General features: G+C 64.7%; 222 protein-coding genes, 1 tRNA gene, 4 pseudogenes and 3 riboswitches (2 of these 230 only partly in view). Of the genes and pseudogenes, 117 read left to right on the forward strand and 110 right to left on the reverse strand.

Annotated elements, in window-relative coordinates:
- Positions 1-718, reverse strand: the 5' portion of a protein-coding gene (locus tag ABIG06_RS36185; protein ID WP_370140426.1) for an MFS transporter. The gene continues 455 nt to the left of window position 1, outside the view; only the first 718 of its 1173 coding nucleotides appear in the window; its start codon is at positions 716-718; its stop codon lies beyond the left edge, outside the window.
- 185 nt (positions 719-903) lie between these two features.
- On the opposite strand from ABIG06_RS36185, the gene thrS reads away from it, so the two are divergent.
- From thrS to ABIG06_RS36200, 3 genes are all read left to right on the forward strand, one after another.
- Complete coding sequence (thrS, locus tag ABIG06_RS36190; protein ID WP_424578555.1) at positions 904-2946, forward strand: threonine--tRNA ligase; 2043 nt, start codon at positions 904-906, stop codon at positions 2944-2946.
- 93 nt (positions 2947-3039) lie between these two features.
- Positions 3040-3603 carry a nitroreductase family protein gene (locus ABIG06_RS36195; protein WP_199751233.1) on the forward strand — a complete coding sequence of 188 codons (564 nt, stop codon included), beginning with the start codon at positions 3040-3042 and terminating at the stop codon, positions 3601-3603.
- A gap of 63 nt (positions 3604-3666) precedes the next feature.
- Entirely contained in the window at positions 3667-4932 is a 1266-nt protein-coding gene (locus ABIG06_RS36200; protein WP_124157513.1) for a serine hydrolase domain-containing protein, read from the forward strand.
- On the opposite strand, the gene ABIG06_RS36205 is transcribed toward ABIG06_RS36200, so the two are convergent.
- From ABIG06_RS36205 to ABIG06_RS36215, 3 genes are all read right to left on the reverse strand, one after another.
- The gene (locus ABIG06_RS36205) at positions 4918-7380 is read right to left on the reverse strand and encodes a putative bifunctional diguanylate cyclase/phosphodiesterase (RefSeq protein ID WP_370140427.1); all 2463 of its coding nucleotides are present in this window, start codon (positions 7378-7380) and stop codon (positions 4918-4920) included. The two genes, ABIG06_RS36200 and ABIG06_RS36205, sit on opposite strands and share 15 nt — an antisense overlap.
- A 134-nt stretch (positions 7381-7514) precedes the next feature.
- Positions 7515-7898 (reverse strand): hypothetical protein, encoded by a 384-nt coding sequence (locus ABIG06_RS36210; RefSeq protein ID WP_124157511.1) that lies wholly within the window; start codon positions 7896-7898, stop codon positions 7515-7517.
- 459 nt (positions 7899-8357) lie between these two features.
- Positions 8358-9218: a LysR family transcriptional regulator gene (locus tag ABIG06_RS36215; RefSeq protein ID WP_370140428.1), complete on the reverse strand. Its 861-nt coding sequence runs from the start codon at positions 9216-9218 to the stop codon at positions 8358-8360.
- 100 nt (positions 9219-9318) lie between these two features.
- On the opposite strand from ABIG06_RS36215, the gene ABIG06_RS36220 reads away from it, so the two are divergent.
- On the forward strand, positions 9319-10311 hold the full coding sequence (locus ABIG06_RS36220; RefSeq protein WP_370140429.1) for a zinc-dependent alcohol dehydrogenase family protein: 993 nt from the start codon (positions 9319-9321) through the stop codon (positions 10309-10311).
- A gap of 139 nt (positions 10312-10450) precedes the next feature.
- On the opposite strand, the gene ABIG06_RS36225 is transcribed toward ABIG06_RS36220, so the two are convergent.
- A complete protein-coding gene (locus ABIG06_RS36225) occupies positions 10451-10690 on the reverse strand; it encodes a hypothetical protein (protein WP_245454354.1) in 240 nt (79 codons plus the stop codon).
- 323 nt (positions 10691-11013) lie between these two features.
- Positions 11014-12087 carry a hypothetical protein gene (locus tag ABIG06_RS36230; RefSeq protein WP_124157509.1) on the reverse strand — a complete coding sequence of 358 codons (1074 nt, stop codon included), beginning with the start codon at positions 12085-12087 and terminating at the stop codon, positions 11014-11016.
- A gap of 246 nt (positions 12088-12333) precedes the next feature.
- Here ABIG06_RS36230 and ABIG06_RS36235 point away from each other — a divergent pair, with 246 nt between their 5' ends.
- The gene (locus ABIG06_RS36235) at positions 12334-13353 is read left to right on the forward strand and encodes a patatin-like phospholipase family protein (protein WP_370140430.1); all 1020 of its coding nucleotides are present in this window, start codon (positions 12334-12336) and stop codon (positions 13351-13353) included.
- 18 nt (positions 13354-13371) lie between these two features.
- On the opposite strand, the gene ABIG06_RS36240 is transcribed toward ABIG06_RS36235, so the two are convergent.
- Both ABIG06_RS36240 and ABIG06_RS36245 read right to left on the reverse strand, forming a co-directional pair.
- A complete protein-coding gene (locus ABIG06_RS36240) occupies positions 13372-13800 on the reverse strand; it encodes a CBS domain-containing protein (protein ID WP_370140431.1) in 429 nt (142 codons plus the stop codon).
- 191 nt (positions 13801-13991) lie between these two features.
- Positions 13992-14798: a rhomboid family intramembrane serine protease gene (locus ABIG06_RS36245; protein ID WP_199751231.1), complete on the reverse strand. Its 807-nt coding sequence runs from the start codon at positions 14796-14798 to the stop codon at positions 13992-13994.
- Positions 14799-15252: 454 nt separating this feature from the next.
- Here ABIG06_RS36245 and ABIG06_RS36250 point away from each other — a divergent pair, with 454 nt between their 5' ends.
- Both ABIG06_RS36250 and ABIG06_RS36255 read left to right on the forward strand, forming a co-directional pair.
- On the forward strand, positions 15253-15807 hold the full coding sequence (locus tag ABIG06_RS36250) for a PAS domain-containing protein (RefSeq protein ID WP_124157506.1): 555 nt from the start codon (positions 15253-15255) through the stop codon (positions 15805-15807).
- Between the two features lie 128 nt (positions 15808-15935).
- Entirely contained in the window at positions 15936-17069 is a 1134-nt protein-coding gene (locus tag ABIG06_RS36255) for a DJ-1/PfpI family protein (protein ID WP_370140432.1), read from the forward strand.
- A gap of 64 nt (positions 17070-17133) precedes the next feature.
- On the opposite strand, the gene ABIG06_RS36260 is transcribed toward ABIG06_RS36255, so the two are convergent.
- Positions 17134-17520, reverse strand: a complete 387-nt coding sequence (locus ABIG06_RS36260; RefSeq protein WP_370140433.1) for a COG4315 family predicted lipoprotein — start codon at positions 17518-17520, stop codon at positions 17134-17136.
- Between the two features lie 146 nt (positions 17521-17666).
- Here ABIG06_RS36260 and ABIG06_RS36265 point away from each other — a divergent pair, with 146 nt between their 5' ends.
- Both ABIG06_RS36265 and ABIG06_RS36270 read left to right on the forward strand, forming a co-directional pair.
- Positions 17667-18173, forward strand: a complete 507-nt coding sequence (locus tag ABIG06_RS36265) for a GNAT family N-acetyltransferase (protein WP_370140434.1) — start codon at positions 17667-17669, stop codon at positions 18171-18173.
- A 129-nt stretch (positions 18174-18302) separates the two neighbouring features.
- Complete coding sequence (locus tag ABIG06_RS36270) at positions 18303-18596, forward strand: hypothetical protein (RefSeq protein ID WP_370140435.1); 294 nt, start codon at positions 18303-18305, stop codon at positions 18594-18596.
- Positions 18597-18674: 78 nt separating this feature from the next.
- Here ABIG06_RS36270 and ABIG06_RS36275 read toward each other — a convergent pair whose 3' ends face one another.
- Entirely contained in the window at positions 18675-20615 is a 1941-nt protein-coding gene (locus tag ABIG06_RS36275; RefSeq protein ID WP_370140436.1) for a DEAD/DEAH box helicase, read from the reverse strand.
- A 248-nt stretch (positions 20616-20863) separates the two neighbouring features.
- Here ABIG06_RS36275 and ABIG06_RS36280 point away from each other — a divergent pair, with 248 nt between their 5' ends.
- Positions 20864-21376, forward strand: coding sequence for a hypothetical protein (locus ABIG06_RS36280; RefSeq protein ID WP_370140437.1), 513 nt, complete (start codon positions 20864-20866; stop codon positions 21374-21376).
- 85 nt (positions 21377-21461) lie between these two features.
- The gene (locus tag ABIG06_RS36285; RefSeq protein WP_370140438.1) at positions 21462-22202 is read left to right on the forward strand and encodes a metallophosphoesterase family protein; all 741 of its coding nucleotides are present in this window, start codon (positions 21462-21464) and stop codon (positions 22200-22202) included.
- On the opposite strand, the gene ABIG06_RS36290 is transcribed toward ABIG06_RS36285, so the two are convergent.
- The 3 genes from ABIG06_RS36290 to ABIG06_RS36300 all read right to left on the reverse strand — a co-directional run bounded on the left by ABIG06_RS36290 (position 22185) and on the right by ABIG06_RS36300 (position 24372).
- Positions 22185-22643 (reverse strand): VOC family protein, encoded by a 459-nt coding sequence (locus ABIG06_RS36290; RefSeq protein ID WP_370140439.1) that lies wholly within the window; start codon positions 22641-22643, stop codon positions 22185-22187. The genes ABIG06_RS36285 and ABIG06_RS36290 overlap by 18 nt on opposite strands.
- A 94-nt stretch (positions 22644-22737) precedes the next feature.
- Complete coding sequence (locus ABIG06_RS36295; protein WP_370140440.1) at positions 22738-23217, reverse strand: DUF5680 domain-containing protein; 480 nt, start codon at positions 23215-23217, stop codon at positions 22738-22740.
- Positions 23218-23220: 3 nt separating this feature from the next.
- The gene (locus ABIG06_RS36300) at positions 23221-24372 is read right to left on the reverse strand and encodes a zinc-binding dehydrogenase (RefSeq protein ID WP_370140441.1); all 1152 of its coding nucleotides are present in this window, start codon (positions 24370-24372) and stop codon (positions 23221-23223) included.
- Between the two features lie 179 nt (positions 24373-24551).
- On the opposite strand from ABIG06_RS36300, the gene ABIG06_RS36305 reads away from it, so the two are divergent.
- The 6 genes from ABIG06_RS36305 (at position 24552) to ABIG06_RS36330 (ending at position 29839) form a co-directional block, all read left to right on the forward strand.
- Positions 24552-25031 carry a GNAT family N-acetyltransferase gene (locus ABIG06_RS36305; protein ID WP_370140442.1) on the forward strand — a complete coding sequence of 160 codons (480 nt, stop codon included), beginning with the start codon at positions 24552-24554 and terminating at the stop codon, positions 25029-25031.
- 86 nt (positions 25032-25117) lie between these two features.
- Complete coding sequence (locus ABIG06_RS36310; RefSeq protein ID WP_370140443.1) at positions 25118-25525, forward strand: nuclear transport factor 2 family protein; 408 nt, start codon at positions 25118-25120, stop codon at positions 25523-25525.
- Between the two features lie 211 nt (positions 25526-25736).
- Positions 25737-26954, forward strand: coding sequence for an MFS transporter (locus ABIG06_RS36315; RefSeq protein WP_424578556.1), 1218 nt, complete (start codon positions 25737-25739; stop codon positions 26952-26954).
- A gap of 77 nt (positions 26955-27031) precedes the next feature.
- The gene (locus ABIG06_RS36320) at positions 27032-28198 is read left to right on the forward strand and encodes a CynX/NimT family MFS transporter (RefSeq protein ID WP_424578557.1); all 1167 of its coding nucleotides are present in this window, start codon (positions 27032-27034) and stop codon (positions 28196-28198) included.
- A gap of 71 nt (positions 28199-28269) precedes the next feature.
- Positions 28270-28881 (forward strand): PilZ domain-containing protein, encoded by a 612-nt coding sequence (locus ABIG06_RS36325; RefSeq protein WP_024340745.1) that lies wholly within the window; start codon positions 28270-28272, stop codon positions 28879-28881.
- A gap of 331 nt (positions 28882-29212) precedes the next feature.
- Positions 29213-29839: a transglutaminase-like cysteine peptidase gene (locus ABIG06_RS36330; RefSeq protein WP_194393234.1), complete on the forward strand. Its 627-nt coding sequence runs from the start codon at positions 29213-29215 to the stop codon at positions 29837-29839.
- Positions 29840-29959: 120 nt separating this feature from the next.
- Here the strand turns inward: ABIG06_RS36330 and ABIG06_RS36335 are convergent, their stop codons facing one another.
- Positions 29960-31507 carry an FAD-dependent oxidoreductase gene (locus ABIG06_RS36335; protein WP_370140446.1) on the reverse strand — a complete coding sequence of 516 codons (1548 nt, stop codon included), beginning with the start codon at positions 31505-31507 and terminating at the stop codon, positions 29960-29962.
- A gap of 131 nt (positions 31508-31638) precedes the next feature.
- On the opposite strand from ABIG06_RS36335, the gene ABIG06_RS36340 reads away from it, so the two are divergent.
- Positions 31639-31866, forward strand: a complete 228-nt coding sequence (locus ABIG06_RS36340; protein ID WP_124162229.1) for a hypothetical protein — start codon at positions 31639-31641, stop codon at positions 31864-31866.
- Between the two features lie 41 nt (positions 31867-31907).
- On the opposite strand, the gene ABIG06_RS36345 is transcribed toward ABIG06_RS36340, so the two are convergent.
- The gene (locus tag ABIG06_RS36345; RefSeq protein WP_370140447.1) at positions 31908-32615 is read right to left on the reverse strand and encodes a GntR family transcriptional regulator; all 708 of its coding nucleotides are present in this window, start codon (positions 32613-32615) and stop codon (positions 31908-31910) included.
- Between the two features lie 254 nt (positions 32616-32869).
- On the opposite strand from ABIG06_RS36345, the gene ABIG06_RS36350 reads away from it, so the two are divergent.
- Together ABIG06_RS36350 and ABIG06_RS36355 are read left to right on the forward strand one after the other, a co-directional pair.
- Positions 32870-33856 (forward strand): ABC transporter ATP-binding protein, encoded by a 987-nt coding sequence (locus ABIG06_RS36350; RefSeq protein WP_124162231.1) that lies wholly within the window; start codon positions 32870-32872, stop codon positions 33854-33856.
- Positions 33857-33898: 42 nt separating this feature from the next.
- Positions 33899-35188: an ABC transporter substrate-binding protein gene (locus ABIG06_RS36355; protein WP_370140448.1), complete on the forward strand. Its 1290-nt coding sequence runs from the start codon at positions 33899-33901 to the stop codon at positions 35186-35188.
- Here ABIG06_RS36355 and ABIG06_RS36360 read toward each other — a convergent pair.
- A complete protein-coding gene (locus ABIG06_RS36360) occupies positions 35175-35345 on the reverse strand; it encodes a hypothetical protein (protein WP_424578597.1) in 171 nt (56 codons plus the stop codon). The two genes, ABIG06_RS36355 and ABIG06_RS36360, sit on opposite strands and share 14 nt — an antisense overlap.
- Between ABIG06_RS36360 and ABIG06_RS36365 the strand changes: the two are divergent.
- The 4 genes and pseudogenes from ABIG06_RS36365 to ABIG06_RS36380 all read left to right on the forward strand — a co-directional run bounded on the left by ABIG06_RS36365 (position 35314) and on the right by ABIG06_RS36380 (position 38644).
- Positions 35314-36148 (forward strand): annotated as a pseudogene (locus ABIG06_RS36365) (ABC transporter permease). The gene ABIG06_RS36360 and the pseudogene ABIG06_RS36365 sit on opposite strands and share 32 nt — an antisense overlap.
- Before the next feature lie 2 nt (positions 36149-36150).
- On the forward strand, positions 36151-37029 hold the full coding sequence (locus tag ABIG06_RS36370) for an ABC transporter permease (protein WP_370140450.1): 879 nt from the start codon (positions 36151-36153) through the stop codon (positions 37027-37029).
- Between the two features lie 20 nt (positions 37030-37049).
- On the forward strand, positions 37050-37781 hold the full coding sequence (locus ABIG06_RS36375) for an aspartate/glutamate racemase family protein (protein WP_370140983.1): 732 nt from the start codon (positions 37050-37052) through the stop codon (positions 37779-37781).
- A gap of 368 nt (positions 37782-38149) precedes the next feature.
- Complete coding sequence (locus ABIG06_RS36380) at positions 38150-38644, forward strand: hypothetical protein (RefSeq protein WP_370140984.1); 495 nt, start codon at positions 38150-38152, stop codon at positions 38642-38644.
- 181 nt (positions 38645-38825) lie between these two features.
- Here the strand turns inward: ABIG06_RS36380 and ABIG06_RS36385 are convergent, their stop codons facing one another.
- Both ABIG06_RS36385 and ABIG06_RS36390 read right to left on the reverse strand, forming a co-directional pair.
- Positions 38826-39206 carry a hypothetical protein gene (locus ABIG06_RS36385; RefSeq protein ID WP_370140451.1) on the reverse strand — a complete coding sequence of 127 codons (381 nt, stop codon included), beginning with the start codon at positions 39204-39206 and terminating at the stop codon, positions 38826-38828.
- Between the two features lie 103 nt (positions 39207-39309).
- Positions 39310-39585, reverse strand: a complete 276-nt coding sequence (locus ABIG06_RS36390; RefSeq protein WP_370140985.1) for a hypothetical protein — start codon at positions 39583-39585, stop codon at positions 39310-39312.
- Between ABIG06_RS36390 and ABIG06_RS36395 the strand changes: the two genes are divergently transcribed.
- Positions 39479-39796: a hypothetical protein gene (locus ABIG06_RS36395; protein WP_370141005.1), complete on the forward strand. Its 318-nt coding sequence runs from the start codon at positions 39479-39481 to the stop codon at positions 39794-39796. The genes ABIG06_RS36390 and ABIG06_RS36395 overlap by 107 nt on opposite strands.
- Positions 39797-39798: 2 nt before the next feature.
- Here ABIG06_RS36395 and ABIG06_RS36400 read toward each other — a convergent pair whose 3' ends face one another.
- Together ABIG06_RS36400 and ABIG06_RS36405 are read right to left on the reverse strand one after the other, a co-directional pair.
- A complete protein-coding gene (locus ABIG06_RS36400; RefSeq protein WP_124162238.1) occupies positions 39799-40329 on the reverse strand; it encodes a gamma carbonic anhydrase family protein in 531 nt (176 codons plus the stop codon).
- 82 nt (positions 40330-40411) lie between these two features.
- Positions 40412-40741 carry a DUF6949 family protein gene (locus ABIG06_RS36405; RefSeq protein ID WP_124162239.1) on the reverse strand — a complete coding sequence of 110 codons (330 nt, stop codon included), beginning with the start codon at positions 40739-40741 and terminating at the stop codon, positions 40412-40414.
- A gap of 222 nt (positions 40742-40963) precedes the next feature.
- On the opposite strand from ABIG06_RS36405, the gene ABIG06_RS36410 reads away from it, so the two are divergent.
- Positions 40964-41671, forward strand: a complete 708-nt coding sequence (locus tag ABIG06_RS36410; RefSeq protein WP_370140453.1) for a hypothetical protein — start codon at positions 40964-40966, stop codon at positions 41669-41671.
- A gap of 307 nt (positions 41672-41978) precedes the next feature.
- Here ABIG06_RS36410 and ABIG06_RS36415 read toward each other — a convergent pair whose 3' ends face one another.
- The gene (locus tag ABIG06_RS36415; RefSeq protein ID WP_245454594.1) at positions 41979-42878 is read right to left on the reverse strand and encodes an AraC family transcriptional regulator; all 900 of its coding nucleotides are present in this window, start codon (positions 42876-42878) and stop codon (positions 41979-41981) included.
- 195 nt (positions 42879-43073) lie between these two features.
- On the opposite strand from ABIG06_RS36415, the pseudogene ABIG06_RS36420 reads away from it, so the two are divergent.
- From ABIG06_RS36420 to ABIG06_RS36430, 3 genes and pseudogenes are all read left to right on the forward strand, one after another.
- Positions 43074-45201 (forward strand): annotated as a pseudogene (locus tag ABIG06_RS36420) (molybdopterin-containing oxidoreductase family protein).
- Positions 45202-45203: 2 nt separating this feature from the next.
- Positions 45204-45509, forward strand: a complete 306-nt coding sequence (locus ABIG06_RS36425) for a ferredoxin family protein (RefSeq protein ID WP_061882850.1) — start codon at positions 45204-45206, stop codon at positions 45507-45509.
- On the forward strand, positions 45506-46822 hold the full coding sequence (locus tag ABIG06_RS36430) for an FAD-dependent oxidoreductase (protein WP_370140454.1): 1317 nt from the start codon (positions 45506-45508) through the stop codon (positions 46820-46822). The genes ABIG06_RS36425 and ABIG06_RS36430 overlap by 4 nt, the downstream gene beginning before the upstream one ends.
- A 26-nt stretch (positions 46823-46848) precedes the next feature.
- On the opposite strand, the gene ABIG06_RS36435 is transcribed toward ABIG06_RS36430, so the two are convergent.
- Together ABIG06_RS36435 and cysE are read right to left on the reverse strand one after the other, a co-directional pair.
- Positions 46849-47067, reverse strand: a complete 219-nt coding sequence (locus ABIG06_RS36435) for a DUF3126 family protein (protein WP_007602550.1) — start codon at positions 47065-47067, stop codon at positions 46849-46851.
- Between the two features lie 134 nt (positions 47068-47201).
- Positions 47202-48026, reverse strand: coding sequence for a serine O-acetyltransferase (cysE, locus tag ABIG06_RS36440; RefSeq protein WP_158626774.1), 825 nt, complete (start codon positions 48024-48026; stop codon positions 47202-47204).
- A gap of 279 nt (positions 48027-48305) precedes the next feature.
- Between cysE and ABIG06_RS36445 the strand changes: the two genes are divergently transcribed.
- The gene (locus ABIG06_RS36445; RefSeq protein ID WP_370140455.1) at positions 48306-49664 is read left to right on the forward strand and encodes a hypothetical protein; all 1359 of its coding nucleotides are present in this window, start codon (positions 48306-48308) and stop codon (positions 49662-49664) included.
- A gap of 358 nt (positions 49665-50022) precedes the next feature.
- Positions 50023-50721, forward strand: a complete 699-nt coding sequence (locus tag ABIG06_RS36450) for a GDSL-type esterase/lipase family protein (protein ID WP_370140456.1) — start codon at positions 50023-50025, stop codon at positions 50719-50721.
- Positions 50722-50866: 145 nt separating this feature from the next.
- Here ABIG06_RS36450 and ABIG06_RS36455 read toward each other — a convergent pair whose 3' ends face one another.
- The gene (locus ABIG06_RS36455) at positions 50867-51280 is read right to left on the reverse strand and encodes a hypothetical protein (RefSeq protein ID WP_124162244.1); all 414 of its coding nucleotides are present in this window, start codon (positions 51278-51280) and stop codon (positions 50867-50869) included.
- 107 nt (positions 51281-51387) lie between these two features.
- Here ABIG06_RS36455 and ABIG06_RS36460 point away from each other — a divergent pair, with 107 nt between their 5' ends.
- The gene (locus tag ABIG06_RS36460) at positions 51388-52323 is read left to right on the forward strand and encodes a LysR family transcriptional regulator (protein WP_370140457.1); all 936 of its coding nucleotides are present in this window, start codon (positions 51388-51390) and stop codon (positions 52321-52323) included.
- Between the two features lie 55 nt (positions 52324-52378).
- On the opposite strand, the gene ABIG06_RS36465 is transcribed toward ABIG06_RS36460, so the two are convergent.
- Both ABIG06_RS36465 and ABIG06_RS36470 read right to left on the reverse strand, forming a co-directional pair.
- Positions 52379-53134, reverse strand: coding sequence for an alpha/beta fold hydrolase (locus ABIG06_RS36465; protein ID WP_124162246.1), 756 nt, complete (start codon positions 53132-53134; stop codon positions 52379-52381).
- Positions 53135-53249: 115 nt separating this feature from the next.
- The gene (locus ABIG06_RS36470) at positions 53250-54386 is read right to left on the reverse strand and encodes a hypothetical protein (protein WP_370140458.1); all 1137 of its coding nucleotides are present in this window, start codon (positions 54384-54386) and stop codon (positions 53250-53252) included.
- 308 nt (positions 54387-54694) lie between these two features.
- On the opposite strand from ABIG06_RS36470, the gene ABIG06_RS36475 reads away from it, so the two are divergent.
- A complete protein-coding gene (locus ABIG06_RS36475; RefSeq protein WP_008562814.1) occupies positions 54695-54940 on the forward strand; it encodes a zinc-finger domain-containing protein in 246 nt (81 codons plus the stop codon).
- A gap of 19 nt (positions 54941-54959) precedes the next feature.
- Positions 54960-56162, forward strand: a complete 1203-nt coding sequence (locus ABIG06_RS36480; protein ID WP_370140459.1) for an FAD-dependent monooxygenase — start codon at positions 54960-54962, stop codon at positions 56160-56162.
- 33 nt (positions 56163-56195) lie between these two features.
- Here the strand turns inward: ABIG06_RS36480 and ABIG06_RS36485 are convergent, their stop codons facing one another.
- The gene (locus ABIG06_RS36485; RefSeq protein WP_370140460.1) at positions 56196-56612 is read right to left on the reverse strand and encodes a twin-arginine translocation pathway signal; all 417 of its coding nucleotides are present in this window, start codon (positions 56610-56612) and stop codon (positions 56196-56198) included.
- A 174-nt stretch (positions 56613-56786) separates the two neighbouring features.
- Here ABIG06_RS36485 and ABIG06_RS36490 point away from each other — a divergent pair.
- Positions 56787-56875 (forward strand) — tRNA-Leu (locus ABIG06_RS36490).
- A gap of 309 nt (positions 56876-57184) precedes the next feature.
- Positions 57185-58435 (forward strand): multidrug effflux MFS transporter, encoded by a 1251-nt coding sequence (locus ABIG06_RS36495; protein ID WP_370140461.1) that lies wholly within the window; start codon positions 57185-57187, stop codon positions 58433-58435.
- 269 nt (positions 58436-58704) lie between these two features.
- On the opposite strand, the gene ABIG06_RS36500 is transcribed toward ABIG06_RS36495, so the two are convergent.
- Complete coding sequence (locus ABIG06_RS36500) at positions 58705-60315, reverse strand: ABC transporter substrate-binding protein (protein ID WP_370140462.1); 1611 nt, start codon at positions 60313-60315, stop codon at positions 58705-58707.
- A gap of 269 nt (positions 60316-60584) precedes the next feature.
- Here ABIG06_RS36500 and ABIG06_RS36505 point away from each other — a divergent pair, with 269 nt between their 5' ends.
- From ABIG06_RS36505 to ABIG06_RS36550, 10 genes are all read left to right on the forward strand, one after another.
- Positions 60585-61715 carry a M20/M25/M40 family metallo-hydrolase gene (locus tag ABIG06_RS36505; protein WP_061882862.1) on the forward strand — a complete coding sequence of 377 codons (1131 nt, stop codon included), beginning with the start codon at positions 60585-60587 and terminating at the stop codon, positions 61713-61715.
- A 141-nt stretch (positions 61716-61856) separates the two neighbouring features.
- A riboswitch (glycine riboswitch) is annotated at positions 61857-61961 on the forward strand.
- A gap of 3 nt (positions 61962-61964) precedes the next feature.
- Positions 61965-62070, forward strand: a riboswitch (glycine riboswitch).
- A gap of 67 nt (positions 62071-62137) precedes the next feature.
- Positions 62138-63439, forward strand: coding sequence for a D-amino acid dehydrogenase (locus tag ABIG06_RS36510; RefSeq protein WP_370140463.1), 1302 nt, complete (start codon positions 62138-62140; stop codon positions 63437-63439).
- Between the two features lie 177 nt (positions 63440-63616).
- Positions 63617-64558, forward strand: a complete 942-nt coding sequence (locus ABIG06_RS36515) for an ABC transporter permease (protein ID WP_199752020.1) — start codon at positions 63617-63619, stop codon at positions 64556-64558.
- A gap of 21 nt (positions 64559-64579) precedes the next feature.
- Positions 64580-65467, forward strand: coding sequence for an ABC transporter permease (locus ABIG06_RS36520; protein WP_124162254.1), 888 nt, complete (start codon positions 64580-64582; stop codon positions 65465-65467).
- A 67-nt stretch (positions 65468-65534) separates the two neighbouring features.
- The gene (locus ABIG06_RS36525; protein ID WP_370140464.1) at positions 65535-67184 is read left to right on the forward strand and encodes an ABC transporter ATP-binding protein; all 1650 of its coding nucleotides are present in this window, start codon (positions 65535-65537) and stop codon (positions 67182-67184) included.
- Positions 67185-67478: 294 nt separating this feature from the next.
- Complete coding sequence (locus ABIG06_RS36530) at positions 67479-68984, forward strand: M81 family metallopeptidase (RefSeq protein ID WP_370140465.1); 1506 nt, start codon at positions 67479-67481, stop codon at positions 68982-68984.
- A gap of 13 nt (positions 68985-68997) precedes the next feature.
- Positions 68998-70170 carry a M20 aminoacylase family protein gene (locus tag ABIG06_RS36535; protein WP_124162257.1) on the forward strand — a complete coding sequence of 391 codons (1173 nt, stop codon included), beginning with the start codon at positions 68998-69000 and terminating at the stop codon, positions 70168-70170.
- Positions 70163-71584, forward strand: coding sequence for an amidase (locus ABIG06_RS36540; protein WP_124162258.1), 1422 nt, complete (start codon positions 70163-70165; stop codon positions 71582-71584). The genes ABIG06_RS36535 and ABIG06_RS36540 overlap by 8 nt, the downstream gene beginning before the upstream one ends.
- A 140-nt stretch (positions 71585-71724) precedes the next feature.
- Positions 71725-72615, forward strand: coding sequence for a crotonase/enoyl-CoA hydratase family protein (locus ABIG06_RS36545; protein WP_124162259.1), 891 nt, complete (start codon positions 71725-71727; stop codon positions 72613-72615).
- A 135-nt stretch (positions 72616-72750) separates the two neighbouring features.
- Positions 72751-73197 carry a hypothetical protein gene (locus ABIG06_RS36550; RefSeq protein WP_370140467.1) on the forward strand — a complete coding sequence of 149 codons (447 nt, stop codon included), beginning with the start codon at positions 72751-72753 and terminating at the stop codon, positions 73195-73197.
- On the opposite strand, the gene ABIG06_RS36555 is transcribed toward ABIG06_RS36550, so the two are convergent.
- The 3 genes from ABIG06_RS36555 to ABIG06_RS36565 all read right to left on the reverse strand — a co-directional run bounded on the left by ABIG06_RS36555 (position 73186) and on the right by ABIG06_RS36565 (position 75608).
- On the reverse strand, positions 73186-74160 hold the full coding sequence (locus ABIG06_RS36555; RefSeq protein ID WP_124162261.1) for an NADPH:quinone oxidoreductase family protein: 975 nt from the start codon (positions 74158-74160) through the stop codon (positions 73186-73188). The genes ABIG06_RS36550 and ABIG06_RS36555 overlap by 12 nt on opposite strands.
- Complete coding sequence (locus tag ABIG06_RS36560; protein ID WP_370140468.1) at positions 74160-74768, reverse strand: 2-hydroxychromene-2-carboxylate isomerase; 609 nt, start codon at positions 74766-74768, stop codon at positions 74160-74162. The genes ABIG06_RS36555 and ABIG06_RS36560 overlap by 1 nt, the downstream gene beginning before the upstream one ends.
- A gap of 138 nt (positions 74769-74906) precedes the next feature.
- Entirely contained in the window at positions 74907-75608 is a 702-nt protein-coding gene (locus ABIG06_RS36565) for a glutathione S-transferase N-terminal domain-containing protein (RefSeq protein WP_370140469.1), read from the reverse strand.
- 131 nt (positions 75609-75739) lie between these two features.
- Here ABIG06_RS36565 and ABIG06_RS36570 point away from each other — a divergent pair, with 131 nt between their 5' ends.
- The gene (locus ABIG06_RS36570; protein WP_370140470.1) at positions 75740-76762 is read left to right on the forward strand and encodes a methionine synthase; all 1023 of its coding nucleotides are present in this window, start codon (positions 75740-75742) and stop codon (positions 76760-76762) included.
- A 25-nt stretch (positions 76763-76787) separates the two neighbouring features.
- On the opposite strand, the gene ABIG06_RS36575 is transcribed toward ABIG06_RS36570, so the two are convergent.
- From ABIG06_RS36575 to ABIG06_RS36585, 3 genes are all read right to left on the reverse strand, one after another.
- Positions 76788-77405: a hypothetical protein gene (locus ABIG06_RS36575; RefSeq protein ID WP_124162265.1), complete on the reverse strand. Its 618-nt coding sequence runs from the start codon at positions 77403-77405 to the stop codon at positions 76788-76790.
- A 104-nt stretch (positions 77406-77509) separates the two neighbouring features.
- Positions 77510-78037, reverse strand: a complete 528-nt coding sequence (gpt, locus tag ABIG06_RS36580) for a xanthine phosphoribosyltransferase (protein WP_124162266.1) — start codon at positions 78035-78037, stop codon at positions 77510-77512.
- A 36-nt stretch (positions 78038-78073) separates the two neighbouring features.
- The gene (locus ABIG06_RS36585) at positions 78074-78811 is read right to left on the reverse strand and encodes a competence/damage-inducible protein A (RefSeq protein ID WP_124162267.1); all 738 of its coding nucleotides are present in this window, start codon (positions 78809-78811) and stop codon (positions 78074-78076) included.
- A 284-nt stretch (positions 78812-79095) separates the two neighbouring features.
- Between ABIG06_RS36585 and ABIG06_RS36590 the strand changes: the two genes are divergently transcribed.
- The 6 genes from ABIG06_RS36590 (at position 79096) to ABIG06_RS36615 (ending at position 84647) form a co-directional block, all read left to right on the forward strand.
- Positions 79096-80514, forward strand: a complete 1419-nt coding sequence (locus ABIG06_RS36590; protein ID WP_370140471.1) for a circularly permuted type 2 ATP-grasp protein — start codon at positions 79096-79098, stop codon at positions 80512-80514.
- 4 nt (positions 80515-80518) lie between these two features.
- Entirely contained in the window at positions 80519-81463 is a 945-nt protein-coding gene (locus ABIG06_RS36595; RefSeq protein ID WP_124162268.1) for an alpha-E domain-containing protein, read from the forward strand.
- 111 nt (positions 81464-81574) lie between these two features.
- Complete coding sequence (locus ABIG06_RS36600; protein WP_370140472.1) at positions 81575-82423, forward strand: transglutaminase family protein; 849 nt, start codon at positions 81575-81577, stop codon at positions 82421-82423.
- Between the two features lie 67 nt (positions 82424-82490).
- A complete protein-coding gene (locus ABIG06_RS36605; protein ID WP_370140473.1) occupies positions 82491-82898 on the forward strand; it encodes a carboxymuconolactone decarboxylase family protein in 408 nt (135 codons plus the stop codon).
- 205 nt (positions 82899-83103) lie between these two features.
- Entirely contained in the window at positions 83104-83862 is a 759-nt protein-coding gene (locus tag ABIG06_RS36610; protein WP_035678903.1) for a proteasome-type protease, read from the forward strand.
- 26 nt (positions 83863-83888) lie between these two features.
- Entirely contained in the window at positions 83889-84647 is a 759-nt protein-coding gene (locus tag ABIG06_RS36615; RefSeq protein WP_319330426.1) for an SDR family oxidoreductase, read from the forward strand.
- A 154-nt stretch (positions 84648-84801) separates the two neighbouring features.
- On the opposite strand, the gene ABIG06_RS36620 is transcribed toward ABIG06_RS36615, so the two are convergent.
- Positions 84802-86040: an MFS transporter gene (locus ABIG06_RS36620; RefSeq protein WP_370140474.1), complete on the reverse strand. Its 1239-nt coding sequence runs from the start codon at positions 86038-86040 to the stop codon at positions 84802-84804.
- A 157-nt stretch (positions 86041-86197) separates the two neighbouring features.
- Between ABIG06_RS36620 and ABIG06_RS36625 the strand changes: the two genes are divergently transcribed.
- Positions 86198-87466 (forward strand): NupC/NupG family nucleoside CNT transporter, encoded by a 1269-nt coding sequence (locus tag ABIG06_RS36625; RefSeq protein WP_370140475.1) that lies wholly within the window; start codon positions 86198-86200, stop codon positions 87464-87466.
- Between the two features lie 112 nt (positions 87467-87578).
- On the opposite strand, the gene ABIG06_RS36630 is transcribed toward ABIG06_RS36625, so the two are convergent.
- Entirely contained in the window at positions 87579-88106 is a 528-nt protein-coding gene (locus ABIG06_RS36630; RefSeq protein WP_124162274.1) for a cupin domain-containing protein, read from the reverse strand.
- Positions 88107-88320: 214 nt separating this feature from the next.
- Here ABIG06_RS36630 and ABIG06_RS36635 point away from each other — a divergent pair, with 214 nt between their 5' ends.
- Positions 88321-90450, forward strand: a complete 2130-nt coding sequence (locus ABIG06_RS36635; RefSeq protein WP_370140476.1) for a tetratricopeptide repeat protein — start codon at positions 88321-88323, stop codon at positions 90448-90450.
- Between the two features lie 8 nt (positions 90451-90458).
- Here the strand turns inward: ABIG06_RS36635 and ABIG06_RS36640 are convergent, their stop codons facing one another.
- Positions 90459-90746 carry an usg protein gene (locus ABIG06_RS36640; protein WP_028177340.1) on the reverse strand — a complete coding sequence of 96 codons (288 nt, stop codon included), beginning with the start codon at positions 90744-90746 and terminating at the stop codon, positions 90459-90461.
- 423 nt (positions 90747-91169) lie between these two features.
- Between ABIG06_RS36640 and groES the strand changes: the two genes are divergently transcribed.
- The gene (gene groES / locus ABIG06_RS36645; protein WP_024340799.1) at positions 91170-91484 is read left to right on the forward strand and encodes a co-chaperone GroES; all 315 of its coding nucleotides are present in this window, start codon (positions 91170-91172) and stop codon (positions 91482-91484) included.
- 45 nt (positions 91485-91529) lie between these two features.
- Complete coding sequence (gene groL / locus ABIG06_RS36650) at positions 91530-93170, forward strand: chaperonin GroEL (RefSeq protein ID WP_124162276.1); 1641 nt, start codon at positions 91530-91532, stop codon at positions 93168-93170.
- 119 nt (positions 93171-93289) lie between these two features.
- On the opposite strand, the gene lepB is transcribed toward groL, so the two are convergent.
- A complete protein-coding gene (gene lepB / locus ABIG06_RS36655; RefSeq protein ID WP_370140477.1) occupies positions 93290-94036 on the reverse strand; it encodes a signal peptidase I in 747 nt (248 codons plus the stop codon).
- Between the two features lie 136 nt (positions 94037-94172).
- The gene (locus tag ABIG06_RS36660) at positions 94173-95012 is read right to left on the reverse strand and encodes a LysR family transcriptional regulator (RefSeq protein ID WP_370140478.1); all 840 of its coding nucleotides are present in this window, start codon (positions 95010-95012) and stop codon (positions 94173-94175) included.
- 130 nt (positions 95013-95142) lie between these two features.
- Between ABIG06_RS36660 and ABIG06_RS36665 the strand changes: the two genes are divergently transcribed.
- Positions 95143-95736, forward strand: a complete 594-nt coding sequence (locus ABIG06_RS36665) for a cysteine hydrolase family protein (protein ID WP_370140479.1) — start codon at positions 95143-95145, stop codon at positions 95734-95736.
- Between the two features lie 269 nt (positions 95737-96005).
- On the opposite strand, the gene ABIG06_RS36670 is transcribed toward ABIG06_RS36665, so the two are convergent.
- Together ABIG06_RS36670 and ABIG06_RS36675 are read right to left on the reverse strand one after the other, a co-directional pair.
- Positions 96006-96227 (reverse strand): hypothetical protein, encoded by a 222-nt coding sequence (locus tag ABIG06_RS36670; RefSeq protein ID WP_124162280.1) that lies wholly within the window; start codon positions 96225-96227, stop codon positions 96006-96008.
- A 480-nt stretch (positions 96228-96707) separates the two neighbouring features.
- Entirely contained in the window at positions 96708-97793 is a 1086-nt protein-coding gene (locus ABIG06_RS36675) for a DUF2778 domain-containing protein (protein ID WP_370140480.1), read from the reverse strand.
- Between the two features lie 619 nt (positions 97794-98412).
- Here ABIG06_RS36675 and ABIG06_RS36680 point away from each other — a divergent pair.
- Positions 98413-98937 carry a FecR domain-containing protein gene (locus ABIG06_RS36680; RefSeq protein ID WP_370140481.1) on the forward strand — a complete coding sequence of 175 codons (525 nt, stop codon included), beginning with the start codon at positions 98413-98415 and terminating at the stop codon, positions 98935-98937.
- A 59-nt stretch (positions 98938-98996) separates the two neighbouring features.
- Positions 98997-100886, forward strand: coding sequence for a CHASE2 domain-containing protein (locus ABIG06_RS36685; RefSeq protein WP_370140482.1), 1890 nt, complete (start codon positions 98997-98999; stop codon positions 100884-100886).
- Between the two features lie 99 nt (positions 100887-100985).
- On the opposite strand, the gene ABIG06_RS36690 is transcribed toward ABIG06_RS36685, so the two are convergent.
- The 4 genes from ABIG06_RS36690 to ABIG06_RS36705 all read right to left on the reverse strand — a co-directional run bounded on the left by ABIG06_RS36690 (position 100986) and on the right by ABIG06_RS36705 (position 104595).
- Positions 100986-102488, reverse strand: a complete 1503-nt coding sequence (locus tag ABIG06_RS36690; protein WP_124162284.1) for a glycosyltransferase family 39 protein — start codon at positions 102486-102488, stop codon at positions 100986-100988.
- A gap of 6 nt (positions 102489-102494) precedes the next feature.
- Positions 102495-103628: a glycosyltransferase family 2 protein gene (locus ABIG06_RS36695; protein WP_124162285.1), complete on the reverse strand. Its 1134-nt coding sequence runs from the start codon at positions 103626-103628 to the stop codon at positions 102495-102497.
- A 238-nt stretch (positions 103629-103866) separates the two neighbouring features.
- Positions 103867-104070, reverse strand: a complete 204-nt coding sequence (locus tag ABIG06_RS36700) for a hypothetical protein (protein ID WP_124162286.1) — start codon at positions 104068-104070, stop codon at positions 103867-103869.
- A gap of 159 nt (positions 104071-104229) precedes the next feature.
- Positions 104230-104595: a hypothetical protein gene (locus ABIG06_RS36705; protein ID WP_370140483.1), complete on the reverse strand. Its 366-nt coding sequence runs from the start codon at positions 104593-104595 to the stop codon at positions 104230-104232.
- Between the two features lie 114 nt (positions 104596-104709).
- Between ABIG06_RS36705 and ABIG06_RS36710 the strand changes: the two genes are divergently transcribed.
- Both ABIG06_RS36710 and ABIG06_RS36715 read left to right on the forward strand, forming a co-directional pair.
- Complete coding sequence (locus ABIG06_RS36710) at positions 104710-105531, forward strand: DUF72 domain-containing protein (protein WP_370140484.1); 822 nt, start codon at positions 104710-104712, stop codon at positions 105529-105531.
- 9 nt (positions 105532-105540) lie between these two features.
- Positions 105541-106002, forward strand: a complete 462-nt coding sequence (locus ABIG06_RS36715) for a DUF488 family protein (protein ID WP_124162289.1) — start codon at positions 105541-105543, stop codon at positions 106000-106002.
- A 115-nt stretch (positions 106003-106117) separates the two neighbouring features.
- Here the strand turns inward: ABIG06_RS36715 and ABIG06_RS36720 are convergent, their stop codons facing one another.
- From ABIG06_RS36720 to ABIG06_RS36745, 6 genes are all read right to left on the reverse strand, one after another.
- Positions 106118-107032, reverse strand: a complete 915-nt coding sequence (locus ABIG06_RS36720; protein WP_424578558.1) for a PhzF family phenazine biosynthesis protein — start codon at positions 107030-107032, stop codon at positions 106118-106120.
- Positions 107033-107183: 151 nt separating this feature from the next.
- The gene (locus ABIG06_RS36725; RefSeq protein ID WP_124162290.1) at positions 107184-108491 is read right to left on the reverse strand and encodes an adenylate/guanylate cyclase domain-containing protein; all 1308 of its coding nucleotides are present in this window, start codon (positions 108489-108491) and stop codon (positions 107184-107186) included.
- A 110-nt stretch (positions 108492-108601) separates the two neighbouring features.
- Positions 108602-109765 (reverse strand): ABC transporter permease, encoded by a 1164-nt coding sequence (locus tag ABIG06_RS36730; protein WP_370140485.1) that lies wholly within the window; start codon positions 109763-109765, stop codon positions 108602-108604.
- Complete coding sequence (locus ABIG06_RS36735; RefSeq protein WP_124162292.1) at positions 109762-110694, reverse strand: ABC transporter ATP-binding protein; 933 nt, start codon at positions 110692-110694, stop codon at positions 109762-109764. Before ABIG06_RS36735 ends, ABIG06_RS36730 begins: the two co-directional genes overlap by 4 nt.
- Positions 110691-111479 carry an HlyD family secretion protein gene (locus tag ABIG06_RS36740; protein WP_370140486.1) on the reverse strand — a complete coding sequence of 263 codons (789 nt, stop codon included), beginning with the start codon at positions 111477-111479 and terminating at the stop codon, positions 110691-110693. Before ABIG06_RS36740 ends, ABIG06_RS36735 begins: the two co-directional genes overlap by 4 nt.
- Positions 111476-112168: a TetR/AcrR family transcriptional regulator gene (locus tag ABIG06_RS36745; RefSeq protein ID WP_370140487.1), complete on the reverse strand. Its 693-nt coding sequence runs from the start codon at positions 112166-112168 to the stop codon at positions 111476-111478. The genes ABIG06_RS36740 and ABIG06_RS36745 overlap by 4 nt, the downstream gene beginning before the upstream one ends.
- A gap of 107 nt (positions 112169-112275) precedes the next feature.
- Between ABIG06_RS36745 and ABIG06_RS36750 the strand changes: the two genes are divergently transcribed.
- The 3 genes from ABIG06_RS36750 to ABIG06_RS36760 are packed head-to-tail and all read left to right on the forward strand — an operon-like array spanning position 112276 to position 113495.
- Complete coding sequence (locus ABIG06_RS36750) at positions 112276-112611, forward strand: ArsR/SmtB family transcription factor (protein ID WP_370140488.1); 336 nt, start codon at positions 112276-112278, stop codon at positions 112609-112611.
- Positions 112608-113069 (forward strand): SRPBCC family protein, encoded by a 462-nt coding sequence (locus ABIG06_RS36755; protein WP_370140489.1) that lies wholly within the window; start codon positions 112608-112610, stop codon positions 113067-113069. Before ABIG06_RS36750 ends, ABIG06_RS36755 begins: the two co-directional genes overlap by 4 nt.
- A 12-nt stretch (positions 113070-113081) precedes the next feature.
- On the forward strand, positions 113082-113495 hold the full coding sequence (locus ABIG06_RS36760) for a GFA family protein (RefSeq protein ID WP_370140490.1): 414 nt from the start codon (positions 113082-113084) through the stop codon (positions 113493-113495).
- A gap of 32 nt (positions 113496-113527) precedes the next feature.
- Here ABIG06_RS36760 and ABIG06_RS36765 read toward each other — a convergent pair whose 3' ends face one another.
- The 12 genes and pseudogenes from ABIG06_RS36765 to ABIG06_RS36820 all read right to left on the reverse strand — a co-directional run bounded on the left by ABIG06_RS36765 (position 113528) and on the right by ABIG06_RS36820 (position 123887).
- Entirely contained in the window at positions 113528-114808 is a 1281-nt protein-coding gene (locus ABIG06_RS36765) for an alpha-glucosidase/alpha-galactosidase (RefSeq protein ID WP_370140491.1), read from the reverse strand.
- 19 nt (positions 114809-114827) lie between these two features.
- Entirely contained in the window at positions 114828-115853 is a 1026-nt protein-coding gene (gene adhP / locus ABIG06_RS36770; protein ID WP_370140492.1) for an alcohol dehydrogenase AdhP, read from the reverse strand.
- 136 nt (positions 115854-115989) lie between these two features.
- On the reverse strand, positions 115990-116400 hold the full coding sequence (locus ABIG06_RS36775; RefSeq protein ID WP_370140493.1) for a DUF2000 family protein: 411 nt from the start codon (positions 116398-116400) through the stop codon (positions 115990-115992).
- Positions 116401-116465: 65 nt separating this feature from the next.
- Complete coding sequence (locus tag ABIG06_RS36780) at positions 116466-116855, reverse strand: DUF4189 domain-containing protein (RefSeq protein ID WP_370140494.1); 390 nt, start codon at positions 116853-116855, stop codon at positions 116466-116468.
- A gap of 197 nt (positions 116856-117052) precedes the next feature.
- Positions 117053-118657: an NTP transferase domain-containing protein gene (locus tag ABIG06_RS36785; RefSeq protein WP_370140495.1), complete on the reverse strand. Its 1605-nt coding sequence runs from the start codon at positions 118655-118657 to the stop codon at positions 117053-117055.
- Positions 118654-119355 carry an XdhC family protein gene (locus ABIG06_RS36790; protein WP_124162303.1) on the reverse strand — a complete coding sequence of 234 codons (702 nt, stop codon included), beginning with the start codon at positions 119353-119355 and terminating at the stop codon, positions 118654-118656. The genes ABIG06_RS36785 and ABIG06_RS36790 overlap by 4 nt, the downstream gene beginning before the upstream one ends.
- A gap of 2 nt (positions 119356-119357) precedes the next feature.
- The gene (locus tag ABIG06_RS36795; RefSeq protein ID WP_007602422.1) at positions 119358-119681 is read right to left on the reverse strand and encodes an XdhC family protein; all 324 of its coding nucleotides are present in this window, start codon (positions 119679-119681) and stop codon (positions 119358-119360) included.
- 10 nt (positions 119682-119691) lie between these two features.
- A pseudogene (locus tag ABIG06_RS36800) lies at positions 119692-120895 on the reverse strand (vWA domain-containing protein).
- Positions 120896-120987: 92 nt separating this feature from the next.
- Complete coding sequence (locus tag ABIG06_RS36805) at positions 120988-121911, reverse strand: AAA family ATPase (protein WP_124162305.1); 924 nt, start codon at positions 121909-121911, stop codon at positions 120988-120990.
- Positions 121912-121971: 60 nt separating this feature from the next.
- Positions 121972-122778 (reverse strand): FAD binding domain-containing protein, encoded by an 807-nt coding sequence (locus ABIG06_RS36810; RefSeq protein ID WP_124162306.1) that lies wholly within the window; start codon positions 122776-122778, stop codon positions 121972-121974.
- 27 nt (positions 122779-122805) lie between these two features.
- Positions 122806-123291, reverse strand: a complete 486-nt coding sequence (locus ABIG06_RS36815) for a (2Fe-2S)-binding protein (protein ID WP_212288800.1) — start codon at positions 123289-123291, stop codon at positions 122806-122808.
- Positions 123292-123440: 149 nt separating this feature from the next.
- The gene (locus ABIG06_RS36820) at positions 123441-123887 is read right to left on the reverse strand and encodes an SRPBCC family protein (protein ID WP_319330370.1); all 447 of its coding nucleotides are present in this window, start codon (positions 123885-123887) and stop codon (positions 123441-123443) included.
- A gap of 173 nt (positions 123888-124060) precedes the next feature.
- Between ABIG06_RS36820 and ABIG06_RS36825 the strand changes: the two genes are divergently transcribed.
- The 3 genes from ABIG06_RS36825 (at position 124061) to ABIG06_RS36835 (ending at position 126826) form a co-directional block, all read left to right on the forward strand.
- Entirely contained in the window at positions 124061-125416 is a 1356-nt protein-coding gene (locus ABIG06_RS36825; RefSeq protein ID WP_370140496.1) for a 3-carboxy-cis,cis-muconate cycloisomerase, read from the forward strand.
- A 126-nt stretch (positions 125417-125542) separates the two neighbouring features.
- Positions 125543-126325: a 3-oxoadipate enol-lactonase gene (pcaD, locus tag ABIG06_RS36830; RefSeq protein WP_370140498.1), complete on the forward strand. Its 783-nt coding sequence runs from the start codon at positions 125543-125545 to the stop codon at positions 126323-126325.
- Between the two features lie 108 nt (positions 126326-126433).
- Positions 126434-126826: a carboxymuconolactone decarboxylase family protein gene (locus ABIG06_RS36835; protein ID WP_124162311.1), complete on the forward strand. Its 393-nt coding sequence runs from the start codon at positions 126434-126436 to the stop codon at positions 126824-126826.
- Here ABIG06_RS36835 and ABIG06_RS36840 read toward each other — a convergent pair.
- Positions 126788-127357, reverse strand: a complete 570-nt coding sequence (locus tag ABIG06_RS36840) for a hypothetical protein (protein ID WP_370140499.1) — start codon at positions 127355-127357, stop codon at positions 126788-126790. The genes ABIG06_RS36835 and ABIG06_RS36840 overlap by 39 nt on opposite strands.
- Before the next feature lie 224 nt (positions 127358-127581).
- Positions 127582-127752 (reverse strand): hypothetical protein, encoded by a 171-nt coding sequence (locus ABIG06_RS36845; RefSeq protein WP_199752028.1) that lies wholly within the window; start codon positions 127750-127752, stop codon positions 127582-127584.
- 289 nt (positions 127753-128041) lie between these two features.
- Between ABIG06_RS36845 and ABIG06_RS36850 the strand changes: the two genes are divergently transcribed.
- From ABIG06_RS36850 to ABIG06_RS36870, 5 genes are all read left to right on the forward strand, one after another.
- The gene (locus tag ABIG06_RS36850; protein WP_124162313.1) at positions 128042-128959 is read left to right on the forward strand and encodes an ABC transporter permease subunit; all 918 of its coding nucleotides are present in this window, start codon (positions 128042-128044) and stop codon (positions 128957-128959) included.
- A gap of 12 nt (positions 128960-128971) precedes the next feature.
- Positions 128972-130291 carry a high-affinity branched-chain amino acid ABC transporter permease LivM gene (livM, locus tag ABIG06_RS36855; protein ID WP_124162314.1) on the forward strand — a complete coding sequence of 440 codons (1320 nt, stop codon included), beginning with the start codon at positions 128972-128974 and terminating at the stop codon, positions 130289-130291.
- Positions 130288-131121: an ABC transporter ATP-binding protein gene (locus tag ABIG06_RS36860; protein ID WP_424578559.1), complete on the forward strand. Its 834-nt coding sequence runs from the start codon at positions 130288-130290 to the stop codon at positions 131119-131121. The genes livM and ABIG06_RS36860 overlap by 4 nt, the downstream gene beginning before the upstream one ends.
- The gene (locus tag ABIG06_RS36865) at positions 131118-131852 is read left to right on the forward strand and encodes an ABC transporter ATP-binding protein (protein WP_124162316.1); all 735 of its coding nucleotides are present in this window, start codon (positions 131118-131120) and stop codon (positions 131850-131852) included. The genes ABIG06_RS36860 and ABIG06_RS36865 overlap by 4 nt, the downstream gene beginning before the upstream one ends.
- 158 nt (positions 131853-132010) lie before the next feature.
- Positions 132011-133129, forward strand: coding sequence for a branched-chain amino acid ABC transporter substrate-binding protein (locus ABIG06_RS36870; RefSeq protein WP_124162317.1), 1119 nt, complete (start codon positions 132011-132013; stop codon positions 133127-133129).
- Positions 133130-133211: 82 nt separating this feature from the next.
- Here ABIG06_RS36870 and ABIG06_RS36875 read toward each other — a convergent pair whose 3' ends face one another.
- Positions 133212-133598 (reverse strand): response regulator, encoded by a 387-nt coding sequence (locus ABIG06_RS36875; RefSeq protein ID WP_370140501.1) that lies wholly within the window; start codon positions 133596-133598, stop codon positions 133212-133214.
- A 229-nt stretch (positions 133599-133827) separates the two neighbouring features.
- Between ABIG06_RS36875 and ABIG06_RS36880 the strand changes: the two genes are divergently transcribed.
- From ABIG06_RS36880 to ABIG06_RS36890, 3 genes are read left to right on the forward strand one after another with little or no spacing between them, the layout of a single operon-like run.
- Positions 133828-136653 (forward strand): PAS domain S-box protein, encoded by a 2826-nt coding sequence (locus tag ABIG06_RS36880; RefSeq protein WP_370140502.1) that lies wholly within the window; start codon positions 133828-133830, stop codon positions 136651-136653.
- A 58-nt stretch (positions 136654-136711) separates the two neighbouring features.
- Positions 136712-137707, forward strand: coding sequence for a P1 family peptidase (locus tag ABIG06_RS36885; protein ID WP_370140503.1), 996 nt, complete (start codon positions 136712-136714; stop codon positions 137705-137707).
- Positions 137708-137762: 55 nt separating this feature from the next.
- The gene (locus ABIG06_RS36890; RefSeq protein WP_124162321.1) at positions 137763-137975 is read left to right on the forward strand and encodes a KTSC domain-containing protein; all 213 of its coding nucleotides are present in this window, start codon (positions 137763-137765) and stop codon (positions 137973-137975) included.
- A 13-nt stretch (positions 137976-137988) separates the two neighbouring features.
- Here ABIG06_RS36890 and ABIG06_RS36895 read toward each other — a convergent pair whose 3' ends face one another.
- Complete coding sequence (locus ABIG06_RS36895; RefSeq protein ID WP_124162322.1) at positions 137989-138771, reverse strand: EF-hand domain-containing protein; 783 nt, start codon at positions 138769-138771, stop codon at positions 137989-137991.
- A gap of 249 nt (positions 138772-139020) precedes the next feature.
- Here ABIG06_RS36895 and rpe point away from each other — a divergent pair, with 249 nt between their 5' ends.
- Complete coding sequence (gene rpe / locus ABIG06_RS36900; RefSeq protein ID WP_370140504.1) at positions 139021-139722, forward strand: ribulose-phosphate 3-epimerase; 702 nt, start codon at positions 139021-139023, stop codon at positions 139720-139722.
- Positions 139723-140017: 295 nt separating this feature from the next.
- On the opposite strand, the gene ABIG06_RS36905 is transcribed toward rpe, so the two are convergent.
- The 6 genes from ABIG06_RS36905 to ABIG06_RS36930 form a co-directional block, all read right to left on the reverse strand.
- On the reverse strand, positions 140018-140185 hold the full coding sequence (locus tag ABIG06_RS36905; protein WP_370140505.1) for a hypothetical protein: 168 nt from the start codon (positions 140183-140185) through the stop codon (positions 140018-140020).
- A 260-nt stretch (positions 140186-140445) separates the two neighbouring features.
- The gene (locus tag ABIG06_RS36910) at positions 140446-141885 is read right to left on the reverse strand and encodes a serine/threonine protein kinase (RefSeq protein WP_370140506.1); all 1440 of its coding nucleotides are present in this window, start codon (positions 141883-141885) and stop codon (positions 140446-140448) included.
- A 5-nt stretch (positions 141886-141890) separates the two neighbouring features.
- The gene (locus ABIG06_RS36915) at positions 141891-142631 is read right to left on the reverse strand and encodes a metallophosphoesterase family protein (RefSeq protein ID WP_124162326.1); all 741 of its coding nucleotides are present in this window, start codon (positions 142629-142631) and stop codon (positions 141891-141893) included.
- 118 nt (positions 142632-142749) lie between these two features.
- The gene (locus ABIG06_RS36920) at positions 142750-143355 is read right to left on the reverse strand and encodes a hypothetical protein (protein ID WP_124162327.1); all 606 of its coding nucleotides are present in this window, start codon (positions 143353-143355) and stop codon (positions 142750-142752) included.
- Positions 143348-144019: a hypothetical protein gene (locus ABIG06_RS36925; RefSeq protein WP_124162328.1), complete on the reverse strand. Its 672-nt coding sequence runs from the start codon at positions 144017-144019 to the stop codon at positions 143348-143350. Before ABIG06_RS36925 ends, ABIG06_RS36920 begins: the two co-directional genes overlap by 8 nt.
- A complete protein-coding gene (locus ABIG06_RS36930) occupies positions 144016-144786 on the reverse strand; it encodes a MotA/TolQ/ExbB proton channel family protein (protein WP_124162329.1) in 771 nt (256 codons plus the stop codon). The genes ABIG06_RS36925 and ABIG06_RS36930 overlap by 4 nt, the downstream gene beginning before the upstream one ends.
- A 200-nt stretch (positions 144787-144986) precedes the next feature.
- Here ABIG06_RS36930 and ABIG06_RS36935 point away from each other — a divergent pair, with 200 nt between their 5' ends.
- From ABIG06_RS36935 to ABIG06_RS36945, 3 genes are all read left to right on the forward strand, one after another.
- Positions 144987-146354, forward strand: a complete 1368-nt coding sequence (locus ABIG06_RS36935) for a sensor histidine kinase (RefSeq protein ID WP_370140507.1) — start codon at positions 144987-144989, stop codon at positions 146352-146354.
- 7 nt (positions 146355-146361) lie between these two features.
- Complete coding sequence (locus ABIG06_RS36940) at positions 146362-147015, forward strand: response regulator (RefSeq protein ID WP_370140508.1); 654 nt, start codon at positions 146362-146364, stop codon at positions 147013-147015.
- A gap of 112 nt (positions 147016-147127) precedes the next feature.
- Complete coding sequence (locus ABIG06_RS36945) at positions 147128-147430, forward strand: hypothetical protein (RefSeq protein WP_370140509.1); 303 nt, start codon at positions 147128-147130, stop codon at positions 147428-147430.
- Between the two features lie 34 nt (positions 147431-147464).
- Here the strand turns inward: ABIG06_RS36945 and ABIG06_RS36950 are convergent, their stop codons facing one another.
- Positions 147465-148052 (reverse strand): TetR family transcriptional regulator, encoded by a 588-nt coding sequence (locus tag ABIG06_RS36950; protein WP_370140510.1) that lies wholly within the window; start codon positions 148050-148052, stop codon positions 147465-147467.
- Between the two features lie 578 nt (positions 148053-148630).
- Between ABIG06_RS36950 and purB the strand changes: the two genes are divergently transcribed.
- Both purB and ABIG06_RS36960 read left to right on the forward strand, forming a co-directional pair.
- Positions 148631-149938: an adenylosuccinate lyase gene (purB, locus tag ABIG06_RS36955; protein WP_370140511.1), complete on the forward strand. Its 1308-nt coding sequence runs from the start codon at positions 148631-148633 to the stop codon at positions 149936-149938.
- A 127-nt stretch (positions 149939-150065) separates the two neighbouring features.
- On the forward strand, positions 150066-151238 hold the full coding sequence (locus tag ABIG06_RS36960; RefSeq protein WP_370140512.1) for a M20 aminoacylase family protein: 1173 nt from the start codon (positions 150066-150068) through the stop codon (positions 151236-151238).
- A 98-nt stretch (positions 151239-151336) separates the two neighbouring features.
- On the opposite strand, the gene ABIG06_RS36965 is transcribed toward ABIG06_RS36960, so the two are convergent.
- Complete coding sequence (locus ABIG06_RS36965) at positions 151337-153244, reverse strand: acyl-CoA synthetase (protein WP_370140513.1); 1908 nt, start codon at positions 153242-153244, stop codon at positions 151337-151339.
- A 228-nt stretch (positions 153245-153472) separates the two neighbouring features.
- Here ABIG06_RS36965 and ABIG06_RS36970 point away from each other — a divergent pair, with 228 nt between their 5' ends.
- From ABIG06_RS36970 to ABIG06_RS37000, 7 genes are all read left to right on the forward strand, one after another.
- Positions 153473-154555: a SecDF P1 head subdomain-containing protein gene (locus ABIG06_RS36970; RefSeq protein ID WP_370140514.1), complete on the forward strand. Its 1083-nt coding sequence runs from the start codon at positions 153473-153475 to the stop codon at positions 154553-154555.
- Between the two features lie 251 nt (positions 154556-154806).
- Complete coding sequence (locus tag ABIG06_RS36975) at positions 154807-155613, forward strand: Crp/Fnr family transcriptional regulator (RefSeq protein WP_199752037.1); 807 nt, start codon at positions 154807-154809, stop codon at positions 155611-155613.
- A 107-nt stretch (positions 155614-155720) separates the two neighbouring features.
- Positions 155721-156518 carry a glutamate racemase gene (gene murI / locus ABIG06_RS36980; protein WP_370140515.1) on the forward strand — a complete coding sequence of 266 codons (798 nt, stop codon included), beginning with the start codon at positions 155721-155723 and terminating at the stop codon, positions 156516-156518.
- A 61-nt stretch (positions 156519-156579) separates the two neighbouring features.
- A complete protein-coding gene (locus tag ABIG06_RS36985) occupies positions 156580-157353 on the forward strand; it encodes an HpcH/HpaI aldolase family protein (protein ID WP_124162340.1) in 774 nt (257 codons plus the stop codon).
- A gap of 319 nt (positions 157354-157672) precedes the next feature.
- A complete protein-coding gene (locus ABIG06_RS36990; RefSeq protein ID WP_370140516.1) occupies positions 157673-158440 on the forward strand; it encodes an acyltransferase in 768 nt (255 codons plus the stop codon).
- 298 nt (positions 158441-158738) lie between these two features.
- Entirely contained in the window at positions 158739-159356 is a 618-nt protein-coding gene (gene rpsD, locus ABIG06_RS36995) for a 30S ribosomal protein S4 (protein ID WP_061882948.1), read from the forward strand.
- A gap of 87 nt (positions 159357-159443) precedes the next feature.
- Positions 159444-160511 carry a threonine aldolase family protein gene (locus ABIG06_RS37000; protein ID WP_124162342.1) on the forward strand — a complete coding sequence of 356 codons (1068 nt, stop codon included), beginning with the start codon at positions 159444-159446 and terminating at the stop codon, positions 160509-160511.
- 1 nt (position 160512) lies between these two features.
- Here the strand turns inward: ABIG06_RS37000 and ABIG06_RS37005 are convergent, their stop codons facing one another.
- The 4 genes and pseudogenes from ABIG06_RS37005 to grxD form a co-directional block, all read right to left on the reverse strand.
- Positions 160513-161775 carry a serine hydrolase domain-containing protein gene (locus tag ABIG06_RS37005; protein WP_199752038.1) on the reverse strand — a complete coding sequence of 421 codons (1263 nt, stop codon included), beginning with the start codon at positions 161773-161775 and terminating at the stop codon, positions 160513-160515.
- 1 nt (position 161776) lies between these two features.
- Positions 161777-161904, reverse strand: a pseudogene (locus tag ABIG06_RS37010) (serine hydrolase); the annotation flags it as partial.
- A complete protein-coding gene (locus ABIG06_RS37015) occupies positions 161886-162455 on the reverse strand; it encodes an O-acetyl-ADP-ribose deacetylase (RefSeq protein WP_124162344.1) in 570 nt (189 codons plus the stop codon). The pseudogene ABIG06_RS37010 and the gene ABIG06_RS37015, both read right to left, overlap by 19 nt.
- 3 nt (positions 162456-162458) lie before the next feature.
- Positions 162459-162785 carry a Grx4 family monothiol glutaredoxin gene (gene grxD, locus ABIG06_RS37020; RefSeq protein ID WP_194393118.1) on the reverse strand — a complete coding sequence of 109 codons (327 nt, stop codon included), beginning with the start codon at positions 162783-162785 and terminating at the stop codon, positions 162459-162461.
- Between the two features lie 239 nt (positions 162786-163024).
- Here grxD and egtB point away from each other — a divergent pair, with 239 nt between their 5' ends.
- Positions 163025-164323 carry an ergothioneine biosynthesis protein EgtB gene (gene egtB, locus ABIG06_RS37025; RefSeq protein ID WP_370140517.1) on the forward strand — a complete coding sequence of 433 codons (1299 nt, stop codon included), beginning with the start codon at positions 163025-163027 and terminating at the stop codon, positions 164321-164323.
- 50 nt (positions 164324-164373) lie between these two features.
- Positions 164374-165345: an L-histidine N(alpha)-methyltransferase gene (egtD, locus tag ABIG06_RS37030; protein ID WP_370140518.1), complete on the forward strand. Its 972-nt coding sequence runs from the start codon at positions 164374-164376 to the stop codon at positions 165343-165345.
- Positions 165346-165354: 9 nt separating this feature from the next.
- Here egtD and ABIG06_RS37035 read toward each other — a convergent pair whose 3' ends face one another.
- Together ABIG06_RS37035 and ABIG06_RS37040 are read right to left on the reverse strand one after the other, a co-directional pair.
- Positions 165355-166548, reverse strand: coding sequence for a low temperature requirement protein A (locus ABIG06_RS37035; protein ID WP_370140519.1), 1194 nt, complete (start codon positions 166546-166548; stop codon positions 165355-165357).
- Positions 166549-166571: 23 nt separating this feature from the next.
- The gene (locus tag ABIG06_RS37040) at positions 166572-166808 is read right to left on the reverse strand and encodes a BolA family protein (protein WP_011088461.1); all 237 of its coding nucleotides are present in this window, start codon (positions 166806-166808) and stop codon (positions 166572-166574) included.
- Positions 166809-167008: 200 nt separating this feature from the next.
- On the opposite strand from ABIG06_RS37040, the gene ABIG06_RS37045 reads away from it, so the two are divergent.
- A complete protein-coding gene (locus ABIG06_RS37045) occupies positions 167009-167368 on the forward strand; it encodes a DUF427 domain-containing protein (protein ID WP_124162349.1) in 360 nt (119 codons plus the stop codon).
- Between the two features lie 124 nt (positions 167369-167492).
- On the opposite strand, the gene ABIG06_RS37050 is transcribed toward ABIG06_RS37045, so the two are convergent.
- Entirely contained in the window at positions 167493-167666 is a 174-nt protein-coding gene (locus ABIG06_RS37050) for a DUF1328 domain-containing protein (RefSeq protein WP_007612121.1), read from the reverse strand.
- A 178-nt stretch (positions 167667-167844) separates the two neighbouring features.
- Here ABIG06_RS37050 and ABIG06_RS37055 point away from each other — a divergent pair, with 178 nt between their 5' ends.
- Positions 167845-169032 (forward strand): acyltransferase family protein, encoded by a 1188-nt coding sequence (locus ABIG06_RS37055; RefSeq protein ID WP_370140520.1) that lies wholly within the window; start codon positions 167845-167847, stop codon positions 169030-169032.
- Between the two features lie 117 nt (positions 169033-169149).
- On the opposite strand, the gene purL is transcribed toward ABIG06_RS37055, so the two are convergent.
- Positions 169150-171363, reverse strand: coding sequence for a phosphoribosylformylglycinamidine synthase subunit PurL (gene purL, locus ABIG06_RS37060; RefSeq protein ID WP_370140521.1), 2214 nt, complete (start codon positions 171361-171363; stop codon positions 169150-169152).
- Between the two features lie 358 nt (positions 171364-171721).
- On the opposite strand from purL, the gene ABIG06_RS37065 reads away from it, so the two are divergent.
- Positions 171722-172201 (forward strand): PaaI family thioesterase, encoded by a 480-nt coding sequence (locus tag ABIG06_RS37065; protein ID WP_199752263.1) that lies wholly within the window; start codon positions 171722-171724, stop codon positions 172199-172201.
- A 74-nt stretch (positions 172202-172275) separates the two neighbouring features.
- Complete coding sequence (locus ABIG06_RS37070) at positions 172276-173241, forward strand: DMT family transporter (RefSeq protein ID WP_370140522.1); 966 nt, start codon at positions 172276-172278, stop codon at positions 173239-173241.
- Positions 173242-173310: 69 nt separating this feature from the next.
- Here ABIG06_RS37070 and ABIG06_RS37075 read toward each other — a convergent pair whose 3' ends face one another.
- Genes ABIG06_RS37075 through purQ form a run of 4 tightly spaced genes read right to left on the reverse strand, consistent with a single transcriptional unit; the run spans position 173311 to position 177222 of the window.
- Positions 173311-173763 (reverse strand): FG-GAP repeat domain-containing protein, encoded by a 453-nt coding sequence (locus tag ABIG06_RS37075; protein ID WP_370140523.1) that lies wholly within the window; start codon positions 173761-173763, stop codon positions 173311-173313.
- A 42-nt stretch (positions 173764-173805) separates the two neighbouring features.
- On the reverse strand, positions 173806-175497 hold the full coding sequence (locus tag ABIG06_RS37080; protein WP_370140524.1) for a VCBS domain-containing protein: 1692 nt from the start codon (positions 175495-175497) through the stop codon (positions 173806-173808).
- Between the two features lie 52 nt (positions 175498-175549).
- Positions 175550-176524 carry a tripartite tricarboxylate transporter substrate binding protein BugD gene (locus ABIG06_RS37085; RefSeq protein WP_370140525.1) on the reverse strand — a complete coding sequence of 325 codons (975 nt, stop codon included), beginning with the start codon at positions 176522-176524 and terminating at the stop codon, positions 175550-175552.
- A complete protein-coding gene (gene purQ / locus ABIG06_RS37090; RefSeq protein ID WP_370140526.1) occupies positions 176521-177222 on the reverse strand; it encodes a phosphoribosylformylglycinamidine synthase subunit PurQ in 702 nt (233 codons plus the stop codon). The genes ABIG06_RS37085 and purQ overlap by 4 nt, the downstream gene beginning before the upstream one ends.
- Positions 177223-177390: 168 nt before the next feature.
- On the opposite strand from purQ, the gene ABIG06_RS37095 reads away from it, so the two are divergent.
- A complete protein-coding gene (locus ABIG06_RS37095; protein ID WP_370140527.1) occupies positions 177391-178407 on the forward strand; it encodes a magnesium and cobalt transport protein CorA in 1017 nt (338 codons plus the stop codon).
- Positions 178408-178417: 10 nt separating this feature from the next.
- Here the strand turns inward: ABIG06_RS37095 and purS are convergent, their stop codons facing one another.
- Both purS and purC read right to left on the reverse strand, forming a co-directional pair.
- On the reverse strand, positions 178418-178660 hold the full coding sequence (gene purS, locus ABIG06_RS37100; protein ID WP_025037302.1) for a phosphoribosylformylglycinamidine synthase subunit PurS: 243 nt from the start codon (positions 178658-178660) through the stop codon (positions 178418-178420).
- A gap of 14 nt (positions 178661-178674) precedes the next feature.
- A complete protein-coding gene (purC, locus tag ABIG06_RS37105; protein WP_173015815.1) occupies positions 178675-179442 on the reverse strand; it encodes a phosphoribosylaminoimidazolesuccinocarboxamide synthase in 768 nt (255 codons plus the stop codon).
- Positions 179443-179764: 322 nt separating this feature from the next.
- Between purC and ABIG06_RS37110 the strand changes: the two genes are divergently transcribed.
- Positions 179765-180088, forward strand: a complete 324-nt coding sequence (locus ABIG06_RS37110; RefSeq protein WP_370140528.1) for a DUF1476 domain-containing protein — start codon at positions 179765-179767, stop codon at positions 180086-180088.
- Positions 180089-180206: 118 nt separating this feature from the next.
- On the opposite strand, the gene cynS is transcribed toward ABIG06_RS37110, so the two are convergent.
- From cynS to ABIG06_RS37130, 4 genes are all read right to left on the reverse strand, one after another.
- The gene (cynS, locus tag ABIG06_RS37115) at positions 180207-180689 is read right to left on the reverse strand and encodes a cyanase (RefSeq protein WP_370140529.1); all 483 of its coding nucleotides are present in this window, start codon (positions 180687-180689) and stop codon (positions 180207-180209) included.
- A gap of 16 nt (positions 180690-180705) precedes the next feature.
- Positions 180706-181629 carry an ABC transporter ATP-binding protein gene (locus ABIG06_RS37120; protein ID WP_370140530.1) on the reverse strand — a complete coding sequence of 308 codons (924 nt, stop codon included), beginning with the start codon at positions 181627-181629 and terminating at the stop codon, positions 180706-180708.
- A 5-nt stretch (positions 181630-181634) separates the two neighbouring features.
- On the reverse strand, positions 181635-182474 hold the full coding sequence (gene ntrB, locus ABIG06_RS37125) for a nitrate ABC transporter permease (protein WP_124163199.1): 840 nt from the start codon (positions 182472-182474) through the stop codon (positions 181635-181637).
- 166 nt (positions 182475-182640) lie between these two features.
- Positions 182641-184023, reverse strand: a complete 1383-nt coding sequence (locus tag ABIG06_RS37130; RefSeq protein WP_124163198.1) for a CmpA/NrtA family ABC transporter substrate-binding protein — start codon at positions 184021-184023, stop codon at positions 182641-182643.
- 160 nt (positions 184024-184183) lie between these two features.
- On the opposite strand from ABIG06_RS37130, the gene ABIG06_RS37135 reads away from it, so the two are divergent.
- Entirely contained in the window at positions 184184-186109 is a 1926-nt protein-coding gene (locus ABIG06_RS37135; RefSeq protein WP_370140531.1) for a sigma 54-interacting transcriptional regulator, read from the forward strand.
- 10 nt (positions 186110-186119) lie between these two features.
- On the opposite strand, the gene ABIG06_RS37140 is transcribed toward ABIG06_RS37135, so the two are convergent.
- From ABIG06_RS37140 to ABIG06_RS37150, 3 genes are read right to left on the reverse strand one after another with little or no spacing between them, the layout of a single operon-like run.
- Entirely contained in the window at positions 186120-186998 is an 879-nt protein-coding gene (locus ABIG06_RS37140; RefSeq protein WP_124163196.1) for a sulfurtransferase, read from the reverse strand.
- A 48-nt stretch (positions 186999-187046) separates the two neighbouring features.
- Positions 187047-188183, reverse strand: a complete 1137-nt coding sequence (locus ABIG06_RS37145) for an acyl-CoA dehydrogenase family protein (RefSeq protein WP_424578560.1) — start codon at positions 188181-188183, stop codon at positions 187047-187049.
- 35 nt (positions 188184-188218) lie between these two features.
- Entirely contained in the window at positions 188219-188761 is a 543-nt protein-coding gene (locus tag ABIG06_RS37150; protein WP_028178841.1) for an OsmC family protein, read from the reverse strand.
- A gap of 247 nt (positions 188762-189008) precedes the next feature.
- On the opposite strand from ABIG06_RS37150, the gene ABIG06_RS37155 reads away from it, so the two are divergent.
- Positions 189009-189662 (forward strand): TetR/AcrR family transcriptional regulator, encoded by a 654-nt coding sequence (locus ABIG06_RS37155; RefSeq protein ID WP_124163194.1) that lies wholly within the window; start codon positions 189009-189011, stop codon positions 189660-189662.
- Between the two features lie 286 nt (positions 189663-189948).
- Positions 189949-190098 carry a hypothetical protein gene (locus tag ABIG06_RS37160; RefSeq protein ID WP_197488810.1) on the forward strand — a complete coding sequence of 50 codons (150 nt, stop codon included), beginning with the start codon at positions 189949-189951 and terminating at the stop codon, positions 190096-190098.
- Between the two features lie 6 nt (positions 190099-190104).
- On the opposite strand, the gene ABIG06_RS37165 is transcribed toward ABIG06_RS37160, so the two are convergent.
- Positions 190105-190548 carry a DoxX family protein gene (locus tag ABIG06_RS37165; RefSeq protein ID WP_245454635.1) on the reverse strand — a complete coding sequence of 148 codons (444 nt, stop codon included), beginning with the start codon at positions 190546-190548 and terminating at the stop codon, positions 190105-190107.
- A 186-nt stretch (positions 190549-190734) separates the two neighbouring features.
- A complete protein-coding gene (locus ABIG06_RS37170; protein WP_370140532.1) occupies positions 190735-191943 on the reverse strand; it encodes a TrmJ/YjtD family RNA methyltransferase in 1209 nt (402 codons plus the stop codon).
- Between the two features lie 336 nt (positions 191944-192279).
- Here ABIG06_RS37170 and ABIG06_RS37175 point away from each other — a divergent pair, with 336 nt between their 5' ends.
- Together ABIG06_RS37175 and ABIG06_RS37180 are read left to right on the forward strand one after the other, a co-directional pair.
- A complete protein-coding gene (locus ABIG06_RS37175; RefSeq protein WP_124163191.1) occupies positions 192280-193494 on the forward strand; it encodes an NADP-dependent isocitrate dehydrogenase in 1215 nt (404 codons plus the stop codon).
- A 101-nt stretch (positions 193495-193595) separates the two neighbouring features.
- Positions 193596-194099: a DUF3455 domain-containing protein gene (locus tag ABIG06_RS37180; RefSeq protein ID WP_124163190.1), complete on the forward strand. Its 504-nt coding sequence runs from the start codon at positions 193596-193598 to the stop codon at positions 194097-194099.
- Between the two features lie 4 nt (positions 194100-194103).
- Here ABIG06_RS37180 and ABIG06_RS37185 read toward each other — a convergent pair whose 3' ends face one another.
- Both ABIG06_RS37185 and alaS read right to left on the reverse strand, forming a co-directional pair.
- Positions 194104-195330: a cyclic nucleotide-gated ion channel gene (locus tag ABIG06_RS37185; protein ID WP_370140533.1), complete on the reverse strand. Its 1227-nt coding sequence runs from the start codon at positions 195328-195330 to the stop codon at positions 194104-194106.
- Between the two features lie 5 nt (positions 195331-195335).
- Positions 195336-198014 carry an alanine--tRNA ligase gene (gene alaS, locus ABIG06_RS37190; RefSeq protein WP_370140534.1) on the reverse strand — a complete coding sequence of 893 codons (2679 nt, stop codon included), beginning with the start codon at positions 198012-198014 and terminating at the stop codon, positions 195336-195338.
- A gap of 223 nt (positions 198015-198237) precedes the next feature.
- A riboswitch (glycine riboswitch) is annotated at positions 198238-198326 on the forward strand.
- Between the two features lie 145 nt (positions 198327-198471).
- Between alaS and gcvT the strand changes: the two genes are divergently transcribed.
- Genes gcvT through gcvP form a run of 3 tightly spaced genes read left to right on the forward strand, consistent with a single transcriptional unit; the run spans position 198472 to position 202884 of the window.
- Positions 198472-199620: a glycine cleavage system aminomethyltransferase GcvT gene (gene gcvT / locus ABIG06_RS37195; RefSeq protein ID WP_124163187.1), complete on the forward strand. Its 1149-nt coding sequence runs from the start codon at positions 198472-198474 to the stop codon at positions 199618-199620.
- Between the two features lie 10 nt (positions 199621-199630).
- A complete protein-coding gene (gene gcvH, locus ABIG06_RS37200) occupies positions 199631-199999 on the forward strand; it encodes a glycine cleavage system protein GcvH (protein ID WP_124163186.1) in 369 nt (122 codons plus the stop codon).
- 17 nt (positions 200000-200016) lie between these two features.
- Positions 200017-202884, forward strand: a complete 2868-nt coding sequence (gene gcvP, locus ABIG06_RS37205; protein ID WP_424578561.1) for an aminomethyl-transferring glycine dehydrogenase — start codon at positions 200017-200019, stop codon at positions 202882-202884.
- A 133-nt stretch (positions 202885-203017) separates the two neighbouring features.
- On the opposite strand, the gene ABIG06_RS37210 is transcribed toward gcvP, so the two are convergent.
- Together ABIG06_RS37210 and recA are read right to left on the reverse strand one after the other, a co-directional pair.
- A complete protein-coding gene (locus tag ABIG06_RS37210) occupies positions 203018-204013 on the reverse strand; it encodes a hypothetical protein (RefSeq protein WP_370140535.1) in 996 nt (331 codons plus the stop codon).
- A gap of 100 nt (positions 204014-204113) precedes the next feature.
- Positions 204114-205202, reverse strand: a complete 1089-nt coding sequence (recA, locus tag ABIG06_RS37215; RefSeq protein WP_124163184.1) for a recombinase RecA — start codon at positions 205200-205202, stop codon at positions 204114-204116.
- A gap of 1057 nt (positions 205203-206259) precedes the next feature.
- Here recA and ABIG06_RS37220 point away from each other — a divergent pair.
- From ABIG06_RS37220 to ABIG06_RS37230, 3 genes are all read left to right on the forward strand, one after another.
- A complete protein-coding gene (locus ABIG06_RS37220; protein WP_124163183.1) occupies positions 206260-206598 on the forward strand; it encodes a hypothetical protein in 339 nt (112 codons plus the stop codon).
- A gap of 252 nt (positions 206599-206850) precedes the next feature.
- Positions 206851-207051, forward strand: coding sequence for a hypothetical protein (locus ABIG06_RS37225; RefSeq protein ID WP_124163182.1), 201 nt, complete (start codon positions 206851-206853; stop codon positions 207049-207051).
- Positions 207052-207660: 609 nt separating this feature from the next.
- On the forward strand, positions 207661-207831 hold the full coding sequence (locus ABIG06_RS37230) for a hypothetical protein (RefSeq protein WP_424578562.1): 171 nt from the start codon (positions 207661-207663) through the stop codon (positions 207829-207831).
- A 531-nt stretch (positions 207832-208362) separates the two neighbouring features.
- Here the strand turns inward: ABIG06_RS37230 and ABIG06_RS37235 are convergent.
- The gene (locus ABIG06_RS37235) at positions 208363-208620 is read right to left on the reverse strand and encodes a DUF2798 domain-containing protein (protein WP_124163180.1); all 258 of its coding nucleotides are present in this window, start codon (positions 208618-208620) and stop codon (positions 208363-208365) included.
- Between the two features lie 382 nt (positions 208621-209002).
- Between ABIG06_RS37235 and ABIG06_RS37240 the strand changes: the two genes are divergently transcribed.
- Complete coding sequence (locus ABIG06_RS37240) at positions 209003-209236, forward strand: DUF6894 family protein (RefSeq protein WP_124163179.1); 234 nt, start codon at positions 209003-209005, stop codon at positions 209234-209236.
- A 15-nt stretch (positions 209237-209251) separates the two neighbouring features.
- Here ABIG06_RS37240 and ABIG06_RS37245 read toward each other — a convergent pair whose 3' ends face one another.
- Complete coding sequence (locus ABIG06_RS37245; protein WP_124163178.1) at positions 209252-209506, reverse strand: hypothetical protein; 255 nt, start codon at positions 209504-209506, stop codon at positions 209252-209254.
- Positions 209507-209610: 104 nt separating this feature from the next.
- A complete protein-coding gene (locus ABIG06_RS37250; RefSeq protein WP_124163177.1) occupies positions 209611-209904 on the reverse strand; it encodes a hypothetical protein in 294 nt (97 codons plus the stop codon).
- 381 nt (positions 209905-210285) lie between these two features.
- Between ABIG06_RS37250 and ABIG06_RS37255 the strand changes: the two genes are divergently transcribed.
- Positions 210286-210750 carry a PaaI family thioesterase gene (locus tag ABIG06_RS37255; RefSeq protein ID WP_124163176.1) on the forward strand — a complete coding sequence of 155 codons (465 nt, stop codon included), beginning with the start codon at positions 210286-210288 and terminating at the stop codon, positions 210748-210750.
- Between the two features lie 213 nt (positions 210751-210963).
- Here ABIG06_RS37255 and ABIG06_RS37260 read toward each other — a convergent pair whose 3' ends face one another.
- Positions 210964-211188, reverse strand: coding sequence for a hypothetical protein (locus tag ABIG06_RS37260; protein ID WP_124163175.1), 225 nt, complete (start codon positions 211186-211188; stop codon positions 210964-210966).
- 152 nt (positions 211189-211340) lie between these two features.
- On the opposite strand from ABIG06_RS37260, the gene ABIG06_RS37265 reads away from it, so the two are divergent.
- Positions 211341-211745, forward strand: a complete 405-nt coding sequence (locus ABIG06_RS37265; RefSeq protein ID WP_124163174.1) for a hypothetical protein — start codon at positions 211341-211343, stop codon at positions 211743-211745.
- 103 nt (positions 211746-211848) lie between these two features.
- Entirely contained in the window at positions 211849-212181 is a 333-nt protein-coding gene (locus ABIG06_RS37270) for a hypothetical protein (RefSeq protein WP_124163173.1), read from the forward strand.
- Positions 212182-212256: 75 nt separating this feature from the next.
- Here the strand turns inward: ABIG06_RS37270 and ABIG06_RS37275 are convergent, their stop codons facing one another.
- The 4 genes from ABIG06_RS37275 to ABIG06_RS37290 form a co-directional block, all read right to left on the reverse strand.
- Positions 212257-212613 carry a carboxymuconolactone decarboxylase family protein gene (locus tag ABIG06_RS37275; protein WP_124163172.1) on the reverse strand — a complete coding sequence of 119 codons (357 nt, stop codon included), beginning with the start codon at positions 212611-212613 and terminating at the stop codon, positions 212257-212259.
- Between the two features lie 10 nt (positions 212614-212623).
- Positions 212624-215848 carry an efflux RND transporter permease subunit gene (locus ABIG06_RS37280; protein WP_370140536.1) on the reverse strand — a complete coding sequence of 1075 codons (3225 nt, stop codon included), beginning with the start codon at positions 215846-215848 and terminating at the stop codon, positions 212624-212626.
- Entirely contained in the window at positions 215845-216831 is a 987-nt protein-coding gene (locus tag ABIG06_RS37285; protein WP_245454633.1) for an efflux RND transporter periplasmic adaptor subunit, read from the reverse strand. Before ABIG06_RS37285 ends, ABIG06_RS37280 begins: the two co-directional genes overlap by 4 nt.
- A 115-nt stretch (positions 216832-216946) precedes the next feature.
- Positions 216947-217255: an ArsR/SmtB family transcription factor gene (locus ABIG06_RS37290; RefSeq protein ID WP_245454632.1), complete on the reverse strand. Its 309-nt coding sequence runs from the start codon at positions 217253-217255 to the stop codon at positions 216947-216949.
- Positions 217256-217369: 114 nt separating this feature from the next.
- Between ABIG06_RS37290 and ABIG06_RS37295 the strand changes: the two genes are divergently transcribed.
- From ABIG06_RS37295 to ABIG06_RS37315, 5 genes are all read left to right on the forward strand, one after another.
- Entirely contained in the window at positions 217370-218656 is a 1287-nt protein-coding gene (locus ABIG06_RS37295; protein ID WP_370140537.1) for an NAD(P)/FAD-dependent oxidoreductase, read from the forward strand.
- Positions 218653-219096, forward strand: coding sequence for a thioredoxin TrxC (trxC, locus tag ABIG06_RS37300; RefSeq protein ID WP_370140538.1), 444 nt, complete (start codon positions 218653-218655; stop codon positions 219094-219096). Before ABIG06_RS37295 ends, trxC begins: the two co-directional genes overlap by 4 nt.
- A gap of 28 nt (positions 219097-219124) precedes the next feature.
- Positions 219125-219328, forward strand: coding sequence for a YgaP family membrane protein (locus ABIG06_RS37305; protein WP_124163166.1), 204 nt, complete (start codon positions 219125-219127; stop codon positions 219326-219328).
- 36 nt (positions 219329-219364) lie between these two features.
- Positions 219365-220804, forward strand: a complete 1440-nt coding sequence (ccoG, locus tag ABIG06_RS37310) for a cytochrome c oxidase accessory protein CcoG (RefSeq protein WP_124163165.1) — start codon at positions 219365-219367, stop codon at positions 220802-220804.
- A gap of 155 nt (positions 220805-220959) precedes the next feature.
- Positions 220960-221444 carry the beginning of a GNAT family N-acetyltransferase gene (locus ABIG06_RS37315; protein ID WP_370140539.1) on the forward strand. Its footprint extends 685 nt past the window's final position, so 485 of the gene's 1170 nt are visible here — the first part of the coding sequence; its start codon is at positions 220960-220962; its stop codon lies off the right edge, out of view.

The following is a 221444-nucleotide window of genomic DNA, read 5'->3' on the forward strand; positions in this document are numbered from 1 at the left end:
CGGCGCCGGTGAGTTTGTTGAGCAGCGGCCCCATGTAGGTGAACACGACGAACTGCCCCGACATCTGCAACATCGTGATCGCAAGCAGCAGCAGGATCGTCCTGCTCCGGCCGACTGCGGCCCATGTCTTCAGATCGACGGGTGCCCCCTTCAACCCCGCCGGAAGACGCAGCAGCAACAGCAGCAAGCTGATGCAGCCGAGCGCGCCGATCCCGCCATAGGCCGCGCGCCAGCCATAGCGGCTGGCGATGATAGTGATCAGTGGCAGGCCGACGGCGGCTGCCAGCGACCAGCCAAGGAAAATGTACGCAATGGTGCTGCCGCGCCGTTCCGCCGGCACGATCAGCGCTGCCGTGCCGGCGGCCTGCGGCGTGTAGAGCGCGCCGACTGCGAGCATCGCGAGGCGAATGACGAGGAGGCTGGCGTAGTCGGGCGCAAAGGCCGACGCGAGATTGCCGAAGGCGAGCACCGCAAGGGTCGTCGCGAGCAGCGTCCGCCGTTCGACGCGGCTGGTCAGCCAGGCCGTCAGCGGCGAGCCGATGCACAACGTGACCGCGCCGAACGTGATCAGGAGCCCGGCCGCATAGATGCTGACCTCGAGTCCCGCCGCCAATTCCGTCAGCATGCCCGCCGGCGCCAGCACCGAGCAGCCGGTGACGAGATTGCCGAGCATCAGGGCAGTTGGCGCAAAACGGCCGGCGGCGGGGGCTTTTTCCATGCAAGTGCATGTAGAGCAGGCTTGCGGCCAGTTGAAGGGCATTGCCCGAAATAGTTGGTGCAATGTCCCGGCTTTTGCGCATCACTTTCTTGGATTTGCCGGATTGCGCAGGCCGAATCGCCTGATATATCGCTCGTTCCCGCTTACCTGCGCTCGTTCGCAGGAGTGAGCCTCAGGAGAAAAGCATGACCGACCAGCCCAAATCCGAGTCCGGCTTCCAGTACAGCCTGTCCAATCTGAAGCCCGTGACCCCTGCCGCCAAAGTCACCCTCACCTTCCCCGATGGCGCTCAGCGCCAGTTCGACAAGAGCATCACCGGCCTCGAGATCGTCAAGGGCATCTCGCCGTCGCTGGCCAAGCGCACGGTTGCGATGGCGCTCGATGGCGTGGTCGCCGATCTCAACGACCCGATCGAGGATGACGCAAAGATCGAATTCGTCAATCGCGACGATCCGCGCGCGCTCGAATTGATCCGCCACGACTGCGCACACGTGCTGGCCGAAGCCGTGCAGACGCTGTGGCCTGGCACCCAGGTCACCATCGGTCCCGTGATCGAGAATGGCTTTTACTACGACTTCTTCCGCAACGAGCCGTTCACGCCGGAAGACTTTGCCGCCATCGAGAAGAAGATGCGCGAGATCATCGCGCGCGACAAACCCTTCACCAAGGAAGTCTGGGATCGCGAAAAGACCAAGCAGGTGTTCCGCGACAAGGGCGAGGCATTCAAGGTCGAACTGGTCGACGCCATTCCCGGCAACGAGCCGATCAAGATCTACTACCAGGGCGACTGGTTCGATCTCTGCCGCGGCCCGCACATGACCTCGACCGGCAAGGTTGGCAACGCCTTCAAGCTGATGAAGGTGGCCGGCGCCTATTGGCGCGGCGACAGCAACAACCCGATGCTGACCCGCATCTACGGCACGGCCTTCGCCAAGCAGGAGGACCTCGACGCCTACCTCAAGCAGATCGAGGAAGCCGAGAAGCGCGACCATCGCAAGCTCGGGCGCGAGCTCGACCTTTTCCATTTCCAGGAGGAAGGCCCGGGCGTCGTGTTCTGGCACCCGAAGGGCTGGACCATCTTCCAGCAGCTGATCGCCTACATGCGCCGCCGTCTGACCGGCGACTACAACGAGGTCAATGCACCGCAGATCCTCGACAAGGTGCTGTGGGAGACCTCGGGCCATTGGGGCTGGTATCGCGAGAACATGTTCGCGGCGCAGTCGGCCGGCGACGAGGCCGAGGACAAGCGCTGGTTTGCGCTGAAGCCGATGAACTGCCCCGGCCACGTGCAGATCTTCAAGCACGGCTTGAAGAGCTACCGCGACCTGCCCTTGCGGCTCGCCGAGTTCGGCGTGGTGCATCGCTACGAGCCGTCGGGCGCCATGCACGGGTTGATGCGCGTGCGCGGCTTCACCCAGGACGACGCCCATGTCTTCTGCACCGAAGACCAGCTCGCCGAGGAATGCCTGAAGATAAACGATCTGATCCTGTCGACCTATGCCGATTTCGGCTTCACTGGCGACCTCACCGTGAAGCTGTCGACCCGGCCGGAAAAGCGCGTCGGCACCGACGAGATGTGGGATCACGCCGAGCGCGTAATGGCCACCGTGCTGCGCGAGATCCAGTCGCAGAACAATCACATCAAGACCGAGATCAATCCGGGCGAAGGCGCCTTCTACGGGCCGAAGTTCGAATACGTTCTGCGCGATGCCATCGGCCGCGACTGGCAGTGCGGCACCACGCAGGTGGACTTCAACCTGCCGGAGCGGTTTGGCGCGTTCTACATCGACCATGACGGCGGCAAGAAGCCCCCCGTGATGGTGCACCGCGCGATCTGCGGCTCGATGGAACGCTACATCGGCATCCTGATCGAGCACTATGCCGGCAATTTCCCGCTCTGGCTCTCGCCGGTGCAGGCGGTGGTCACGACCATCACCTCCGAAGGCGACGAGTACGCCAAGGTGGTACTGGAGCAGGCGCGCCGCGCGGGGCTTCGGGTCGAGATCGACCTGCGCAACGAAAAGATCAACTACAAGGTCCGCGAGCACTCGCTGGCCAAGATCCCGGCGCTGCTCGTCGTCGGCAAGAAGGAAGCCGAGACGCATTCGGTCTCGGTCCGCCGCCTCGGCAGCGACGGTCAGAAGGTCATGAGCACGGCGGAAGCGATCGCCGCGCTCGTCGACGAGGCGACCCCGCCGGATGTCCGGCGGGCGCGCAGCGGCGTCTGATCCCTGAAATCGATCTAAATTCGCTTCCGGTTGCGGGCGTGCATGCCTATCTCGGCATGGCACGCCCGACGACCAGCCGAAGAGGATATCGCAGTGCCCGACGCCATCGAACTCCTGAAGACCCGCCGCTCTGTCAAGCCGCGCGAAATGACCGGGCCCGGCCCTTCGGCGGCCGAGCTCGAGACGATCCTGACCATCGGCGCGCGCGTGCCCGATCACGGCAAGCTCGCGCCCTGGCGCTTCATCATCTTCGAGGGAGATGCCCGCCAGCGCGCCGGCGAGGTGATCGCGAGGGTCTTCGCCCGCAAGAATCCGGGCGCGCCGGCGGCCGACGTCGAGATCGAGCGCAAGCGCCTCACCGATGCGCCATTGGTGATCGGCATCGTCAGCTTCACCAAGCCGCATCCGAAAGTGCCGGCGTTCGAGCAGGAATTGTCGGCAGGCGCCAGCGCCATGAACATCGTCACGGCCGCCACCGCGCTCGGCTACGGCGCCTGCTGGCTGACCGGCTGGTTCGCCTTCGACCGCGACGTGCTTGATGGGCTCGGCCTCAAGCCAGACGAGAAGCTCGCCGGCCTCGTCCATATCGGCACGCCGACCAAACCGAGCGAGGACCGTCCGCGACCGTGCCTTTCGGAAATTGTGACGCGTTTTTAATCGAGGGCTTGTTGACGCCCCAAACGTTGTGCGGCTTTGATCCCGGCGAGGGAGGAAGCCTGGATGCGACGGCGCGAATTTCTTATCGGGGCCATGCTCGCCGGCTCGATGGTGCGAAGCCGGGCCGGCGATATTCCCGCCCCCTCGTCCGAGGGGCTCGACCGCATCACGGCGTATTTCGACAACGAGGTGACGAGCGGCCGACTGCCTGGCGCGGTGATCCTCATCCAGCAGCACGGCAAGCCGGTCTATCTGAAGACCTTCGGCGTGCGCGACACCAGGACCGGCCTCGCCATGACGCCGGACACGATCTTCGCCATCCACTCCATGACCAAGCCGATCACGTGCCTTGGCGCGATGATGCTGATCGACGAGGGCAAGCTTGCGCTCACCGACCCCGTATCCAAATACGTTTCCCTCTTTGCCAAGACCAAGGTGGGCCTCCAGACCACCGATCCGCACGGCGAGCTGGAACTTGACTTTGTGCCGCCGGTCCGTCCCGTCAACATCGAGGATCTGCTGCGGCAAACCTCGGGCATCAGCTACGACTATATCGGAGCCGAATGGGTCGAGCATGCCTACAAGGCTGCCAACATCTTCGAAGGTCATTTCAACAACAGGGAATTCGCTGACCGGATCGCCAGGCTGCCGCTGGCACGGCAGCCTGGAACGCTGTGGCGCTACGGCCATTCCACGGACGTCCTCGGCAGCATCATCGAGATCATCTCGGGCCAGACGCTGTATCAGTTCCTGAAGCAGCGCCTCTTCGACCCGCTCGGCATGAACAGCACAAAGTTCGTGCTCGCGACCGAGGACGAGCTTGCGCGGATGGCGCGGCCACTGCCGAACGATTTCATCCTGCTTGCCGGCGAACGCGAGCGCCTCGACCATCCCGAATGGCAATCCGGAGGCGGCGGCCTGCTCTCGACCATCACCGACTATCAACGCTTCTCGCAGATGCTGCTCAATGGCGGCGAGTTCGCGGGCAGGCGCTATCTCAGCCCGGCCGCATTCAAGTCCATGACGACCGATCACATCGGGCCGGGCTCCGGCGTCGCACGCGACTATTTCTATTTCCCTGGCGACGGCTTCGGCTATGGCTACGGCCTTGCGGTGCGGACCGATCCCGGCAACGCAAAACCGCCGCCGCCGGGCTCGTTCGGCGAACTGAAATGGGACTCCGGCAGCGGTACCTATTTCGGTGTCGATCCCAAGCTCGACATGGTCTACCTCATGATGCAACAGACCCAGAACGAGCGCAGCCGCATCACACCGGCGTTCAAGGCGCTCGTCTACGACTGCTACCCGCCCGCACTACGCCGCCCGTGAGGTGCGCTCACCGAAATCGGCGAGGAGCTTTCCGATTTCGGCCGCGGGCCGCGCGGCACTGAACAGAAATCCCTGCACCTCGTTGCAGCCTTCGGCGCGCAGCCAGTCGAGCTGGTCTTCGGTCTCCACGCCCTCCGCGGTCGTGGTGATGTTGAGACTGCGGCCGAGCCCGGAAATCGCGCGCACGATCGCGCCGCAGTCTGGCCGCTGCGCCAGATCCTTGACGAAGGAGCGGTCGATCTTGATCTTGTCGAAGGGAAAGCTGCGGAGATAGCTCAGGCTGGAATAGCCGGTGCCGAAATCGTCCATGGAAATGCCGACGCCGAGCTCGCGCAACTGATGCAGGATCGCGAGATTGGCATCGGTCTCGGCCAAAAAGATCGACTCCGTGATCTCGAGCTCGAGCCGCTTCGGCGACAGGCCGGACTGCGCCAGGGCCGAGATCACGACCTGAACCAGGTTGCGGCTGCGGAACTGCGCCGGCGACAGATTGACCGCGACCTTGACCTCGGCAGGCCATTTGACGGCCTCGGCGCAGGCTTCGCGCAGCACCCACTCGCCGAGCTGGATGATGAGGCCGATGTCCTCGGCAACAGGGATGAACTCCGCCGGCGAGATCATGCCTTTGTCCGGGTGACGCCACCGCAGCAGCGACTCGAAGCCGGAGATGCGGTCGGAGGCGATCGCCACCAGCGGCTGATAGTGCAGCTCGAACTCGCCATTGGCGAACGCTCGACGAAGGTCGAGCTCCATGTCGCGGCGCCGCTGCGCCTGGAGGTCCATCTCACGCTCGAAGAAGTGGTGCACGCCACCGCCTTCGGATTTCGCCCGGTACAGCGCCATGTCGGCATTGCGCATCAACTCTTCCGGCGTCGTGCCGTCGCCCGGCGACAGCGCGATGCCGATGCTGGCGCCGATCACCATCTCCTGTCCGTCGACATCATAAGGTGCCTTCACCATGTCGATCAGCAGGGACGCGCAGGCGCTGACCTCGTTCGGCGAGACGTCGGCCGCCAAAATGACGGCGAACTCGTCACCGCCGAGCCGCGCCGCGAGATTGGCGCCGCGGACCACGGTGGTCAGGCGCTCGGCGACCTGCTTCAGCAGGCGGTCGCCCACCGGATGACCGAAGGAATCGTTGATGTTCTTGAACAGGTCGAGATCCATGTAGAGCACGCCGACCCGTTTTCCATCGGCCTGGCCCAGCGCCTGCTTCAGGCGCTCCTGGAAGTGTTCGCGGTTCGGCAAGTCGGTCAGCCCGTCATGGTGCGCCATATGGGCGATGCGGGCCTCGGCCTTGCGCCGCTCGGTGATGTCGACCACCGCCACCAGGTAGCCGTCGCGATCGTCGAAGGCGACGCGGCGGCCGAAGGTGAGCACCTCGATCTCGCTGCGGTCGGCGCGCAGATGCCGCCAGTTGCGCGAGGAGCGATAGGCGTCGCCGACGTGCTCCAGCGCCTCGGCGTGGCTGTCCCACTCGTCCTCCGGCCAGATCTCGTGCAGCTTCATGCGCAGGAAGGTGTCGCGGCTATAGCCGTAATGCTGAACAGCGGCGTCGTTGACGCCCAGGAACTCCTTGGTCTGCGCATCGAATACCCACATCGGCATCGGGTTGTTGTCGAACAGCAGGCGGAACGAGGCGTCTCGCCGCTTCAGCGCGGTGACATCGGAGATCGTCAGCGAAACCACGTCGGCGAAGGCGGTGGCGCTGAGCCTGAGGTAGCGTCCCTCGCTCTCGATTTCGAGCTGTTCGCCGCGACCGCCCAAAACGGCCTTGAAAAGGAATTCCATCACCTCGGGCAAGGCCAGCAGCGTGCCGCCCTCGCCGATCCGCCGCCACAACAGACTTCCGCTCGCGACCTCCAGCATCGCGCCCGCGCTCTTGTTGTGATGCACGACCTGAAGATCGAACGGCCTGCCGCCCGCGTCGCGCAGCATCACCAGGGAGACCACCGCGTCGTCGGTCGAGGAAAAGATCGCGTCGAGGAGATTGTATTGCGCGCCGCGCTCGTTGACATAGGCGCCGACCAGCGTTGCGCCCCAGCGCGAGGACGTCGGCAGCGCCAGCACGTCGTAGGTCCTGACCATGCCGTCGCGCACGCAATGCGCGCTCCCCTGGTGCGGCCGTCCGGTCGCAAGCGCGCTCGCCGCTGCTTCCGACAGCGCCGCGGCACAATCGGGCGACAGTTCGGCGACGGGAATGTCCCAGGCTTCCTCACCGAGCCATGTCTGCACGTAACGTCCGCTACGCGACAGTTCGAGCACGCCGTCGCTCTTCAGCAGCGCAATGTGGTCGGCGAGCCGTCCGAGGCTGCCGAGCATCACGTCCTCGTAGCGCGGCAGCCGCTCGCCCGGTTTCAAAGCCGCATGCCATTTGCGCAGAAGCACCGGTATGTCGTCAAACATTTCGGTGGCCGGCTTTTCCGACAACCTCTTCGCGGCATTCATGGCAGTCCCCAACGCACTTTGCCGGCGCATCCAATGCAGACGCGCTTAATGACGTGTAAAAAGCGCGCGGGCGCGGGTTCCATTCAGCGATTATGACAGTTTTAAGTCAGGCATTGGTTAGTGGTCGTTAGAGACTATGACAGTTGTGCAAAGGCGATGCTCACGTGTCCCGGACGCGACGCAATGCCGCAACGCGCTGCGCGCAACTGCATCAACAGCGTCATTGAGCGCAGCGAAGCAATCCAGAATCCTTCCGTTGAGACGGCCTGAATTGCTTTGCTGCGCTCGCAATGACGGAGTGTGTGGGTGGCAGCGCCGCCCTCCAATTCGCAGTTCAATCGCAGACACAGCTGCGCATCCTCGCGGCGCATCTCGCCCGAGCTTTGCTTCGATTTCTCACCCTCTGAAATGAAAAGGGCGCAGGGAAGACCGGGAGCCCGCTGGCACCCGAGGTCCACTGTGCGAAATCCTGCGTGAACAAGAAGCTGCACAGCGGCATACAGGTGTAGCCAGGACATCCCGGCCTTCCCTGCGCAGTGGTTTTAAGGCTTATGTCGTGCTCTCCCCGGGGAGCGATGCACTATTGCCCCCGTCGCCTTGCGGATGACTGATGCGCGAACCCGGTCGGGCCGCCACATCACCGCAACACTTGGCGCACAGACCCCGGGCGCCAGGACCACACGATTTTGCCGTACGCCGATCACACCGGTCGTGTGCGCGACGCCTCCGCTCACGGTCGCCCGCCCTGCGAAAGCCATTCGCGCCGATGTCACCTGCGTCCACCGCCGTCCGGCCCGCGTTCGTGACGATCGCGATACGCCCCTCTTCCTTGGGCCGGGTTGCGGCGATACATACGCCGTTTCCGAATTTCGGCAAAGCGGAATATTTTCGGCAAGGCGTCTTGACCGATGGATTGGGTGTTTCGCCTGTCAGGCAACGCAAGGGATTGTAGCCTGTCGTCGGCTTCGGCCGGGCTGCTACGGGTGCGCGCCCGCCAACCGCTCGATCACCAGATCAAGCAGCGCGCGCAGGCGAGCCAGGCGCTTGAGGTCGCGGTGATAGCCGACGAAGGTATCGCGGCCGGGCGGCGACGTACCGATGTCAAGCGCGACGAGGCGGCGATCGCGGTCGCCCAGCGGACGCGGCAGCACCGCCAATCCGCCGCCGCTCGCGCAGAGCTCGGCCTGCGCCTGCCTGTTATTGCTGCGCGAAGCGACTTCCGCATTGGGCAGCGCGCGTTTCAGCCAGGCGGCATCGGGCATGTCGGCGAATTCGACGTTCATGGTCACGACACGGACGCCACGCCCGTCGCCGGCGCGCGGCGGCTTGCTGCCCTTCTTGCCATAGAGCGCGTAGGGAATGTGCAGCAGCTTCCTGGAAATAATCTCCGGCTCGCTGAACGGCTTGATGCGGAAGACGAGATCGGCTTCGCGGCGCGGCAGGCTGTAGAGGCGCGCATCGGTCAGCAGCTCGACGGTCACCCTCGGATGACGCTTGCCGAAGGCGGCGATCACCGGAGAGAGCATCACCGTCCCGAACCAGTCCGACGACGACAGGCGCAAAAGGCCATCGAGCTGCGTCTCCGCGCCGGAGACGTGACGTTGAAGCGCGAGCGCTTCCTCCTCGATCCGCTCGGCGTGGCGCAGCACCGCGGTGCCCTCGTCCGTGAGGACGAAGCCGTCGGTGGTGCGCTGGAACAGCGTCTGTCCCAACGCCTGTTCGAGCGCGCGAAGCCGCCGGCCCATGGTCGGCTGAGTCTGGCCGATCTTTCGCGCCGCAGCCCCGAGCGTGCCTTCGCGCGCGATCGCCAGGAAGATGCGCAGATCGCTCCAGTCCATCGGAATCCTCATGCAATAATGCACGACGATCGTACATTGCTGTTGCTTTCCATGCAAAAATTCATGGGCATATTGGGGAAACAACCGGAGCAGAACGATCATGACCAAACCATCGACAATGCGTGCAACCGTGCTGGAGGCGCACAAGGCGCCGCTGCGGCTCTCGACCATCTCCACGCCCGGAATCGGCCCGCGCGAGGTGCTGGTCAGGGTGCGCGCGAGCGGAGTCAATCCGCTCGACACCAAGATCCATGCCGGCGCGGCCCCGCACGCGCGGCATCCGCTGCCTGCAATTCCCGGGATCGATCTCGCCGGCGTGGTCGAGCAGGCCGGACACGAGGTGACCCGGTTCAAGCCGGGCGATGACGTCTATGGCATGACCGGAGGCGTCGGCGGCGTGCAGGGATCGCTGGCCGAGTTCGCCGCGGTCGATGCCGACCTGCTGGCGCCGAAGCCCGCCAATCTCAGCATGCGGGAAGCGGCAGCCCTGCCCCTGATCTTCATCACGGCCTGGGAAGGCCTGATCGACCGCGCCTCGCTAGGGGCCGGCCAGAAGGTGTTGATTCATGGCGGCGCCGGCGGCGTCGGCCATGTCGCGATCCAGATCTCGCGCGCCTTCGGAGCCGACGTGTTCGCAACCGGCTCGGCGTCGCAGCGCGCCACGATCGAAGGTCTTGGCGCGGTGTTCATCGACCGCAACACGCCGGTCGAAACCTATGTTGCGCAGCATGCCGGCGGCCGCGGCTTCGACGTCGTCTACGACACCGTCGGCGGCAAGGTGCTCGACGCCTCCTTTGAAGCGGTCCGCCGCTTCGGCCATGTTGTGAGTGCGCTCGGCTGGGGGACGCACGCGCTTGCGCCGCTGTCGTTCCGCGCCGCAACCTATTCCGGCGTGTTCACGCTGCTGCCGCTGCTCTCGGGCGAAGGGCGCGCGCATCATGGGGAGATCATGATGGAGGCGACGCGCTTGGTGGAGGCAGGCAAGTTGGTGCCGCTGCTCGATCCCAGGCGCTTTACGCTGGAGAATGTCGGCGACGCCTATGCGCTGATCCGCGATCACGCGGCAAAGGGAAAGCTGGTGGTCGATGTCTGAAGCGCGGTGCGATCGGGATGGATCGTCATCGCGCTTCAGGTTGTCGTTCAAGCATGATCTTTTCGGAAAACCGCTGCACACTTTTCCGGATCATGCTTCAGGCGAGCCTGCAGCCCGAGCCGGCTCACGAAGCTGTGCGCTAGTCCTCGCTGGACGCGGCCGAGCGGTTGCGCAGATGGGCCTGCGACAACAGGAAGAACAACGCGCGCTCGCCTTGATACTTGGCAGACGGCCGGGTGCGCTCGAAGCCATCGGCAAATATCTTGCCGGACTGGTCGCACACCTGCCACCGCCAGCCAAACCGCTTGCGCCTGGTAAGGATCACTTCGAACATGCCGACGGGCTTGGTCCCTGCTCCTTGCCGGTCTCGCAGACGCACAAGTCTGCTCCGGCTCCCCCCATGAGATGCATGCCCGACATATAACCCACCGCGGTAGAAAGAGAATAAAATTGATCATCGGAAATTCGTATCGTGCACCGCGGTGTGATGAAGCCGCGAGGTGCGGGAATAAGCCCTGATCAACGGTGTTTCCTCTGTCCCCAAGAGGCCATTCTGGTCAAAAATGCGGGCTGCGGCGGCGAAGAGCGGTTGCTCCCGACACCGGGAGCGATCTGGCGGTAACAAGGGATGCACGCCCGTGCGCTGGATGAGAACCATCGTGCGGTGCATCAAGTCAGGCCGCAGGCAGCGCCGCCCGCGTTCTACCGCGCGACGACTTCGACTTCGCCGTCGACGCCGTTGACGACGTTGAAACCGCGCTCGTAGACCTTGCCCTCGTTCTTGGCGATGGCGCGGTATTCGCCTTCGGAGAGCACGACGCGCGGGAACGCGCCGATCGATTCCTTGATGACGTCGCCGCCGGGGGTCAGCACCGACCAGGCGGTGTTGGCGAGCGCCTCGCCGCCCCTGTCGCTGACGAGCTTGAGGGTGATGACCGCGGCGCGGTGGGTGATGGTCACGTCGGTGAGCTTGCCGGCCTGGACGCGGATGTCCGAGCGCACCACCGAATTTGCATCACCGTAATTGGAGACGATGTAGTAGGTGCCCTCCGGGATCAGGACGACGTCGCCAGCGGCGACGTTGGGCACCAGCGAGGCGCGTTCGCCGGCTTCGAACTGGCTGCCCTTGTAGATTGCGAACGAGATCTGGTTCTGCGGAATGCGGCTGGTGCCGACGCGGCCCTCGATGCGCAGGCCACCGGCCGGCAGCACGAAGGATTCGCGGTCGGTCTCGGCCTTCAGGCTGACGGTGCGCACTGCGCTGACGAGGCCGAAGGCGACGTGCACGACGTAGTTGCCCGGCGGCAGCACGATGTTGGGGGCGGCATTGCGATCCTCGCGGATCAGCTTGAAGGTGCCGTTCTCGTCGGGACGGTCGGCGAACACGCGCCAGACCAGGCCGCTGGTAATGGAGGCCGAATCCTTGCCGTATTTCGCGGTCAGCGACAGCACGCCCTGTCCGGGCACGGCCGCGCTCAGCGGGGCGGCCGGCGGCACGGTCGTGAACGCGGGCGGCGGCATGCTGGGCGTAGTAGGCTGCATCAGCGTCGGCGGCAGGCTCGGAGGTCCGGCACCCGGCCCGGAGGGCGGTGCCAGGTTAACGGCGCCGCCGGGGTCGGGCACCGATGCCGGCGGCACCGGCGGCGGACGATCGGAGAAAAGCTGCGCCTGCGCGGCATTTTGGCCGGATTCGACGAGGCACGCGGCAAGGATTAGCGCCGGCAGCAGCCTGCCGCTGCGCCGCCATCCGATGATGCCGTCACCCCCGCGTGTCATGCCCCCTGCTTTCACCGAAAACGCGGCAAATTCAAGCCTCTGAAACCCCGACAAATACGGCCGCGCACGAGCGCTGGAACCCGATTGACGCTTACGTGATTACCCAGAGCAGACCATCCCTCGCCATACTCCTGCCCAGTGCCCTTCGCAAAGCGGCATAAACCATGCTTCACCCCTGATATGGCGGAGCGCAAGAGCGGTGCCTAGTCTGGTGATGCGGGCGGGCCTCGGCGTAGGAGGGTTTCGGTGCTGGATAGATTGAAGGGTCGAGGCTCCAATGGCGAGAAAGTGGGGCTCGGCAGCATTCGCCGGCCGGTCATCGGCCTTGCCCTCGGCGGCGGCGCGGCGCGCGGCTTCGCCCATATCGGCATCATCAAGACCCTGCTCGCCAACGGCATCGTGCCCGACGTCGTGGTCGGCACCTCGATCGGCGCCGTGGTCGGCGGCCTCTATGCGGCCGGCCAGCTCGACACGCTGGAAGAATGGGGCCGCAGCCTGCAAGGCATGCGCAACATCCTCGGTTATCTCGACATCCGTCTCAACGGCTCCGGGCTGATCGGCGGCGAGAAGCTCGCAACCCGGCTCGAGGAGGCCTGCGGCCAAATCCAGATCGAGGACCTTCCGATCAAGTTCGCGGCCGTGGCGACCGAGGTCCGCACCGGCCACGAGATCTGGCTGACGCGCGGCCGCGTGGTCAACGCGATGCGCGCCTCCTATGCGCTGCCCGGCATCTTCGCGCCGGTGCTGATCGGCGACCGCTGGCTGGTCGACGGCGCGCTGGTCAATCCGGTGCCGGTTTCGGCCGCCCGGGCGCTCGGCGCCGAAATCGTCATCGCCGCAAATCTTTCCAGCGACATCTTCACCCATTCCACGACGATCTATTCGCACGGCGCGATGCCGGAGGAGGTGGCACCCGTGGCCGGGGAGACGGCGGTCAAGCGGCGCTTTCCGCGATTGTTCTCGCCGGAGAAAACCGTGAAGCGCGAGTTCTTCGGCGGCGGCGGCCGGCCCGGCATCTCCTCGGTGATGGTCGATGCCTTCAACATCATGCAGGACCGCATCACCCGCGCCCGCCTTGCCGGCGACCCACCTGACATGCTGATCACGCCGCGCGTCGGCCAGATCGGCTGGTTCGACTTCCACCGCGCCGATGATCTCATCGCCTTCGGCACCCGCGCCGCCGAGCGCGCGCTGGATTCGATCCAGGAGGCGATCCATGTGCTGGCGCCGGCGCCCGAGGGCACCGCGCCGAAAGCGCAGGAATGAGTCCAGCTGTGAGGCCGATCAGGCCGTCTTGATGTAGTCGCGCAGGGCTTCCTGCTCCGACTCGTATTCCTGGACCCGGCGCTTGACGATGTCGCCGATCGAGATCAGGCCGACCACCTTGCCGTTGTCGATCACGGGCAGATGGCGAAACTTGCCCGACGTCATCATCTCCATGAGCTCGGCCACGGTATCGGTCTCCTTGCAGGTCACGACCTTGCGCGTCATGACCTCTGAGACCGGAGCCTCCAGCACGCCGGCGCCGCGCTCTCCGAGCACGCGCACGATGTCGCGCTCCGACAGGATGCCCTCGAGCCGGCTCTGGTTCATCACCAGCACCGCGCCGATCTTCTTTTCACCGAGCAGCCTGATCGCGGCGGCCAGCTTGGCGTCGGGCTCGACGCTCACGATCTGGTGCCCCTTGGTGTTCAGAATGGAACGTACCGTCATTGTAGCCTCCCTGAATCGGAGCCGTCCGCCCTTGAGGCGATCCGAACTTGTTCTTCGAGTCTTCAACTAACAGTTTTGGCGTCGGTTTTACGCTCAGGCGCGTTGCGAAGCATCGCCGCTGGCAGCTTGCGGCTTCGGAACATTGTTCTCGGAGATGATGGATGAATTCGGGCCGCGCCGCAAGCGCCGCTTCAAATACGATTTGAAATGTCCTGTGATGACGCATCCGCAGCATCGCCTCGGATGCGCGGCACGGGATCGAACAGTGCGAACAGCAACAGGCCGGCAAAGAAGCCGCCGATATGCGCCTGCCAGGCGACGCTCGTGGTTTCGGAATCGATCCCGATCGCGCCGACGCCGAAGATGATGTTGACGCCGAACCAAACGCTGAGGAAGCCGATCACCCGTCCGTCGCGCAGCGCGCGCGACAGCGGCAGCGCCGGAACTTTTGCGGCGGTATCGGCGTCCGAGCGGCTGAACGACAGGAAGCTGCCGCGGACGAAGGCGAAGCGGATTGCGGCAGCCATCGCACCCGACACCGAGGCCGAGGCGCCGATCATCGGGGCCACTGCATGCTCGTGGGTGATGAGATGGGCCAGCGCGCCGGCCGCCGCCGTCACCGCCAGGAAGACGAAGAACCTGACCGCGCCGAAGCGCCGCGCCAGCGCGCTGCCGAACGGCAGCAGCCACAGCACGTTGAAGCCGAGATGGGTCAGATTGGCGTGCAGCAGCGAATAGGTGACGAAAGTCCAGACCTTCGCACCCGCCCCGCCCGGGATCTGCAGATTGAGCAGCGAGGAATCGTAGCGCTTCGGAATGAAGCCGAATACGTCGATGGTCCAGTTCTCGAGCTCCGGCGGCAGCAGCACCCGCAGATGGATCACCGCCAAAAGTAGGATATAGGCGGTCAGCGCGGCGGGCAGCGTCAGGATCGGCTCGCGCGGAGCCTCTTCGACGACGGCAGGCACGTCGGGTGACGAATCTTGCGGGGAATCCAAGGCAGCTTCGCTTTCACGCGCGATCGGAGCAGTAGGCTTGGAGATAGTCGCCTTTACCGTCCCTGCGCAAGTGCACAAACGGAAAAGGCAGGGCCCTGGGAAAGCCCTGCCTGTCCGTGTCGGTCTTCCGGTGGCCGGAGAGATAAGGAGTATCCCCACCCCTCCCCGCGGCCCGTGACCAAACTGTCTGACGCCCTGTGTACAGGCCTTGCCGAGAACCTGGAGAAAGCGGCAAGGCTTGCGACCGCGTTCACCATAGCAGGCACGCGGCCGGCGCAAAGCGCATAGTTAATTTAACGTTAACGACGCAAAGGCCGGCACAAGCTGGCCGAAAGCGCCGCTGCGGCATGGACGCTGCAAATCCCCTCCTGCACAACAAGAGAAGGGATCGCGGGTGCGCTGAAGCGGGACAGGTCTGTGCCGTGAGGTCGCGCCCGGAGGTTAGCGTTCAGACATGAAACATCCGTCGAGCCGCGCGTTCTTCGCGTACTGGAACAAGAAGCGCGGCACTGCGCGAGCCCCTGACCGGGCCGACATCGATCCGGCTGCGGTCCGCGGCCTGCTCGGCGACATCTTCGTGCTGTCCTGCGAGCCGAACCTCGGCTTCCCGTTTCGCGTCGCCGGCACGCGCGTCTGCGCGCTCGCAGGAACAGACCTCAAGGACCAGAGCTTTGCGGCGCTGTTCACTGACGCGAGCCGCAGCGAGATCGAGGAGATCGCGACAATCGTCGCCGACGAGACGCTCGGCGCGATCGCCGGCGTCACCGCGGTGCGCGAGGACGGCAGCAAGGCGCATCTCGAACTGCTGCTGCTCCCCTTCAACGCCCGCCCGCACACGCCGATCAGCGTGACAGGCGTGCTCGCGCCGTTCGACGACGAATGCGGCACGCTCTCCGCCTTCACCCTCACCTCCTGGCGCTATCTGCACCAGCCGGAGAAACTCGTGCCGCGCGCCATCCGCAAATTGCAGATCGCGCGCGGGCTGATGGTGTATGAGGGGCTGAGATAGTCTCCGCCGCGCGAGGCATCAACGCGCCTGCGGATGACCGTTTTTGCCGGATCTGCGTCATTCCTGATGTCGTTGCCGAAGGTTAGCTTCCGCCTCGCGTGACGCAACGAGGATCGGGCGACATCATCATGATATGGCGCATTCTGGCATGGAGCGCTCTCGGCTGCGTGGCGTTGCTCGCAGTCATCGGCGGAACCTGGCTGTTGCTGCTGCCCGGCGCGCCGGCTCCGGGAACCCCAGCTTCGATATCCAAGGACGAGACCGAGGCGACGCTTGCGGCGTTGAAGCCGCCAAAGCGCAAACGTCCCCTGATCGCGATCGTCGGTATCAACGACATGAGCGAGACCACCGACTATCTGATGCCGTACGGCATCCTCGCGCGCGCCGATGTCGCCGACGTCCTCACACTGGGCACGCGGCCCGGACCCGTCACACTCTATCCCGCGTTGAAAGTGCAGCCGCACGCGACGATCGCCGAGTTCGATGCTGCTCATCCCGACGGCGCGGATTACGTCATCGTGCCGGCGATGAGCCGCGAAGACGATGCCGTGGCCCTGCAGTGGATCAACAGCCAGGCCCGCAAGGACGCGATCGTCATCGGCGTTTGCGTCGGCGCCAAGGTCGTTGCCAATACCGGGCTGCTCGACGGCCGCCGGGCCACCACGCACTGGTATTCCGTGCGCGATCTGCAAAAGCATCCCGCGATCCGCTATGTCGCGGACCGCAGGCTGGTGGTCGACCGCGGCGTCGCGACGACGACCGGCATCACCGCGTCCATGCCGATGGCCCTGACCCTGGTCGAGGCCATTGCCGGCCGCGCCAAGGCGCTAGCCGTCGCCCGCGACATCGGACTTGCGGACTGGGATGCACGCCACCGCAGCGAGGCCTTCCGGTTCACACGCCCCTTTGCGATGACGGCGATCGCCAACACGCTCGCATTCTGGAACCGCGAGCAACTCGGCATCGCGCTGACGCCTGACATCGACGAGGTGTCACTTGCGCTGATCGCCGATGCGTGGTCGCGCACCTATCGCTCGCACGCGCTCACCTTCGCCGCCACGGCGGAGGCGCGGACGAGCCGCGGCGGCCTCCGCATCCTGCCGGACAGGATCGCGGCCGACTGGCCGGCAAAGCGGACGCCGCCGGCCGCCGTCGACCTGCCGCCGGCGCGAGCGCTGGACCAGACTCTGCAATCCATCGATGCGCGCTACGGGCCGCGCACGGCCGACTTCGTCGCGATGCAGCTCGAATATCCGAGATGACGGCGCGGCGACGCGCCGGCTGTCGCGTGCAATGGCCGACGCGCCGTGTTTGCGCAGAGCGCCGTTACGGCATCGCCAGATGCCAGGCGCCGTTCAGGAAGCCGTCGCCGGTGATGTCGCCGGGCTTCTGGTCCTTGGCGAAGGAGTAGAGCGGCTTGCCCTTGTAGGCCCACTGCTTCGAGCCGTCGTCGCGGGTGATGATGGTGTAGCCGTCGCCGGCGGCGTCGCTCGCCTCGGCCTTCAGCACCGGCCAGTTCGTCGCACATGGACCGTTGCAGGCCGACTTGCCGTCCGCATCCTTGTCGAAAGTGTAGAGCGTCATGCCCTTGGCATCGGTAAGCACATTGCCCTTCTCGGTCTTGCCCGATTTGGTCGGCGGTGCGGCCAGGGCGGCGGGAACGATCGCGAGCGATATTGCCAGCGCGAGCGCGAGGCGGATCGAGGACGTCATGATATCTCCTGTCATGCAATTGGCTTGCATGGGTTAGGACGCCGCGCGCGGGCTCGTATTCCTCGGATGGCAGGAAGATTTTTTTCGCTGCGCGCGTCAACGCAGCGGAATAAACTGAATCAACCGAGACGGAACGACGAAGTGACATGAGCAAGCCGCATTGGCGACCAGCGCACCCATCCGATCTGCCCGCGATCGGCGCCATCGCGGCGCGGATCCATCCTGATCTCCCGGAAAGCTCCGAGGTGTTCGCGGAGAAGATGCGGCTCTATCCCGACGGATGCCGCGTGCTTGTCGCCGGCGATGAGATCGCCGGCTACGGGCTCGCGCATCCCTGGAAGCAGCATCAGATTCCGCCGCTCGACGGTTTCCTCGAACGACTTCCCGCAGATGCAGACTGTCTCTACTTGCACGATATCGCCGTGCTGCCCGATCGGCGCGGCGGCGTTGCGCGCGCCTTTATGACCGCCATCGCGGAGCTGGCGCGCGCATCCGGCATCGCGACGCTCGCACTGGTCTCGGTCTACACCACGCGGCCGTTGTGGGAACGTCTCGGCTTCCGTCCCGTGGCGGCGGATGCGGCGCTGCGCGCGAAGCTAGCCTGCTACGGAGAGGGAGCGACCTATATGTTGCGCGACCTCGGTGCGACGTAACATCCCTCTCCGACCGCCCCCCGACTCACGCGGGCGTGAAACCGCCTTCTCGAACCGTGAGAGATCAGCCTCCGTCGAAGGTGTATGCGAGCCCTTCCGGTCTCGCCGAACCGAGGCTCGAGAATATCCATGAAGCTCACATTGTCGAAAGTTGCTTTAATTGCATGCGTCGGGACGGCCGCGCTCACCGCGACCGGCGCCAGCGCGGCGCAGTACCGGACCTATGGCTGCGACACCGCCTTCTTCGAAGGCTGCGGCTTCCTGATCGAGACACCGGGAGGCAAAACCCGCCCCACCACCATCCATCGCGACACCTCGCCCACCTACATGAAGCAGACCGATCCCCGCTACACCTCGTCGATGCGTGATGCCGGCGGTGGTGGCGGAGGCGGAGGTGGTGGTGGTGGCGGCGGAAGCCGCTGAGCCCACACCTGCCTTTTCAGATGATGTCGCCGGTGCAATCCGGCGGCATCATTGTCGTCATCGCTGAACGGCAGAAGCTCAACCTCGCCGCTTCTTGTTTGCCTTCTTTCCCGACGCGCCCTTCATCGGCCACGGCGTGACCGACGGCTCAGCGTGGCCCGGCCTGTTCTTGTGCTTCTTCTTTCCGAAAGAGGGAGCATCGCCGAACTTCGGCGCGCGCTCGCCGTGAGCTTTGCTGCGTGGCTTGAATCCACTTGCCTCGCGCGGGCGATCGTCGCGCCGTTCACGATGTTCGCCGGCCTCGCGCCGGGGCGCGTGAGAGCGCTCCTCCGAAGCTTTCGGCCGGCGCGGCGCGTCCGCCATCGGCTCGATGCGGATGCTGTCTTCCTTGTCCGGACGCTTGACCTTGGCCGCGAACGACTCCGCGACCCGCTCGGAAATCTCGAACTCGGTGGTGGTGTCCATGATCTTGATGGCGCCGATATCGTGCTTGTCGATGCCGCCGCGGCGGCAGATCATCGGCAGCAGCCAGCGCGCCTCCGCATTCTTGCGTCGTCCGATCGCGGCGCGGAACCAGACGCTGCCCTCCGCCATGCCGTGCTTCGACGATGCTTTACCAGGCTTCGATCGGAGCCGCGCTGGGCGATCCTCGCCATCCGCGCCTTGAGATCTGTCGCGACCGCGATCGTCGCGCGTCCGGCCGCTTCGCTCGCCGGGGTCGATGATGTCCTCGGGCGACGGCAGCCGCGCGCGGCAAAGTCGCGCGAGCGCGGCGGCGATGTCCTCCGCCGAGCGCTCGGCCAGCAGCGCCTGCGCCAGCACCAGATCGTCGGCCGTCGTCTCCTCGGTGAAAAGAACGTCCTTCATGCGCTCATGATCGAGTTTGCGGATTTCCTCCGCCTGCGGCGCGGTGCCCCAGGCCGCATCCACCCCTGCGAGATTGAGCAGCAGCTCCGCGCGCCGCCGACGTGCGGGCGGCACCAGGAGGACGCTCGTCCCCTTGCGGCCCGCGCGTCCCGTGCGGCCGGAGCGATGCTGCATCACTTCGGCGTCGTTGGGCAGGTCGGCATGGATGACGAGGTCGAGGCTCGGCAGGTCGATGCCGCGGGCGGCGACGTCGGTCGCCACACAGACGCGGGCACGCCCGTCCCGCAGCGACTGCAGCGCCAGGGTGCGCTCGTTCTGCGTCAATTCGCCGGAGAGAGCGACGACGGAAAAGCCGCGCTCCAGCAGCGCCGCCTGCAAATGCCTGACGGCATCGCGCGTGCTGCAAAACACCAGCGCGCTCGGCGCCTCGTAGAAGCGCAGCACGTTGACGACCGCGTGCTCGACGTCGGCGGGCGCGATGCGGATCGCGCGATACTCGATATCGGCGTGACCGCCTTGGTCGCCGGCGACTTCGATCCGGAAGGCGTCGCGCTGATACTGCCTCGCCAGCGCAACGATGCCGCGTGGAAACGTCGCCGAAAACAGCAGGGTACGGCGCGTCTCCGGCGTGGTCTCGAGGATGAATTCCATGTCCTCGCGAAAGCCGAGATTGAGCATCTCGTCGGCCTCGTCGAGCACGACGGCGGCGAGTTCGGAGATGTCGAGACGGCCGCGTCGCAAATGATCGCAGAGCCGCCCGGGCGTGCCGACGACGATGTGCGCGCCTGCCGCCAGCTCGCGCTGCTCGCGCCGCGGATCCATGCCGCCCACGCAGGAGACGACGCGCCCGCCTGCATGCCCGTAGAGCCAGGCCAGCTCGCGCTGAACCTGAAGTGCGAGCTCGCGGGTCGGCGCCACGATCAGAGCGAGCGGCGCTGCCGCGGGCCCGAACTGCTCGGCGTCATCAAGAAGATTCTTCGCAATGGCCAATCCGTAGGCGACAGTCTTGCCGGAGCCGGTCTGGGCCGACACCAGAAGGTCACGTCCGCTGGCTTCATGGGCAAGCACGGCGAGCTGGACAGGGGTCAGTGAATCATAGTTCCGCTCAGCCAAAGCGCGGGCGAGCGGCGGGGTCAGGGCCGGAAGAGACACGGGATGGGAAACCTTGGTTGATTCAGGGCGCGCAAACGGTGATCCGGCGGACCTGAGCTGCATGCGCGGCAAACGGCCTGGCCGCACGCTGGCGATTTGATCTGGGCGCTCTTTACGCCAAGCGTTGGGAAATCACCATACCTATCATGCATGGCTTGACGGAGAGATCCGCACCTGAAGGTTGCAGAAGATTCTTGCCGCCACCTCCATTAACCTGACATCCAGCCGGATCTCATGGAGACGACCGCGTGACGCCCTCCGTCAAACGCACGTGCGGCGACTGCACGCTCTGCTGCAAGATGATGGCCATCGAGGCGCTGGCCAAGCCAGCGAATGCCTGGTGCCGGCATTGTCAACCCGGCCGCGGCTGCGCGATCTACGCCGCGCGACCGCGTGAATGTGAGGACTTCGCCTGCCTGTGGCTGCTCAACGATCTCATCGACGAGCGCTGGAAACCGAGCCGGTCCAAACTCGTCCTGACCACGTCGGAGGACGGCATCGAAGTCCGGTGCGACCCGGGCTTTCCCAACGCCTGGCGCAAGGAGCCCTACGCTGCCGGCATCCGCGCATGGGCGGCGGAGGGCGAGCGCAACGACATGACGGTCGTGGTGATCGCCGGGCAGCGCATGATCCTCGTCACGCCGGGGCGTGAGTTCGATCTCGGGATCGTGGGGCCGGACGAACGGATCGTGCGGGAGATCGAGGGCACGAAGGTGGTGGGCGCGAGGGTGGTGAAGGAAAGCAAGATCAGCGATGACTAGTTGGTGAACGTGCGATCGGCTGATGCTAGATATCCAGCGACCTGGCAGGGCTAAGTTCAGGCGAAATAGAATGGGGAGCACAACGATGCGATTGGCAGTCATTTCCGATATCCACGGCAATCTTGCTGCGCTGGAGGCGGTGCTGGCGGATATCAAGACGCGGGGCGTCGATCGTACAATCAACCTCGGCGACTGCGTCACCAGCCCGTTGTGGCCGAAAGAAACCTTCGAGGCGCTCCAGTCGCTGTCATTGCCGACCGTGCGCGGAAACCATGACCGCTGGATCGAGGAGTTTCCGGACGACAAGCTCTCGCCGGCCGGTCTGTTTGCGCGCAACGCATTGACTGCAGAGCACCGTCGTACACTTCACAATCTGCCCTCCCAGCTGCGACTGGACGACGGCATCCTGGCCTGCCATGGCACGCCCGAGAGCGATACGGCGTGCCTGCTGGAGGAAGCGCTCGACGACGGCCGCTTCGTGCCGGCCCGCCGCGATGTGCTGGAGGAACGCCTTGCGAGCGAGGCGGCGGCGCGCGTGGTGCTGTGTGGTCATAGCCACCGCCAGGCGGTCGTTCAGGGGCCCGGCGACTGCCTGGTTCTCAATCCCGGGAGCGTTGGCTGTCCGGTCTTCGCTGACATTCCCTTTGCGGCGAAACTGGAGCACCGCTCGCCTCACGCCCGCTACGCGATCATCACGAAGGGACGAAGAGGCTGGCAGGCCGAACTGCTCGCCCTCGAATACGACTGGGACGCTGCATCGGCCCGTGCACTCGCCAACAACCACCCGCGATGGGCTCAGGCGATGTCGTCAGGATATGTCAAATAAGTGAGCTCGGATCTCCGCGTAGACCTCCAGCAGATTGCCGTCGGGATCGCGGAAGAACAGCGTGCGATGGCCGAAGGACTGGTCCGTCGGCGGGGATAGCAGCGCCACGCCCCGCCGCACCAGTTCGTCGGCGCAGGCATTGACTTCGGCTGCGGACACCTTGAAGGCCAGTTGGAGCGAGGCGCTGCCGGGCGGGATTGGCGCATCGGCCGCAGTTCGGCTGGGCCTCGCCAGGGCGAGTGTGTTGGGGCCGATGCCGTACTCGATCCAGTTGGACGAAAGCTCGCGCAGCAGGGATAAGGCCAACACTTCCTCGTAGAAGCGGCGCATCGCGGCCATGTCACGCACGAAGATGACGGTGTAGTCGATCGCGCGGATGGCGTGGAAGGGAGAGCGCCCACTGACCCCGGATGTCTGTTCGTTTGTCATGTCTTCGCTCATTCCAAACTCCAACTCGTAGCCCGCATGAGCGAGCGACATGGGGCAAAGCTCTTCCAAGTATCGCTTCGCTCATCCGGGCCACGAGGACCGAAATCTATCGTAGCAGGCCACCGTAGCGCAGCTCGTACAGCGGCGTCCCACTATCCCGCGCAATTATCTCGACACCATGAAATCGATCGAGCGCCCCTTCGATCTCGTTGCGATAAATCATGCCCGCCTGCTCGAACAGGCGTGGTCCGCGGTAAGGCTCGTCGACGCCTACGCCCAGCAGCGCCTGGCGCAAGAATTTGTAGATCTCGAGGAACGCGTCCCGATCACGGATCTCCGCGTGGACGCCGCCGCTGTAGCTCATCGACCAGATGACGCGTCCGTCCCGCGACACCGTCTCCTGTCCGACGAAGAACGCCATCCCGAAGTAAATATCGCGATAGGCATAAGGCGGCGCGCGGTGCTCGAGCTGCTTCGAGCCGGCAAGCAGCGGCGTCGCCATCGTCGCGTCGTCGTCGAGGCCGGCATAGGTCCGCCGCTTGGCTTCGACCAGGAACGCCGCGAGATCGGGGGGAATGGATGGCATTGGCTACTGCACCAGCTCCGGCCACGGGACGATGGTCGACTTTACCGTCTTCATCGCCATCGCATCTCTCACCGCCTGCGCTACGCCTTCTTCCGTGAACGGGTAGATCGTCTGCATCTTCAGCCAGGGATATTTGTCGCGTGTCCGATAAAGCATGTCCACGCCGAGCGGCAGGTCGTTGCCGGTGAAGCCCCAGGATCCCAGCACGTTGAGGTCCTTGGTGCAAATGCGATGCCAGGAGGTGTCGATGGAGCCGGCGTCGGTGAACTGGCCCATCTCGACATAGGTGCCGCCGTCGCGCAGCATCTCGATGCCTTCGGGGCCTGCGGTCGGATGGCCCGAGCAGTCCATCACGAGATCGGCGCCGAAGCCGCCGACGATTTTACGCACGCGATCGATGCGCTCCTGCGGCGACTTGAGGTCCTCGATGTTCACCGTCGCCTCCGCGCCGAACTCGCGCGCGAGCTTGAGCCGCGGCTCCTCCGGCGCGCCGACGCAGATGACGCGCCCTGCTCCCATTTCCTTTGCTGCCGCGACCGCCAAAATGCCGATCGGGCCCGAGCCCTGGATCACCACGGTGTCGCCCCATCTGAAGCCGCCGGCGCGGGTCGCACGATTGAAGGCGCGGATGCAGGAGGTCAGCGGCTCGGATAGCGCCCCGAGCCGCAGCGACATGTCGTCGGGCAGCTTGTAGATCTTCGTGCCCGGCAGCATGTCGAGATCGACATAGACATATTCGGCCCAGCCGCCCCACATATGTGGCGCCTTGTCGAAGCCGAGATAGCGGCCGTAATAGACCGGGGTCAGGCACTTGTTCGCTACTTGCGGATAGTGGATGCAGTAGTAGCAGCGGCCGCAGGGCATCAGCGGCGGGATCATCACCTTCGAGCCGACCTTGAGCGGCTTGCTCATGAAGTCCTCGGAAAACTCATCGCCGCACTCGACGATGACACCGCCGAGCTCGTGGCCGAGCGTGAACGGCCACGGCAGCGGCTTCGGCCAATGACCTTTCAGGATATGCAGATCAGTCCCGCAGACCCCGCAGGCGCCGACCTTGATCAACGCAGCCTTGCGGCCGACCTTCGGCCACGGCACGGTACGGATGAGGGGCTCCGAGCCGGGACCGGCGTGAGTGCAGACGCGGATTTGGTCCATGATGGTTTCCTCGTTGCCCGCTTGTTATGATTTATGTGCGGGTTGGAAGGAAGCGTATGTGAGATGCGCGCGCATGCCAAGCGGGTAGTCTCGTAGCCCGCATGAGCGAAGCCATATGCGGAAGCAGCGGCCCCGGATGTCGCTCCGCTCATCCCGACTAAAGAGAAAGGACAAAGTCGATGCTGCGCGACTATAGGCCTGACGATGCTGACGCGATCGTCCGCGTTGCTCTGGCGGCCTTCGCCGAGTTCGAGCCGCACTTTTCCGACTGGCCGCTATTCAGGGCGAACGTCGCAAAGATGCCGCTGCTTGCCAGAACAGGTGAAATCATCGTTGCCGAAGACGGTGGCCAGATCGTCGGTGCCGTCGTCTATGTCGGCGCGCAGGCGCCGAAGCCGGCCTTCTTCGAGCCGTCATGGCCGATCATCCGCATGCTGGTGGTCGATCCTGGCGCGCGAGGCAAGGGCATCGGCCAGCAATTGACGGAAGAATGTCTGCGCCGCGCCGAGCGCGACCAGTCGCCGGCCATCGCCCTGCACACGACGCACATCATGAGGATCGCGGAGGCGATGTATTTGCGGATGGGATTTGTGAGGATCGGCGAGGCGCCGGATATTCTGGGCGTGCCGTATGGGGTTTATGTGAAGTCGCTGGTTTAGGAGCGGATGCGCGAGGTTCGAATTTCGGCAAGAAACTTGCAACGAAGCGCGCCGTATGGCCGCACCAATTCGATTTCGGGAAGCCCATGACTGAGAACATACACGCACTCTTCGATCGCTGGGAGCGGGTTTGGCATGAGGGACGATTTGACCTCATCCCGGACTGTGTGGGATCGCATTACATCCGTCACGACGAGCGAGGCGACCGGACCGTTACGCGGGACGAGTATGCTGCGGAATTGCAGACGATGCACCGAGACCGGCCCGGAATCCGCGTCGTGGTGTATGATCATTCCTTCTCGACCGACCGCGCGTGGTTCCGATTTGCATTCGTTTGGCCCGATCCGACGACCGGCGAGAAGCGCAGCCGCGCCGGCATGCAAAGCTATCGTATCGAGGGCGGCAAGCTGGCCGAGACCTGGATTGCGATGCTTGGTCTTGGGACTGCATGGGCCGACGAGCCCCAGGAAAGCTGGACCCGCCGCAAGACATGAGAAGGACGCAGGTTCGGCACATCGCTCGTGCGCGCCGGTCGCGTTTACTGCGCCGGCGGAGCATGGTCCATAGCGCGACGATGTCACGGCTACCATGCAGGCATGGCTGGTCTTCAACCACACCCAAGTGTCTTGAGCAGCGGCAGGCGAACGTGTAAGGCCCGAGCAGTCCCACCCAGGTGCTCGCGTGAATCCCCTTCCCCGAAATCCCGTGGCCGCGTCCGGCTCGTTCGCGGCGATGAAGTCCGTGCCGTACCGGCTTCAGTTCACCGCCTACGTGCTCGCGATGATGGCCGACAATATCGAGCATGTGATCAGCTATTGGGTGGTATTCCAGAAATTCCAGTCGCCGACGCTGGGTGGTTTTGCCGTGCTGTCGCACTGGCTGCCGTTCCTCTTGTTCTCGGTCGCGGTCGGCGGGCTTGCCGATCGGTTCGATCCGCGCCGCATCATCCAGTGCGGCATGCTGCTGTTCATCATCGCCTCCGCCGGATGGGGTTTCTTCTTCGTCACCGATACGATCCAGATGTGGCACGCGATGCTGCTGCTGGTGATCCATGGCTGCGCCGGCGTGCTCTGGCAGACGCCGAACCAGCTGCTGCTCTACGACCTCGTTGCCCCTGCGGACCTTCCGAGCGCGGTGCGGCTCAACGCCATGGCGCGCTATCTCGGCATCTTGATCGGGCCTGCGGTGGGCGGGATCATCATGCTGACGCTCGGCACCTCGCACGGCATCATCTTCAACACGCTGTTCTACCTGCCGATGCTGCTCTGGCTGTTCTGGGCGCCGGTGCGGGACGGAAGCGTGGCGGCGCGGCGCTTCGCCGTGCGGGGCCTTGCCGACATCATGCTGACCATCCGTGCGATCGGCACCCAGCCGGTGCTGTCGGCGATGACGTGGCTCGCCGGCCTCACCTCCTTCATGATCGGCAATGCCTATCACGCCCAGATGCCGGGCTTTGCCGGCGATCTCGGCCATGGCGATCCGGGCGTCTCCTACAGCGTACTGCTCGCGGCCGATGCGGCCGGCGCGGTGCTCGCCGCGATCGCGCTGGAATCCTGGGGACGGCTCAAGGGCACGCCGCGCACCGCGATCATGCTGGCGATGCTCTGGAGCGTGGCGCTGCTCGGCTTCGCAATGGTGCCGATCTATCCGGTCGCGATCGCGCTGTTGTTCTTCGCAGGCTTCTTCGAGCTCTCCTTCAACACCATGGCGCAGGCGCTGGTGCAGTTGAACGCGCCGCACGACATCCGCGGCAGGGTCGTCGGCCTCTACAATATGGCGGGGCTCGGAATGCGGGCCTTCAGCGGCATCACGGTCGGGGTGGCAGGCGCAGCGATCGGCATCCACTGGTCGCTCGGGCTCTCGGCCGCCGTGCTGCTGGCGCTGCTGTGCCTGCTGTATCAGCGCGCGGCGAAGGCGGCGTGAGGGCGCAGCGTTACGACACAGCCGATTGACTCCGGCGTCCCCTCACCGCACGCTCAAGACTTTTGGGAGATAAGTCATTGCGCAATCGCTGGGGCATTCTTGCGATCCTGTTCGTCGTGCGCCTCACCATCGCGTTCCAGTTCCAGAGTGTTGCGGCGGTCGCGCCGCTGCTGCAACAGACTTTCGGCGTCGGCATTGCCGATATCGGCATCCTGATCGGGCTGTATTTCACGCCGGGCGTCGTGCTGGCGCTGCCGGGCGGCGCGATCGGCCGCACGCTCGGCGACAAGCCGACCACCATCGCCGCGCTGCTGCTGATGACGGCAGGCAGCCTCGTGATGGCTACCACCGACGTCTGGGGCTGGCAGATGGCGGGCCGGCTCGCCTCCGGCGCCGGCGGCGTGCTGCTGACGGTGCAGCTCACCAAGATAGCCGCGGACTGGTTCGCGGGCAAGGAGATCGCCACCGCGATGGCGATCTTCGTCAATTCCTGGCCGGCCGGCGTTGCGATTTCGCTCCTGGTCCTTCCAGCAATCGGCACCGCCCATGGCGCAGGCGCCGTATTCCTGTCCGTGGGCGCACTGACCGCGATCGGCATTCTGCTGGTCGCGTTCTACCAGCCGCCACCCGGAGCAGCCGTCAGCGCGGCCGGATCGAGCCGGCTCGATCCGCTCGCTCTGCTGGCGGTGGTCGTCGCCGGCGTGATCTGGGGCCTCTATAATGTCGGCTTCGCCATGATCTTCTCGTTCGGCCCGACGCTCTTGGCCGAGCGCGGCTGGAGCATCGCCGCGGCAGGCTCGGCGATCAGCGTCGTGATGTGGTTGTCGGTAATTTCTGTTCCGGCAGGCGGCTTTCTCGCCGATCGCTTCAAGCGACCCTTTATGCTGGCGATCGCGGCCAGCCTGCTTGTGGCCGTGCTGCTGGCGTGGCTGCCGCGATCGGACTGGGTGATCACGATTCTGGCCCTGATCGGCCTCATCGGGGGCCATCCCGCCGGCCCAATCATGAGCCTCACCGCCCGCGTGCTTGTCCCGGAGACCAGGGCAATCGGAATGGGCGTGTTCTACACGCTATTCTATGCCGCGATGATGCTCGGTCCCGCCCTGGCCGGGCGGCTCGCCAAATCGGCCGGGACTGCGGCGGTCGCGCTCGACCTCGGCGCGCTGACGGTGCTGGCGTGCCCGCCCCTGATGTGGCTTTTCGAGCGCATCGTGTCTGTCCGCACCCGGCGCGCCCAATCCTAACGCGGCATTAACCCTATGCACCTTAGGGTCGTCCCGGACTCCGCCCGGGCGGGGGGGGTCGGGTGTTGAAAATGGCGTTGGCGAACAAAAAATTTCTTCCGGCCGCCGAAGAGCGCAGGCGCTTCCAGCGGGTGAAGGTACACCTGCTCGGCCGTTACATGCTGCCGGACCGCCGGGAATTCCCCTGCCAGGTGATCAACATGTCACCGGGCGGCCTCGCCCTGCTCGCGCCCGGCATCGGCAATGTCGGCGATCGCGTCGTCGCCTATCTCGACCATATCGGCCGCGTCGAGGGCAAGATCACCCGCATCATCGACAACGGCTTCGCCATGACGATCGGTGCGACGCCGAGGAAGCGCGACAAGCTCGCGGCCCAGCTGACCTGGCTCGCGAACCGCGACATCCTCAATCTGCCGGAGGACCGCCGTCACGACCGTATCGTGCCGCGCAACCCCATCGCGGTGCTGACGCTCGAGGACGGCACCAAGATGACCTGCCGCATCATCGACCTCTCGCTGTCGGGCGCCGCGATCGCCGCGGAGAACCGCCCGCCGCTGAAATCGACGGTGCTGCTCGGCCGGGTCCAGGGCCGCGTGGTCCGAAACCTCGAAGACGGCTTCGCGCTGGAGTTCCTGCACGAGCAGCCGATCGAGACACTCGAAGAGAGCGTTACTGCGCGGTAAACCGCGAGGACGCGAGAACCCCGTTATTTCCAGGCTTGAAGGCGACGTCCGCGATGCGGACGCCGCCTTTTTCATGGCCCGCGGCGAGCCGCCTTGCGGTTAACGCGTCGGTTGCGGATGTGCGCAAACCACGCTTCTGCCAGCGTTTCCGCCTTAACCGGTAAAATTTGAATCAATTGCAGTCATGTCGAATTTTACTCGAATTCGATTCAAGTATAGATCGAATTCGCCGCGCCTTTTACTTGCATTCGTCTCGACTTGACTTGACTGACTTAGCGGCAGCTCAAAAGCTCCGTGCGCAATGTGGTCCCAACAAGAAACGGGGACCGCAATGTTTGACTTCAGGGGACAGGGGAAGAGGCTGGCGCTGGCCGCCATGCTCTTCGGGATCAGCGCGACGGCGCAGGCCGGCGAAAGCCGCCTGCTCTACGCGAGCCTCGGCGACACCACGCGTGCGCCGATCGGCTGGGTCGAGTTCTGCGCGGACAACGCCGCCCAGTGCCAGGGCGCACCGATGCAGCCGCGCGACATCGTGATGTCGCAGGCCGCATGGCGCGACCTCGTCAAGGTCAATCGCTGGGTCAACGAGACCGTCAAGCCTTTGACCGACCAGGAGCACTGGGGCGTGATCGAGAAGTGGTCGCTGCCATCAGACGGCTACGGCGACTGTGAAGACTACGTGCTGTTGAAGCGCAAGATGCTGATCGACGCCGGATGGCCACGCCAGGCCCTGCTGATCACCGTCGTGCGCGACAAGAAGGGCGAAGGCCACGCGGTGCTGACGGTGAAGACCGACAAGGGCGAGTTCGTTCTCGACAATCAGAACGAGAACGTCGTTGCCTGGACGGAGACCGGCTACCGCTTCGTGAAGCGCCAGTCGCAGAGCGATCCCAATGTCTGGGTCTCGCTGGGCGATACCAAGCCGGCGGTCTCCACCGCCAGCGCGAAAGATCAGTAGGAACGAGACAACGAGTTACGCGGCCCGGTCACATCCCCACCCCTCCCCGTCCCAGACCGGTTCGCGCGCGGCCAGCCATCCCCCAATGGCTGGCCGCAACTTTTCTTAGAGCGGGGCAGCTCACTCTGCGGCTTCAAGATTGGCCGGCTTCTCGACCTCGCCCAACGGCGACACCGCGGGACCATTGAGCGCAGTGCCATCAGGGGCGAACTGCGATCCGTGGCACGGACAGTCCCAGCACTGCTCCAGCGCGTTCCAATGCACGACGCAGCCGAGATGGGTGCAACTCGCCGAGTGCAGATGCAGGCGTCCGTCGCGATCCCGGCAAGCCGCGACCTTTTTCAAGCCGCTGCGAACGAGACGCCCCTCCCCGGGCCGCAGCTGCTCGACGCTCGCAATCTCCCTCGCCATCAGATACTCCGCAAAATTCTTCAGCGGCGTGATGTTCTCGCTGATGAACTCGCCGATGTTCTTCTGAATCTTCCGTGACGGGGCGTAGATCTCTTCCCACGGGCTCGCGCCCGTCGTGATCAGATCCGTCACCAACAGGCCAGCGACAAGCCCGTTCGTGATCCCTTGCCCGGAATCACCGCTGACGATGAAGACATGCTCCTCGCCGGGGCTGCGGCCAATGAAGCCGGCGAAATCGACCGGCTCCAGCACCTGGCCGGACCATCGATGCGTGACCTCGCGCAAATCCGGCAAGCGCTCGCGCGCCCAGCGCTCGAGCGCGTCGAGACGCTGCGCGCCATCGTTCGCTTCACCCGATTTATGATCTTCTCCGCCAATGATGACGATATCCTCATCGGCAGAGAACGGCTGGAGCCGAACATAGTGATAAGGATCAAGCGTATCCCAATAGAGCGCATCCTCCAGCCCGCCGGCCGCCATCTTCGCGGCGAGCGCATAGGTGCGGTAAGGCGCTTGCTTGGTGTGGATCGCCACCTCCACATTGACGGGCGAGTTCGTCGCGACCACGACGTCGGTGGCGTGGAGCTCGTGGCCTGAGGCGGTCGTCACGACCATGCCGCCATGTTGTTCACGGATGCCCTCAACACAGGTGTCGGCGTAGAGCCGCGCCCCGCGACGCTCGAGCGCGCCCGCCAGACCCGCAAGGTATTTGGTTGGATGCAAGCGTGCCTGACGCGGAAACCGCAGTGAACGCATCTGACCTTTGGCATGGAACGGGGTCGGCTTGGTGCAGTCTTCGACGGGAATTCCGAGCTTGCGGCAGCAATCCAGTTCCTTTTCCAACTCGGTTGCGGGCGTTTCTTTTGCCAGCACCCAGTAGCCGTCGACACGCCGAAAATCGCAATCGATGTGCTCGGCGGCCTGGATGGCCTCGGCGCGATCGATCGCGGCAGCGACGCTTTGATAATAGCGCCGCGCACAGTCGGGCCCGCGCACCCTGACCAGTTCGTCGTAACCGTCGTCGAATGCCGTGGCCAGATGCGCCGTGGTGCGCGCCGTCATCCCGCTGCCGATAGCGCCACGGTCCAGCACCACGACAGAGCGTCCATGACTGGCAAGCTCATAGGCAACCGACAACCCGGCAATTCCCGCGCCGACAACGACGACATCTGTGCCCAACGTACTGGATAGCGCCGGCGCGTCCGCGACCGAAACATCCATCCAGAGCGATTGGGTGTGCTCATCCCGTACGTTCATGACAATGCTCCTCACCAAGGAACGAACGACGCGACAAGATCAGGGTTCCTCTCGTGCAGCCGTCGAGCAGAAATACCATTGAGGCGCCGCGTTGATTAGGAACCTTCGTCGCGCTCGCGCTTGAAAACGGCATGAAAGATCCATCACCCGGAATGCGCAGGGCGCTGCGTCAGGCCCAGTTGTACGGCCACCTGCTCGTTCGAAACGACAGGCTGTATTACCCAGGGGGCAACCACCCGATCTGCTCGGTACAGCTTGCACGGGAGATGATCAGGTCAGGATGGATGACAAAACGAGACGGCGATTACGAGATCACACCGGACGGGCAGCTCGCCGCAGAACGCGAATTCAGTCCCTGAGCGGCAGCAGCTCTGGCGGCGGCGCTTGCGATCCGTAGGGATCAGACGCCCAGCACGTCCGCGAGCCGCAGCTCGTCAGCGGAGGGATCTTTCAGAAACAGCTCGGCCTCGATCTCAGTCAGATGCGACAGCATCTGCGCGCGTGCAGCGGCCTTGTCACGCTTGCCGATCGCGGCAACGATCCCGGCGTGATGGTCGGTGCCGCAGGCCGGCGTATCATGGCGACGATAGAGCAGGATGATGAGCGAGGAGCGCGCGATCAGCTCCTTCAGGAAGCCGAGATAGATGCTGTGGCCGCTCATCTCGGCGACCAGACGATGAAACTCGCCGGAGAGCCGCACCGAGGCGCGCGCATCGCCGCGCAGCTCCGCCTCGCGCTCCTCGGTGAGATGGCGCTGCAGGCGATCGAGCCAGGCCGGCGACGCCGCATCGATCGCATGGTCGACGATGGTGGGCTCGATCAGGCGCCGTGCCTCGAACACCTCGCGAGCATCGGCGGGCGTCGGGCGCGCGACGAAGGCGCCGCGATTTTTCTCGATGTTGACGATGCCCTCATGCGCGAGCTGCTGCAGCGCGGTGCGCACCAGCGTGCGGCTCGCGCCGTAGATCTCGCCGATCTCGTCCTCGCCGAGCTTCGTGCCCGGCAGCAGGCGATGTTCAAGGATCGCGGCGGTCACACCGTCCCGGATACGGCTGACGCGATCGCTCGCATCTGGCATATCGGATTTTGGGCGGGTCTTGGCAGCCATGGGCGTGAGGGCTCGATCGGCGACGTTCCCTCGAATGTTAGTCGACGAGCTGTATCCAATCACAGGCGAAACTTTATACAATCTTCGCTCATTTTGTGTGCAGGCGTCCGCGCATGCGCCGGTCGGCCAAGCTGCGCCAGCATTGACCTAACGATCTGACTCCGCTGCACAGTTTTCGAAATTCGACTGGCCGCGGGCTGTTGGCACGGAGCTTGCGGAGAGAGGCCGGACGCATCGCCCTCCTCGGACACGCCATGGCCATTCCCGCCGCACTCGAACTGGTCGCCGTCACCAAGCGCTACGACGCCACGCTGGCGGTCGACAACATCAACCTGAAGATCCCGGCCGGCACCTATTGCTGCCTGCTCGGCCCCTCCGGCTGCGGCAAGACCTCGACCCTGCGCATGATCGCGGGGCACGAGGCGGTCAGCGAGGGCGACATCATCCTGGGCGCGCAGAACGTCACCGACCTCGAGCCCGCCAAGCGCGGCACGGCGATGATGTTCCAATCCTACGCGCTGTTTCCGCACCTCTCCGTGCTCGACAATGTCGCGTTTGCGCTGAAGATGCGCGGCGTCGACAAGCCGACGCGGCACAAGCGTGCCGGCGAGTTGCTCGAGCTGGTCGCGATGAGCCAATATGCAGGCCGCCTCCCCGCGCAGCTCTCCGGCGGCCAGCAACAGCGCGTCGCGCTCGCCCGGGCGCTGATCACCGAGCCGCAGATCCTCCTGCTCGACGAGCCGCTCTCCGCGCTCGATCCGTTCCTGCGGGTGAAGATGCGCGGCGAGCTGAAGCGGCTGCAGCGCGAGCTCGGCATCAGCTTCATCCAGGTCACCCATGGCCAGGAAGAGGCGATGGCACTCGCCGACCACATCGTGGTGATGAACCACGGCCGGATCGAGCAGCAGGGTACGGCGCGCGACATCTTCCACCATCCCCGCACCGAATTCGTGGCCCGCTTCATCGGCGGCCACAATGTCCTCAGCGATGCCGGCAACCTCATCGCCGTCCGCGCCGATCAGCTCGGCATCGTACCGTTCGCTGACGGTGCGTTCGGCGCGCCGGCGCTGCTGACCCAGACCGAGTACCAGGGCTCCTACATCGCCGTCTCGCTCACGCTCGACGACGGCACCGCCCTGTTCTCCCACATTCCCGAGGCTAACTTCGACGTCCACCCGTTCCGTCCGGGCGACCGCGTGCTGGCCACCTGGGATCCCGCGAAGGCGCGACGCCTGCAATAGCGCCGATCGATCACTGGAATGCGCAACAGAGGAGTGACTGACATGAGCGAGACCACCAGGACGACCGGCGTCAGCCGCCGCACGCTGCTCAAGGGCACCGCAGGTCTCGCCGGCCTTGCCGCCGGCTCGGGCGCGATCACCGGCTTTCCCTACGTGAAGTCGGCCGACGCGAAGGTGCTGCGCTATCTCGGCACCGCCGTGAACGAGGGCGACGACATCTCCAGGCAGTGCCTGAAGGACACCGGCATCAAGATCGAATACATCACCGCGACCACCGACGACGTCACCAAGCGCGTCATGACCCAGCCGAATTCCTTCGACGTGCTGGACACCGAATATTTCTCGCTGAAGAAGATCGTGCCGTCGGGCAACATTCTTCCGCTCGATGCCAAGAAGATCAAACAGTTCGACAACATCACGCCTGTCTTCACCAAGGGCGAGACGCCCGGCGGCAAGAAGATCGGCGGCCAGGGCACGGCGCCCTGGAAGGTGCTCTACCTCGAAGGCAAGGACTCCAAGAAGTTCGCGACGTCGGCGACTGAATTCGTCACGCTGATCCCGACCGTCTACAACGCCGACACGCTCGGCATCCGCCCCGACCTGATCAAGCGGCCGATCAATTCCTGGTCCGAGCTGCTCAACCCCGAGTTCAAGGGCAAGGCCTCGATCCTCAACATCCCCTCGATCGGCATCATGGACGCCGCGATGGTCGTGGAGGCCTCCGGCAAGTACAAATATGCCGACAAGGGCAACATGACCAAGGAAGAGATCGATCTCACCATGAAGGTCATGACCGAAGCCAAGAAGGCCGGTCAGTTCCGCGCCTTCTGGAAGGATTTCAACGAGAGCGTCAACCTGATGGCCTCGGGCGAGACCGTGATCCAGTCGATGTGGTCGCCGGCGGTGACGAAGGTGCGCTCGATGGGCGTCCCCTGCACTTTCCAGCCGCTCAAGGAAGGCTACCGCTCCTGGGCCTCGGGCTTCTGCGTCTCCAAGGGAGTCTCGGGTGCAAAGCTCGAATGGGCATATGAGTTCGTCAACTGGTTCCTGTCCGGCTATGCCGGCGCCTATCTCAATCGCCAAGGCTATTACTCCGCCGTCCTCTCCACCGCGAAGGCGCACATGGAGCCCTACGAGTGGGCCTATTGGATGGAAGGCAAGCCGGCCGAGAAGGACATCAAGGCGCCCGACGGCTCGCTGCTCGAGAAGGCCGGCGCGGTGCGCGATGGCGGCTCCTATGAGGACCGCATGGGCGCGGTCGCGTGCTGGAACGCGGTGATGGACGAGAACGACTACATGGTCCGCAAGTGGAATGAGTTCATCGCGGCGTAACGGACATGTCGGAAGAAGTTCTGCAACAGGCAACCCCGGGCTTGATCCCGGGGTCGGGCGCAGCGCGCGCCGCAAAGCCGACGCGGCTGTCGCCGTCCTTCATCTCCTGGCTCCAGGCCGGGCCGATGATGCTGGTGTTTCTCGCCTTCTTCCTCATTCCCGCTCGTCTTCGTCGTCATCGTCTCGTTCTGGGACTACAACGAATACCAGCTGCTGCCGGCTTTCTCCGGCCGCGGCTACACCGACACTTTCGAGGGTTGCCTCGCGCAGCTCCCCGAGCTCTGCACCATCGGCAAGACCTATCTGAAGACGCTGAAGCTGTGCTTCCTGGTCTGGGCCATTACGCTGTTCATCGGATTCTGGGTGGCCTATTTCCTCGCGTTCCACGTCAAGTCCAAGACCTGGCAGATGGGACTGTCGCTGCTCTGCACGATCCCGTTCTGGACCTCCAACGTGATCCGCATGATCGCCTGGATTCCGCTGCTCGGCCGCAACGGGCTGGTGAACTCAGGCCTCACTAAAGCGGGGCTGATCAATCACCCGATCGAGTGGCTGCTGTTCTCCGAATTCTCCGTCGTGCTCGCGTTGGTGCATCTCTTCACCTTCTTCATGGTGGTGCCGATCTTCAATTCCATGGTACGCATCGACAAGTCCCTGATCGAGGCGGCCTATGATGCCGGCGCCAGCGGCTTCCAGACCCTCGTCAACGTCATCATCCCGCTCGCAAAACCCGGTATCGTGATCGGCTCGATCTTCGTCATTACCATCGTGATTGGCGACTTCATCACCATCGGCGTGATGGGCGGCCAGCAGATCGCCGCCGCCGGCGAGATCATCGAGACGCGCGTGAACGCGCTGCAGTTCCCGGCCGCCGCCGCCAATGCCGTGATCCTGCTCGCGATCACCTTCCTGATCATCACCATGATGTCGCGCATTGTCGACATCAAGAAGGAGCTCTGAGCATGAGGGAAGGACGTCCGCGCTCTTTCTACGTGCTCGCAATCTTCTTCGCGGCCTACGTATTGTTTCTCTACGGCCCCATGATTGCGATCTACGTGCTGTCGTTCCAGGGGCCGCAGGGCGGCCTCACCTTCCCGATGAACGGCGTCTCGACCTTCTGGATCGCGAAACTGTTCCAGGGCACCGGCATCGTCGATCTCGGTGCGGCCTTCCGCCGTTCGCTGCTCCTTGGCCTCGTCGTGATGGTCCTCACCGTCGTGCTGTCGGTCGCCGCAGGCATGGCGTTCCGCCGGAAATTCAAGGCGCAAAGTATCCTGTTCTACTCGGCGATCGCGAGCCTGATCGTGCCCTCGATCATCACTTCGCTTGGTATCTCGCTGGAATTCCGCATCATCGACGACCTGATCAAAGCGCGTTGGAACGAGAATTTCGAAACCTCGATGGGCCTGCTCACTTCTGGCCTCGGTGCGCACCTGACCTGGACGCTGCCGTTCGGCCTCCTGATCATGTTCGCGATCTTCAACCGTTTCGACCCGCGCCTCGAGGAAGCCGCGCGCGATCTCGGCGCGACGCCGTGGCAGACATTCCGTTATGTCGTGCTGCCGATCATCCTGCCCTCGGTGATCGGCATCGGCCTGTTCGGCTTCACGCTGTCATGGGACGAGCTCGCCCGCTCCAGCCAGGCGATCGGGGCAGTGAATACATTGCCGCTCGATCTGCAGGGCCTCACCACCACCGTAACGAACCCCGACATCTATGCGCTCGGCACCGTGATCTCAGCCGTCTCGTTCACGATGATCGCCCTTGCGCTCGGCACCATCCACATGCTCAACAAGCGGCAGGCGGCCAAGGGTTCGGACGCCGGCAAGGGACTCGTCTGACAAGGGACTTGTCTGATCCGATGCGGCTGCATGTCGTCAATCCCAACACCACTGCGTCGATGACGGCGAAGATCGCCGCTGCCGCGCGCAACGTCGCCTTGCCCGGTACGGCGATCGACGCGCGTCAGCCGACGATGGGCCCGGTTTCCATCGAGGGATTCTACGACGAGGCATTCGCGGTCCCCGGAATGCTCGGCTGCATCCGCGAGGCCGACCGCGACGGCGCGGACGCGCACATCATCGCCTGCTTCGACGACACCGGCTTGGATGCCGCGCGCGCCGCCGCAAAGGCGCCGGTGATCGGCATCGGCGAAGCCGGTTTCCACATGGCGAGCCTGATCGCCGCGCGCTTTGCCGTGGTGACGACGCTCGGCGTCTCCGTCGTTCCGATCGAGCACAATTTGCGGAGATACGGCCTCGCCGAGCGCTGCGCCCGCGTCCGGGCGGCCGACGTGCCGGTGCTCGCACTGGAAGAGCGCGACACGGATGCGCTCGGTAAGATTTCGGCGGAGATCACGGCCGCGATCCGCGACGACCGCGCCGAAGCCATCGTGCTCGGCTGCGCCGGCATGGCCGACCTCGCCACCGAGCTCGCCGCCACGCACGGCCTGCCCGTGATCGACGGCGTCACTGCTGCGGTAACGCTGGCGGAATCACTGGTGCGGCTGGGACTGAAGACGTCCCGCCTCGGCCCCTATGCCGCGCCGCGATCAAAGCCCTACGATGGACTGCTGTCGCAGTTTCGGCCGTAGGAACAGCACTATACCTACGGACAGCACGAGCACAGGGTATCCAGCCGACAACACCGCAGGCTTAACGCGATCGTCGCCCTCGCCTACGATTCTGATGCGGAATCACTGACGAGCGCAGCCCTGATCGGGCGGATCAGGAACGCGTCCTCGGGTGGCCGTCTGCGACCTGGATTGTGCAAACCTCGCGAAACGCTTGCGGAAAAGGTGTTATTGAACCTCTTTCTGCACCCGCCCATCCCACTGAGCCCCAATCAGCCTCTTTTTCGACCTATTCCTTGCCGAAACCTAAGGCTTTCGGGACGCCCCGGTGGCCCTCTGGGTTGCCGGTCTTCGCCACTCACCAAGTTTCGATTTGGGCCTTGTCAGCGATGATCGATCTCGCCCGGGACGCACCGTCCACCTCCCTCCTGCGCCTTGGCGGCCAGCCCATCGCGCTGACCGCTGCAGCCCTGTTGCTCCTGATCGCGGGCGTGACTTCAATCGCGATCTGGCGTGCCTATACCGGCGCCGCCCCTGAGAGCGACCGCGTGGTGGCATCGCGGCAGCTCCAGGTCCGCGCGGCCCAGGCATCCGAGCAGTTGGTCGAGAAGACCAAGGGTCTGGAGGCGACCCAACAGGAGTCAATCGACCAGCTCCAGGTGGTGCAGGACCAGCTCCAGACCATGAAGCGGTTGCTCGCCGCGCAACAGGCCGACACCAAGCGCCTGTCCGAGCAGGTGGCGGCCCTGAACGAATCCGTCGACGGCTTGCGGCAATCCTTTGCCAGTGCACGTGCGACCGAGGTCGAAGCGCCGTCGGTCACCCGCAGGAAACCGGCGCGGCACCGCGTTCACGCCAGCGCGCGCAAGCGATCGCGCGGCTGAGCCGATCAGCGGCGGGAACTTTATTTTCGCCGTTTGTGAACTGGATCACATTCGCCCATATGATTCCGCGCGATGTTGGCGCTTACCGGATGGCGTGAGCCGATTTCAATATCCGGGGCTGGCAAGGTCGTTGACGGTATACTGCGTCAACGGCCTTGTTTTTTAACAGCTATTCCGCGCCTCACTCGCAGACATCGACCCTTCGGTATCGCCATCCGGACGGCGTCTTGACGCGCTTCCGCGCGACATAGCAGCCACCATAACCATCGTTGTAGCCGGTACCATAATAGTAGGGATCACCGTAGTAGGGATAACCGTAGCCGTAATAGCCGCCGTAGTAGCCGGCACCGACGAAGCCCGTCCCAATGGCGACACCTGGCCAGAAGCCGCGGCCATACCAAGGGCGGTACCCCCAGGCTCCGCGATGGAAGCCTCCACCATGAAAGCCTCCACCATGGAAGCCTCCACCATGTGCGAATCCGCCACGCGCCTCGGCCGCCTGCGGCACCAATAGTCCGAACGCCGCCACAGTCAGCGCCGTCACGATCATCTTGCGAAACATCACTCGATCCTCCGCGTGGACACGCTCCACGCTTCAAAGCAGGACCAAGCTAACGTCAGCTGGGAGTTCGTGACAGCGACCCTGTCTCACTTCCGCGCGAGCATCAGCAGCCGCGGCAGATGCTCTTCATCTTCCTGTCGAGCTCCCGGTTCTCAGCGTTGACCGTTGCATCAGCCGCCTCACCTCCGCCGGTGCCGGTCGTGACTCCGGAGCCGGGGCCGGATGATTGAGCCGTACCTAGGCTGTTGGTACCGGGCGGCGGAACTGGCGAATTGGCAAAGCCTCCGGTCGATCCGACCGAGCCTCGAGTCGATCCCACCGAGCCTCCGCTCGATCCGGCCGTGCCGCCGGTGGTTTGCGCGAACGACAGGGCGGGCATCGCCGCGACTGCGAGGATCATGATCGTTGACTTGATTGAACCGCTTGCAGACGATCTGGCCATCGGAAGTCCTCCTTTGCCGGTCAACCGACGCGGGAAAGACCGGTTCCGGAGCGGAACGTCGTCACATCAACTTGAAAGCGAGAGAGGCAAAATCGCGATGACCGATCGCGATCCCTTTGCAGAGGGCAAACGCCCGCGCGGCAGCTGAGTTCAGCCGATCCGTTTCAAGCCTTTCCTGAAGCGCGGTCCGTTGGCCACGTAGAACCTGGCCGCACTGCCCATCTTCTGCACCTGCGTGTCGTCGAGCGTACGGATCACGCGCGCGGGCGAGCCGATGATCAGCGAGCGCTCAGGGAACTCCTTGCCCTCGGTGATGACGGAGCCGGCGCCGACGATGCTGTTGCGGCCGATCCTGGCGCCGTTCATGACGATCGAGCCCATGCCGATCAGCGCGCCGTCCTCGATGGTGCAGCCGTGCAGGATGACGTTATGGCCGACGGTGCAGTCCCTGCCGATGACAAGCGGAAAGCCGAGATCGGTGTGGCAGGTCGAGCCGTCCTGCACGTTGGCGCCCTCGCCGATCTCGATCCATTCGTTGTCGCCGCGCAGCACCGCACCGAACCAGACGCTCGCACCCGGCTTCAGGCGCACCCGTCCGATCACGGTCGCGGTCTCAGCGATGAAATAATTGCCGTCGGCGGGAAGGTCGGGCGCCTGCCCGTCGAGCTCGTAGATCGCCATCAAGGTCTCCTATCGGGTTGACCCAGCCATAGCGAAACGACAGCCCCGACGCAAAGGGCCTCCCGCGCCCAGGGCGCGTGCCTCAGACCAGAATGCCGGCCGCGCGCAGCGTCATCAGAAAGAAGGTGCCGCTCATCATGCTCCAGAAGCTGGCGATGACGGTGGCCATCATCACGAACTCGATCCGGCGGCTCTCCACCTGGATGCCGCGGAGCGTGTTGCGCATGATGATGAAGGGCGCGGCGAACACCAGGAACGGAACCGCCGCGAAGGTCTTCGGCGCCACGCCCTCCTGCAGCAGGCCGAAGCCGGCGGGCCGCTGCGCGAGCGCCTGGTAGCCGTTCACGAGCGCGCCAGCCAGCGCGAAACCGATGCAGATCGAGAAGAAAGTGTTGAGAGCTTCAGGTGTCATCGGAACAGTCCGCATTTACGCAACGCCGGGAGTCTTCCTGTGACAAAGAGTGGCGGTTAACGCTACATTATCCTTAAGGGAAGGTTAACGCGGCCGGCCGGTTGACGCAGAGCCATCCCCGCTCCCCGCAGCCGGCAACGCTCCGCGAAATCGGCCCCGCGTGGCATATTCGCCCCTGATTCGTCGGCCATCGGCCGACCTCCGGCTCGACTTGCGCAATTCATGACGGTGTTTTCGGCAGCTCCCCTCAGGTCCCCCCGCACGCGCGCCCGCGCGCATGTCGTCCCGATCGTGCTCGCCGGCACTGCCGCAGCATGCGCTGTTGCGCTCGTCGCCTATTTGTTGTGGCCGACCTGGGGCAGCAGGGGCGCGAACGCCCCGGACAAGCTGCCGGTGAGCATCGGCGGCACGCTGTTCAACCTGCCGGTGACCGCGATCCGCATGAAGATCCAGCGGCACTCGGGGCCGCAGGAGCGCATCGATCTCGACTTCCTCTATCCCTCCCTGGAGCCGCCCGGCCCGCCCAAGCACGTCATCGCCGACACGGTGGAGGCGGCGGTGCAGTCGATCGACCGCATCTTCCTGTCGATCGCGGCGCATCACGATGCGCTCTCGCCCGAGCAGCGGACCGCCACGATCTATCCGCGCTATCTTGACCCGGCCGCGGCGCAGCCCGCGGACGGCCTGACGATGCGGATGTTCCGCACCGACACGCCCTACGGCAGCGAGGACCTCTATTCCGCCGCAAGCCCCGCGCTGACCGCGCGCTGCACCCGCGATGCGGCGACACCCGGCATGTGCCTGTCCGAACGCCGCGTCGGCGGCGCCGACCTCACCTTCCGCTTTCCGCGGAGCTGGCTGTCGCAGTGGCGTGACGTGGCGGAGGCGATCGAGAAGCTGACCGCGCAATTGCGCGGGCCAAGGGGCTGAGCGCGACCGGTCGGCCTGGCGTCCAAAGCAAGAACTGCGAAAACAACCCCATGCACAGTAGCCAGGCTCTTGGCGCGACTACGTATTTTTAAAAAGCCTCGCCGACGGTCGTGCCGTGATCGACTCGAGAGATGCGGTGACACATCACGCTCCGAAATTTCGTATTTTTCGAAAACCAACTCAACTCGTCGGGCAAAACAGGGGTATGATGGCATCATGGGAGATCGACAACCCCGCTCCGTCAGATGGCAGATCCGTCCCCGGCCATAGCCGCCCTTCAGCAACCGCACGGGACGTTTCGGCAAGCTCAGTCCCGGCCCTTCCGCGCCCGGTACAGGCTCGGCGTCGTTCCGACCGCCTTGCGGAAGGCGCGGTTGAAATTGGGCTGCGATGAAAATCCCGCGGCATAGGCGATGTCGACCAGCGGCCGATCGCTGGTGGACAAGAGCCGTTTGGCGAGATCGAGACGCTGACGGCTGACATATTCATGCGGCGCGCTACCTGTCGCGGCCTTGAAGCTGCGGGAGAAATGCGCGGGGCTCATGCACGCCACCGAGGCCAGATCCTTCACCGTAACATCGCGCTCGACGGATGCTTCGATGAACTCCGTCACACGCGCCAGCCGTTTGGCATCGAGCGGCCTCTGGACGGCATGGGATTGCTTCAGCCGGACTGACGTCGCCGCGTAACTGTGCACCAGATGAGCCGACAGGGCCCGTCCAAGGCTTTCGACCAGCAGGCGGCCGGTGGAGGTTTCCTGCTCGAGCTCTCCGAGAATCCGATAGGCGACATGCTCGATGAACATGTCCTGATCGATGCTCTCGTAGCGGATGGACATTCCCGACGGATCGATCTCGAGATCCCGGAGCATCGTGTCGTCGAACGGCTGTCCGGGAAGAAAGATATGCAGGCATTCCTGCATCTCGTTCTCGACGCGGATGAAATCCTCGCGGATGCCGGCCGGACACAGCCACACGGTGCCCCTTCTGCCGAAGGTCCGCTGCCGCATGCCCGCGCCTTCGCGGTCGACGACCGAATTGCCACGCAACAGGATTGCGATTTCGGTGTCGCGCGGCAATTGCGGCGGCAGATCGCCGGGCTCATGGCTCCATCGCTCGGCAAGGAGATGCCCCCATCGCCGGTCGTTCGACGTCTGAAGCATTCGGCCGGTCACGTATTTGTCGACAGAGTTGCCAAGCATACCCATCGTCAATCTCCGCCAGATAGCGCGATGTGGGTAAAGAGGTCTTGCCGAGTCCAGCAATTAGCATGCCAGAGATCTGGCCAGTCGTCCACGGGCCGAGAGCAGTCCGGGACAAGAACACCGCACGTTTTGAAAAGCCAGGCCGGGCCCGCCGATCGCATCCTCCGGATTGCCTCAAATCAGGAAGCGGAGAGATCCATGGCAAGGACCACGGTCATCGGCGCGTGCCCCCACGATTGCCCGGACACCTGCTCGATTCTGACCACGGTGGAGGACGGCAAGGCCGTCGCTGTCCGCGGCAATCCCGATCATCCGTTCACGCGTGGACGGCTTTGCGTCAAGGTCAACAACTACGAGGAGCGCGTCTACAGCGACAAGCGCGTCCTGTATCCGCTTAGACGCGTCGGACCGAAGGGCAGCAGGCAGTTCCAGCGGATCTCCTGGGAGGAAGCGCTCGCGACCATCGCCTCGCGCTGGACATCCGTCATTGCCGAGCACGGCGCGCAGGCGATCCTGCCCTACAGCTATCTGGGCACGCAGGGCATCATCAACGGGCTGAACGTCGGCGATCCCCTCTTCAACAAGCTCGGCGCAACGGTTCTGGAGCGCACCTTCTGCGATTCCGGCTCTTGCACCGCGTACATGATGACGATCGGGCACACGCCGGGCGTCGATCCCGAGAGCTTCGTGCACTCGAAGTACATCATCCTGTGGGCCTGCAACACACTGAGCACGAACTCGCATCACTGGCCGTTCATCGAGCAGGCGAAGAAGGCCGGCGCCAAGCTGGTGGTGATCGATCCCGTCCGCACCCGCACCGCACGCCTCGCCGACTGGCATATTCCGATCCGGCCCGGCACCGACGCTGCGCTGGCGCTGGCGATGATCCACGTCATCATCAAGGAGAATCTGGTCGATCGCGACTATATCGACAAATACACCGTGGGCTACGACGAGCTGGCCGAACGGGCGTCCAGCTACACACCCGAATTCGCCTCGCACGAAACCGGCATTCCCGTCGACGACATTCTCAAGCTGGCGCGGGAATATGCGACGACGCCTCCGGCCGTCGTGCGCATCGGCGTCGCGGTCGAGCGGCATGCCGGCGGCGGCCAGACCGTGCGCGCGATCGCCTGTCTTCCGGGACTGATCGGCGCCTGGAAGCACGTCGGCGGCGGGCTGCTCCAGCTCCCGATCTGGGCCTTCCCGGTCAGATGGGACGTGCTGATGCGTCCCGATCTCCAGCCGGAGAAGATGCGCGTGCTCAATTCCTGGGCGCCTCGGAGCGGCGCTGACGGGCGAACTCGGCTTCGATCCGCCGATCAAGGCGCTGTTCGTCTACAATGCCAATCCAATGGCGATGGTGACCGAACAGGGCAAGCTCGAAAAGGGATTGGAACGCGAGGATCTCTTCACCGTCGTCAGCGAGCACTTCCTGACTGACACCGCCAAATACGCCGACATCGTTCTGCCCGCGACCACGCAGCTCGAGCAGAAGGACATCATGTTCTCCTGGGGGCATCTCTATCTGTCCTACAACAACCAGGCGATCGCACCGCTCGGCGAAGCCGTGTCCAATACCGAGCTGTTCCGCCGGCTCGCGCGCGCGATGGACATCACCGACCCCTCCTTCTTCCGGAGCGACGACGAGATCATCGAAGCTTCCCTCGACTGGAGCAGCCCGGTGCTCGCAGGCATCACGCTCGACGATGTCAAGGCCAAGGGCTATGCGCGTCTCAATATGCCCGCGCCAGCCGACTGGGCGCCGCACCGCGAGGGCAATTTTCCGACCGCGTCCGGCAAGTGCGAGTTCAAGTCGACGATCGCCGGCGGCGGCAACTTCGTGGTGCCGCTGTTCCGCCAAGGCTACAATGGCGAGCAGGATGGCGCGCCGGTCGATCCCCTGCCCCACTACATCCCCCCGAACGAGAATGCGCGCACCGCCCCCGCGCTCGCGACGCGCTACCCACTCAGCCTGATCTCGCCCAAGAGCCACGCCTTCCTCAATTCCAACTACGGCAACCTGCCGGCCCAGACCGCGCAGGCCGGCGAGGAGCAGGCGGTTCTGCTCAACCCGGACGATGCGGCGACGCGCGGGATCGTCGCAGGTGCGCCGATCCGCGTCTTCAACGATCGTGGATCGTTCGACGCGTTCGCGACCGTTTCGCCCGACATCATGCCGGGCGTCGTGGTGGCACCGTCCGGTTATTGGCAACGCTCCAACAGCAAGGGTGCGACGGTTCACGCGTTGACGCCTCCGGCCTTCGCCGACCTCGGCCGTGCCCCGACATTCTCTGACATCCTCGTTCAGGTCAGCGGGGCCTGACGATGACATATGTGGTCACCGACAATTGCCGCGGCTGCCGATACACCGAATGCGTGACCGTCTGTCCCGTGGAGTGTTTCCACGTCGACGACGCCATGACCTACATCGATCCGGAAAACTGCATCGATTGCGGTGGCTGCGCGCCGGCTTGCCCGGTCGGCGCGATCGAGCCCGACTATCGCCTCGCCGCGGACAAGAAGTACTGGATCGACGTCAACCGCAAGCGCGCGACCGAGACTCCCGTCATCAGTGCGCGCCTGCCGGCTCTGCCGGGGGCCGATGAACGCAGGCGGGCGCTGGGCCGATGACGGGGTCCGCCGCAAACGAAAATCGCATCGCCGTCGTCGGCAGCGGACCGGGCGGCTTCTACACCACCGAGGCCCTGTTGCGCTCGGACGTGCCCTTGAGGGTCGACATGTTCGAGCGGCTCCCGGTGCCGTACGGGCTGGTGCGGTTCGGCGTGGCCCCCGACCATCCGAAGCTCAAGCAGGTCACAGCGGCCTTCGACCGGATCGCCGCCATGCCCGGGTTTCGCTTCATCGGCGGCGTCACGATCGGAGACGACCTCACGATCGACGAACTGCGCGAGGCCTATGATGCCGTCGTGCTGGCAACGGGCGCGGAACTGAGCCGGGCGCTCGATATCCCCGGCGAAGCACTCCCGGGCAGCCACACGGCGGGCGATTTCGTCGCGTGGTACAACGGACATCCGCAATTTGCGGATCTGCGGTTCGATCTTCATCATGAGACCGCGATCGTCATCGGCCATGGCAACGTCGCTCTCGACGTGGCGCGCATCCTCGCCAAGACCGCGGACGAGCTGCGCCGGACCGACATCGCGCGCCACGCGCTCGAGGTGCTGGCTGAGAGCCGGATCCGCGAAATCCACGTCGTCGGCCGCGGCGGACCGGCGCAGGCCAGATTCACCGCAAAGGAATTGCGTGACTTTCTCGAACTGAACACATGCGACACATGCGTCGACATGCGTAACGTCAGCTCCGATGAATTCGAGCCGCGATCCCCCGACGATCCGGAGCTGACCGAAAAATTGTCGTTGCTGCGCGCGTTCTCGCGAACGTCCGCGACGAAGCCGCGGCGCTGCGTTTTTCGCTTTCGACTGTCACCCGTCGCGCTCCGAGGACGAGGCCGCCTGAAGGCCATCCCGTTCAAGCAGGAATCGGGGGCTGTCGAGGACATCGCATGCGGCCTCTCGCTCAGCAGCGTCGGCCGGAAGACCACGCCGTTGGCTGGGGTTCCCTATGACGCGCATCGCGGCGTGCATGCGAATGTCGACGGACGTGTCGCGGCCGATGGTTCGGTGATCGAGGGCCTCTATGTCTGCGGATGGAGCAAGCGCGGGCCGAACGGCACGATCGGCACCAATCGCGGCTGCGGGATTGCGACCGCAGAGGCCATCCTGGCGGATATCACCCATCGACGGCCGCGCTCGGATACGCCTGACGCACTGCTTGCGCGCCTGACCGGCCGCGTCGCACGCATCGTGAGCTATCCGGATTGGGCCACGATCGACGCGGCCGAGAAGCGCAGGGGAGCCGCGCTCGGCAAGCCCCGGGAGAAGTTTGTCACGATTCCCGACATGCTTGCCGCGATGGATTCGTGACTCCGAAGCACCGCAGTGCGCCTGCTCTACTCCTGATCGACCAGATCGTCCTCGAGGATCGCCATCTGGAACTGGAACGAGCGATCATCGTCCTCGTCGTCGACGAAGAGCACGCCGATGAACTCCTCGCCGATATAGACTTCGGCGGAATCGTCCTTCTTCGGCCGCGGCACGACGCGGATCTTGGGATTGCCGAATACGCGCTTCAGATACGCGTCGAGCTTCCTTACTTCCTTGACGTCCACGGCAAGTCTCCAATCGAAATCTAACGTGGCGGGGTTTTAGGACGAGACGCGACGAACCGCCAGCATGAATTGCCAAAGAATTTGGGGACGACAAGGGCCGGAGAAGCCGGCCCTTCGCAACATCGAAGTCCGTCTCAAAGCCCCATGGCGTTGATCATCTGATCCATGGTGCGCGACGGCTCGGCGCAGCCGGCTTCGCCGACGATCTTGGCGGGCACGCCTGCAACCGTGACGTTGTGCGGCACCGGCTTAACCACGACCGAGCCGGCGGCGATGCGGGCGCAGTGGCCGATCTCGATGTTGCCCAGGATCTTCGCGCCGGCGCCGATCAAGACGCCGTGACGGATCTTCGGATGACGATCCTCGTTCTCCTTGCCGGTGCCGCCGAGCGTGACGCCGTGCAGGATCGAGACGTCGTCCTCGATCACCGCCGTCTCACCGCAGACGAAACCGGTGGCGTGGTCGAGGAAGATGCCGCGGCCGATGCGCGCGGCGGGATTGATGTCGGTCTGGAACACCGCCGACGATCGGCTCTGGAGATAGTAAGCGAAATCCTTGCGGCCCTTCAGATAGAGCCAGTGCGCGAGACGATGGGTCTCGATCGCGTGAAAGCCCTTGAAGTAGAGCAAGGGATCGATGAAGCGCGAGGTCGCGGGATCGCGATCGTAGATGGCAACGAGATCGGCACGGAAGGCGTTGCCGAGGTCGGGATCGTCGCGCAGCGCCTCGTCGTAGGTCTGGCGCACGAGATCGCCCGACAGCGCGGAGTGATCGAGCCGGTCGGCGAGACGGTGGATCACCGAGTCCTCGAGGCGGCTGTGATGCAGCACAGTCGAATAGATGAAGGTCGCAAGCTCGGGCTCACGGTGGACGATATCCTCCGCTTCGCTCCGGATCCGGTCCCAGATCGGATCGAGCGATGCGAGCTTTCCTCCCGGATTGACCTGATGCACTGCCATGGATTTGCTCTCTCGAATTGGCCTCTTTTGCAGGCTGTATAGCACAGTCTAGGCGACAAAGTCCTGACGGGCTTGCCTCAGGAGTGAACAGCACCTTGTCCCGCGCAGGCTCGCCAAGGCCTTGAAACACAACAGTTTCTTCCGACGCCCCCATGCGGCAAGGTCGGCTCAAAATGGTCAGAGTTCTGCCAAATTCAAGCGGGGCGGCATCAAACTATTGGTGAATTCGCTTCCAGCCGCTATTGCAGGGAAGGTCCGAACGAGGGGCGCGGAGCCGATTTGACCATCACCACCGATCAATTGCGCGCGCGCGCCGCGGGCTCTTTTTGGCTGCGGCTCGCGGCGGCGGCCCTGCCCCTCCTGATGATCGCGCCGGCGTTCTGGAACGGCTATCCGCTGTTGCAATGGGATACCGGCGGCTATCTGGCGCGCTGGTACGAAGGCTATCTCGTCCCCAGCCGCTCCACGGTGTTCGGCCTCTATCTGCACTATGGCGAGAGTTTCGGCTTCTGGATCAACCTCGCCGTCCAGTCGCTGGCGACGCTGTGGCTGCTGCAGCTCACCCTTCGCGTGCTCTCGATGATGCAGACCTTCCGCTTCGTCGCGATCAGCCTCTGCCTGATCCTGTCGACCGCGCTGCCCTGGCTTGCAAGCCTGCTGCTCACCGACATCTTTGCAGGACTCTCGGTATTGTCGCTGTTCCTCCTGGTGGTCGGAGGACAGCGCACGTCGCGGCTCGAAAAGATCGCGCTGTTCGCCTTCACCGCCTTTGCGGCGGCGACCCACAGTGCGACGCTCGGCGTGCTGCTCGGTCTCTGCGCCGCGGGCTGGATGACGCGACCGTTTTTGGGTGGGCGGCTTCCGCTGGCCGGATTGGCGCAGGCGAGCCTCAGCATCGTTGCGGGCGGCCTGATGCTGGTGTCGGCAAATCATGCATTGTCCGGCAAGCTGTCCTGGACGCCCGGCGGCTACGGCGTCGCCTTCGGCCGCATGCTGCAGGATGGCATCGTTGCGCACTATCTCAACGACCATTGCCTGCGCGAACGCTACAAGCTCTGCCCCTATCGCAACGAGCTGCCGGCGACCGCCGACGAGTTCCTGTGGGGCAAGAGCATGTTCAACACGCTCGGCCGCTTCGAAGGCATGAATGACGAGATGGGCTACATCGTCGTGCAGTCGCTGAAGGACTATCCGGCCTGGCAGGCCGGCGCGGCGCTCCGCGCGATGGGACAGCAATTGCTGCATGTGGCGACCGGCGAAGGCACCAATGGCTGGATCCCGCACACCTACGGCATCATCGAGCGCTACATCCCCGCGCAAGTCGCGCCGATGCGGGCGGCGCGGCAGCAGCACTGGGACATCGATTTCGCCTACGTCAACTGGCTGCACGTCCCCGTCGCGCTGGCCTCGATGCTGGGGCTGGTCGCGCTGCTCGCCCATGCGCTCGCGAGCCGCCGGCTGGACGACCTGACGCTGCTGGCCGCGACGGTGACGCTGGCCTTGCTCGGCAACGCCTTCATCTGCGGCGTGATCTCAGGGCCCCACGACCGCTATGGCGCGCGGATGGTGTGGGTGGCGACTTTCGTGGTGCTGATGGCGCTGGCGCGGCGGTTCGCCGACGAAACCAAAGCGCGATGAGATTGGGGTGAAGCAGCGTCTGGTTTCGTCCGAGCGGCGAGCGCATTTATCGAAAAGAAGCACCCAGATCGTGTGCTCGTGACCCCATTCGGACATCGTTACGTTTTGATTGGTACGTAGGTATGACATTTTACCCGATGTGAGAGTCCTTCTGAACGGACGTTGCATCCTTTAGTGTCCTGTTGAAGCTGCTTTTCAAACGCGCATGCCAATTTCGCGAACCGGCTGCGACAACTGCCATCGGCGGGCGTCGCACTCTTGACGAAACCTACAATCGTTTTGGGCCGATCTTCACTGGACGCTCGACGTGCTCACCGGGGCACACGAGACGCTTTCCTGACCGCAATGAAGAGAAGCGATGAAAACAAGATTGGGAATGTCCGTCACAGCGCCATTCATAGCTACGCTCAGTCTGCGCGCGGCAGTCATAATAGCTGCAGTTTGCATCGTGCTGACCTGGGTCCCCCTTCGCGCCCAAGAAAGAACGATTAAGATCATCGTGCTTGGGGATACCCTCATTGAAAATAAGGGCGTTCCCGCCTTCCAACGTTTTCCAGAGCAACTTGAAATGGCATTGAGCGCGAAAGGTCAGTCGGTCGCTGTCATCAATGCCGGTCTAGTGACTGATACAGCTGCAAGAAGTCTCAGAAGACTGGACCGAGTAGTCACCAACGATACCGATGCGGTAATCTTGGTATTAGGTGGAAATGACATGCTCTGGGGAGTTGACCCAAATGTCGTACGCGGCGCGCTCGCGGAGATTTTAAGCAAACTAGAAGCCCGGGGGATAGCCGTGCTGCTTTGCGGTTTGCGGACCCAATCTAAATTCGGGGACGAGTACAAGAACACTTTTGCCGCTATGTTCTCTGGCCTTGCCAGCGATCACAACGTGCTGTTCTACCCAGCTTTCGACGATGCGTTTGTTGACAATGCTCAGCTCAAAGCGCTCGACGGTCTTCACCCTAACGCGGCTGGAAACGAAGCAGTCGTCACGCGCATATTGCCAACAGTTGAGACCCTAATCGACCGAGCGCGTCGCAGAAGCTCGGCTCGGTGACGTCGTCGAGCGAGAGTGCTTCAGCGCCTTCGCGACGTTCTCGCCGGGACTGGTGCCCTCTCGCTACGGTGACACCAAGCTCCGCATATCTGACAGCTCTGGTCAGGGCCAATGATTGTGCACAGTCACCGTTCTCTGTAATTTTTTACATCGCCTTGGCGAGCGCGAACAGCCGGAAATCCTCGAGCGCCGCGTGCCGATGCGGAGCGACTTCGCGCCGGTAGGTCTCGGTGTCGACGATCGCGCGGAAGGTGGCGAAATCGCCGTATTCATTGATCGCCGCTTCGTCCCAGCGTTCGCCGGGCGAGCCGACGATGTTCGCCAGGACCGGAACGGAAAACACCCGCACGAGCGGCTTGCCGGCCGCAAGACGCCGAAATGCCGGCCTGTAGCGTTCATTGAAGGCTTCGCGGCCCGAGCAGGGCGCGGCGTCGAATCCGTCCTCGTAACGCGCATGCGTCCGGTAGCGCAGCAGGTTGAGCATGTAGACCGGCTGGCCGGGTGGAATCGCCCGCTCGGCGGCGTCGAGGGCTTGCAGAGTGATTTCGATGGGGTTCATCGGACTTCCCGCGTTTCCAGCGCCGCAGAATGCGGGCTGACGCTTCCTGTCTAGCCGTTCGGGAACGGCTCTTGTAGTGACCGCTCAGCCATGACTATGTGGACTGGATGTCCACAACGACCTTGCCTCCCGATCTCTCGCGTCTCCTCGCCTTCGTCCGAGTGGTCGAGGCGGGCTCCTTCGCCGAAGCCGCGCGGCGGGCGGGGACGACCACCTCGGCGATGTCCAAGGCGGTCGCCCGCTTCGAACAGGCTCACGGCTTGCGGCTTTTGCATCGCTCCACCCATTCACTGGCGCTGACCGACGAGGGCGACCGGCTGATGACCGCGGGACGCGCGTTGGTCGAAAGTCTCGCCCGTATCCAATCCGCGCTCGGCGAAGTCGCGCGCGACGATGGCGGACGGGTGCGCGTGACCGCCCCCGCCTCGTTCGCGCGCGCCTGCATCCTGCCGCGACTGCCCGCGTTCCTGCGGGAACGGCCGGAAATCGAGATCGAGGTCAAATTCCGCAACGAGATTCTCGATCTCGCGGCGGAAGGCGTCGACATCGCGATCCGCTCGGGGCCCCTCGACCGCGCGCCCGGCCATCAGGCGCGGCGGCTTTGCACGTTCTCCTGGATCGCTTGCGCCTCGCCTGCCTATCTGAAGGCGCGCGGCGCGCCGGCGACTCCCTTTGAGCTTTCCGCGCACGACCACGTCGGCTTCCGCAATCCCGCGAGCGGTCAGATCCTGACCTGGCGCTTCGCCGACCCGCGCGGCAAAGGCCCCATTCGCATCACGCCCAAGCCCAAGCACATTTGCGACGACGCGCATGCCTCGCTCGCTTTGATGGCGAATGGGTTTGGGATCGGCTGGGGGCCAGCCTGGCTCGTTGGCGAAGACCTTCGCGCCGGCCGGCTGGTCGAAGTGCTTGCGCCCTGGCGCGCGCCTGGCGAACCCCTGTGGATGCTGCGCACTTCGGGCCGCCGCCCGCCCCTGCGCACACAGCGCGTCATGTCGTTCCTCAAGACGCTTCCCGCCACGTTCAGCGACAAGGCGATGTGAAGCACCGGGCGTCACCGAAATTGACGCGCCAGGAAACTATCTTGGCCCTTCCGACTCAGCCGCGGCGGGAGAGGAAATCGAGCACGCCGGTCTTGTAGACCTTGTCGCCGACCGCACGCATGTGGTCGCGATTGGGAATGTCGAGCACTTCGGAGCCGGGGATGATGGCGCCGAGCGCGCTGGCGGAGCCGGCGACGTCGTCGGCGCTGCCGACCGCGATCAGCACGGGCACGTCGATGCGCGCGGCCTCGTCCTTCGTCATGAGATCGCGCGTGCCACGGAGGCAGGCGGCGAGCGCACGGCGGTCGGAGCGGGTCTGATCGGCAAACGCGCGGAACGTGCGGCCGACGGGATCGGTGACGTCCTCGAGCTCCGGCGCTTCCAGCGCTTTCGCCACGTTCTCGCCGGGCCCTGTGCCCTCGATCAGGCCGCCGATGCCGATGCCGCCGAGGATCGCCGAGCGCAGGCGCTGCGGCTCGTTGAGGGAGAGCCACGCCGCCATCCGTCCCCCCATCGAATAGCCCATGATGTCGGCCTGCGGGATGGCGAGGTGATCCATCAGCGCGACCACGTCGCCGGCCATGGTCGGGATCGAATACTGGTCGGGCTCGTACAGCTTCGCGCTTTCGCCGTGGCCGCGATTGTCGAGCGCAATCACACGGCGGCCGTTCTTGCGCAGCTCCGAAACCCAGGTCGGATAGACCCAGTTCACGTTCTTGCTGGAGGCAAAGCCGTGCACCAGGATGATCGGATCGCCCTCGCCTTCGTCGAGATAGGCAATTTCAACGGCGCCGTTGTGAAAGCTCGGCATCATCAGTTCCGTGGGTCTTGTGGGGATGGGTCGATCTTAGAGCATGATCCGGAAAAGTGTGCAGCGCTTTTCCGGCAACATCATGCTCAAACAATAGCCTGGAGCGCGTCGGAGTTCAGGCCGTGGTGCCCGCGCTGGCCAGAGCGGTGTCAGCCGCGATCTGCGCCCGGCGAAGCCGCCGCGCCCGCCTGCGATCGCACCAGGCCCGCGTCAGGCGCTCGGTCGTTACCTTGATGGAGGACAGAAGGCCGAACAGCGTCAGTGCCGCACTGAGCAGCCAGAGCGCCAGATCGAACGCGCCGCCGATAAGCAGCAGCGCGCCCCGGCCCAGGAGCTTAATGATCGCACGCGTCTTGCCGCCCTGCGCTTCCGCAAGACGCGCCGCGCGCGCGACGTCCTTGGGACCTTCGGCCATGCGCAAGGTGTCCATGGCACCGCGCGTGCCGGTCTTTTCGGCAACGCGTGTGACATCCTTGCCGAGCCGGACCAGCGCGCCGGCCTTCTCAGCCCGGAACGCGGCCTTGATCGCGCTCACGGTCTGGCCAGGGCGCAGCACCGAGCCTGATACCACCGCGTTGCGGAGCAACGGCGCGTCGACGACCTCGCGCGCCGACCGGCCGGCCCATGCGGCAAGCCCCTCGCCGAGCCGTCCGACTTTGCGCGCATCCTTCACCAGCGTCAGTCCGGCGCGCACCGGCGCAGCACCGCCGACGGACACATAGGTTGCCGCCGTCACCGCAAGGCCTGCAGCCGCAAGCCCGAGCACGAGACGATCGGTGTCCTCGCCCATGGCGAGGTGCTTGCCCTCGCGCACCACGTCCCTGATGTCACCGAACACGAACAGATCGCCCGCCACCGTTCCCGACAGGCTCGCGACGTCGTCGGCGTTACCGGTGACGAGGCCGGTGGCAAATCGTTTGGCGAAATGCAAGGTTGAGTTCTCCGCCTTGACGGCGTCACCGACACGGTTCAGCAGGTCGTCGGGGAGCGCGATGTTGCGGTCGCGCGCCAGCGCAACGAAGCTATCGGCGAGATCGGTATCATCAGCGGCGAGCGCGGCCTCGATATTGTCCTGAACCAGCCGGTCGTTCTGCCGCAGCAGCGCATCGAGCTTCAGCTCGGAGAGCGCGGCGGGATCATCCTGGGCAGCGAGGATCGCGCCGGCCTCACGGGCATGCGGCGCGACCTGCACGAGCATGAAGCTGCACGCCGCGATACCGGTCAACGCTGTGCTGATTCGCAGCCACTTCATGCGGAAAGCCTGGAAGGTCCCTCAGATCGATTGCGCCTGAGATTCGTCTTTTGTCGCAAATTGCATTCGTCCACAGAGATAGTTTGCCAAAATTGCGACACAACGTCCCCGACGAAAGAAGGGCTTCTCTCAGGCCCCAAGATTGTGTCGAATTTGCATGAGCAAATGAGCATGGGGCAATTGCGAACCTTTCGGTTCCGCTGGACTAGCAATCATCTGTACCCGCAAGTATGGTCCGCGGCGCCTTAAAGACGCCGCGTCAGTTGTTGATTGTATCTGCCGCCATTGCCACTCCAGGATGAGTTACGATGTCCGACCATGTCGTCCCGCACTTCCATAACGATGCCGGTGTTCCCGTCATCGAGATCGGCTCGCAAGAGTTCATGTGTGTGGGCGCCAACCCTCCGTTCGATCATCCGCACGTCTTCCTCGACCTCGGCAACGACAACGAGATCATCTGCCCCTATTGCTCGACGCTGTACCGTTTCGCGGCCGACCTGAAGCCGGGCGAAGCCCGTCCGCCGGAATGCGTCCTCAAGGACAAGGTGGCCTGACCGCTTCCGTCGGTTAGGGGTGGCGCTCTCCCGAACGATTGTCATCGCCGGTGCCGGTATCGGTGGCCTGACGGCCGCGCTCGCGCTCGCGGCCCGCGGCTTCCGCATCGTCGTGCTGGAAAAGGCCGAGCGCCTCGAGGAAGTCGGCGCCGGCCTGCAGCTCTCCCCCAATGCCAGCCGCGTGCTGGTCGAGCTCGGCCTGACCGAACGCCTCAAGCTGCAAGCGGTAACCCCGGAGGCGGTCTCGATCATGAGCGCGCGCGCCGGTGGCGAGCTCTTGCGCATGCCGCTCGGTGAAGCAGCTTCCGCGCGTGCCGGCGCGCCGTATTGGGTGGTGCACCGCGCCGACCTGCAATCGGCGCTGGCGGGCGCTGTCGCCGATCATCCCGACATCGACCTGAAGCTGGGTGCAACCTTCGAGGATGTCGCGCCCCACGCCAGGGGCCTCACCGTCGTCCATCGCAGCGGCACGATCCGCCGCAGCGATCTCGCCAGCGCCCTGATCGGCGCCGACGGCATCTGGTCGACGGTCCGCCACCATCTATTTCCCGAGGTGCAGCCGCGCTTCTCGGGGCTGATCGCCTGGCGCGGCACGCTCGAGGCCACGCAACTGCCGAAGAACCTTACCGCGCGCCGGGTGCAGCTCTGGATGGGGCCGAACGCCCATCTGGTCGCCTATCCGATTGCGGGCGGACGCCAGATCAACGTGGTCGCGGTGCTGCCCGGCACATGGAACAGGCCCGGCTGGAGCACCCCCGGCGATCCCCGCGAGGTGATGGATGCCTTTGCCGCCGCGCGCTGGCCGCAGCCGGCGCGGATGATGCTCGCCGCGGTCGACGGCTGGCGGAAATGGGCGCTGTTCGGCGTGCCCGAGGGCTCCCCCTGGAGCAAAGGTCCGGTGGCGCTGCTCGGCGACGCCGTACATGCGATGCTGCCCTTTGCAGCCCAAGGCGCCGGCATGGCGATCGAGGATGCCGCCGTGCTCGCCCGGCACTTGACCGTCGAGGCGACGGAGAGCACCGCGGGCATCACGGCCGCACTGACGCAATACGGCCGAGCGCGCAAGGCGCGGGTCCTTCGGGTGCAGCGGACCGCGCGGCAGCAGGGCCGGATCTATCATCTCGGCGGGCCGTTCGCGATCGCACGCGATCTTGCGATCCGCGCGCTCGGCCCCGAGCGCATGCTGGCGCGGCAGGACTGGATCTACGGCTGGCGGCCCTGATGCGACGTGCCGCCGGCGCGGCGCCTCAGCAGGTCACCTCGTTCCGGATTTCGAAGCGGACTTGCCGGAGGGTGTCAGCGGCAGCGGCGCCGGCGGTGGCGCCTCAGGCGTCTCCCGGCACTTGTTGCGGCTCCAGGCCTCCTCGGCCAACTGCGACTGCCCGCGTATCGCAATATAGTCGTTGCGATAGGCAAGCTCGGACACGACCGCGCCACCCGTGCCCGTCTCGGCCTTCTGCATCAACTTCTGCAACTCACTGGTGCGCTTGGCGAGCAGCTTGCGCTCGGCCTGCAACTGCTTGCAGTCGTACAATTCGTATTTGGCGGGATCGGCAAAGGCCGGCGCGATCGTCTCGCTCATGCCGGCGCAGCCGGACAGCGCGGCGCCGGCCGCAAGCAGCGCGAGGAGCGCGCCAAAGCCGCGCAGCGAAGAGGAAAACGAAGCCGCCATGCCGGATGAATAGCCCCCGTGGATTGAGAATGCCTAAAGCAACAACAGTTGTCCGGATTGAGGCTTTGCCTTGTGCGCCCGCCTCGCTTAAGGAAGAACCGTCCCTCCGGGTACGCAACGCGCCAATTCCAGACGGCCGGAGATGGACTTAAGTGTTTGATCTCGTTGGATCAAGCGGGCATGGCGGAATTGGTAGACGCAAGGGACTTAAAATCCCTCGGTGCGCAAGCGCTGTGCCGGTTCGACCCCGGCTGCCCGCACCAACGGAGCCGAGGGCAGGTCGTGCTCGCCCGGGAGACGACCGCGTCATGGATCTGTAGCGCCCGGCCAGGCGTGCCTCCGGCGCCATGATCGAAGGCCGGCGTCACCAGGAAGACCCTTTATTATCACCTCACAGGTCAGGACGAGATTGAGCGGGCCCGCAGCACAAGCGACCTCATCTTCGTCTCCGCTCCGACGGCTCTGACCAAATCTTGTCCGCCCCCTGCTCCGCCTGCCAGCCATCCCGAAACATGGGTTGTGCAACGCAGCATGCGCGGAGATAAAGTCGCTCGATTTCAGGGGTAATCTTCTTGTCCGACGTCAATGCCGACGATTGGGTGTCCGCGGGACACCGCCCGATGGGTTTTCCAGAATTCGTCATCGTGATCGCGTCCATCATGGCGCTCAATCCGCTTGCGATGGACATGATGCTGCCGGCGCTGCCGAGCATCGGTACGGCCCTCAACATTCCGGTCGCGAACCATCTCCAGTTGGTGCTGTCCACATTCCTGATCGGCTTCGGCGCCGGCCAATTCGTCATGGGCCCCCTGTCGGACCGCTTCGGCCGCCGGCCGGTGCTGCTCGGCGGCATGGCGGTCTATGCGGTCGCGAGCGTGCTGGCGGTCGCAGCGCCCTCGTTCGAGACGCTGCTGCTGGCGCGTGCGCTGCAAGGGCTCGGCACCGCGGCGACACGCGTGATCGCGACGTCGATCGTGCGCGACTGCTATGTCGGCCGCCGCATGGCGAGCGTGATGTCGCTTGCCATGATGGTGTTCATCGCGGTGCCCGTGATCGCCCCCTCGTTCGGACAGGCGGTGCTGCTGGTGACGGCCTGGCGCGGCATCTTCGTGGTGCTGATGCTCTACGGGTTGCTCGCGCTCGCATGGTGCGTGCTGCGACTGCCTGAAACCCTTCCCCAGTCCGAGCGCCGGTCGCTGGCGCCCGCCGACGTGCTCTCCGCGTTCCGGCAGACCGTGACCCATCGCCAGACCATCGGCTATGCCACGGCCGCCGGCAGCGTGATGGGCGCACTGTTCGCCTACGTCTTCTGCGCCCAGCAAATCTTCACCGGCATCTATCGCCTCGGCCATTACTTTCCGCTGGCTTTCGCGGCGGTCGCGGCCGGCGTTGCCATTGCCGGCTTCCTCAATGCGAGGCTGGTCGGACGGCTCGGCATGCGCGTGATCTCGCACGGAGCGCTGACGCTCTACACCGTCGTGGCCGGCGTGATGCTGCTGACGGAAAGTCTCGGCGTGCTGCCGCTTGCCTTGTTCATGGTGCTCTCCGCCCTGATGATGTTCTCGTTCGGCATGATGGTCGCCAACTTCACTGCGCTCGCGATGGAGCCGCAGGGACACATCGCCGGCACCGCCTCCTCGCTTTACGGCTCGATCACGACCCTGATCGGGATCGTGGTCGGCATGGCGATCGGGCAGAGCTTCGACGGCACTCTGCTGCCCTTCTCGATCGGATTCTTCCTGTCGACCCTCGCCGCGCTCGCGATCGTGCTGGTGGTGGAGAAGGGCCGGCTGTTCAAGCCGCATCATCGCCCTGTCGCCTGAGGAACTTCCCGGACCTCTCGATGTTGTACCGCAGCAATCGAGAGGATCGGCGAGATGGAACAAGAGAGCAGAGCGGATCAGCCGCCGTCGGAGACCGAGCGGTCAGCTCCACGGAAATTGTTCGAAGAGCGGCGGGACCGAAGCCTGCCCTTCGCAAGTGAAGGTCTCGAGCAGGTGCGCGACAGCCACTGCTGATTCAGACCGAGATCATTCATAGAAAACGGCGCCGCGGTTCGACCCCGGCGCCGTTCGCTTTCCAGACGCAGGCGCTACTCCGACTTGCTGATGTTCCAGAACAGCGGCGTCGCCGGACCGTCGAGCACTCCGGTAAGCGATTTGCGCCAACCGCTCGGCAACAAATACTGCCCCAGCGGGATGTAGATCACCTGATCGTACGCCTCCTTCTGAATCTCGGCGGCGATCTTCTTCTGTTCGTCGAGCGAGGATGCGCGGACGAACGCGTCCTTGAGCTGCTCGATCTTCGGATCCTCGGCCCAGCCGAACCAACCGCCCTTCTTGCCCTGGCCGCCGATCGAGAGATTGGCGATCGGGTTGGCAACGTCGGCCGCGACCCAGTTGGTGAAGAACATGTTCCAGCCGCCTTCCTTCGGCGGCTTCTGGCTGGCGCGGCGGCTCACCACCGTCTGCCAGTCAGTCGCTTGCAGGTCGACCTTGAAGCCGGCCTCGCGCAGCAGCTGGGCTGCAACGATCGGCTGCGCCTTGAGCGTCGTGACGTCGCCGGGCGCCATGATCACGATCGGCGTGCCGTCGTAGCCGGACTCGGCCAGCGCCTTCTTGGCTTGCGCCATGCCGTTGCCCTTGATGAGCGTTTCGGCGCCAACGTCAGTCTCGAGCGGCGTATCGCACACGAAGAAGGCACCGCAGATCTTCTGATATTTGGCATTGCCGACCAGCGCATCGAGAACGTCCTTCTGGTTCATGGCCAGGAACGCAGCCCGCCGCACCTTCACGTTGTCGAACGGCGGATGCAGGAAGTTCATCCGGCCGAGCGTCTGGAAACCGAACTTGTTGGAGACCTCGATCGTGAGCTCCTTGTTCGCTTCCAGCACCGGCAGCATGTCGAACGGCAGATTCTCCATGAAGTCGATGTCGCCCGACTGCAGCGCGTTCACTGCGGTCTGCGAGTCCGGCATGGTGATCCACTCGACGCGATCCACCTTCACCACCTTGCCGCCGGAGGTCCAGCTCGCCGGCTCCTTGCGCGGCACGTAGTCGGTGTTCTTGACGTAGACCGCCTTCACGCCGGGCTGGAATTCCGATGCCACGAACTTGAAGGGACCCGAGCCAATCTGCTCCGGGATCTGCTTGTCCGGCGGCGTCTCGGCGAGGCGCTTTGGCATCATGAAGGCAACGCGCGAGGACGGCTTGCCGATGGAATCGAGCACCAGGCCATAGGGCTCCTTCAGCTTCAGCGTGATGGTCTTGGCGTCGGTCGCCTCGATGCTCGCGGTGAAATCCATGAGCTTCTGGCCCATGCCGTCGACAGCGGCCCAGCGCTTCAGCGAAGCGACGCAATCTTCCGCCGTCACCGGCGCGCCGTCATGCCACTTCAGGCCGTCGCGCAGCGTGAAGGTATAGGTGAGCTTGTCGTCGGAGATCTTCCAGTCTGCCATCTGCGGCTGGATCTTGAAGCTCGAATCCGGAGCCACCAGCGTGTCGTAGACCATGTAGCCATGGTCACGCGTGATGTAGGCCGTGGTGAAGATCGGGTCGATGATGCGCAGATCCGAATGCATCACCGCGGTGATGGTCTTGCCGGCCGCAAGCACTGGCGAGGCCAGCGCGGTCGAAAGCGCGACGACCGACAGCGCAAGTTTGGAGGCGAACGCGCGACGCCCCCGGCGCATGAAGTGGAACATAGAAAGTTCTCCTGACGTGAAACTGTTCAAAGGCGGGTTATTGGTTAAGCATGCGGTGCATTCGTTGGGCGAACTAACCTCATGCAATGCCTTTATCTTTTTGAGACTTGCAGACAGTGTCCAGCGCGTCAATCCGGTTTCGTCGCAGCCCCTCACGGCGCGCGCACGGGCTCCACAAAGATCGGTTTGGCTCTACAACACCCTCCGCTTGTCCTGCCCCGCGCAGATGCAATGCGCGTTCCATTTTTCGAAGCTTGAGAGACATTGAGATGAATCCTGCCAATCTTCCCTTTGATTCCGAGGCGATGCTCGAGGGCCTGCGCGGCTGGGTCGAATGCGAAAGTCCGACCTGGGATGCAGGGGCCGTGGACCGCATGCTCGACATCGCAGCGCGGGATATGGCGATCATGGGTGCGACGATCGAGCGCATCGCGGGCCGCCAGGGCTTTGGCGGCGTCATCCGCGCGCGCTTTCCTCATCCCAAGCAGGGCGAGCCGGGCATCCTGATCGCCGGACACATGGATACCGTTCATCCGGTCGGCACCATCGAGAAGCTGAAATGGCGGCGCGAGGGCAACAAGTGCTATGGCCCCGGCATTTACGACATGAAGGGCGGTAATTACCTCTCGCTGGAAGCGATCCGGCAACTGGCGCGCGCGTCCTTCACCACACCGCTGCCGATCACCGTGCTGTTCACGCCGGATGAGGAAGTCGGCACGCCTTCGACGCGGGACATCATCGAGGCGGAGGCGGCGCGCAACAAATACGTGCTGGTGCCCGAGCCCGGCCGCGCCGACAACGGTGTCACCACCGGACGTTACGCCATTGCCCGCTTCAATCTCGAGGCGACGGGCCGGCCGAGCCACGCCGGCGCAACGCTATCGGCGGGACGCTCGGCGATCCGCGAGATGGCGCGGCAGATCCTCGCCATCGACGCGATGACGACGGAGGACTGCACCTTCTCGGTCGGCGTCGTCCACGGCGGACAATGGGTCAATTGCGTTGCAACGACCGCGACCGGCGAAGCGCTCTCCATGGCCAAGCGTCAGGCCGATCTCGACCGCGGTGTGGAGAGGATGCTGGCGCTGTCGGGCACCAGCAACGACGTCACGTTCAAGGTCACGCGCGGCGTGACGCGTCCGGTTTGGGAGCCGGATGCCGGCACGATGGCGCTCTATGAGAAGGCGCGCGGCATCGCCAAATCGCTCGGCGCGGAATTACCGCATGCAAGCTCCGGCGGCGGCTCCGACGGCAACTTCACCGGCGCGATGGGAATCCCGACGCTCGACGGCCTGGGCGTACGCGGCGGCAACGGCCACACGCTGGAGGAGTTCATCGAGGTCGATAGCCTGGTCGAGCGCGGCCGGCTGATGGCCGGATTGCTGGCGACGCTGGAGTAGTGAACTCGTCATTCCGGGTTCGATGCTGTCGCATCGCCCCGGGACGACGAGACTGACTTCGCACTGCACAATAGCTCGGCAGTCACGGTCGAAATTTAGCCTTGTCTAAAAATGAGGCGTATCGTACTGCTCGGCCGTCCACGCGACGATGCGGGAGAGACCGCGGCGAAGGCTTTCGGCTTTCGTTGCGGCGCCGACGGAGCAACCGCCCCGGAAACTCTCAGGCAAAAGGACCGTTTCGTCAGGACGATCTGGAGAGAGGCGGCGCGATTTCAGGCAATCGTGACGTCCACCGAAGGGGATAGTTCGTTGCGAGATCCGCAGCGGATCAAGCTCTCAGGTACCCGTGACAGATGGGGCGCCGCCAACGGCTTTTGGCCGGCGGTTAGCCGACTCTAAACACGGGAGCCCCGAACCTCATCATGACCCATATCGCCATCATCGGCGCCGGCATCACCGGCGTGACGACCGCCTATGCCCTGCTCGAACGCGGCTTTGAGGTGACGGTGCTCGACAAGCACCGTTACGCTGCGATGGAGACGTCCTTCGCCAACGGCGGGCAGCTCTCCGCATCGAACGCCGAAGTGTGGAACAGCACGGCGACGATCCTGAAGGGCTTGCGCTGGATGTTCCGGCGCGACGCGCCCTTGCTGATGAACCCGTGGCCGAACTGGCACAAATATTCGTGGATGAGCGAGTTCGTCGCCAACGTCGGCAACTACCGCGCCAATACGATCGAGACCACGCGGCTCGCGATCGAAGCGCGCAGGCATCTGTTCGACATCGCGGCACGCGAAGGGATCGACTTCGATCTCGAACGCCGCGGCATCCTCCACATCTATCGTGACAAGGCCGGCTTCGAATCCGGTCTGCGCGTCAACGCACTGCTGCAGGAAGGCGGCCTCGACCGCCGCCCGGTGACGTCAGAAGAAATCCGCAGCATCGAGCCGACACTGCGCAAGGACTATTATGGCGGCTTCTACACGCCGTCGGATGCGACCGGCGATATCCACAAGTTCACCCGCGGGCTGGCGGAAGCCTGCAAGCGGCGTGGCGCGACCTTCATCCACGAGGCCAATATCGATTCGATCGCGCGTGCCGGCAGCGGCTTCGTCATCGGCTGGGCTGATCTGGCCGCGAGCGACAGTGTGGGAGCCGGGCGCGGCGCACTGAACGTGGACGGCGTCGTGGTCTGCGCGGGCGTTGCGAGCCGTCACTTCGCCACCCTGCTCGACGAACGCCTCAACGTCTATCCGGTGAAGGGCTACTCGATCACCGTGCAACTCGACACCGCCGAAAGCCGCAACGCCACCCCGACGGTGAGCCTGCTCGACGAGGCCGCAAAGATCGTCACCAGCCGGCTCGGGGCCGACCGCTTTCGCGTCGCCGGCACCGCCGAGTTCAACGACTTCAATCGCGACATCCGCGCCGACCGCGTGCAGCCGCTGATCGACTGGGTGCGCAGCAACTTCCCTGCCGTCGAAACGTCGCGCGTCGTGCCGTGGGCCGGACTGCGCCCGATGATGCCGAACATGATGCCGGTCGTGCGCGCAGGACGGATTCCGGGCGTGTTCTTCAACACCGGCCACGGCCATCTCGGCTGGACCCTGTCGGCAGCAACGGCGCAGATGATCGCTCAGACCATCGACGGCTGGCGCGGCCTCAACGCTCCACCGACGGCACCTTCACTTGGGGTTGAGCGTGAACTGCGACATGCATCCTGAGTGGTCGATACTGGAGACATGTCGGCCTCTTGCTACGGCGCAGCCCTTGGCACACAATTTGCCCTAAGGGGACGGCGTCTCCAGCGGCCTTTCCAGCCCAAGTGTTAGGCATGATAGACACGACAGAGTTCACGGGAGCCTCGATGTTCCACACGTTCGGTAGCCGGAGATAAGTGTATGCTGGGTTATCTAATTCGCCGCGTTCTGGCCGCGGTGCCCGTGATGGGCGTCGTCGCGCTGTTCGTGTTCCTGCTTCTGCGGCTGACGCCCGGCGATCCCGCCGCGATTCTCGCCGGCGACAACGCAACTCCGGAACGGCTCGAGCGCATCCGCACCTCGCTCGGCCTGAACGAGCCCCTGATCGTGCAGTTCATCACCTGGGTGAACAAGCTTCTGCACGGCGACCTCGGGACATCGCTGATCTCGAACCTGCCGGTGATGAAGATGATCGGCCAGCGCGTCGAGCCGTCGATCTCGATCGCGCTGTCGACCATCATCCTCGCCGTGATCGTCGCCGTTCCCTTGGGGGTGATCGCGGCCTGGAAGCACGGCACCTGGATCGATCGCTTCGTGATGGGTCTGTCCGTGCTCGGCTTCTCGGTCCCGGTGTTCGTGGTCGGCTATGTCCTGATCCAGATTTTCGCCATCGACCTGCGCTGGGTGCCGGTGCAGGGCTTCCGCAGCATCTCGAACGGCTTCGGGCCGTTCTTCGAGCGCATCATCCTGCCGACCTGCGCACTGTCCTTCATCTACATCGCCCTGATCGCGCGCATGACGCGCGCGGCGATGCTCGACGTGCTCGGCGAGGACTATGTCCGTACCGCGCGCGCCAAAGGCATCAACGAGGTCGCGGTGATGATGCGCCATGCGCTGCGCAACGCCGCGGTGCCCGTGATCACCGTGATCGGCACCGGCTTTGCGCTCTTGATCTCCGGCGTCGTCGTCACCGAGAGCGTGTTCAACATCCCCGGCATCGGCCGCCTTACCGTGGATGCGGTGCTGGCGCGCGACTATCCGGTGATCCAGGCGATGATCCTCCTGACGTCGCTGATCTATGTCGTCGTCAATCTTCTCATCGACGTCGCCTACACCCTGCTCGATCCCCGGATCCGGTACTGAGGCAAGGATACAAGGACAAACATGTCAGTCGATACCCTTCCCCAGTCGTCCATTCCGATCACGTCGCCGCTGCGGCCGCGATTCGGATTTCTCACCTCGACGCCCATCATTGCGACCGCGACGGTCCTTCTCACGCTGGTCGTGGTGATCTCGATCCTGGCGCCGCTGATCGCGCCCCACGATCCGATCCAGCTCGCGCCGTCGCAGCGGCTCAAGCCCTCCTCTGCACAATTCCTGCTTGGCACCGACGCCTACGGCCGTGACCTGTTGTCGCGCGTGATCTATGGCGGCCGAATCTCGCTTCTGATCGGCATCGGCTCGGCGATCCTGTCGATCGCCATCGGACTCGCGATCGGCCTCGTCTCAGGGTTCTTCAAGCTGGTCGATTCCGTCCTGATGCGCGTCATGGACGGCCTGATGGCGATGCCGAGCATCCTGCTCGCGATCGCCGTGGTCTCGCTGTCCGGTGCCAGCCTCTGGACCGTGTTGATCGCGATCACGATCCCTGAGATTCCGCGGGTGGCGCGCCTGGTACGTTCGGTCGTGCTGTCGGCGCGCGAGGAGCCTTACGTGGAGGCCGCCATCTCGGTCGGCTCCAGCCTGCCGAAGATCATGTGGCGCCACCTGATGCCGAACACGGTCGCACCGCTGATCGTCCAGGGCACCTATGTCTGCGCGAGCGCCATTCTCACCGAGGCCATCCTCTCCTTCCTCGGCGCCGGCATCTCGCCGGAGACGCCGACCTGGGGCAACATCATGGCCGAGGGCCGCCAGTACTTCCAGATCAAGCCGTCGCTGATCTTCTGGCCGGGCCTTTTGCTCTCGATCGCCATCCTCAGCATCAACCTGATCGGCGACGCCGCCCGCGACGCACTCGATCCGCGCATGAAGCAGCGGGAGGGGAAGTGAAATCCTTTACTCCGTCGTTCCGGGGCGCTGCGAAGCACCGAACCCGGAACGACGTTGGAGACATTGCATGACCAACACCATCCTCGACATCAACAACCTCGTCGTTTCCATCGGCAAGAAGCCGAAGGGCGTAAACATCATCGACGGCATCTCGATCCAGGTGCGCGAACGCGAGACGCTGTGCCTCGTCGGCGAAAGCGGCTCGGGCAAGTCGGTGACGTCGCTCACCACCATGGGCCTGCTGCCGAAGGGCACGCTGGTGCCCACCGGCGGCAGCATCAAGCTGGTCGGCGAGGAGCTGCTCACCGCGACCGACCGCCGCCTGCGCCAGCTTCGCGCGACCAAGATGGCCATGATCTTCCAGGAGCCGATGACCGCGCTCAATCCGGTGGTGCCGGTCGGCCGCCAGATCGACGAGGTCCTGCGCGCGCATACCGATCTCGACGGGAAAGCGCGGAGGAAGCGTATCCTCGACATGATGGAGCAGGTCCACCTGCCCCAGGTCGAGCGCATCTTCGCCTCCTATCCGCACCGCCTGTCCGGCGGCCAGCGCCAGCGCATCATGATCGCCATGGCGCTGGTGCTGGAGCCGAAGCTCCTCATTGCCGACGAGCCGACCACCGCGCTCGACGTCACCACGCAGAAGCAGATCCTGACGCTGATCCGCGAGCTGCAGCGCGATCACGGCACCGCCGTGCTGTTCATCACTCATGACATGGGCGTGGTCGCCGAGATCGCCGACCGCGTCGCGGTGATGCGGCAGGGTCGCCTGGTCGAGACCGGCCCGCTCGAGACCGTGCTGCGCAATCCGACCATGGAATACACCCGCAACCTGCTCGCCTCGGTGCCGAGCCTGGTGCCGCGGCAGCCCCGCGAAGAGAGCCGCGAGCCGGTCGTGCTGGAGGCCAACGAGCTCAGCAAGGTCTACAAGGAGCGCGCCTTCTTCGGCAAAGGCCGCGAGGTTGTCGCCGCCGACAAGGTCACGCTGACGCTGCGCAAGGGCCGCACCCTCGGCATCGTCGGCGAAAGCGGCTCGGGCAAGTCGACGGTGGCGCGCTGCATCGTCCGCCTGATCGATCCGACCTCCGGAGGCGTGCGCCTCGCGGGCCGCGAGATCGCCGACATCTCGCGCCGCCTGCTCCAGCCGCACCGGCAGAAGATCCAGATCGTGTTCCAGGATCCCTACCGCTCGCTGAACCCGCGCGTGACCGTCGGCGACAGCATCGCGGAAGGCCCGATCAACTACGGCGTCTCCCAGGCCGATGCGATGAAGCGGGCGCGCGAGCTGCTCGAGCTCGTCGGCCTGCCGGCAGATGCGGTGTCGCGCTATCCGCACCAGTTCTCCGGCGGCCAGCGCCAGCGCATCGCCATTGCCCGTGCACTCGCGCTCGATCCGGACGTGCTGGTCGCCGACGAAGCGGTCTCCGCGCTCGACGTCTCCGTGCAGGCACAGGTGCTGGAACTGCTCGACGAGATCCAGAAGCGGCTCGGCATCGCCATCCTGTTCATCACCCACGATTTGCGCGTCGCTGCGCAAATCTGCGACGAGGTCGTGGTGATGCAGCATGGCCGCGTCGTCGAACAGGGTCCCGCCGCCGAAGTGCTGACGCATCCGAAAGAGGCCTACACCAAGGCGCTGCTGGACGCCGCTCCCGGCCGCAACTGGGACTTCGCGAACTTCCGGCCGGTGGTGGAAGGCGTGGGGGCCACCGTGTAGCAACACTCACGGTGTCGTCCCTGCGAACGCAGGGACCCATACCGCGGAGTCTATTCTTCGCGCGGCGTTAATCCCGAACGACCAGCATTCGCCAAACTCATTCCTGGGGTTATGGGTCCCTGCGTTCGCAGGGACGACATGGAGAGCTTGGATGCACCGCTACTCACGACACTCACCGCATCCGCAGCATTCCCAAAACAGCTTGAGGCCATGCACGGCGCGATGGCCTCTCACCTTGCTCTCTCCTCGGAGCCAAGGCTAACGTCGCGCACTTTCAAATCTGGACTTGAATTGATGACACGCATCGCCATCGGCGGCTTCCTGCACGAGACCAACACGTTCGCTCCGACCAAGGCGACATTTGCGGACTTCCAGCATGGCGGCGGCTGGCCGGCGATGACGGAAGGCGCCGACGTGCTGAAGGTGATGCGGCGCATCAATGTCGGCCTCGCCGGCTTCGTCGACAGTGCTGCGGCCAGCGGCTGGGAACTCGTTCCGACAATTGCCTGCGGGGCGAGCCCCTCCGCACACGTCACCAAGGACGCCTTCGAACGCATCGTGAAGGTGATGGTCGACGGCATCGCCGCCGCCGGGCCGATCGATGCAGTCTATCTCGACCTGCACGGCGCCATGGTGACGGAGCATCTCGATGATGGCGAGGGCGAGATCCTGGCGCGCGTGCGCCGCGTCATCGGCAAGGATGTTCCGCTCGTCACCAGCCTCGATCTCCATGCCAACGTCACGCCCGAGATGATCGAGCATGCGGACGCGTTGATCGCCTACCGCACCTATCCGCATGTCGACATGGCCGAGACCGGCCGCGCCTGCGCAAGGCATCTGGCGCTGTTGCTGCAGACGAAGCAGCGCTTCGCAAAGGCGTTCCGGCAATTGCCGTTCCTGATCCCGATCAGCTGGCAATGCACCAACGATGAGCCGACCAAAGGCATCTACGAAAAGCTTGCCGCGCTGGAGGGCGATGCGGTCCCGACACTCTCTTTCGCGCCCGGCTTCCCGGCCGCGGATTTCCGCGATTGCGGGCCGAGCGTATTCGCCTATGGCAAGACGCAAGCGGATGCCGACCGCGCAGCCGATGCGATCGTGAAGCTGATCGAAAGCCACGAGGACGATTTCGACGGCAAGATCTGGTCGCCTGACGATGGCGTGCGCCATGCCATGGAACTTTCGCAGAATGCGAGCAAGCCGATCATTATCGCCGACACCCAGGACAATCCCGGCGCCGGCGGCGATTCCGACACGACAGGCATGCTGCGCGCGCTGGTGCGCAACAAGGCGAGCGCGGCGACCGGCGCGATCTACGATCCGGAATCGGCCAGGGCCGCGCATGCGGCCGGCGTCGGCGCCATCGTGACGCTCTCGCTCGGCGGCAAGTCCGGCATTCCCGGCGATGAGCCCTATCGCGAGACCTTCGTGGTCGAAAGGCTCTCCGACGGCCGCTTCATCGCGCCCGGCCCCTATTACGGCGGCCGCGAGATGGAGATGGGACCGTCCGCCTGCCTGCGCATCGGCGACGTCCGCGTGGTCGTTTCTTCGCACAAGGCGCAGCTCGCCGACCAGGCGATGTACCGCTATGTCGGCATCGAGCCGACCGCGCAGAAGATCCTGGTCAACAAGAGCTCGGTGCATTTCCGCGCCGATTTCGAGCCGATCGCCGAGAAGCTGATGATCTGCGCCGCCCCCGGCGCAATGCCGGCCGACACCGCTTCCCTGCCCTGGACGCGGCTGCGGCCGGGCATCCGCATCAAACCGAACGGCCCTGTTTTCGATCCTTCTTCACGCTAACTGGACAGGACACATGCCCACGATCGACCGCATCGACGGCTACGCCGACGAACTCACCGCTATCAGGCGCGACCTCCACGCTCACCCCGAGATCGGCTTCGAGGAAGTGCGCACCTCCGGCATCGTCGCCGACAAGCTGAAGAGCTGGGGCATCGAGGTGCATCGCGGCCTCGGCGGCACCGGCGTGATCGGCGTCATCAAGGGTAAGGGTTCGAGCGGCAAGCGCATCGGGCTGCGCGCCGACATGGACGCGCTGCCGATGGAGGAGAACACCAACCTGAAGTGGAGCTCGAAGATCCCCGGCCGCTTCCACGGCTGCGGCCATGACGGCCACACCACCATGCTGCTCGGCACCGCGCGCTATCTCGCCGAGACCAGGAACTTCGACGGCACCGTGCACCTGATCTTCCAGCCGGCCGAGGAAGGCCTCGGCGGCGCCCGCGCCATGATCAAGGACGGCCTGTTCGAGAAGTTTCCCTGCGACGAGCTCTACGGCCTGCACAACGCGCCCGACCTCAACCACGGTGAGATCGCGATCCTGCCCGGCCCCGCGATGGCCAGCGCCGACTTCTTCGACCTCCGCATCACCGGCTACGGCGCGCATGGCGCGATGCCCGAACGCTCCAAGGACGCGGTGATCATCGCGACCACGCTGGCGCAGGCGATCCAGACCATCGTCAGCCGCAACGTCGAGCCGCTGCAGGCCGCCGTGATCTCGATCACCCAGATTCACGCCGGTTCCGCCTACAACGTCATTCCCGGCGACGCGCATCTTTGCGGCACCATCCGCACCTTCTCGAAAGAAGTCCGCACCCTGATCGCCGAGCGCATCCGGACCATCTGCGCCGGAATCGCGAGCGCCTATAGCTGCGTGATCGACGTCGACATCCGCGACACCTTCGACGTGCTGGTCAACCAGGCCGAGCAGTCCAAGGTGGTCGAGGAGGTCGCGCGCACCATCGTCGATCCCGCCAACGTGATCACCCGTACTCAACCGAAGATGGGCAGCGAGGATTTTGCCGACATGCTGCAGACCGTCCCCGGCGCGTATTTCTGGGTTGGCCATGACGGCTCGGTGCCCGTGCACAATCCCGGCTTCGTGCTCGACGACAAGATCCTGCCGATCGGCGCCAGCATGTTCGCCCGCATCATCGAGACGCGCATGCCGGTGGGTGGCAATGCATAAAAAGAGCGTCGAAGAGGCGGTCACCTCGCTGCACGATCTGTCCGCGGTCGATCTGATCGCGGGCTATCGTGCAAAGCAGTTCTCGCCGAGCGAGGTGCTGGAGGATTTGCTCGCGCACGTCGCTGCGTGGGAGCCGCACCTGAAGGCACTCTATGCGTTCGATCCCGACGGTGCGCGCGAGGCTGCAAAGGCCTCGACCGCGCGCTGGACTGGCGGCGAGCCGTCCGGCGCGCTGGACGGCGTCCCTGTCACGGTGAAGGACAACATCGCAACCAAGGGCGTGCCGGTGCCGCTGGGCGCGGCCAGTGTCAAGCTCGTGCCGGCCGAGAAGGATGCCCCGCCGGCTGCGCGGCTGCGCGAGGCCGGCGCGATCATCTTCGCCAAGACCACCATGCCCGATTACGGCATGCTGTCCTCCGGTCTCTCCAGCTTCCATGCGCTGGCGCGCAATCCCTGGGACCTCTCCAGGAATCCCGGCGGCTCCAGCGCAGGCGCCGGCGCTGCCGCGGCGGCCGGCTACGGTCCCTTGCATCTCGGCACCGATATCGGCGGCTCGGTGCGCCTGCCCGCCGGCTGGTGCGGCCTCGTCGGCCTGAAACCGAGCTTCGGCCGCGTGCCGATCGATCCCACCTATGTCGGCCGCGTCGCCGGTCCCATGACCCGCACGGTCGATGATTGCGCGCTGATGATGAGCGCGATCGCAAAGCCCGACCGGCGCGACGGCATGAGCCTGCCGGCCGAACCTCTCAACTGGAAGGGGCTGGAGAAGTCGCCGCGAAAACTGCGCATCGGCCTGATGCTCGATCCCGGCTGCGGACTGCCGCTGGAGAAACCGGTGCGCGAGGTCGCGGTGAAGGCGGCGAAGGCGTTCGAATCCGCAGGCGCCGTCGTGACCGAGGTCGAGGGCATCCTCACCCGCGAGATGCTCGACGGCCTCGACAATTTCTGGCGCGCGCGGATGTGGGACGATCTGTCGAAACTGACGCCGGCCGAGCAGGCAAAGGTGCTGCCCTATATCTTCGAGTGGGGCGAGTCCGGCGCCAAGCTGTCGGGCGTCGACGTGATCCGCGGCTTCAACCAGACCATGGCGATCCGCGCAGCGGCGTCAAAGCTGTTCTGCGAGCTCGACTACGTGATCTCGCCGACTGCGCCGAACGTGAACTATCCGGCGGAATGGGCCTCGCCGACCAACGATCCCATGAAGCCGTTCGAGCACATCGCCTATACCGTGCCGTGGAATATGTCGGAGAACCCCGCGATCTCCGTCAATGGCGGCTTCGATGCCAAGGGCTTTCCGATCGGCGTGCAGATCGTCGGCCGACGCTTCGACGACATCGGCGTGCTCGGCATGGCCAAGGCGTTCGAGGGCCTGCGTGGCCCACAGCGGCCCTGGCCCAAGCCGCCGACGAAGTAGCGACGCGCATCTAGCGTCTCAACACAACTCGTCATGCGCGGGCTCGATCCGCGCATCCATCCTCTTCAAAAAAGATGGATTGCCGGGTCAAGCCCGGCAATGACAGAATTGATTCAAGAATGACAAGGAAGGAAACAACCATGGCGTATGAGACGATCAAATACGAGGTCGCCGAGCAGATCCTCACGATCACGCTGAATCGGCCCGACAAGCTCAACGCCTTCAACGCGCAGATGCAAGCAGAGCTGATCGACGCGTTCGACGCCGCCGACAAGGACGACAACGTCCGCGCCATTATCGTCACCGGCGCCGGCCGCGGTTTTTGCGCGGGCGCGGATCTTTCGTCCGGTGCCGACACGTTCGACCGCGACGCGCGGCGGGGGCCTGTAAGGCGTTTGGCCGACGGCAAGGTCGATTACAGCGATCCGCAGGTTCGCGACGGCGGCGGCCAGGTCACCTTGCGCATCTTCAAGTGCCTCAAGCCGGTCATCGCCGCGGTGAACGGGCCTGCCGTCGGCATCGGCGTCACCATGCAGCTCGCGATGGATATCCGCATTGCCTCGGAGGCCGCGCGGTTCGGCTTCGTGTTCTCCCAGCGCGGCATCGTGCCGGAGGCCGCCTCGAGTTGGTTCCTGCCGCGCATCGTCGGCATCTCGCAGGCGTTGGAATGGTGCTATTCGGGCCGGGTCTTCCCGGCGCAGGAGGCACTCGCCGGGCGTCTCGTCAGCAAGGTCGTCGCGCCGGATGATCTCCTGCCAACCGCCCGCGCGCTCGCCAAGGAATTTGCCGCGAAGACCGCGCCGGTCTCGGTCGCGCTGATCCGCCAGATGATGTGGCGCATGATGGGGGCGGACGATCCGATGGAGGCCCACAAGGTCGACAGTCGCGGCATCTACGCCCGCGGCCGCTCCGGCGACGTCAAGGAAGGCGTGGTGTCGTTCCTGGAAAAGCGTCCCGCGCAGTTCAAGGACAAGGTATCGACCGACATGCCGGATTACTTCCCGTGGTGGACGGAACGGGAGTACAAGTAAAGACGACCCAGCGCGCCATAACGTGCAACTCGGCTGTTTGATCCATGCCAAGCGCGCATGGACAATCGGCCGACATCCTGCTGCATCGCAAAATCACCTTGCGGTATCGTCCGCCCCGCACAGGGAAGCGATACGATGCAACTTTGCCTGCGAATGGCGGCTCTCGCGCCACTCGTCCTTGCCGGCTGCGCCGGGCAGGACGCAGAGTGGGCGCAGCGCGGACGGGCCAGCCTGATCGGTCTGGATCAGTCGGCGATCCGCATGTGCGCCGGCTTGCCGGCCGGAACCGCCAAGGACGGCTCGGGCGAGATCTGGATGTACGAGCACGCTGCGAGTCCGCCCGGCGGGATCGCGCCGCCCACACTGACGCTTCCGCCCGGTCTGAATATCGGAGGCCAGGCGCCTTCAGGCTATTGTCGCGTCCAGCTGCGCTTCGTTCGCGGCAAGGTCACGGAGGTGCAATATGCCGGGAATACCGACATTGGAAGTGCGCGTGACGCCGCCTGTGGCCAGATCGTGAAAACTTGCCTCGGCTATGGAGCCGGTGGCCGCGAAGCCGCCGCGCGGGCGTCACATCAGTAGCGCGACCCGCCCGATCGCCTTGCGATCGATCAACAGCCGCATCGCCTTCGCATGGTCCTCCAGTGGCAGGCGATGCGAGACGTTGGGGCGCAGCTTGCCCTCCTCCGCCCATTGCAGCAGCATCTTCAGGCGCGCTTCGCCAAGCGCAGGATTTCTCCGCACCGCTTCGCCGGCGCGCACACCGAGCACGCTGGCGCCCTTGATCAGCAGCAGATTGGTCCTGGCCGAGCCGATGCCGCCGGTGAAGCCGATCACGAGGAGCCGAGCGCCCCAGGCGATGCAGCGCATGGAATCTTCAAAGACCTGGCCGCCGACGGGGTCGAACACGACGTCCGCGCCGCGCCCCCCGGTGATGCGCTTGACGGCATCGCGAAAGGACTCGCGGTCGTAGCGTACGAGATGATCGGCGCCGCGCGATTTCGCGATCGCAAGCTTCTCGTCGCTTGAAGCCGTCGCAATCACGATCGCGCCCAGCATCTTGCCGATCTCGACCGCGGCCAGCCCGACGCCGCCGCCGGCACCATGCACCAGCAGCACCTCACCCGGCTCGACCCGGCCGCGATCGATCAGCGCGTGATACGCGGTGCCATGACCGGCAAGATAAGTCGCGGCCTCGGCGTAGTCGAACGTCGATGGCATCGGCGTGAGTTGGGCCGGCGTTACCGCCACTTCATCAGCGAAGGCACCATGGCGCATCTTGACGATGACCTTGTCGCCAACCGCAACGCCGCTTGCCTCCGATCCCACCTCGGTGACATCGCCGGCAGCTTCCATCCCGGGCGTGAACGGCAGCTCAGGCTTCAGCTGATAGTCGCCGGCCGCCATCAGCACGTCAGGGAAATTCAGGCCGGCGGCGCGGATCGCGACGCGCACCTCGCCCGGCTTCAGAGCGCGCGAGGCAAACTCCTCCAGCCGCAACGTCTCGGGCGCACCGAGCGCGCGGCAGACGACAGCGCGCACCATCAGGCCGCGCTCGCCTTGCTGCGCAGCAGCGCCTCGCGGATCAACGGCAGGCGATCATTTCCGAAATACATGTCGGTCTTGTTCACGAAGATGGTCGGCGAGCCGAAGCCGCCGCGGGCGACGACCTCTTCAGTGTTCGCCTTGAGCTGGTCCTTAATCCCCTGCTCCGAAATCCCGGCGAAGAATTTCTGCTCGTCGATGCCAACCTTCCTGCAAATCTCGGCAAGCACCACGTCCTGCGAAATATCCTTGTCCTCGCCCCAATAGGCCTCGAACACCGCCGTTGCGAACGGCACCATGTCCTTGCCGAGCCAGATGCAGCCGCGCATGGCCTTGACGCTGTTCACCGGAAACACCGTGGGTGGCATCTTGATCGACAGGCCGGCCGAGCGCGCCCAGTCCTGAAGATCCTTTTTCATGTAGCGCGCCTTCAGCGGCACCGGCTTTTCGCGCTGGGCGTAGACGCTCGGATTGACCGTGTTGAAGATGCCGCCGACCAGGATTGGCCGCCAGGTGATCTCGGCGCCCAGCTCCTTAGCCAACAGCTGGATGTTGTGGAAGGCGAGATAGGTCCAGGGGCTGGAACAGTCGAAGAAGAATTCGATCATGATGGTTCCTTATGTTTGTTTGTCCCTCTCTCTCCTCCGTCATTGCGAGGAGCAAAGCGACGAAGCAATCCAGAGTCCCTCCGTGGAAAGATTCTGAATTGCTTCGCTTCGCTCGCAATGACGGGATGGAGCGGAGGTCTACTTCCTTCCCAACACTTCCTTAGCCCTTTGCCCGAACATGATCTTGCGTGATTCCTCGTCGAACGGCTCCTTCACGAACTTGCCGATCGCGAGCCCCGCCTGCACCTGCGGCCTCGCACGAACCTCGGCATACCAGCGTTTCACGTTCGGATAGTCGTCGAGCGTAAAGCCTTGCGCCTTGTGGGTCATGGTCCAGGGAAAGCAGGCGATGTCGGCGATGGAATAGTCGCCGGCCACATAAGTACCGGTTTTGCCGAGCTGCCGGTCAAGCACCCCATACAGCCGGGCCGCCTCGTCGCGATAGCGCGTGATCGCGTAAGGAATCTTCTCGGCGGCATAGAGCGCAAAATGTCCATGCTGGCCGAGCATCGGTCCCAGCCCGGCCATCTGCCACATCACCCATTGGATGGCGGTCGAGCGCCCGCGCAGGTCCGTCGGCAAGAACCGGCCGGTCTTCTCCGCGAGATAGATCAGGATGGCGCCCGTCTCGAAGGCCGAGAACGGCGGCCCGCCGTCGGCAGGATCGTGGTCGACGATGGCCGGGATGCGGTTATTCGGGGAGATCGCGAGAAACTCGGGGTCGAACTGCTCGCCGGCGCGGATGTTGACGGGCTTCACGCTGTAGGGAAGCCCGAGTTCCTCCAGCATGATCGAGATTTTCCAGCCATTCGGGGTCGGCGCGTAATAGAGATCGATCACGACCTTTCCATTGGCCTTTCCTTGGCCTTCCCTGTCGTCGCCTCCGCATAGAGAGCGACTTTTGTTGTTCTGTACCTCGACGTTAGGACATGGCAGGAAGGGGCGCAACACAACCTGCCGGGAGGGCCGCCATGCTGTTTCCAACCACGATCGCCGGCTCCTTGCCGAAGCCGGAATGGCTGGCCGAACCCAACATGCTCTGGGCGCCCTGGAAGTCACAGGCCGACGAGCTGCTCCGGGCCAAGCGCGATGCGACCTTGATCTGGCTGAAGATCCAGGAGGATGCCGGCATCGACATCGTCACCGAGGGCGAGCAGGCCCGGCAGCATTTCGTCCACGGCTTCCTGGAGAAGATCGAGGGCATCGATTTCGCCCACAAGGTCGAGATGGGCATCCGCAAGGACCGCTACAAGGCGATGGTGCCGCAGGTGGTCGCCCCGCTCCGGCTCAAGGGACGCGTCCATGACTTCGAGGCCCGCGTGGCGCGTACTCATACGAAGAAGAAGCTGAAGTTCACCCTGCCCGGCCCAATGACCATCATCGACACCATTGCCGATCGCTACTATGGCGACCGCGTGAAGATGGCCTTTGCCTTCGCCGAGCTGCTCAACGAGGAGGCCAAGGCGTTGCAAGCCGACGGCGTCGATCTCGTGCAGTTCGACGAGCCGGCCTTCAACGTCTACATGGACGAGGTCAACGACTGGGGCATCAAGGCGCTGGAGCGCGCCGCGCAGGGCCTCACTTGCGCCACCGCCGTTCACATCTGCTACGGCTACGGCATCAAGGCGAACACCGACTGGAAGGAAACACTCGGTGCGCAATGGCGGCAGTACGAGCAGATCTTCCCGGCAATCGACGCGAGCCCGATCCAGCAGGTTGCGATCGAGTGCCGCAATTCCAAGGTGCCGCTCGACCTGCTGGCGCTGCTCAAGACCAAGATCGTGCAGGCCGGCGTGATAGACGTCGCCAGCGACACGGTGGAGACCGCCGAGGACGTCGTCCAGGTGATCGATGCGGTGTCGAAATTCGTGCCCAAGAGCAACATCATCGCCACCACCAATTGCGGCATGGCGCCGATGCGGCGGGAGATCGCCGAAGCCAAGCTGATGGCGCTCGGCGCCGGCGCCGCGCTGGCGCGCGAGAGACTGGGCTGACGCCGGTGATCCGCGGCGTACTCTGTTAGTCCAGAGCGGTCGGATGCAGCGCCGGTCGATATCCGGCGCTGAACGCCCGCAGCGTCGACGGGGGCGTCAGCAGCATCGGACGCTCCAGCGCGTGGTCGGCGCGGGCGTAGCCGGCCGGCGACCAAAGCAGCGGCTGGCCTTTCATCACAAGAAAGCTCTGCTCGCCCTGCTGCACCATCGCGCCGTCGGGTAAGTCTGCGAGCGGCCCTCGCAGCGCGTGCAACCGCTTGCGGCCACGATCGAGACGCTCCAGGTGCAGCTTTGCGTCCATCGCCTTTGCGCTCACCTTGCTTGCGCCGTTTCCCCTCTCCCATGCCGCGCGAAACCGGTTGGCATCGTCACGCCGGCAGAAGAAGCATGGGCGATGTCCGGCAGCAAAGGCAGTGGCTTCATCGAGGAAGAACAGCTCGGTCCAGCTCCGCCGCGCCATCACCGGCCGCCGCCAGCCGCGGAACTCGCACAGACAAATGATCCAGGCCGGCGACGACCATCGCTTCTTCAGCAGCGTCTTCGTTGCGGGATCGTGGATGATGCCGCGGTTGCCGGTGAACAGGCCGCGATGCGGCGTGGCGATGATGTCGCCGGTCGGGGTGACACGGTTTTGCAGGGGCATGGTGCCTCGACCGGTCATTGCGAGGAGCGGAGCGACGAAGCAACCAGATTGCTTCCGCGGAAAGATTCTGGATTGCTTCGCTGCGCTCGCAATGACCGGAATGATCACGCCGCGCCGTCACGCAGCGGCGGGTGGTAGGACAGCGCGGTGTCCCAGGGGAAGAAGATCCAGGTGTCCTGCGAGACTTCCGTGATGAAGGTGTCGACCAGGGGGCGTCCCATCGGCTTGGCGTAGACGGTGGCGAAATGCGCATCGGGCAGCATCTCGCGCACCAGCCTGCCGGTCTTGCCGGTGTCGACGAGGTCGTCGACGATCAGGAGCCCCTTGCCGGTGCCGCCGCCGAGCTTCATCGCCGCTTCGGAAATGCCCTTGAGGACCTGGAGCTCGCCCTGCTTGTTGTGGTCGTAGCTCGCGATGCAGACCGTGTCGATCACGCGCACGCCGAGCTCGCGCGCCACGATCGCGGCCGGCACCAGGCCGCCGCGGGTGATCGCGATCACCGCGTGGAACGGACCGACTTCGTTGAGCCGCCAGGTCAGCGCCCGGCAATCCCGGTGGAACTGGTCCCACGAGACCGGAAAGGCCTTGCCTGCCCGCTCCTGCGCACTCAGCTCCGGTGCTTCACCAGCCATCGTCGTCTCCTGCTTCGTCCGCCGGCAAAGTCACTGCTAGCGGTTGATGTTCAATCCCGCCAGCATTTCCTTCACCGCGGCCATCGCCGCGGCCAGCTTCTCCGGATCGCGCGAGCGCACCACCAGATTGGTGTTCGGCTTCTGCTCCTCGTCCATGAAGGGATAGCTGCCGATGATGGTGTCGGGATGGGCCGTGGCGATCGCCCGCAGCGGGCCGCCGATGTCGCCCTCGCGCGCATTGGCGCGGACCGATTCGGAGAGCATGCGCACGCCCGATTTCAGCTTGGGCGAGACGATATCCATCATCGCCTGCATGATCGACGGCACGCCGGCCATGACGATGACGTTGCCGATCTTGAAGCCGGGAGCGAGAATGGTGGCACTCTGGATCAGCTCGGCACCGTCGGGGATGCGGGCCATGCGCAGGCGGGCCTCGTTGAGGTCCTGCTCGCTCCAGCGCTCGCGGAAGCGGGCGACGACCTCCGGATGGTGATCGATACCGACGCCGAACGCCTTGGCCACGGCATCGGCGGTGATGTCGTCATGCGTCGGGCCGATGCCACCCGTGGTGAAGACGTAGCTGTAGCGATGCCGCAGTGCGTCCAGGGCGGCGATGATGTCGGCCTCGTCGTCGGAGACGATCCGGACCTCCTTCAGGTCGATGCCGATATTGGTCAGGTATTCGGCGATGAAGCCGATATTCTTGTCCTTGGTCCGGCCGGACAGGATTTCGTCCCCAATGACCAGAATGCCCGCCGTGACGATGTCGCTCATGCCTTAAGTCCCTCACCTGTGACGCCGACTTTGCCGAGGTAACACGTTGAAGTCACGCAGTTTTGCTTCTGAAATAAGCAGTCCTCAGCCATTTTTTCAGGCAAGCCGCCGGCCGTCCCCGGCAAATGCCCCTCCTCCATGCTTATCGCGCTGGCCCGGCCCTTGCTACCTCCTACGGAAGTCATGCACTCTTCACGGCATGGCCATAGGACGTTGCGGTCCTCAGCAAGGCCGAAACGACCTGATCAATGGCGCAACGCCTTGGGGGAGAACAGTCGGATTCTATGGCAGTCGCGTTTGACGAAATGAATATTCCCGGCGGAGACCTTCGCCCCGCTTATCAGGAGCTGGCGCGCTGGCTCGAGGAAACGCCGCCCGAAGCCCTCGAATATCGGCGCCAGGAGGCCGAGCTCCTGTTCCGCCGGATCGGCATTACCTTCGCCGTCTACGGCGATTCCGAGTCGACCGAGCGCCTAATTCCCTTCGACGTGATCCCGCGGATCATGTCCGGCAAGGAATGGGCGCGACTGGAGAAGGGCCTGAAGCAGCGCGTGCGCGCGCTCAACATGTTCCTGCGCGACATCTATCACGGCCGCGACATCCTCCGCGCCGAGATCGTACCCGACGATCTGATCTTCCAGAACCCGGTGTTCCGCCCGGAGATGAACGGCCAGCAAGTGCCGCATGACGTCTACGTGCACATCGCCGGCATCGACATCGTCCGGGTCGACGCCGAGGACTTCATCGTGCTGGAGGATAACGCCCGCACCCCCTCGGGCGTGTCCTACATGCTGGAGAACCGCGAGATCATGATGCGGCTGTTTCCGGATCTGTTCGCCCGCCACAGGGTGGCGCCGGTCGAGCGCTATCCGGACGAGTTGCTCGCAGCCCTGCGCTCGGTCGCGCCGCTGAGCGCATCCAGCGAGCCGACCGTCGCCCTGCTCACGCCCGGCGTCTACAACTCCGCCTATTACGAGCACTCGTTCCTCGCCGACAAGCTCGGCATCGAGCTGGTCGAAGGCCGCGACCTCATCGTCAAGAACAACGAAGTGTTCATGCGAACGACGGAAGGGCTGAAGCGGGTCGACGTGATCTATCGCCGTGTCGACGACGATTTCCTCGATCCCCTCACCTTCCGTCCCGATTCCGTGCTCGGCGTCCCCGGGCTGATGTCGGCCTACGCGGCCGGCAACATCACGCTCGCCAACGCCGTCGGTACCGGCATCGCCGACGACAAGGCGATCTACTCCTACATGCCTGATATCGTGAAGTTCTATCTCGGCGAGGAGCCGATCCTCAAGAACGTGCCGACCTGGCGCTGCCGCGAGCCGAAGGACCTCGCCTATGTGCTGGACAATCTGAGCGAGCTCGTCGTCAAGGAAGTGCACGGCTCCGGCGGCTACGGCATGCTGATCGGCCCCGCTGCGACCAAGGCGACGATCGAAGCGTTCCGCGACAAGCTCAAGCGCGAGCCGGAAGGTTTCATCGCGCAGCCGACGCTGGCGCTGTCGACTTGCCCGACCTGCACCGCATCCGGCCTCGCCCCGCGCCACGTCGACTTGCGTCCCTTCGTGCTCACGGGCAGCAAGAGCACCACCATCGTGCCCGGCGGGCTCACCCGCGTCGCGCTCAAAGAAGGCTCCCTGGTGGTGAATTCAAGCCAGGGTGGCGGCACCAAAGACACCTGGATCCTGGACGAGTAGAGAGATGCTGTCGCGTACCGCCGAAAACCTCTACTGGCTCGCCCGCTACGTCGAGCGGGCCGAATATCTCGCGCGCACCATCGATGCGACGTTGCGCGTCACCGCGCTTCCCGCCGCCTATATCGGCAAGACCAATGAATGGGATTCGGCGCTGCTCACCGCCGGGGTCGCCGCCAGCTTCTATCAGGCCTATGAGGAAGCCAACGAACACAACGTCGTCGAGTATCTCTCGTTCTCGATGGACAATCCGTCCTCGATCAGGAACTGCATCGAGGCGGCGCGGCTGAACTCGCGCTCGGTGCGCACCGCGCTCACCAGCGAGATGTGGGACACCATCAATTCGGCCTGGATCGAGCTTCAGGCGGTCTGGAGCAAGGGCGCCTCGACGCGCGAGGATCTCGCCAAATTCCTCCGCTTCGTGCAGGAGACCTCGCTGCGCTTCGACGGTTCGGCCTACCGGACCATGCTGCGCAACGACGCCTATTGGTTCTCGCGGATGGGTGTGCACCTGGAGCGCGCCGACAACACCGCGCGCATTCTCGACGTGAAATACCACGTGCTGCTGCCCGAGGAGGAGCATGTCGGCGGCCCGCTCGACTTCTATCAATGGAGCTCGATCCTGCGCTCGGTCTCGGCGCTGACCGCCTATCACTGGGTCTACCGCGAGACGCTGAAACCGTGGCTGATCGCGGATCTCCTCATCCTCAACGACACGCTGCCGCGCTCGCTCGCCAGCTGCTACGGCAATCTCGTGCGCAACCTCGACCAGATCGGCGTCGCCTATGGCCGCCAGGGCCCGGCCCAGCGCCACGCCCGCGGTATCCGCAACCGGCTGGAACACAGCAACATGGACGACATTTTCCAGCATGGCGTGCATGAATTCATTCAGGAATTCATCACGGACAATTCCAGGCTGGGCGAGATCATCACGAAGCAGTATTTGATCTGATACACGCCGTCATTCCGGGATGGTCCGAAGGACCAGATCCGGAATCTCGAGATTCCGGGTTCGATGCTGGCGCATCGCCCCGGAATGACGACGCAAGAACAACGGTCCACCATGCGCCTGCGAATCCAGCACACCACGACCTATCGCTACGAGCCGCCGGCGACCAGCGTGATCCAGATCCTGCGCATGACGCCCGGCAGTCATGATGGGCAGTACGTCGCGGAATGGCAGATCGACGTCTCCACCGACACCAAGCTCGACATGCATGAGGATGCGTTCGGCAACGTCATCCACGTGCTGTCCTGCGGGCCTGTCGGCGACATCAAGATCACCGCCGAAGGGCTGATCGAGACCCACGACACCGGCGGCGTGCTGCGCGGCACGGACGAGCGTTTCCCCGCCGGGATGTTCCTGCGCTCCACCGACCTCACCTCCGTCAATCCGGCGATGACGGCGGTTGCGCGCCAGTTGCGCAGCGAGGCCGAGAGCGACACGCTGGGCTTCCTGCACACCTTGATGACGCAGATTGCCGATCACATGACGTTCGACGAGGACCCTACCAACAGCGGCACGTCGGCGGCGGAGGCGTTCGGGCTCAAGCGCGGGGTCTGCCAGGATTACGCGCACATCTTCATCGCCTGCGCCCGCGCCGGTGGCGTGCCGGCGCGCTTCGTCTCCGGGCACTTTCTGCGATCGGACGACACGATGCACCAGGAGGCCGGCCATGCCTGGGCGGAGGCTTACGTGCCGGATCTCGGCTGGGTCGGATTCGATCCCGCCAACAGCATCTGCGCCACCGACGCCCATGTCCGCGTTGCGATCGGGCTCGACTATCTCGGCGCAGCCCCGGTGCGTGGCACGCGCTATGGCGGCGGCACCGAAACGCTGGCGGTGGCCGTGAAGGTCGAGCAGGCCGGCCGCGGCGGGCAGTCGCAATCGCAGTCCCAGCGGCAGAGCTAGGCGCTGCGGGCCGAGCGCATGCTCCGTGCTACAATTGCAGGATCAGATCAGACCAGCGAGGTAGTCCATGGCGACTGTAAAACTGCTTTCGGACGACGAACTCTCCGCCGACGCGCGTGCCGTTTTCGACGACATCCGAAAGGTGCGGAAATCGGATTTCGTCAACAATTTCTGGCGGGCGCTGGCGCATGATCCGAAGACGCTGCGGCGGACCTGGGAGAGCATCAAGGAAGTGATGGCTCCTGGTGCGCTCGATCCCAAGGTCAAGGAAATGCTCTACGTCGCGGTCTCGATCGCCCATGGCTGCAGCTACTGCATCCATTCGCACACGGCCGCGGCACGGGCCAAGGGCATGACCGAGGCCGAATATGGCGAGCTGCTCGCCATCGTCGGCATGGCCGCGGAGACAAACCGGCTGGTCACGGCGCTCGGCGTTCCCGTCGACGAGGCGTTTCTGGTCGATGCCGCGGATTGAGGTCGGAGCGGAACGCTAAGCCGATTCCTCGTCATTCCGGGGCGCGCGTAGCGCGAACCTGGAATCCATTGATCCACCAACTCTGCGGCCCAATGGATTCCGGGCTCGCGACTTCGTCGCGCCCCGGAATGAGCCGGAATCGGGGGGTTGGACCGGACCTCGAAATTGGCTAGTAATTCCGCGCAAACGCGTTCGGGGACTGGAAATGACCTATTGTTGCGGAATCCTGGTTCGGGACGGTCTGGTGATGATCGCCGATACCCGCACCAATGCCGGCCTCGACAACGTCTCGACCTTCCGCAAGCTGCACATCTTCTCCAAGCCCGGCGAGCGCATCATGGCGATCGCCAGCGCCGGCAACCTCGCCATCAGCCAGTCGGTGCTCTCGACGCTGACCGAAGGCCTGGAGGATCCCAACACGGGCGAGATCGAGACGCTGATGAACGCGCCGACCATGTTCCAGGCCGCTCAGCGCATCGGCCGGGCGATCCGGGCGGTGCATGCCACCGAAGGACCGGCGCTGAAATCCGAGGACGTGTCCTTCGACGTCTCCTTCCTGTTCGGCGGCCAGATCAAGGGCGCGCGCATGCGTCTGTTCATGGTCTACACCGCCGGCAATTTCATCGAATGCACCACCGACACGCCCTACCTGCAAATCGGCGAGCACAAATACGGCAAGCCGGTACTCGACCGCGCCATGCATTACGACGTCGAGCTCTACGAGGCGCTGAAGACCGGTCTGATCTCGATGGACTCGACCATGCGCTCGAACCTCGGCGTCGGTCTGCCGATCGACGTGCTGGTGGTGCGCACGGACGCCTGTGAAGCCGATCTCAACCACCGCATCGAGGCGGGCGAGCCTTATTTCCACGATTTGCGCTCGCGCTGGTCGGCGGCATTGCGCGCCGCGCACCAGAACATTCCGCGCCCGCCCTACAAGAACGAAAAAGAACCCAAAACCTGACAGCAGAAGAGAAAAGGCAGGAAACGATGAGTGAAGCGAAAAAGATCGCCCTGGTGACGGGCGCCGGCACCGGCGTCGGGCGCGCAGCATCGCTGGCGCTGATGAACACCGGCTTCACCGTGGTGCTCGCAGGCCGCCGGCTCGACATGCTCGAGGAGACGGCGAAGCTCGGCCCCGCCGGAAAGAGCCTCTGCGTCACCGCCGACATGACCAAGCCGGACTCCATCGCCGCGCTGTTCGACAAGGTGAAGACGACCTATGGTCGCCTCGACGTGCTCTTCAACAATGCCGGCATGGGCGCGCCGGCCGTGAACTTCGAGGACCTCAGCCTCGAACAATGGCAGGCGGTGGTGAACACCAACCTCACCGGCCCGTTCCTGTGCACCCAGCACGCCTTCCGCATCATGAAGGACCAGACCCCGCGCGGCGGCCGCATCATCAACAACGGGTCGATCTCGGCGCATGCGCCGCGGCCGTTCTCGGCCGCCTACACCTCGACCAAGCACGCCATCACGGGCCTGACCAAGGCCAGCAATCTCGACGGCCGCATGTACGACATCGCGGTCGGCCAAGTCGACATCGGCAATGCGGCGACGCCGATGACGGATCGCATGGTCAACGGTCCCGGCGTGCTGCAGCCCGACGGCACGACCAAGCACGAGCCGCGCATGGACGCCAAGGCAGTCGGCGATGCCGTCGCCTACATGGCGAGCCTGCCGCTCGACGCCAACGTGCTGACCATGACGGTGATGGCGACCAAGATGCCGTTCGTCGGACGGGGCTAGTCGCCGCTCTCGTGCCCAGGGCGCAGCGCGGCATGCCATGACGCGCTGCTGAGCCGGGGCCCATGTCTCCGCGATTCGGTTCTTGGCTTTCTGGATCCCGGCTCTGCGGCGCACCGCTTGCGCGCTGCACCACGTCCGGGACACGAAACCTTCCCTACTCCAAACTCTCCACCCGCCGCAGGCTCGGGAACAGCTTCATCCAGAGCAGCGCCACTGCGACAGTGGCAACGCCGCCGAGCACGGCGGCGGGCATGGCACCGAGCAGTGCCGCCGCTACCCCGCTTTCGAACTGGCCGAGCTGGTTCGAGGCGTTGATGAAGAGGAAGTTCACCGCGCCGACGCGGCCGCGCATCTCGTCGGGCGTTGAGAGCTGCACCAGCGAGAAGCGGATCACGACGCTGATCGTGTCGGCCGCGCCCAAGACGGCGAGCGACAGCACCGACAGCCACATCCAGGACGACAGCGCGAACACGATCGTGGCGAGGCCGAACACGATCACGGCCTGGAACATGCGCAGGCCTACATGTCTCGAGATGGCGTGACGCGCCAGCACCACGGTCATCAGGAGCGCGCCGACCGCCGGCGCCGCGCGCAGCACGCCGAGCCCGACCGGGCCGGCCTGCAGGATATCGCGGGCATAGATCGGCAACAGCGCGGTCACGCCGCCGAACAGCACGGCGAACAGGTCGAGCGAGATGGTGCCGAGGATCGCCGGATTGCTGCGGATGAAGCGGACTCCGGCGAAGATGTTGTCCGAGTTCGTCCCCTCCTTCGCGATCGCCTGGGGGCGCGGCCGGATGAAACCGGTCAGGATCATCCCAAGAATCCAGAACAGCACCATCACGGCATAGGCAAGGTGCGGGGCGACTGCATAGGCGAAGCCCCCGAGGGCAGGCCCGGTGATGGTCGCGACCTGCGCCGCACCGCTGGAGACGGCGGTGGCGCGCTGCAGCGATCCCTGCGGCGCGATCAGCGGCAGCAGCGCCGCGGTGGTCGGGCTCTCGAAGGCGCCGGCAATGCCGAGCACGAAGGTCGCGATGAAGATCTGAACCTCGCCGACCGCGCCGACATAGGTGATGATTGCGAGATAGAGCGCGGTCGCGGCCTCCACGAGCTGGCAGAGCTGGACCACGCGCTTGCGCTCGTAACGGTCCGCGGCATGGCCGGCTACGAACACCAGAAACGCGGTGGGCAGGAACTGCACGAGGCCGACCATGCCGAGGTCGAACGCGGAGCCGGTGAGGTCGTAGATCTGCCAGCCGATCGCGACCGCCGCAATCTGGCTGGAAAAGCGCGACAGGCTGCGCGAGAGCAGGAAGAACAGGAAGGCGCGGTGGCCGAGCAGGGCGCCGGCGCTGACCGGCGGATTTTCGGATATTGGCTGCTCTGGCATCGCCTCTTCGGTCACCCCGGACTGTCCGTCCTGATCTTGATCGGCCTCCGCGTGGCTGAGGCTTACCCGCTTGTCAACAACGAGCCGCTTCCGGGCCCGGTCGGCATTGCCTTTGCAACGCAGACGCGGCCATAATCATTGAAGGTTTGGGGACATCATGCTTCGGCTGCAATCGGCACTCGGCATTTTCGCATTGCTGCTGATCGCCTACGCGCTGGCGGAGAATCGCCGCGCGGTGTCGCTGCGCCAGGCGGCGATCGGCGTCGCCGCGACCTTCGTCACCGCGGTCGTGCTGCTGAAGCTGCCGGTCGTCGCCCATGCCTTCGGGACCATCAACGACGCGGTCGGCACGATCTCGGCGGCCTCCCGCGCCGGCTCCGCCTTCGTGTTCGGTTATATCGGCGGCGGCGCCCTGCCGTTCGATCTGAAGGTGCCGGGCGCCGACTTCATCCTGGCGTTCCAGGCATTGCCGATCGTACTGGTCATGAGCGTGCTGACGACGCTGCTGTTCTATTGGCGGGTGCTGCCACCGATCGTGCGCGGCATGGCCTGGCTGCTCGAGCGCACGCTCGGCGTCGGCGGCGCCGTCGGGCTGTCGACCGCCGCCAATGTCTTCCTCGGCATGGTCGAGGCACCGCTGTTCGTGCGGCCGTATCTGGCACAGATGACCCGCAGCGAGTTGTTCCTGGTGATGACCGGCGGCATGGCGGGCATTGCCGGCACGGTGCTGGTGCTCTATGCGACGCTGCTTGCGCCCCTCATCCCCGACGCCGCCGCGCATTTCGTCATCGCCTCGGTGCTGGGCGCGCCGGCCGCGATCCTGGTCAGCCTGATCATGGTGCCCGAGACCTCGGACAAGCGCACCGGCGGCGCGCTGGAGGATCCCTGGGTCGCCAGCGATCCCGGGATGAATGTGTCCGGCACGATGGACGCAATCGTGAAGGGTACCACGGCCGGCCTCGAATTGCTGCTCAACATCGTCGCCATGCTGCTGGTGCTGGTGGCGCTGGTCTATCTCGTCAATGCCATCCTCGGCCTCTTGCCGAACATCGGCGGCGCCGCGGTCTCGTTGCAGCGCCTGCTCGGCCTCGTCATGGCGCCGGTGTGCTGGCTGATGGGATTGCCGTGGAATCAGGCGATCACCGCCGGCAGCCTGATGGGCACCAAGACCGTGCTCAACGAATTGATCGCCTATGTCGACTTCTCGAAGCTGCCGCCCGACGCGCTCGATCCGCGCTCGCGCCTGATCGTGCTCTACGCGATGTGCGGCTTCGCCAATTTCGCCAGCCTCGGCATCATGATCGGCGGCCTGGGCGTGATGGCGCCAGAGCGGCGCGAGGAGATCAACGCGCTCGGGCTGAAGTCGATCGTGTCGGGTACGCTGACCACGTGTCTGATGGGAGCGCTGGTGGGGGTGCTGGCGTAGACTCTCTCCACTCGTCATTGCGAGCGAAGCGAAGCAATCCAGAATCCTTCCGTGGGAACGGTCTGGATTGCTTCGTCGCAAGAGCTCCTCGCAATGACGACGGAAGAAGCCCCTACGCCTTCAACTCCACCGTCTTGAACTCCGCGGGCAGGATCACCTCCAGCAGTTCCACGTCGTCCGAATAGTCCAGAATCATGTGCTTGATCTTCGGCGGCTGGGTCCAGGCGCTACCTTGCTTCATCAAGGTCTCGCCCTGCCCGTCCATATAGGTCTTCACCCAGCCCTTGAGCACGTAGACCATCTGGAATTCGACGTCGTGATAGTGGAGCTTGGACACCTCGGCCGGATTGCAGGGGCCCTGCAAGCGGATCACATGTGCCTGTGCGAGGCCATCGGTCGCGTCGGCGATCCCGAGATCGCGGTACTTGGCATAGGCGCGCAGGCCGTCGGCCTTGAAGTCTTCCTCGCGGTGATGGCTGATGGCGATGCGCTGCTTCGGCCGCACGGGCTTCTTCGGAGCCACGGTGCGCGCCTTCGCCTTCACCGCCTTGCGCGCCGAGGATCGCGCCGCGGCCTTCACGCCGCTCCGCTTCTTCACGGCGGTCTTCGTTGCGGGCCTTGATGCCTTTTGCTTGGCCATTGTCTGCCTCCCTGATCTGAGCCGCGCCGGTCGCACGGGTATGACCCGAAGGGCAGATTATCCAGTCCCGGGCGAGGCAGCAATTGCGAAGCTTGGGCCCGTCACCCGATCACTCGATCGTAGCTTGTCCCAGGCTGTCGTGGCGAGCGGGCATCGTCTCGTATTCATTCTCTCGGTGAATTAATCTCGCGAGGAGATCTGGGGGAATTGATTCATGGGCGGCAGCGTCGGTCAGCGTGCATTTCATAATGCCCGGCTTCAGAAACGGCAAAAGGCCGAAGTGCTGCCATTGCTCGGGCGCGCACTCCAGTTGCACAAGAAGGGACTCCTGCCCGAGGCCCGTGTGACCTATCGACAACTCCTGCAGATCGCGCCCAACCAACTCATCGCGCTGCATATGCTCGGCGTTCTGGAGTCTGATGCCAAGAACTATCAGCAGGCCGAAATCCTGCTGAGCCGAGCGGTTGCCGTGGATCCGCGATCTGCCGAAGCTCACATGAGCCTGGGCGTCGCCCTGAACGGGCTGAAACGTCACGATGAGGCCCGCGAGAGCTATCGAAAGGCCCTCGCCTTGCGGCCTGACTACGCCCTGGCCCTGTCCAATCTCGGCAACGCGAGCGCGGCCCTTGATCTGCACCACGAAGCGATCGAGAGCTACGACAGGGCACTCGCAATCGACGGAAACCTTGCCGAAGCCCACAACGGCCGAGGTGGGGCGCTCTGCCGACTGCGCAACTATGACGAGGCTCTCACAAGCCTGAATCGCGCGCTCTCGATCAAGCCCGACTATGCGGCGGCATTGGCGAACCGCGCCGTTGCGTTGCGGGAGCTACGGCGATTTGACGAAGCCATGGCGGACTGCGATCGGGCGATCGCCCTGGCGCCCGACGACGTGAACGGATGGCTCTGGCGCGCCAATGTCTTGCTCCAGACCCAGCAAATGGCGCAGGCGATGGACGATTGCGAGAGGGCTCTCGCGATAGCTCCCGATTCCGCTCAAGCTCACCTCGTGCTGGGCCTTTGTCTCGCCGGACTTGGCCGGGTCGACGAAGCCCTCGTCAGCTTCGACAGCGCCCTCGACATCCAGCCCGACCTTGAGAGCGCAATTTCCAGCAAGATATTCACGCTCGATTTTGTGGCGGACGCGAGCGTCGAACAGCATCAGCAGGCGCGGCAAGTGTGGTGGGAGCGGGTCGGCGCGAAAATCGCTTCAGAAGCGGCGGCACCGCATCACAACAGCCTCGATCCGGATCGCCGTCTGGTGCTCGGCTATGTCTCGTCGGATTTCAACGCGCATTCGGCCGCGTTCATTTTCAAGCCCGTCCTGCAACACCATGACCGCGCGCAGTTCGAGATCGTGTGCTACTCCTGCTCGTCAAAAATGGATACGACGACAAGCGAATTCCAGGGGATCGCCGATCGCTGGCGTGACGCCTCGCAATGGGCCGACGATCGCCTCGCCGCTGAGATTCGCGCCGATCGCGTCGATATCCTGATCGATCTGTCCGGCCACACCAGAGGAAACCGCCTCGGCGTGTTTGCGCGCAAGCCGGCACCGATCCAGGTGCACGGCTGGGGCCACGGCACCGGCACCGGGCTGCCGACGATCGATTATCTGTTCTCGGATCCGGTCGCAATTCCTGCCGCGGTTCGGCATTTGTTTGCGGAGACCGTCATCGACCTGCCGTGCTTCGTGACGCTGGCGCCACTGCCGGCCGGGCTTGCGCGGGCGGAGGCGCCGGCTCTCTCGAACGGCTTCGTCACGTTCGGTGTCTTCAACCGCATCAGCAAGATTTCGGACGAGGCCGCGGAAGTCTGGTCCAGGATTCTCGAGCGGGTCCCAGGTTCGCGACTGCTGATCAAGGATGTTGCGCTGGACGATCAACTGGTCCGCGACAAGCTGCTGGCACGGTTTGCGGCTTGCCGATTGCCGGTCGAACGCGTCGATCTGCTCGGAGCCACATTGCGGAGCGAACATCTGGCATCGTTCAATCGTGTCGATATTGCGCTCGACCCGTTCCCGCAGAACGGCGGCGTCAGCACATTGGAAGCTTTGCAGATGGGCGTGCCCGTGGTGGCGAAGCTCGGGAACAGCCTGCCCAGCCGAGCCGCGGGCGCCATCCTCTCCGCGCTTGGCTTGCGGGACTGGGTCGCGGAGAGCGATGAGGCATATGTCGAGATCGCAGCTGGCCGCGCGGCGCGGATCGGCGAACTCGATCAATTGCGCCGCGAACTGCCCGGACAGATCAACGCTGCGGCCGCCGGCAACCCCGTCTCATATGCGCGAGCCGTGGACGACGCCTATCGCGCGATGTGGATACGCTATTGCAACGGCGTCGTCTGATCCCTGCGTCAATGCAGCCGGAACACGCCGTCCACGGCGCGCAGCTCGGCTGGCTTGATCAGCTTGGAATGCGCCACCGTGACCGAATGGAGGGGACCATCGAGCTTCTCCTGCCAGAACGCCAGGAAATCCTTCAGCGCCGGAAATTTCGGAAACATGTCGTAGTTCTGCCAGACGTAGGTCTGGAGCAGCGACGGATGATCCGGCATGCGATAGAGGATTTGCGCCGTCGTCAGTCCGTAACCTAGCATCTGTTTCCGGAAATCCTCGGAAACGCCCCCACTCCGCAGTCCCATGCCAAACCTCCTTTGCAGGAGCGCATTTTGGGGGTGGCTTGATCCGTGCCCCGGGAGCCACCCGGAAACGATGCGCTCACATGAGAGAAATGTGACGCAAACTGACAACCCATCTCAAGCCCAAAAGTTTAACAAGCTGTTGAAATTCAATGCGTTAGCAGCAGACATAACTCCGTGCTAATACGGCCTCCCACGGGGCCCCGAAGAGGCCCCCAAGGCTGGTCCAAGGCTGGCTCCAAGGCTGGTTAACGATGGAAATGAGATTCTGGCAGTCCACGCTTCCGCGTGCTGATTTTTCTGCTAGAAGCCCTTGCCCCCGCAAAATTCCTGTCCTATTTCAACTTGGCTCGCGCTAGCACTCGCGGGCAACGACTGCTAACAATCTCAAAATCCTCAACACGTGCAATTGCTTAGGAGGACTGCATGAAATTCCGTCCGCTTCACGACCGCGTCGTGGTCAAGCGCATCGACGCAGAAGAGAAGACCGCTGGCGGCATCATCATTCCCGACACTGCCAAGGAAAAGCCCTCCCAGGGCGAAGTCGTCGCCGTTGGCCCGGGTGGCCGCGACGAGTCCGGCAAGCTGATCCCGATCGACCTGAAGGTCGGCGACCGCGTGCTGTTCGGCAAGTGGTCCGGCACCGAGGTCAAGATCGACGGCCAGGACCTGCTGATCATGAAGGAGAGCGACGTCATGGGCGTTCTCGAGGTCAGCGAGTCCAAGAAGAAGGCGGCCTAAGAGCCCCCTCTCCCTCCAGTCACATCATTCCAAGGAAAAATCCAGATGGCAGCCAAAGAAGTCAAATTCTCGGTTGAAGCGCGCGACAAGATGCTGCGCGGCGTCGACATTCTCGCCAACGCGGTGAAGGTCACGCTCGGCCCGAAGGGCCGCAACGTCGTGCTCGACAAGTCGTTCGGCGCTCCCCGCATCACCAAGGACGGCGTCACCGTCGCCAAGGAGATCGAGCTCGACGACAAGTTCGAGAACATGGGCGCGCAGATGGTGCGCGAAGTCGCCTCCAAGTCCGCTGACGCGGCCGGCGACGGCACCACCACTGCCACCGTGCTGGCTCAGGCCATCGTGCGCGAAGGCGCCAAGTCGGTCGCCGCCGGCATGAACCCGATGGACCTCAAGCGCGGTATCGACCTCGCTGTCGAAGCCGTCGTGGCGGATCTCCAGAAGAACTCCAAGAAGGTCACCTCGAACGACGAGATCGCCCAGGTCGGCACCATCTCGGCCAACGGCGACCAGGAGATCGGCAAGTTCCTCTCCGACGCCATGAAGAAGGTCGGCAACGAGGGTGTCATCACCGTCGAGGAAGCCAAGTCGCTCGAGACCGAACTCGACGTCGTCGAGGGCATGCAGTTCGACCGCGGCTACATCTCGCCCTACTTCGTCACCAACGCCGACAAGATGCGCGTTGAGATGGACGACGCCTACATCCTCATCAACGAGAAGAAGCTCTCCTCGCTGAACGAGCTGCTGCCGCTGCTCGAGGCCGTGGTGCAGACCGGCAAGCCGCTGGTCATCGTCGCCGAGGACGTCGAAGGCGAAGCCCTCGCGACCCTCGTCGTGAACCGCCTGCGTGGCGGCCTGAAGGTCGCGGCCGTCAAGGCTCCGGGCTTCGGCGATCGCCGCAAGGCCATGCTGCAGGACATCGCGATCCTGACCGGCGGCCAGGCGATCTCGGAAGATCTCGGCATCAAGCTCGAGAACGTCACGCTCAACATGCTCGGTCGCGCCAAGAAGGTGATGATCGACAAGGAGAACACCACGATCGTCAACGGCGCCGGCAAGAAGGCCGACATCGAGGCGCGCGTGGCCCAGATCAAGGCGCAGATCGAGGAGACCACCTCGGACTACGACCGCGAGAAGCTCCAGGAGCGTCTCGCCAAGCTCGCGGGCGGCGTCGCGGTGATCCGCGTCGGCGGCGCGACCGAGGTCGAGGTGAAGGAGCGCAAGGATCGCGTTGATGACGCGATGCATGCGACCCGCGCGGCTGTCGAGGAAGGCATCGTCCCGGGCGGCGGCGTCGCCCTGCTCCGTGCCTCCGAGCAGCTCAAGGGCCTGCGCACCAAGAACGACGACCAGAAGACCGGCGTCGAGATCGTGCGCAAGGCGCTCTCCGCGCCCGCTCGCCAGATCGCGATCAACGCCGGTGAAGACGGCTCGGTGATCGTCGGCAAGATCCTGGAGAACAAGGCCTACAATTACGGCTTCGACTCCCAGACCGGCGAATATGCCGACCTCGTCAAGAAGGGCATCATCGATCCGACCAAGGTGGTCCGCACCGCGATCCAGAACGCAGCCTCGGTGGCCGCGCTCCTGATCACCACGGAAGCCATGGTCGCCGAGCTGCCCAAGAAGGGCGGCGCCGGTCCGGCGATGCCTCCGGGCGGCGGCATGGGCGGCATGGACTTCTGATCCAGCCGCTCAGGCACAGTCGAGAAATGCGAAACCCCGGCAGCGATGCCGGGGTTTTTGTTTTTTGTGCAAAGTCTCGCCGCTGGTCATTCCGGGGCGCGCCCCCGAATGACGGCCCCTCACTCCACCTTCCCCAACCGCTCGAAGCGCGGCTCGCCGTCATCGTCGAGCGACCAGAGGATCCGCGTCACCTTGCCGATGAGATTGTCCATCGGGATGAAGCCCATCGCGGACGCCATGCAGCTGTCGGTGGAATTGTCGCGGTTGTCGCCGAGCACGAAGAGATGGCCTGGCGGCACGGCGTAGACGCTGGTGTTGTCGAGGAAGCCATTGTCGAGACAATCGTAGGTCACATAGCTCGCGCCGTTCGGCAGCGTCTCGCGCCAGCGCTTGACCTGCGCCTCGTCATCGCCCCCGCAGGCGGCGCCGGCTTGTGCCTCCTTCAGCGCGGCGCGCGTCACCGGACGGTCGTTGAGGATGAGCCGGCCCTGCTGCATCTGGATGCGGTCGCCGGGCAGCCCGACCACGCGCTTGACGTAATCGACGGAGGTATCCCTTGGCGTTCGGAAAACGACGAGGTCGCCGTACTCGGGCTCGCCGGCAAAGACACGACCTGAGATCCAGGACGAATCGAAGGGGAAGGAATAGCGGCCGTAGCCATAGACATATTTCGCCGTAAAGACGTAGTCGCCGACCATCAGCGTCGGCGCCATCGAATTCGAGGGGATGTTGAACGGCTGATACAGGAAGTATCGAAACAGGAACGGCGGCGACCACAGCACCGGGATCAGCAGGATCAGGATGACGATCACCTTCCATTCCCGCGATCGTGCCGAGGGACGGATCGTTTGCTCAAGAGTGGTCATGCAGTTGCCCTGTCAAAGACGTAGTCGGCGCGAGATTACGCAACCTGCGCGCGCGTTCAATCCCCAGCGAACTTGCGAATTTGGTCGCACGTCGCGCGGCCCGCGTTCAATGCGAGGCCATGAACGTCGCCAGCGGTCAGCCGTGCGACATATCCCTGAAGCAGTAACGTACCCAATCGATCGTCACGCGCGTCGCCGGATCGCGCTTCAGATGGTTCTGCACCAGCAGCCAGACGTCGCGGCGCCTCGGCAGCAGCGTGGCGCGCAGGCTGCGATCGGCGAGCAGCGGCCCGCAGCTGTGCTCAGGCAGCACGCCGACGGCCTGATGCGACTGGATCATGGTGCGGATGATGCGGACATTGTCCGTGACGCAGCGCACGTTTGTCAGACGCTTGGCGCGCAGGAACTGCTGCTCGGGGATCGCGTCGAGCTCGTCAGGATAGACGCACGCGACCGGCTCGGCACCGCCGCGGTCCGCGGGCTCGAAGAAATACAGCCTGACCTCGCCGAGCTTGGAGATGGTGAAGTCGCCCTTCTCCGGCTTGCGCAGACGGATAGCGAGATCGGCCTGCCAGCGCGAGAATTTGACGTTGCCGCTCGAGGTGAGGAATTGCAGCGTCAGCCCCGGGTGATCGCGCAGGAAGCTGCTCGCATGCGGCGCCAGCAGCTCTTCGGCGACCGCATTGGTCGAGGCGATGCGCAGCCGTCCGACCGGGCCCACCTGGCTCTCCTTGATGCGGTCGATCGCTGCGGCATGCGCCGCCATCGCACCGACATGCTCGAGCACCGCCTCGCAGTGGCGCGTCGGCCGGCGCAGCCCGTCCACCGCGTCGAACAGCAGCACGCCGAGGTCGCGCTGGATGCGCGCGAGCCTGCGGCCGACGGTGGTCTCGTCGATGCGCAGCCGCGCGCTGGCGCCGGCATAGGTGCCCTCGTCCCTGACCGCGGCGATGATACGCAGGTCGTCCCAGTTCATTCCACGAGCCTAGCAGGCGGGGGGCGCTTCCTGCAAATTTGCAGCCATATGCCGCAATTTTCCTGCACAATGGCAGGCATCGGCTGCGCTAGTGTCGCGTCATCCGACATCCCTGGAAGGCCTGACCAGCATGACCGCTCCAAAGACCCTGCTCGAACTCGCCGGCGCCGATCTCAATCCGCCGAAGCTCAACGAGGCCTGCCTCGTGCTGATCGACATCCAGAACGAATATTGCGCCGGTCCGCTGGCCCTGCCCGATGCGCAAGCGGCGATCGCCGCGGCCGCGCGCCTGCTCGCGCGCGCACGCGAGAGCGGAGCTGCGATCTTCCATGTCGCGCACAAGGGCCGCGCCGGCGGCCTGTTCGACCGCGAGGCCGCGCGCGGCGCGATCGTCGAGCGCCTGACGCCGCTCGCCAGCGAGCCGGTGATCGAGAAGGCGCTGCCGAATGCCTTCGCCGGCACCGACCTGCAGGCCCGGCTGGCCGCGACCGGACTCAAGAATATCGTGCTGGCCGGCTTCATGACTCACATGTGCGTCAGTTCGACTGCCCGCGCCGCGCTCGACCTCGGCCTGCGCACGACGATCGCGGCCAACGCCTGCGCCACCCGCGACCTACCCGACGGCCGCGGCGGCACGCTGGACGCCCGGACGATCCATCAGGTCGTGCTGGCCGAATTGTCGGACCGCTTCGCCATCATCGCGCAAGTCGAAGCGCTGACTTGATGGGGCATGCGATGCTGCAGCTCCATTTCTTTCGATGTCCTGCTCGTTCTCGAGCCGCATCGCGCTGGGCAGGTTGAGCAGCAGCCAGGTGGCTCCTGCAATCAAAAGGAAATTCGCAGAAATAATGCGGCGACATCCGGCAGAGGCAATGAACAAGGTTCGAAATCGAAACGCAGTTGTTGCTTCCGCTCAATCACAACCTTCAGGCAAGTCGGGTCGCGAGGCAAGTTGAGTCCGGCCGACAAGCTTCAAGGCCGGTGAAATTGCGGTCATGGCGGTTTTAGCTGTTCGAGCAGCGCATTTCGCTCTTCGCGCAGCTTGCGAAGCATGAGCGCGTTGTCGGCCTGAAGCTCCTGCCACTCTATACGATCTTCCGCGGTCCAAAGGTAAGACTCGCGATTGAACCGCGCCTTCTCGGCCAGATCGAAAGCTTCGTAGGTTTCAATCTGTCTCTCGATTCGCTTGATCTCCTCCTGGATGGTTCCGGACATCCATCAAGCCTAGGCGTGTGGGCCAGCGCACGTCAATCTTATCGATCGAGCGTAGTGCAAAACTTCGATGCATCGCGCCAAAGTTGTGAGCCTGCTCAGGATCGCGCTGACACCTGCCGCTCCTGAGACTGCGCGCGCAACCAGTACTCCTTCGCATTTCCAAAAGCGCGTCCTTTATGCGCTGATCACTCGTCAGCGCCGCTTGCCGTCGTGCCGCCGCTTCGAGCCGGCGAAGTTGCGCGGGATGTCATGCCACCTGATATCAACGTTCCACGACGGGCGCATTTAACTACGTAAGGGGAACCGCAGATCCAAGGGGAGAACGCGCATGGATCGACGATCGCTTTGCAGCGCATGAAGGCGATCGATGGCAGAGCAACTGATCGGACGGCACCAGCAACCTAATGCCGCCAGCTCAAGACCGGAATCATGCGCGCGTCCGCGCCTGATAACGGCGACCGCGCGCCGAGATCGCGCGCCTCACTCCACCCGCGCCAGCACCGCGAGCTTGCGGATGCCCTTGTTGCGGTAGGCGTCGAGGAACGCGTAATAGTCCTTGAACGACACGCAGCCGTTGGAATCGCCGTTCGGCCCCAGCATGAAGGTGTGCGCGAGCAGGCCGTCGCGGCCATGGATCGCGCTCTCGCCGCCGATCGGAGTGAGGCGCAGCGCCGGCACGCCGTGGAACAGGGCCTCGCGCGGCTTCAGCGTGTAGATGTGCGGCGGCGTCACGCCCCGCATGCGGATTTTCGAGGAGCGCGGATCGTCGAGATTGGAGCCGAGGCCCGAATGCGCCTCGAGCTTGGTGCCGTCGGGCAGATATACGGTCTTGGCGGTGATGTCGTAGACCGCGGTGTCGCGCTCATAGGGCGGCGCGCCGCCGAACATCGGGTTCTGCTCCTTCGGCGCGATGGACGCGGTCACGCTGGCATCGGCCGAGGCGTAGGCGAGCAGCCCGCCGGACGGCTCGCGCTTGCCCCAGAGCTTTTCCACCATCGACTGGCGCGGCCCGGTGATCGACATCACTGCGGCCTTGGCGCGGTCGGCGAACGACTTGGGCTTCTCGGGCGCCGGCACGATCTGGGCCGGATCGGCCGAGGCCAGCTGCATCTGGGCGTCCGGCGCGCGCCTGGTCTTGTCGGCAGTCTTGTCAGTGACCTTGGCTGCCGGCTTCAGCGCGTCGGCGACCTTCGCGATCACGCTCTGCTTCGGGGCGTCCTTCGAAGTCTCCCTGGCCAGTGCAACCTGGGTCGAGGTCGCTGCGCTCGCCGCATTCGATGGCACGCCTTGCGTCGCGGCCGCGGCAAAGCGCTCGTTGAACATCTCGCGCGAGATCGGAGCTGCGACCTGGAGCCGGTCGGGCAATAGCGCGAAAGTTTCCTTGATGGCCTCGCCGGCCTCGCGCAGCACGACCTTGGGTGCGCGCCTGACCACCGGCTCGTCATAGCCGACGCTGCCGACGGTCGGGTAGACGCTCGCGCCGAGAATGTTGCTGTAAATGATCCAGCCGGCACCCATCACGACGCAGCCGATCGCCGCGGCGCCCAGCCAATTGGCCGTGGTCATTTTCCGGGAAGGCTTCCGAAGAGAATTCTTGCCAGGATTTTTGGACTTCCGTGCCGCGATGCTTTGCGCAGCGATACTCGTACTCATTCGCCTTGCGTCCAGGACGGTGTCACCCAGTCCCCCTTCAAAGTGCCGCTGGTCACGATCCGGGAACAGCATCTCGCAGAGGGTCGGAGCGTCATTAAGGCGACTTTTAGTTAAATGCAGATTAAGTTCGGGCGGATATGGGGCAACTCGTCAATGCTGTCCCGTTTTGAGAAAAACCCCGCAGAATTACGGACTTAGACGCATCTGTTAACCATGTTTCTCGACCGGCTCACGTCGGTTCTTCGACGCTTGCGGCCGCACCCACGAGACATTCAACAACGTCATTTTCGTGGTCGCCAAACCGGCCTGACCGTAGCGCGGAAGCGTTGCGCGAGGCTGGCGGGCTCCGCGTCCGTCGGCCCGGCGCCCTCACGCGGCACGGAGCCGTGACCGAAAGTTGATCACGTCGGTTCTGGAAATCGCCGCCGCGGGAAAGTAGCTCCTATCTCGGCACTTTTCAGCAGCCTCTGCGCGTGATACGGAACCGTATCGACTTGCCCTGAACTGTGCCGTCACGCAAACGGAGGCTGGCATGAGAGGGATCGCGCGCGCAGGGTTTTTCGCCCTGGCGGGGTCGTTTCTGTTGATTGGATCTGCGACTGCACAGCCTGCTGCCAATGCGGGCTGCACGGCATCGCCGTCGGCTGCCGGGACGCAGACCTGGCGCTGTGACAACGGCATCACCATTGTCGCGGAAAACGGCGCCAAATTTGAACTTAAGGACGCCAACCGCGACGGACATATAGACTCCGTGGAATTGAGCAGCAAAGCCTTGCTGGTCGAGGTGCCCCGGAAGCCGCGGGGCAATCCGTTCAAGGTGCTGACGCCGCAAGCGATCGCTGCGGTGCGCGGCACGAAATGGGCGGTCGATGTCGCCGACGCCAAGACCTCCGTGTTCGTCGCCGACGGCCGGGTCGGCGTGACCCGAAGGACCCGTGGACGCGGTGTCGTGCTTGGACCCGGCGAAGGCGTCGACGTCGAGGCGACCGGCCCGTTGACCGTCAAGACATGGGGCCAGCCGCGCGTCGATGCGCTCATGGCAAGACTCGGACAATAAGACCGGGTCGACAAGGTTCGCCTGCGAGATTTGGCCGAAAGAAGATTGCAGAACGACGCATGCGCAGCCGACGCGTTCAGATCCTGGTGGCACTCGTCCTCACCGCGCTGTGGGGCGCGGGCATCTTTGCCGCGCACGCCAACGGCCGTCTGCGTTTTCTCGACCGCCTCGAAGCCACGCTGACGGATTGGCGGACGCAAGCCCGCGGCGTGCGGCGTCCACCCGATCTCGTCACCATCGTCGCGATCGACGACACCGTGGTGAAGCGCGGCGGCAGCTATCCGCTGCCGCGCGCCGATCTCGCACGTGTCGTCGACACCATCGTGCAGTTCAAGCCGAAGGTCATCGGGATTGATCTCCTGCTCGTCGACCGCAGCGCAGCGATCGGCGATGCCACGCTCGCCAGCACGCTCGCCACCGGTCCCATGGTGCTCGCCGCCGCGGCGATTTTCCCCTCCGCCAGCGAAACCGTGGATCCGAGCAGCGAAGGTCCCCTCGCCGTCCTCCCGCAGGCCGAGCGCTTCCTGCGGCCATTGCCCGCGTTCGCCGATCACGCCGAGGTCGGCGTCGTCAACGTCGCGACGGGACAATCGGGTTCACCGCTATCGGTGCCGATGCTGTTCCGGACGCGCGACAAGGTCGAGCTGTCGTTCCCCTTGCGCGTCGCGGCCCGCGCGCTCGACGAGCCGCTGACGGTCGCGCCGGATCATCTCATGCTGGGCGATCGCGTGGTGCCGACCGACGGCGATCTGGCATTGCCGATCACCTATTACGGGCCGCGCCGCACGATCCGCACCGTCAGCGCACAGAGCATCTTCGACGGCACGCTCGATCGCGCGGCGATCGAGAACCGGATCGTCGTGATCGGCGCCTCGGTCGCCGGCGGCGGCGACTTCTATCCGACGCCCTTCGATTCGCTGATGCCCGGGGTCGAGGTGGTCTCGACCGCGATCACGCATCTCGTCGCCGGCGACGCCATGGTGCGCGACCGCAGGGTCCGTATTGCCGACGCGCTGACTGCGATCCTGCTGCCGACGCTGCTGGTCGGGCTGCTCGCCTGGCGCCGCAGCGCGCTGGGCATCATGACGGCAGCCGCGGTGATGATCGCCTGGGCCGGGGTCAACCTGTTCGCGTTCACGCATGGCGTCTGGCTGAACGCCGCAACCACGCTCGCCGCGGCAATGCCGCCGGTCGCGGTCTTTGCCGGCGTGCAGCTGTGGGCCGGAGGCCGCCGCACGCAATATTTCGCCGCCAAGAGCAGGTCGCTTGCGCAATTCCAGGCTCCGGCGGTGCAGGAGTGGCTGGCGCGCGATCCGAACTTCCTGTCGAAGCCTGTCCGGCAGGATGCAGCCGTGGTCTTCGTCGATCTCTCCGGCTTCACCGGACTGAGCGAGCGGATTGATCCCGACGAGCTCAGGAATTTTCTGAAGGCGTTTCATGCACTGATCGACAAGGTCGCGATCGATTGCGGCGGCATGATCACCGGCTTTCTCGGCGATGGCGCCATGATCCTGTTCGGGCTGCCGCGCGCGATGCCGGACGACGCGGCGCGCGCACTGAAATGCGCGATCGATCTGCATCGCGGCCTCGAACGCTGGATCGCCTCGCTGCCGCCGGCAATCGCAGGTCAGCTCGGTTTCAAGATCGGCGCGCATTGCGGCCCGATCGTCGCATCCCGGCTCGGCGAAAGCCATCAGCACATCACGGCGACAGGCGACACCGTCAACGTCGCCAGCCGTCTGATGGAGATCGCCGCCCAGAACGATGCGCGCCTCGCGCTGAGCGATACGCTGCTGGACACTGCCGATTTCAGCGGCGCTCCCGACGGCATCCTGTCCGGGCCCCTGCTCGCCCAGGTCCGCGGTCGCTCCGGCATCGTGACGGTATGGCTCTGGCGCGACCGGGATGGCCCGGATCAGGCTTCGGTCAGGGCCGAGATGATCGGCTGAGGTCCGCTCAAACGCGATGAGGAATCGTCATCGCGCTTGAGGTTGTTGTTTGCGCATGATCTTTCCGGAAAACCGCTTCGCACTTTTCCGGATCATGCTCTACCGCGCTTCCGGCGGCGGCGAGCGATCCAGCACCTCGCCCTTGGCGCCCTCGAGCAGATCGATGCCGTAGGTCTCGACCACGAGCGGCCCCCGCTTGCGCTGCAATTGTGCGATCTGCGTCACCTGTGCAAAGAGAGAATTGAGAGCGGGATGGCCCTCGCTACGCAGTTCGTCGACATAGAGCAGCTTGCCGGCGAGCAGGCTGGGATCGGGCTCGGCCATGTTGACCCAGCGGATGCGTTGGGTTTGCTGCGCTACGCAAGTGCCGCGCGGCAGATAGAAGGCGAGCCAGGCCGTGGTGCCGTAGTCCTGCGCGAGCACACAGGTCGCGCCACTGCGTGCGCGCACCGTTTCGATTTCGGCGGCAAGCTCGCGCCAGCCGACACCGACGCTGCGCACCGTGGCATCGCGGCGATATCCGGACAGCCAGCCGGTATTGGCCTGCACGATCAGGGCTGCAAACATCACGATGCCTGTTGGCGCGGCCCAGCGCAGGCAGAAATCGGCCAGGCGCCGCTGTCGTGGCTTCCACTGCACGAGGTTGGCGGCGACCGCCGCGGCGATGACGAAAGGCGGATAGACCGGCGCGAACCAGTTGGCCTCGACGCGGGCATGCAGCGAATGCCAGACGAAATAGGCGACGATGGTCCAGAACATCGTCTCGATCAGTACGCGCGAGGCCAGCGCGCCGGCGCGCCGCCAGGTCAGCGCGTGCAGGCCCATGGCACCGAGGATGAACACCAACGGCGTCGCGAACGCGACCTGGGTCGGGATCAGCTCGGCGATGAAGACGGGGCGGAAGTCCTCGATCCTGGCGCGGCCGAGCTGCTTTGCGAACGAGACCCATTGATGGTCTGCGTTCCAGACGATCACCGGCGAGAACAACGCCAGCGCGACAAGTCCGCCGAGATAGGGCCAGGGGGAGAGAAACCAGCGCCTGAGCTTCGGCACCGCCGCGAGCCAGATCAGGATCGCCGGCCCGAAGAACATCGCGGTATATTTCGACAGCAGCGCCGCGCCGACGGCGGCGCCGACTGCGAGCCACCAGGCGCCCCGGCCGGTCTCCAGCACCTTGGCGAGGAAGAACAGCACGAAGCTGGAGGCGACCAGCAGCGGCGCATCGGGCGTGACGATCAGCGTGCCGACCGAGGCCATCATGGTCACGTTGAGCAGGATCGCGCTGGTGGCGGCGATGCGGACGCCGCCGAACAGGATCGCGGCGGCGCGATAGACCGCATAGCTCATCGGCAGCGCCAGCAGGATCGAGACGAGGCGGATGCCGAGCTCGGTATCCCCCGCGATCATCGTGCCGGCGCGGATCACATAGGCCACCATCGGCGGGTGGTCGTAATAACCGCCCGCCAGATTCTTCGACCACATCCAGTAATAGGCTTCGTCGAACGTGATCGGCGTGAACGCGGCCGCAGCGAGCCGCAATCCGACCAGCGCGAGAATCAGCAGCGCGGTGTTGCGGACGATCCGCGCGTCAGCCCCGCCCATCGCGTGCTATTTCTTGCGCCAGACGAACAGTCCGGACATCGCGTAGTTCCACACCACGCCCATCAGCGCGCCGGCCATGCCGGCCAGCCACCAGATCGGCTCCTGGTCGTACACCGAGAAGGCGACGCCGACATTGGCGAGCAGGCCGACGCTGCATACGATGTAGAACGCGATGAGGCCGCGCAGCAGCGCAAAACCCTTCAGCCGCTGGTCGCGATAGGTGAGGAAGTTGTTGAGGATGAAATTGCTGGTCATGGCGACGATGGCGCCGGCGGCCTGCGCCTCCGGGAACGGCGCCTTGAACAGCTGAAGCGCGATAAACAGCGTGGTCAAGTGCACCACGAGGCCGATGCCGCCGACCATCGCGAACAGGATGAAGCGCAGCGAGACGATGTCGTTGGTCAGCTTGGCCAGCACGAGTCCGAGAAAGTCGAGTGCGACCATGGAATCGAGCTTGCTCTCGCCATGTTGGCGGGCGCCGAAAGTGTAGGGGATCTCGACCGCCCGCAAGCTGCCGTGCGCGCTCGCGACGACGTCGAGCAGGATCTTGAAGCCATGCACGGAGAGCTTTGGCGCGAGCTGCTCGAAACGATCGCGGCGGATCATGAAGAAGCCGCTCATGGGGTCGGCGATCTCGACCCGCAGCATCTTCTTGGCCACCTCGGTCGCGAGGGCACTGGCGCCGGCGCGCTGCTTGTTGAAGCCTTCGCTCTTGTAGCCCTCGATGTAGCGGCTGCCGACCACGAGGTCGGCCTGATCGCTGGCGAGCAGCAGCAGCATCTTCGGCAGTTGCGTCTCGTCGTGCTGGAGGTCGGCATCGATCACGGCCACATAGGGCGCACTCGAGGCGAGGATGCCCTCGATGCAGGCGCCCGACAGGCCGCGACGGCCGATGCGGCGGACACAGCGCACGCGGCTGTCGCGCTGCGCCAGCGCGCGCACGACGTCCCAGGTGCCATCGGGCGAGTTGTCGTCGACGAACACGACTTCCCACGCGATGTTGGCGAGCGTCGCCTCCAGCCGCCGGTACAGCACGGTGACGTTGTCACGCTCGTTGAAGGTCGGGACGATGACCGACAGTTCCGGCCCCTCTTGAGCCTGCGGCGGGATGTCGGCGCCGGGTCTGATCGCTTCGTTCATGACGGCAGCGTATATCCGCCGCGTCCTGCGCTGCCAAGCCGGGGTCTCTGGGGAACGGCCGAAAAGGGCCCTAAAATGCCAACGACCCCGGAACGGCGGACCGCGCGTACATCCGGCGCAGGCCTGAGCTATTCCAAGGTCGTCCCAGCGACGGAGTTCTTCGCTCAACGTCGCCGTTAAACGCTAGATGGGGGCGGCAAAGGCGCTTCGCAAGGGGCGAAAACCCCATTTTCGCGCCCTATTGGTTGGGTACTTCCCGGATTATCGGCCCGCGTGGCGCAGGCGCAGCGGGTGCGGCCGGGGCCGCAGCCGGGGCCGGCTCGACCTTCGCCGGCTTGGGCGGCTTGCCGTACTGTCCGATCGGCCCGAACACGACGGCAACCGCAAGCACGATCGCTGCGACGATCGCCCCCAGAATGCCCCCCATCGACTCAGACGACATGCAAGTCCATCCCTGCTCCCAGATGCGGCGAGTGATACCATGGATGAGCGCGCGGCCGAAAGGGCTGCCGAAGGGGGCGAATGGCGAATGGTGAGTAGCGAATGAGACAACCCGGGCATCTGCCCTTCTCGCTACTCGCTATTCGCCACTCCCCATTCCCTACTTCGCCGGCGGCCGGCGCTTGACGAAGGCCATCACGATGTCCTTCTGCGCCGCCTCCACCGCCCTGTTCGCGGTGGCGAGATGGGCGCCGGCATCGATGCTCGGATACTGCGTGGTGAGATAGTCGAGCAGCGCGACCCGGTAATATTGCCGCTCCGACGGACAGGCGCCCGCAACCGAGCGGCCGAAATCCTGCTCAGACAGGCCCTGATTGGAATCGCGCGAATATTCCCGCGCCAGGCAATGCCAGTAATCGTCGCGGCCCTGCTGGGCGAGCTTCTGCGCGCTTCTCGCGTCGTCATCATCGGCCATGGCAGCAGATGTTATCATGACGAGCGCGGCTCCCACCGATAGCATCCGCATCTTGTTCTCCTTTTTTCGCGGGTCCGGGCGCAAGCTTAGATGGGGCGAGCCAACTGGCCAATCACAACTGGTTTGACTAGGATGGGCTCCCTCCCCGTCGATGCGAGAAATTCCGTGGCCAAAGCAAAAACCGCGTCAAAAAAATCCGGCAACATCTTCATCGGCATCGGCGGCTGGACCTTCGAGCCCTGGCGCGGCGTGTTCTATCCGGAGAAGCTGGCGCAGGCGAAGGAGCTGTCCTATGCCGCCTCGAAGCTGACCTCGATCGAAATCAACGGCACCTATTACGGCTCGCAGAAGCCGGAGAGCTTTCGCAAATGGGCGAGCGAAGTTCCCGATGGTTTCGTGTTCTCCGTGAAGGGACCGCGCTTCGCCACCAACCGTCGCGTGCTCGCCGAGGCCGGCGATTCCATCAAGCGGTTCTATGATTCCGGCGTGCTGGAACTCGGCGACCATCTCGGGCCGGTGCTGTGGCAGTTCGCCCCGACCAAGAAATTCGACGGCGCCGATTTCGGCAAGTTCCTGGAGCTGTTGCCGCGCGAACTCGACGGGCGCGCGCTGCGCCATGTCGTGGAAGTGCGCCATGACAGCTTCTGCACGCCGGACTTCGTCGCGCTGATCCGCGAGTTCGAGACGCCCGTGGTGTTCGCCGAGCACGGCAAATATCCGGCCATAGCTGATGTCGCCGGCGATTTCGTCTATGCGCGGCTCCAGAAGGGCAATGACGAGATCAAGACCTGCTATCCGCCGAAGCAGCTCGATGCCTGGGCCAAGCGCTTGCAGGACTGGGCTTCGGGCGGTGAACCGGACGACCTGCCGAAGGTTGACAAGACGAAGCCGAAGAAGGAGCCGCGCGACGTGTTCGCCTATGTCATCCACGAGGGCAAGATGCGCGCGCCACATGGCGCCATGGAGCTGATCGCGCGGGTGAGCTGAGGATGGTTCATGGCAAAGGCAAGGAAGCTCTTCACCATCGGCTATGAGCAGACGCCGCCCAAGGCCGTGCTCGACGAGCTGGAGGAATCCGGGGTCAAGCTCGTGGTCGACGTGCGCGCGGTGACGTCATCGCGCCGGCCGGGCTTTTCGAAGAAGCAGCTTTCGGCGGGCCTCGACGAGCGCGGCATCGCCTACGTCCATCTCGCCGCGCTCGGCACGCCGAAAGAGGGCCGCCTCGCCGCCCGCAGCGGGCAGTACGACGTGCTGGAGAAGATCTTCTCAAAGCACCTGAAGACGTCAGACGCCAGGGAAGCGATGGATGAGCTCTCGTCACTGGTCAAGAAGGCCGGCCCCGTCTGCCTGCTGTGCTACGAGCGCGACCACACCCACTGCCACCGCCGGATGATTGCGGAGATCATCGAAGAGCGCGACGGGGTGGCGGTGAAGAATTTGGCGGGACGGCAGGTGTAGCCATCGCCGTCATTCCGGGGCGCGCCTCTTGGCGCGAACCCGGAATCCATGCACCCACCGACACTGCGGCCCGATAGATTCCGGGTTCGCGCTACGCGCGCCCCGGAATGACGGGCTAAGCCTCCCCCGCCAACCTAAACGTCCCTTCCATCATCTGCACGCAACTGCCGCCGACATGGGCGGAGACGATCTTGCCGTCCTGCTTGCGCACGCGGGTGAGAAGCATGCTCGGACGGCCCATGTCAAAGCCCTGGCCGATGGTGAGCTTCAATTCGCCGTCGCGCATGGGATCGAGATCGGCGAACAGCGCGGCGGCGGCAACGGTCGCACTGCCGGTGGCGGGATCTTCGATCAGGCCGCTTGCGCCGGGAAAGAACATCCGCGCCTGACGCTCGCACGGCGCTTCCGCTGCCGGCACATCGCGCGTGTAGAAGTAGACCGAGAAGGCACCGTCGCGCGGCAGCATCCGACCGAATGCCGCGGCATCGGGCTTGGCGCGCCGCACGGCCTCGCGCGATCGCACCTCAGCAACCACGAACGGCGTTCCGACGCCGACGACCTGCGGCGCGTGATGATCGGTCGTGATGTCATCCGCCGCCAGCGACATGCAGGCGGCGACGTCGGCTGCGGACAGCTGCGCAAGCCTCGCCAGAGGCTGCGGCGCGGTGAGCTCGGCGCCGATCACCCTGCCCTGCTCCCGCACGATATCGACCGGGACCAGACCGGCCTTCTCCTCGAACAGCAGCCGCGGCTTCGGCTCATTCGCGATTCCCGCCAGCACGAAGGCGGTGCCGACATTGGGATGGCCCGCGAAGGGAAGCTCCCGGACCGGCGTGAAGATGCGCACCTCGGCGTCGTTGGCCCTGTCGCGCGGCGGCAGCACGAAGGTCGTCTCGGAATAGTTGAACTCGGTGGCGATCGCCTGCATCTGCTGCGTCGTCAGCCCGCCGGCATCGAGCACCACGGCGAGCTGGTTGCCGCCGAAGGCGCGGTCGGTGAACACGTCGACGGTGACGTAGCGGCGCTGCATTTTCGCTTCTCATGCAAGTCGCGGCCGCGACCGGCCGCTTCGCCGGCACTCTACAAGCCGAAAACGTCGCTCGTCATGCCCCAAAATTGAGTGCAATCGGAGCAATCGCGGATGATGGAAGAGACCTGCGTGCGGCGACGCATGATGCGCGCTACCCCAGCTGAAACACCGCCACCGGACGCTCGTAGCCGCGCACCTCGACTTCACCGAGCGCGACGGCGTCGCTGCCGTCGTCGCCCAGCGCCTCGCGCACGGATGCGGAGATCAGGAGCTGCGAGCCGAACTCCTTGTTCAGTGCCTCAAGGCGCGAGGCGAAGTTCACGGTATCGCCGATGACGGTGTATTCCTTGCGCCGGGGCGAGCCGATATTGCCGGCGACGACCTCGCCGAAATGGATGCCGATGCCGATCCGAAGCGGCCAGCTCGTCTCTGCGTTGATGCGATCCATCGCGCTCAGCATCTCGCGGCCTGCGGCAACCGCACGCTGCGCAGCGTCGGAGGCCTCCAGCGGCGCACCGAACAGCGCCAGAAAGCCGTCGCCCAGAAACTTGTTCACGATGCCGCCGTGACGGTCGAGGATGTCGACCAGGACCGCAAAGGCGCCGTCGAGCCGATCGACCACTTCCTGCGGGGTGCGCGACTGCGCGCCGGCGGTGAAGCCGCGGAAATCGACGAACATCACCGCCACACGGCGGAGATCGCCGCCCGCGCCGGCTCCGGCGGCCATCAGCCGCTCCACCACCTGGGGGGAGACATGCTGTCCGAACAGGTTCGTCACGCGGTCACGCGCGGTCGCTGCCGCAATACTCGCGGCGAATTGCCGCCGCAATTGCGCGCCGACGGCCCCCGCCAGCACGCCGCAGATCAGGATGACCACGCTGCGCACGGCGTGGAAGTAGATCAGGGGCTCCCCGGTCTCGCTCGTCATGTTGTAGTAGAGCGCGGCCGCCAGAAGCCCGGCGGCAGCCACGAAACCCGTGAATGAGGAAAGCCAGAAATCAAGCCGCAGAGTCGAGAGGATGATGAAGATGAAGTACATGAGCGGTACTGCGAAACCGAGAGCCTGGCTCGCGCCCATGGACCGGATTTGCAGGATGAGGATGACGGTCGGCAGCGAGGTCTCGATCAGCGCGCCGATATAGCGCCTGATCACAGGCAGGTCGCGATCGAGGCGGAGATTCTTCCTGATCTGGGTGCGGACCCAGACCTCGAACAGGATGAAGCCGAGGAGAAGGCCGTAGACCTGGATGATCCCTTCCGTCCCGCGCCAGACCCGGTTCACCACAGTGGGATCGAGCAAATAGATCGCAGTGAGGAACAGCATCATGACGCACCCCGTCAGGATCAGCGCTCGCACCCGCAACAGCTCGGTGCGCAGCACTTCCCGCGTCAGCTCGCGCTCGAAATCCTTCGAGAGCACGGCATGCTGCCGTGTCTTCCTGCTGGGAAACCCGGCCATTCCACCCCCTTGTCATTCCGGAGCGCGGCGCAGCCGCGAACCCGGTATCTCGAGATTCCGGGTTCGACGCTGGCGCATCGTCCCGGAATGACGTCACAGGGCAGTCTGCCTCAATCCAGGGTGCGGCGAAAGCGCGTCACGGCGATTGTCATGGCGAGCAGCATCAGGGCCGCCAGCGCCAGAGTGTCAAAGTGCAGGTTCTGCATGGTCGCGCCCTTCAGCATGATGGCTCGGACGATGCGCAAATAATGGGTCAGCGGCAGGCCCTCGCCGAGATATTGCGCCCATGCCGGCATGCCCGCGAACGGGAACATGAAGCCGGAGAGCAAGATGCTGGGCAGGAAGAACATCATCGACATCTGCATTGCCTGGAGCTGGTTCTGCACCAGGGTCGAGATCGTGTAGCCGATCGACAGATTGGTGGTGATGAATAGCGTCGAGAGCAGCGCCAGCAGGACGAGGTTGCCGAGCACGGGCACGCCGAACAGGCCGACGCCGATGCTGATGATCAGGAAGGCCTGGACGAAGCCGACCAGCACGTAAGGGATGATCTTGCCGAGCATCACCTCGACCGGCTTGATCGGCATCGACAGCAGACTCTCCATTGTGCCGCGCTCGACCTCGCGCGTGACCGACAGCGCGGTGAAGATCAGCATGGTCATGGTCAGGATGGTGCCGACCAGCCCCGGCACGATGTTGAGGCTGGAGCTGGCTGCCGGATTGTAGCGCGCGTGCGCGCGGATCTCGAACGGCATCTCCGGGGGATCGCCGATGTAGAGATCGTGCTTGAGCGCGGTCTGCACGACCATGCCGAGCGAACCGATCGCCGAACTCGCCGCGACCGGGTCGGTGGCGTCGGCGGCGACCAGCAGCGCCGGCCTGTCGCCACGCCGCACCGCCCGTTCGAAGCCGCGCGGGATCTCGACGCCGAACAGCACCTTGCCGGATTTCAGCAGGTTGTCGAATTCGTCGATATCGTGCACTTCATAGAGGAAGCGGAAATAGGCGGTGTTCTCCAGCGCCTTCAGGATCGAGCGGGCGAGATCGGAATCCTCCTGGAGCAGCACGGCACTCGGCAGATGACGCGGCGTGGTGTTGATGGCATAGCCGAACAGCATCAGCTGCATCACGGGCAACATCACGATCATCGCGAACGAGACGCGATCGCGCTTGAGCTGGATGAACTCCTTGACCAGCATCGCGTAGGAGCGCCGCAGAAAACCGAAGCGCTCGCGGACCTCGCGCCGTGGTGCAGGATGGTCGACTGCGCTCATTGGAAATTGTCCCTGGAGCGCCCCATCAGCTCGATGAACACGTCTTCGAGCGACGGTTGCGACTTCTGCCAGCTAACTCCGCCCTTCTCACGCCAGGGCGCGATGCTGTCTTCGAGCGCCGCGACATCGCGGCCGGAAACATGCAGTGAGGTGCCGAACGGCGCCACCATGTCGATCCCGGGCTTACCCGAGAGCGCGGCCCCAAGCTCGTTCAGTCCCTCGCCGGTGACGGTGTAGGTCGTCAGCGCCGATTTCGCTATCACCTCCTCCACCGTGCCGTGCGCCAGCAGATAGCCGTAGGCGATGTAGGCGATCTCGTGGCAGCGCTCGGCCTCGTCCATGTAATGGGTCGAGACCAGCACCGTGAGGCCTTCGGCGGCGAGCGCGTGGATCTCGTTCCAGAAATCGCGCCGCGCCTTGGGATCCACGCCGGCGGTCGGCTCGTCCAGCAGCAACAATTGTGGATTGGGCAGCGTGCAGGCCCCCAGCGCCAGCCGCTGCTTCCAGCCGCCGGAGAGCTCGCCCGCAAGCTGCTCCTCGCGCCCCGAGAGCCCGAGCCGCCTGATCATGTCGCGCGCGGCGCCGCGCGCGTCGGTGACGCCATAGAGCCGCGCGACGAATTCGAGGTTCTCCCGCACCGAGAGGTCCTGGTACAGGCTGAAGCGCTGGGTCATGTAGCCGACCCGGCGCTTGATCTTCTCGGCATCGCGACGGATGTCGTAGCCGAGGCAGGTGCCCTCGCCGCTATCAGGCGTGAGCAGCCCGCAGAGGATGCGGATGGTCGTGGTCTTGCCCGAGCCATTGGGTCCGAGGAAGCCGTAGATCGAGCCGCGCTTCACCTGCATCGACAGATCGTGGACGACCTCGCGTCCGCCGAACGACTTGGTCAGGCCCTTGACGTCGATTGCGATGCCGTTGCCGCTGTTCATCGCTTGTCCGCCACGGGTGTCTTCGGGTTGAGATACACGTCGATCGGCTGCCCCACACGCAAGGCATCGGGACGAGAGGGCCGCGCCTGGATCAGATAGACCAGCTTGTTGCGCTCATCGAGGCTGTAGATGACGGGCGGGGTGTATTCGGCCGAGGTCGCGATGAAGTAGATCTTTGCGGTGAGGTCGGCCGCGCAATTGTCGCACGAGATGCGCACCGTGTCGCCGATCGCGAGCTTCGGCAATTCGGTCTCCGGCACGAAGAAACGCAGCTTCATGTTGCCGGGCGGCATGATCGACAGCACCGGACGCTGCGCCGCCACCATCTCGCCCTCGCGAAAATAGATCTGCTGGATCGTGCCGGCGACGGGCGCAAAGCCCTTTCGCCGCGCCATCCGCGTCTCCGACGTCGCCACCCGCGCTTCCGCGACACGCAAGGCCGACACGGCGGCATCGAGATTGGCCTGGGTGCCCGAGCCGGTCTTGCTCAGCGAGGCCGCCCGGTCATAGGTCTGCTGCGCGTTCGCCAGTGTCGCCTTGTTCTGATTGAGATCGGCGCGCTGGAGGTCGTCGTCGACGGAATAGAGGTCATCACCGACCTTGACCTCGTCGCCTTCGCGGACGTTGAGCTTGGTGACCCGCCCCGCTTCGTCCGGGCTGACGAAGATCATGTCGGCCTCGACCCAGCCCTGGAAGCCCGGATCGCGCTTCTCCGTGCATCCGGCAAGCCCGGTTGCGAGGACGATCGTCAATGCAAGACTGAAAATTGCTTGTGACGACGTCATGTCGTCCTCCGTTCGCCAAAAACCAAATCGAGATGGACGCGCAGCATCTCTTGCGCGTCGAGCGGCGCATGCCGCGCAAACAGGCTCTGCCAGATCACCGCAATCATCGCGGGCGCGACCAGGATCTGCGGATAGCGAGCGAGATCCTTTTCGCGGATCTCGCCCCGGGCGATGCCGAGCTCGATCAGCGCGCGCATGGCAGCAATCCCGCGCGAGACCACCTCACGGTAGTAGAAGTCGGCGACCGACGGAAAGCGCGGCCCCTCCGCCACGATCAGGCGCACCAGATCGCCGCGCCTCGTACCGATCACCTCCTTCAGGAAGGAGCTTGCGAAAGCCTCGATCAGGTCGCGCACCGAGCCCGCCGGCGGCGGCAGCGCAGTCAGCCGCGCCACGACAGGCACGATGACGATGCGCACCAGCTCCTCGAACATCGATTCCTTGTCTTTGAAGTGCAGGTAGATCGTGCCCTTGGCGACGCCCGCGCGCTTGGCAATGTCGTCGAGCCGCGTCGCCGCAAACCCGCGCGCGATGAATTCGTCCATCGCCGCTTCCACGATCGCCGCACGCCGCTCCGCCGCGCGTGTAGCGCGGCTCGAGGCGGGCGCCTCCTCCTTGCTGCGAGCAGGGTCCTTCGCGCCGGCGCGAATGGCTGACGGCAGGGCGGCTTTGGTCGGCTTTCTGATCATCTGAAATCTATGACTGACTGGTCAGTCATAATCAAGTCAATGACACAACCTACTCCTCGAGACGAATTAGTATTGACTAATATATTAGCTGACGCTAATCGAATTGTATGATTGAAGCCGCCCAAAACCCCGTCACCACCGTGATGCGCGCCCTTGCCGACCCGACACGGCGCGCCGTGTTCGAGCGCGTGTTCGAAAGCAAGGAGATTAGCGTCGCCGAGCTGACGCGCGGCAGTGGGGTCACTCAGGGCGCGATTTCGCAACACCTGAAGTCCCTCAAGCAGGCCGGCCTCGTCGCCGAGCGCGCAGAGGGCCGCAACGTCTATTACCGCGCCGCACCGCAAGGACTCGAGCCGCTGGTGACCTGGATGGATCATTACGGCGTCTTCTGGCGCGAGCGCTTCCAGAACCTGCGTGACCTCTTGAAGGAGATCGATCCGTGAGTGCTGCCGCGTCGAAAGCCGAAACAAGGGACATCGTCATCGACGAGGTCTTCCCTCACACGCCCGAGACCATCTGGAAGGCGCTGACCAGCGCCCAGTTGATCGCGCGCTGGCTGATGCAGCCGACCGGCTTCGAGGCCGTCGAAGGCAAGAGCTTCACGTTCCAGACCACCCCGGGCGGTAACTGGGACGGCGTGATCCATTGCCGGGTTCTGGAGGTCGTCCCGTACCGCCGCCTCGTCTACGCCTGGAAGGGCGGCGATGAGCGCAACACCGGCTATGGCGCACCGCTCGACACCGTCGTGACGTGGTTCCTCACCCCGGTCGAAGCCGGCACGCGGATCCGCCTGATCCATGCGGGCTTCGTCCTGCCGAAGAACGAGTCGGCCTACACGGTCATGAGCGGCGGCTGGAAGAAGGTCGTCCGCAAGCTCGACGAGATCAGCGGCGAAGAGTGAGGAGATATCACGATGGAAAGGCCCTATACCGGCGGCTGCGCCTGCGGCGCGATCCGCTATTCGATCTCCGGCGAGCCCCTGTTCAGCAATCATTGCCAGTGCCGGGACTGCCAGCGGGAAAGCGGCAGCGGCCACGGCTCCTACGCGACATTCGCGCGCGCCGGCGTCACCCTGACCGGCGAAGCGAAGCATTGGGACATGGTCGCCGACAGCGGCAACGTGAAGACGCGCGGCTTCTGCACACAATGCGGCGTGCCTGTTTACATGACCTTCGCAGCACAGCCCGACGTCTTCACGATCCGGGCGGCAAGCCTCGACGATCCCGCCCGCTACAGGCCGCAGGCGGTCACTTTCGCCGCGCGCGGTTACGGCTGGGATCATCTTGACGCCGACCTGACGAGATTTGCAGGCATGCCGCCCGCGTAGCGCACGGCGCGCTGGAGGTGGTGCTCGGTCGCTCAGATGCATGGCCGGATGTAGGGTCGGTTGATCTCCCACAACTCCTCGAGCAGGCCGCGCGCGGCCTGCTCGGAATGGATCACAGGATCGAGCAGCAGCGCTTGCAGCGCCATTTCCTTCGAGGCATGCATCGCCGCCTCCACCGCCATCTGCTGAACCTGAACTTGGATCGACATCAGCTTGGCCACGCCATCGGGCAGCGGCCCGAGCGAGACAGGATGGATGCCGGCGGCATCTACTACCACCGGCACCTCGACCGCGGCATCGGCCGGCAGGTTCGGGATCACCTGTCGATTGTGGACGACGGCGGATTCGACGAGTTGCTTGCGGTTATGAACGCTGGCCGCGATGATGCTGATCGCGCGTTCCCCCGACGGCACCGACCACCAGTCCGGCACATCGGCACGACCGGCGAGCACGTCATCGATCAGCCGCGTCAGTTTCGCGCGTTCGGTCTCGTCCCAGTCATAATTGTAGCCGCCTTCGCCAGCCTCCCAGCCGAACGAGAGATACTCGCCAACGTGACCGTCGCCGCAGCCGAGCCAGTAGCCGAAGGCATGCAACAATCTGCGCGTCAGGGGTGAGAAGGTGGGGTCGAAATCCCGCTCCTTCTCACGCAACAGCGGATAGAGGTCCTCGCCCGTCTCGCGATCCCGGATTTCGGTCAGGCATTGGAAGTGATTGAGGCCTGCAGCCCACACATCCACCCGGCTTTCCGGCATCCCCAGGATTCGGGCGACATCGCCCCGCGCAAGGAATATTCCGTGGCAAAGGCCGACGCTGCGAATCCTGCTGTACCGCCCGAGCGCCAGGATGATGCGGCTTTCCGGATTGGAGAAGTTGATGAAGGTCGCGCGCGGGCAGCGGAGCTCCATCTCACGCACGAAGTCGAAGACTACCGGCAAGGTGCGCAGCGTGAAGAACAAGCCGCCGGGTCCGCCGTTCTCACCCAGCGTATGATGGATGCCAAACTTACGCGGAATCTCGAAATCGAGCCGCCACAGCCGATTGCGATCGATCGCAGTGGAATGCACGACGAACTCTGCCCCGTCGAGCGCCGCGCGCCAATCCGTCGTGGCCTCGATGGCATAACCGGTGCCGGATCTCTCGTTGAGCAATTTCGCGAGCCGTCTCGACCGGCCGAGCCGGTCGACGTCTCGTCCGACCAGGACCAATGTTGAACCGGCGAGATCGCGGGTCGAGAACAGGTCCCGGAACATGCTCATCCCAAAGGATGCGCTGCTGGCGCCGAGAAAGACGATCTTCGTTGGCCGGGCCATGCCCTGCTCCTTGCAGAGGCTAGCTGAAGTCGAGCACCATGCGGCCTTCGATCTTGCCGGCCCTCATCCGGTCGAAGACGTGGTTGATCTCCGCGAGCGGCACCTTGGCCACCTCGGCCTTCACCTTCCCGTCGGCGGCAAACGCGATGGCCTCGTCGAGGTCGCGCCTTGTGCCGACGATGGAGCCGCGCACCGTGATACGCTTGAGCACGACGTCGAAGATCGGCGTCGGGAATTCACCCGGCGGCAGCCCGACGAGGCTGACGGTGCCCTTGCGGCGCACCGTCTTCAGCGCCTGCGCGAACGCGGCCGTCGAGACAGCGGTCACCAGCACGCCGTGCGCTCCGCCCCCGGTCGCCGCCAGCACCTTGTCCACCGCGCCGGCAGCGAGCGCATCGACCGCGAGATCGGCGCCGGCCTCACGTGCAAGCGCGAGCTTGTCCTCGGCAATGTCGACCGCGGCCACCTTGAGCCCCATCGCCTTGGCATACTGGATCGCGACATGGCCGAGCCCGCCGACGCCTGAGATCACCACCCACTCACCGGGCTTGGCCTCGGTCTCCTTCAATCCCTTGTAGGTGGTGACGCCGGCGCACAGGATCGGCGCGATGGCAGCAAAGTCCACCGTCGCCGGCAGCTTCGCGGTGAAGGCGGCCGAGGCGATGACATATTCGGCAAAGCCGCCGTTCACGCTGTAGCCGGTATTGTGCTGGTGCTCGCACAATGTTTCCCAGCCGGTCTCGCAATATTCGCAAGCCATGCAGGCGTCATGCAGCCAGGCGACGCCGACGGCGTCGCCGACCTTGAGATTCTTCACGCCGGGCCCGAGCGCGGCGACGATGCCGGCGGCCTCGTGGCCGGGGATGAAGGGCGGCACCGGCTTTACCGGCCAGTCGCCGGAGGCGGCGTGCAGATCGGTATGGCAGACGCCGCAGGCCTTGACCTTGACCAGGACCTCGCCGGGACCGGGCTGCGGCACCGGCACCTCCTCGATCACCAGCGGCTTGCCGAATTGCTTGACGATTGCGGCTTTCATGGTCGGCATATCTCTGCTCCTTCGCATTGCGAATGGCAGAGTAGCGGCCGCGCGCAGCTGGCACTTGATCCGGGTCAAACCGCCCAATCGTTGCGCAGCGTGCCGCCGTCATGACAGCGCGGTGAAAGGACTTCGCAGGTGGACATCAGCTATGGAACTTGAGACCGTCGACGATCTTGTCGATCACCTTGCGCTCGGCGCGCATCGCGATGCCGACGAGATTGAGCTCGTTGCGCGCCACCGCCCTCACCGCCTCGCGGTTGGCGGCATCGTGCGTGGTTTTGAACATGTCCTCGGTATAGACGGCCGGCGTAACGTTACGCGTCAGCGCGCGGTCCAGCGCGCGCGACAACGCCGGACCGTCGGCGCCATAGATTAGGATCGGCTGGCCGATCAGCGCGTGATATTTCGTGCCCGAGGCGTCTTCATAGGCTTCGCCGATGCAGTCCGGAAATGCCGCGGCGATGCCGCTGGTGAGAAAGGACGCGACGTTCAGCTTCTGCCAGGCCTGAAGATCGGTGCGGATCACAACGGCGATCTTGGTATCTAACTGCATGTATTCCCTCGACTGTCATTCCGGGGCGGCTCAAAGGACCGAACCCGGAATGACAATACAAGAAATCACCCCTTGGCGTCACAGGCCCAGGCGCGGATCACGCATTCCTTGCCGCCGTATTTGTAGCATTCACGCGTCGCGGCATTGAGCGAGGCGGAAATCTTCGGCTTGACGGCATAGCCATAGGCGCCGCAGGGATTTGTCATATCGACCGACATCGCGGCACAGGCGCGCTTCATCGTCACAGTGGTGCAATCGCCCTTGCATTGCTTCTGCGCCGCGGCGCGCGCCTCGTGTTCGACGCTGTAATCATACGCCTGGCCATAGGCGCCGCACTTGCCGACCGCAAAGGCCCCGGCGGCATGGGCTTCGGTGATGTAACGAGCACCGGTGACACAGACGGACAGCGCAATGAAAAACATCGCGCAACGGCGCGCGACGACGTTCGAAGCCATGGAAAAACCCCTCCCCCCAAGGCAGGTGGAGGCGACTCTAAGCGGCGGTCGTTTCCAGATGGTGAACGGGTGGTTGAAATTGGTGGGCTTGGGAAGTGGCGTAGGGTTGGACTAGCGCAGCGCAATCCACCTCTGTTTGTTTCCGCAGAGAAATGCAGTGGTGGATCACGCCTTCGGCCAATCCACCCACGACGCCTTCATCCGCGTCTTGCCGCTTCCAGCGCCTGCGGGGTGTCGATGTCGAGGAAGGCGCTCTCGCCGTCGACGGGCACTTCGGCCACCGCTTCGGCATGTTTTGCAATCAGATGGCGCGCGCCGACGTCGCCGTCGAGCGTCATCAGCTCCTTGAAGAAGCGGCGCGACCACAGCACGGGATTGCCGCGGCGGCCCTCGCTGACGGGCACGACGATGAGATTGCCGCGGTCGGGCGCGAAACTATCGATGAGCCGGTCGATCAGGCCGGCATCGATCAGCGGCATGTCGCCGAGGCACACCACGGCGCCGCCGCAGGTTTCCGGCACGGCCGCGATCCCCGCCTTGACAGAGCTGGCGATGCCGCCGGCGAAATCCGGATTGCGGACGAACCTGACTTTCAGGCCTTGCAGAGCCTGCTCGACGAGTTCGGCCTGATGGCCGGTCACGACGATCACCTCCGATGCCTTCGAGGCCAACGCCTGCTCGGTCGCAAGGCGGACCAGTTTCTTGCCGTCGAGCTCGGCGAGCAGCTTGTTCGGGCCGCCCATGCGGGTCGAACGGCCCGCCGCGAGCACGATGGCCGCGACCTGGCTGTTGCCCTCCGTCTCAGGCTTTGCGCGCGGCTGCGGTCGCGTCACGATTTCCATCAGGAGACCGCCGACGCCCATGCCCATCAGCTCGGACCGCGTCACCTTGATGCCGGCGAGGAGCCGCATCAAAACCCAGTCGAAACCGTTCTCGACCGGCGAGCGCGCACAACCCGGCGCGCCCAGCACCGGGACGCCGCCCGCGCGGGCGATCAGCAGCAGATTGCCGGGATCGACCGGCATGCCGAAATGCTCGATCTCGCCGCCGATGCCGGTAACCGCCGCGGGGATCACGTCGCGGCGATCGGCGATGGCAGAGGCGCCGAACACAATGACGAGCTCGGCGCCAAGGCCGAGCAAGTCCTTGATCGCAGCCGACAGCGCCTGCTCCTCATGCGGGACACGCCGCTCGGCAATGACGCTGGCGCCGGCCGGCGCGAGCCGCTCGGCGGTGACTCGCAACGTCTTGTCGATCACCTTGGAGGACAGGCCCGGCAGCAGCGTCGAGACGACGCCGACGCGCTTGATCACGTAAGGGGCGATCTTAAGGACGTCCTTGCCGGCGGCCTTCACTGCCGCATCGCGCAAAACGCCCTCGACGCCGAACGGGATGATCTTGACGGTGCCGACCATCTCGCCCTCGACTACCGGCTTGTAGGCGGTCAGCGTCGCGAAAGTGATGGCCTCGTCGACGTTGTTGATGCGGTCGACCGCGGCGCGGTCGATCACCAGCACGCCGGGCTGCGCGGCAAACAAATTGGCACGCCCAGTGAAGGCGCGCTCGACATGAATGCCCTCGCCGCCGATCGCGAGCGCGATGCTGGCGGCCGCGACGTCCTCGGAGACGTCGCCGGCCTCCATCCGCACCACGACGATGTCCTTGATGCCGGCGCGCTCCAGAGCCTCGACCTCGGCAGGTCCGATCGTCGTGCCCTTCTTCAGAACCAGCGACCCCTGGCGCAGGGTGTGGACGGTCACCCCGCCGATCGCATCCCTCGGGCTCGCGGGTCCAAATTTCATGCCGCTTCTTCTTTTTCTTTTGGAGGCAGCCGAAGCGCGGCCGTGATCTCGGCCATGATCGCCACCGCGATCTCGGAAGGAGAGACCGCGCCGATCGGAAGGCCAATGGGCGCGTGGATGCGCGCGATGTCGCTTTCCCTGGCGCCCTGCGCCCGCAACCGGTCGGCACGCTTGGCATGGGTCTTTCGCGAGCCGAGCGCGCCGATATAGAAGCAGTTGCGCTCGAAGGCGTGCAGCAGCGCGGGATCGTCGATCTTCGGATCGTGCGTCACCGCGACGAAGGCGGTGTAGGCATCGACGTTGAGCGGCGGCAGCGCCGTGTCGGGCCATTCGGCAATCAGCGGAATGTCCGGGAAGCGCTCGGGGCTTGCGAAGGCCGTGCGTGGATCGACCACAGTCACGTCGTAGCCGAGCGAGCGCGCCAGCGGCGCCAGCGCCTGGCTGATATGGACGGCGCCGACGATGACGAGCTTTGCCGTCGGCGCGTAGACGTTGAGGAACAGCTTCTTGCCGCCGACCTCGACACTGGCGCTCTTGCCCATGCGGAGCTGCTTCTCCAGCTCGGTGCGCAAGGGGTCCTTGGCAAAATCCCTCGCCTTCACCAGCCGCTGCTCGCCGCTCTCGGTGTCGGTCACCAGGATCACCGGCCGGCGCGCGGCGCGCTCGGCATTAAGTTCGTGCAGGATTGCGAGCTTCACGGCTAACCGACCTTCTCGACGAAGACGCGGATGGTGCCGCCGCAGGACAGCCCGACATTCCAGGCGGTCTCGTCGGCCACGCCGAACTCCAGCATCCTCGGTTTGCCGCTCTGGATCACATCCATGGCCTCGGTCACCACGGCGCCTTCGACGCAGCCGCCGGAGACCGAGCCGAGGAAGGTGCCCTCGTCATTGATGACGAGGCTCGAGCCCGCCGGGCGCGGCGCCGACCCCCAGGTCTCCACAACGGTGGCGAGCGCGACGCCACGACCGGCCTTCTGCCAGTCCTCCGCCGCCTTCAGGATATCCTCGTCGCGATCGAGCATGGGGGACCTCTCAAGCTGCGGAGCGGATCAGGCTGCGGTGATGCGGCGGCAGCGGCTGGGAGAGCGTCGTGATCAGCTCCTGGATCGAACTCAAATTATGCACCGGGCGGAATTCGTCAACGTGGGGAAGCATCATTTTGATGCCCTGCGCCTTGGCCTCGAAACCGCCGAACCGCAACAGCGGGTTGAGCCAGATCAGCCGCCGGCAGGAGCGGTGCAGCCGGTCCATCTCGAAGGCCAGCTTGGAATCGGCCTCCCGTTCAAGCCCGTCGGAGATCAGGAGCACGATGGCGCCCTGGCTCAGCACCCGCCGCGCCCACAATTTGTTGAAGTTGTGCAGCGAGGCCGAGATCCGAGTGCCGCCAGCCCAGTCCTCGACCGAGGCCGAGCAGCTCGCCAGCGCCTCGTCGGGGTCGCGCTGGCGCAGCGCGCGGCTGACGTTGGTCAGACGGGTGCCGAACAGGAACACCGAGACGCGCTTGCGCGCGTCGGTGATGGCGTGGAGGAAGTGCAGGAACAGGCGGGTGTACTCGTTCATCGAGCCCGAGATATCGAGCAGCGCGACGATCGGCGCCGGCTTCTGGATCCGCCCGAGACGATGGATGTCGATGATGTCGCCGCCGGTGCGGAGCGATGCGCGGAGCGTGCGGCGCAGGTCGAGCCGCAGGGCCCCGGGCGTCGGGCTGCTGCCGGCGCGTCAGAAGCTCGGCCTGCGGCAGGTGCATCCGGTCGATGGCGCGGAGCGCCTCGGCGATCTCGGCCGCGCTCATCTGCGCAAAATCCTTTTTCTGAAGGATCTCCTTGTCGGAGACGGACAGGCGCAGATCCTGCTCCTGGTGCTGCGGCGTCTCCGTCATCCGCGGCTGCGACATCGCCTCCTGCACGCGGCGCGCGCCCGCCTGCGGCTTCTTCTTGGCCTGCTCCGGCAGCGGCACCGAATCCAGCATGTGCTTCCATTCCTCCGAGGCGCGGAAGAACAGGTTGAAGGCCTGCTTGAAGATCAGCGCATGTTCGTGGCGCTTGACGAAGATCGCCTCCAGCGTGGTGAAGACGTCGGCGCGGTTGCCGATGTCAATCACCTCGAGCGCATTCATGGCATCGATCACCGCGCCCGGCCCGACGGGAATGCCGGCGGCACGCAGCGCGCGGGCGAAGCCGACGATGTTGTCGGCGAACTGCTCGGTTTGCTCCGGGGCAAGGTGGTTGATGGCCATGGGTCTATCCTCGCTCCATCATTCCGGGGCGTCGCGAAGCGACGAATCTCGAGGTTCCGGGTTCGATGCTGCGCATCGCCCCGGAACGACGATCAATTCTCGCTCGTCGCTTCCTTCAGCACCTTCTGCAAGGCATCACCCTGCATCCGGGTGATGTCGTCCTGATATTTGAGCAGCGCACCCAGCGTGTCGCCGACCACTTGCGGGGTCAGCGATCGGGCATCGAGCTCGGACAGGGCGGTCGCCCAGTCGATGGTCTCGGCAACGCCCGGCGACTTGTAGAAGTCCTGGTTGCGCAGCGCCTGCACGAAGCGCACGACCTGCTGCGAGAGCTTGGCGGAGATTCCGGGCACGCGCGTCTTGACGATCGCAAGCTCACGCTCGGCGGCAGGATAATCCACCCAGTGATAGAGGCAGCGCCGCTTCAGCGCGTCGTGGATCTCGCGGGTGCGGTTGGAGGTGATGATGACGATCGGCGGATGCGGGGCCTTCACGGTGCCGAATTCGGGGATGGTCACCTGGAAGTCACTGAGGATCTCGAGCAGGTAGGCCTCGAACGCCTCGTCGGCGCGGTCGAGCTCGTCGATCAGCAGCACCGGCGGACCGGCGACGTCGGGCTCCAGGGCCTGAAGCAGCGGCCGCTTGATCATGTAGCGATCGGCGAAGATATCGCTCGAGAGCTGGTCGCGATCGGTGTCGCCGGCCGCTTCCGCCATCCGGATCGCGATCATCTGCGCGGCGCTGTTCCACTCGTAGACCGCGGAGGAGACGTCGAGGCCTTCATAGCACTGGAGGCGGATCAGCTTCCGCCCCAGCGCCGCCGAGAGCACCTTGGCGATCTCGGTCTTGCCGACGCCGGCCTCGCCCTCGAGGAACAGTGGCCGGCCCATGCGCAAGGAGAGGTAGGTCACCGTCGCAAGCGAGCGCTCGGCGAGGTAGCCCCGCGATGTCAGAAGGTCGAGCATCGCATCGACCGATGCCGGCAAAGCACCGGACGGGTTGGGCGTTGAAGTCATGAGAAAGCCAGTCTTACTACGCCCTCACCGGGACAAGTTTGGCCGAGGCGTGAGGTCACCTCACGCCTTGGCGTTGGCGGCGTCGACCGCACGCCGCGTCAGCACCCCGATGAGGTGTGCGCGGTATTCGGCGCTGCCGTGGATATCACTGTTGAGACCTTCCGCCGGCACCGCGATGCCTTCCAGTGCCTTCGAGGCGAAGCGCTTCTTCAGAGCTTCCTCGAATGCGGTGACGCGGAACACGCCTTCGGAGCCGGCGCCGGTGACGGCGACGCGCACGTCCGACGGACGGCGCGCCACGAACACGCCGACCAGCGCGTAGCGCGAGGCCTGGTTGCGGAATTTGATGTAGGCCGCCTTCTTCGGCAGCGGGAACATCACCTTGGTGATGATCTCGTCGGCTTCGAGCGCCGTCGTAAACAGGCCCTGGAAGAACTCTTCCGCCTTGAGGCGGCGCTTGTTGGTGACGATGGTGGCCCCGAGCGCAAGCACCGCGGCCGGATAGTCGGCGGTCGGATCGTTATTGGCGAGCGAGCCGCCAATCGTGCCCTTGTGACGCACGGCGGGATCGCCGATCCCGCCTGCAAGGTTCGCCAGCGCCGGGATCGCCTCACCGACGATGGCGGAGCTCGCGACCTCGGCGTGCTTGGCGGTGGCGCCGATCACGAGCGAGCGGCCCTTCATCTCGATCGCGTTCAGCCCCTCGACATGGGAGAGGTCGACCAGATGCGGGGGACTTGCGAGGCGCTGCTTCATGACGGGAATCAGCGTGTGGCCGCCGGCGATCACCTTGGCGTCTTCGTTCTTCACCAGGAGGTTGGCCGCCTGGCGAACGGTCCCAGGGCGATGATATTTGAATTCGTACATCTGAATGTCCTGATCGCGGGATGCGCGTTACGCGAGGTCGGATTTCGCCATCGCCTTCGCGCCGGCGGAAATCGAGGCGACGATGTTCTGATAGCCCGTGCAGCGGCAGAGATTGCCTTCGAGCTCCTCGCGAATCGTGTGGTCGTCGAGTTCGTGGCCCTTGCGATGCACGATGTCGATCGCGGTCATGATCATGCCCGGCGTGCAAAAGCCGCACTGCAGGCCGTGATGTTCGCGAAAGGCCTCCTGCATCGGATGCAGCGGCGCGCCGTCGGCGGCCAACCCCTCGATCGTCCTGACCTCGTGGCCATCGGCCATCACCGCAAGCGTGGTGCAGGACTTCACGGCCTTGCCGTCGAGATGCACGACGCAGGCGCCGCACTGCGAGGTGTCGCAGCCGACATGGGTGCCGGTAAGCCGCAGATTCTCGCGCAGAAACTGCACCAGAAGCGTGCGGGGATCGACATTGGCCGTCACAGGATTGCCGTTCACGATGAGGGAGATTTTTGCCATAAGCACTCTCTATCAGCGCCCCGACGGGTCCCGTCGAAGCGGTTCTTATAATTATTCCAACCCATCATATGGGCCATTGTCCCCTGGGGCAACATCACCCCGGACGCAAGCGGCCATGCCGAAAGGCGATAGGTTTCAGCCTTGTACCGCTAGCCCTGTACAGCTTTGGCGAAGTTCGAGAAAAACTCGTCGGCGAGCTTCTTGGCGGTGCCGTTGATGAGGCGCTGGCCGAGCTGCGCCAACTTGCCGCCGATCTGCGCCTCGACGTCGTAGGAGAGCAGCGTGCCGCCGTCTTTCTCAGCGAGCTTGACCACTGCGCCGCCCTTGGCGAATCCGGCCACCCCGCCCTCACCCTCACCGGAGATCTTATAGCCGTTCGGCGGATCGAGATCGGACAGCGTGACCTTGCCCTTGAAGCGCGCCGACACCGGGCCGACCTTCATTTTCGCCGTTGCGCGGAAGCCGCCGTCGTCGGTCTTCTCCAGCTCCTCGCAGCCGGGGATGCAGGACTTCAGTACCTCGGGATCGTTGAGCTTGGCCCACACGGCCTCGCGCGGCGCCGCAAGCTGGACTTCGCCGTTCATCGTCATGGCCATCAGGTGCCTCCCGGATCCGCGTAACTATAGTGCTGATTCAAGTAACGCAGCGGCGCGGCAAAGGAAAGGGCGGGGCCGGGGCACGTGCAATGCATATTCGCAACTGCAAAAAGACGTGTGGGGCCGGTTGGGGATTGGCACGACTGGGGCATGATGATTAGGTCGCGCGCAACATGAGCACCTCCCTCTCCCCCCTGCTCGCGCCGATGCTGTCGAGCGCCGCCATGCGCGCGGTCTGCGACGATCGGTCTACCCTGCAGAACATGCTCGATTTCGAGGCAGCCTTGGCGCGCGCCGAGGCCGCCACGGCTGTGATTCCGGTATCCGCCGTCGGCCCGATCGAGGCCGCGTGCAAGGCCGATTGCTTCGACATGGCCGCACTGGCCGAGGCCGCGACGCGATCGGGCAATCTCGCGATTCCCCTGGTCAAGACGTTGACCGCCAATGTCGGCAAGAAAGACGCGGAGGCCGCGCGCTACGTGCATTGGGGCGCGACCAGCCAGGACGTCATCGACACCGCGACGATGCTGACGCTTCGCGCCGGTATCGATGCATTGGATGTCGACCTCAGCCGCGCCATCAGGGGCTTTGCCGCCCTGGCGCGCAGCCATCGCAACACCGCGATGGTGGCGCGGACCTGGCTCCAGCATGCGCTACCGATGCCGTTCGGGCTGAAGGCGGCGGAATATGCCGCAAGCCTTGCGCGCGCCCGTTGCCGCCTGCGGCGGCTCTCCCGCGAGGGCCTCGCGCTGCAATTCGGCGGTGCCGCCGGCACGCTCGCCGCGCTCGGCGACAAGGGGCTGGCGGTTGCCGAACGGCTGGCGCAGGAGCTCGGTCTTCCGCTGCCCGAAGCGCCCTGGCACACCCATCGCGACCGCATCGCCGAGGCTGCATCCTGTTTTGCCATTCTCGCCGGCAGCTGCGGCAAGATCGCGCGCGACGTCTCGCTGCTGATGCAGACCGACGTCGCCGAAGCGTTCGAGCCAGCCGGCGAAGGCCGCGGCGGCTCCTCGACCATGCCGCACAAGCGCAACCCGGTTGCCGCTGCGAGCGCGCTGGGCGCCGCCACCATGGCCCCGCAGCTCGCCGCCACGATTTTCGCCGCGCAGGTGCAGGACCACGAGCGCAGCGCCGGCCCCTGGCACGCGGAATGGCCGACGCTGCCGCAACTGATGCTGGTCACCTCCGGCGCGCTTGCGGCGATCGTCGACATCGCCGAGGGTCTCGAGGTCGATGCTGGGCGCATGCTTCGCAATCTCGATGCGACGCAGGGCCTGATCATGGCCGAGGCGGTCACCTTCGCGCTGGCGGAGAAGATCGGCAAGGGCGATGCGCATCATCTGATCGAGGCCGCGAGTAAGCGCGCGGTCGCCGAGAGGAAGCATCTGCGCGAGGTGCTGTCGGCCGATTCGCAGGTGACCGCGCACCTTGCGCCGGAAAAAATTGCTTCATTGTTCGAGCCGATGGTCTATCAAGGGGCCTCTCAGGCCTTGATCGACCGGCTGGTGGATTCACTGGATCTTTCCTGATGTCATTGCCGGGCTTGACCCGGCAATCCATCATCCTGGATAGATTCGCTTTTTGAGATGGATGCGCGGGAAATATGGGATAAGACGCGCTGAGCGCTATTGCCCGCGCATGACGAGGAGCGTGCCATGCCCATGATCGAAGCCGACGGTTGCCTGCTCAACGTCTCCGTCGAGGGCCGCGACGGCGGGCCAACCTTGATGCTGTCCAACTCGCTGGGCTGCACGCTCCAGATGTGGGAGCCGCAGATGAAGGCGCTGACGCAGGTGTTCCGCGTCATCCGCTACGACCGCCGCGGCCATGGCAAGTCCAGCGTTCCGCCCGGCCCCTACACGATGGAGCGTTTCGGCCGCGACGTGCTGGCGATCCTCGACGATCTCAACATCGAGAAGGTGCATTGGTGCGGTCTGTCGATGGGCGGCATGGTCGGGCAATGGCTGGGCGCCAACGCGCCTGAGAGGTTCGGCAAGCTCATCCTTGCCAATACGTCCTGCTACTATTCCGATCCAACAAACTGGCATAACCGCATCAAGGCGGTGAAGGATGGCGGCATCGCCGCCGTCGCCGATGCCGTGATCGCGGGCTGGCTGACCCAGGATTTCCGCGAGCGCGAGCCTGAGATCACCGCGAAGATGAAATCGATGTTGCTCGCCTCGCCGGTCGAGGGTTATCTCGCCTGCTGTGAGGCGCTGTCGACGCTGGACCAGCGCGCGCTGCTTCCCAAGATCAAGAGCCAGACGCTCGTCATCGCCGGCCGCCACGACCAGGCGACGCCGATCTCGGCGGCCGAGTTGATCCGTTCGAACATTCCCGGCGCCAGCATGACCATCATCGACGCCGCGCACATTTCCAACGTCGAGCAGCCGCACGCATTTACCGACGCGGTGGTGGGATTTTTGACGCAGCGTTAGCAACGACCGTCATTGCGAGGAGCGTAGCGACGAAGCAATCCAGACTGTCTCCTCGGACGCATTTCTGGATTGCTTCGCTACGCTCGCAATGACGAAGGAGGAAAACACATGGACGACCAGAAGCGCCGCGATGCCGGCATGAACGTGCGCCGGAAAGTGCTCGGCAATGCCTGGGTCGACAAGTCGATCGCGAACCGCAACGCGTTCAACACCGACTTCCAGGACATGATCACGCGCTATGCCTGGGGCGAGATCTGGACGCGGCCGCATTTCGACGAGCGCACGCGGCGCGTGCTGGTGATCGGCACCATGGTCGCGCTCGGGCAATGGGACGAGTTTCGGCTGCACGTGCGTGCCGCGCTTGCCGAGGGCGGCTTCACGCCCGATGACATCAAGGAAATCCTGCTGCAGCAGGCGATCTATTGCGGCGTGCCGGCGGTGAACCACGCCGTCAAGGAAGCCTCAGCGATTGTGCAGGAGCTCGGCCTGCTCAAGTCCTAGCGGCTCAAGGCTTGGCGGCTTGAGGCTTGGCGGCTTGAGGCTTGGCGGCGCGGCGATCTCCGACGTCTTCGGCGCTGGCGCCGGCTTTTCGATCACCACCACGATCGCGGCACCGAGCAAGAGCAGAAGCTCGGTGGCATGCAGCCGGAGCGCGGCCATCTCGCCGACCTTCGAGGCCATCACCATGCTGGCAAACGAGATCAGGCTGCCGATCGCCAGCGCAATGCCAAGCGCCTCGTCGCTGCCGCCGCTCTTGCGAATTCGGGGAATGCAGAGCAGCACGAGGTAGATCGCAAAGAATGCCACCACGGTCAGGCGGCCCAGCGCAAGCAGCCAGGCGGTGCGCACCGTGTCCATCCCCGCCATCTGGAGATGGTCGCTCAGGAACAGCGCGACGGCGACGCTCGGCCGCTCGTAGAGGCCGTGCACAGGCGCGACAATGATGTTGAAGGCGACCAGGGCCCAGGCCGGAATGAAATAGGCCGCCAGCAGCGCGCCGTTGACCGAACCGATCCGCCAATTCCTGAACATTCCGCTTCCCGCCTGTTTGCCGAGGCCCTCCGACGAAGGCGGCGGCATTGGCGGAGCTAACTCGCATCAGACCGTGGCGGCAATTTAAACCCTTTGTTTACCTTAACTGCCGCCCGGACCTTGTCATCCGGGATGGTCCGAAGGACCGGACCCGGAATGACTTTCGCAAGAAAAAGGCCCCGCCTTTCGGCGGGGCCACTCCTACTCCTGGGCTCCCAAACTCGCTATTCCTGACCGCGCTGGCCGCCCTGTTGCTGGCCCGGACGATCGCCCTGGCGCATCGGGTCCTGCTGCTGCTGTCCGGGTTTCTGGCCGCCGCCCTGCTGCTGTTGCGGATTGCGCTGGCCGGGGTTCTGACTCTGCTGGCCCGGATTCTGGTTCTGCTGCTTCGTCATCGGGGGGAACTCCCTTGTTGGACGTCAGAGAACGGTGATAACGGCCGACCACGATTTTGGTTGCCTGGGGAACCGGGTTCCCTGCAATGCGGAACGGGAAGATGACGGTCGTAACGAAATGACCACTGTACAAGCCCATCTGATGCGGCTTCGCCAGTTGCGGCCGCCAGTTCCCTCCTGTTACAAAACCTGAAGAATGCTCAAGGGCTGCCGGGGCCCGAGAAGAAACTCAAGACTCTCTCTCGAATAGCTCCCTTTGAGCGGCGTCAGGTTTGGTAAACGGCAGCCCATGGATTATTTCGCCCAGCAACTCATCAATGGTCTCGTCCTGGGCTCGATCTACGGGCTGATCGCGATCGGCTACACGATGGTGTACGGCATCGTCGGCATGATCAACTTCGCCCATGGCGACGTCTTCATGATCGGCGGCTTCATTGCCCTCATCACCTTCCTGATCCTGATCTCGTTCGGGCTGACCGCCATCCCCGTGATCCTGCTCGTCGTGCTGTTGGTCTCGATGGCGATCACCGCGCTCTATGGCTGGACCATCGAGCGCATTGCCTACCGGCCGCTGCGCCATTCCTTCCGCCTCGCCCCGATGCTGTCAGCGATCGGCATGTCCTTCGTGCTGACCAACTATTCGCAAGTGGCACAAGGCGCGCGCGTCAAGCCGATCCCGCCCTTCATCACCGGCGGCTACACGCTGCACGAGAGCCCGGACGGCTTCGTGATCCAGCTCTCCAATATCCAGATCATGGTGGTCGTCACCACCATCGTGCTTCTGGCAATCTTCACCTGGCTGGTATCGAGCACCCGCCTCGGCCGCGACATGCGCGCCTGCGAGCAGGATCAGACCATGGCGGCACTGCTCGGCGTCAACGTTGACCGCACCATCTCCATGACCTTCGTGATCGGCGCCGCGCTCGCTGCGGTGGCCGGCCTGATGTACCTGCTCTATTACGGCCTGGTCGACTTCTTCATGGGCTTCGTCGCCGGCATCAAGGCGTTCACCGCCGCCGTGCTCGGCGGCATCGGCTCGCTGCCGGGCGCCATGCTCGGCGGGCTCGCGATCGGTCTGATCGAGACGTTCTGGTCGGCCTATTTCTCGGTCGAATACAAGGACGTCGCGGCGTTCTCCATCCTGATCGTCGTGCTGATCTTCATGCCGACCGGCCTGCTCGGCCGTCCCGAAGTCGAAAAAGTCTGACGGACCGGCCGCGTGACAGCTCCCTCGACCAACACGGCCAAACCTGCAACTGGCATCTCCGCCATCCTCAAGACCGCCTTCATCAACGCCCTCATCGCGCTGGTGCTGTTCTCGCTGATGGTCGGCGTCCGGACCGAGGCAGGCCCCGACGGTCAGCTCACCTATTGGACTAGGTTCGGCGAGTTGGCCTCCCTCGTCGCCGCGGTGTTCGGCGGCTCGATCGTGATCGAGCTGCTGCGGCAATGGATCGGTACGACCGGCGCCGACAAGCTGGTGCCGCCGGCCGTGCAGAGCGGCATGTCCCTGCTCGGCCGCTACGTCGCGCCGGCGCTGCTGATTTTCACGGTGCTGGTGCCCGTCATCTTCTATAACCAGCGCTACATCCTCGATCTCGCGATCCTCGTGCTCACTTACGTGATGCTGGGGTGGGGATTGAACGTCGTGGTCGGGCTCGCCGGCCTGCTCGATCTCGGCTACGTCGCGTTCTATGCGGTCGGCGCCTATTCCTACGGACTGCTCGCCACCAATTTCGGCTGGTCGTTCTGGATCTGCCTGCCGCTCGCCGGCATTCTCGCCGCGTTCTGGGGCGTGCTGCTGGGCTTTCCCGTGCTGCGCCTGCGGGGCGACTATCTCGCCATCGTGACGCTCGCGTTCGGCGAGATCATCCGGCTCGTTATCATCAACTGGCAGGATCTGACGGGTGGCCCGAACGGCGTCTCCGGCATTCCACGTCCCTCCTTCTTCGGCATCCCGCTCGACAACAGCGATGACGGGCTCGCCGCCAAGCTCGGCATCGAATATTCGGCGACCCACCGCATCATTTTCCTGTTCTACCTGATCCTGGCGCTTGCGCTGCTCACCAATTGGGTGACGATCCGCCTGCGCCGTCTGCCGATCGGTCGCGCCTGGGAAGCCCTGCGCGAGGACGAGGTCGCTTGCCGCGCGCTCGGCATCAACACCACGACTACCAAGCTCACGGCCTTCGCGACCGGCGCCATGTTCGGCGGCTTCGCCGGTGCGTTCTTCGCCACCCGCCAAGGCTTCATCAGCCCGGAATCCTTCACCTTCCAGGAATCGGCGCTGGTGCTTGCCATCGTCGTGCTCGGCGGCATGGGCTCCCAGCTCGGCGTGGCGCTCGCCGCGCTCGCCATGATCGGCGGCTTCGAGCTGTTCCGCGGCCTGGAAACCTACCGCATGCTGGTGTTCGGCATGGCGATGGTGCTGATCATGATCTGGCGGCCGCGCGGACTGGTTGGCCACCGCGCACCCACGGTGTATCTGACCAAGGCCAAAGCGATCTCCTCCGACCTCGTCAAGGAAGGGCACGGATGAGCAGCGACAGGATTCTCAGCGTCGAGCGGCTCACCATGCGCTTCGGCGGCATCGTCGCCGTGCAGGACCTGTCTTTCGCCGCCGAGCGGAAGAAGATCACCGCGCTGATCGGGCCGAACGGCGCCGGTAAGACCACGGTCTTCAACTGCATTACCGGGTTCTACAAGCCGACCGGCGGGGCCATTCGCCTGAGCCATGACGACGGCAAGGTGATCGCGCTGGAGCGACTGAACGATTTCCGCATCGCCAAGCAGGCCAGGGTGGCGCGCACGTTCCAGAACATCCGTCTGTTTCCCGGCATGACGGCGCTGGAAAACCTGATGGTGGCGCAGCACAACGCTCTGATGCGCGCCTCCGGCTTCACCTTCCTCGGCCTTGTCGGCGCCCCCGCCTACCACAAGGCCGAGCAGCGCGCGATCGAGCTCGCCACCGACTGGCTGAGGCGAGTCAATCTGCTCGACCGCGCCGACGACGCAGCCGGCAATTTCGCTTATGGCGACCAGCGCCGGCTGGAAATCGCCCGGGCCATGTGCACCGAGCCTGCCCTGTTGTGCCTGGACGAGCCCGCCGCCGGCCTCAATGCGCGCGAGAGCGCGGCGCTGAGCGAGCTTTTGCTCTCGATACGGGACGAGCTCGGCACCTCGATTCTGCTGATCGAGCACGACATGTCGGTGGTGATGGAGATCTCCGACCACATCGTGGTGATGGATCATGGCGTAAAGATCGCCGAAGGCACGCCGCGAGCGGTGCGCGACGATCCCAAGGTGATCGCCGCCTATCTCGGCGCGGATGAGGACGAGGCGGTGGCCGTGATGGAGAGCGGGACGTGACCTCGCCGTTGCTCGCGATCCGCGGACTTCGCGCCGCCTACGGCAAGATCGAGGCGCTGAAGGGCGTCGACGTCGAGATCAATGCCGGCGAGATCGTGGCGCTGATCGGCGCCAACGGCGCCGGCAAGTCGACGCTGATGATGACGATCTTCGGCAAGCCGCGCGCCCGCGCCGGCCAGATCCTCTATGAAGGCCGCGACATCACCGACGTGCCCACCCACGAGATCGCGCATCTGCGCATCGCGCAATCGCCGGAAGGCCGCCGCATCTTCCCGCGCATGAGCGTGGCGGAAAATCTTCAGATGGGGGCGGACTCCACCGAATGCACCGACGCCGAACGCGATGCGACGCTGCAACGCGTGTTCACGCTGTTTCCGCGGCTGAAGGAACGCTATGCCCAGCGCGGTGGAACCCTGTCCGGCGGCGAGCAGCAGATGCTGGCCATCGGTCGCGCGCTGATGAGCCGTCCCCGCCTGCTCCTGCTCGACGAGCCCTCGCTTGGCCTCGCACCGCTGATCGCACGCCAGATTTTCGATGCGATCCGCACCCTGAACCGGCAGGACGGCCTGACTGTCCTGATCGTCGAGCAGAACGCCAACCATGCGCTCAAGCTCGCCCATCGCGGTTACGTCATGGTCAATGGCCTGATCACCTTGGCCGGGACCGGCACCGAATTGCTGCAGCGCCCGGAGATTCGCGCCGCCTATCTGGAAGGCGGACGCCACGGCTGACCCAACCAGGACCGACAAGTGCGGCCGAATGTGGCGAGATATCTCCGCAAATGCCCGTATTTTGCCGGTGACTTCTCCTCGAATTCATTCGAGAATGGCGCCGGTTTGAACCGGGCATTCCCGGCAACGTCCACAGGCGACCACCCGCGAGGTATCTCATGAAATCACTGAAGCTCATCGGTCTGGCATTCGGCGCATCGATCGCGCTGTCGAGCGCGGCTTTCGCGCAGGATGTCACCGTCGCAGTCGCAGGCCCGATGACCGGCGGCGAGTCCGCCTTCGGCCGGCAGATGAAGAACGGCGCCGAGATGGCCGTGGCCGATATCAATGCCGCCGGCGGCGTCAACGGCAAGAAGCTCGCGCTCTCCGTCGAAGACGACGCCTGCGACCCGAAACAGGCGCGCTCGATCGCCGAGAAGATCGCCGGCGCGAAAATCCCGTTCGTGGCCGGGCACTATTGCTCGTCGTCGTCGATCCCGGCTTCGGAAGCCTATGCCGACGGCAACGTGCTCCAGATCACGCCGGCCTCGACCAACCCGCTGTTCACCGAGCGCAAGCTCTGGAACGTGGCGCGCGTCTGCGGCCGTGACGATCAGCAGGGCCTGATCGCCGCGCAGTACATTGCCAAGAACTACAAGGGCAAGAACATCGCGATTCTCAACGACAAGACCACCTACGGTAAGGGACTTGCCGACGAGACCAAGAAGGCACTGAACAAGGCCGGCATCACCGAGAAGATGTACGAGTCGTACAACAAGGGCGACAAGGACTTCAACGCGATCGTCTCTCGCCTGAAGCGCGACAACATCGACCTCGTCTATGTCGGCGGCTATCATCAGGAGAGCGGTTTGATCCTGCGCCAGATGCGGGACCAGGGCCTCAAGACCGTACTGATGGCCGGCGACGCGCTCGCCGACAAGGAGTACGCCTCCATCACCGGCCCTGCCGGCGAAGGCACGCTGTTCACCTTCGGCCCCGACCCGCGCAACAAGCCGACCGCGAAGAAGATCGTCGAGGCATTCAAGGCCAAGAACATCGACCCCGAGGGCTACACCCTCTACACCTACGCGGCGATGCAGGTGTGGTCGCAGGCGGCCAAGAAGGCCGGCACCACCGACGCCAAGAAGGTCATGGCGGCGATGAAGGCCGGCAAGTGGGACACCGTGATCGGCCCGGTCGAATATGACTCCAAGGGCGACATCAAGCAGATCGACTACGTCGTCTACAAATGGGACGCCAAGGGCGGCTACGCCGAGATCAGCGGCAACGGCACCTGAGCGCGCTTGCCGGGCCTTTGGGCCGCCATCCACTCATCATCGCGCCCCGGCCTGGCCCGGGGCGTTTCTTCTTGAGGCAGCATCAGACGGCTGCGGCCAGCTTGCCGCCGACGGCGGCCTGGGCCTTCCGCAAGGCCTGCAGCAGATCGTTCGGCCGAAACGGCTTTTGCAGGCAGACCACGTTGGCGAGATGAGGCGATTGGTCCACGAAGTCGAGCGCCGTCATGCCGGATACCGCAATGATTGGCAGCGCCGGTGCGCGCTCGCGCAGGGTCGCGATGACGTCGGCCCCGCTGGTGTCGCCGAGAAAGATGTCGACGATCGCCGCGTCACAGGGGCTCTCCGCGAAGGCCTTCAGCCCAGCCGCCCCGCTTTCGGCCTCCACGACCTCGAAACGATTGACGCGAAGCACGATCGCGACCATCGCACGGACGTCCTTCTGGTCGTCGATGATGAGAACGCGGGGCATGGGAACAACTCCCGATATCCGAATCACCAGGTTCGGCCCTGGAACCCGCCACAGCGGAGGTGCATTGTGGCATCGCCCGGTAAAGGGCATCTTACCCAATCCCTGTTCCGTGTTCCCACCGCGGTTAAGAAAGCTGTAACCTTCGGTTGAGTCGTGGCCGGTCCTGTTCACGATCCGCACCCAAAACCGCTACCATGAACGGACTGCCGGCCGAATGAGACCAGCGGAGATGCTCAAACCCGACCCGTTCAAGTCCGACCCGCGACAGGTGGATGTGCCTGCGATGGTCGACCGAAGCACGTTTCTTTCGACCCTGCCGGCCACTTCGGCAGACCGTAACGCAGCATTGACGATCGTCGGCGTGTCCTCCCTCCTGTTTGCAGCGGCCGTGCCCTTCGCGGGTACCCCGCTTCTGCCGGTGCCGGCCTTCGTCGCGAGTTATCAATCTGCGCTCGCCGTGAGCGACATCGTCACGGCCGTGCTGCTGCTGTCGCAATTTGCGATCTTGCGGACCCGCGCGCTGCTGTGGCTCGCGACCGGCTATCTCTTCACCGCCGCGGCGGCGCTGGTTCATGCCCTCACCTTCCCCGGACTGTTCGCACCCACCGGACTCTTTGGCGCGGGCCGGCAGACCACGGTCTGGCTCTACATGATCTGGCACGCCGGCTTTCCGCTGTGCGTGATGGCTTATGCCTGGCTGAAAGAAAATGACGGTGGTCCCCGGATCCGCGGCACGGCAAGCCGGGCGATTTATGCCAGCGTGCTCGGCGTCACCGCCGCGATGGCCGTCTTCGCCTGGATCGTGACCGCGCAGCACGATCTGCTGCCGGTCCTGCTGCGCGACGGTCGGTACACGACAACCATGATCGGAGGCGTGTCCTTCGTGTGGTCGCTGAGCTTTGCCGCGCTGATCTCGCTCTGGTTCCGCAAGCCGCACACGGTGATCGACGTCTGGCTCATGGTGGTCATGTGCGCCTGGCTGTTCGACATCGCGTTGTCGGCGATCGTCAACGTCGCGCGCTTCGATCTCGGCTTCTATGCCGGCCGGCTCTACGGTCTCGCGGCGGCCACCTTCGTGCTCGCAGTGCTTCTCATCGAGAACGTCCGCCTCCAGGCGCATACGGTGGGCCTCGTCGGCAGGCTGCGCCAGCAATCGGCCTCGGAACGCGACTATTACGGCAAGCGCCTCGCGCTGTACGGCGCGGTCGTCGAATCGTCCAACGATGCCATCATAACGAAATCGCTCGATGGCATCATCACCGGCTGGAACAAGGCCGCCGAACATCTTTTCGGCTATTCCGCTGCCGAGGCCATCGGCAAGCCGATCGACATCATCGTCCCGCCGGATCTCAAAGGCGAGGTCAGGAGCATCCTCAACCGGATCGCCAGCAACGAGTCGATTGCCCAGCACGAGACGATCCGGATCCGAAAAGACGGAAGCCCGCTCGACGTCGTCCTCAACGTTACACCGCTGCGGACCGATGAGGGAGAAATCATCGGCGCCTCCAAGATCGCTCACGACATTACCGAAGAGAAGCAGGCGAGAGAGAAGCTGCGCCGGGAGACCGAAGAACGCCAGCGCATCTTCGAGACCTCGCAGGACCTGATCCTGGTCACCGACGGCTATGGCAATTTCGTCCAGGTCAGCCCGAGCGTGAAGAACATTCTCGGCTACGACCCCGAGGATATGGTCGGGCACAGCGCGACCGAGTTCATCCATCCCGACGATCTCGAGAAGACGCGGAACGAGATGCGCGCAGCGCGTCGCGGTGCGGTCAAGCGCAGCTTCGAGGCGCGCTACTACCATTACGACGGTCACGAGGTCGCGCTGAACTGGATGGGCACCTGGTCCGAGCCGGTGAAGCGCCACTACTTCATCGGCCGCGATCTCACCGACAAGCAGGCTGCCGAAGCCCAGCTCCGGCAGATCCAGAAGATGGACTCGATCGGGCAATTGACCGGCGGCGTCGCCCACGATTTCAACAACGTGCTGACCGTCATCACGGGTACGATCGGCATTCTCAGCGATGCGGTCGCCGACCGGCCCGAGCTTGCCGCCATCACCAGGCTGATCGACGACGCCGCCGAGCGCGGAGCGCAGCTGACCAAGCATCTGCTCGCCTTCGCCCGCAAGCAGCCGCTCCAGCCGCGCGAGATCGACGTGAACGCGCTGGCGCTCGAAGCCGCCAAGCTGCTGCATCCGACGCTCGGCGAGCAGATCACCATCATGCCGCAACTCACCGAGGATGCCTGGCCGACGCTGGTCGACCCGGGCCAGCTGTCCACCGCGATCCTCAATCTCGCGTTGAACGCTCGCGACGCCATGCCCGACGGCGGCACCCTGGTGCTGGAGACCCGCAACGTCTTCCTCGACGACGGCTATGCCAGCATGAACCCCGACGTCGTTGCCGGCAATTACGTGATGATCGCGGTCAGCGACACCGGCAGCGGAATTCCCGCCGAGCTGATCGACCGGGTGTTCGATCCCTTCTTCACCACCAAGGAGGTCGGCAAGGGCACTGGCCTTGGCCTCAGCATGGTGTTCGGCTTCGTCAAGCAGTCGGGCGGCCACATCAAGATCTACAGCGAAGAAGGTCACGGCACGAGCGTGAAGATCTACCTGCCGCGCTCGACCGGGATGCAGGAGACCGAGTTCGAAGCGCTCCAGAACGCGCCCATCGCCGGCGGCGACGAGAAGATCCTGATCGTCGAGGACGATGCACTGGTGCGGCAGTATGTCGTGACGCAGGTCAAGAGCCTCGGCTATACCGCGCTCGAGGCTGCCAACGGCGCCGAGGCCCTCAATATCATCGACAGCGACGAGACCATCGACCTGCTCTTCACCGACATCATCATGCCCGGCAACATGAACGGCCGCCAGCTTGCTGACGAGGCGGCCCGTCGCCGCCCCGACCTGAAGACGCTGTTCACCTCGGGCTACACTGAAAATGCCATCGTCCATCATGGCCGGCTCGATTCCGGCGTGCTGCTGCTCGCCAAGCCCTACCGCAAATCCGAGCTCGCCAAAATGCTCAGGACCGCGCTCGCCAGTTGAGCCTGCGGCATCGCTGCGCTATCGCGGATCGCGAAATGCTCTCAACAACGAGACCATCTTGAAAAACCTTCTGACCGATATCGCCGGCGTCCGGGTCGGCCATGCCGAGAATATCAAAGTGGCCTCCGGCACGACCGCCATCATTTTCGACCAGCCCGCCGTCGCGGCGATCGACGTCCGGGGCGGCGGACCCGGCACGCGCGAGGTCTCGCTGCTCGAGGTCGCCAACACGGTCGAGCGGGTCGACGCGATCGCGCTCTCCGGCGGCTCCGCCTTTGGCCTCGATGCCGGCGGCGGCGTGCAGGCCTGGCTCGCCGAACAGGGCCGCGGCTTCAGGGTCCGGGAGGCCGTGGTCCCGCTCGTTCCGGGCGCGATCGTGTTCGACCTGCTCAACGGCGGCGACAAGGCCTGGGGCCGCTTCTCGCCCTATCGCGATCTCGGCTATGCCGCCGCCGCTTCCGCCGACACCGACTTCGCGCTCGGCAGCGTCGGTGCGGGCCTGGGTGCGACCACCGCCACTTTCAAGGGCGGTATCGGCTCGGCATCGGCCGTCACGGCGAACGGCGTCAAGGTCGCCGCGATCATGGTGGTGAACGCGGTCGGCAGCGTGACGGTCGGCAACGGCCCGTGGTTCTGGGCGGCGCCGTTCGAGGAAAACGGCGAGTTCGGCGGACGTGGCCTGCCGCCTGCGTTCACGCCCGACATGCTGGCGATGCGCATCAAAGGCGGGCCGGCCGCGAGCGAGCGCGAGAACACCACGATCGGCCTCGTCGTCACCGACGCTGTTCTCAGCAAGGCGCAGGCCAAGCGGCTCGCGATGATCGCGCAGACCGGATTCGCCCGCGCGGTTTATCCGGTGCACGCTCCGCTCGACGGCGACGTGCTGTTCGCCGCAGCCACGTGCGAGAAGCCGATCGAGCCGCTGGTCGAGCTCACCGAGCTCGGCATGGTCGCCGCCAACGTGGTCGCACGCGCGATCGCGAGCGGCGTGTACAGCGCGACCGCGCTGCCGTTCCCCGGTGCGCTGCCGGCGTGGAAGGACAAGTTCGGCTAGGCGAGAAACGAAACGGCGGACACGGCGTTGTCTCGGCGGACCGAGGTGTTCCGCCATGCCGTCGTCCGTGATCCGCTTCTTTCGATATGCACCGGGCACGCGCGAGCTGAAGGTGACTTTCGTCAGCGGGAGGATCTACCTCTATGAGGACGTTCCGCCCGAGGCCGCCGCTGCATTCAGTCAAGCGCGCTCAAAAGGGGCGTTCTTCAATCGCGAGATCCGCGACCGTTATGTCTATCGTGACATCACGCACGAATATGCAGGGTAGCCTTGGAGCGCGCTTACACGCTCATTGACATTGATGAAGCCGACCCCGCCGAAGCCTGCGCCTGACGCTGCATCATCTGCCCGAACCAGTCATAAGGCGAACTGCCGCCGCCGTTGGCATTCGAACTGCTGGAGGCGCCAGGCACGGTGGTCGACATCTTGAAGCCGTCGGCATAGGTGACGGTGGTGGTGGTCGAGCCATCGGCATTGGTCGTCGTGGTCGACGTCGAGCCGCCGGATTGCGACGAGGAGTCCGAACCACCGCCCGAACTGCCGGCACCCTGCGCCTGATGGCCGTGGCCGCCCCGCAGCGCCTTCGTCATCTCTCCGAGATTGATGTCGCCATCCGCATTCGCGTCCATCTTCGAGAACACCTCATCGGCCTTGGCCAGATTGGTGCCGCCCGCGCCGAGGGCATCCTCGAACTCGGACTTGGTGATCTTGCCGTCACCGTCCCCATCGATCTGCGAGAACAGGTCCTTCAGCGCATCCTCGGGACTCTTCGATGCCGAAGACGCCGCCCCAGTCGAGGATGAGCTGGTCGCGCCGCTCCTGTCCGTCGACTGGCCCTGCGCCGCGAACAGCGCGTTCATCGTCTCCGGCGAGATCTGCGGATATCTGCCCGAGTTGACCGACGAGGCCGCGCCGCTGGTCGTGCTGCTGCCGCTGTCGATCGCGAACGGGTTGGTCGTGCCTTGCGTCGATCCCGTCTTCTGCGTCGATGACGACGATTTCGAGTTCGTCAGCGACTGGATCGCGCCGAGCGCACTCGATACCGCACCAAGGGCGAACAACATTGCACAACTCCAACCGGTGCGGCATGCCGCGGCCAACATTCAGGACTGACGTCAGCAAGCGTCGTGCCAGCGTGAAAAGCTCAATGAAATCCGCCTCCGCCGCGCTTGCCGCCGTCGGGGAACACCGGCAATTCGTGCCGGTCGCGGCAGAAATTTCCGCCCACAGGAAGCACGGCTCCCCTGCATTGCCCGCCACGGAGGCCCATGTTAGGCGAGGCCATCCTTCACGGCCGCCACGGAAAACGCGCCATGACCCAAGCCTTCGCACCCCGCCCCCTGGCCATTGCGCCCTCGATGCTGGCCTCGGACTTCTCCAGGCTCGGCGAGGAGGTGCGCGCGGTGGATGCCGCCGGCGCCGACTGGATCCATCTCGACGTGATGGACGGGCACTTCGTTCCGAACATCTCCTACGGCCCTGATGTCATCAAGGCGATGCGCCCGCACACGAATAAGATCTTCGACGCGCATCTGATGATCTCGCCCTGCGATCCCTATCTCGAGGCCTTTGCGAAAGCCGGCTGCGACCACATCACCGTGCATGCGGAGGCAGGTCCCCACCTGCACCGCTCGCTCCAGGCGATCCGCGCGCTCGGCAAGAAGGCCGGCGTCTCGCTCAATCCGGCAACGCCGATCAGCGCGCTCGAATACGTCCTCGACCTCGTCGACCTCGTGCTGGTGATGTCGGTCAATCCCGGCTTCGGCGGCCAGGCCTTCATCCCCTCCGCGATCGGCAAGATCCGTGACATCCGCGCGATGACGGCCGGCCGGCCGATCGATATCGAGGTCGACGGCGGCGTCGGCCCCGATGTTGCCGGCGCGCTCGCGGCGGCTGGCGCCAACGCCTTCGTCGCCGGCACCTCCGTGTTCAAGGGCGGCACGCAGGACGCCTACAAGACCAACATCGCCGCGATCCGCAACGCGGCGCTGGGGGCCCGCGGCGAAGCGATTTGAGCTGGATCAAGCGGCGCAGGCTGACGAGGAGCAATCCCGTGGCGTCTCCGGGTGCTGCAGCGCGCACCGCCTGGATTGCAATCCTGATCCGTACTCGTCCGGACTTCACTGATTCGCGCAAATCACCGCAAGTGACTCCTGTCTGCTTTTGACGGGAGCACATCATGACGACGACCCTGATTTGGACTGGCGTAGCGTTGTGGTTCGGACTCAACGCGGCGATGGCGACTCGCAGACGCTGCGCGGCACAGCCGGTGAAGGCCGTGACTTCTGCCCGCATCATTTCACGTCATCGTCACCCGGGCTGAGCGCCATGCAGATCGCACTGGTGAAGCGCCAGCCGAAACGCAGATGCCGGATTCCGCGTCGCCCGCATCCAGGCCTCGAGGACTTCTTCGGCCGCCTCGAGCGCGCCGACAGAATGCTGGACGACGATGCCGGGCCCGACGCCGACCTCGACCATTCGTTCTCCTCGCAGCGCCAACACTGAGATTTCCTTTTCCGGACCGACCCAATGAAACCGCATTGCCCGACCTGCCTCAAGGAAATGACCAGGGCGTCCGCGTCGCGTAACCTGTTCAGTTGCGAACCTTGCCGCGAGATCATCCAGTATTTTGGCGGCGGCGCGGATCACGGCGAGCCCGGCCCGCAATTCTGCTGGCCCATCCGCCGCAAGCGCTCCGCCCACGCGGCCTGACTCGAACCCGCAAGACGCCAGGCGGGCTATCCCGCAATGTCGCCGGCATCTGAGCCGCCGACATTGCCAGCCAGTCGCGGCGGCCGCACCACGGTGACGGTGCAGGTCGCTTCCGCGGCTACCTTGGCCGAGACGCTGCCGAGCAGCGTGCGCCTGAACGAACTCTGCCGTGCGCCGACAATGACGTGATCGACCTGGTTGGCCTCGGCGAATTCCAGGATCGCGGCGGCGGGATCGACCGCCTCCAGCACATGAGCCGACAGCCGGCTCTCATCCAGCTTGAGCGGCGTCGCCCAATGCCTGAGCGCGACCAGGCGGTCGATATGCTTGTTGGAGCCCTGCTCGTCGAGGGTACGGTCGATCGAGATCCGGTTCAGCTTGAGCACGTTGAGGCAGGCAAGCCGCGCCGACGGCAAGGTGGCGAGGATGCGTTCGGTCGTCACGCGCAGCGCCTCGTTCAGCTCCGGTGCACCTTCCACCGTGTCCAGCGCGACAGCGAGGATCGGACTCGATGCGATTTGGGCGGCGACGTCCGATTTCGCGCGCGGCGCCAAGACGCCCAGGTTAAAGCGGCGCCGCCACGCGACGCTGAGAGGATCACGTTTCACCCGCTCCGAGCGCGCGGTGAGCTTGACCTGGTCCGGATGGGCGAGATCGAAGGCGAGCTGAGACGCCGTCGGGTAGCGCCACACCGGCTCGATCTCGAGACACCGCAACACCACCTCCTGAAGCCAGGGCGGATAATCCGCCCGGATCTTGCGCGGCGGATGCGGGTCGCGCCAGAGCCGGCGCCGCATGGCACGCAGCGTCTCGCCCTCGCCGAACGGCCGCTCGCCGGTCGTGAAGAAATAGAGCAGCACGCCGAGCGAGAACAGGTCGCTGCGCGGATCGTCGCGAACGCCCAGGAGCCGCTCGGGCGCCATATAGGGCGCAGTGCCGTAAGGCAGGCGGAACTCTTCCTGCAACAGATCAGGCAGATGGTTGTGGTGCGACAGGCCGTAGTCGATCAGAACCGCCTCGCCTGAATCACGAAACATGATGCTGCTCGGCTTGATGTCGTGATGGATCACGCTCTGCCGATGCAGATCGGCGAGCGCGAGCGCGATCTTTGCGACGAGCTGCCGCGCCTCGTCATAGGGCAGCGGCAGGTCGGGGAGCCGCTTGTAGAGCGTAGCGCCAGGGATGCGCTCGATCACGACATAGGCCTGATGCGCGAAATCCCCGGTGCCGAAGCAGGCCGGCACGTGCGGACCTGCAAGCCGCGGCAGGATCATCATCTCCATCTCGAAGGAGACGATCGCGGCGGGGTCCTCGCCCTCCGACACCCGCGGGATCTTCATCAGCAAGGGCACATCGATGCCGGGATGGGTGACGGTCCACAGCGTTGCCATACCGCCGGCATGCACGCATTCACCGATGGTGTAACCGTCGATCTCCGCGCCCGACTTGACAAGGGGTTTCGGCATCGCAGTCAGCGCCCTTGCGACAGCCTGTCGGCCAGCCAGGGCGGCAGTCCGTTGTCGCGGATCCTGCTTGCCGCGGTCGCGATGTCGTAAGGGGCGCGGCAATAGGTGATCTGGCATGAGACCGTGTCGAACAGCGCGAAGGATGCGGACGGATCGCCATCGCGGGGCTGGCCGACCGAGCCAAGCACGGCGAGCCATTGCCGCCCGCGCAGGAGCTGCACGGGAACGTCGGTCTTCGGCACGAAGCTCGTCATCTTCGCCGTCACCGACATCGAATAGAGCGCGGGGCGATGGATGTGGCCGCAGAACGTGACATGGGCGGGCGTCGCGATCAGGCTCTTGGCGGCGTCCACCGTCGAGCGGACATAGTGCCAGCGCTGGGGATGAGAGGCCTCCGAGTGCACGAACAGGCGATCGCTGTCCTCCACCAGCATCGGTAACTCAGCCAGGAACCGCCGCTGCGCGATGTCGAGCCGGCCGCGGGTCCATTCGATCGCGATTTGCGCTTCGGCGTTCATGGTCTCCGCCGAGGAGTTGACCGCCTGGTCGTGGTTGCCGCGCACGGCAACAGCCCCCTGGGCCACGAGCTCCATTGCGCTATCCACCACCCATTCCGGATCGGCGCCGTAACCAACGAAATCGCCGAGCAGGACGAACTGCTCCGCGCCTTTCGCACGGGCGATTTTCAGGCAGGCCTCGAACGCCTGCCGGTTGCCGTGAATATCCGAGAAGACAGCTAGGAGCACGCACCCTCCACCCCTCGAACTCATATTGAAAGCCGATAAGGCCAAATTGAGGGAGATCAAGAAGATGCGCCAGCGCTGCGCCGTTTACCAGCGCTGGCCTGCGGTGATGATGAAGGGCCTATCGTTCGTCCTTGGGCGGCATCCGGGGCGGCGGAATCGGGGTGAACACCGCGCCTTGCGCGCCGGCCGGCGGCGCATTGAACTCGCCGGTCGAGGAATCGCCGCCGCTTGTCTCCAAAATGGTCTTGGGCGTCACATATTCCCGGACCATGTCGATCAGGCTGCCGTCGCCGCCGCCGAAATCCGCGGCCCGCCCGCCTTGAGGGTGACCGGCTGCGATCTCGTTCTGCGCGGCATGGGTCTTGTCGGCCAGCCTGTCGTCGTACGGCACCCGGAAGGCCCGGGGGATGCCGCTCGGACGATTGTCCTCATCCAGCGCCTCGACCCACAGATAGATCGAGCCGGGATCGCCTTCCAGTGAGTGCGGCTCGACAATGCGGGCCTGGAGCAGCTTGAAGGCGGAGGGCATCCGTTCGGAGCTGGCCCAGCCGAGCAGCCCGCGCATCTCGGTAAAGCTCACGACATAGAAGGTGCTGGTCACGACCACGGCGACCGCCTTCAATGACCAGTGCAACCGCGCATAGACCAGCACGACCAGCAGCAGAGCGCCGATGACCGCGTAGGCGACCGACAGCGTCAGGATGACGGTTTGCAGATTACTCACGGCGCATCCTCACACCGGTCTTCGGATCGATGTCGGCGCCGTTGGCGCGCACGTTGCGGAACGTCTCCAGCAGGGATTTCGGCCGCTGGTCGACATTGATGACCTTGCCCTCGGAATCGAGCCGGAAACGCACCGCGGTCTTCTCGTCGCCGGTATGGCCGAGCACGAGCTTGTTGTCGAAGATCACCTGCGCGGTCGGGTTGAGCTTCTGCACCTTCACGCTCGCCGTAACAGGCTCGCCGGTCGTTGCCTGGAAATGCGAAACGTTGACGGTGTATTCGCCGGCGACGATGCCGCGCACCGTGACGATCTCCTCGCGGATCGGCGAAGCGATCTTCTTGCCGTTGACGATGATGAAATCATTGGCCCCGCCGCGGTCGTCGCGGTCGAGCGTGAGGAAACCGGCCTCGCGGTGGCGATACCAGGCGATGTTGCCGGCGGGATCCTGCACGAAGAGGTCGAGATCGTCAGGATGATTGTCCGGCCAGTCCATCGTGATGATGAACTCCGCCTTGGAATCGATCTTGCCTTCCTTGGCGTCCGGCGAGACCGCGAGCAGCGCCAGGAAGAACAGGAACGCGATCACCTGGAGCGCCTTGAACAGCATCACGCCCAGCGGATCGAACGGCTCCTCGCGCGGATAGAGACCGAAATCATCCATCATGACGGCGCACCGGAACCTTTGCGCTCCAGCACCGGCGTCACGTAGGTCTCCGTCAGCACCACCGCATCCGAGAACACCCGCTGGGTCGCGGTATCCAGCATGTAATACTGGATCCGGACCAGGATCGAGCCGACGAGGCCGGCCAGCGTCGTGTACATCGCGACAGCCATGCCGTCGCTCATCAAGCCCATCGAGGAACGCATCGCGACCTTGTCGGCGGCATCCAGCCCCGCGATCGGCGCCAGCATGATGATGAAGCCGATAATGGTGCCGAGCAGGCCGAGCTTCATCAGCGTATCGGAGACGAAAGCACCGAAGCCGTTGGAGCCCCGCAAGCGATCAGCGAGGTTTCGCAATAGCAGCGTCTGGTCGACCGGCCGGTAGTCCTGCGCCGCAGCTTTCGTCACCAGGCTCTGGATGTGGTCGCGGACCAGTCCGCGCGGCAGCACGGCCGCACTCGCATCCAGCACCTTGCTGCCGTCCGGCGCCGCCAGCACCGCCCGGCAGCGCCGCGCCGCTGCGCCTTCACGCGCAATCGCCCGCGTGCGCAGGAAGCAGTGGCCGCAGGTGAGGACATAAAGCAGCGCGATCACGCTGGAAATGTAGGTCCGGTCCGAGGTCAGCATCAGGTGGATCAGGCCGAAGCGCCACAGCAGCACGACGGCGAAGATCGAGAGCCCGGTGAAGATCATCCAGAACAGCAGCGCGCTGCGCTCGGAGGGATCGGTCGAGGTCCCCGCGATCGGTCCAATCGTGATCGAACTCATGCTGCACCGCTCCTGGCTCGCAAGCACTGGCTTGCAACGCGTCCCGACCGATTAGATCAGAGCCGCCGTTTCAGGTCCAAAGACCCATGCCCAATCCGGCTTGGGAAATTTGCCCAAGCTGCAATCCACCCCAACCACCGCAATTGGCAAGGCGCGTCGGCGTTGTTAGGCTGACCTTACCAAACGTCGGGGGTGATCGCATGCGCCTCGTGCTTCAGCTTGTCGCCCGTTTGCTGCTCATCGTCGTGCTCTGCCTCGGAGCCGCGACCTTGTGGGCCACGTTCGAGGCCCATCGCAGCGTCGACCGCGCGACTGCTGCCTCGGCGCAGCGGGTCGCGCAGGCGCTACGGGCGCTGTATTGGCGCGAGCTTTTGTTGCGCAGCAGCAGAGCCCGCGAGCATCTGCTGCCGGTTCCAGACTGGCGCACGCTGGAGACGATGAAGCTGATCTCGCCTGGCGTCTGCGTCGAGTTCCAGCCGGCCGCGGCTTTCGAGAAGCCGCTCTGCGGCCAAAGCGAGGGGCTGGGCGCGACGCCGCCGCGCTGGTTCGCCGCCATCGTGCCCACCTTCCTCGGCAGCCACGCCGAGGTCATCCGGCCCGTCAGTCCCCGCGCCGCTTCTGCCGGCACGGTGGTCGCGACGCCGGACGGCGCGGCGGCCGTCTCGCTGGCGTGGGAGTACATCCTCAACGTGATCGATGTCGCGCTGCTGATGGCGGCGGCAATCGGGCTGTTGGCGTCGCTCGCGATCGCACATGCGCTGGCGCCGGCGCGCGCGATCGTCACCGCCCTGCAGCGCATGGCACGCGGTCAATATCGCACGAAACTGCCGCGCTTCCGCTCGATGGAGCTGGCGATGATCGGCAGCGCCGTCGGCGAGCTCGGCGACCGGCTGGAGGAAGCTACCGAGCAGCGCGCCGCCCTGACGCGGCGCCTGATCGAAATCCGCGACGACGAGCGCCGCGCCCTCGCCCGCGAGCTGCACGACGAGTTCGGGCAGAATCTCTCCGCTATTCTCGCCTTCGCCAACACAATCGAAACTGCGAGCACGAAGGACGACAGCACGGGAATCGCTCAGGATGCGCGCATGATCTCGCAGGCCACCCATCACCTGATGGCCTCGCTGCGCGATGCCTTGAAGCGTCTGCGCAATCCGCTGCCCGACGAGCTCGGGCTCGAGGCAAGCCTCGTCAATCTCGTCGACAGCTGGCGCTCGCAGAGCGCGGCGCGGCCGACGATTCAGCTCGATCTCAGGGGTGACCTCACCGACATCAGCGGTCCGGCCGCCACCACGGCCTATCGCGTGGCACAGGAATGCCTGACCAACGCGCTGCGTCACGGCGTCGCGCGCGAGATCAGCTTGCGCGTCGAACGCCGTGCCGGTGAGGACGATGCGCTGCTGATCCGCGTCGAGGACGACGGCGGCGGCGACGCGGCCCGTGTCGCGCGGTCGGCCGGGTACGGCCTGACCGGCATCCGCGAGCGGGTCACGGCAGCCGGCGGATCGCTGTCGATCCTGCCTGCCCGCGGCGGCCTCAGCGTTGCCGCCACCATCCCGCTCGCTGCGTGAGGCCGGGATGAGCGAGGTTGCAGCAACAGGCATCTCCGTGCTGCTGGTCGACGACCACCCGATCGTGCGGCAAGGCTATCGGCGCGTGCTGGAAAGCCAGGGCGATCTGCATGTCGTGGCGGAAGCCGACAACGCCGCGGACGCCTACGGCGCGTTCAAGGCGCATGCCCCCGACGTCGTCGTGCTCGATATCTCGATGCCCGGCGCGAGCGGGCTGGAGGCCATCCGCAATATCCGCGCGCGCAGCCCACGGGCGCGGATCCTCGTCTTCACCATGCACAACGAAGCCGTGCTGGTGAAGGCCGCCTTTGGCGCGGGCGCCAGCGGCTTCGTCACCAAGAGCAGCGAGCCCTCTGCCGTCGTGACCGCGATTCGCAGCGTCGCCCGCGGCGAGCGCGCCATGAGCGACGACATCGCGCATATTCTGGCCGAGGACAGCCTGTCGTCGACGGGTTCGGCGCTGGACCAGCTGGGCGAGCGCGAGATCGAGATTCTGCGCCAATTCGCCGGTGGCGCCACCACCGAGCAGATCGCAACGCATCTCAATCTCAGCGTCAAGACGGTGCAGAACTATCACTATCTGATCAAGACCAAGACCGGCGCGCGTACGGATGCGCAGCTCGTGCGGCTGGCCGCGACCTGTGGGCTGACGAGGATCTAACAGCAAAGCTGCCGCACTGCCCTAGTCCCTCGAAGCTTCTCAATCTGCTGAACGAAATTGGAACGGAGCCGATCCGGCTCCGGTTAGTACGACAGAGAAGGAGCAAAGGGTCATGAGTAAGGGTCATCACAAAGCAGTCGACCATCCCCCGATTATCACCGTAGGCGAGCTCATCGACGAACTTTGCCGCCTGCCGGACACGGCCGTCGTCCACTTTCGCTGCCCCATGTTCGACCAGGAGCTGACGTTCTACCGCCTTCGAAAGCGGTCAAAGGACGCCGTCGAAATCGCGGTCAATGCCTACCCGGATAGTCCGCCGGTCGTGCCATCCGATCCTGCTCTGCACACGCGAAAACACCCGGCTTCCTCGCCCTCGCTTCGCTATGGCGCCGCTCTCCAGAAGACGCGAGGCTGATCGGCAGCACCCGGGATGAATGGGTCCTGCTGCCTCAGGCCGCCTTCAGCCCGCGCAGCAGCAGAGCGAGCGTCGCATCGACGCGTGCGGAGAGATCAGCGTCCTTCCACTCGTCGGCATGGGCCGGATGGTGGAAGCGGACGGTCGCATCGAAGATCGCTCGCGCGGTTGCCTTGACGTCGCCCACGGCGAATTCGCCTCGCTTTACGCCATCGGTCAGGATCGCCGCGATCTGGTCGATCATGGTGTCCTTGTGACATTTGACGGCCGCGCAGGCCTCGCGCGCCAGCGTCAGGTAAGTCTCGAACATTTCAGGGTCGTCGAGCACGCGCGAACGCTTGGCTGCGAACAGCGTGCGCAGCCAGCGGTCCAGCCTGTCGGGTGCCGGCCCCTGCTCATTCGCGATCGCCAGCAAGGGAGCGTCGATGCGGTCCAGCCAGCGTTTGGCAACGGCCTCGCGCAGCGAGGCCTTGCTGGGAAAATGGCGATAGACGCTGCCGTGGCTGACATCGAGCGCGCGGGCAACGTCGACCACGGTGGCCTTGGCAGGTCCGTAGCGCCTGAGCACATCCTCGGTGACTTCGAGGATCCGCTCCGGCGTCAAGACAACGGCTTCATTCATGCCAGCACCATGTTCCCGTTTGGGGCTCAGTTTCCCGGCAGTAGGGCTGCTTCCGAAGCGCCCTTGCCGGCCGTTCGGAAAGCCTATGCCTTAATGAGGCAGTTTTGCAGCCTGCGCCGCGATCTGGCGCGCCACCAGCAAATTGAGCCAATGCCCAATCACACCGGTGAAGTTGAGGATTTCGGTCGTCATTGTCGTAAGTCTCCATTCGTCCGCGCTCCCCGTTCTTCGATCCGCCCTCCGATCCGAGCTTGTTTCGGATGGCGGGCTCCCCGGGGCTGTCGCGGGACGCCCAATCGGAGCGTCCGGTAACGGATATACACGGCTCGCTGACAGATTTCAATATCTGTCAGTCGATGATCCGTGTTTGACCGCTGATTTCTGGGGCCGGCAGCCCCCTGTCGGAGACCGCTGCCGGCCGAGCCTGGGTGCTGGCGGCCTGCTCGGTCCGATCATCCCCCGCTACCTTGCCTCCGCCGTTTGTTTAGCCCTCCCCGCTCTGCTAAATCACGGCGTAAAAAGCATTTTGGCCGGCACAGCCCCCTCGGGCCGCCCGCCTACCTTGTTGGAGCCATCAGATGATCCCCCGCTACACCCGCCCGGAAATGGCCTCGATCTGGGAGCCGCAGACCCGGTTCAAGATCTGGTTCGAGATCGAGGCGCATGCGGCGGACGCGCTCGCCGAGCTCGGAACCATCCCCAAGGAGGCCGCCAAAACGGTCTGGGCCAAGGCCAGGGACGCCATCTTCGACGTCGCCCGCATCGACGAGATCGAGCGCGAGACCAAGCACGACGTCATCGCCTTCCTCACCCACCTCGCCGAGATCGTCGGTCCCGAGGCGCGCTTCGTGCACCAGGGCATGACCTCCTCCGACGTGCTCGATACCTGCCTTAACGTCCAGCTCACCCGCGCCGCCGACCTCTTGCTCGCCGACCTCGACAAGGTGCTGGCAGCGCTCAAGAAGCGCGCCTTCGAGCACAAGATGACGCCGACGATCGGCCGCAGCCACGGCATCCACGCCGAGCCCGTCACCTTCGGCCTCAAGCTCGCTTATGCCTATGCCGAATTCACCCGCGCCAAGGAACGTCTGATCGCGGCGCGGAAAGAAGTCGCGACCTGCGCCATCTCCGGCGCGGTCGGCACCTTCGCGCAGATCGATCCGCGGGTCGAAGAGCATGTCGCCAAGGCCATGGGCCTCGTGCCGGAGCCGATCTCGACGCAGGTGATCCCGCGCGACCGCCACGCCATGTATTTCTCGACGCTCGGCGTGATCGCTTCCTCGATCGAGCGCATCGCCGTGGAAATCCGCCACATGCAGCGCACCGAGGTGCTGGAGGCCGAAGAGTTCTTCTCCGAAGGGCAGAAGGGCTCCTCCGCGATGCCGCACAAGCGTAACCCGGTGCTGTCCGAAAACCTCACGGGCCTCTCCCGCATGGTGCGCGCCTACGTGACGCCGGCGCTGGAAAACGTCGTGCTCTGGCACGAGCGCGACATCTCGCACTCTTCCGCCGAGCGCATGATGGGCCCCGACGCCACGGTGACGCTCGACTTCGCGCTGGTGCGCCTCGCCGGGCTGATCGACAAGCTGCTGGTGTACCCCGCCAACATGCAGAAGAACCTCGATCGCCTGGGCGGCCTCGTACATTCGCAGCGCGTGCTGCTGGCGCTGACGCAGAAGGGCGCGAGCCGCGAGGACGCCTACAAGCTCGTGCAGCGCAACGCCATGCCGGTCTGGCGCGGCGAAGGCGACTTCCTCCAGCTCCTCAAGAAGGACACCGAGGTGAAGACATATCTCACCGACGCCGAGATCGAGGAGCAGTTCGACCTCGGCTATCACCTCAAGCACGTCGACACGATCTTCAAGCGCGTGTTCGGGGAGAGCTGATATTTCGTCATTCCGGGGCACAGGCGAAGCAATAACCCGGAATCTCGCGCTACAATCTCCAGATTCCGGGTTCGATGCTGCGCATCGCCCCGGAACGACGACAGAACCCAGAAGAAACGGATCCCTCATGCCCATCGTGAACCGCGTTGCCGCCCTCTCCGACGAAATGGCCGCCTGGCGCCATGACTTCCACGAGAACCCCGAGTTGCTCTACGAGGTCCACCGCACCGCCGGCATCGTCGCGGACCGCTTGCGCGAATTCGGCTGCGATGAGGTGGTAACGGGCATCGGCCGCACCGGCGTGGTCGGCGTGATCCGCGGCCGCAAGTCGGCCTCCGGCAAGACCATCGGCCTGCGCGCCGACATGGACGCGCTGCCGATCATGGAGACGTCGGGCGTGCCTTATGCCTCCAAGGTCCCCGGCAAGATGCACGCCTGCGGCCATGACGGCCACACAGCGATGCTGCTCGGCGCGGCCAAATATCTCGCCGAGACGCGTAATTTCGACGGCACCGCCGTGATGATCTTCCAGCCCGCCGAGGAAGGCGGTGGCGGCGGCAAGGCGATGGTCGAGGACGGGCTGATGACGCGCTGGAACATCCAGGAGGTCTACGGCATGCACAACATGCCGAACCTGCCCGAGGGCCATTTCGCCACCACGCCCGGGCCGATGCTCGCCTCCTCCGACAACATCCAGATCATTGTTCGCGGCAAGGGTGGCCACGCCGGCGCCGGTCCGCACAAATCGGTCGACAGCGTGCTGATCGGCTCGCAGATCGTGAACGCGCTGCAATCGATCGTGGCCCGCAACGTCGATCCGTTGAAGTCCGCGGTCATCTCGATCACGCAATTCCATTCCGGCACCGCCTTCAACATCATCCCGGAGGTCGCCGAGCTCGCCGGCACCGTGCGTACGCTCGATCCCGAAGTGCGCGATCTCGTCGAACGCCGTATCGGCGAAGTCGCCGACAGCATCGCCCGTGCCTATGGCGGCTCGGCAGAAACGAAATACACGCGGATGTATCCGGTGACGATGAACCATGCCCGCGAGGCCGGCCTTGCCGCCGACGTCGCGCGCGACATCGTCGGCGCCGATCGCGTCAACGACAAATTCGTTCCGATGATGGGTGCCGAGGACTTCTCCTTCATGCTTGAAGCGCGTCCCGGCGCAATGGTGCTTGTCGGCATGGGCGACGGCAACGAGTGCCACCACCCGGCCTATGTCTTCAACGACAACATCCTAGGCCACGGCGCCTCGTTCTGGGCGCGCCTGGTCGAGACGCGGATGCCGGCGGGTTAAGACCGCAATCGCTGCGCTTGTAGCCGGGTGAGCGAAGCGACACCTGGGAAGCCCCCAATATCGCTTCGCTCATCCGGGCGACAGTTCAACGCAAGTACCTACGCCTGCACCACCTCGTGACGCATCACGAACGGTGCAAGCAGCTTGTGCACCTCGTTCGCGACGGCCTCGCGCTGCCCCTCCGCAACGCCGGCGAGCGTCACGGTCGCGATCGAGCCGTGGCTGCCGTGCGGACCGACCTTCACCTTGCAATCGATGCCGCGCTCGACCAGCGGCGTCAGCACCTTGGTGAACACGCGCTGCGCGGCGTCCCAGCGCAGCTGCGGCTTGAACACCTTTCCGACACCGGTCACCGGCATCGGATCGATCGGAATGACCTGCACCGGGACGGCCGCGCGCTCCGGCGTGCGCTCCCGCACCCACGCTTCCAGCTCGCCCGGCTCGACCTTTGCGCCCGGCTTCAACTGCACATATCCCACCGGCAACTCGCCGGCATAGGCATCGGGCTGGCCGACCACCGCGGCGAAGCCGACGGCGGGGTGACGGAACATGATCTCCTCGATCGGCGCCGGATCGATGTTGTGGCCGCCGCGGATCACGAGATCCTTGGCGCGGCCGGTGATCCAGAGATAGCCGTCGACATCGAGCCGGCCAAGATCGCCGGAGTTGACCCAGACCTCGTCGACGAAGGCGCCTCTGTTGTGCTCGTCATTGAGATAGCCGCCGAACACGCCGGGCCCGGCCATGATGACGACGCCGATCTCGTCGGTCGCGCAGTCACGGATCAGGCGTCCCTCGGAATCGAGCTGCACGATGCGCACACGCGCATAAGGCATGGGAAGGCCGACCGAGCCGAGCCGGATCGGCCGCGACGGATAGGCCAGCGTGTGCACGCTCGAGGTCTCGGTCATGCCGTAGACCTCGACCACCGGCAGCTTGAGCTTGTCCTGGATCGCGGAGCCGACCGCGACCGGAATCGCCGAGCCGCCACCTGCCGCATATTTCAGGCTCGAGATATCCGCATTGCCCGGCGGCACCGCGAGGGTCGCGGCGAGCACCGTCGGCACACTCGACAGCGCGTCGGGCTTGAAACGCTCGACCAGCCGCCAGATGTTCTTCACTGCATTCGGATTGCGCCAGCCGCTCGGCGACAGCACGACCAGCGAGCCGCCGCTCGACAGCGTCGTCAGCACCTGCGTCAGCGAGCCCCCAACGTGGAACAGCGGCATGCCAAATAGCAGGTTTGCGCCGGGCTTAGCCTTCAGCAACAGATTGAGGGCCCAGGCCTGATAGACTTGGTTGGCATGCGTGTGCCGCACCAGCTTCGGCGTACCCGTGGTGCCGCCGGTGTGGAAATAAGCGGCGATATCAGCACTCGAAATCTTGCGTCCGCTGACGAGCCGGTCCGACGGCTGCTGCTTGATCAGGTCGCTGAAGGCAAAGATGGCTTTCGCCGGATCGCCGCCGCCGAATACCTGCACGACTGCCTTCAGGTGCTTGAGCTGCGGGCGGATCTGCTCGACCTTCTGCCAGATGTCGGTGCCCGGCATCGGCCCAAGCGCCACCAGGATCTTGGTGTTCGCGGCCTCCAGGATCTCGGCGATCTGGTGCGGCTCGAGCAGCGGATTGACGGGGTTGGCGATGCCGGCGGCCTCGGCGCCGAACAGCGTGACGAAGGCATCCGGCACCAGCGGCAACATGAAGCTGATGACGTCGCCCTTCTCGGCGCCGAGTGCGTGAAACATATTGGCGGCCTGCGTGACGCGCGCGATGAAATCGCGATAGGTGACGACCAGCGGCGTGTCGGCGGAATCGGCATTTTGCAGGAACTGGATCGCGGCCCCGTCGGGGTTGCGTACCGCACCTAGCCTGATGGCGTCATAGGTGCTCTCGGCCGCGACGCGGTCGGCGTAGGGGACCTGCTCGAATACCCGGACCTCATCGTCCGTCAAAAGATCCGGATAGTCGTTGCCGATGTACCGATCGAGCGCGTGGATGCCCGCCATGAAATTTCGTCCTCCCTCAGATGCATGTCCCCGCCCCCGTATCTTGTGACATCTTGGTTCGGCGAGGCCCCGACCGAGCGCCGGCCGAGCGCGGGCAGAATGATGGATGATTGAGCGTTCGTCCATTGCCTACCGGCTGTGGCGCTTGAACCTCTGCGGCCGGTCGGGGGACCAAGAACTGACACTGAATTCGTCCGCCAGCGTCCTGCCGCAAGACTTGAGGTCATCATGACGACGCCCCTGCGGAATCGCATTGCACGGCTGATCGCCGCGTTCGCGACGGCATTCGCGATTGCTCTGCCCTCTGCCACTCTCGGCGCAGACACCCAGTTCGACAAGATGCGCGCCAAAATCGCAGCCTTCGTCGCCGACAAGATGGAGAAGCTGGGCGGGTCCGGCATCGTCTACAAGGTGGACACCGACGGCTTGCGGGAGGCGGTCGTCACGGATCTGCGCGACGACGTCTACAGGACCCTGCGTGAGGGCCGGATCGCCTTCTCCGGCGTTGCGATCCGCGACGGGGGCGTCGACGTGAAGATCGCGGATGCGAAGGGTCGCGACCAGTTCACGCGCAAACTCGCGTCGGCGGCCGAGGGACTGCCGGCGCATGCGTTCACCGTGACTGATAGCGGAGACGGTCTGATCAGGCTTGCACCGACCGATGCCGCATCCGCCGAGCGGCTGCGCGACCTCGTCGAAGATTCCATCGCCATGATCGAGCAGCGCCTCAAGGACGCCGGCGTCAAGCTTGCCAGCGTTCAAGTCGATGGGACGGACCGCATCCGCATCCTCCTGCCCGGCGTGATGGAGCCCGAGCATGTCACCGCGATCTTCGCCAGGAAGGTCAAGGTCGGATTCCGCCTGATCGATCTCTCGATGTCCGCGGAGCATGCGCAATCCGGCGCGCCTCCGGCAGGCACCGAAGTCCTGCTCGGCTTCAAGGACAGGCTTCCTTATCTCGTCGCCAGGGACAGCGCGCTCGAGGGCGACGACATCAGCTATGCGGGCCCGGGATTTGCGAGCGACACGAAGGAGCCGATCGCCTCGTTCCGCTTCAACGGCCGCGGCACGCGGCGCTTCGCCCATGTCACCGCAGAGAACGTCGGGAAGCCCTTTGCCATCGTGCTCGACGACAAGGTGATCTCCGCTCCCGTGATCCGCGAGCCCATCACCGGCGGCTCGGGCCAGATCGCCGGCAACTTCACCCTGGAAGAGGCCAACAGCGTCGCGATGCTGCTGCGCGCCGGCTCGCTGCCAGGGCGCCTCGGCCTCGTCGAGCAGCAGGTCGTGCAGCCCGCCACCAAGCCTTAAGCGTCGCGCCATGCCCCGGCCGCACCGGCATCCCGGCCGGTCCGCGACGCCGCAGCCCACACCGGCTGCCCCGAATCACGCCCCGCGCCGTGGCCAGCCGGGCAACCAAGGGGCAATTGCCGAAACGCCCGACCACGCTAAAATTCGCCTCTTGCAGCATGACGGCCGGAAGCGTCATTCAAGCGGTCGTCATTCGATTTCGGCTATACGGGTGCCGACCAGGACTGAATGCCTTACGTGGGGTTAGTACCATGCCGTCCGGCAGCGCAGACATTTCGTCGATCCTCGACCGCATTCTCGACGCGGCCACGGATAACCTCAGGATCGCGAAAATCCTGGTGCAGATGGGCCTGGATCCCGACAACGTCACCTACGACGCGATCTTCAACCGGCTCTTGGAGATATTCGTCCACAACATCACGCTCGCCAATCTGTTTGCCGTGGTCGGGGCGGTCTTCTTCGTCGCCACCCTCTTGATGCGGACGATGGTGCCGCTGCGCGTCGCCAACATGATCGGCTGCGCGTTCTTTGCTCTCTTCGGCGCGCTCACCGCCAACGTCGCGACGTTCCTGCTCTATCTCCTGATGCTTCCGATCAACGCCCTGCGCCTGCGGCAGATGCTCAAGCTGGTCAAGAAGGCGCGCCATGCGGCCGAAGGCGACATGTCGATCGAATGGCTCAAGCCGTTCATGACCGAGCGCAAATATCGCCGCGGCGACACGCTGTTCAAGCTGGGCGATCCGGCCAAGGAGATGCTGCTCACGGTCACCGGCAAATTCCTGGTCAAGGAGATCAACGTCGAGATCGGGCCGGGCGCGCTGATGGGCGAACTCGGCTTCCTGACGCCGGACAACCGCCGCACCGGAACGATCGAATGCATCGAGGACGGACAGGTGCTGACGATCACCTACGACCGCCTGCTCGAGATCTACTTCCAGGATCCGCAGTTCGGCTATTATTTCCTGGTGCTGACCAGCCAGCGCCTCCTGCAAAACATCGATCGCCTGCAGAAGCAGCTGGCGGCGGAGCGCGCGGCGACGACGAACAGGATCGCGTGACCGGCGCGCGGGCCACGAGACGTCGCCCTCCGTCCGGGACTTTGCGGGCCCCGCCGCAAAATCGCCCTAAAAACCGAATGGTAACCATGACGGGCTAGGGTATCTGCGTGACCAATTCTGAAACCATCCTGGTGTTCGATTCCGGCCTTGGCGGGCTCACGGTGCTCCGTGAGGTCGTGGCCGCGCGCCCGGGTGCGCACTACGTCTATGTCGCCGACGACGCCTTCTTCCCCTATGGACACCATGACGAGGCTGAGATCATCGCCCGCGTGGTGCCGCTGATGGGCGAGCTGATCGGCACGCATGATCCCGGCCTCGTCGTCATCGCCTGCAACACGGCGTCCACCCTGGTCCTGTCTCACTTGCGCGCAGCCTATTCCGTGCCTTTCGTCGGCACCGTGCCGGCGATCAAGCCGGCCTGCGCGCAGTCCAAGACCCGCCGCGTCTCGGTGCTGGGCACCAAAGGCACGGTGAAACGCGAATACACCAAGGCGCTGATCCGCGATTTCGCGCAAGGATGCGAGGTGACGCTGGTCGGCTCGCCCGAGCTCGCATCGCTCGCCGAGGCCGCGCTCGGCGGAAGCCCGATCAGCGACGAGGCCATTCTGGCCGAGTTCGCCCCCTGCTTCGTCGGCGATGCCGCGGATGCCAGCGCGCGCACCGACACCGTGGTGCTCGCCTGCACCCATTATCCGCTGCTGCTCGACCGGCTGGAGCGGCTGGCACCCTGGCCGGTCGCCTGGATCGATCCGGCGCCGGCGATCGCCCGCCGCGTCTCGGATCTGCTGGGTGCGCGCACGAGCGGCGTCGCAGAGTCCGGTGCCGAGATGATCTTCACCTCGAATCGCGCTCATGGCCTTTCAGCCATGCTGACGCCGTTCTTCGGCGGGCGCGCACTGGCCTGACTTTGCGCCACAAGCGCGCGCTGCTAGGCTTTGCCGTCCTCACCTGCCCGCAGGCCTCTCCATGTCGATCCCGATCACGCCGCTCAACCGCCTCCGCCAATTGTGGCGCGAGGGCCGCCCCGCCTTCGGCGCCATTGCGACGATCCCGAGCGTGCAAACCGTGCAGATCATGGCGCGCTCGCTCGACTGGATCATCGTCGATCTCGAGCACGGCCCGATCGGATTGACCGAAGCGCATGCAATGATCGCCGCCACGACCGGCACGCCCTGCACCCCCTTGGTGCGGATCGCCGCAAACGAACCGTGGCTCGCGAAGGCCCCGATGGACATCGGCGCCTTCGGCATCAACTTTCCGATGATCACCACGCCCGCCGAAGCCGAGAAGGCGGTCCGCAGCATGCGCTACCCGCCACGCGGGGACCGGCTCTGGGGTCCGTTCCACGCCCCGTTCCGTTGGGGCCAGTCGATGCCGGACTACATGGCGAGTGCCGACGACGAGATGATCTGCATGATCACCATCGAGCATGTCGACGCGGTCAATCGCATCGACGAGATCATGGCGACGCCCGGCATCGACGTCGCCGTGATCGGCCCCGGCGATCTCGCAACCTCCATCAACAAGCGCGGCCGGATGGACGATCCGGAGTTGCTCGAATTGATCGCGCGCGCCGAGGCCGGCATCCTCAAAAGCGGCGTGCCGATCGGCGGCGTGGCGCGCACCGCCGACCAGGCCAACGCCCTGATCGACCGCGGCTACCGCGCGATCGCGCTCGGCTTCGACTGGTCGCTGTTCCAGCGCGGCATCATGGCGGCGTTCGACGGCATCAGGCGCTGAATCGCCGCAGCAAGCGGGTCGCCCCTGCCGCAAACGCGGCGCTATCAGCGTCCGCGGTTCAGGGGAAAACATGCTGAGGGAGACTTTGCTCGCGCTGTTGTTTGCCTGCCTCGCCTCAACAGATCTTGTCTCTCGCAGCAAATAATTGAAATTATTAAGTTATTTTGGCCGCAACCAAGACCAGGCCCCTTGGCTTCGCCGGCGCGCTGAAAGCGACGAACCCAGGAGCCCCAAGCCGGTTGGTTCATGCTAAGCACGCGGCGAGCGGTCGACGCGCTCGTTGCACATATTTTAGTCTTATCCTAGGAACCGGAGACCCATGCGCGGGACGCCCAAGACCATTTCGCTGCGGCGCCGCCTGATTTGCGATCTCATGCACGCCTCGATGGGCGTGCCGTTCGTTTCGCTCTCCCGTTCGCTCAATATCCGCCCCCTGCTGGACGCCCGCGCAGGTGCAACGGCGCCCGCCGGCTGGGCCGCAATGTTCGTCAAGGCTTTCGCCCTGGTTGCCCGAGACGAGCCGATCCTGCGCACCGTCTACGTCAAATGGCCCTGGCCGGCCCTCTATGAGCTGCCGAAGAGCGTGGCGCTGGTGGCGATCGCCCGGGTCGAGGCCGGCGAGGAATGCGTGATGCCGCAGCGAATCGCGGCCCCAGAGGCCCTGTCGCTGGCGGCAATCGATGCCGATATCCGACGCGGAAAGACAGCACCGATCGCTGACGTCCCGATGTTCCGCAAGATCATGCGGGCGACCCGGCTGCCGTTGCCGCTCCGGCGGCTGTCGTGGGCCATCGGCCTGAATTTCGGCCGCCAGCGGGGCAATTGGTTCGGCAGCTTCGGGGTGAGTTCGGTGGCCGCCTATGGCGGCGGCGAGCTCCACCCCATCACTCCGGGCCCCTATATCGTCAGCTATGGGCGCGTGGAGCCCGACCAGACCATCCATGTGGTGATCCGCTGGGACCACCGGGTCACCGACGCCGCCCCGATTGCCCGGGTCCTGACCCGGCTGGAGCAGGTCCTGAACACTGAAATCGCTGCCGAATTGCGGGCGGCCGACCCCAAGCCGATCCGGGCGGTCAAGACCTGACCGCGAAGCGGTCATCCCGGGGCGGTGCGCAGCACCAAAACCGGGATCTCGAGATTCTCAGGGGCGCAATTGCGCACCATAGCTCGCCCTGCGCCCCGGAATGACGGGCTAAAGAATTGACAGCGAACCCCAAACTCCCCTAAAAGCCGCCTGCTCGCGGGCCGATTTCGGCCCGCGAAGCGTTTCGCGACCCGTGGTCAAATCCCTTAAGCTTTGGGGATCGGATCTGTCGGTGCCGGGCCAGGCCCGTCACACAGGAGGGCGCGTTTCCTCAAACCATGCAACCGAAGAGGACGCGATGACTAAGCGCAGTGAGGCGAAGTACAAGATCGATCGCCGTATGGGCCAGAACATCTGGGGCCGCCCGAAGAGCCCCGTGAACCGCCGCGAATATGGCCCCGGCCAGCACGGCCAGCGTCGCAAGGGCAAGCTCTCCGACTTCGGCGTGCAGCTGCGCGCCAAGCAGAAGCTGAAGGGCTATTACGCCAACATCTCCGAGCGTCAGTTCCACGGCATCTATGTCGAGGCGAGCCGCCTCAAGGGCGACACCGGCGAGAACCTGATCGGCCTCCTGGAGCGTCGTCTCGACGCGGTCGTGTACCGCGCCAAGTTCGTCTCCACGATCTTCGCTGCCCGCCAGTTCATCAACCACGGCCACGTCAAGGTGAACGGCCGCAAGGTCAACATCTCGAGCTACCAGCTCAAGGTCGGCGACGTGATCGAGGTCAAGGAAGCCTCCAAGCAGCTCGCCCACGTGCTCGAAGCCAGCCAGCTGCCCGAGCGCGAGGTCCCCGACTATCTCGAAGTCGACCACGGCAAGATGACCGCGAAGTACACCCGCATCCCCGGCCTCTCCGACGTGCCGTTCCCGGTGCAGATGGAGCCGCATCTGGTCGTCGAATTCTATTCGCGCTAAGATCTGAATATCAAAAGGCCCCGGTTCGCCGGGGCCTTTTTGCTTAAGAGCCACACTTCAGTGGCCGCACTGCTTAGGAGCCATCGCATGCTCTACACCCCTCCCCCCGTCGATCCCAAGGCGCCGCCGGTGCGCATCAATCTGCTCTCGGACACGCAGACCAGGCCGACGGCCGCGATGCGCGAGGCGATGGCGCGGGCGGAGGTCGGCGACGAGCAGGTCGGCGACGATCCGACCGTGAACGCGCTGTGCGAGCGCGTCGCAGATCTGCTCGGCAAGGAAGCGGCGGTCTACATGCCCTCCGGCACGATGTGCAACGTCACCGCGACGCTGGTGCATTGCCGTCCCGGCGACGAGATCCTCGCCCATGAGACCGCGCACATCATCGCGCGCGAGGGCGGCGCGCATGCGGCGATCGGCGGTTTCCAGGTCACGCAGCTCAAGGGCGAGGGCGGCCAGTTCACGCCGGAAACCCTTCGCAAGGCGCTGCACCCGCGAACGCGCTACCAGCCGCCGCAGACCGTCGTCAGCGTCGAGCAGACCGCCAATATCGGCGGCGGCACGATCTGGAAGAAGACCGCGCTCGACGAGATCGTCGCGATCGCCAGGCAACACGGACTCGTCACCCACATGGACGGCGCGCGCCTGCTCAACGCCACCGTGGCAACCGGCATCTCTCCGCGCGACATGACCGCTGGCTGGGATTCGGCCTGGATCGATTTCTCCAAGGGCCTCGGTGCGCCGATCGGCGGCGTGCTCGCGGGCTCACGCGCTTTCATCGATGCGGTGTGGCAGTGGAAGCAGCGCCTCGGCGGCTCGATGCGGCAGGCCGGAATCTGCGCGGCGGCCTGCATCTACGCGCTCGACCATCACGTCGAGCGCCTGGCCGACGACCATGCCAATGCGCGGGCGCTCGCCCGCGGACTGTTGCAGATCTCAGGCATCGAGGTGCAGGAGCCCGAGACCAATCTCGTGTTCTTCAAGCCCGATGGCGCCGGCATCCCTGGCGACAAGATGGTCACCGCGCTCCGACAGCGCGGCGTGACGCTCGCGATGATGGACGGCCGCATCCGCGCCTGCACCCATCTCGACGTCAATGCCGGCCAGATCGAGGAAACGATCGGATACGTGCGCGAGATCGTGCGCGGCGCCTGAATCAGCGCCCCATCGCCTGATAGATCAGCGTCTTCAGCTCGAGTTGAATCCGGCCGCGCTGCGACGGCGTCTGCGCCATGAAGATCCCGAACAGATCGTCCTCGGGATCGATGAAGAAGAACGTGCCGGCAACACCGTCCCAGCGATATTCGCCGAGCGGCCAAGAGGTGCCCGGCGGCACCGAGGTGCGCACCGCGAAGCCGAGGCCGAAGCCCGAGCTTTCCCCTGGGTAGTACATCCGGTCGCGTGCGATCTTCGTCTCGGGTCCGATGTGGTCCGAAACCATCAGCGCAATGGTCTCGGGCTTCAGATAGCGATGGGCCTCATAAGTGCCGCCATTCAGCAGCATCTGCGCGAAACGGGCGTAGTCGCCGATCGTGCCGACCATGCCGGCGCCGCCCGATTCCCATCTCACAGGCCGCCTGATGTCGCGAACTTCAGTCGTCGGGCTGATGCTGCGGTCGCCCGGCATAGGCTCGGCGATACGTGCAAACCTGGCGGGATCGGCAACGTAGAACGCAGTCTCGCTCATGCCGAGCGGATCGAGCAGCCGCTCCTTCGCGAACTGGAGCAGCGTCTTGCCCGAAACCACCTCGACGAGGCGGCCGAGCACGTCGGTAGCAAAGCCGTAGGTCCACACCGTGCCGGGCTGCTCGGCGAGGGGCAGCGTGGCGATCTTCGCTACGAACTCGGCATTGGAAAGATCGCTGTTGAAGAGGTCGGCCGCAGCATGGAGCTCACGCACCAGTCCACCGCCATAAAAGCCGTAAGGCAGCCCCGCGGTGTGGCGCAGGAGGTCCTTGATCGTGATCGGACGCTGCTGCGGCTCAAGCACCAGCGAAACCTTGCCGTCCGCTGCTTTCCTTTCGATGCCCACCTTCATGTCGGCAAAGGCCGGAATGTACTTGGACACGGGATCGTCAAGTGAAAGCCTGCCCTGCTCGACCAGCATCATCGCCACGACGGATGTGATCGACTTCGACATCGAATAGAGGCGGAAGATCGTATCCACGCTCATCGATATCTGGGTGCCGACATCGCGAACGCCGAAATTCTCGTAGTAGACGGGCTTGCCGTGTTGCTGGAGCAGCAGGATGGCGCCGGGGATCTTGCCGGTCGCAACCTCGTTCCGGATGTAGTCGGAAACCTTCGCCAGCCCTTCCGTGGAGAGAGTACGGGCAGCGCGTCCTTCGGCGCCGGCCTTCGCACCGACGACGGCAACGAGAAGAACGAGCCCCGCGATAAACGCGCGGCGCCCACGCAATTCACTTCTCCATGGCTTCATAAACCGACCGCTCAATGCTCGCTGCACGCGCTCGCACTCGGTCGGGATCTGCTTCAGGAGGATGAAGAACAGGTCCTGCTTCGGGGCGATCACGAAACAGCACCCCGATCTTGCCGGGGGCCGCCGTGTCGCGCCAGCGCCTCGGCATGGAGTTCGGCGCCAGGCTCGGCGAAGCAGCAGAACACCACTCGCGCAACGCACGGCGCAGCAGCGAGCGCCTCGATCGTTGTGCGCACCGCGATATCGGCCGCCCGGTCGGCAGGAAAACGGAAAATGCCGGTTGAAATCGCAGGGAATGCCACCGAGGTCAGCTTGTGTCGACCGCACAGCTCCATCGATCGGCGATAGCAGGAGGCCAGCAGATCGTCCTCGCCGAGCGTGCCGCCATTCCAGACCGGGCCGACGGTGTGGATCACATGTGCGGCCCTGAGCCGATAACCGCTGGTGATCTTCGCGTCACCCGTCTTGCAGCCGTGGAGATTGCGGCATTCGGCGACGAGCTCGGGCCCGGCCGCCCGATGGATCGCACCGTCCACGCCGCCCCCGCCAAGGAGCGACGTGTTGGCGGCGTTGACGATGGCGTCGACGCCGAGTGTCGTGATGTCGGCAACGATGACCTCAAGCCTAGCGCCGGCGATCCGGCGCGTCAGCACGGTCACGTATCAGGCCGCGACGACGACGCCCTTTTCGGAGAAGAGCTGCTGCAATTCGCCGGCCTGGAACATCTCGCGGACGATGTCGCAGCCGCCCACGAACTCGCCCTTCACGTAGAGCTGCGGAATGGTCGGCCAGTTGGAGAACGTCTTGATGCCGTTGCGCAGTTCGGCGGATTCGAGGACGTTGAGGCCCTTATAGCCGACGCCGAGATGATCGAGGATCTGGACGACCTGGCCGGAGAAACCGCACTGCGGAAATTGCGGCGTGCCCTTCATGAACAGAACCACGTCGTTCGACTTCACTTCGTTGGCGATGAATTCCTCGATGCTCATATCCATGTCCTTCTGGGCCGAGCCCTCACCAGTCTTTTCGGGCCGGCTCGGCCGATTTAACCCGATACCTACCCATATATGTAGCCCAAACCGTTGTGCATCCAAAGTAAAATGGCGGCGACGGGCCCCCCGGGCGACAGTGCAGAGCCCAACAGGTCCATAGGCTGATGACATCAATATCATCGCCGGACGGGACTTTCATACCGTAACGGAGCCCCTATCTAGGACGAACCCTGTTTGTGGAACCGGGTCGCGCGAACAACGTTCTCTTGTCCTGTCTGGAGAAAAACGTGACGAAACAAGCCTCAGCTACGGCCGCCCCCCAGCTTTCGTCACCGTCCTCCCTCCCGGACGACCTCGCCCAGCGGCTGGAATCGGCGTTTCTCACCGTCCGCAATGAGACCGAACGGCGGGCAGCGCCGCTGTCACCTGAGGACCAGCAAATCCAGTCCATGCCCGATGCTAGCCCGACCAAATGGCACCGGGCCCATACCACATGGTTCTGGGAGCAATTCCTGCTCGGCGAGCACGCCGAGGGCTACCGGCCCTTCCACCCCGATTTCGCGTTCCTGTTCAATTCCTATTACGTCAGCGCCGGCCCGCGACATGCGCGCAATCATCGCGGCGACATCACCCGGCCCAGCGCCGACGAGGTCGGCGCCTATCGCAAATACGTTGATGCTGCCGTGGTCGAATTCTTCCGCGAGGCCGACGCGGACAAGCTCCAGTCCTTGGCACCGCTGGTGGAGGTCGGACTCAACCACGAACAGCAGCATCAGGAGCTGATGTTCACCGACATCCTGCATGCCTTTGCGCAGAACCCGATCTACCCGCCCTACGACCCGGACTGGCGCTTCCCGGCCGCAACACGCAGCGGCGATGACTGGCTGCCCCTCAACGAAGGCATCCACACTGTCGGCCATGTCGACGACAGCTTCCATTTCGACAACGAGAAGCCGGCGCACCGCGCCCTCGTCGGCCCGGTCAGGATCGCCCGCAATCTGGTCACCAATGCCGAGTGGCTCGCCTTCATGCGCGACGGCGGCTACCGGACGGCAACGCTGTGGCTGATGGACGGCTTTGCCGCGGCCAGCAAGGAAGACTGGCAGGCCCCGGGCTATTGGCGCGAGGTCGACGGCGCATGGCAGGTGATGACGCTGGCCGGCCTCAAGCCGGTCGATCCGGACGCACCTGTCTGCCACATCAGCTACTATGAGGCCGACGCCTTCGCGCGCTGGTCCGGAAAACACTTGCCGACCGAGATGGAATGGGAGGTCGCCGCCCGCACCAAGCAGCTCAACGACGCCTTCGGCATCGTCTGGCAATGGACCCGCAGCTCCTATTCACCCTATCCCGGTTACCGCACCGTCGAAGGCGCGCTCGGCGAGTACAACGGCAAGTTCATGGTCAACCAGCTGGTGCTGCGCGGCTCCTCGCTTGCAACTCCACAAGGCCACAGCCGTATCACCTATCGCAACTTCTTCTATCCGCACCATCGCTGGCAGTTCACCGGACTGCGGCTCGCCGATTACGACTAGTTCTCATCCGACGACAAATGCGCGCCGGACAGCGCGTTCAGGAGAGTATCATGAATGTGCACGCCAGCGCTTTGGCCGAAGCCCATCTTCCCGACGAGCAGACCACCGCCTTTGCCCGCGAGGCCATCGAGGACCTCTCGCAGCAGCCGAAAAAGCTGTCGCCGAAATATTTCTACGACGCGACCGGATCGGAGCTGTTCGAGGCGATCACGCGGCTGCCGGAATATTATCCGACGCGCACAGAGCTTGCGATCCTGAGAGAGCGCGGCGGAGAGATCGCAAACATCATTCCGGCGCACGCGGCGCTCGTCGAGTTCGGCGCGGGCGCGACCACGAAGGTCCGCCTGCTGCTCAATCATTGCAAGTTCGCGGCCTATGTCCCCGTCGATATCTCTGGCGACTTCCTGAAGGCGCAGGCAAACGGGCTGAAGCGGGATTTCCCGACGCTCGGCATCTATCCGGTCGCCGCCGACTTCACCACGCCGTTCGAGCTGCCCGGGCAGGTTGCATCCATGCCGAAGGTCGGCTTCTTCCCCGGCTCGACCATCGGCAATTTCGAGCCGAAAGACGCCCAGGCCTTCCTGAGGAGCGCCCGCAGGATTCTCGGCAAGGGCGCGCAGATGATCATCGGCGCCGATCTCGAGAAGGACGAGCGAATCCTCTTTGACGCCTACAACGACGCCGCCGGCGTCACCGCGCGTTTCAACCTCAATGTGCTGGTGCGCATCAACCGCGAGCTCGGCGGCAATTTCGATCTCTCCGCCTTCACCCATCGCGCGATCTACAATCGCGAGCGGCACCGCATCGAGATGCACCTGATCAGCAAGAAGAGCCAGACGGTGCGCCTGCTTGGCACCAGCTTCTCGTTCCGCCCGGGCGAGAGCATCCACACCGAGAACAGCTACAAATACAGCATCGAGCGTTTCGCCGCGTTGGCGCAGGGCGCGGGCTGGCACGTTCGCGAGAGCTGGACGGACGCGGCGAACATGTTCTCGGTGCACGCGCTCGAGGTGGCGCAGTAGCGCCGGGGTTCAATGCTCCGCCGCGTCTTCCGGCTCAGATCCCAGCGACACCGACTCCCACACCGCCACGACGATCATGATCGTCGTGGTGGCGATCGACAGCCACAGCGGCGAGAGGTCGGCGGCGAACCACCACAGCACCAGCAGCAGCAGGATGCCGGCCCCGTGCGAGAGCTGGAGGAAGCCGCGGATCGCGTACTTGAAGAGGATAGTGCCGACCAGGAACACCAGTGGGCCGCCGACCGTGCTCACGATGGTGCGGGTGTCGGAATGGCCGCTCGGGTGCTTCAGCACCAGCTCGTCCGAGACCGCGGTCAGGATGATGCCGGCGACGATCGGCGTGTGCAGGTAGGTGTAGGCGAGCCGCGCCAGGCGGCCGGATTCGGCGGATTTCGAGATGCGCTCGGCCCCGGCCTCCGCGCCCTTGTGGAAATAGATCCACCACATCGCGATGGCGCCGACCAGTGCGGAGACGAAGGCCAAGATGTTGTTCGCGGTCCAGTCGAGCTCGGCAAAGGTGGCGCCGTTGACGACGATGGCCTCACCGAGCGCGATGATGACGAACAGCGCGCAGCGCTCGGCCATGTGGCCGCCTTCGACGGCCCACGCCTCAAGCGAGGAAAACCCGAGCTTCGGGACCCAGAAGCGTGCCGCCGGCGAGATGTATTCCCAGGTCACCGCCACGATCCACAGCCATAGCCGCGCTTCTCCCTCGGTCAGGCCGCCTGCGATCCACAGGACCGCGGAGATCGACAGCCAGGTCAGGATGCGGATCGCGTTGTGCCGCACGGCCGTTCGATGCCGCGGCGTTGCGAACAGCCAGAATGCGGTACGTCCGACCTGCATGGTCGCATAGGCAATTGCGAACCACAGGCCGCGCCCCTCGAAGGCGGTCGGGATCGTCGTCGACAGCACGAGGCCGCCGAGCATCATCGCAAAGAGCAGGAGGCGGACCGGCGTCAGTTCGGGATTGAGCCAGTTGGTGACCCAGGCGGTGTAGACCCACACCCACCACACCGCGAGAAAAAGCACCGCGACGTGCACCGCGCCGATCGGCGTGAAATGATGCAGCAGCGTATGCGAGATCTGCGTGACGGCAAAGACGAAGACGAGGTCGAAGAACAGCTCGACAAAGGTGACGCGGCTGTGCTGGCTCGGCACAATAACGCGAAACATCGCGCCGCGCTGGTCGTCCGCAGCCATCATCGCTCCGTGATGCGATCAGGTCAGGTGCCGGGCACGCCGGTTTGCAGCGCCAGCGCGTGCAGGACGCCCCCCATCTGGCCGCGCAGGGACTGGTAGACGATCTGGTGCTGCTGGACGCGCGACTTGCCGCGGAAGGATTCCGAGATCACGGTCGCGGCATAGTGGTCGCCGTCGCCGGCGAGGTCACGGATGGTCACCTCGGCATCGGGGATCGCTGCCTTGATCATCGCCTCGATATCGTGGGCGTCCATGGGCATTCGGGTCTTGCTCCTTCTCGTCCAAGCTTTTTCTGGTCCAAGCGTTCGAATCGCTGCCGGGGGTCCCCTCGCCGGCAAGCTCAAACTTAGCGTGAACGGCCTTCTCCGTCACGCCTTCCGGCACTATATCCGTGATCCCATCAGGATAAAGGCACGACAAAGTGCCGCGCGCAGCAGATTGATCGAAAAGGCGTGAAATCATGAAGCTTCCAGGGCCCGACCACCCTATCACCATCACCCCAAATCCCCGGCGCGTCCGGGTGAGCGCAGGCGACGTCGTCATCGCCGAGACCAGCAAGGCGCTGACCCTCAAGGAGGCCAGATATCCGGCGGTGCAATATGTGCCACGAGAGGACACCAACATGGCCCTGCTGGAGCGCACCGACCGTGTCACCCACTGCCCGTACAAGGGGGACGCGAGCTATTTCAGCGTCAAGGCCAACGGCAAAATGCTGGATAACGCAATCTGGACCTATGAGACGCCCTTCCCCGCCATGGCCGAGATTAGCGGCCATCTCGCGTTCTATCCGGACAAGGTGAAGATCGAGGAAGTGGGGTAGCCCGCCAGATACGCTGCCGTCATGGCCGGGCCTCGTCCCGGCCATCCATGTTCTCGGCCGCAATCGATGGGTGCCCGGGTCGGATCCGCGGCATCACGACTGATGTGCGGGGGCTCATCCTTTGCTAAGCCCTGAAGATCGTGAGGCCCAGTATCAGCAGCACGAGGAAGATCACGACAAAGACGTAGAACAGGAAGCGGGCGATATCGGCGGAGGCGGCCGAAATGCCGGTGAAGCCGAGCACCCCGGCCACGATCGAGACAAGCAGGAAGATCAACGCCCATTTCAGGATCGTCATTGCCAGCTCCGAAATTGCTGCCGCCCCTTGCGGCCCCTCAAGCTCTTTTCGCGGATGCTAACTGCGCTATGCTGAGCCGGTTCCTAACCGCATCAGAGCACGCGACGGCTCTCACTCTTGCTGAATCAGGTTCCCGGCGGCACAGTCCGGCCGGAACAGAAGCGCTATCGGGGCAGCCATGATCACGGTGTCACATTCAGGGAGAATGGGCGCGGAGACTCACGACGCGCCAATGAGCAAGGCGCGCAATTTGTCGCTCGACCGCGCCCGCACCTTCCTGACGCTGGTGGTGCTGCTGCACCACGCCGTCATTCCCTACACCTATTTCGGCCACACCGATCCGACCTCCTGGATCGGCTTCGACATGATCGTGCTCGCCACCGACAGCTTCTTCATGGCGATGTTCTTCTTCCTGTCGGGACTGTTCACCTGGCCGGGCATCGCGCGCAAGGCGCCATCGGTGTTTCTGCGCGATCGCCTGTTGCGGCTGGGGCTGCCATTCGCGATCGCGGCCTTCACCGTCATCCCGCTCGCCTATTACGCGATCGCGCTGCGGCAGGAGCCCGAGCTGACCTTCGCTGCGTTCTGGTGGAAGACGGTGACATCAGGCCCGTGGCCCAGTGGCCCGGTCTGGTTCGTGTGGGTCCTGCTCGCTTTCGATCTGGCTGCAAGCCTGCTCTACCGGGTCTCGGCGCATCTGGTCGATCCGGTCAATCGCGTCTCCCTTCGCGGGTTTAAACAGCCGGTCGACTTCTGGCTGCTGCTGGTCCTCGTCAGCTTCGTCGCCTACGTTCCGGCGCTGGTCTACTACGGCGTCAACGAATGGTTCGAGTTCGGGCCGTTCTCGGTGCAGGCGAGCCGTGTCCTGCTCTACTTCGCCTATTTCTTCATCGGCGCCAGCGTCGGCGCTGTGAACCTCGATCACGGCATCCTCGGCGCCGAGGGCCAGTTGCCGAACAGCCGCTGGCATTGGGCGGTCGTCACTCTGATCCCCTACTGCTTGATGTGGGGCATGATCTACATCAAGCGCGAGATTCTCGGTAATCCCGATCCGCTGCCAACCTGGTACGATGTGTTCTACGGCACGTTCTTCGTGCTGTTCTCGGCCTCGATCATGCTCGCGATCCTCGCCTTCTTCCTGCATTCGAAAGCGCCGGGGCCGAACCTGCTCGACCGCCTGCAGGCGGATGCCTATGGCATGTTCCTGGTGCACTACCCGATCGCTCTGTGGATCCAGTACGCGCTGTACGATTACAGCCTGCCTGCGATCGTGAAGGCCACGGTCGGCTTCGTGCTCACGGTGATCCTGAGCTGGGGTGTGACGGCGGGCTTGCGGAAGATTCCGGGGGCGTCACACGTGTTGTGAGGGCGAGCTCTCCACTCGTCATTGCGAGCGCAGCGAAGCAATCCAGAATCCCTCCGCGGAGGTAGTCTGGATTGCTTCGTCGCTTCGCTCCTCGCAATGACGGAGTGTGGTAGCGCCTTACGCCGCCTTGCCGCCCATATATTCCGGCAGCCAGCGTTCGAACGACTTGCGCAGCGTGTCGATCGCAACCGGCGCTTCGCCTGCGATCGCGATCGCATCGCCCCCGGTGGTGCCGATCCGCACGCAAGGCACTTCGCAGCCACGCATCTTGGCGAGCACGCGGCCGGCTTCGGTTTCCGGCACGGTGACGAGATAGCGCGCCTGGTCCTCGCCGAACCAATAAGCCTGCGGCACCAGCGCGGTCGGCGCCGCGAGCAGTTTTGCGCCGATACCGCCCGCTATCGCCATCTCGGCCAGCGCAATCAGGAGGCCGCCGTCGGACAGGTCGTGCACGGCCGTCGCCGTGCCGGCATGGATCATGCCGCGAACGACGTCGCCGTTGCGCTTCTCGGCAGCGAGATCGACCGGCGGCGGTGCGCCCTCCTCGCGGCCGCAGATGTCGCGCAGGTAGACCGACTGGCCGAGCCAGCCGTGGGTCTCGCCGACCAGCAGGATCGCCTCGCCTTCGGCCTTGAAGGCGAGGGAAGCGGATTTGGTGAAATCGTCGAGCAGGCCGACGCCGCCGATCGAGGGCGTCGGCAGGATCGCGCGGCCGTTGGTCTCGTTGTAGAGCGAGACGTTGCCGGAGACGACCGGGAAATCCAGCGTGCGGCAGGCTTCCGAGATACCCTTCAGGCAGCCGACGAACTGGCCCATGATCTCGGGCCGCTCAGGATTGCCGAAGTTGAGATTGTCGGTGATCGCGAGCGGCTTGCCGCCGACCGCGGTGATATTGCGCCAGGCTTCCGCCACCGCCTGCTTGCCGCCCTCGAACGGGTCGGCCTCGCAATAGCGCGGCGTGACGTCGACGGTCAGCGCCAGCCCCTTGGGCCCGTCCTGCACGCGCACCACGGCGGCATCGCCGCCCGGACGCTGCATGGTGTTGCCGAGGATGACGTGGTCGTACTGCTCCCAAACCCAGCGCTTGGAGCACATGTCGGGCGTTCCGATCAGCTTCTCCAGAGCAGGCCCGAGGCCCATCGGCGCCGGCACGTCGCGGGCGTGCACGACCGCCAGCGCGGCGGAGGGGACATGCGGGCGGTCATAGACCGGCGCCTCGTCGCCGAGCTCCTTGATCGGCAGATCGGCCATGACGTCGCCGCCATGCTTGACCACGAAGCGCTTGCTCGGCGTGGTGTAGCCGACCACCGCGAAGTCGAGGCCCCATTTCTTGAAGATCGCCTCGGCTTCCTTTTCCTTCTCGGGCTTGAGCACCATGAGCATGCGCTCCTGGCTCTCCGAGAGCATCATCTCATAGGCGCTCATACCGGTCTCGCGGGTCGGCACCGCATCGAGATCGAGGTCGACGCCGAGGTCGCCCTTGGCGCCCATCTCGACCGCCGAGCAGGTCAGGCCCGCAGCGCCCATGTCCTGGATCGCGATGACGCAGCCCTTCTCCATGATCTCGAGGCAGGCCTCGAGCAGCAGCTTCTCGGCGAAGGGATCGCCGACCTGCACGGTCGGGCGCTTCTCCTCGGACTTGTCGTCGAACTCGGCCGAGGCCATCGAGGCGCCATGGATGCCGTCGCGCCCCGTTTTGGAGCCGAGATAGACGATCGGCATGTTCACGCCGGAGGCGGCCGCATAGAAGATCTTGTCGGCATCGGCGAGGCCGACAGCCATCGCGTTGACGAGGATGTTGCCGTCATAGCGGGTGTGGAAGCGCACCTGGCCGCCGACCGTCGGCACGCCGAAGGAATTGCCGTAGCCGCCGACGCCGGCGACAACGCCGGAGACGAGGTGCCGCGTCTTGGCATGCTCGGGCGCCCCGAAGCTGAGCGCATTGAGGCAGGCAATCGGACGCGCGCCCATCGTGAACACGTCGCGCAAGATGCCGCCGACACCGGTGGTCGCGCCCTGATAGGGCTCGATGTAGCTCGGGTGGTTGTGGCTCTCCATCTTGAAGACCACGGCCTGGCCGTCGCCGATATCGATCACGCCGGCATTCTCGCCGGGCCCCTGGATCACCCACGGCGCCTTGGTCGGCAGGCCGCGCAAATGGATGCGGGAGGACTTATACGAGCAATGCTCGTTCCACATCGCCGAGAAGATGCCGAGCTCGGTGAAGGTCGGCTCCCGCCCGATCAGCTTCAGGATGCGCTCGTACTCGTCAGGCTTGAGCCCGTGGGCGGCAACCAGTTCGGGGGTGATCTTGGGTTCATTCTTCGACATGGGCTGACACTCTTGCGGCGCTGACCGCTGCGTTCCCTCCCCCCTTGTGGGGGAGGGTTAGGGAGGGGGGTAAGCCCCACGGCCGGTGCCCGCGGCTACCCCCCTCTCCAGCTCTCCCCCACAAGGGGGGAGAGAGCAGAGCGGAGCACGTGGTGAGCGCAACGCCAGACATCGGAAGATGCTTTTCCCTTGGATTCGAGACCGTTCTTAGGAACATCGGGGGCTCACGAAAAGCCCTTTATGGCGCATTTTCCCGCTGTCCCACGTTTTGCGCCGGGGGCCCCGCGGGAACAGGAATTGCACGTCGCGGATGGATCGGATTTAAGGGCTCAACACCCGCAATTGAAGGCCCATTTCCTTGCACGAATTGACCAAGACACCCCCGCCCCGCCGCCCCGACCTCCATGTCGCCACCGAGGGCGAATTTGTCGGCTGGCGGACCTGGATTCGCGACAGTTTCGAGTCCCATGTCGGCCCCTTCTGGCACCGGATCGAGGCGGACGGCAGCGTCAGCTGCGCGTTCCGGGTCGAGAAAAAGCACCTCAACGGCTCCGGCAACGTCCATGGCGGCTGCTTCATGGCGTTTGCCGACTACTCCCTGTTTGCGATCGCCACCCATGTCCTGGACAGCCGGGCGGTGACGACCAACTTCGCCTGCGAATTCCTCGACGCGGCACGCGAGGGCGAGCTGATCGAATGCACCGGCGAGGTCAGCCGCGCCGGCGGTTCGCTGATCTTCCTGCGCGGCAAGATGACGTCCGGCGAGCGGCTGCTGCTGACCTTTTCCGGCACGATCAAGCGGATGAAGCGGAAGTCGCTCCCCCAGCCAAACGCATAGCTCGGCACCTTCCCTTTTCGCGCCCCCTCGCCCAAAGTTGGCCAAGCGCTTTTGCGCCGGGGAGCAGGAACAAGGTGCCGCAGAGCACATCGCAGGCGGATCGCGCGGCGGCATCCGCATCAACGCCGTTGCCGTCCATGCCCGCCATCGGCGCGCGCAGCTGGCGCGACTACGCCCTGCTGTTGGCACTGGCCTGCTGCTGGAGCTCCACCTATCCGCTGGCGAAGCTGGCGCTGGATACGATCCCACCCATCACCTTCATCTCGGCGCGCTCGCTGATCGCGGCCGCCTTCCTGTTCGCGATCCTGTGGATGCGCGGCGTCAGGATCCCGACCGATGCGAAGGCCTGGAAGCTGTTCGCGACCCAGCAATTGATCAACTCGACGTTTCCTTTTCTGATCATCACCTGGTCGCAGCAATATGTGCCGGCGTCGAACACGGTGGTGCTGGCCTCGACCACGCCGATCTTCGCCTTCCTGATCACCTCGCTGATCACGCGGCACGAGCCGGCGACGCTGCTCAAGCTCGCCGGTGCGATCCTCGGCCTTGCCGGAACCATCGCCATCGTCGGCCTCGATGCGCTGCGCGGCTTCGGCAGCGAGATCGTGGCCGAGATCGCAATCCTGCTCGCCACCATCTCCTTTGCCTGCGCGACGATCTTCGGCCTCCGCCTGTCCGAATACGATCCCATGGTGGTGGCGGCCGGCTCGCTACTGTTTGGCGGCCTTGTGCTGCTGCCGCCCTCGCTGCTCATCGACCAGCCCTGGACGCTGCAGCCGACGCCGACGGCGATCGTCGCCACCGTCGTCATGGGCATCGTCTCCAGCGCCTTGGGATTGATGTTGTTCTACGTCTGCCTCGGACGGCTCGGCACACTGACGACGAACGCGCAAGGCTATTTGCGCATCCCGATCGGCGTCGGCCTGTCCGTGCTGCTGCTCGGCGAGAGCGTGCCGTCGAACCTCGCGCTCGGACTATTGCTGGTCATGGCGGGCGTTGCGGCGATGACGGTGCCGGCGAAAAAGTTGAAGTGGCGGTAGCGAAAGATGCTCCCTCTCCCGCTTGCTTGCGGGAGAGGTTACGGGCCGCAGTTGCTCAACTGGGCTCGATCAAGCCGACACGAGATAGCCCAGCTGGATGGCGAGCGCGTCGTGAAGCCCCGTCTGCACGATCTGGGCTGGTTGAAAGCTTCCGTTGCCGTTTCCATAGAGCACGCCGGCAGAACCGCCATTGTCGAGCGCGGCAATATCGAGGCGGCCGTCGCCATCGATGTCACCGACCGCCATCGAAATGGTTGTTTGATCGCCGTTCGGTGAAGCACCGTTGGACCAATTGGACTGCGGCTGGAACGTACCGTCACCGTTGCCCAGCATGGTGAAGACGCTGCTATTCACGTCGTGCGTCGCGCCGACGACGTCGAGCTTGCCATCGCCATTCAGGTCGGCCAAGATCAGGTCGGTGGTTTCCTCCGACTGATAGGCAATTGAATTCAACGGAATACCACTGGAGAGCGGCATAGCCGCTTGTAAAGTGCCGTCGCCGTTGCCCAGCAGCACGGCCATGGAGTGGGGTGTCTTGCCCGGCGCGAGGTTGTTGTCGTCAAATCACCCGGTGACGACATCGAGCCTGCCGTCGCCATTGACGTCGCCGACTGCAACCGCTTCGGTCATTTCGTGCTCGACGACGATGTTTCCCGTCGAATAGATCGTGGCCGTCCCAAAACTGCCGTCGCCGTTCCCGAGCAGCATGCCGACGCTGTCGGTCGTGTTGTCCTCCGTCGACGACCCTGCCGCGCCGACGGTCACGATGTCGAGCTTGCCGTCTGCATTGAAATCGCCGCTCGCCAGCGCGTAGGTGATCTGCGACCGCGAGGCGTAGACGGTCCCGGTGCTATAGGGCTTGCCGTCCTGGAAGGTGCCGTCGCCGTTTCCAAGGAGCACACCCAGGCTGCCGTCGGACGATTCAAGGCCCACCCCTGCGGTCGCGATGTCGGGCACACCGTCTCCGTTGAAGTCGGCGATATCGAGCGCGAACGTGTATTCGTGGTTCGGCCCCCACGACGTGCCATCATGATAGGCGGATCCCGGGCCGAAGGTCCCGTCGCCGTGCCCGAGCAGCACCCCGACGCTGGCGCTCGAATTGGTGCCGAGGCCGGCAAGGGCAGTGGTCACAATATCGGATACGCCGTCACCATCGAGATCGGCGATTCCGATAGCGGTCGTGTATTCGAGCGTGCCGTTATAATAGCTTGTCCCGTTGTGATAGAGGGCCGGGGTCTGAAAGCCGCCGGCGTCATCGTGCAGCACAACGGCAAGGGAGCCCGGGTCCGCCACAATGTCCGTGAACTCCGCTCCCACCACAATGTCGAGGCGCCTGGCTTCGTCGGCGCCATGGATGGTCACGTCGATGACTTGATGGGCGGTGCCGTCCGCAGAGGTGACCGTCAGGTGGTCGTGCCTGACATCATTGGCGGTCAATGCCTGGACATTGGCCGCGCCGTTGTCGAGCGTATAGCCCCAGACGCCGGTCGCTGGGTCGAACGCGAAGGTCCCATAGGTGCCTGCCAACGAAGCCGGCACCTGGAACTCACTCTGACCGTGATCGGGGTCGGTGACGGTCAGCGCGCCACGTGCGGTCTGGTCGGCGCCGTCCTCCGTCACCGTTCCGGTCGACGTGCCACTGATCGTGGCGGCATCGTTGACGCCGTCGATATGGACGTGGACATGAGCCTCACTCAACCTGCCGTATCCCAACCGGATCGCGTACACGAAATCGTCGTCGATGACGTCCCCGGCCGCCATGGAGTTGAAATCGGTCGCCCCGAGCGCGGACAGCGAATGGCCGAGATCGAGTTCGATCTGGCCGTGATCGATACGGATCAGATTGCCGTTATCGGTGATTTCCCAAGGCGAGGTCCCGTCGGGACCAACGTCCTTTGCCAAAAGCGCCCAATCGAACCGCCAGCCGCCGCCGTCTTCGATCGAATAGAGCCTTGCGGCATGGCTCGCGCGATCATTTGCGAGGACGTCCAGCGACAGGATACCAGTCGTGACCTGTTCGGCTTGCGCCTGATCCTCGGTCAGTCCGAAAACGTCATTGACGGCGTGATGATTGACGGCGTGAGAGAACTTCCAACGCCAGGCAGAGCCGAAGTGCATCAGGATGTTTCCATATGTCGAGCGGCTCACCTCCTCAGCCGCCACGAATGTACACACAGATTGCGACCACTTTTGTGCACAGCGGATCCGACAACCGTGATCGACCGGATTTCTGGTCAGACCCCGCCAATGCACCACGGCAGCCGCGGCGCGTGCGAAAAATGAATGATTATGGACGGAAGGAGCGCCGCTATTTGCTGGCGTCGTCCGCCAGCATCTTCCGGTATTTTTCGACGTCGCGCGTCACCAGCTGTTGCAGCAGCTCCGGCGCATGCTCATTGGCCTCGGGCGCGACGGTCGAAAGGTCCGCAAAGCGCTTCTTCACCGCTTGGGTTTCAACGGCGGTGCGCGCGGCGGCGTTCAGCTTGGCGATGACGGACGGCGAGGTGCCCTTGGGCGCGAACAGGCCGTTCCAGCCCTGAGCCTCGAATTCGGGCAGGCCCGCTTCGGCGGAGGTCGGCAGATCAGGCAGCGTTGCGAGGCGCACGGTCGAGCCGACCACGAGACCCTTTACCAGCTTCTCGTTGATCGACTGCGAGACCGAGGCGGCCGCGTCGCACACGCCGTCGATCTGGCCGCCGACGGCATCGGTCAGCGCAGGCGCGGCGCCGCGATAGCCGACCAGGGTCACGTCGATCCCGGCGGCGGTGATGAAGCTCTTGCAGATCAGATAGTTCGAGGAGCCGACGCCGGCATGGCCGAGATTGATCTTGCCCGGATTGGCCTTGGCGTAGGCGATGAACTCTTTGAGGTCCTTCGCAGGAAAGTCCTTGCGCAGCGCGACGATGCCGAACGTCTTCGCCACCATGGCGATCGGCACGAACGAGTCCGGAGTGAACGGCAGTTTTGGATAGATCGTGTAGGTCGCGGCATTGGTGCCGGCATTGCCTATTGCGATGGTGTAACCGTCGGGCTCGGCGCGAGAGGCGCGCGCCAGCGCGGTCGAGCCGCCGGCGCCGGCAACGTTCTCGATCACGATGGTCTGGCCAAGCGTGATGCCCATTTGCTCGGCGACCGCCCGCGCGATCACGTCCGAGGTGCCGCCGGCCGCGAACGGCACGATCATGGTGATCGGACGTTTTGGGAAATCCTGGGCGAACGCAGCGGTCGCGAACGACACCGCCGCCATCGCGGCGAGCGTCCGCTTCAACGCCAGCAGGATCACGCGGCTTTTTCCAGATGCTGGACGAGGCCGGCGAACAGGCCGCGGCCGTCGGTGCAGCCCATGATGTCTTCGACGTGGTTTTCCGGATGGGGCATCATGCCGAGCACGTTGCCCTTGTCGTTGACGATGCCGGCGATGGAATGCGCCGCGCCATTGATGTTGGCGGCCTCGTCGACCACGCCATCCGCGGAGCAGTAGCGGTAGAGCACCCGCCCCTCGCCTTCGAGCCGCTTGATGGTTTCTTCGTCCGCCTCGTAATTGCCCTCGCCGTGCGCGACGGGCACGCGGATCACCTGTCCGGCATTGTAGCCGCGGGTGAACGGGGTGTCAGAGCGCTCGACGCGCAGATGCACGTCCTTGCAGATGAATTTCAGCCGCGCATTGCGCATCAGGACGCCCGGCAGCAGGCCGGATTCACAGAGGATCTGAAAACCGTTGCAGACGCCGAGCACGAGCCCGCCCTTGGCAGCATAGTCGCGTACCGCGTCCATCACCGGCGCACGGGCCGCAATCGCGCCGCAGCGCAGATAGTCGCCGTAGGAGAAGCCGCCGGGCACGACGACGAGATCGGTGCCCGCCGGCAGCGAGGTCTCGGCGTGCCAGACCATCGCGGGCTCGCTGCCGGAGATCAGCCTCAACGCGCGCGCCATGTCGCGCTCGCGGTTGATTCCGGGAAAGACGAGGATGGCGGCTTTCATGGCAGGGGTTCCGACGGTGCGCGGGGATCGGGGCTGGCCAACGGGCCAATTCGTGAACAGACATAACCATTTGACGCGGATTTTACCAGTGCTAGCGTTGCGGAGCGCCGTTGTACACAGGCCATGGCCGCGCGCCTTTGGCCGGCCGCTTTGCCCGGGATTGAAGCCATGAACGTCCCGTCGCTGCCCGCATCCCCTGCCGAACCGGTGCCCACTGAGGGCGTCGTCGCCGCCGGCGCCTATGTCGACGGCCGGCGCGTCGCCAATATCGCCATCGGTGAAGCCTCGAGCTGGCGGGCCAAGCCCGGCCACGTGGTCTGGATCGGCCTGCACGAGCCGGACATGACTCTGCTCGACGCGGTCCAGAAGCAGTTCGACCTGCACGAGCTCGCGATCGAGGACGCCAACCACGCCCATCAGCGGCCCAAGATCGAGCAATATGGCGAGGCCCTGTTCATCGTGGCGCGCACCGCGCAACTGATCGAGGGCCGGATCGCCTTCGGCGAGACGCACATCTTCGTGGGCGAAGGCTATCTGGTCTCGGTGCGCCACGGCGCCTCGACGTCCTACACACCGGTGCGCGAACGCTGCGAGAGCTGCCCGCGGGCGCTCGCGCGCGGCGAGGACTACATCCTCTACGCCATCCTCGATTTCATCGTCGACAATTACTCACCCGTGCTCGAGAGCATTCACGAGGAGGTCGAGGGCATCGAGGACGACGTGCTCTCCAAGCCCCTCAGCAAGGCGCAGATCGAGCGGCTCTACATGCTGCGCCGCGACCTCTTGCGGCTCAGGACCGCGATCGGCCCGCTGGTGGAGGTCTGCCACCGGCTCGAGCATGACGAGCTGTCGATGGTGCGGCAGGCCATGCAGCCGCTGTTCCGCGACGTCACCGACCACGTCAGGAACATCCAGGAGCGCATCGATTCCATGCGGGAGGTGCTGGCTTTCGCCTTCGAGGCCAGCCTGCTGGTCGGCCAGGCCCAGGAGACGGCGGTGTCCAAGAAGCTCGCCTCGTGGCTCGCGATCATCGCGATCCCGACCGCGCTCGCCGGCATCTACGGCATGAACTTCAAGCACATGCCGGAGCTGGAATGGGAGTACGGCTACTACATGCTGCTCGGCGTGATGCTGACGGCATGCGGGTCGCTGTACTGGCGTTTTCGCAGCGTCGGATGGCTGTGAGCCATCCTGCTCACCCGAGTAGTTCCACCCGATAATTCTCGATCACTGTATTCGCCAGCAGCTTGTCGGCGGCTTCCTTCAGCGCCGCCTCCGCCTTGGCCTTGTCCGCGCCGGCGAGCTCGATGTCGAACACCTTGCCCTGGCGGACGCTGGCGACGCCGTCGACGCCGAGCGACTTCAGCGCGCCTTCGATGGCCTTGCCTTGCGGATCGAGGATACCCGTCTTCAAGGTAACGGTGACACGTGCCTTCACGTCAAAAACCTCTCTCAGCTCTTCACCAGCACCGGGCCGGAGCCCTGCGGACGCTCGTTCTCCATAAGGATGCCGAGCCGCTTTGCGACTTCGGTATAGGCCTCGAGCAGCCCGCCGAGATCCCTGCGGAAGCGATCTTTGTCGAGCTTCTCGTTCGACTTGATGTCCCACAGACGACAGCTATCCGGCGAGATCTCGTCGGCGACGATGATGCGCATCATCTCGTTCTCGAACAGGCGCCCGCACTCCATCTTGAAGTCGACGAGACGGATGCCGATGCCGAGGAAGAGGCCGGTGAGGAAATCGTTGACGCGGATGGCGAGCGCCATGATGTCGTCGATCTCCTGCGGCGTCGCCCAGCCGAAGGCGGTGATGTGCTCTTCCGACACCATGGGGTCGTTGAGCTGGTCGTTCTTGTAGTAGAATTCGATGATCGAACGGGGCAGCTGCGTGCCCTCCTCGATGCCCAGACGCTGCGACAGCGAGCCGGCGGCGACGTTCCGCACCACCACCTCGAGCGGCACGATCTCCACCTCGCGAATCAACTGCTCGCGCATGTTGAGCCGGCGGATGAAATGGGTCGGTACCCCGATGTCGTTGAGGTGCTGAAACAGGTACTCCGAGATCCGGTTGTTGAGGACACCCTTGCCCTCGATCACCTGATGCTTTTTCGCATTGAACGCGGTGGCGTCGTCCTTGAAGTGCTGGATCAGGGTACCGGGCTCAGGGCCTTCGTAAAGAACCTTTGCCTTGCCTTCATAAATGCGACGCCGACGGCTCATTGGGATGTACCGTGTTTTGTTGAAATCCATGAATTTGGTGTGCTCCGGTTGACTAGGATTACGACCCACAGCGGAGCTGCCGTGAACGGCTGGGAACCCATCTATAAACCCTAGGAAACAGAACGGGAACCAAGCCTTTAGGCAACCTATCCGATTGGCTGTCCCAGCACAATCGATCCGGCCGTCCGGCGCCAACTTATACCATCTTGCCTGCGGCTTAACGGCCCGTTGTTTTGCCGATTCGTGCTATCTATGTAGGCATGCAGCCGGGGCGCCGCAACGGAAGGCTCCCGCGCATTCAGCAGGAGATTTGGAACAAGGCATGAGCGAGTTCGACAAGCGCCAGGAAGGTTTCGAGAAGAAGTTCGCCCTCGACGAGGAGCAGAAGTTCAAGGCGGAGGCCCGCCGCAACCGGCTGCTCGGCCTGTGGGCGGCCGAAAAGCTCGGCATCACCGGTGACGCCGCCACCGCCTATGCCAAGGAGGTGGTCGCGTCGGATTTCGAGGAGGCCGGCGATGCCGACGTCATGCGCAAGCTGACGGCTGATTTCGCCGCCAAGAACGTCGCCGTCACCGAGCAGGCGATTCGCGCCAAGATGAGCGAACTGCTCGCGGTCGCCGCCGCCGAGGTGAAGGCGGGGAAGTGACGCGAATGTCATTCCGGGGCGGTCCGTAGGACCGAACTGCGGTGCGCAATTGCGCACCTGAGAATCTCGAGATTCCGGATCGCCGCTGCCGCGGCGTCCGGAATGACGGAAAACTAAATCACTCCTCCTTGAAGCCGTATTCCGGCACGTTGCCGCTGGCGCCGTAATATTTGTACGGCAGGAATTTGCCGCTCATGGTGATCTTGACCCGGTCGCCCTTCGGGTTCGGCAGGCGTTCCATCACCATGTCGAAATCGATCGCCGACATGATGCCGTCGCCGTACTCCTCCTCGATCAGCGCCTTCCATGCGGGGCCGTTGACCATCACCAGCTCGTAGAAGCGGTAGATCAGAGGGTCGGTCGGCGGCATCGGCATGCCGCGCATCGGCGTCTCGTTCAGCATCGCAACTTCCGACTTCGACAGGCCGAACAGCTCGCCGGCATTGGCGGCCTGCGGCTTCGTCAATTTCATCTGGCCGAGGATGGCGCCGGCGATCAGCACTTCGGAATAGCCGCCGATCTTTTCGCAGATGTGCTTCCAGCTCCACCCCTTCTCGCGCTTGATGTCGAGCAGCTTTTCAGTGAGGTCTTCGCGTTTCATTTGGAGGTCTCCTTGGTTAGGCACTTAATCCGGGACTGCTCCCGGGCATCCACGTTTGCCGTGGCTCATCGCTGGCAGCCGCGACCGTCAGTCCCGGCTTGCCGATCTGCACCAGCGGCACATTGCGCGGATCGTGGCCGGGCGTTTCGGTCGTGAAGGTCTTGCTGCGCGTCACCAGAAAATCGATGATGTGGTTGCGCAGGGCGTAGTACAGCGGATGGCGGTGCAGGTCGGTGCGGCCGCGGTCTCTTGGCAGCGGGTTCTCGACCACCTCCGCCAGCACCGCGCCGGGACCGTTGGTCATCAGAAAGATCTTGTCGGCGAGATAGATCGCCTCGTCGACGTCATGGGTGATCATGAACGCAGTCTGCCCGGTCTCCAGGCAAATGCGCCGCACCTCGTCCTGCAACGTGCCGCGCGTCAGCGCGTCCAGCGCCGAGAACGGCTCGTCCATCAGCATCATCTTCGGCGTGATCGACAGCGCCCGCGCGATGCCGACGCGCTGCTTCATGCCGCCCGACAGCTCCGAGGGACGCTTGTGCTCGGCGCCGGACAGGCCGACGAGATCGATGAATTCTTGCGCATGCGCCCTGACCTTGGCGCGGTCCCAGCTGCGCCATTTCGAGCTGACGGCATAGGCGACGTTGCCGAGCACGGTGCGCCAGGGCAGCAGCGCATGGCTCTGGAAGATCACGGCGCGGTCGAGGCTGGTGCCCGAGATCGCCTGGCCGTCGACGATGACGGCACCCTCGCTCGGCGCATCGAGGCCAGCGAGGATGTTGAGCACGGTGGTCTTGCCGCAGCCGGAATGGCCGATCACGCAGGCAAACTCGCCGCGCGCCATCGACAGCCACAGGTTCTCGAACACGGTTGTCGTCGCGCCGCCCGCGCCGGGATAACGCTTGGCGATGCCCTCGATGGAAACGAATTTGTCGGTCACTTGCCCTACTCCGGAAACGTGACCATGCGCGTGAAGCGCGCGAGGATCTGGTCGAGCAGCATGCCGACGACCCCGATCAGGAGGATCGCGATGATGACATTGGTGATCGAGAGGTTGTTCCACTCGTTCCAGACGAAATAGCCGATCCCGGTGCCGCCGACGAGCATCTCGGCGGCGACGATCACGAGCCAGGCGATGCCGATCGAGATGCGCATGCCGGTCAGGATTGTCGGCGCCGCCGCGGGCAAGATCACGGTGAAGGCGCGCCTGACGGTGCCGACCTCCAGCGTGCGCGCGACGTTGATCCATTCCTTGCGGACGCTTGCCACTCCGAACACCGTGTTGAGCAGCATCGGCCAGATCGAGCAGATGAAGATCACGAAGATCGCCGAGATCGATGAATCCTTGATGGTGTAGAGCGCCAGCGGCATCCAGGCCAAAGGCGAGATCGGCTTGAGCACCTGGATAAAGGGATCGAGCGCCTTGCTGAGCAGCGGCGACATGCCGATCAGGAAACCGAGCGGGATCGCGACCAGCACGGCCAGCAGATAGCCGGTGCCGACCCGCGCGATGGAATAGCCGAGCTGGATTCCGAGCCCCTTGTCGTTCGGCCCGTTGTCGTAGAACGGCCGCTTCAGGTGCTCCCAGAGCTTGGCGCCGACATCGAGCGGCCCGGGCATGGCGGATTTGCCCTGCGTTGCGGTCAGGCCCATCAGCTTGGCGTATTCCGGGCTCATCGTCGTCACCGGCGCAGCGGAGCGCGTGGCGAGATGCCAGATGCCGAGAAAGGCCGCAAGCAGCACGATGGAGACGAGGCCGGCGCGGAGCCGGAGGGAGGTGCTCATCTTGCGTGATCTCTCCTCACGTCGCCCCGGCGAACGCCGGGACCCATAACCACAGGGAGAAGTTTGGCGAAGATTCGTCGTCCGGTACTCCTACCGAACACAATCGATAGATCGCGCGGTATGGGTCCCGGCGTTCGCCGGCACGACGAGGGAGAGAGTGGCGCGCTCACGACGCCTTCCTGATCTTGAAGCTCGCCACATAATCCTCCGGCTTGGCCGGATCGAACGTCTTGCCCATCACCGCGAAGGACTTGTACGCGCTTGCTGGCGGCGACAGCCCCATCTCGGTCATCAGCTTCTTGGTGTCGGTGGCGAGGTAGACCTGCTCGGCGATCGCCTTGTAGTCGACGTCGCCCTTGATCTGGCCCCAGCGCTTCATCTGCGTCAGCATCCACACTGCAAAGGACTGCCAGGGGAACGGATCGAAATCGACCCGCTTTGCGTCGGTCTTCACCCCGCCGAGGCCGTCGGCATAGGTGCCGGTCAGGACCTGCTCCAGCACCGTGACCGGCGCGTTGATGTAGTTCGCAGGCGCGATCGCCTCGGCGATCTGCTTGCGGTTCTCGGCCTTCGACGCGTAGGCCGTCGCATCGACGATCGCGCGCGTCAGCGCCGCGAAGCTGTTCGGCGCCGTCGTGATGAACTCGCGACTGGCAGCGAAGCTGCAGCAGGGATGGCCGTCCCAGATCTCCTTCGACAATATGTGCATGAAACCGACGCCGTCATAGATCGCGCGCTGGCAGATGTTGTCGGGGGCGAGAAAGCCGTCGATGTTGTCGGCACGCAGGTTCGCCACCATTTCCGGCGGCGGCACCGAGCGCAGCTGCACGTCGGTATCGGGATCGAGGCCGTGCTCGGCGAGATAGTAGCGCAGCAGATAATTGTGCATGGAATAGTCGAAGGGAATGGCGAACTTCATTCCCTTCCAGTCTTTCGGGTCGCGCTTGTCCTTGTGCTTCATCGCAAGCGTGATGCCCTGCCCGTTGATATTCTCGATCGCAGGAACGGCGAAGGGAATGGCATTGGCACCCAGGCCGAGCGAGATCGCGATCGGCATCGGCGCCAGCATGTGCGCGGCGTCGTATTCCTTGTTGATGGTCTTGTCGCGGATCACGGCCCAGCCGGCGGTCTTCACCACGTCGACATTGAGGCCATGCTTCGAATAGAATCCCATCGGCGCCGCCATGATGATCGGCGTCGCGCAAGTGATCGGGATGAAGCCGACCTTGAGGTCCTTCTTCTCGGGTGCGCCCGTCTGCGCAAAGACCTCCGTGGCCGTCTTGATCGGGAAGAATTGCGACAGCGCCGCGAGCGCGGTCGAGGCGCCGACCGATTTCAGGAAGGCGCGGCGCGCCATATCTTGCGGAAACATCGCGCGCATCACCGCAGAGGCGACGACACCCTCGTAGCGCTTCTCCTCGCTCTCGACAGGCTCGCAACGCAGCGCCGTGGCCGCCTGCTCATGCTCTGCCGCGGAGCGGTGCTGGCCACAGGCACAGCCGGCCCGAAGGTTGCGGTCGGGATCAAACGGATTGTCGAACGTGGACATCGGCCCTCCTGCGCGTCGTTGCGAGGGAGAATTACGCAAGGAGCATGCCACGGCCGCCAGTTCGGCCAGCGCCTTGACGACGCAGCACTTTCCATCGATCTTGGTGACTACGAGAATTCGTGATAAACGAGATTTCGTAACTCAATGACGAGATTTCGTAATGGCAACGGCGCCAATGCCTGTCCACGATGATGTGGCTCCCCCGATCGATCCGCGCGTCGCAGCGTTCGAATCCTCGGTCGAGGCGACACTGCTGGTCGATCCCTTCAGCGACCAGATCGTCGATGCCAATCCGGCCGCCTGCGCCCTTCTCGGCTATGACCGCGCGCTGCTGCGGCAGACGAGGCCCAGCACGCTCCACGCCGGCGAGCTTCCGGCCCTCACCGTCTTCACCCAGGCCGTGCTGCACAAGGGCGCCTACTGGACCACGGCGCTGACTCCCCGCCACGCAACGGGGCAAGATCTCCAGCTCGAATATGCAGGCTGCGTGCTGCCGCATGACGGCCGCACGCTGCTGCTGCTCACACTGACCGATCTCGACGCGCGCCGCCGGCGAAATGTCGATGCCGCCGCCGAAGATCACATGCGCAGCGGCATCTCGACCTGGCAGCGGGTCGAACGCGTCTTTCAGGACATCGAGCGCGAGAATCAACTGATCTTGCGCGCCGCCGGCGAAGGCATCTATGGCGTGAATGCGGAAGGAAAGACCACCTTCGTGAATCCCGCGGCGGAGCGGATGCTCGGCTGGACCGCCGAAGAGCTGGTCGGCAAGGAGATCCACCCGATCGTGCACCACACCCACTACGACGGCCGCCACTACCCCGATCACGACTGCCCGATCTATGCCGCATTCCGTGACGGCGCCGTGCATCAGGTCGATGGCGAGGTGTTCTGGCGCAAGGACGGCTCGCCGGCCTGGGTCGAATACACCTCCACGCCGATCCGCGACCGCGGCGTCGTGGTCGGCGCCGTCGTCGTGTTTCGCGACGTCAGCCAGCGCCGAGAGGCCGACGAGAAGCTGCACGCCGCGCTTGCCGAGGTCGACCGTCTGCGCGAGCGCCTCGAACTGGAAAACGCCTACCTGCAGGAGGAGATCCGCATCGAGACCAATCCGCGCGGCATCATCGGCGGAAGCGAGGCAATTCAGAAGACGCTGCGCCAGGTCAAGCTGGTGGCGCCGACCACGGCTGCGGTGATGATCACCGGCGAATCCGGCACCGGCAAGGAGCTGATCGCGCGTGCCATCCACGAGGACTCGACCCGCAGCGACCGGCCGCTGATCCGTGTCAACTGCGCCGCGATCCCGCGCGAATTGTTCGAGAGCGAGTTCTTCGGCCATGTCCGCGGCGCCTTCACCGGCGCAATGCGGGACCGCATCGGCCGCTTCGAATTGGCCGACGGCGGCACGCTGTTTCTCGACGAGGTCGGCGAAATCCCGATCGAGCTCCAGGGCAAGCTGCTGCGCGTGTTGCAGGAAGGCCATTTCGAGCGCGTGGGCGAGGCACGCACGCGCGCGGTCGACGTCCGTGTCATCGCCGCGACCAATCGCGACCTCAAGCAGGAAGTCCAGCGCGGCCGCTTCCGCGAGGACCTCTATTTCCGCCTCAACGTGTTCCCGATCGAGACCGTCCCCTTGCGCGAACGGCGCGAGGACATTCCGTTGCTCGCCCAGCACTTCCTGACGCGCGAGGGCAAGGCGCTGAAGTCGAACCTGCGTCTGTCCGAGGGCGATGCCCGGCGACTGACCCGCTACGACTGGCCCGGCAATGTTCGCGAATTGCAGAATGTGATCGAGCGCGCTGCCATCCTGTCCCAGAACGGCCGTCTGCGCATCGATCTGCCTGACGGCTCCGGCGCGCAGGTTCTGACCGGCGCCGCACGCCCGAAGGCCGATGCGCGCCCCGTGGTCATGACCTCATCTGAGATGCGCGACCACGAGCGCGCCAACATTCTCGCCGCACTCGAGGCCTGCTCGGGAAAAGTCTTTGGCCCCGGCGGCGCGGCCGAAATGCTCGATATCAAGCCGACCACGCTGGCCTCGCGGATCAAGGCGCTTGGGATTGCGCCTCGTCCGCGGGCCGTGTGATCGCTGGCACTCACGCCGCCTTGGTCGTCACGTCAGCTGCCATCGGCAATCCCTGCTCGATCGGCAGCGACGGATCGCGCGACCATTCGTTCCAGGAGCCGAAATACATCCGCACGTCCTTCACGCCGGCATTCTTCAGCGCCAGGAACGTGTTCGAGGCGCGCGCGCCCTTGAAGCAGTAGAGGTAGACCGGCGTGGTCTGCGAGATGCCGACGGTGGCGCATTCCGCCAGGATCTCGTCCTTGGACTTGAAGCGCGGGCCCTCGGCCGTCGGCTTCATCATGCGGTACCATTCCAGCCACACCGCGCCGGGGATGCGGCCCTTGCGCGGGCAGAAATCCTTCCCATAGGGAGACGAGCTGTCGCCGATCCACTCGTCGACGTCGCGCACGTCGAGGATGGCGATGCCGGGCTTGCCGACGGCGCCCAGCATGGTCTTGGCGTCGATCAGGATCTCGCCCGCTTCAGGCACGATCGCGAACGAAGCCTTTGCCGGTGTCGGCACGTCCTTGGTCACCGGGAAGCCCGCGGCCGCCCAGGCATCGAAGCCGCCATGCAGCACCTTCACCTTGGGATAGCCGAGCATGGTGAGCAGGTAATAGCCGCGGCAGGACTGGCCGAAGCCCGAGTTCATCGACTGTTCGTAGATCACCGCCGTCTCCTTGCCCGAAAGGCCGGCGCCGCCGAACGCATCGGCGAACTTGGTCTTCAGCTCGGCCATGCCCTCGGGCGTGGAGGTCGCCAGGAACGTGAAAATCTCGTGCACGTTGACGGCATTGGGCAGATGGCCGGCGGCGTAGGCGTCGGGATTGCGGGTGTCGATGACGACACACGGCTCAGTCTTCAAGAGATCGGCGAGTTCGACGGCAGTGATCAGAACGTCAGTCATGGCAGCCTCTCCGTTGAGGTTGGGGGTCTTCAGGTGGACTCGTAGAACTCAGGTCTCGGCGAGCATCTTGCGCAGCTGCTTGGTGGCCGGCGTGACGATCGCGACGAAGTAGGCCTCGCGCATGCGCCGCTGCGCGCGGTGGCTCTTCAGGTAGCCGCGCGCGCCACAATGCAGCATCGCCGCATGCGCCGCCGCGACGCTGGCCTCGCCGGCGCGAAGCCGCAGCGCGATCACCTTGCGCCAGTAGGTTTCCTCCTCGTTGTAGGGATCGCGCGCCAGCGCCATGGTCTCGGCCTCGAGCTCGGCGGCGAGATCGCGGAAATGCACCGGCTGCTGCGGCAGATAGCGGTTATTGATATGGCCGAGGGGGCTATCGACCTCGTCCATGATGTTGATGCAATCCTTGATGAGGCCGAGCGCCATGCCGGCCTGGAGCAGGATGAAGCCGGCGCGGATCTTCTTGACGAAGGGCCCGGCGGGATCGGCCAGGATCAGCTCGTCCGGCACGAAGACATCGCGGAACTGCACGCCATAGGTGCCGGTGCCGTCCATGGCGAGGAACGGCTTGCACGGCGTCAGCGTGATCGCCGGGTCCGAGCAGTCGGCCAGGAACATCACGGTGGCGGGCTCTCCACTTGCAGTGCCCGGCTCGTCTTCTCGCTCGAAGATGGTGCCGAAATAATGGTCGGGACCGAGATTGGAGACCCAGGGCAGCGCGCCGCGCACGATATAGCCGCCCTCGACCTTGCGTCCCTTCAGCTTCAATTTCTCGATGCCGAAGAAGCTCTTCATGGGGTTGGAGAGCCCGGTGCCGCCGAGCACGCGCCCCGTCGAGAAGGCATCGCCGAAGCGTTTGGCGAGCTTCAGGTTCGTCGAGTTCGCCGCGTACCAGACCAGGGTGTCCTGGCACCAGGCCATGAAGGCCGTGGCCCCGCAGACTTCCCCGATCGCGGCCATCGCCTGGATGGCGCAGCGCAGATCGGCAGGCCCTTCGTGAGGCACGTGACTGCCCCACGCCCCGACTGCACCGAACTTGCGCAGCACCTCGGCCGGATAGACCGTACCGTCGTCGATGCCGGCGGCGAGCGGCGCGAGCTGCTCGCGCGCGATCCGCGCCACCTCGCCCGCAATGGACGGTGCGGGCTGATCCAGAACTTCGGCCCGTGATAAAGCCAGTGAACCCATGATCGTCTCCCGCACCCTGTCCTGATTGCCGTCTGCTAGATGCCGACCTCGAGATTGACCGGCCGGGTGAAGGTGTTGGCGACCGGCGACCATTTCTTCACATGGGCAACCAGCGCATTGATCTCGTCCTGCGAGACGCCCTCGCATTCCATGTCGACCTTGACGCGGACATCGGTGAATCCGACCGGCTTGTCGGAAGTGTCGCCGGTGCCCCAGACCGCGGTGATGTTGAGATCGCCTTCGAGCTCCAGCTCGAGCTTGTTGACGATCCAGCCGCGGTGCACGGCATTGGCGTGCAGGCCGACCGCAAGGCAGGAGCCGAGCGCGGCGAGCGAGGCTTCGGACGGATTGGGTGCGGTGTCGTCGCCCAGCAGCCCCGGCGGCTCGTCGACGATGTAGGGCGGCAGATTGCGGATGTAGTTGGCGTGACGGAATTTTCCTTCCGCGACCGTCTTGCACTTCAAGGTCTTGATGACCTTCGGATTCGCCTTGCCGTTGGCGATCAGCTGCTCGAGCCCATTCTTGTCGATGGGCGCGAGGCACCCCGTCAGCACTGTCTTCTGAACGACGGCAGTCATCAGTCTTCTCCCTGGCAGAAGTGGAAATCGGTAGGATACCGAACGGTCTGTTTCCTTGCATGGAGCGTGCCAGAAGCAGCCAAAAGCGAAATGCGAAGCATTGGAGCCGCTTAAGCGTCGCTGCCTGTCGATTGATCAGACCCCTCCTGCTCAAAGCCGGAGCAGATGCATGGGCGGATGCGAATCTTTTCAGCGCTGGACAGATGCGGCTTGCTGATGCGATGCAGCTGCGATTAAGTTGCAGCCTATGGCAAAGACGTCATCGAAGAAGAACGCGAACTCGCCCCGCGCCGGCGCAGGCGACGACGAATCTGCGCGTGGGCGCCTGCTCAGTGCCGCGACGCATCTGTTCTGCAAGAACGGCATCAACGCGACCGGCATCGATGCGATCATCGAGGAAGCCGGCACCGCAAAGACCACGCTGTATAAATTGTTCGGCTCCAAGACCAATCTCGTCAATGCCGTGCTGGAAAGCGAGGGCAAGCAATGGCGCGAATGGTTCATCGGCGCCATGGAGCAAGGCGGCGGCGATGCGCAGGCGAAGCTCACGCGCATCTTTCCCGCGCTGAAGAGCTGGTTTGCCGAGGAGCGCTTCTACGGCTGCCCCTTCATCAATGCGGTCGGCGAGCACGACAAGGACGCCAAGCAGTTTCGCAACATCGCGCTCAAGCACAAGAAGATCGTGCTCGGCCACATCGAGAAGCTCGCCGGCGAGCTCGGCTCCACCGAGCCTGCGGTGCTGGCCCACCAGCTCGGCCTCCTCATCGACGGCGCCATCGTCGCGGCGATGATCTCGCGCGACCCGGGCGTGGCCGATACGGCGGCGCTCACGGCAGGCCCCCTGCTCGGTCAGTCCAAGGCGAAGAAGAAGCGCGCGGCGGAGCAGCTCGAGGCGGTCTGAGTCCCTGGCGGTTGGTGAAACGTAACCGATCCCGTCCTTTCAGCGGTCACGCGAATGAGGATGTCCGCTTTCCAGTGGGTCAAGCGAGGCTTACCGGCTCTCCAACGCGCACACGCGTCGTGGCCGACGCGGTCTTCTTCCATTGAGGTGCGCGCCACCAGTAAGGTGCTCCGAGAGCATATTGCGAGTGTTCCGGCGCTCTGCCACTTAGAGGACGACTTGCCGCGTCGGTTCCTTTGGGCGACACTGGCCATATTTCAGAGATCGTATTTTTCGAGAGGGCGCCATGCCCGAGATACTGGAAGTCATGCTGTGGTGTGCCGCGCTTGCGACGTGGCTGATGCTTCTCTTCGCGTTCCTGGGCGATGCCTTGAAGCCGCTCGCAAGGAGCATCCGTCGAGCGATCGAGGACGCATTCAAGCCTCACGTGAAGTGATGCCGTCTACGTTGTCCGGTCCAAGCTGAAACGGCCTGGCCCGGTGACGAAGATCAACATCGCGCCTCCCATGATCGAGACGTTCTTGAGGAAATGGTTGTATTGACCAATCTGCTGCGCGCCGGCTGGATATTCCCAGTAGCGGTGCGCGATCACTGTCGCCGCCAGCACGAACATGAACATCAGAACTGCGCAGTAGCGCGTGCCGAGACCGAGTATCAGACCAAGGGATATGAGGACCTCGACTGCTATGTTCGTGATGGTGAACAGCTCAGGTGCTGGAAGGTTCAGCGACCTGAAATAGCCGACCGAGCCGCCGAAATTGGATAGCGCTCCGTACGCGCTTCCGACGAATACCCACGCAAGCAGAATGCGGCCGATCAAGATCAGCACGCCCGCTCTCCTTGTGGCGAACTCGTCGAGCGCGCGTAACTCAAAACGGGATTTCACTGAAAGAATCCCCCCTGCTGTCCACGACCGGCTGAACACCTCCACGGCGAGAGCCAGCCTAGCATGATTGGCGGATCGCACGAAGCGCTCAGACCGCGCGCAGGCCGAGCTGCCGCTCACGAGCGTCAGCGGAGTTGACGCATATTCCTGGGACTTGGTGGAGTACGGCGCTCCTTGAGCCTGCTGCTACGGAGCGCTCGATCCTTCCGCCATCATCCCCTGCAGCCGCACCAGCTCCGCCTCGAGATCGCGCTCCGCATCGGCCGCGCGGATCTCCAGCACCCGATAGTCCCGCGCCTCCAGCCACGTCCGCCGTGACGCGCGGTCGGCCGCAATCGCCTCGCCCTCGCCCGGGTTGACCAGCTCGATCGCGATCCGGTGCGGGAACGAGACGAAATCCGGGATGTGCCGCCCCACAGGGGTCTGGCGCTTGAACTGGCCGGCGAAGCGGCGGTCACGGGTCAGCGCCTGCCACAGCAGGCGCTCGGCGTCGGTCGGGTTGCGGCGGAGCAGGCGGGCAAGGCCGCGCACGGTCGAGCCGCTGTCGGTGACGCCGCCGCCCTGCCCGTGCTCGGCCAAGAGCACGCGCAGGCGCGTCGCCTGCTCGCCGTCGAGCACGCCGCCCTTGGCCGGCCCTTTGCGTCCTTCGGCAATCGCCATGATCACGCCGTGCAGGGTGTGCATGTCCTGCTTGGTCGGCTCCATGCGGGTGAAGATGTTGCGCAGGTTCACCAGCATGGTGTCGCGCTTCTCGGCCGGGCGCAGGAATTCGACCCTGTCGAGCTCGCGCACGAGATTGTCGAAGAAGGCCTGCATCTGGTGCTGCGAGGCGCGCTCGGAGCGCTCCGGCATGGCGTGCGGCAGCTCGCCCGACGTCGCCCGCTTGAACCATTCGTAGCCGACCAGCAGCACGGCCTGGGCGAGGTTGAGCGAGGCGAAGCCCGGATTGACGGGGAAGGTGATGATGCGGTTGGCGAGGCCGACCTCCTCGTTGGTCAGGCCCCAGCGCTCCCGGCCAAAGAGGATGCCGCACCTGCCGCCGGTCGCGACGTGCCCGGCGATCTCGCCGGCTGCGGCTTCCGGCCCGACCACCGGCTTGGCCTGGTCGTGGGGGCGCGCCGTGGTGGCGAACAGGAGGTCGAGGTCGGCGACCGCCTGCTCCACCGTGTCGAACAATTCGACCTGTTCCAGAATATGGTCGGCGCCGGCCGCGGCGCGCTGGGCGGCGATGTTGGGCCAGCCGTCCCTGGGGTTGACGATGCGCAGGCGGCTCAGGGCGAAATTGCCCATGGCGCGCGCGGCCATGCCGATGTTCTCGCCGAGCTGCGGCTCGACCAGGATGACGATGGGACCGTCGAGGGATAGACCCGCCTTGCTCTTGTCAGTCCCCGACATCTCGCTTCGCTTTCACACTGTCTCTCAAGGCCTTGGCCAGGCGCTCTCAGGAATCGATTCAAGCCGCGCCGTCCGGCCGGCCCCGCCCGCCTGTCGTTTGCCTGTCCTGACGAAATTCTCAAGGGAAATAACGGGTTGGATTCGACTTTTGAATCTCGCTGGGAACGCGAGCCCCGGCCCGGCTGCGGCCCTGCTGTCCGCTCCCCATCTGCGGAAGCTGGATGAGCTAAAAGTGCATAATCCCTTGGCTTTCGCCCGCCGCGCGGCGGTGCTAAGAGGCGGCGGATATTCCCGTGGCGCGCCAAAAAGCGCCGTTCCCAAGAGGCTTCCCCGATCATGGCAAAAATCAAGGTATCCAATCCCGTCGTCGAGCTCGATGGCGACGAGATGACCCGGATCATCTGGCAGTACATCAAGGACAAACTGATCAACCCGTTCCTGGATGTCGAGCTGCTCTATTTCGACCTGGGGATGGAATACCGCGACCACACCAACGATCAGGTCACCATCGACGCCGCCGAGGCGATCAAGAAGGTCGGCGTCGGCGTGAAGTGCGCCACCATCACCCCGGATGAAGCCCGGGTGAAGGAGTTCAACCTCAAGCAGATGTGGAAGTCGCCGAACGGCACCATCCGCAACATCCTCGGCGGCGTGATCTTCCGCGAGCCGATCATCTGCAAGAACGTGCCGCGCCTGGTTCCCGGCTGGACCAAGCCGATCATCATCGGACGTCACGCCTATGGCGACCAGTACCGCGCCACCGACATCAAGTTCCCGGGCAAGGGCACCCTCTCGCTGAAGTTCGTCGGCGAGGACGGCACCGTGATCGAGAAGGAAGTGTTCAAGGCGCCCGGCGCCGGCGTCGCCATGGAGATGTACAATCTCGACGATTCCATCATCGACTTCGCCCGCGCATCGTTCAATTACGGTCTGCTCCGTAACTACCCGGTGTACCTGTCGACCAAGAACACGATCCTCAAGGTCTATGACGGCCGCTTCAAGGACATCTTCCAGGAGATCTTCGACAAGGAGTTCAAGAAGGACTTCGACGCCAAGGGCCTGACCTACGAGCACCGCCTGATCGACGACATGGTCGCCTCGGCGCTGAAATGGTCCGGCGGCTATGTCTGGGCCTGCAAGAACTACGACGGCGACGTGCAGTCCGACACCGTCGCGCAGGGCTACGGCTCGCTCGGCCTGATGACCTCGGTGCTGCTCACGCCCGACGGCAAGACCGTGGAAGCCGAAGCCGCCCACGGCACGGTGACCCGCCACTACCGCGAGCACCAGAAGGGCAAGGAGACCTCGACCAACTCGATCGCCTCGATCTTCGCCTGGACGCGTGGCCTCGCCCACCGCGCCAAGCTCGACAACAATGCCGAGCTCGCCAAGTTCGCGAGCACGCTGGAGAAGGTCTGCGTCGACACCGTCGAGGCCGGCTACATGACCAAGGACCTCGCGCTGCTGGTCGGCGCCGACCAGCGCTGGCTCTCGACCACCGGCTTCCTCGACAAGGTCGCGGAAAACCTGACCAAGGCGCTGGCGGCGTAAGCGGCCATCCGCAATTTAGCCCGACTGGGCCAGACATCATGAAGGGCCGCGCCAAAGCGTGGCCCTTTTTACTTTTGTGGCCCTCGCGCGGAGATGCGACCATGGCGATCAAGCCTGCCGTCCCCAGCCTGCTATTGCTGGCCGCCATGGCCGGACAAGCCAGAGCCGCCGATCCTCTCCCCGACGCCATCGCGGCGCCCGGCGAGACCGTCGTTCTCGGCCTCCACGCCGAGGGCGCGCAGGTCTATGAGTGCAAGGCCGCCGCCGACGGCAAGCTCGCCTGGGCCTTCCGCGAGCCGATCGCCACTCTGCTCGCCGACGGCAAGACCATCGGCCGGCATTACGCCGGGCCGAACTGGGAGCTCGCCGACGGCAGCGCCGTCGTCGGCAAGGCCATCGGCAGCGCACCAGGCGCTACCGCCGCCGACATCCCCTGGCTGAAGCTGGAGGTCGCCTCCCGCCGCGGCAGCGGCGTCCTGACGCCCGTGACCACCGTCCAGCGCATCAACACCCATGGTGGCAACCTCGACGGTGCATGCGAGAAGGCCGGCGAGTTCAAAAGCGCGCCCTACTCGGCGGATTATGTTTTCCTGAAGAAAGGCTGACCGCTCAGCGGTCGGCGTCGTTCTTCTCCGCCTGCGCAAGCTCGGCGAGCGCAAGGTCGCCGGTGTCGGCGAGCCTGGCCTTGGCCGTGGTATGGACGTGCTCGGCGAGCGTCGGCATGCGCGCGATCAAAGCGTGGAAGTCCTGGGCGTCGAGCACGAGCAGCCGGGTCTTGCGGGTGGCCGTCACCGTGCCGCTGCGTTTTGTTTTGTGCAGCAGCGCGATCTCGCCGAAGAAGGTGCCGTCGGCAAGCCGCACATGCTGGCTTGGCAGCGCGATCTCCACCTCGCCGCCGGCGATGAAATACATCGACGAGGCGACATCGCCCCGCCGCACCAGGATCTCGCCCTGCTCGATGGTGCGCGCCCTGAGCAGTCGCATGATGTCGGCGATCTCCGCGGCCGCTAGATGCGAGAACAGCGGCACCCGCGCCAGCATGCCCCAGGTGACGACGAAATCGCGTCGCTTCACCTCTTCCGCGAATGCGGTCGAGATGATCGCGACCGGCAGCGCGATCATGGCGAAGCCGGCAATGATGGCAAAGGTGGAGACGAACTTGCCGAGCGGCGTCACCGGCACGACGTCGCCATAGCCGACGGTGCCGAGCGTGACGATGGCCCACCACATCGCCTGGGGAATGGTGCCGAGCTTGTCCGGCTGCACCTCGCGCTCGATCGCGTAGAGCAGCGAGGCGAAGGTCAGCACCGCGCCGATCAGGATGACGATGCAGCCGATCAGCGCCCTCCGCTCGGCATGCACGGCGGCGAGCAGCGAGCGCATCGCCGGCGAATAGCGGATCAGCTTGAAGAACGGCAGCACGCCGAGCGCGGCCAGTGTCGCATGCCTGCCGGTGGCGAGCACGATTGCCGCGGGCAGGAACGCCATGAGATCGATGATGCCGAGCGCGGAGAAGGCGTAGCCGACCCGGTCGGCCAGTGCGGAGCCCTTGCGCTGGGTGTGCCCCGCCACCGTCCACAGCCGCGCCGCATATTCCATCGCAAACACGATCACGGAGAGGACGGTGATGGCTGCGAACAGCGTGCCGAACTGCGCATCGAGCTCCGGCACCGAGGCGAGGATCATCGCGGCCACATTGAGCACGATGACCCCGATGATCAGCTGGATGAAGCGCGACCCGACCGAATAGGCCAGCGGATCGTGCTCCAGCAAATCGTAGAGGCGATCCCGAAATTCGGGATCGCGAAGCCCACGTCCTCGCGGAACGGGGCGCACCGGGCTTACGCGCCTGCCATCGCTTTTTCGATCGCCGACAGCGCAGCCGCCGCCCTGGCGCCATCCGGGCCGCCGGCCTGGGCCATGTCGGGCCGGCCGCCGCCGCCCTTGCCGCCGAGCGCCTCGGAGGCGATGCGGACGAGGTTCACGGCATTGAAGCGCGCGGTGAGGTCCTGCGTGACGCCGACGACGACGCCGGCCTTGCCGTCCTCGGTGACGCCGACGATGGCGACGACGCCCGAGCCGATCTGCTTCTTGCCATCGTCGGCGAGGCTCTTGAGATCCTTCATCTCGATGCCTTCCACGGCACGCGCCATCAGCTTGACGTCACCGACCTCGCGCACGCCGGCCGCGGCGCCGTTGCCGGCGGAGGCGCCGCCGCCCATCGCGAGCTTCTTGCGGGCGTCGGAGAGCTCGCGCTCGAGCTTCTTGCGATCCTCCATCAGCGCGACGATCCGCGCCGGCACGTCGTCGAGCGAGGTGCGCAGCTCGTTCGCCGCGGTCTTCGCCAGCGCCATGGTCTCGTTGGCGTGCTTGCGCGCGTAATTGCCGGTCAGCGCCTCGATGCGGCGCACGCCGGATGCGACCGCGCTTTCGCCCGTCAACGTGATCAGGCCGATGTCGCCGGTGCGCTTCACATGGGTGCCGCCGCAGAGCTCGACCGACCAGCCGAGCGCGTTGGCGCCGCGCTCGCGCGCGGTCCTGCCCATCGAGACGACGCGGACCTCGTCGCCGTATTTCTCGCCGAACAGCGCGCGCGCCCCGGCCTCGCGGGCCTCGTCCACGCCCATAATGCGGGTGGTGACCTCGTCGTTCTCCAGCACCACGTCGTTGGCGATGTCCTCGATGCGAGCGAGCTCGTCCGCCGTGATCGGCTTCGGATGCACGAAGTCGAAGCGCAGGCGGTCGGGCGCGACCATCGAGCCGCGCTGGGCGATGTGGTCGCCGAGCACCTGGCGCAACGCCTCGTGGATGAGATGCGTCGCGGAGTGATGGGCGCGGATCGAGGAGCGCCGCGCGTGATCCACCTCGAGCTGCAGCGCGGTGCCGAGCTTGATTTCGCCGCTCTCCAGCGTGCCGACATGGACGAAGAGATCGCCGAGCTTCTTCTGCGTGTCGCTGACGCGGAACTTGATGCCGCCCTCACCCGAGAGCACGCCGGTGTCGCCGACCTGGCCGCCGGACTCCGCATAGAACGGCGTCTGGTTCAGCACGATCGCGCCCGTCTCGCCGGCCTTGAGGCTGGCGACTTCGTGGCCGTCCTTCACCAGCGCGGACACCACGCCTTCGGCGCTCTCGGTCTCGTAGCCCAGGAATTCGGTCGCACCCAGCTTCTCGCGCAGCGGGAACCAGATCGCCTCGGAAGCCGCCTCGCCCGACCCCTTCCAGGACTCGCGCGCCTTCACTTTCTGGCGCTCCATCGCGTCGGTGAACGCCGCCTGGTCGACGCCGATGCCGCGCGACTTCAGCGCGTCCTGCGTCAGATCGAGCGGGAAGCCGTAGGTGTCGTAGAGCGTGAAGGCGACGTCGCCGTCGAACATGTCGCCCTTCTTCAGGCCCGCGCTCTTCTCGTCGAGGATGGCAAGTCCCCGCGACAGCGTCTTGCGGAAGCGGGTCTCTTCCAGCCGCAGCGTTTCCTCGATCAGATTCTCCGCGCGCATCAGGTCGGGATAGGCCTGGCCCATCTCGCGGACCAGCGCCCAGACCAGCCGATGCATCAGCGGCTCCTTGGCGCCAAGCAGCTGCGCATGGCGCATGGCGCGGCGCATGATCCGGCGCAGCACGTAGCCGCGACCCTCGTTCGAGGGCAGCACGCCATCGGAAACGAGGAATGCGGAGGAGCGTAAGTGGTCGGCGATGACGCGGAACGAGGCCACGGTCTGCTCGTTCGGCCCGGTGCCGAGCGCGGACGCCGTCGCATCGATCAGGTTCTTGAACAGGTCGGTCTCGAACACGCTCTCGACGCCCTGGAGGATGCAGGCCATGCGCTCCAGGCCCATGCCGGTGTCGATCGAGGGACGCGGCAGCGGCTGGCGCTCCTCCTTCGTCACCTGCTCGAACTGCATGAACACGAGATTCCAGAATTCGAGGAAGCGGTCGCCGTCCTCCTCCGGCGAGCCCGGAGGCCCGCCCCAGATATGCTCGCCGCGATCGATGAAGATCTCCGAGCACGGACCGCACGGGCCGGTGTCGCCCATCGCCCAGAAATTGTCCGAGGTCGGGATACGGATGATGCGGTCGTCGGAGAAGCCCGCGATCTTCTTCCACAGGCCCGCCGCCTCGTCGTCGGTGTAATAGACCGTGACGAGCAGCTTGTCCTTCTTCAGTCCGAATTCGCCGGTGATCAGCTTCCAGGCAAGCTCGATCGCGCGCTCCTTGAAATAGTCGCCGAACGAGAAGTTGCCGAGCATCTCGAAGAAGGTGAGATGGCGCGCGGTGTAGCCGACATTGTCGAGGTCGTTGTGCTTGCCGCCGGCGCGGACGCATTTCTGCGACGTGGTGGCGCGCTGATAGGGCCGCTTCTCGACGCCGGTAAAGACGTTCTTGAACTGCACCATGCCGGCATTGGTGAACATCAACGTGGGGTCGTTGCGCGGCACCAATGGCGAGGACGGCACGATCTCGTGGCCGTTCTCGGCAAAGAAGTTCAGAAAGGTCGACCTGATCTCGTTGACGCCGCTCATGTTCATCCAATCGGGTGTGCTTGGACCCGCTTCCTGCCATCCAAACCAGAGGTTAGGGCTGATATCTGCGGGCCAGAGCGCTTTTAGACAAGGCCTGCTTCAGTGTCCAGAAACTGTGCAAGGAGATCAGAGGGTTGCCGCGGGCGCGCAATCCCGGTTGAAAAGGCGAAACCGCCGCGTTGACAGGCTTGGCTGGCCTGTGGTCTTTACTTATCTGTATCGTACGGCCACGTCGGGAGAGACCGGCACTGGTGCCGGCGCCGAAGGAGCAACCGCCCCGGAAACTCTCAGGCAAAAGGACCGCGTGGCTTTGACAGCATCTGGAAAGAGGCGCCGACGGGCCTAACGACCCGGGTGGCACCCGCCGACGGGATAATACTCTCAGGCACAGCGACAGATGGGGCTTCGACTGGTTGGCCCGGGGAATCGTCCCCGGGGAACCGCCGAGGGCCCCTTGATGCCACTACCCGACGACCAGAACTCTCTTCGACAGACGCCCCTCCACGCCCTGCATGTGTCCCTCGGCGGCAAGATGGTGCCGTTCGCAGGCTACGACATGCCCGTGCAGTACCCTACGGGCGTGCTGAAGGAGCACCTCCATACGCGAGCCGCGGCCGGCCTGTTCGACGTCTCCCATATGGGGCAGCTCGCGCTTCGCCCGAAGTCGGGCAGGATCGAGGACGCCGCCCGCGCGCTGGAACGGCTGGTGCCGCAGGACATCGTGTCGATCGCACCGGGCCGGCAGCGCTACGCCCAGTTCACCAATGCAGACGGCGGGATCCTCGATGATCTCATGGTCGCCAATTTCGGCGATCACCTGTTCCTGGTCGTCAACGCCGCCTGCAAGGACGCGGACGAGGCGCATCTGCGCGCGCACCTCGCGGACGACTGCGTCATCGATTCCCTGGCCGACCGCGCGCTGATCGCGCTGCAGGGCCCGAAGGCGGAAGCGGCGCTGGCGAAATTGTGTGCAGAGGCGCCGTCGATGACATTCATGGATGCCGGCCCGCATGAGGTCGCCGGCATCAAATGCTTCGTCTCGCGCTCCGGCTACACCGGCGAGGACGGGTTCGAGATCTCCGTTCCCGCTGCGGAGGCCGAGCGCCTGACCAGGATGCTGATCGAAAACCCGGACGTGCTGCCGATCGGCCTGGGCGCCCGCGACAGCCTGCGGCTGGAAGCCGGGCTTTGCCTGTACGGCCACGACATCGACACCGCGACCACGCCGGTCGAGGCCGCGCTGGAATGGTCGGTACAGAAGAGCCGCCGCAGCGGCGGGATGCGCGCCGGCGGCTTTCCCGGCGCCGGGAAGATCCTTGCGCATTTCGACAACGGCGCATCCCGCCGCCGTGTCGGCCTGCTCGCCCTGGGCCGCGCGCCGGTGCGCGAGGGCGCGCTGCTGTTTGCCGATCAGGCCGGCGGCGAGCCGATCGGCAAGGTCACCTCGGGCGGTTTCGGCCCGAGCCTGAACGCGCCGGTCGCGATGGGCTATGTGCCCACGAACCTGAGCGCGCTCGGCACGAAACTCTTCGCCGAGGTGCGCGGCCAGCGCTTAGCCGTGCAGGTCGCCGCCATGCCCTTCGTCAAAAACACCTACAAACGCTGAGGACAAGACAATGACCACGACGCTGTACACCTCCGACCACGAATGGCTCGCGATCGACGGCGATACCGCCACGGTCGGCATCACCGACTACGCCCAGCAGCAGCTCGGCGACGTCGTGTTCGTCGAATTGCCCAAGGTCGGCCGGAGCTTGAAGAAGGCCGAAGCCGCCGCCGTCGTGGAATCCGTGAAGGCCGCCTCCGACGTCTACGCGCCAATCTCGGGCGAAGTGATCGAGGCCAACGAGACGCTTGCCGCCGAGCCGGCGCTGGTGAACTCGGATGCGCAAGGCAAGGCCTGGTTCTTCAAGATCAAGATCGCCGACAAGAGCGAACTCGGCGGCCTCATGGATGAAGCCGCCTACACGGCGCATACGGCTTAACGACGATGGAGCAAACGATGACCGCGCACCGTAAATCCAGCGGCGAGACCGCCGCCAGTTTCGTCCGCCGCCACATCGGACCCTCGGCGCGCGATGTCATCGCAATGTTGGAGGCCGTCGGCGCCAAGAGCGTGGAGGCGCTGATGGCGGAGACGCTGCCGGCTTCGATCCGGCAGGCCGCCCCGCTCGACCTCGGCAAGCCGCTCAGCGAGACCGAGGCGATCGCGCACATGACCGAGCTTGCGCGTCAGAACCGGGTCTTCACCTCGCTTATCGGCCAGGGCTATTCCGGCACCATTCTGCCTGCGGTGATCCAGCGCAACATTCTGGAGAACCCGGCCTGGTACACCGCCTATACGCCCTACCAGCCTGAGATCAGCCAGGGCCGGCTGGAGGCGCTGTTCAATTTCCAGACCATGATCTGCGACCTCACCGGGCTCGACATCGCCAACGCCTCGCTGCTCGACGAAGCCACCGCCGCCGCCGAAGCCATGGCGCTCGCGGAGCGGCACTCGCAGGTGAAGGCGAAGGCTTTCTTCGTCGACAAGGACGTGCATCCGCAGACGCTGGCCGTGATGCGGACCCGCGCCGAGCCGCTCGGCTGGACCCTGATCGTCGGCGATCCCCTCGCCGATCTCGACAAATCAGACGTGCTCGGCGCGCTGCTGCAATATCCCGGTTCATCCGGCGCGCTGCGCGACCTCAGGCCCGCCATCGCGGCGCTGAAGGCCAAGGACGCGCTTGCGATCGTTGCCGCCGACCTGCTGGCGCTGACGCTGCTCGCCTCGCCCGGCGAGTTGGGCGCCGACATCGCGATCGGCTCGGCGCAGCGCTTCGGCGTGCCGATGGGCTATGGCGGGCCGCACGCGGCCTATATGGCCGTGCGCGATGCGCTCAAGCGCTCGCTGCCCGGCCGCATCGTCGGCCTCTCCGTCGATTCCCGCGGCATGCCTGCCTACCGCCTCGCGCTGCAGACCCGCGAGCAGCACATCCGCCGCGAGAAGGCGACCTCCAACATCTGCACCGCGCAGGTGCTGCTCGCCGTGATCGCATCGATGTATGCGGTCTATCACGGCCCCGAAGGCCTGGCACAGATCGCGCGCAATGTGCATCGCCGCGCCGCCGTGCTCGCAACCGGCTTGCGCAAGCTCGGCTTTGCGCCTGACAGCGAGAACTTCTTCGACACGCTCAGCGTCGATGCCGGCGGCAAGCGCGCCGAGATCGTCGCGCGCGCGGCGAGCGAAAAGATCAATCTCGGCGTCAGTGACAGCGCCCTGCGGATCGCGCTCGACGAGACCACCACGCCCGCGACGGTGGAAGCGGTCTGGCGTGCCTTCGGCGGCACGCTCGCCTATGCCGAGATCGACGCCGAGACGCGCGAGGCGCTGCCGGACGCCTTGAAGCGGACCACCGCTTTCCTGACCCATCCCGTCTTCCATGCGCATCGCTCGGAGACGGAGATGCTGCGCTACATGCGCAAGCTCAGCGATCGCGACCTCGCGCTCGACCGCGCCATGATCCCGCTGGGATCCTGCACCATGAAGCTGAACGCGACCACCGAGATGATGCCGCTGACCTGGCCGGAATTCGCCTCGCTGCATCCGTTCGTGCCGCGCGAGCAGGCGAGCGGCTATCACGCGCTGTTTGCGCGGCTGGAAAAATGGCTGTGCGACATCACCGGCTATGACGCGATCTCGCTGCAGCCGAATTCGGGCGCGCAAGGCGAATATGCCGGGCTGCTCGCGATCCGCGGCTATCATGCCGCGCGCGGAGAGAGCCATCGCAAGATCTGCCTGATCCCCTCCTCCGCGCACGGCACCAATCCGGCTTCGGCCGCGATGGTCGGCATGGACGTCGTGGTTGTGTCTTGCGAGAAGAACGGTGACGTCGACGTTGGTGATCTCCGCGCCAAGGCGGAGAAGCACTCCAACAATCTCGCCGCGGTCATGATCACCTATCCCTCGACCCACGGCGTGTTCGAGGAGCACATCCGCGAGATCTGCGACATCGTGCACGGCCATGGCGGCCAGGTCTATCTCGACGGCGCCAACCTCAACGCCCAGGTCGGCCTCTCGCGCCCCGGCGATTACGGCGCCGATGTCAGCCATCTCAACCTGCACAAGACCTTCTGCATTCCGCATGGCGGCGGCGGCCCCGGCATGGGCCCGATCGGCGTCAAGGCGCATCTCGCCCCGTTCCTGCCGGGTCGTCCGGCAACACAAGGCGACGCTCCGGTCGGCCCGGTCTCGGCCGCGCCGTTCGGCTCGGCCTCGATCCTGACCATCTCCTACATCTACATCCTGATGATGGGCGGCGAAGGCCTGAAGCGCGCGACCGAGATCGCGATCCTCAACGCCAATTACATCGCAGCAAGGCTCGATGCGCACTTCCCGGTGCTCTACAAGAACGCCAGGGGCCGCGTCGCGCACGAGTGCATCGTCGATCCCAGGCCGCTGAAGACCACCTCCGGCGTCACCGTCGACGACATCGCCAAGCGCCTGATCGATTACGGCTTCCACGCCCCGACCATGAGCTTCCCGGTGCCGGGCACGCTGATGATCGAGCCGACCGAATCCGAATCGAAGGCGGAGCTGGACCGCTTCTGCGATGCCATGATCGCGATCCGGAAGGAGATCGCCGAGGTCGAGGCCGGCCGCTTCAAGATCGAGGCTTCGCCCTTGCGCCACGCCCCGCACACCGTCCATGATATCGCCGATGACAATTGGAATCGCGCCTACACCCGCAGCGAGGGTTGCTTCCCTGACGGCGTCTCGCGCACCGACAAATATTGGTGCCCCGTGGGCCGCGTCGACAACGTCTACGGCGACCGCAACCTGGTGTGCTCCTGCCCGCCGGTCAGCGATTACGCAGAAGCCGCGGAGTAAAGACGCGACGGGACGTCTCGTAGCCTCGTAGGGTGGGCAAAGCGCAAGCGTGCCCACCACCTCTCGCGAAGTTGGAAGATGGTGGGCACGGCGCAAGTGCGCCTTTGCCCACCCTACAACACCGAATGCGCCGCTAGGGCGCAATCAACAGCCGGCTTTCGCGATCCCACCGCCACAACCGTTCATTGGTGAGCAGCGTGCCGCCCCACCAACGTCGAATCGGATTGTGGCGACGGAAAGCTTCGCGGCCTTCCAGAACCGCTTTGCCAAATTCGGTCAGCGACAACCGGCTCCGACGATAGGCGGCGTTGCGACCTCGCGCATCGTGCGGGGCGAGCGTCGCGAGTTTCGGATCGAGACCTGCGACCGCCGGCATCGGGCCCGACGCAAGCCCTTCGAGCAACGGACCCAGCTCCCACTGGTCGAACACGCGCGTTTCGAGCAGCCCGCCCGGCTGAAACAGTTCTTTTGTACGGTTGTGCCCCCTTGCAATCAGCTCGATAAGCCGCGCCTCCGTCGCGCCCAATCCGGTGATTGGTGACGGCAGTTCAGCTAGCAACGCTTCCAGAACCGGCTTCAGGAAAGGGAGCCTGCTTAAATCCGTTGTCAGTAGCCCGAAGCAAAGTTCAGGTGTCGGCGCCCGATACGCCTCCCAGGCCATGTTGGCTATCTCGAAGTCGCACTCTGCGATCTCCGATTCCCGCACCGTACGATCGCGAAGTTGCGGGCCGTCCGCTTCGCGCAGATCGAAATTGACCCGTCGCAGTCTAAGACAATGGGTGATCGATGGATGGGACCGCAAATAGTCCAGGATCCAGATCAATTGCAATTGACTGTTAGGCTCAGGGTCGAACCACAGCTCGATGAACTCGACGCCATAGGTCTCGCAAAACCGAACCAGGCCAGTCTCCTTGTGCGCGAGACCGGTCTGAGGCAACCGGCCAACAAGATCGGACCACCGCACCTCCGGATCGCCCCTGTAATAGCCTCCCGTAAGATAGTCCTCGAGATGGTGCGACGTAGGCAACGGCCCCCAAACGAACCGAAAGATCAACGGGACGACCATGTCAGCACGACCGGCATAGGTGAGACCAACGCCGGACGAACTAGTCAGAATCACGCGCTTCATCGTCGACGCGCCCTCACGCAACACGAAACGGGCACCGAAGACGTCGGCAACTCAACGTCCTCAGTGCCCGCTCCTCGCGAAAAATTTTCCGCGTTAAGTCTTACTCGTCCGCCGGCTCCTCGCCGTCGGCGTCGCGCTCGGGCGTGCCGGCGAGAATCTGCTCGGCGATCAGGCCGGAGTTCTGGCGGATCGAGGTCTCGATCTTGGCGGTGATATCAGGGTTGGCCTTCAGGAATGCCTTCGAGTTCTCGCGGCCCTGGCCGAGACGCTGGCTGTCATAGGAGAACCAGGCGCCGGACTTTTCGACGATGCCGGCCTTGACGCCGAGATCGAGGATCTCGCCCATCTTGGAGACGCCCTCGCCGTACATGATGTCGAACTCGACCTGCTTGAAGGGCGGCGCCAGCTTGTTCTTCACCACCTTGACGCGCGTGGTGTTGCCGACCACCTCGTCGCGCTCCTTGATCGCGCCGATGCGGCGGATGTCGAGACGGACGGAGGCGTAGAATTTCAGCGCATTGCCGCCGGTGGTCGTTTCCGGCGAGCCGTACATCACACCGATCTTCATGCGGATCTGGTTGATGAAGATCACCATGGTGTTGGACTTGTTGATGGAGGCCGTCAGCTTGCGCAGCGCCTGGCTCATCAGGCGGGCCTGCAAGCCCGGCAGCGCATCGCCCATCTCGCCTTCGAGCTCGGCCTTCGGCACCAGCGCTGCGACCGAATCGACCACCAGAACGTCGACCGCGCCTGAACGCACCAGCGTGTCGCAGATCTCCAGCGCCTGCTCGCCGGTGTCGGGCTGCGAGATCAGGAGCTCGTCGATATTGACGCCCAGCTTGCGGGCATAGACCGGGTCGAGCGCATGCTCGGCGTCGATGAAGGCGCAGATGCCGCCCTTCTTCTGCGCTTCCGCCACCGTATGCAGCGCCAGCGTGGTCTTGCCCGACGATTCCGGCCCGTAGATCTCGACGATACGCCCCTTGGGCAGGCCGCCGATGCCGAGCGCGATATCGAGCCCGAGCGAGCCGGAGGACACCGCCTCGATGTCCATGGACCGGTCGTTCTTGCCCAGCTTCATCACCGAGCCCTTACCGAACTGGCGCTCGATCTGGGAGAGCGCGGCGGCCAGAGCTTTACTCTTGTCCATGGAAGATCCTTCGACGATACGCAGGGCAGTTGCGGACATTGGGTCTTGCTCCTTATGGCGAGGATTCGCGTGAGGGACAAACGGTTGCGAGGCAGCTCGGCGATAAAAGCAATGTACCCTATCTGTTCTATGTTCGCAATATGTTCTTTTGCGGATTTGCCCTCGGCACCCTGGTCCTGTTCAGCCACATCCAAATTCGGCAGGCGGACCACCTCTTCCGTCGCTCAGCGCAACATGGTTAGCGCCCGTTAACGATTGCGTTAACATTTGTTATGTACCCTTCACGCTGCATGGATGGCGAGAGAGAACCACAAGTAGCGTCCGACTGGACCGCCGAGGAGCTGGCGCTCCTGTCCCGTTTGGCCCGGGATCGGATCAGCGCGGCGGACGCAGCGAGGCTCCTGGGACGGCGGGTGAGTTCGGTGCGTCGCCAAGCCCGGCAATCCGGGGTGCTCCTCTACAAGCACGATGGCCGTACCGGCAGGCGGAAGCCTCCATAATTCCCAATCTGCAGTTGCTGGCACACCTGATCGCTCAAGCGCGATGAGACGAGGAGGAATCGTCATCGCGCTTTTCGGTTGTTGTTTGAGCATGATCTTTTCGGACAAATGCTGCGCACTTTTCCCGAGCACGCTTTAGGCGTAGGATTCAACTGATTTGAATCATGGGAGGGTGCAGCTTGACCGCGGTCCTCGTTTTTAAAATCACCACTGTTGCCTTGGGCGTCCTTTCAACAGTCCTCGCATACACGCTCATTTTCAGCGTCTGAAGAAAGGGAGGCCCCTGCGTCAGCGGCCTCTTTCAGAAATCAGCTTCATGCTGCGTGCCGAAAATCGGGCGAACGTCGATTTATGTTCGTTCCGGTCGCGCGGCACGGCGGCGGTGCCATAGGCTGCCCATGTCGAATTGGGAGCGGCCCGCAGATGCTGGCGTCCTTGAAAAACCGACGTGCAACGACCAGCCCAGTCAACTTCATCTTGGCCGTGTCCTGGATCGACCGGGATCGTACGGAGGCACCAGGTTCCAGAATCGACTCGCCAACTTGGCAATAGCGTAGCAGCATGGAGCCTCGCAAGTGCGGCAAGGGAGTGGCTTCATGGAGAGATTCATCGCCCGTGCAAATATCGACCACTACCTGGACCTGTTGAAGGTCCCGGACATCTCGACACACGCGCGGTCAACGATCACAAAGCTGTTGATCGAGGAAGAAGACAAGCTTGGCCGCGATTGTGCTCAACTCGAGTTCGTTGAAAGCAGGGCTGCGACGTGCCGTGCGCGCGCGGACCGGCAAAGGCGATTGATGGATTCATTCGCTCCTGGTTCGGACGATTGGGTGCACGCCGAAAGGCTGCTCGTCAATTTCGAAACGCTTGCCCAGTTCGTCGAAAGCTTCTGTCACCAGATGCGCCGCACCGTGAATGAACATCCCCTTTGAGAGCAGCCTGGCTCCGTTGGCGAGCTATTCGTGGCGGCGCCCAAATGTAATCCAAGTGTAGCGGGGGTGGAGCTGCATGGACGGAGTTCTGAGGTTCATTTCGGCTTCCCAAGTCCCGCTGTGCACACAATTGAACAGACGCGGATCCGTTTATGCATCCTAATGGATCATCACAGTACGGACCTTGGCCACCATCGGTGATGCGAACGCCGACCTGCGCTCCCGCCCTCCTCGCATGGAAATAAGAGCGCCATGTTCAAGCGGCGGCGTTTCAAGCAACAGCTGACCCTTCAAGACCGGCTTTCCGCATGGGTGAAGCAGGTTCAGGAGCAGGCCTCCAGGCTTCCGCCCGGTCCCGAGCGAGACGCCCTCCTCAAGAAGGCTCGCCAGGCCGACGTCGCCAATCATCTGCACGACTGGGTCAAATCGCCCGGGCTTCAACCACCGAAATAGCGGGCATACGCCGTGTTGCTCTTGGAGAGAGAAGCAAGGCGCGTGTCCGGGCGGCCTTGCTCTCCCGAACTCCATCACAATCGGGGATATGGCCGATTCAAACGAGTGAGGGCCGCTGTTGTAAGCGGCCCTCTTTCCCGGGTTGCAAATTATTCGAAATGAAATGTCGTTTCCTCCCCGGATTGCCAAGTTTTCCCGGTTGTGAAGGGTCCCGCTAGCACATTTGTGAATCGGCCATGTCAAATGGGCTTTGCGACTGTCCTGATCAGACCAGCACGGATTAAACGATTGCCCTCATCTGCGACTCGACCGTGGGTTATCCGCATCCGCGCTAAAGCAGAGTCGATCTCGATTCGCCCATTTTGCTTGCGCGGGAAAACTGAACAGGCGCGGATCCGTTGATGGATCTCACGACTGGGTCAAATCCGCCCGGCTTCAACCACCGAAATAGCGGCCATGCGCCGTGTTGCTCTTCGAGAGCAAGGCTTGACCCGCATCAAGGGCGCGTGTCCGGTTCGCCGTCATGTTTCCGTAATCCTGCGGCACCGAACCTTTTCGGGGTCTCCGGCCTTCTGTGGGGATGGGACCGCAACTCTGGGGACCTCAGTCATGACGGAAAACGACACGCAGCACCATGCGATCAGACGCAACCCGCTGCTGGAGGCAGCGCAGAAGGAGATGGTGAAGTTCGAGCGCAAGGAAAACGAGTTCCGCAAGAAAGACCGTGAAGAGCGCGCCGCCGAGCTCCGCCTGCCTCTCAACGAGATCAAAATCCACTAGGCCCCAGGACCAGCTTCGGCGTCGGCCAAGGCCGCTCTCGATGCGGCAGCGGGCGCCGGTCCCCCGGCCTTGGAGCGATCGCCTGTCGATCTCGATCCGGCATCGCGTGCCGGGCTGCATGGCCCTGCGCAGTCGCAAGGTATCTAAATACTACTCATAACTTGTTGACCGATAGACGAAATTCTGAAGCGACCTACTGTGCATGGGGTTGTTTTCGACTTTTTGAATGTCGAGGCGTGCCAGGTGCCATCCTCCGGATGGGGCACTGTCGCCGTTCCCGCACGCAACCCCTCTACAGCAGCGCCAGCAGCACCAGGCCAATCACCAGCACTACGAAGCCAGCCGCCGTCGCGGCGGCGAACGACCGCTCTACATTATCCATGATACCACCCCGTTGTCGGCGAGCCACGTTTCCCCCATGGCCGCGCCGAACGGATAAAATCTTGCCGACGGGTGTGTCCGCAGTGGCGCGAACGGATGTCGAAATTGGGACGGGTGCGCGGTCAGTCTGCGGCCGTTCGAGCGCGAGCTTCAAGCCCGCCGGCCGACTCGCGGGTCGCTCTCCTCCCGAGTCAGGCGCAGCGAGAAGGCGCGGATCGCGGGCGCCGCCAGCAGCACGACAGGCAGCATCGCGCCCCAGGCGATCAGCCACGACACCATCCAGTGCCGAACGAACATCATCGGGCCGCCTGCGGGCAAGCTGGCAATTCCCGTTGCGACCAGCGAGGTCAGTCCGGACTGGATGATGCCGAAGACGAAATGGGAATAGCGGCGGGGAATGCCGAGCATGTTACGTCCATGGTTGCCTGCCTCGTCAGGCAAGCAAGGCACATGCCGTCACTTGGCCGGGATCTGGCAGCGTTGGCAGGAACCGCCGTGCATCCACGCCTTGACCCGTTGACCGGATGCAACCTGGACGGAGCGCCAGGAACTCTGTTCATGGTCGGAGAACCACGGAGTTCGAGCGGCCTTTCGCGGACCGGCAGCCGCGCATCGATCGTGCGCCGAAAACGAACGCGAAACTCGGCCTGAACCGGCCGCGCGCCAACAGTCCCGCGGTGCTTAGTCCGTAGCCGCCCGGGATTGATCTGACGGTGGTTTGGGATTGGACTGCGGGCGCGCCCAGGGCCTTGGGAGACGAGGCACCAATGCGCGCGATCGGTCCCCTGCCATGCCGCTCTATTTCTTTCGAATCCGCAACGGCCGCTATTCCGGCTGCGCCGACCAGGCGACGGAATTTGCCGATCGCGACGCAGCGTGGAAGGAGATGACCAGCGTCTGCGCCGCCATGACCGCCGGCATTGCCCGCAAGCTCCAGGAAAATTCCGAATGGCACATGGAGCTGCTCGACGAGGACAAGGAGCCGGTGTTCCGGATCCGCATCGTTGCCGAAACCCTCGACTAGCAAGGTTTTTTCGGATCAGTCCGCGCTGGGCAGCCGCCGCATGGTGAACTCGATGTCGCCGCCGGGCAGTTCGCGCCAGGTCTCGACGGCACTCATATAGCCGGCCTTGGGGTAGCGGGCGAAGAAGGCCTGCGCCCGTTCCCGCGCCGCCGCGCGCGGCAACGTGAAGGTCTCGCGCAGATAGCCGTCGCCGGCCGCCTGGCCCGGCTTGCCGGCCGCCTTGCGCCGGCGTGCCATCCGCTCGGCGAGATCCCGCGGACGATCGGCCATGTCTGCCCTCCTTGACGCGCTACGCTCAACCAAATGTAGGGCGCGGGCCGGATCAAGAGGAGTCCTGTCCGAAGGGCATCGTGCCGCCCCCGAGGGGCTTGCGGTCAGTTGGCGGCCGTGCCGCCCTTCGTCTTCTTCGGCGCGCTGGTTGCGGCCGCCTTCGGTGCCGCCGGCTGCTTCGGCGGGTCGGCGCGCATACCGCCCCAGGGATCGTTGGACACCTTGGAATCCGGAATCTTCTTCAGCGTTTCCTTGTAGGCCTTTTCACGCTCGGCTTCGGCAGCCTTCTCCTCCGGGGTCTTGCTCGGGGCATCCTGCAGCAGATTGAGATTGGGCATTTGCGCATAGGCCGGTCCCGCCAGCACGGCCAGCACCGCGGCCAAACGGAAAAGCTTCATCATCCACTCCTTGATCATCCATGGCGCGGATCGCCCGCTGCCCTGTCATCCTTGTCTCAGCCCGGTCGCAAGCTGGGGCCGCTCCAGGCCGCGCAGGTCCGCTAGAGCCGATCCGATCTGCACGATTTGGGGGCATGCAACCAGTCGTCCCAGATCGGGCCGCATTTGGTGCACCCGCTCAGCGCGAGACCGAGCGCGGCCATGCCAAAGATGAGGACACACCGACGCAACATCATCCACCCGTACCCAAGCGAGGCATCATACCGGGTCAAGTCGGGCAATTTCAAGCCGACGGGACCGGCGCAAGACCGGGTGACTTTGCCGCGCCGATGCGCGCACAATGAGGCGAAACATCCGGCAATACAGGAGCGCGCCACAGCAATGCAAATGCAGCCAGAAGCCGAGTTCGGCCTTGCCGACGCCCGCCGCATCCTCGGCGAGGTTTTCGCGCCCTGGGTCCAGGATCTCAACCTCGCGGTCGAGCGTATCGAGCACGCGCAGCCGGCAGACGCACCGGACTGGCAGCCGGGCGCGATCCTGCGCATGCCGTTTTCGGAGCGACTGTGCCGGAACGGCGGCGTGGTCTGCGGCCAGGCCCTGATGGCGCTCGCCGACACCGCGATGGTGATCGCGATCCTCGCGGCCAATCGCGGCTACCGCCCCATGACCACGGTCGACCAGACCACGCATTTCATGCGCGCGGTCGCCTCGATGGACGTGCTGGCGGACGCGCGCGTGGTGCGGCTCGGGCGCACCATGAGCTTTGGCCGCGTCACGCTGCTTTCCGCCGCCGACAGCAGGCCGGTCGCGATGGTGTCGAGCGCGTTCGCGATGCTGCCGGGATGAAGCGCGCGTAACGCCATGAGAGAAAGGCTCGTCGGGCGTTCGCTGAGCGGCTCTCCGCTCCAACGTGGTCAACAAAAGTCTGAAGTGCCGTGCAAGTAGCGCCAGTCATGCGCGACCAAGGCGACGGCGCCTCGCGGCTTGGCTGCGCTATAAGCAATGCAAGTGCGAGCCCGGCCGAAATCAAACCGGCATGTCCGCAAGATCAGCCTCACTTCATTTCGGCTTCTTGGCAGGTTCGCTCGGGCGGGCGCCGCCCCAGGGGTCGTACTTGTCCTTGGGCTCGGGAATGCGCTCGAGTGCGGCTTTGTAGGCTTTCTCGTCGACCTTCGGCGTGTTGTCCGCCGGCTTGGGTCCGTCATTGGGCTGGCGCCGCCCCTGCGCCTGCGCCGAGGCCGCCGCCAGCGCCAGGACCGCGGCCGCTATGACCAAAATCCTCATCGATGCAATCCCCCTCGTGTGGGGTACAAACTAGCCGCCAATCGCGGAATAGCAACTGCCGCGAGTTCCAGGCCTTCAGCAAATCTTGATCGGCATGGTCTTCGTCGGATCGCATTCGTGCCTATCTGTTCGCCCGCAGGGGACCTTCACGGATGTTGCGGATCATTGCTCATGCAACGCTGCTCGGTGGCGCGCTTGCGCTCGGTGGCTGCGGCTTTGCCGATAGCCGCGCACCGGTGCCGGAGTTCATGCGCATGAAGGAGGCGGAACAACCGCCGCCCGAACCGCCTCCGGACGTCAAGCGCGTGGTGCGCGAGCAGATCGACGTCGTCTTTCTTTCAACGTCGTACCCGCGCGAGGTGCACGTCGCCCCGCCTCATCGTGAGGTGCGAGGACCGGGCTGGACGGCGTGCGTCCGCGCGCAGCTCACCTCCGCGACCGGCACGCCGCTCGGCGCTCAGACCTACATCGTGACCATCAACGGCGGGAAAGTCGTGGACCGCCGGCGGGCGGAAGCCGACGACATCTGTGGCACGGAGACTTTCGAGCGGATTTAGGAACCCGCCGCGACGATGCGGTTCCGGGAAAAACCAGCATCGCGGCCGGGAACGATCACCGCCTCCCCTTCTTGTTACCGCCGAGGGCAGTTTCGAGGAGGACATGATGAGGACGTTGACTATTGCGCTGTTGGCGGGCGTCGGTGCTTTGGCAGCCGCGTCGAGTGCGAAGGCTTCCGATATCTATACGAGCAGCGAGTACACCAATCCGGACCTCATTCAGCAGGTACGACTTGTCTGCGACGATTCCGGCCGCTGCTATCGCACACGGAGCGGTTCGCGTGTGATCGTACGCGATTCCTATAACTACATGCCGCGCGAACGCTATTACGAGCGCCGGACCTATCATCGCGATTGGGATGATGGTCCGCGCGCCGGCGTCGGCATTCGCGCGCCTGGCGTCAGCGTCGGCGTCGGTGTCGACGACCGCTGGTAATCGATCAAGAATGGGCGGGACCGGAGAAGACGTATCGCCCGGTCCCGTCCGCATAATCATGTCAGGCGACCGGCGCTATCCGGCGGTCGATTGCTGCTGGAACTGCTCATAGGCCGCGATCGCATCCGCCGCGTACATCAGCGACGGCCCGCCGCCCATGTAGACGGCCATGCCGAGCGTCTCCTCGATCTCCTGGCGCGTCGCGCCGAGCTTGACCAGCGCCTCGGTGTGGAAGCCGATGCAGCCGTCGCAATGCGCGGCGACGCCGAGCGCCAGCGCGATCAGCTCCTTCGTCTTCTTGTCCAGCGCGCCGTCGCGCGTGGCCGCCTGGGCGAGTACGGCAAATCCCTTCATGGTGTCGGGAATGTCGCTCCGCAGCTTCTTCAGGTTGGCCGAGATGTTCCTGGTGATGTCGACGTAGTTCTTGTCCATCGGTTCCTCGCTAGCTGGATCTGGCTGTGGTCGGAGCCTCTTCGCGCGGCGCGCGCAAGGCGATGTAGATCGCGGGAATCACCAGCACGGTCAGCAGCGTTGACGAGGCAAGCCCGAACAGGAGCGAGATCGCCAATCCCTGGAAGATCGGATCGAGCAGGATGGTTGCCGCGCCGATCATGGCCGCAAGCGCGGTGAGCAGGATCGGCTTGAAGCGGACGGCGCCGGCTTCCAACACAACGTCGCGCAGCGACTTGCCCTCGGCGCCGCTGTGCCGGATGAAGTCGACCAGCAGGATCGAATTGCGCACGATGATGCCGGCCAGGGCGATGAAACCGATCATCGAGGTCGCGGTGAACGGCGCACCCAGGAGCCAGTGCCCGATCAGGATGCCGATCAGCGTCAGCGGAATCGGCGTCAGGATCACGAGCGGCAGACGGAAGCTCCTGAACTGGGCGACGACCAACACGTAGATTCCGAGGATGGCTGCGCCGAAGGCCGCGCCCATGTCGCGGAAGGTCACCCAAGTGATTTCCCATTCGCCGTCCCACAAGAGCGTCGGACGCGACTCGTCCGACGGCTGGCCGTGCAGGCTGATCGCGGGCTTCGGCAAATTGCCCCAGTCATGGGCGTCGACACGATCGGCGGCCGCAAGCATGCCGTAGAGCGGCGCCTCGAAGCGGCCGGCGAGTTCGGCCATCACCATGTCGGCGAAGCGGCCATCGCGGCGGAAGATCGTCGGCGAGCCCTCTTCCATGGTCGCCTTCACGACCTGGCCGAGCTCGACCACCGTCTTGCTGCCGGGCAGCGTATTGGCAGGCACCGGCGTCGAGGCCAGCGCCTCGTCCCAGACCAGGCCGCGCTTGGGTAGATGCACCGCGATCTCGATCGGGTTGCGGTCCTCGCCGCGATGCGAATAGCCGATCGAGGTGCCGCCGAACAGCGCCTGGATAGTGTCATAGACGTCGCGCTGCTCGACGCCGAAGAATTCGAGCCGGTCCTGATCGATCGAGAGCCGCAGCCGCGGCCGCTTCACGCCGATGGAATCGTCGACGTCGACGATGAACGGCACTTGGGCAAAGATCTTCTTCATCTCCGCGGTGACCGCGCGGCGCGTCGCGGCATCGGGGCCGTAGATCTCGGCCAGCAGCGTCGCCAACACCGGCGGCCCGGGCGGCACCTCGACCACCTTGATGCTCGTATTCTTGGGAATATCGAGCGCCTTCAACCGCTCGCGCAGCTCGAGCGCGATGTCGTGGCTCGCCCGCTTGCGTTCGCCGCGCGCGGCCAGATTGACCTGCAGCTCGCCCATTTCCGGCCTCTCGCGCAGGTAGTAGTGCCGCACAAGGCCGTTGAAATTGAACGGCGCCGGCGTGCCGGCATAGGATTGCAGCGAGGTCGCCTCCGGCAACTGCCGCGCAATCTCGGCCGCGCCGAACAGGGTACGCTCGGTCGCCTCCAGGCTCGCCCCTTCCGGCAGATCGACCACGACGGCGATCTCGGACTTGTTGTCGAACGGCAGCAGCTTGACGGTCACCGACTTGGTCGCAAACAGCGTCATCGACAGCAGCGTCGCGATGCCGACGCCGAGCAGAAAGATCCAGGCCGAGCGCTTGCTCCTGACGATCGGAGTGGCGAAGCGCCGGTAGATCCGGCCGAGCCGGCCTTCATCGTGCGCCGCATGAGCCGCCGCCATCTCGCCCTTCGGCGCCAGCTTGAGCATCAGCCAGGGCGCTACCACCATGGCGACGAAGAACGAGAACAGCATGGCGGCCGAGGCGTTCGCCGGAATCGGCGCCATGTAGGGGCCCATCAGGCCCGACACGAACAGCATCGGCAGCAGCGCCGCGACCACGGTCAAGGTCGCGACGATGGTGGGATTGCCGACCTCCGCCACCGCCTCGATGGTCGCCTGCAGGCGCGGCCGGCCATCGCGCATGCCCCAGTGCCGCGCGATGTTCTCGACCACGACGATGGCGTCGTCGACCAGGATGCCGATCGAGAAGATCAGCGCGAACAGGCTGACGCGATTGATGGTGTAGCCCATCAAATTGGCCGCAAACATCGTGAGCAGGATCGTCGTCGGGATCACGACGAAGGTCACCACCGCCTCGCGCCAGCCGATCGCAACCGCGATCAGCACGACGATCGAGATCGTCGCGAGACCGAGGTGAAACAGGAGCTCGTTGGCCTTCTCGTTGGCGGTCTCGCCATAGTCGCGCGTCACCGTCACCTGGATGTCGTCGGGGATAAGCCGCGCCTTCAATCCCTGCAGGCGATGATCGATGTCGGCCGAGACCACCACCGCGTTGGCGCCGGCGCGCTTGGCGAGTGCGAGGCTGACCGCGGGCACCCGCGACCATTGCCCCTTGGCATCGCGCGCATCATTCCAGACGCGGTGCTCGAGCGTATTCGGCCCGATGACGACGGAGGCCACGTCCTTGACGTAGACCGGCCGCCCGTCGCGGGTCGAGATCAGGAGGAGGCCGATGTCGGGGATGCCGGACAGCGTCTGGCCGGCCGCGACATTGCGCACGATACCGGCATCGCGGACCTGGCCCGCCAGGAACGAGCGGTTGGCATCCTTCACCTTGGCGACGAGCTGCTGCAGCGTGATACCGAACAGCGACAGCTTTTCCGGATCGGGTTCGACCCGGATCTGCTGCGCCGCGCCGCCGGAAATGTAGGTCAGACCGATATTGTCGACCTTCATCAACTCCGAACGCAGCTTGTCCGCGAGCTCGAACAGATCCTTGTCGGTCCAGTGCTCGGCGGCCTCCGGCTTCGGCGACAGCGTCAAAACCGTCACCGCAACGTCATTGATGCCGCGGCCGACGATCGAAGGCTCAGGGATCCCGACCGGGATGCGATCGAGATTGGCGCGGATTTTCTCGTGGACGCGGAGAATCGCATCCTCCGCCTTCGTTCCGACCAGAAACCGCGCGGTGACCATCACGCGGTCATCCTCGGTCTGGCTGTAGACGTGCTCGATGCCGTCGATGCCCTTGACGATCGCTTCCAGCGGCTTGGTGACGAGCTCGACCGCGTCGGGTCCGCGCAAGCCATCGGCGTTGACGCGAATGTCGACCATCGGCACGCTGATCTGCGGCTCCTCCTCGCGCGGAATCACGACGACAGCGAGGAGGCCGACCACGAGCGATGCAAGCAGGAACAATGGCGTCAGCGGCGACCCGATCGTCGCCTTGGTCAGCCGGCCTGAGAGTCCGAGATTCACGGCCGCACCAACTGGTCGCCGGTACGGATGCCGGACAGGATTTCAAGTCCATCGGGAAGAGCGGGCGTCGGCAACTCGCGGCCGCGCTGTACCGGCACGTCGACCACTTCGCCGGGCTTTTGAAGCTGGACATAGTCGATGCCGAACCGGGTCTTCACGTAGCCTGCCGGAATCACGAAAGCCGACCGCCTGCCGCCGGAGATCCACACCCGCAGCCGATCGCCGACGAAATATTCGCCGAGCCCCTCGACGGTCGCGTCCGCAATGACGCGCCCCTCCTCGATCTGCGGATAGACCAGATCGATGACGCCCCATCTGGCGGCTTCGCCGCCAAGCTCCGCACCATCGACGCGCACCTTGTCGCCGGCCTTGAGAGAGCGCGCGTGGCGCTCGGGCACTCGCAGCCGCAGCTTGAAATTCTGCTGCGCGACGGTGACGATGGGATCGCCCGCGAGCACGACGGAACCAACCGTGATGAGCCTCTTCAGCACACGTCCCCCTGCCGGTGCCAGCACCTGCCCCTGGTTGAGCTGCTCGTTGATGACGGCACGCTCCGCGGTCTTGGCGCGCAGGCCGTTCTCCGCCACGTTCAGCGCCGTCCTCTGCTCGTCGAGCTTGACGCGCGGCAGAATGCCACGCTCGACCAACCCCTCGATGCGCGTGAAATCGATTTGCGCCTGGCTGGCCTGCGCCTGCAGCGCCTCGATCTGCGCATCCAGCGACTTCATCTGCAGGCCGAGCTTCTCATCGCCGATCGCGGCAATCGCCTGACCGGCGGTGACGCGATCCCCTTCCCTGACCTGGAGCTGGACCACGGTCCCGCCGATGCGCCCGCGCGCGGGCACGACGCTGATGCTTTCCACCGTGGCAAAGACGGCCTTTTCGTCGGCCACCGGATGCTGCGCCACAGTGAGCGTCTCTGCGCGCGCAACGCCTGCACACAGGCCGGCGACCAAGACAACAAAAATTCCTTTGAGCCGCATAGGGCGCATCCGTGTCAGCATGAACCATCACACCGCGCTCGCGGGTGTCCTCTGTAGTTGATGGGCATCCTCGAAGCGGACGTTGATCTCGCTCAACGCGCCACGCTCCGGGCGCTCATAAAGTACGCTTCGTCCTTGCGGATTCCGGCGCACAGAACGCCTGATAGAGCGTCTTCAGCACCTCGCGCGCCGGCTCGCTCGCAATCGAATAGAAGATCGTCTGCGCCTCCCGCCGGGCCGACACCAATCCATCCTTGCGAAGGAGCGCAAGATGTTGGGAAACCGTGGAGTCCCGGAGGTTCAGGAACTCGGCGAGTTCGCCGACCGACCGCTCGCCGTCGATCAACTGGCAGATGATCAGCAGGCGGTGCCGGTTGGCGAGCGCCTTCAGCAGCTCGCTCGCCCGATCCGCCGCCCGCTCCATGACTTCAGCATTAACCTTCATACTTGCGTATATACGAAATTACGAATATATAGTCAAGCGCCGTACGACAGTCGGGATTAACCGGCGGAGCGGTGAACCCCAACGGAGGAACCCATGGCGGAAGTCGTCGTAATCGGAGCTGGTCTGAGCGGAACACTGATGGCCTATGAATTGCTGCCGCAGTTGAGAAAGGAGGATCGCCTCAGCATCGTCTCGCAAGGCGCCGTCTATCATTTCGTCCCATCCAATCCTTGGGTCGCAGTCGGCTGGCGCAAGCGCGAGGAGATCGAGATCGATCTCGCAGACGTCATGAAACGCAAGGGCGTGCGACTGCTGACGCAGGGCGCAAGGCGCGTCCACCCGACCGAGAGCCGTGTCGAGCTCGGCGACGGGACGTCGATCGACTATGACTACCTGGTCGTCGCAACCGGCCCCGAACTGGCATTCGACGAGATTCCGGGTCTCGGGCCGCAAGGCCATACCCAGTCGGTCTGCCACGTCGATCATGCCACGCATGCCCGTGAAGCCTTTGAAAAGCTCGCGGCGAATCCGGGTCCGGTGGTCATCGGCGCGGTGCAGGGCGCCTCCTGTTTTGGGCCGGCCTACGAATTCCTCTTCATCCTGGAAACGGAGCTGCGCCGGCGAAAGCTGCGCGACCGGGTCCCGATGACGTTCGTCACCTCGGAGCCCTATATCGGCCATCTCGGTCTCGATGGCGTCGGGGACACCAAGAGCCTTCTGGAAAGCGAGATGCGCGAGAAGCACATCAAGTGGATCACCAATGCACGCGTCGATAACGTCGCCCCCGGCTTGATGTCGGTAGAGGAGTTCGGCGACGACGGCACGTCTCGCAAGGCCCACGAGCTGCCATTCGCCTATTCGATGATGCTGCCCGCCTTTCGCGGCGTCGAGGCGGTGCGCGGAATCGAGAAACTGACCAACCCGCGCGGCTTCGTCGTGGTCGACAAGCACCAGCAGAACCCCGCCTTTCCCAATGTCTTCGCGGTCGGCGTCTGCGTCGCGATCGCGCCGGTCGGCGCGACACCTGTGCCGGTCGGCGTCCCCAAGACCGGATTCATGATCGAATCCATGGTGACGGCGACGGCGATGAACATCGGTGCCCTGCTCCGCGGCAAGGCGCCCACGGCACAGCCGACCTGGAACGCAATCTGCCTCGCCGATTTCGGCGACTCCGGTGTTGCCTTCCTGGCGCAGCCGCAAATCCCGCCGCGAAACGTCAATTGGTCCTCCAAGGGCGAATGGGTGCATCTCGCCAAGGTCGCCTTCGAGAAATACTTCCTGCGCAAGATGCGGCGCGGCGAGAGCGAGCCGTTCTATGAGCGTTTCCTGCTCGACCGGCTGAACATCGCCAAGATCAAGGAGGTCCGAACCGGCACATGAGCACGACACGCCAGATCGTCTGCGGACATTGCGGGCGCATCAATCGCCTGCCTGCCGAACGCGCCGCGCAAGGCGCGCGTTGTGGCGCCTGTCACCAGCCGATGTTCACCGCTCATCCGATCGAGGTGGACGAGGAGGCCTTCAGCCGCCATGTCGCGAGCAGCGACATTCCCGTGCTGGTCGACGTCTGGGCACCGTGGTGCGGCCCGTGCCGCGCCATGGCGTCGATGTTCGAGCGCGCCGCGCAGCAGCTGGAGCCGAACGTTCGGCTGTTGAAGCTCAACTCGGACAACGCACCTGCACTGTCGTCGCGCCTCAACATCAGCGGCATTCCCACGCTGCTGCTGATGCGCGGCGGTCGCGAGATCGCCCGCCATTCCGGTGCGATGGATGCACGCAGCATCGTCGCCTGGACCGAGGCCAACCTCACCCGCTCGTAACGTTCCGCACCTGGAAAAGGAGCCTACCATGAATGTCGACAAAGCCGTTCTCGCGTTTGCGGGATTCGTCGTCCTGCTCGGTCTCGCACTGGGCACCTATGTGAATGCGTATTGGTACCTGCTGACGGCATTTGCCGGGCTGAACATGTTGCAGGCCTCGTTCACCGGCTTCTGCCCGGCGGCGATCGTGTTCAGGAAGCTAGGCCTGAGCAGCGGCTGCGCGTTCACCTGAACGCGCAATCCAGCCTGTGATGCGGGGGAATTTGCCATGACCGACGACACCTTCATCGAGGGACCGCTCTACGAGAAGCGGAGGAAGGTCTATCCGCAGTCGGTCCACGGCCCCTTCCGCCGCATCAAATGGGCGATCCTCTGCGTCACGCTCGGGACCTATTATCTGTTGCCGTTCGTGCGCTGGAATCGCGGACCCGGCCTGCCCGACCAGGCCGTGCTGATCGACCTGCCGCACCGCCGCTTCTACTTCTTCTTCATCGAGCTGTGGCCGCAGGAAGTCTACTACTTCACCGGCTTGCTGATCATCGCGGCCATGACGCTGTTCCTGATGAATGCGGTGGCGGGGCGGCTGTGGTGCGGCTACATGTGTCCGCAGACCGTGTGGACCGACCTGTTCTATGCGGTCGAGCGCTGGGTCGAAGGCGACCGGCGCGAGCGCATGCAGGGCGACAAGAACTACTGGACGTTCGGTCACATCCGAAAGGTCGCACTCAAGCATTTCCTCTGGATCATGATCGCATGGTGGACCGGCGGTGCCTGGGTGCTCTATTTCGCCGACGCGCCGACGCTGGTGAAGGAACTCGCGACCTTCCAGGCCCCGCTTCTCGCCTATATCTGGATCGGCATCCTGACCGCCACGACCTATCTATTCGCCGGTCATGCCCGCGAGCAGATGTGCATCTACATGTGTCCGTGGCCGCGGATCCAGGCGGCTCTCACCGACGAATGGGCGCTCAACGTCACCTATCGCCGCGACCGCGGCGAGCCGCGCATGTCGGTGAAGAAGGCGGATGCCGCGCGCGCCCATGGTGATCTCGCCGGCGACTGCGTCGACTGCCATCAATGCATCAATGTCTGTCCGACCGGCGTCGATATCCGCAACGGCATCCAGCTCGGCTGCATCCAGTGCGGCCTGTGCATCGATGCCTGCGACAACGTCATGCGCGAGATCGGCCGGCCCGCGGGCCTGATCGGCTACGACACCGACATCAACATGCAGCGCCGGCGCGAAGGCAAGCCACCGATCTACCGCATCATCCGTCCGCGCACGCTGATCTATGCCGCTTCCATCACCGTCGTCGGCAGCATCATGCTGTACACCCTCGCGACGCGCGCGACGATGGACGTCAACGTGCTGCACGAGCGCAATCCCGTTTTCGTCCAGCTCTCGGATGGCGGTGTGCGCAACGACTACACCGTGCGCATCCTCAACAAGGGCGCACAACGATCGTTTGCCCTCGATATCTCCGGATTGCCCGGCGCGACCATTCGCGCCGCCGGTACCGAGGTCGGCTCGGACGGCAAGCCGGTCGTCGAGGTCGGTCAGGATCAGACCCGGGAGGTGCGCTTGTCCGTACAGGTCGGTCCGGCACATCTGCCACGCACGTCACGGGACATCGACATCGCGATCACGGATATCACCGGCGGCGGACGGGCAAGCGCCCGCGACCATTTCGTCCCGGGTGACCAGTGAGAGGCCACCGAGCTCCGGCGGACGGCCGCCGGATGCTCAACGAGACGTTAACACGACCGCTCGAATTGAAGCAGCATCCCAACGGTATTTTTCCGATCTTTGCGCTAAGCATCGCCGTAGCGCGGCCTAGGCTCGCGTGAACGGGGAAATGGGACGTGGTCGACATCGCGCAGCAGGCGGCGATCAATCCGGCATCCGCAAGGGACGCCGCGACGGCGCGCGCACACGTTGCCCTCACCTCAATCGACCCCGGCCAGTGGCGCGCGCTCGCGCAGCGCGCGGTCGAGCCGAACGGATATTATCTGCCCGCCTGGGAGCTGGCTGTCAGTGCGACCGCCCGCGGGCGCAGCAATGCCTCGGCGCTGCCGGCATTCGACGCATCGTCGACGCGGCTGATCGGGCTGATGCCGGTGATCTCGCTCTGGCGCGCCTGGAAGATCCCCCTGCCCGCGCTGGTGAGCGCGCATCCCTACGGCACGCTGTGCAGCCCGCTGATCGACCGCGATGCGCCGATCGAGGCCGCCACGCGCCTGTTGCAGCGGGCGCGCGAAGCCGGCGCGCATGCGCTCGTGCTGACCGACGTCGCCCTCGACGGCGCTGCGATGGACGTGCTCAGGCAGGTTCTGGGCCGCGCCGGCCT

This window comes from Bradyrhizobium sp. USDA 326 (genome assembly GCF_049739485.1).
Taxonomy (GTDB): domain Bacteria; phylum Pseudomonadota; class Alphaproteobacteria; order Rhizobiales; family Xanthobacteraceae; genus Bradyrhizobium.

Coding starts and splice junctions, on each gene's coding strand:
- thrS (WP_424578555.1), top strand. CDS start 904: ATGACCGACCAGCCCAAATCCGAGTCCGGCTTCCAGTACAGCCTGTCC.
- ABIG06_RS36200 (WP_124157513.1), top strand. CDS start 3,667: ATGCGACGGCGCGAATTTCTTATCGGGGCCATGCTCGCCGGCTCGATG.
- ABIG06_RS36205 (WP_370140427.1), bottom strand. CDS start 7,380: ATGAATGCCGCGAAGAGGTTGTCGGAAAAGCCGGCCACCGAAATGTTT.
- ABIG06_RS36210 (WP_124157511.1), bottom strand. CDS start 7,898: ATGTCCTGGCTACACCTGTATGCCGCTGTGCAGCTTCTTGTTCACGCA.
- ABIG06_RS36215 (WP_370140428.1), bottom strand. CDS start 9,218: ATGGACTGGAGCGATCTGCGCATCTTCCTGGCGATCGCGCGCGAAGGC.
- ABIG06_RS36220 (WP_370140429.1), top strand. CDS start 9,319: ATGACCAAACCATCGACAATGCGTGCAACCGTGCTGGAGGCGCACAAG.
- ABIG06_RS36230 (WP_124157509.1), bottom strand. CDS start 12,087: ATGACACGCGGGGGTGACGGCATCATCGGATGGCGGCGCAGCGGCAGG.
- ABIG06_RS36240 (WP_370140431.1), bottom strand. CDS start 13,800: ATGACGGTACGTTCCATTCTGAACACCAAGGGGCACCAGATCGTGAGC.
- ABIG06_RS36250 (WP_124157506.1), top strand. CDS start 15,253: ATGAAACATCCGTCGAGCCGCGCGTTCTTCGCGTACTGGAACAAGAAG.
- ABIG06_RS36255 (WP_370140432.1), top strand. CDS start 15,936: ATGATATGGCGCATTCTGGCATGGAGCGCTCTCGGCTGCGTGGCGTTG.
- ABIG06_RS36260 (WP_370140433.1), bottom strand. CDS start 17,520: ATGACGTCCTCGATCCGCCTCGCGCTCGCGCTGGCAATATCGCTCGCG.
- ABIG06_RS36265 (WP_370140434.1), top strand. CDS start 17,667: ATGAGCAAGCCGCATTGGCGACCAGCGCACCCATCCGATCTGCCCGCG.
- ABIG06_RS36270 (WP_370140435.1), top strand. CDS start 18,303: ATGAAGCTCACATTGTCGAAAGTTGCTTTAATTGCATGCGTCGGGACG.
- ABIG06_RS36285 (WP_370140438.1), top strand. CDS start 21,462: ATGCGATTGGCAGTCATTTCCGATATCCACGGCAATCTTGCTGCGCTG.
- ABIG06_RS36290 (WP_370140439.1), bottom strand. CDS start 22,643: ATGAGCGAAGACATGACAAACGAACAGACATCCGGGGTCAGTGGGCGC.
- ABIG06_RS36295 (WP_370140440.1), bottom strand. CDS start 23,217: ATGCCATCCATTCCCCCCGATCTCGCGGCGTTCCTGGTCGAAGCCAAG.
- ABIG06_RS36300 (WP_370140441.1), bottom strand. CDS start 24,372: ATGGACCAAATCCGCGTCTGCACTCACGCCGGTCCCGGCTCGGAGCCC.
- ABIG06_RS36305 (WP_370140442.1), top strand. CDS start 24,552: ATGCTGCGCGACTATAGGCCTGACGATGCTGACGCGATCGTCCGCGTT.
- ABIG06_RS36310 (WP_370140443.1), top strand. CDS start 25,118: ATGACTGAGAACATACACGCACTCTTCGATCGCTGGGAGCGGGTTTGG.
- ABIG06_RS36325 (WP_024340745.1), top strand. CDS start 28,270: ATGGCGTTGGCGAACAAAAAATTTCTTCCGGCCGCCGAAGAGCGCAGG.
- ABIG06_RS36330 (WP_194393234.1), top strand. CDS start 29,213: ATGTTTGACTTCAGGGGACAGGGGAAGAGGCTGGCGCTGGCCGCCATG.
- ABIG06_RS36335 (WP_370140446.1), bottom strand. CDS start 31,507: ATGAACGTACGGGATGAGCACACCCAATCGCTCTGGATGGATGTTTCG.
- ABIG06_RS36340 (WP_124162229.1), top strand. CDS start 31,639: ATGAAAGATCCATCACCCGGAATGCGCAGGGCGCTGCGTCAGGCCCAG.
- ABIG06_RS36345 (WP_370140447.1), bottom strand. CDS start 32,615: ATGGCTGCCAAGACCCGCCCAAAATCCGATATGCCAGATGCGAGCGAT.
- ABIG06_RS36350 (WP_124162231.1), top strand. CDS start 32,870: ATGGCCATTCCCGCCGCACTCGAACTGGTCGCCGTCACCAAGCGCTAC.
- ABIG06_RS36355 (WP_370140448.1), top strand. CDS start 33,899: ATGAGCGAGACCACCAGGACGACCGGCGTCAGCCGCCGCACGCTGCTC.
- ABIG06_RS36360 (WP_424578597.1), bottom strand. CDS start 35,345: ATGAGGAAGAAGGCGAGAAACACCAGCATCATCGGCCCGGCCTGGAGC.
- ABIG06_RS36370 (WP_370140450.1), top strand. CDS start 36,151: ATGAGGGAAGGACGTCCGCGCTCTTTCTACGTGCTCGCAATCTTCTTC.
- ABIG06_RS36375 (WP_370140983.1), top strand. CDS start 37,050: ATGCGGCTGCATGTCGTCAATCCCAACACCACTGCGTCGATGACGGCG.
- ABIG06_RS36380 (WP_370140984.1), top strand. CDS start 38,150: ATGATCGATCTCGCCCGGGACGCACCGTCCACCTCCCTCCTGCGCCTT.
- ABIG06_RS36385 (WP_370140451.1), bottom strand. CDS start 39,206: ATGTTTCGCAAGATGATCGTGACGGCGCTGACTGTGGCGGCGTTCGGA.
- ABIG06_RS36390 (WP_370140985.1), bottom strand. CDS start 39,585: ATGCCCGCCCTGTCGTTCGCGCAAACCACCGGCGGCACGGCCGGATCG.
- ABIG06_RS36400 (WP_124162238.1), bottom strand. CDS start 40,329: ATGGCGATCTACGAGCTCGACGGGCAGGCGCCCGACCTTCCCGCCGAC.
- ABIG06_RS36405 (WP_124162239.1), bottom strand. CDS start 40,741: ATGACACCTGAAGCTCTCAACACTTTCTTCTCGATCTGCATCGGTTTC.
- ABIG06_RS36410 (WP_370140453.1), top strand. CDS start 40,964: ATGACGGTGTTTTCGGCAGCTCCCCTCAGGTCCCCCCGCACGCGCGCC.
- ABIG06_RS36415 (WP_245454594.1), bottom strand. CDS start 42,878: ATGGGTATGCTTGGCAACTCTGTCGACAAATACGTGACCGGCCGAATG.
- ABIG06_RS36425 (WP_061882850.1), top strand. CDS start 45,204: ATGACATATGTGGTCACCGACAATTGCCGCGGCTGCCGATACACCGAA.
- ABIG06_RS36430 (WP_370140454.1), top strand. CDS start 45,506: ATGACGGGGTCCGCCGCAAACGAAAATCGCATCGCCGTCGTCGGCAGC.
- cysE (WP_158626774.1), bottom strand. CDS start 48,026: ATGGCAGTGCATCAGGTCAATCCGGGAGGAAAGCTCGCATCGCTCGAT.
- ABIG06_RS36450 (WP_370140456.1), top strand. CDS start 50,023: ATGAAAACAAGATTGGGAATGTCCGTCACAGCGCCATTCATAGCTACG.
- ABIG06_RS36455 (WP_124162244.1), bottom strand. CDS start 51,280: ATGAACCCCATCGAAATCACTCTGCAAGCCCTCGACGCCGCCGAGCGG.
- ABIG06_RS36460 (WP_370140457.1), top strand. CDS start 51,388: ATGTCCACAACGACCTTGCCTCCCGATCTCTCGCGTCTCCTCGCCTTC.
- ABIG06_RS36465 (WP_124162246.1), bottom strand. CDS start 53,134: ATGCCGAGCTTTCACAACGGCGCCGTTGAAATTGCCTATCTCGACGAA.
- ABIG06_RS36470 (WP_370140458.1), bottom strand. CDS start 54,386: ATGAAGTGGCTGCGAATCAGCACAGCGTTGACCGGTATCGCGGCGTGC.
- ABIG06_RS36475 (WP_008562814.1), top strand. CDS start 54,695: ATGTCCGACCATGTCGTCCCGCACTTCCATAACGATGCCGGTGTTCCC.
- ABIG06_RS36485 (WP_370140460.1), bottom strand. CDS start 56,612: ATGGCGGCTTCGTTTTCCTCTTCGCTGCGCGGCTTTGGCGCGCTCCTC.
- ABIG06_RS36500 (WP_370140462.1), bottom strand. CDS start 60,315: ATGTTCCACTTCATGCGCCGGGGGCGTCGCGCGTTCGCCTCCAAACTT.
- ABIG06_RS36505 (WP_061882862.1), top strand. CDS start 60,585: ATGAATCCTGCCAATCTTCCCTTTGATTCCGAGGCGATGCTCGAGGGC.
- ABIG06_RS36510 (WP_370140463.1), top strand. CDS start 62,138: ATGACCCATATCGCCATCATCGGCGCCGGCATCACCGGCGTGACGACC.
- ABIG06_RS36515 (WP_199752020.1), top strand. CDS start 63,617: ATGCTGGGTTATCTAATTCGCCGCGTTCTGGCCGCGGTGCCCGTGATG.
- ABIG06_RS36520 (WP_124162254.1), top strand. CDS start 64,580: ATGTCAGTCGATACCCTTCCCCAGTCGTCCATTCCGATCACGTCGCCG.
- ABIG06_RS36525 (WP_370140464.1), top strand. CDS start 65,535: ATGACCAACACCATCCTCGACATCAACAACCTCGTCGTTTCCATCGGC.
- ABIG06_RS36530 (WP_370140465.1), top strand. CDS start 67,479: ATGACACGCATCGCCATCGGCGGCTTCCTGCACGAGACCAACACGTTC.
- ABIG06_RS36535 (WP_124162257.1), top strand. CDS start 68,998: ATGCCCACGATCGACCGCATCGACGGCTACGCCGACGAACTCACCGCT.
- ABIG06_RS36540 (WP_124162258.1), top strand. CDS start 70,163: ATGCATAAAAAGAGCGTCGAAGAGGCGGTCACCTCGCTGCACGATCTG.
- ABIG06_RS36545 (WP_124162259.1), top strand. CDS start 71,725: ATGGCGTATGAGACGATCAAATACGAGGTCGCCGAGCAGATCCTCACG.
- ABIG06_RS36550 (WP_370140467.1), top strand. CDS start 72,751: ATGCAACTTTGCCTGCGAATGGCGGCTCTCGCGCCACTCGTCCTTGCC.
- ABIG06_RS36555 (WP_124162261.1), bottom strand. CDS start 74,160: ATGGTGCGCGCTGTCGTCTGCCGCGCGCTCGGTGCGCCCGAGACGTTG.
- ABIG06_RS36560 (WP_370140468.1), bottom strand. CDS start 74,768: ATGATCGAATTCTTCTTCGACTGTTCCAGCCCCTGGACCTATCTCGCC.
- ABIG06_RS36570 (WP_370140470.1), top strand. CDS start 75,740: ATGCTGTTTCCAACCACGATCGCCGGCTCCTTGCCGAAGCCGGAATGG.
- ABIG06_RS36575 (WP_124162265.1), bottom strand. CDS start 77,405: ATGCCCCTGCAAAACCGTGTCACCCCGACCGGCGACATCATCGCCACG.
- gpt (WP_124162266.1), bottom strand. CDS start 78,037: ATGGCTGGTGAAGCACCGGAGCTGAGTGCGCAGGAGCGGGCAGGCAAG.
- ABIG06_RS36585 (WP_124162267.1), bottom strand. CDS start 78,811: ATGAGCGACATCGTCACGGCGGGCATTCTGGTCATTGGGGACGAAATC.
- ABIG06_RS36590 (WP_370140471.1), top strand. CDS start 79,096: ATGGCAGTCGCGTTTGACGAAATGAATATTCCCGGCGGAGACCTTCGC.
- ABIG06_RS36595 (WP_124162268.1), top strand. CDS start 80,519: ATGCTGTCGCGTACCGCCGAAAACCTCTACTGGCTCGCCCGCTACGTC.
- ABIG06_RS36600 (WP_370140472.1), top strand. CDS start 81,575: ATGCGCCTGCGAATCCAGCACACCACGACCTATCGCTACGAGCCGCCG.
- ABIG06_RS36605 (WP_370140473.1), top strand. CDS start 82,491: ATGGCGACTGTAAAACTGCTTTCGGACGACGAACTCTCCGCCGACGCG.
- ABIG06_RS36610 (WP_035678903.1), top strand. CDS start 83,104: ATGACCTATTGTTGCGGAATCCTGGTTCGGGACGGTCTGGTGATGATC.
- ABIG06_RS36615 (WP_319330426.1), top strand. CDS start 83,889: ATGAGTGAAGCGAAAAAGATCGCCCTGGTGACGGGCGCCGGCACCGGC.
- ABIG06_RS36620 (WP_370140474.1), bottom strand. CDS start 86,040: ATGCCAGAGCAGCCAATATCCGAAAATCCGCCGGTCAGCGCCGGCGCC.
- ABIG06_RS36625 (WP_370140475.1), top strand. CDS start 86,198: ATGCTTCGGCTGCAATCGGCACTCGGCATTTTCGCATTGCTGCTGATC.
- ABIG06_RS36630 (WP_124162274.1), bottom strand. CDS start 88,106: ATGGCCAAGCAAAAGGCATCAAGGCCCGCAACGAAGACCGCCGTGAAG.
- ABIG06_RS36635 (WP_370140476.1), top strand. CDS start 88,321: ATGGGCGGCAGCGTCGGTCAGCGTGCATTTCATAATGCCCGGCTTCAG.
- ABIG06_RS36640 (WP_028177340.1), bottom strand. CDS start 90,746: ATGGGACTGCGGAGTGGGGGCGTTTCCGAGGATTTCCGGAAACAGATG.
- groES (WP_024340799.1), top strand. CDS start 91,170: ATGAAATTCCGTCCGCTTCACGACCGCGTCGTGGTCAAGCGCATCGAC.
- groL (WP_124162276.1), top strand. CDS start 91,530: ATGGCAGCCAAAGAAGTCAAATTCTCGGTTGAAGCGCGCGACAAGATG.
- lepB (WP_370140477.1), bottom strand. CDS start 94,036: ATGACCACTCTTGAGCAAACGATCCGTCCCTCGGCACGATCGCGGGAA.
- ABIG06_RS36660 (WP_370140478.1), bottom strand. CDS start 95,012: ATGAACTGGGACGACCTGCGTATCATCGCCGCGGTCAGGGACGAGGGC.
- ABIG06_RS36665 (WP_370140479.1), top strand. CDS start 95,143: ATGACCGCTCCAAAGACCCTGCTCGAACTCGCCGGCGCCGATCTCAAT.
- ABIG06_RS36670 (WP_124162280.1), bottom strand. CDS start 96,227: ATGTCCGGAACCATCCAGGAGGAGATCAAGCGAATCGAGAGACAGATT.
- ABIG06_RS36675 (WP_370140480.1), bottom strand. CDS start 97,793: ATGACCACGGCCAATTGGCTGGGCGCCGCGGCGATCGGCTGCGTCGTG.
- ABIG06_RS36680 (WP_370140481.1), top strand. CDS start 98,413: ATGAGAGGGATCGCGCGCGCAGGGTTTTTCGCCCTGGCGGGGTCGTTT.
- ABIG06_RS36685 (WP_370140482.1), top strand. CDS start 98,997: ATGCGCAGCCGACGCGTTCAGATCCTGGTGGCACTCGTCCTCACCGCG.
- ABIG06_RS36690 (WP_124162284.1), bottom strand. CDS start 102,488: ATGGGCGGGGCTGACGCGCGGATCGTCCGCAACACCGCGCTGCTGATT.
- ABIG06_RS36695 (WP_124162285.1), bottom strand. CDS start 103,628: ATGAACGAAGCGATCAGACCCGGCGCCGACATCCCGCCGCAGGCTCAA.
- ABIG06_RS36700 (WP_124162286.1), bottom strand. CDS start 104,070: ATGTCGTCTGAGTCGATGGGGGGCATTCTGGGGGCGATCGTCGCAGCG.
- ABIG06_RS36705 (WP_370140483.1), bottom strand. CDS start 104,595: ATGCGGATGCTATCGGTGGGAGCCGCGCTCGTCATGATAACATCTGCT.
- ABIG06_RS36715 (WP_124162289.1), top strand. CDS start 105,541: ATGGCAAAGGCAAGGAAGCTCTTCACCATCGGCTATGAGCAGACGCCG.
- ABIG06_RS36720 (WP_424578558.1), bottom strand. CDS start 107,032: ATGCAGCGCCGCTACGTCACCGTCGACGTGTTCACCGACCGCGCCTTC.
- ABIG06_RS36725 (WP_124162290.1), bottom strand. CDS start 108,491: ATGGCCGGGTTTCCCAGCAGGAAGACACGGCAGCATGCCGTGCTCTCG.
- ABIG06_RS36730 (WP_370140485.1), bottom strand. CDS start 109,765: ATGAGCGCAGTCGACCATCCTGCACCACGGCGCGAGGTCCGCGAGCGC.
- ABIG06_RS36735 (WP_124162292.1), bottom strand. CDS start 110,694: ATGAACAGCGGCAACGGCATCGCAATCGACGTCAAGGGCCTGACCAAG.
- ABIG06_RS36740 (WP_370140486.1), bottom strand. CDS start 111,479: ATGACGTCGTCACAAGCAATTTTCAGTCTTGCATTGACGATCGTCCTC.
- ABIG06_RS36745 (WP_370140487.1), bottom strand. CDS start 112,168: ATGATCAGAAAGCCGACCAAAGCCGCCCTGCCGTCAGCCATTCGCGCC.
- ABIG06_RS36750 (WP_370140488.1), top strand. CDS start 112,276: ATGATTGAAGCCGCCCAAAACCCCGTCACCACCGTGATGCGCGCCCTT.
- ABIG06_RS36760 (WP_370140490.1), top strand. CDS start 113,082: ATGGAAAGGCCCTATACCGGCGGCTGCGCCTGCGGCGCGATCCGCTAT.
- ABIG06_RS36765 (WP_370140491.1), bottom strand. CDS start 114,808: ATGGCCCGGCCAACGAAGATCGTCTTTCTCGGCGCCAGCAGCGCATCC.
- adhP (WP_370140492.1), bottom strand. CDS start 115,853: ATGCCGACCATGAAAGCCGCAATCGTCAAGCAATTCGGCAAGCCGCTG.
- ABIG06_RS36775 (WP_370140493.1), bottom strand. CDS start 116,400: ATGCAGTTAGATACCAAGATCGCCGTTGTGATCCGCACCGATCTTCAG.
- ABIG06_RS36780 (WP_370140494.1), bottom strand. CDS start 116,855: ATGGCTTCGAACGTCGTCGCGCGCCGTTGCGCGATGTTTTTCATTGCG.
- ABIG06_RS36785 (WP_370140495.1), bottom strand. CDS start 118,657: ATGAAATTTGGACCCGCGAGCCCGAGGGATGCGATCGGCGGGGTGACC.
- ABIG06_RS36795 (WP_007602422.1), bottom strand. CDS start 119,681: ATGCTCGATCGCGACGAGGATATCCTGAAGGCGGCGGAGGACTGGCAG.
- ABIG06_RS36805 (WP_124162305.1), bottom strand. CDS start 121,911: ATGACTTCAACGCCCAACCCGTCCGGTGCTTTGCCGGCATCGGTCGAT.
- ABIG06_RS36810 (WP_124162306.1), bottom strand. CDS start 122,778: ATGTACGAATTCAAATATCATCGCCCTGGGACCGTTCGCCAGGCGGCC.
- ABIG06_RS36815 (WP_212288800.1), bottom strand. CDS start 123,291: ATGGCAAAAATCTCCCTCATCGTGAACGGCAATCCTGTGACGGCCAAT.
- ABIG06_RS36820 (WP_319330370.1), bottom strand. CDS start 123,887: ATGGCCATGACGATGAACGGCGAAGTCCAGCTTGCGGCGCCGCGCGAG.
- ABIG06_RS36825 (WP_370140496.1), top strand. CDS start 124,061: ATGAGCACCTCCCTCTCCCCCCTGCTCGCGCCGATGCTGTCGAGCGCC.
- pcaD (WP_370140498.1), top strand. CDS start 125,543: ATGCCCATGATCGAAGCCGACGGTTGCCTGCTCAACGTCTCCGTCGAG.
- ABIG06_RS36835 (WP_124162311.1), top strand. CDS start 126,434: ATGGACGACCAGAAGCGCCGCGATGCCGGCATGAACGTGCGCCGGAAA.
- ABIG06_RS36840 (WP_370140499.1), bottom strand. CDS start 127,357: ATGTTCAGGAATTGGCGGATCGGTTCGGTCAACGGCGCGCTGCTGGCG.
- ABIG06_RS36845 (WP_199752028.1), bottom strand. CDS start 127,752: ATGACGAAGCAGCAGAACCAGAATCCGGGCCAGCAGAGTCAGAACCCC.
- ABIG06_RS36850 (WP_124162313.1), top strand. CDS start 128,042: ATGGATTATTTCGCCCAGCAACTCATCAATGGTCTCGTCCTGGGCTCG.
- ABIG06_RS36860 (WP_424578559.1), top strand. CDS start 130,288: ATGAGCAGCGACAGGATTCTCAGCGTCGAGCGGCTCACCATGCGCTTC.
- ABIG06_RS36870 (WP_124162317.1), top strand. CDS start 132,011: ATGAAATCACTGAAGCTCATCGGTCTGGCATTCGGCGCATCGATCGCG.
- ABIG06_RS36875 (WP_370140501.1), bottom strand. CDS start 133,598: ATGCCCCGCGTTCTCATCATCGACGACCAGAAGGACGTCCGTGCGATG.
- ABIG06_RS36880 (WP_370140502.1), top strand. CDS start 133,828: ATGCTCAAACCCGACCCGTTCAAGTCCGACCCGCGACAGGTGGATGTG.
- ABIG06_RS36890 (WP_124162321.1), top strand. CDS start 137,763: ATGCCGTCGTCCGTGATCCGCTTCTTTCGATATGCACCGGGCACGCGC.
- ABIG06_RS36895 (WP_124162322.1), bottom strand. CDS start 138,771: ATGTTGTTCGCCCTTGGTGCGGTATCGAGTGCGCTCGGCGCGATCCAG.
- rpe (WP_370140504.1), top strand. CDS start 139,021: ATGACCCAAGCCTTCGCACCCCGCCCCCTGGCCATTGCGCCCTCGATG.
- ABIG06_RS36905 (WP_370140505.1), bottom strand. CDS start 140,185: ATGGTCGAGGTCGGCGTCGGGCCCGGCATCGTCGTCCAGCATTCTGTC.
- ABIG06_RS36910 (WP_370140506.1), bottom strand. CDS start 141,885: ATGCCGAAACCCCTTGTCAAGTCGGGCGCGGAGATCGACGGTTACACC.
- ABIG06_RS36925 (WP_124162328.1), bottom strand. CDS start 144,019: ATGATGGATGATTTCGGTCTCTATCCGCGCGAGGAGCCGTTCGATCCG.
- ABIG06_RS36930 (WP_124162329.1), bottom strand. CDS start 144,786: ATGAGTTCGATCACGATTGGACCGATCGCGGGGACCTCGACCGATCCC.
- ABIG06_RS36935 (WP_370140507.1), top strand. CDS start 144,987: ATGCGCCTCGTGCTTCAGCTTGTCGCCCGTTTGCTGCTCATCGTCGTG.
- ABIG06_RS36940 (WP_370140508.1), top strand. CDS start 146,362: ATGAGCGAGGTTGCAGCAACAGGCATCTCCGTGCTGCTGGTCGACGAC.
- ABIG06_RS36945 (WP_370140509.1), top strand. CDS start 147,128: ATGAGTAAGGGTCATCACAAAGCAGTCGACCATCCCCCGATTATCACC.
- ABIG06_RS36950 (WP_370140510.1), bottom strand. CDS start 148,052: ATGAATGAAGCCGTTGTCTTGACGCCGGAGCGGATCCTCGAAGTCACC.
- purB (WP_370140511.1), top strand. CDS start 148,631: ATGATCCCCCGCTACACCCGCCCGGAAATGGCCTCGATCTGGGAGCCG.
- ABIG06_RS36960 (WP_370140512.1), top strand. CDS start 150,066: ATGCCCATCGTGAACCGCGTTGCCGCCCTCTCCGACGAAATGGCCGCC.
- ABIG06_RS36965 (WP_370140513.1), bottom strand. CDS start 153,244: ATGGCGGGCATCCACGCGCTCGATCGGTACATCGGCAACGACTATCCG.
- ABIG06_RS36970 (WP_370140514.1), top strand. CDS start 153,473: ATGACGACGCCCCTGCGGAATCGCATTGCACGGCTGATCGCCGCGTTC.
- ABIG06_RS36975 (WP_199752037.1), top strand. CDS start 154,807: ATGCCGTCCGGCAGCGCAGACATTTCGTCGATCCTCGACCGCATTCTC.
- ABIG06_RS36985 (WP_124162340.1), top strand. CDS start 156,580: ATGTCGATCCCGATCACGCCGCTCAACCGCCTCCGCCAATTGTGGCGC.
- ABIG06_RS36990 (WP_370140516.1), top strand. CDS start 157,673: ATGCGCGGGACGCCCAAGACCATTTCGCTGCGGCGCCGCCTGATTTGC.
- rpsD (WP_061882948.1), top strand. CDS start 158,739: ATGACTAAGCGCAGTGAGGCGAAGTACAAGATCGATCGCCGTATGGGC.
- ABIG06_RS37000 (WP_124162342.1), top strand. CDS start 159,444: ATGCTCTACACCCCTCCCCCCGTCGATCCCAAGGCGCCGCCGGTGCGC.
- grxD (WP_194393118.1), bottom strand. CDS start 162,785: ATGAGCATCGAGGAATTCATCGCCAACGAAGTGAAGTCGAACGACGTG.
- egtD (WP_370140518.1), top strand. CDS start 164,374: ATGAATGTGCACGCCAGCGCTTTGGCCGAAGCCCATCTTCCCGACGAG.
- ABIG06_RS37035 (WP_370140519.1), bottom strand. CDS start 166,548: ATGGCTGCGGACGACCAGCGCGGCGCGATGTTTCGCGTTATTGTGCCG.
- ABIG06_RS37040 (WP_011088461.1), bottom strand. CDS start 166,808: ATGCCCATGGACGCCCACGATATCGAGGCGATGATCAAGGCAGCGATC.
- ABIG06_RS37045 (WP_124162349.1), top strand. CDS start 167,009: ATGAAGCTTCCAGGGCCCGACCACCCTATCACCATCACCCCAAATCCC.
- ABIG06_RS37050 (WP_007612121.1), bottom strand. CDS start 167,666: ATGACGATCCTGAAATGGGCGTTGATCTTCCTGCTTGTCTCGATCGTG.
- ABIG06_RS37055 (WP_370140520.1), top strand. CDS start 167,845: ATGATCACGGTGTCACATTCAGGGAGAATGGGCGCGGAGACTCACGAC.
- purL (WP_370140521.1), bottom strand. CDS start 171,363: ATGTCGAAGAATGAACCCAAGATCACCCCCGAACTGGTTGCCGCCCAC.
- ABIG06_RS37075 (WP_370140523.1), bottom strand. CDS start 173,763: ATGGCCGTGCTGCTGGGCAACGGCGACGGCACTTTACAAGCGGCTATG.
- purQ (WP_370140526.1), bottom strand. CDS start 177,222: ATGAAAGCCGCCATCCTCGTCTTTCCCGGAATCAACCGCGAGCGCGAC.
- ABIG06_RS37095 (WP_370140527.1), top strand. CDS start 177,391: ATGAACGTCCCGTCGCTGCCCGCATCCCCTGCCGAACCGGTGCCCACT.
- purC (WP_173015815.1), bottom strand. CDS start 179,442: ATGAGCCGTCGGCGTCGCATTTATGAAGGCAAGGCAAAGGTTCTTTAC.
- ABIG06_RS37110 (WP_370140528.1), top strand. CDS start 179,765: ATGAGCGAGTTCGACAAGCGCCAGGAAGGTTTCGAGAAGAAGTTCGCC.
- cynS (WP_370140529.1), bottom strand. CDS start 180,689: ATGAAACGCGAAGACCTCACTGAAAAGCTGCTCGACATCAAGCGCGAG.
- ntrB (WP_124163199.1), bottom strand. CDS start 182,474: ATGAGCACCTCCCTCCGGCTCCGCGCCGGCCTCGTCTCCATCGTGCTG.
- ABIG06_RS37130 (WP_124163198.1), bottom strand. CDS start 184,023: ATGTCCACGTTCGACAATCCGTTTGATCCCGACCGCAACCTTCGGGCC.
- ABIG06_RS37135 (WP_370140531.1), top strand. CDS start 184,184: ATGGCAACGGCGCCAATGCCTGTCCACGATGATGTGGCTCCCCCGATC.
- ABIG06_RS37140 (WP_124163196.1), bottom strand. CDS start 186,998: ATGACTGACGTTCTGATCACTGCCGTCGAACTCGCCGATCTCTTGAAG.
- ABIG06_RS37145 (WP_424578560.1), bottom strand. CDS start 188,183: ATGGGTTCACTGGCTTTATCACGGGCCGAAGTTCTGGATCAGCCCGCA.
- ABIG06_RS37150 (WP_028178841.1), bottom strand. CDS start 188,761: ATGACTGCCGTCGTTCAGAAGACAGTGCTGACGGGGTGCCTCGCGCCC.
- ABIG06_RS37155 (WP_124163194.1), top strand. CDS start 189,009: ATGGCAAAGACGTCATCGAAGAAGAACGCGAACTCGCCCCGCGCCGGC.
- ABIG06_RS37160 (WP_197488810.1), top strand. CDS start 189,949: ATGCCCGAGATACTGGAAGTCATGCTGTGGTGTGCCGCGCTTGCGACG.
- ABIG06_RS37170 (WP_370140532.1), bottom strand. CDS start 191,943: ATGTCGGGGACTGACAAGAGCAAGGCGGGTCTATCCCTCGACGGTCCC.
- ABIG06_RS37175 (WP_124163191.1), top strand. CDS start 192,280: ATGGCAAAAATCAAGGTATCCAATCCCGTCGTCGAGCTCGATGGCGAC.
- ABIG06_RS37180 (WP_124163190.1), top strand. CDS start 193,596: ATGGCGATCAAGCCTGCCGTCCCCAGCCTGCTATTGCTGGCCGCCATG.
- alaS (WP_370140534.1), bottom strand. CDS start 198,014: ATGAGCGGCGTCAACGAGATCAGGTCGACCTTTCTGAACTTCTTTGCC.
- gcvT (WP_124163187.1), top strand. CDS start 198,472: ATGCCACTACCCGACGACCAGAACTCTCTTCGACAGACGCCCCTCCAC.
- gcvH (WP_124163186.1), top strand. CDS start 199,631: ATGACCACGACGCTGTACACCTCCGACCACGAATGGCTCGCGATCGAC.
- gcvP (WP_424578561.1), top strand. CDS start 200,017: ATGACCGCGCACCGTAAATCCAGCGGCGAGACCGCCGCCAGTTTCGTC.
- ABIG06_RS37210 (WP_370140535.1), bottom strand. CDS start 204,013: ATGAAGCGCGTGATTCTGACTAGTTCGTCCGGCGTTGGTCTCACCTAT.
- recA (WP_124163184.1), bottom strand. CDS start 205,202: ATGTCCGCAACTGCCCTGCGTATCGTCGAAGGATCTTCCATGGACAAG.
- ABIG06_RS37220 (WP_124163183.1), top strand. CDS start 206,260: ATGGAGAGATTCATCGCCCGTGCAAATATCGACCACTACCTGGACCTG.
- ABIG06_RS37225 (WP_124163182.1), top strand. CDS start 206,851: ATGTTCAAGCGGCGGCGTTTCAAGCAACAGCTGACCCTTCAAGACCGG.
- ABIG06_RS37230 (WP_424578562.1), top strand. CDS start 207,661: ATGACGGAAAACGACACGCAGCACCATGCGATCAGACGCAACCCGCTG.
- ABIG06_RS37235 (WP_124163180.1), bottom strand. CDS start 208,620: ATGCTCGGCATTCCCCGCCGCTATTCCCATTTCGTCTTCGGCATCATC.
- ABIG06_RS37240 (WP_124163179.1), top strand. CDS start 209,003: ATGCCGCTCTATTTCTTTCGAATCCGCAACGGCCGCTATTCCGGCTGC.
- ABIG06_RS37245 (WP_124163178.1), bottom strand. CDS start 209,506: ATGGCCGATCGTCCGCGGGATCTCGCCGAGCGGATGGCACGCCGGCGC.
- ABIG06_RS37250 (WP_124163177.1), bottom strand. CDS start 209,904: ATGAAGCTTTTCCGTTTGGCCGCGGTGCTGGCCGTGCTGGCGGGACCG.
- ABIG06_RS37255 (WP_124163176.1), top strand. CDS start 210,286: ATGCAAATGCAGCCAGAAGCCGAGTTCGGCCTTGCCGACGCCCGCCGC.
- ABIG06_RS37260 (WP_124163175.1), bottom strand. CDS start 211,188: ATGAGGATTTTGGTCATAGCGGCCGCGGTCCTGGCGCTGGCGGCGGCC.
- ABIG06_RS37265 (WP_124163174.1), top strand. CDS start 211,341: ATGTTGCGGATCATTGCTCATGCAACGCTGCTCGGTGGCGCGCTTGCG.
- ABIG06_RS37270 (WP_124163173.1), top strand. CDS start 211,849: ATGATGAGGACGTTGACTATTGCGCTGTTGGCGGGCGTCGGTGCTTTG.
- ABIG06_RS37275 (WP_124163172.1), bottom strand. CDS start 212,613: ATGGACAAGAACTACGTCGACATCACCAGGAACATCTCGGCCAACCTG.
- ABIG06_RS37285 (WP_245454633.1), bottom strand. CDS start 216,831: ATGCGGCTCAAAGGAATTTTTGTTGTCTTGGTCGCCGGCCTGTGTGCA.
- ABIG06_RS37290 (WP_245454632.1), bottom strand. CDS start 217,255: ATGGAGCGGGCGGCGGATCGGGCGAGCGAGCTGCTGAAGGCGCTCGCC.
- ABIG06_RS37295 (WP_370140537.1), top strand. CDS start 217,370: ATGGCGGAAGTCGTCGTAATCGGAGCTGGTCTGAGCGGAACACTGATG.
- trxC (WP_370140538.1), top strand. CDS start 218,653: ATGAGCACGACACGCCAGATCGTCTGCGGACATTGCGGGCGCATCAAT.
- ABIG06_RS37305 (WP_124163166.1), top strand. CDS start 219,125: ATGAATGTCGACAAAGCCGTTCTCGCGTTTGCGGGATTCGTCGTCCTG.
- ccoG (WP_124163165.1), top strand. CDS start 219,365: ATGACCGACGACACCTTCATCGAGGGACCGCTCTACGAGAAGCGGAGG.